Source organism: Agrobacterium sp. P15N1-A (genome assembly GCF_044626815.1).
GTDB classification, from domain to species: Bacteria; Pseudomonadota; Alphaproteobacteria; order Rhizobiales; family Rhizobiaceae; genus Agrobacterium; species Agrobacterium leguminum.
Window position 1 is genome coordinate 284,013 of sequence record NZ_JBIUPF010000003.1, and the last position, 230,686, is coordinate 514,698.

At 59.5% G+C, this 230,686-nt stretch carries 195 protein-coding genes, 4 pseudogenes and 1 riboswitch (2 of these 200 only partly in view); of the genes and pseudogenes, 92 read left to right on the forward strand and 107 right to left on the reverse strand.

Annotation, left to right across the window (positions count from 1 at the left end; genetic code table 11):
* Positions 1-112, reverse strand: partial view of a dicarboxylate/amino acid:cation symporter gene (locus ACIK7D_RS13210; protein WP_127755824.1) — the 5' end (the start) only. It extends 1,235 nt beyond the left edge of the window; 112 of the gene's 1,347 nt are visible here — the first part of the coding sequence; the start codon lies at positions 110-112; the stop codon falls past the left edge of the window.
* A 236-nt stretch (positions 113-348) separates the two neighbouring features.
* On the opposite strand from ACIK7D_RS13210, the gene ACIK7D_RS13215 reads away from it, so the two are divergent.
* Both ACIK7D_RS13215 and ACIK7D_RS13220 read left to right on the forward strand, forming a co-directional pair.
* Positions 349-2,190 (forward strand): ATP-binding protein, encoded by a 1,842-nt coding sequence (locus ACIK7D_RS13215; RefSeq protein ID WP_400156519.1) that lies wholly within the window; start codon positions 349-351, stop codon positions 2,188-2,190.
* A 1-nt stretch (position 2,191) separates the two neighbouring features.
* Positions 2,192-3,556 carry a sigma-54-dependent transcriptional regulator gene (locus ACIK7D_RS13220; protein ID WP_400156520.1) on the forward strand — a complete coding sequence of 455 codons (1,365 nt, stop codon included), beginning with the start codon at positions 2,192-2,194 and terminating at the stop codon, positions 3,554-3,556.
* Between the two features lie 89 nt (positions 3,557-3,645).
* Here ACIK7D_RS13220 and ACIK7D_RS13225 read toward each other — a convergent pair whose 3' ends face one another.
* On the reverse strand, positions 3,646-4,122 hold the full coding sequence (locus ACIK7D_RS13225) for a BA14K family protein (protein ID WP_020810516.1): 477 nt from the start codon (positions 4,120-4,122) through the stop codon (positions 3,646-3,648).
* Positions 4,123-4,301: 179 nt separating this feature from the next.
* Between ACIK7D_RS13225 and ACIK7D_RS13230 the strand changes: the two genes are divergently transcribed.
* Positions 4,302-5,012, forward strand: coding sequence for a GntR family transcriptional regulator (locus ACIK7D_RS13230; protein ID WP_400156521.1), 711 nt, complete (start codon positions 4,302-4,304; stop codon positions 5,010-5,012).
* 45 nt (positions 5,013-5,057) lie between these two features.
* Here the strand turns inward: ACIK7D_RS13230 and ACIK7D_RS13235 are convergent, their stop codons facing one another.
* Together ACIK7D_RS13235 and alr are read right to left on the reverse strand one after the other, a co-directional pair.
* On the reverse strand, positions 5,058-6,314 hold the full coding sequence (locus ACIK7D_RS13235; protein ID WP_400156522.1) for a D-amino acid dehydrogenase: 1,257 nt from the start codon (positions 6,312-6,314) through the stop codon (positions 5,058-5,060).
* A 7-nt stretch (positions 6,315-6,321) separates the two neighbouring features.
* Positions 6,322-7,488 carry an alanine racemase gene (gene alr / locus ACIK7D_RS13240; RefSeq protein ID WP_080819129.1) on the reverse strand — a complete coding sequence of 389 codons (1,167 nt, stop codon included), beginning with the start codon at positions 7,486-7,488 and terminating at the stop codon, positions 6,322-6,324.
* A gap of 127 nt (positions 7,489-7,615) precedes the next feature.
* Between alr and ACIK7D_RS13245 the strand changes: the two genes are divergently transcribed.
* Complete coding sequence (locus ACIK7D_RS13245; RefSeq protein ID WP_003500727.1) at positions 7,616-8,074, forward strand: Lrp/AsnC family transcriptional regulator; 459 nt, start codon at positions 7,616-7,618, stop codon at positions 8,072-8,074.
* A 218-nt stretch (positions 8,075-8,292) separates the two neighbouring features.
* Here the strand turns inward: ACIK7D_RS13245 and thiD are convergent, their stop codons facing one another.
* The 5 genes from thiD to ACIK7D_RS13270 are packed head-to-tail and all read right to left on the reverse strand — an operon-like array spanning position 8,293 to position 12,205.
* On the reverse strand, positions 8,293-9,090 hold the full coding sequence (gene thiD / locus ACIK7D_RS13250) for a bifunctional hydroxymethylpyrimidine kinase/phosphomethylpyrimidine kinase (protein WP_400156523.1): 798 nt from the start codon (positions 9,088-9,090) through the stop codon (positions 8,293-8,295).
* Complete coding sequence (gene thiE / locus ACIK7D_RS13255) at positions 9,087-9,749, reverse strand: thiamine phosphate synthase (protein WP_400156524.1); 663 nt, start codon at positions 9,747-9,749, stop codon at positions 9,087-9,089. The genes thiD and thiE overlap by 4 nt, the downstream gene beginning before the upstream one ends.
* Entirely contained in the window at positions 9,736-10,476 is a 741-nt protein-coding gene (locus ACIK7D_RS13260; protein WP_400156525.1) for a hydroxyethylthiazole kinase, read from the reverse strand. The genes thiE and ACIK7D_RS13260 overlap by 14 nt, the downstream gene beginning before the upstream one ends.
* Positions 10,473-11,423 carry an ABC transporter substrate-binding protein gene (locus ACIK7D_RS13265; protein WP_400156526.1) on the reverse strand — a complete coding sequence of 317 codons (951 nt, stop codon included), beginning with the start codon at positions 11,421-11,423 and terminating at the stop codon, positions 10,473-10,475. The genes ACIK7D_RS13260 and ACIK7D_RS13265 overlap by 4 nt, the downstream gene beginning before the upstream one ends.
* Positions 11,420-12,205, reverse strand: coding sequence for an ABC transporter permease (locus ACIK7D_RS13270; RefSeq protein WP_080819125.1), 786 nt, complete (start codon positions 12,203-12,205; stop codon positions 11,420-11,422). The genes ACIK7D_RS13265 and ACIK7D_RS13270 overlap by 4 nt, the downstream gene beginning before the upstream one ends.
* Positions 12,206-12,329: 124 nt before the next feature.
* Positions 12,330-12,432, reverse strand: a riboswitch (TPP riboswitch).
* Between the two features lie 219 nt (positions 12,433-12,651).
* On the opposite strand from ACIK7D_RS13270, the gene ACIK7D_RS13275 reads away from it, so the two are divergent.
* Positions 12,652-13,941: a TadE/TadG family type IV pilus assembly protein gene (locus ACIK7D_RS13275; RefSeq protein ID WP_065117629.1), complete on the forward strand. Its 1,290-nt coding sequence runs from the start codon at positions 12,652-12,654 to the stop codon at positions 13,939-13,941.
* 33 nt (positions 13,942-13,974) lie between these two features.
* Here the strand turns inward: ACIK7D_RS13275 and ACIK7D_RS13280 are convergent, their stop codons facing one another.
* The 6 genes from ACIK7D_RS13280 to ACIK7D_RS13305 form a co-directional block, all read right to left on the reverse strand.
* On the reverse strand, positions 13,975-15,969 hold the full coding sequence (locus tag ACIK7D_RS13280; RefSeq protein WP_400156527.1) for an alpha-glucosidase: 1,995 nt from the start codon (positions 15,967-15,969) through the stop codon (positions 13,975-13,977).
* Between the two features lie 11 nt (positions 15,970-15,980).
* The gene (locus ACIK7D_RS13285; protein WP_035220846.1) at positions 15,981-16,835 is read right to left on the reverse strand and encodes a carbohydrate ABC transporter permease; all 855 of its coding nucleotides are present in this window, start codon (positions 16,833-16,835) and stop codon (positions 15,981-15,983) included.
* 4 nt (positions 16,836-16,839) lie between these two features.
* Positions 16,840-17,751, reverse strand: a complete 912-nt coding sequence (locus ACIK7D_RS13290; RefSeq protein WP_003519885.1) for a carbohydrate ABC transporter permease — start codon at positions 17,749-17,751, stop codon at positions 16,840-16,842.
* A 174-nt stretch (positions 17,752-17,925) separates the two neighbouring features.
* On the reverse strand, positions 17,926-19,191 hold the full coding sequence (locus tag ACIK7D_RS13295; protein ID WP_400156528.1) for an ABC transporter substrate-binding protein: 1,266 nt from the start codon (positions 19,189-19,191) through the stop codon (positions 17,926-17,928).
* Between the two features lie 50 nt (positions 19,192-19,241).
* Positions 19,242-20,318, reverse strand: a complete 1,077-nt coding sequence (locus ACIK7D_RS13300) for an ABC transporter ATP-binding protein (protein WP_080819122.1) — start codon at positions 20,316-20,318, stop codon at positions 19,242-19,244.
* Positions 20,319-20,653: 335 nt separating this feature from the next.
* Entirely contained in the window at positions 20,654-21,358 is a 705-nt protein-coding gene (locus tag ACIK7D_RS13305; RefSeq protein ID WP_400156529.1) for a GntR family transcriptional regulator, read from the reverse strand.
* Positions 21,359-21,458: 100 nt separating this feature from the next.
* Here ACIK7D_RS13305 and ACIK7D_RS13310 point away from each other — a divergent pair, with 100 nt between their 5' ends.
* The 5 genes from ACIK7D_RS13310 to ACIK7D_RS13330 all read left to right on the forward strand — a co-directional run bounded on the left by ACIK7D_RS13310 (position 21,459) and on the right by ACIK7D_RS13330 (position 28,984).
* Positions 21,459-22,616 (forward strand): LLM class flavin-dependent oxidoreductase, encoded by a 1,158-nt coding sequence (locus tag ACIK7D_RS13310; protein ID WP_400156530.1) that lies wholly within the window; start codon positions 21,459-21,461, stop codon positions 22,614-22,616.
* Positions 22,616-23,509 (forward strand): aldo/keto reductase family oxidoreductase, encoded by an 894-nt coding sequence (locus ACIK7D_RS13315; RefSeq protein WP_400156531.1) that lies wholly within the window; start codon positions 22,616-22,618, stop codon positions 23,507-23,509. The genes ACIK7D_RS13310 and ACIK7D_RS13315 overlap by 1 nt, the downstream gene beginning before the upstream one ends.
* On the forward strand, positions 23,509-24,033 hold the full coding sequence (locus ACIK7D_RS13320; protein WP_003519878.1) for a flavin reductase family protein: 525 nt from the start codon (positions 23,509-23,511) through the stop codon (positions 24,031-24,033). Before ACIK7D_RS13315 ends, ACIK7D_RS13320 begins: the two co-directional genes overlap by 1 nt.
* Before the next feature lie 233 nt (positions 24,034-24,266).
* The gene (locus ACIK7D_RS13325) at positions 24,267-28,403 is read left to right on the forward strand and encodes an autotransporter domain-containing protein (RefSeq protein ID WP_400156532.1); all 4,137 of its coding nucleotides are present in this window, start codon (positions 24,267-24,269) and stop codon (positions 28,401-28,403) included.
* A complete protein-coding gene (locus tag ACIK7D_RS13330; RefSeq protein WP_400156533.1) occupies positions 28,403-28,984 on the forward strand; it encodes an invasion associated locus B family protein in 582 nt (193 codons plus the stop codon). The genes ACIK7D_RS13325 and ACIK7D_RS13330 overlap by 1 nt, the downstream gene beginning before the upstream one ends.
* 34 nt (positions 28,985-29,018) lie before the next feature.
* On the opposite strand, the gene ACIK7D_RS13335 is transcribed toward ACIK7D_RS13330, so the two are convergent.
* The 4 genes from ACIK7D_RS13335 to ACIK7D_RS13350 all read right to left on the reverse strand — a co-directional run bounded on the left by ACIK7D_RS13335 (position 29,019) and on the right by ACIK7D_RS13350 (position 36,458).
* Positions 29,019-32,159, reverse strand: coding sequence for an efflux RND transporter permease subunit (locus tag ACIK7D_RS13335; RefSeq protein ID WP_400156534.1), 3,141 nt, complete (start codon positions 32,157-32,159; stop codon positions 29,019-29,021).
* Positions 32,156-33,433 (reverse strand): efflux RND transporter periplasmic adaptor subunit, encoded by a 1,278-nt coding sequence (locus ACIK7D_RS13340; protein WP_135397357.1) that lies wholly within the window; start codon positions 33,431-33,433, stop codon positions 32,156-32,158. The genes ACIK7D_RS13335 and ACIK7D_RS13340 overlap by 4 nt, the downstream gene beginning before the upstream one ends.
* A 289-nt stretch (positions 33,434-33,722) precedes the next feature.
* On the reverse strand, positions 33,723-34,919 hold the full coding sequence (locus ACIK7D_RS13345; RefSeq protein WP_003519875.1) for a polysaccharide biosynthesis/export family protein: 1,197 nt from the start codon (positions 34,917-34,919) through the stop codon (positions 33,723-33,725).
* Positions 34,920-35,333: 414 nt separating this feature from the next.
* Complete coding sequence (locus tag ACIK7D_RS13350) at positions 35,334-36,458, reverse strand: glycosyltransferase family 4 protein (protein ID WP_400156535.1); 1,125 nt, start codon at positions 36,456-36,458, stop codon at positions 35,334-35,336.
* Between the two features lie 502 nt (positions 36,459-36,960).
* Here ACIK7D_RS13350 and ACIK7D_RS13355 point away from each other — a divergent pair.
* The 5 genes from ACIK7D_RS13355 (at position 36,961) to ACIK7D_RS13375 (ending at position 42,313) form a co-directional block, all read left to right on the forward strand.
* Positions 36,961-38,487: an ABC transporter substrate-binding protein gene (locus ACIK7D_RS13355; RefSeq protein WP_400156536.1), complete on the forward strand. Its 1,527-nt coding sequence runs from the start codon at positions 36,961-36,963 to the stop codon at positions 38,485-38,487.
* 208 nt (positions 38,488-38,695) lie between these two features.
* Positions 38,696-39,637, forward strand: coding sequence for an ABC transporter permease (locus ACIK7D_RS13360; protein WP_400156537.1), 942 nt, complete (start codon positions 38,696-38,698; stop codon positions 39,635-39,637).
* A complete protein-coding gene (locus tag ACIK7D_RS13365) occupies positions 39,637-40,512 on the forward strand; it encodes an ABC transporter permease (protein ID WP_065117645.1) in 876 nt (291 codons plus the stop codon). Before ACIK7D_RS13360 ends, ACIK7D_RS13365 begins: the two co-directional genes overlap by 1 nt.
* A gap of 1 nt (position 40,513) precedes the next feature.
* Positions 40,514-41,737: an amidohydrolase/deacetylase family metallohydrolase gene (locus ACIK7D_RS13370; protein WP_400156538.1), complete on the forward strand. Its 1,224-nt coding sequence runs from the start codon at positions 40,514-40,516 to the stop codon at positions 41,735-41,737.
* Between the two features lie 81 nt (positions 41,738-41,818).
* Positions 41,819-42,313 carry a RidA family protein gene (locus ACIK7D_RS13375; RefSeq protein WP_020011822.1) on the forward strand — a complete coding sequence of 165 codons (495 nt, stop codon included), beginning with the start codon at positions 41,819-41,821 and terminating at the stop codon, positions 42,311-42,313.
* A gap of 6 nt (positions 42,314-42,319) precedes the next feature.
* Here the strand turns inward: ACIK7D_RS13375 and ACIK7D_RS13380 are convergent, their stop codons facing one another.
* Positions 42,320-43,156: an IclR family transcriptional regulator gene (locus tag ACIK7D_RS13380; protein ID WP_400156539.1), complete on the reverse strand. Its 837-nt coding sequence runs from the start codon at positions 43,154-43,156 to the stop codon at positions 42,320-42,322.
* Positions 43,157-43,243: 87 nt separating this feature from the next.
* Between ACIK7D_RS13380 and ACIK7D_RS13385 the strand changes: the two genes are divergently transcribed.
* Positions 43,244-44,440, forward strand: coding sequence for an aminotransferase class V-fold PLP-dependent enzyme (locus ACIK7D_RS13385; RefSeq protein ID WP_400156540.1), 1,197 nt, complete (start codon positions 43,244-43,246; stop codon positions 44,438-44,440).
* Between the two features lie 215 nt (positions 44,441-44,655).
* Positions 44,656-46,491, forward strand: coding sequence for a dipeptide ABC transporter ATP-binding protein (locus ACIK7D_RS13390; RefSeq protein WP_400156541.1), 1,836 nt, complete (start codon positions 44,656-44,658; stop codon positions 46,489-46,491).
* Here the strand turns inward: ACIK7D_RS13390 and ACIK7D_RS13395 are convergent.
* A complete protein-coding gene (locus ACIK7D_RS13395; RefSeq protein ID WP_400156542.1) occupies positions 46,488-47,117 on the reverse strand; it encodes a glutathione S-transferase family protein in 630 nt (209 codons plus the stop codon). The genes ACIK7D_RS13390 and ACIK7D_RS13395 overlap by 4 nt on opposite strands.
* Position 47,118: 1 nt before the next feature.
* Positions 47,119-47,484 (reverse strand): helix-turn-helix transcriptional regulator, encoded by a 366-nt coding sequence (locus ACIK7D_RS13400; RefSeq protein ID WP_065117652.1) that lies wholly within the window; start codon positions 47,482-47,484, stop codon positions 47,119-47,121.
* Positions 47,485-47,696: 212 nt separating this feature from the next.
* Here ACIK7D_RS13400 and ACIK7D_RS13405 point away from each other — a divergent pair, with 212 nt between their 5' ends.
* Genes ACIK7D_RS13405 through ACIK7D_RS13420 form a run of 4 tightly spaced genes read left to right on the forward strand, consistent with a single transcriptional unit; the run spans position 47,697 to position 52,563 of the window.
* A complete protein-coding gene (locus ACIK7D_RS13405) occupies positions 47,697-48,563 on the forward strand; it encodes an ABC transporter substrate-binding protein (RefSeq protein ID WP_400156543.1) in 867 nt (288 codons plus the stop codon).
* Positions 48,560-49,687 carry an LLM class flavin-dependent oxidoreductase gene (locus ACIK7D_RS13410; RefSeq protein WP_400156544.1) on the forward strand — a complete coding sequence of 376 codons (1,128 nt, stop codon included), beginning with the start codon at positions 48,560-48,562 and terminating at the stop codon, positions 49,685-49,687. Before ACIK7D_RS13405 ends, ACIK7D_RS13410 begins: the two co-directional genes overlap by 4 nt.
* A 28-nt stretch (positions 49,688-49,715) precedes the next feature.
* Complete coding sequence (locus ACIK7D_RS13415; RefSeq protein ID WP_400156545.1) at positions 49,716-51,548, forward strand: TRAP transporter large permease subunit; 1,833 nt, start codon at positions 49,716-49,718, stop codon at positions 51,546-51,548.
* 16 nt (positions 51,549-51,564) lie between these two features.
* A complete protein-coding gene (locus tag ACIK7D_RS13420; protein ID WP_309580533.1) occupies positions 51,565-52,563 on the forward strand; it encodes a TRAP transporter substrate-binding protein in 999 nt (332 codons plus the stop codon).
* A 69-nt stretch (positions 52,564-52,632) separates the two neighbouring features.
* On the opposite strand, the gene aztD is transcribed toward ACIK7D_RS13420, so the two are convergent.
* Both aztD and ACIK7D_RS13430 read right to left on the reverse strand, forming a co-directional pair.
* Positions 52,633-53,883: a zinc metallochaperone AztD gene (gene aztD / locus ACIK7D_RS13425; protein WP_400156546.1), complete on the reverse strand. Its 1,251-nt coding sequence runs from the start codon at positions 53,881-53,883 to the stop codon at positions 52,633-52,635.
* A gap of 280 nt (positions 53,884-54,163) precedes the next feature.
* Positions 54,164-55,675 (reverse strand): aldehyde dehydrogenase (NADP(+)), encoded by a 1,512-nt coding sequence (locus tag ACIK7D_RS13430; protein WP_400156547.1) that lies wholly within the window; start codon positions 55,673-55,675, stop codon positions 54,164-54,166.
* 243 nt (positions 55,676-55,918) lie between these two features.
* Between ACIK7D_RS13430 and ACIK7D_RS13435 the strand changes: the two are divergent.
* A pseudogene (locus ACIK7D_RS13435) lies at positions 55,919-56,269 on the forward strand (antibiotic resistance protein VanZ); the annotation flags it as partial.
* 156 nt (positions 56,270-56,425) lie between these two features.
* Here the strand turns inward: ACIK7D_RS13435 and uxuA are convergent.
* The 7 genes from uxuA to ACIK7D_RS13470 all read right to left on the reverse strand — a co-directional run bounded on the left by uxuA (position 56,426) and on the right by ACIK7D_RS13470 (position 63,894).
* Complete coding sequence (gene uxuA, locus ACIK7D_RS13440; protein WP_400156548.1) at positions 56,426-57,634, reverse strand: mannonate dehydratase; 1,209 nt, start codon at positions 57,632-57,634, stop codon at positions 56,426-56,428.
* Between the two features lie 16 nt (positions 57,635-57,650).
* Positions 57,651-58,697, reverse strand: coding sequence for an L-idonate 5-dehydrogenase (locus tag ACIK7D_RS13445; RefSeq protein WP_400156549.1), 1,047 nt, complete (start codon positions 58,695-58,697; stop codon positions 57,651-57,653).
* Positions 58,698-59,018: 321 nt separating this feature from the next.
* Entirely contained in the window at positions 59,019-60,425 is a 1,407-nt protein-coding gene (locus ACIK7D_RS13450) for a TRAP transporter large permease (RefSeq protein WP_137004666.1), read from the reverse strand.
* 4 nt (positions 60,426-60,429) lie between these two features.
* On the reverse strand, positions 60,430-61,002 hold the full coding sequence (locus tag ACIK7D_RS13455; protein ID WP_400156550.1) for a TRAP transporter small permease: 573 nt from the start codon (positions 61,000-61,002) through the stop codon (positions 60,430-60,432).
* A 60-nt stretch (positions 61,003-61,062) separates the two neighbouring features.
* On the reverse strand, positions 61,063-62,037 hold the full coding sequence (locus tag ACIK7D_RS13460) for a sialic acid TRAP transporter substrate-binding protein SiaP (protein ID WP_003519848.1): 975 nt from the start codon (positions 62,035-62,037) through the stop codon (positions 61,063-61,065).
* Positions 62,038-62,100: 63 nt separating this feature from the next.
* The gene (locus ACIK7D_RS13465) at positions 62,101-62,817 is read right to left on the reverse strand and encodes a FadR/GntR family transcriptional regulator (RefSeq protein ID WP_400156551.1); all 717 of its coding nucleotides are present in this window, start codon (positions 62,815-62,817) and stop codon (positions 62,101-62,103) included.
* Positions 62,818-63,207: 390 nt separating this feature from the next.
* Positions 63,208-63,894, reverse strand: a complete 687-nt coding sequence (locus tag ACIK7D_RS13470) for an HAD family hydrolase (protein WP_127755856.1) — start codon at positions 63,892-63,894, stop codon at positions 63,208-63,210.
* A 407-nt stretch (positions 63,895-64,301) separates the two neighbouring features.
* On the opposite strand from ACIK7D_RS13470, the gene minC reads away from it, so the two are divergent.
* The 3 genes from minC to minE are packed head-to-tail and all read left to right on the forward strand — an operon-like array spanning position 64,302 to position 66,137.
* Positions 64,302-65,030 carry a septum site-determining protein MinC gene (gene minC, locus ACIK7D_RS13475; RefSeq protein WP_164865295.1) on the forward strand — a complete coding sequence of 243 codons (729 nt, stop codon included), beginning with the start codon at positions 64,302-64,304 and terminating at the stop codon, positions 65,028-65,030.
* A 34-nt stretch (positions 65,031-65,064) separates the two neighbouring features.
* Positions 65,065-65,880 (forward strand): septum site-determining protein MinD, encoded by an 816-nt coding sequence (gene minD / locus ACIK7D_RS13480; protein WP_003506498.1) that lies wholly within the window; start codon positions 65,065-65,067, stop codon positions 65,878-65,880.
* Entirely contained in the window at positions 65,877-66,137 is a 261-nt protein-coding gene (gene minE / locus ACIK7D_RS13485; RefSeq protein ID WP_020809474.1) for a cell division topological specificity factor MinE, read from the forward strand. Before minD ends, minE begins: the two co-directional genes overlap by 4 nt.
* Before the next feature lie 41 nt (positions 66,138-66,178).
* On the opposite strand, the gene ACIK7D_RS13490 is transcribed toward minE, so the two are convergent.
* The 3 genes from ACIK7D_RS13490 to ACIK7D_RS13500 form a co-directional block, all read right to left on the reverse strand.
* Positions 66,179-67,081, reverse strand: a complete 903-nt coding sequence (locus tag ACIK7D_RS13490; RefSeq protein ID WP_135397380.1) for an amino acid ABC transporter substrate-binding protein — start codon at positions 67,079-67,081, stop codon at positions 66,179-66,181.
* A 72-nt stretch (positions 67,082-67,153) separates the two neighbouring features.
* Positions 67,154-68,047 carry an amino acid ABC transporter substrate-binding protein gene (locus ACIK7D_RS13495; RefSeq protein ID WP_400156552.1) on the reverse strand — a complete coding sequence of 298 codons (894 nt, stop codon included), beginning with the start codon at positions 68,045-68,047 and terminating at the stop codon, positions 67,154-67,156.
* Positions 68,048-68,077: 30 nt separating this feature from the next.
* Positions 68,078-70,396: an EAL domain-containing protein gene (locus ACIK7D_RS13500; RefSeq protein WP_080819094.1), complete on the reverse strand. Its 2,319-nt coding sequence runs from the start codon at positions 70,394-70,396 to the stop codon at positions 68,078-68,080.
* A gap of 343 nt (positions 70,397-70,739) precedes the next feature.
* On the opposite strand from ACIK7D_RS13500, the gene ACIK7D_RS13505 reads away from it, so the two are divergent.
* The 7 genes from ACIK7D_RS13505 (at position 70,740) to ACIK7D_RS13535 (ending at position 78,451) form a co-directional block, all read left to right on the forward strand.
* Positions 70,740-72,098: an amidase gene (locus tag ACIK7D_RS13505; RefSeq protein WP_400156553.1), complete on the forward strand. Its 1,359-nt coding sequence runs from the start codon at positions 70,740-70,742 to the stop codon at positions 72,096-72,098.
* Between the two features lie 305 nt (positions 72,099-72,403).
* Positions 72,404-73,033, forward strand: a complete 630-nt coding sequence (locus tag ACIK7D_RS13510; protein ID WP_127755859.1) for an NAD(P)H-dependent oxidoreductase — start codon at positions 72,404-72,406, stop codon at positions 73,031-73,033.
* Positions 73,011-73,298, forward strand: a complete 288-nt coding sequence (locus tag ACIK7D_RS13515; RefSeq protein ID WP_400156554.1) for a hypothetical protein — start codon at positions 73,011-73,013, stop codon at positions 73,296-73,298. Before ACIK7D_RS13510 ends, ACIK7D_RS13515 begins: the two co-directional genes overlap by 23 nt.
* Before the next feature lie 203 nt (positions 73,299-73,501).
* Complete coding sequence (locus ACIK7D_RS13520) at positions 73,502-74,542, forward strand: methionine ABC transporter ATP-binding protein (RefSeq protein ID WP_127755861.1); 1,041 nt, start codon at positions 73,502-73,504, stop codon at positions 74,540-74,542.
* Positions 74,532-75,200 carry a methionine ABC transporter permease gene (locus ACIK7D_RS13525; RefSeq protein ID WP_127755862.1) on the forward strand — a complete coding sequence of 223 codons (669 nt, stop codon included), beginning with the start codon at positions 74,532-74,534 and terminating at the stop codon, positions 75,198-75,200. Before ACIK7D_RS13520 ends, ACIK7D_RS13525 begins: the two co-directional genes overlap by 11 nt.
* A gap of 32 nt (positions 75,201-75,232) precedes the next feature.
* Positions 75,233-76,012 (forward strand): MetQ/NlpA family ABC transporter substrate-binding protein, encoded by a 780-nt coding sequence (locus tag ACIK7D_RS13530; RefSeq protein WP_004433407.1) that lies wholly within the window; start codon positions 75,233-75,235, stop codon positions 76,010-76,012.
* A gap of 195 nt (positions 76,013-76,207) precedes the next feature.
* Positions 76,208-78,451, forward strand: coding sequence for an EAL domain-containing protein (locus ACIK7D_RS13535; protein ID WP_164865296.1), 2,244 nt, complete (start codon positions 76,208-76,210; stop codon positions 78,449-78,451).
* A gap of 225 nt (positions 78,452-78,676) precedes the next feature.
* Here the strand turns inward: ACIK7D_RS13535 and ACIK7D_RS13540 are convergent, their stop codons facing one another.
* The 3 genes from ACIK7D_RS13540 to ACIK7D_RS13550 form a co-directional block, all read right to left on the reverse strand.
* Positions 78,677-79,621, reverse strand: coding sequence for a rhodanese-related sulfurtransferase (locus ACIK7D_RS13540; RefSeq protein ID WP_400156555.1), 945 nt, complete (start codon positions 79,619-79,621; stop codon positions 78,677-78,679).
* Between the two features lie 292 nt (positions 79,622-79,913).
* Positions 79,914-80,822 (reverse strand): CHAD domain-containing protein, encoded by a 909-nt coding sequence (locus ACIK7D_RS13545; RefSeq protein ID WP_127755865.1) that lies wholly within the window; start codon positions 80,820-80,822, stop codon positions 79,914-79,916.
* Positions 80,806-81,294 (reverse strand): CYTH domain-containing protein, encoded by a 489-nt coding sequence (locus ACIK7D_RS13550; protein WP_065655372.1) that lies wholly within the window; start codon positions 81,292-81,294, stop codon positions 80,806-80,808. The genes ACIK7D_RS13545 and ACIK7D_RS13550 overlap by 17 nt, the downstream gene beginning before the upstream one ends.
* A gap of 171 nt (positions 81,295-81,465) precedes the next feature.
* Between ACIK7D_RS13550 and ACIK7D_RS13555 the strand changes: the two genes are divergently transcribed.
* The 4 genes from ACIK7D_RS13555 (at position 81,466) to ACIK7D_RS13570 (ending at position 84,110) form a co-directional block, all read left to right on the forward strand.
* Positions 81,466-82,104, forward strand: a complete 639-nt coding sequence (locus ACIK7D_RS13555) for a 2-dehydro-3-deoxy-phosphogluconate aldolase (protein ID WP_077984065.1) — start codon at positions 81,466-81,468, stop codon at positions 82,102-82,104.
* 108 nt (positions 82,105-82,212) lie between these two features.
* The gene (locus ACIK7D_RS13560; protein WP_004445183.1) at positions 82,213-82,908 is read left to right on the forward strand and encodes a tellurite resistance TerB family protein; all 696 of its coding nucleotides are present in this window, start codon (positions 82,213-82,215) and stop codon (positions 82,906-82,908) included.
* Between the two features lie 283 nt (positions 82,909-83,191).
* Entirely contained in the window at positions 83,192-83,878 is a 687-nt protein-coding gene (locus ACIK7D_RS13565; RefSeq protein ID WP_127755866.1) for a GNAT family N-acetyltransferase, read from the forward strand.
* A complete protein-coding gene (locus ACIK7D_RS13570) occupies positions 83,871-84,110 on the forward strand; it encodes a hypothetical protein (RefSeq protein ID WP_127755867.1) in 240 nt (79 codons plus the stop codon). Before ACIK7D_RS13565 ends, ACIK7D_RS13570 begins: the two co-directional genes overlap by 8 nt.
* Here the strand turns inward: ACIK7D_RS13570 and ACIK7D_RS13575 are convergent.
* From ACIK7D_RS13575 to ACIK7D_RS13585, 3 genes are all read right to left on the reverse strand, one after another.
* Positions 84,107-85,156, reverse strand: coding sequence for a nickel/cobalt transporter (locus ACIK7D_RS13575; protein WP_137453974.1), 1,050 nt, complete (start codon positions 85,154-85,156; stop codon positions 84,107-84,109). The two genes, ACIK7D_RS13570 and ACIK7D_RS13575, sit on opposite strands and share 4 nt — an antisense overlap.
* Positions 85,150-85,791, reverse strand: a complete 642-nt coding sequence (locus tag ACIK7D_RS13580) for a DUF1007 family protein (protein WP_164865297.1) — start codon at positions 85,789-85,791, stop codon at positions 85,150-85,152. The genes ACIK7D_RS13575 and ACIK7D_RS13580 overlap by 7 nt, the downstream gene beginning before the upstream one ends.
* 107 nt (positions 85,792-85,898) lie before the next feature.
* Entirely contained in the window at positions 85,899-87,077 is a 1,179-nt protein-coding gene (locus tag ACIK7D_RS13585) for a hypothetical protein (RefSeq protein WP_127755870.1), read from the reverse strand.
* Between the two features lie 270 nt (positions 87,078-87,347).
* Between ACIK7D_RS13585 and ACIK7D_RS13590 the strand changes: the two genes are divergently transcribed.
* The 3 genes from ACIK7D_RS13590 (at position 87,348) to ACIK7D_RS13600 (ending at position 90,215) form a co-directional block, all read left to right on the forward strand.
* Positions 87,348-87,635, forward strand: coding sequence for a hypothetical protein (locus tag ACIK7D_RS13590; protein WP_004433441.1), 288 nt, complete (start codon positions 87,348-87,350; stop codon positions 87,633-87,635).
* A 545-nt stretch (positions 87,636-88,180) separates the two neighbouring features.
* Entirely contained in the window at positions 88,181-88,828 is a 648-nt protein-coding gene (locus tag ACIK7D_RS13595; protein ID WP_127755871.1) for an outer membrane protein, read from the forward strand.
* A 205-nt stretch (positions 88,829-89,033) separates the two neighbouring features.
* On the forward strand, positions 89,034-90,215 hold the full coding sequence (locus ACIK7D_RS13600) for an MFS transporter (protein WP_127755872.1): 1,182 nt from the start codon (positions 89,034-89,036) through the stop codon (positions 90,213-90,215).
* 234 nt (positions 90,216-90,449) lie between these two features.
* Here ACIK7D_RS13600 and ACIK7D_RS13605 read toward each other — a convergent pair whose 3' ends face one another.
* From ACIK7D_RS13605 to ACIK7D_RS13615, 3 genes are all read right to left on the reverse strand, one after another.
* Positions 90,450-91,442 carry a WD40 repeat domain-containing protein gene (locus tag ACIK7D_RS13605; protein WP_127755873.1) on the reverse strand — a complete coding sequence of 331 codons (993 nt, stop codon included), beginning with the start codon at positions 91,440-91,442 and terminating at the stop codon, positions 90,450-90,452.
* A gap of 281 nt (positions 91,443-91,723) precedes the next feature.
* A complete protein-coding gene (locus ACIK7D_RS13610) occupies positions 91,724-92,851 on the reverse strand; it encodes a GTP-binding protein (RefSeq protein ID WP_127755874.1) in 1,128 nt (375 codons plus the stop codon).
* A gap of 113 nt (positions 92,852-92,964) precedes the next feature.
* Positions 92,965-93,765, reverse strand: a complete 801-nt coding sequence (locus ACIK7D_RS13615; RefSeq protein WP_127755875.1) for a creatininase family protein — start codon at positions 93,763-93,765, stop codon at positions 92,965-92,967.
* A gap of 79 nt (positions 93,766-93,844) precedes the next feature.
* Here ACIK7D_RS13615 and ACIK7D_RS13620 point away from each other — a divergent pair, with 79 nt between their 5' ends.
* The 3 genes from ACIK7D_RS13620 to ACIK7D_RS13630 all read left to right on the forward strand — a co-directional run bounded on the left by ACIK7D_RS13620 (position 93,845) and on the right by ACIK7D_RS13630 (position 96,834).
* Positions 93,845-94,354, forward strand: coding sequence for a MarR family winged helix-turn-helix transcriptional regulator (locus ACIK7D_RS13620; RefSeq protein WP_400156556.1), 510 nt, complete (start codon positions 93,845-93,847; stop codon positions 94,352-94,354).
* Positions 94,355-94,488: 134 nt separating this feature from the next.
* Positions 94,489-95,511: a LacI family DNA-binding transcriptional regulator gene (locus ACIK7D_RS13625; protein WP_003505469.1), complete on the forward strand. Its 1,023-nt coding sequence runs from the start codon at positions 94,489-94,491 to the stop codon at positions 95,509-95,511.
* A gap of 360 nt (positions 95,512-95,871) precedes the next feature.
* Positions 95,872-96,834, forward strand: a complete 963-nt coding sequence (locus ACIK7D_RS13630) for a 2-hydroxyacid dehydrogenase (RefSeq protein ID WP_127755876.1) — start codon at positions 95,872-95,874, stop codon at positions 96,832-96,834.
* A 232-nt stretch (positions 96,835-97,066) separates the two neighbouring features.
* On the opposite strand, the gene ACIK7D_RS13635 is transcribed toward ACIK7D_RS13630, so the two are convergent.
* The 11 genes from ACIK7D_RS13635 to ACIK7D_RS13685 form a co-directional block, all read right to left on the reverse strand.
* Positions 97,067-98,194: a Gfo/Idh/MocA family protein gene (locus ACIK7D_RS13635; protein ID WP_127755877.1), complete on the reverse strand. Its 1,128-nt coding sequence runs from the start codon at positions 98,192-98,194 to the stop codon at positions 97,067-97,069.
* A 204-nt stretch (positions 98,195-98,398) separates the two neighbouring features.
* Positions 98,399-99,211: a 5-deoxy-glucuronate isomerase gene (gene iolB, locus ACIK7D_RS13640; RefSeq protein ID WP_003519834.1), complete on the reverse strand. Its 813-nt coding sequence runs from the start codon at positions 99,209-99,211 to the stop codon at positions 98,399-98,401.
* A 188-nt stretch (positions 99,212-99,399) separates the two neighbouring features.
* Positions 99,400-100,308 (reverse strand): myo-inosose-2 dehydratase, encoded by a 909-nt coding sequence (iolE, locus tag ACIK7D_RS13645; protein ID WP_127758270.1) that lies wholly within the window; start codon positions 100,306-100,308, stop codon positions 99,400-99,402.
* Position 100,309: 1 nt separating this feature from the next.
* A complete protein-coding gene (gene iolD / locus ACIK7D_RS13650; RefSeq protein WP_127758269.1) occupies positions 100,310-102,136 on the reverse strand; it encodes a 3D-(3,5/4)-trihydroxycyclohexane-1,2-dione acylhydrolase (decyclizing) in 1,827 nt (608 codons plus the stop codon).
* A complete protein-coding gene (gene iolC, locus ACIK7D_RS13655) occupies positions 102,133-104,049 on the reverse strand; it encodes a 5-dehydro-2-deoxygluconokinase (protein WP_127758268.1) in 1,917 nt (638 codons plus the stop codon). The genes iolD and iolC overlap by 4 nt, the downstream gene beginning before the upstream one ends.
* Positions 104,050-104,257: 208 nt before the next feature.
* Positions 104,258-105,073, reverse strand: a complete 816-nt coding sequence (locus tag ACIK7D_RS13660) for a MurR/RpiR family transcriptional regulator (protein WP_127758267.1) — start codon at positions 105,071-105,073, stop codon at positions 104,258-104,260.
* 259 nt (positions 105,074-105,332) lie between these two features.
* Complete coding sequence (locus tag ACIK7D_RS13665; RefSeq protein WP_003519829.1) at positions 105,333-106,049, reverse strand: ABC transporter ATP-binding protein; 717 nt, start codon at positions 106,047-106,049, stop codon at positions 105,333-105,335.
* Positions 106,030-106,794 carry an ABC transporter ATP-binding protein gene (locus ACIK7D_RS13670; protein WP_080842971.1) on the reverse strand — a complete coding sequence of 255 codons (765 nt, stop codon included), beginning with the start codon at positions 106,792-106,794 and terminating at the stop codon, positions 106,030-106,032. The genes ACIK7D_RS13665 and ACIK7D_RS13670 overlap by 20 nt, the downstream gene beginning before the upstream one ends.
* Entirely contained in the window at positions 106,791-107,798 is a 1,008-nt protein-coding gene (locus ACIK7D_RS13675) for a branched-chain amino acid ABC transporter permease (RefSeq protein ID WP_400156557.1), read from the reverse strand. The genes ACIK7D_RS13670 and ACIK7D_RS13675 overlap by 4 nt, the downstream gene beginning before the upstream one ends.
* Before the next feature lies 1 nt (position 107,799).
* The gene (locus ACIK7D_RS13680) at positions 107,800-108,663 is read right to left on the reverse strand and encodes a branched-chain amino acid ABC transporter permease (RefSeq protein ID WP_003519826.1); all 864 of its coding nucleotides are present in this window, start codon (positions 108,661-108,663) and stop codon (positions 107,800-107,802) included.
* A gap of 120 nt (positions 108,664-108,783) precedes the next feature.
* Positions 108,784-109,956, reverse strand: a complete 1,173-nt coding sequence (locus ACIK7D_RS13685) for an ABC transporter substrate-binding protein (protein ID WP_127758265.1) — start codon at positions 109,954-109,956, stop codon at positions 108,784-108,786.
* A 377-nt stretch (positions 109,957-110,333) separates the two neighbouring features.
* On the opposite strand from ACIK7D_RS13685, the gene ACIK7D_RS13690 reads away from it, so the two are divergent.
* Positions 110,334-110,705 carry a hypothetical protein gene (locus tag ACIK7D_RS13690; RefSeq protein WP_127758275.1) on the forward strand — a complete coding sequence of 124 codons (372 nt, stop codon included), beginning with the start codon at positions 110,334-110,336 and terminating at the stop codon, positions 110,703-110,705.
* Between the two features lie 26 nt (positions 110,706-110,731).
* On the opposite strand, the gene ACIK7D_RS13695 is transcribed toward ACIK7D_RS13690, so the two are convergent.
* The 7 genes from ACIK7D_RS13695 to ACIK7D_RS13725 all read right to left on the reverse strand — a co-directional run bounded on the left by ACIK7D_RS13695 (position 110,732) and on the right by ACIK7D_RS13725 (position 120,268).
* Positions 110,732-112,465, reverse strand: a complete 1,734-nt coding sequence (locus ACIK7D_RS13695; RefSeq protein WP_127758264.1) for a M14 family metallopeptidase — start codon at positions 112,463-112,465, stop codon at positions 110,732-110,734.
* Between the two features lie 5 nt (positions 112,466-112,470).
* The gene (locus ACIK7D_RS13700; RefSeq protein ID WP_127758263.1) at positions 112,471-113,319 is read right to left on the reverse strand and encodes an ABC transporter permease; all 849 of its coding nucleotides are present in this window, start codon (positions 113,317-113,319) and stop codon (positions 112,471-112,473) included.
* Between the two features lie 6 nt (positions 113,320-113,325).
* Positions 113,326-114,249: an ABC transporter permease gene (locus ACIK7D_RS13705; protein ID WP_006316568.1), complete on the reverse strand. Its 924-nt coding sequence runs from the start codon at positions 114,247-114,249 to the stop codon at positions 113,326-113,328.
* Between the two features lie 77 nt (positions 114,250-114,326).
* Positions 114,327-115,862, reverse strand: coding sequence for an ABC transporter substrate-binding protein (locus ACIK7D_RS13710; protein WP_080819064.1), 1,536 nt, complete (start codon positions 115,860-115,862; stop codon positions 114,327-114,329).
* A gap of 41 nt (positions 115,863-115,903) precedes the next feature.
* Positions 115,904-117,724 carry an ABC transporter ATP-binding protein gene (locus tag ACIK7D_RS13715; RefSeq protein ID WP_127758262.1) on the reverse strand — a complete coding sequence of 607 codons (1,821 nt, stop codon included), beginning with the start codon at positions 117,722-117,724 and terminating at the stop codon, positions 115,904-115,906.
* A gap of 138 nt (positions 117,725-117,862) precedes the next feature.
* Positions 117,863-118,000 (reverse strand): hypothetical protein, encoded by a 138-nt coding sequence (locus tag ACIK7D_RS13720; RefSeq protein WP_164865556.1) that lies wholly within the window; start codon positions 117,998-118,000, stop codon positions 117,863-117,865.
* Between the two features lie 366 nt (positions 118,001-118,366).
* Positions 118,367-120,268 carry a bifunctional sugar phosphate isomerase/epimerase/4-hydroxyphenylpyruvate dioxygenase family protein gene (locus tag ACIK7D_RS13725; protein WP_127758274.1) on the reverse strand — a complete coding sequence of 634 codons (1,902 nt, stop codon included), beginning with the start codon at positions 120,266-120,268 and terminating at the stop codon, positions 118,367-118,369.
* A 119-nt stretch (positions 120,269-120,387) separates the two neighbouring features.
* Here ACIK7D_RS13725 and ACIK7D_RS13730 point away from each other — a divergent pair, with 119 nt between their 5' ends.
* A complete protein-coding gene (locus ACIK7D_RS13730; RefSeq protein ID WP_127758261.1) occupies positions 120,388-121,083 on the forward strand; it encodes a TetR/AcrR family transcriptional regulator in 696 nt (231 codons plus the stop codon).
* On the opposite strand, the gene aroQ is transcribed toward ACIK7D_RS13730, so the two are convergent.
* The 12 genes from aroQ to pcaD form a co-directional block, all read right to left on the reverse strand.
* Positions 121,055-121,498: a type II 3-dehydroquinate dehydratase gene (gene aroQ / locus ACIK7D_RS13735; RefSeq protein WP_080819061.1), complete on the reverse strand. Its 444-nt coding sequence runs from the start codon at positions 121,496-121,498 to the stop codon at positions 121,055-121,057. The genes ACIK7D_RS13730 and aroQ overlap by 29 nt on opposite strands.
* A complete protein-coding gene (locus tag ACIK7D_RS13740; RefSeq protein ID WP_127758260.1) occupies positions 121,495-122,364 on the reverse strand; it encodes a shikimate dehydrogenase in 870 nt (289 codons plus the stop codon). The genes aroQ and ACIK7D_RS13740 overlap by 4 nt, the downstream gene beginning before the upstream one ends.
* Positions 122,365-122,436: 72 nt before the next feature.
* Entirely contained in the window at positions 122,437-123,198 is a 762-nt protein-coding gene (locus ACIK7D_RS13745; protein ID WP_127758259.1) for an amino acid ABC transporter ATP-binding protein, read from the reverse strand.
* Positions 123,199-123,211: 13 nt separating this feature from the next.
* On the reverse strand, positions 123,212-124,051 hold the full coding sequence (locus tag ACIK7D_RS13750) for a transporter substrate-binding domain-containing protein (protein ID WP_135397449.1): 840 nt from the start codon (positions 124,049-124,051) through the stop codon (positions 123,212-123,214).
* A gap of 39 nt (positions 124,052-124,090) precedes the next feature.
* A complete protein-coding gene (locus ACIK7D_RS13755; protein WP_137453977.1) occupies positions 124,091-124,741 on the reverse strand; it encodes an amino acid ABC transporter permease in 651 nt (216 codons plus the stop codon).
* A 10-nt stretch (positions 124,742-124,751) separates the two neighbouring features.
* Positions 124,752-125,420 carry an amino acid ABC transporter permease gene (locus ACIK7D_RS13760; RefSeq protein ID WP_003519808.1) on the reverse strand — a complete coding sequence of 223 codons (669 nt, stop codon included), beginning with the start codon at positions 125,418-125,420 and terminating at the stop codon, positions 124,752-124,754.
* A 219-nt stretch (positions 125,421-125,639) separates the two neighbouring features.
* Entirely contained in the window at positions 125,640-125,828 is a 189-nt protein-coding gene (locus ACIK7D_RS13765) for a hypothetical protein (protein ID WP_170985952.1), read from the reverse strand.
* A 64-nt stretch (positions 125,829-125,892) separates the two neighbouring features.
* Entirely contained in the window at positions 125,893-126,954 is a 1,062-nt protein-coding gene (locus ACIK7D_RS13770; protein WP_137453979.1) for a 3-carboxy-cis,cis-muconate cycloisomerase, read from the reverse strand.
* A gap of 68 nt (positions 126,955-127,022) precedes the next feature.
* Positions 127,023-127,643, reverse strand: coding sequence for a protocatechuate 3,4-dioxygenase subunit alpha (pcaG, locus tag ACIK7D_RS13775; protein WP_065655341.1), 621 nt, complete (start codon positions 127,641-127,643; stop codon positions 127,023-127,025).
* 2 nt (positions 127,644-127,645) lie between these two features.
* Positions 127,646-128,386, reverse strand: coding sequence for a protocatechuate 3,4-dioxygenase subunit beta (gene pcaH / locus ACIK7D_RS13780; protein WP_137453980.1), 741 nt, complete (start codon positions 128,384-128,386; stop codon positions 127,646-127,648).
* On the reverse strand, positions 128,383-128,832 hold the full coding sequence (gene pcaC, locus ACIK7D_RS13785; RefSeq protein WP_135397455.1) for a 4-carboxymuconolactone decarboxylase: 450 nt from the start codon (positions 128,830-128,832) through the stop codon (positions 128,383-128,385). The genes pcaH and pcaC overlap by 4 nt, the downstream gene beginning before the upstream one ends.
* Positions 128,833-128,835: 3 nt before the next feature.
* On the reverse strand, positions 128,836-129,633 hold the full coding sequence (gene pcaD / locus ACIK7D_RS13790) for a 3-oxoadipate enol-lactonase (RefSeq protein ID WP_137453981.1): 798 nt from the start codon (positions 129,631-129,633) through the stop codon (positions 128,836-128,838).
* Between the two features lie 94 nt (positions 129,634-129,727).
* On the opposite strand from pcaD, the gene pcaQ reads away from it, so the two are divergent.
* Positions 129,728-130,672 (forward strand): pca operon transcription factor PcaQ, encoded by a 945-nt coding sequence (gene pcaQ / locus ACIK7D_RS13795; RefSeq protein ID WP_137453982.1) that lies wholly within the window; start codon positions 129,728-129,730, stop codon positions 130,670-130,672.
* Here the strand turns inward: pcaQ and pobA are convergent.
* Positions 130,666-131,838: a 4-hydroxybenzoate 3-monooxygenase gene (gene pobA / locus ACIK7D_RS13800; protein ID WP_174058764.1), complete on the reverse strand. Its 1,173-nt coding sequence runs from the start codon at positions 131,836-131,838 to the stop codon at positions 130,666-130,668. The genes pcaQ and pobA overlap by 7 nt on opposite strands.
* Positions 131,839-131,955: 117 nt before the next feature.
* Here pobA and ACIK7D_RS13805 point away from each other — a divergent pair, with 117 nt between their 5' ends.
* Positions 131,956-132,879 (forward strand): helix-turn-helix domain-containing protein, encoded by a 924-nt coding sequence (locus ACIK7D_RS13805; RefSeq protein WP_137453984.1) that lies wholly within the window; start codon positions 131,956-131,958, stop codon positions 132,877-132,879.
* Here ACIK7D_RS13805 and ACIK7D_RS13810 read toward each other — a convergent pair.
* Entirely contained in the window at positions 132,849-133,610 is a 762-nt protein-coding gene (locus ACIK7D_RS13810) for an IclR family transcriptional regulator (protein WP_137453985.1), read from the reverse strand. The genes ACIK7D_RS13805 and ACIK7D_RS13810 overlap by 31 nt on opposite strands.
* Positions 133,611-133,746: 136 nt before the next feature.
* Here ACIK7D_RS13810 and ACIK7D_RS13815 point away from each other — a divergent pair, with 136 nt between their 5' ends.
* From ACIK7D_RS13815 to ACIK7D_RS13860, 10 genes are all read left to right on the forward strand, one after another.
* A complete protein-coding gene (locus tag ACIK7D_RS13815; RefSeq protein WP_137453986.1) occupies positions 133,747-134,454 on the forward strand; it encodes a 3-oxoacid CoA-transferase subunit A in 708 nt (235 codons plus the stop codon).
* On the forward strand, positions 134,451-135,146 hold the full coding sequence (locus ACIK7D_RS13820) for a CoA transferase subunit B (RefSeq protein WP_137453987.1): 696 nt from the start codon (positions 134,451-134,453) through the stop codon (positions 135,144-135,146). The genes ACIK7D_RS13815 and ACIK7D_RS13820 overlap by 4 nt, the downstream gene beginning before the upstream one ends.
* A gap of 10 nt (positions 135,147-135,156) precedes the next feature.
* Positions 135,157-136,362: a 3-oxoadipyl-CoA thiolase gene (gene pcaF / locus ACIK7D_RS13825; RefSeq protein WP_174046389.1), complete on the forward strand. Its 1,206-nt coding sequence runs from the start codon at positions 135,157-135,159 to the stop codon at positions 136,360-136,362.
* A 433-nt stretch (positions 136,363-136,795) separates the two neighbouring features.
* A complete protein-coding gene (locus tag ACIK7D_RS13830; RefSeq protein WP_137453990.1) occupies positions 136,796-137,824 on the forward strand; it encodes a LacI family DNA-binding transcriptional regulator in 1,029 nt (342 codons plus the stop codon).
* A 278-nt stretch (positions 137,825-138,102) separates the two neighbouring features.
* Entirely contained in the window at positions 138,103-139,044 is a 942-nt protein-coding gene (locus tag ACIK7D_RS13835; RefSeq protein WP_174046391.1) for a sugar ABC transporter substrate-binding protein, read from the forward strand.
* 137 nt (positions 139,045-139,181) lie between these two features.
* On the forward strand, positions 139,182-140,090 hold the full coding sequence (locus tag ACIK7D_RS13840) for a sugar ABC transporter substrate-binding protein (RefSeq protein ID WP_174046440.1): 909 nt from the start codon (positions 139,182-139,184) through the stop codon (positions 140,088-140,090).
* A gap of 47 nt (positions 140,091-140,137) precedes the next feature.
* A complete protein-coding gene (locus ACIK7D_RS13845) occupies positions 140,138-141,034 on the forward strand; it encodes a sugar phosphate isomerase/epimerase family protein (RefSeq protein ID WP_003519788.1) in 897 nt (298 codons plus the stop codon).
* 10 nt (positions 141,035-141,044) lie between these two features.
* Positions 141,045-142,055, forward strand: coding sequence for a Gfo/Idh/MocA family protein (locus tag ACIK7D_RS13850; protein WP_104679918.1), 1,011 nt, complete (start codon positions 141,045-141,047; stop codon positions 142,053-142,055).
* An 8-nt stretch (positions 142,056-142,063) separates the two neighbouring features.
* Positions 142,064-142,849, forward strand: coding sequence for a TIM barrel protein (locus ACIK7D_RS13855; protein ID WP_174046393.1), 786 nt, complete (start codon positions 142,064-142,066; stop codon positions 142,847-142,849).
* Between the two features lie 206 nt (positions 142,850-143,055).
* Positions 143,056-144,102, forward strand: coding sequence for a LacI family DNA-binding transcriptional regulator (locus ACIK7D_RS13860; protein WP_174046395.1), 1,047 nt, complete (start codon positions 143,056-143,058; stop codon positions 144,100-144,102).
* Positions 144,103-144,339: 237 nt separating this feature from the next.
* Here ACIK7D_RS13860 and ACIK7D_RS13865 read toward each other — a convergent pair whose 3' ends face one another.
* From ACIK7D_RS13865 to ACIK7D_RS13890, 6 genes are all read right to left on the reverse strand, one after another.
* Positions 144,340-145,389: a carbohydrate ABC transporter permease gene (locus ACIK7D_RS13865; RefSeq protein WP_059758837.1), complete on the reverse strand. Its 1,050-nt coding sequence runs from the start codon at positions 145,387-145,389 to the stop codon at positions 144,340-144,342.
* Between the two features lie 2 nt (positions 145,390-145,391).
* Positions 145,392-146,387, reverse strand: coding sequence for a carbohydrate ABC transporter permease (locus tag ACIK7D_RS13870; protein ID WP_174046397.1), 996 nt, complete (start codon positions 146,385-146,387; stop codon positions 145,392-145,394).
* Position 146,388: 1 nt separating this feature from the next.
* Complete coding sequence (locus ACIK7D_RS13875; RefSeq protein ID WP_174046399.1) at positions 146,389-147,495, reverse strand: sn-glycerol-3-phosphate ABC transporter ATP-binding protein UgpC; 1,107 nt, start codon at positions 147,493-147,495, stop codon at positions 146,389-146,391.
* Positions 147,495-148,847: a glycoside hydrolase family 28 protein gene (locus ACIK7D_RS13880; protein ID WP_174046401.1), complete on the reverse strand. Its 1,353-nt coding sequence runs from the start codon at positions 148,845-148,847 to the stop codon at positions 147,495-147,497. The genes ACIK7D_RS13875 and ACIK7D_RS13880 overlap by 1 nt, the downstream gene beginning before the upstream one ends.
* Entirely contained in the window at positions 148,844-149,938 is a 1,095-nt protein-coding gene (locus tag ACIK7D_RS13885; protein WP_174046403.1) for a glycoside hydrolase family 105 protein, read from the reverse strand. The genes ACIK7D_RS13880 and ACIK7D_RS13885 overlap by 4 nt, the downstream gene beginning before the upstream one ends.
* A gap of 78 nt (positions 149,939-150,016) precedes the next feature.
* Positions 150,017-152,578 carry a hypothetical protein gene (locus ACIK7D_RS13890; protein ID WP_174046405.1) on the reverse strand — a complete coding sequence of 854 codons (2,562 nt, stop codon included), beginning with the start codon at positions 152,576-152,578 and terminating at the stop codon, positions 150,017-150,019.
* A gap of 194 nt (positions 152,579-152,772) precedes the next feature.
* On the opposite strand from ACIK7D_RS13890, the gene ACIK7D_RS13895 reads away from it, so the two are divergent.
* Positions 152,773-154,053: an ABC transporter substrate-binding protein gene (locus ACIK7D_RS13895; protein ID WP_174046407.1), complete on the forward strand. Its 1,281-nt coding sequence runs from the start codon at positions 152,773-152,775 to the stop codon at positions 154,051-154,053.
* Positions 154,054-154,292: 239 nt separating this feature from the next.
* Positions 154,293-156,275 carry a phosphatase PAP2 family protein gene (locus ACIK7D_RS13900; protein ID WP_400156558.1) on the forward strand — a complete coding sequence of 661 codons (1,983 nt, stop codon included), beginning with the start codon at positions 154,293-154,295 and terminating at the stop codon, positions 156,273-156,275.
* 56 nt (positions 156,276-156,331) lie between these two features.
* On the opposite strand, the gene ACIK7D_RS13905 is transcribed toward ACIK7D_RS13900, so the two are convergent.
* The 5 genes from ACIK7D_RS13905 to ACIK7D_RS13925 all read right to left on the reverse strand — a co-directional run bounded on the left by ACIK7D_RS13905 (position 156,332) and on the right by ACIK7D_RS13925 (position 163,000).
* Positions 156,332-157,555, reverse strand: a complete 1,224-nt coding sequence (locus ACIK7D_RS13905) for an MFS transporter (protein WP_104679926.1) — start codon at positions 157,553-157,555, stop codon at positions 156,332-156,334.
* Complete coding sequence (locus tag ACIK7D_RS13910) at positions 157,555-159,984, reverse strand: TonB-dependent siderophore receptor (RefSeq protein ID WP_104679927.1); 2,430 nt, start codon at positions 159,982-159,984, stop codon at positions 157,555-157,557. Before ACIK7D_RS13910 ends, ACIK7D_RS13905 begins: the two co-directional genes overlap by 1 nt.
* Before the next feature lie 110 nt (positions 159,985-160,094).
* A complete protein-coding gene (locus tag ACIK7D_RS13915; protein ID WP_104679928.1) occupies positions 160,095-161,063 on the reverse strand; it encodes a FecR family protein in 969 nt (322 codons plus the stop codon).
* Between the two features lie 84 nt (positions 161,064-161,147).
* Entirely contained in the window at positions 161,148-161,654 is a 507-nt protein-coding gene (locus ACIK7D_RS13920; RefSeq protein ID WP_104679929.1) for an RNA polymerase sigma factor, read from the reverse strand.
* A 197-nt stretch (positions 161,655-161,851) separates the two neighbouring features.
* Complete coding sequence (locus ACIK7D_RS13925) at positions 161,852-163,000, reverse strand: ROK family protein (protein WP_400156559.1); 1,149 nt, start codon at positions 162,998-163,000, stop codon at positions 161,852-161,854.
* Between the two features lie 145 nt (positions 163,001-163,145).
* On the opposite strand from ACIK7D_RS13925, the gene ACIK7D_RS13930 reads away from it, so the two are divergent.
* The 6 genes from ACIK7D_RS13930 (at position 163,146) to ACIK7D_RS13955 (ending at position 168,943) form a co-directional block, all read left to right on the forward strand.
* On the forward strand, positions 163,146-164,375 hold the full coding sequence (locus tag ACIK7D_RS13930) for an extracellular solute-binding protein (RefSeq protein ID WP_400156560.1): 1,230 nt from the start codon (positions 163,146-163,148) through the stop codon (positions 164,373-164,375).
* Positions 164,376-164,460: 85 nt separating this feature from the next.
* Positions 164,461-165,501: an ABC transporter ATP-binding protein gene (locus ACIK7D_RS13935; RefSeq protein WP_400156561.1), complete on the forward strand. Its 1,041-nt coding sequence runs from the start codon at positions 164,461-164,463 to the stop codon at positions 165,499-165,501.
* Complete coding sequence (locus ACIK7D_RS13940) at positions 165,501-166,355, forward strand: ABC transporter permease (RefSeq protein WP_104679932.1); 855 nt, start codon at positions 165,501-165,503, stop codon at positions 166,353-166,355. Before ACIK7D_RS13935 ends, ACIK7D_RS13940 begins: the two co-directional genes overlap by 1 nt.
* Positions 166,355-167,218 (forward strand): ABC transporter permease, encoded by an 864-nt coding sequence (locus ACIK7D_RS13945; protein ID WP_400156562.1) that lies wholly within the window; start codon positions 166,355-166,357, stop codon positions 167,216-167,218. Before ACIK7D_RS13940 ends, ACIK7D_RS13945 begins: the two co-directional genes overlap by 1 nt.
* A gap of 46 nt (positions 167,219-167,264) precedes the next feature.
* Positions 167,265-168,161 (forward strand): glycerophosphodiester phosphodiesterase family protein, encoded by an 897-nt coding sequence (locus ACIK7D_RS13950; RefSeq protein ID WP_400156563.1) that lies wholly within the window; start codon positions 167,265-167,267, stop codon positions 168,159-168,161.
* Entirely contained in the window at positions 168,158-168,943 is a 786-nt protein-coding gene (locus ACIK7D_RS13955; protein WP_400156564.1) for an inositol monophosphatase family protein, read from the forward strand. The genes ACIK7D_RS13950 and ACIK7D_RS13955 overlap by 4 nt, the downstream gene beginning before the upstream one ends.
* Positions 168,944-169,048: 105 nt before the next feature.
* Here the strand turns inward: ACIK7D_RS13955 and ACIK7D_RS13960 are convergent, their stop codons facing one another.
* Positions 169,049-169,798: an SDR family oxidoreductase gene (locus ACIK7D_RS13960; RefSeq protein ID WP_400156565.1), complete on the reverse strand. Its 750-nt coding sequence runs from the start codon at positions 169,796-169,798 to the stop codon at positions 169,049-169,051.
* Between the two features lie 95 nt (positions 169,799-169,893).
* On the opposite strand from ACIK7D_RS13960, the gene ACIK7D_RS13965 reads away from it, so the two are divergent.
* Positions 169,894-170,802 carry an AraC family transcriptional regulator gene (locus ACIK7D_RS13965; protein WP_400156566.1) on the forward strand — a complete coding sequence of 303 codons (909 nt, stop codon included), beginning with the start codon at positions 169,894-169,896 and terminating at the stop codon, positions 170,800-170,802.
* Positions 170,803-170,830: 28 nt separating this feature from the next.
* Here the strand turns inward: ACIK7D_RS13965 and ACIK7D_RS13970 are convergent, their stop codons facing one another.
* The 3 genes from ACIK7D_RS13970 to ACIK7D_RS13980 all read right to left on the reverse strand — a co-directional run bounded on the left by ACIK7D_RS13970 (position 170,831) and on the right by ACIK7D_RS13980 (position 172,484).
* Positions 170,831-171,433, reverse strand: a complete 603-nt coding sequence (locus ACIK7D_RS13970) for a flavin reductase family protein (protein ID WP_400156567.1) — start codon at positions 171,431-171,433, stop codon at positions 170,831-170,833.
* Positions 171,434-171,444: 11 nt separating this feature from the next.
* On the reverse strand, positions 171,445-171,780 hold the full coding sequence (gene fdxA / locus ACIK7D_RS13975; protein ID WP_400156568.1) for a ferredoxin FdxA: 336 nt from the start codon (positions 171,778-171,780) through the stop codon (positions 171,445-171,447).
* Positions 171,781-171,884: 104 nt separating this feature from the next.
* On the reverse strand, positions 171,885-172,484 hold the full coding sequence (locus ACIK7D_RS13980; protein ID WP_400156569.1) for a superoxide dismutase: 600 nt from the start codon (positions 172,482-172,484) through the stop codon (positions 171,885-171,887).
* 235 nt (positions 172,485-172,719) lie between these two features.
* Here ACIK7D_RS13980 and ACIK7D_RS13985 point away from each other — a divergent pair.
* The 10 genes and pseudogenes from ACIK7D_RS13985 to ACIK7D_RS14030 all read left to right on the forward strand — a co-directional run.
* Positions 172,720-173,086 (forward strand): annotated as a pseudogene (locus tag ACIK7D_RS13985) (VOC family protein).
* Between the two features lie 489 nt (positions 173,087-173,575).
* Positions 173,576-175,486 carry a ShlB/FhaC/HecB family hemolysin secretion/activation protein gene (locus ACIK7D_RS13990; RefSeq protein ID WP_400156570.1) on the forward strand — a complete coding sequence of 637 codons (1,911 nt, stop codon included), beginning with the start codon at positions 173,576-173,578 and terminating at the stop codon, positions 175,484-175,486.
* Positions 175,487-175,503: 17 nt separating this feature from the next.
* Positions 175,504-175,956, forward strand: a complete 453-nt coding sequence (locus ACIK7D_RS13995) for a hypothetical protein (protein WP_077983980.1) — start codon at positions 175,504-175,506, stop codon at positions 175,954-175,956.
* 36 nt (positions 175,957-175,992) lie between these two features.
* Positions 175,993-183,348: a hemagglutinin repeat-containing protein gene (locus tag ACIK7D_RS14000; RefSeq protein ID WP_400156571.1), complete on the forward strand. Its 7,356-nt coding sequence runs from the start codon at positions 175,993-175,995 to the stop codon at positions 183,346-183,348.
* 10 nt (positions 183,349-183,358) lie between these two features.
* The gene (locus ACIK7D_RS14005) at positions 183,359-184,015 is read left to right on the forward strand and encodes an Imm52 family immunity protein (RefSeq protein WP_127758497.1); all 657 of its coding nucleotides are present in this window, start codon (positions 183,359-183,361) and stop codon (positions 184,013-184,015) included.
* A 258-nt stretch (positions 184,016-184,273) separates the two neighbouring features.
* On the forward strand, positions 184,274-185,968 hold the full coding sequence (locus ACIK7D_RS14010) for a molecular chaperone HscC (protein WP_127758496.1): 1,695 nt from the start codon (positions 184,274-184,276) through the stop codon (positions 185,966-185,968).
* Complete coding sequence (locus ACIK7D_RS14015; protein WP_400156572.1) at positions 185,965-188,475, forward strand: hypothetical protein; 2,511 nt, start codon at positions 185,965-185,967, stop codon at positions 188,473-188,475. Before ACIK7D_RS14010 ends, ACIK7D_RS14015 begins: the two co-directional genes overlap by 4 nt.
* A gap of 163 nt (positions 188,476-188,638) precedes the next feature.
* Positions 188,639-188,923: pseudogene (locus tag ACIK7D_RS14020) on the forward strand (transposase); the annotation flags it as partial.
* A gap of 35 nt (positions 188,924-188,958) precedes the next feature.
* The gene (locus ACIK7D_RS14025) at positions 188,959-189,390 is read left to right on the forward strand and encodes an SMI1/KNR4 family protein (protein WP_127758494.1); all 432 of its coding nucleotides are present in this window, start codon (positions 188,959-188,961) and stop codon (positions 189,388-189,390) included.
* Positions 189,391-189,611: 221 nt separating this feature from the next.
* Positions 189,612-189,845 (forward strand): annotated as a pseudogene (locus ACIK7D_RS14030) (Imm8 family immunity protein); the annotation flags it as partial.
* Between the two features lie 45 nt (positions 189,846-189,890).
* Here ACIK7D_RS14030 and traA read toward each other — a convergent pair.
* The gene (gene traA, locus ACIK7D_RS14035; protein ID WP_400156573.1) at positions 189,891-193,637 is read right to left on the reverse strand and encodes a Ti-type conjugative transfer relaxase TraA; all 3,747 of its coding nucleotides are present in this window, start codon (positions 193,635-193,637) and stop codon (positions 189,891-189,893) included.
* Between the two features lie 196 nt (positions 193,638-193,833).
* On the opposite strand from traA, the gene ACIK7D_RS14040 reads away from it, so the two are divergent.
* The 5 genes from ACIK7D_RS14040 to ACIK7D_RS14060 all read left to right on the forward strand — a co-directional run bounded on the left by ACIK7D_RS14040 (position 193,834) and on the right by ACIK7D_RS14060 (position 198,441).
* Entirely contained in the window at positions 193,834-194,028 is a 195-nt protein-coding gene (locus ACIK7D_RS14040; protein WP_400156574.1) for a hypothetical protein, read from the forward strand.
* Between the two features lie 153 nt (positions 194,029-194,181).
* Entirely contained in the window at positions 194,182-195,096 is a 915-nt protein-coding gene (locus ACIK7D_RS14045) for a nucleotidyltransferase and HEPN domain-containing protein (protein WP_400156682.1), read from the forward strand.
* Between the two features lie 183 nt (positions 195,097-195,279).
* Positions 195,280-195,588, forward strand: a complete 309-nt coding sequence (locus ACIK7D_RS14050) for a mobilization protein (protein ID WP_400156575.1) — start codon at positions 195,280-195,282, stop codon at positions 195,586-195,588.
* Positions 195,585-197,249, forward strand: a complete 1,665-nt coding sequence (locus ACIK7D_RS14055; RefSeq protein WP_400156576.1) for a type IV secretory system conjugative DNA transfer family protein — start codon at positions 195,585-195,587, stop codon at positions 197,247-197,249. The genes ACIK7D_RS14050 and ACIK7D_RS14055 overlap by 4 nt, the downstream gene beginning before the upstream one ends.
* A gap of 241 nt (positions 197,250-197,490) precedes the next feature.
* On the forward strand, positions 197,491-198,441 hold the full coding sequence (locus ACIK7D_RS14060) for a bile acid:sodium symporter family protein (RefSeq protein ID WP_400156577.1): 951 nt from the start codon (positions 197,491-197,493) through the stop codon (positions 198,439-198,441).
* Positions 198,442-198,489: 48 nt separating this feature from the next.
* Here the strand turns inward: ACIK7D_RS14060 and ACIK7D_RS14065 are convergent, their stop codons facing one another.
* The gene (locus ACIK7D_RS14065; RefSeq protein ID WP_400156578.1) at positions 198,490-199,545 is read right to left on the reverse strand and encodes an aldo/keto reductase; all 1,056 of its coding nucleotides are present in this window, start codon (positions 199,543-199,545) and stop codon (positions 198,490-198,492) included.
* Positions 199,546-199,729: 184 nt separating this feature from the next.
* Here ACIK7D_RS14065 and ACIK7D_RS14070 point away from each other — a divergent pair, with 184 nt between their 5' ends.
* A complete protein-coding gene (locus ACIK7D_RS14070) occupies positions 199,730-200,635 on the forward strand; it encodes a LysR family transcriptional regulator (protein WP_400156579.1) in 906 nt (301 codons plus the stop codon).
* Positions 200,636-200,723: 88 nt separating this feature from the next.
* Here the strand turns inward: ACIK7D_RS14070 and ACIK7D_RS14075 are convergent, their stop codons facing one another.
* Positions 200,724-201,530 (reverse strand): 2-keto-4-pentenoate hydratase, encoded by an 807-nt coding sequence (locus ACIK7D_RS14075; RefSeq protein WP_400156580.1) that lies wholly within the window; start codon positions 201,528-201,530, stop codon positions 200,724-200,726.
* 53 nt (positions 201,531-201,583) lie between these two features.
* On the opposite strand from ACIK7D_RS14075, the gene ACIK7D_RS14080 reads away from it, so the two are divergent.
* Positions 201,584-201,706, forward strand: a complete 123-nt coding sequence (locus ACIK7D_RS14080; protein ID WP_272870771.1) for a hypothetical protein — start codon at positions 201,584-201,586, stop codon at positions 201,704-201,706.
* A gap of 191 nt (positions 201,707-201,897) precedes the next feature.
* On the opposite strand, the gene ACIK7D_RS14085 is transcribed toward ACIK7D_RS14080, so the two are convergent.
* Positions 201,898-203,661, reverse strand: coding sequence for an ABC transporter ATP-binding protein (locus ACIK7D_RS14085; RefSeq protein WP_174070937.1), 1,764 nt, complete (start codon positions 203,659-203,661; stop codon positions 201,898-201,900).
* Positions 203,662-204,436: 775 nt separating this feature from the next.
* On the opposite strand from ACIK7D_RS14085, the gene rfbF reads away from it, so the two are divergent.
* The 6 genes from rfbF to ACIK7D_RS14115 all read left to right on the forward strand — a co-directional run bounded on the left by rfbF (position 204,437) and on the right by ACIK7D_RS14115 (position 210,161).
* On the forward strand, positions 204,437-205,207 hold the full coding sequence (rfbF, locus tag ACIK7D_RS14090) for a glucose-1-phosphate cytidylyltransferase (protein ID WP_400156581.1): 771 nt from the start codon (positions 204,437-204,439) through the stop codon (positions 205,205-205,207).
* Positions 205,208-205,211: 4 nt separating this feature from the next.
* Complete coding sequence (locus ACIK7D_RS14095; protein ID WP_174070941.1) at positions 205,212-206,261, forward strand: NAD(P)-dependent oxidoreductase; 1,050 nt, start codon at positions 205,212-205,214, stop codon at positions 206,259-206,261.
* A gap of 19 nt (positions 206,262-206,280) precedes the next feature.
* Complete coding sequence (gene rfbC / locus ACIK7D_RS14100) at positions 206,281-206,847, forward strand: dTDP-4-dehydrorhamnose 3,5-epimerase (protein WP_174070943.1); 567 nt, start codon at positions 206,281-206,283, stop codon at positions 206,845-206,847.
* Positions 206,844-207,767, forward strand: a complete 924-nt coding sequence (locus ACIK7D_RS14105) for an NAD-dependent epimerase/dehydratase family protein (protein WP_400156582.1) — start codon at positions 206,844-206,846, stop codon at positions 207,765-207,767. The genes rfbC (ACIK7D_RS14100) and ACIK7D_RS14105 overlap by 4 nt, the downstream gene beginning before the upstream one ends.
* Before the next feature lie 28 nt (positions 207,768-207,795).
* The gene (locus ACIK7D_RS14110) at positions 207,796-208,911 is read left to right on the forward strand and encodes a rhamnan synthesis F family protein (RefSeq protein ID WP_400156583.1); all 1,116 of its coding nucleotides are present in this window, start codon (positions 207,796-207,798) and stop codon (positions 208,909-208,911) included.
* Positions 208,912-209,048: 137 nt separating this feature from the next.
* Positions 209,049-210,161 carry an NAD(P)/FAD-dependent oxidoreductase gene (locus ACIK7D_RS14115; protein WP_400156584.1) on the forward strand — a complete coding sequence of 371 codons (1,113 nt, stop codon included), beginning with the start codon at positions 209,049-209,051 and terminating at the stop codon, positions 210,159-210,161.
* Positions 210,162-210,235: 74 nt separating this feature from the next.
* On the opposite strand, the gene ACIK7D_RS14120 is transcribed toward ACIK7D_RS14115, so the two are convergent.
* The 13 genes from ACIK7D_RS14120 to ACIK7D_RS14180 all read right to left on the reverse strand — a co-directional run bounded on the left by ACIK7D_RS14120 (position 210,236) and on the right by ACIK7D_RS14180 (position 225,904).
* A complete protein-coding gene (locus ACIK7D_RS14120; RefSeq protein WP_400156585.1) occupies positions 210,236-211,876 on the reverse strand; it encodes a class I SAM-dependent methyltransferase in 1,641 nt (546 codons plus the stop codon).
* A 257-nt stretch (positions 211,877-212,133) separates the two neighbouring features.
* On the reverse strand, positions 212,134-213,966 hold the full coding sequence (locus ACIK7D_RS14125) for a rhamnan synthesis F family protein (RefSeq protein ID WP_400156586.1): 1,833 nt from the start codon (positions 213,964-213,966) through the stop codon (positions 212,134-212,136).
* A gap of 78 nt (positions 213,967-214,044) precedes the next feature.
* Positions 214,045-214,890, reverse strand: coding sequence for a glycosyltransferase family 2 protein (locus ACIK7D_RS14130; protein ID WP_400156587.1), 846 nt, complete (start codon positions 214,888-214,890; stop codon positions 214,045-214,047).
* Positions 214,891-214,892: 2 nt separating this feature from the next.
* Positions 214,893-216,155 (reverse strand): rhamnan synthesis F family protein, encoded by a 1,263-nt coding sequence (locus ACIK7D_RS14135; protein ID WP_400156588.1) that lies wholly within the window; start codon positions 216,153-216,155, stop codon positions 214,893-214,895.
* A 184-nt stretch (positions 216,156-216,339) separates the two neighbouring features.
* Positions 216,340-217,206, reverse strand: a complete 867-nt coding sequence (gene rfbA, locus ACIK7D_RS14140) for a glucose-1-phosphate thymidylyltransferase RfbA (protein ID WP_400156589.1) — start codon at positions 217,204-217,206, stop codon at positions 216,340-216,342.
* On the reverse strand, positions 217,203-218,096 hold the full coding sequence (gene rfbD / locus ACIK7D_RS14145) for a dTDP-4-dehydrorhamnose reductase (protein ID WP_400156590.1): 894 nt from the start codon (positions 218,094-218,096) through the stop codon (positions 217,203-217,205). Before rfbD ends, rfbA begins: the two co-directional genes overlap by 4 nt.
* Before the next feature lie 4 nt (positions 218,097-218,100).
* Entirely contained in the window at positions 218,101-219,156 is a 1,056-nt protein-coding gene (rfbB, locus tag ACIK7D_RS14150; protein ID WP_174070963.1) for a dTDP-glucose 4,6-dehydratase, read from the reverse strand.
* A 2-nt stretch (positions 219,157-219,158) separates the two neighbouring features.
* Positions 219,159-219,728, reverse strand: coding sequence for a dTDP-4-dehydrorhamnose 3,5-epimerase (gene rfbC / locus ACIK7D_RS14155; RefSeq protein WP_400156591.1), 570 nt, complete (start codon positions 219,726-219,728; stop codon positions 219,159-219,161).
* A gap of 296 nt (positions 219,729-220,024) precedes the next feature.
* On the reverse strand, positions 220,025-222,091 hold the full coding sequence (locus tag ACIK7D_RS14160) for an ATP-dependent helicase (RefSeq protein WP_400156592.1): 2,067 nt from the start codon (positions 222,089-222,091) through the stop codon (positions 220,025-220,027).
* A 322-nt stretch (positions 222,092-222,413) separates the two neighbouring features.
* Positions 222,414-223,151 (reverse strand): ABC transporter ATP-binding protein, encoded by a 738-nt coding sequence (locus ACIK7D_RS14165; protein WP_400156593.1) that lies wholly within the window; start codon positions 223,149-223,151, stop codon positions 222,414-222,416.
* Positions 223,148-223,993, reverse strand: a complete 846-nt coding sequence (locus ACIK7D_RS14170; RefSeq protein ID WP_003505590.1) for an ABC transporter ATP-binding protein — start codon at positions 223,991-223,993, stop codon at positions 223,148-223,150. The genes ACIK7D_RS14165 and ACIK7D_RS14170 overlap by 4 nt, the downstream gene beginning before the upstream one ends.
* Positions 223,980-224,879, reverse strand: a complete 900-nt coding sequence (locus tag ACIK7D_RS14175; protein WP_080818987.1) for an ABC transporter permease — start codon at positions 224,877-224,879, stop codon at positions 223,980-223,982. Before ACIK7D_RS14175 ends, ACIK7D_RS14170 begins: the two co-directional genes overlap by 14 nt.
* Positions 224,876-225,904 carry an ABC transporter permease gene (locus tag ACIK7D_RS14180; RefSeq protein WP_400156594.1) on the reverse strand — a complete coding sequence of 343 codons (1,029 nt, stop codon included), beginning with the start codon at positions 225,902-225,904 and terminating at the stop codon, positions 224,876-224,878. The genes ACIK7D_RS14175 and ACIK7D_RS14180 overlap by 4 nt, the downstream gene beginning before the upstream one ends.
* Before the next feature lie 206 nt (positions 225,905-226,110).
* On the opposite strand from ACIK7D_RS14180, the gene ACIK7D_RS14185 reads away from it, so the two are divergent.
* The 4 genes from ACIK7D_RS14185 to ACIK7D_RS14200 form a co-directional block, all read left to right on the forward strand.
* Entirely contained in the window at positions 226,111-226,824 is a 714-nt protein-coding gene (locus tag ACIK7D_RS14185) for a FadR/GntR family transcriptional regulator (RefSeq protein ID WP_003521787.1), read from the forward strand.
* A 67-nt stretch (positions 226,825-226,891) separates the two neighbouring features.
* Entirely contained in the window at positions 226,892-227,872 is a 981-nt protein-coding gene (locus ACIK7D_RS14190; protein ID WP_003521785.1) for a mannonate dehydratase, read from the forward strand.
* A gap of 127 nt (positions 227,873-227,999) precedes the next feature.
* The gene (locus tag ACIK7D_RS14195; protein ID WP_400156683.1) at positions 228,000-229,538 is read left to right on the forward strand and encodes an ABC transporter substrate-binding protein; all 1,539 of its coding nucleotides are present in this window, start codon (positions 228,000-228,002) and stop codon (positions 229,536-229,538) included.
* Between the two features lie 279 nt (positions 229,539-229,817).
* Positions 229,818-230,686, forward strand: the 5' portion of a protein-coding gene (locus tag ACIK7D_RS14200) for a hypothetical protein (protein ID WP_400156684.1). It continues 235 nt past the right edge of the window; the window shows 869 of its 1,104 coding nt (coding positions 1-869); its start codon is at positions 229,818-229,820; the stop codon falls past the right edge of the window.

The window sequence follows — 230,686 nt, forward strand, 5'->3', positions numbered from 1 at the left end:
AGAAATGGCCGAGCGCGATACCGGCGATGATGGCCACCAGAACCTGGAAATACAGGTGCTTGTAGAATGGCTGCTTGGCGTGGCCTGCGGCCACGGCTGTCGTATCGATCATGTTTTTTCCTCCTCGGCCTCACCCTGCCTTTATTGGCCTCCCGGGATCGCCGTGACGTTGACGGCTTCGCGCCGATTGCGGAGTCATGTGCAATACGCATGCCAGACTTGCTTATTTGGTGTAACTGGCTGATTTCAAAAGTAGTTTTTATTGGCGCTTCATCAGCTCGCATGCATTTGTGCGGAATTCCGGACAAAATCTCTTGCGGTCTGTGTGTAAATCCGCACAATTGTTTCATGGCTTATCAGGATCAGGCATCTCATTCCCATGCGAAGCGGCGGGCGCAATGGCTGGCGCTGGCGGGCCTGTGGCTGCTTGTCAGTCTTGGCGTTTTGCTGGTGGCCGATGAGTTCGCCCGCAATCAGGCGCTGCGCATGGCGGGTTCCGAGGCCGCCACGGATGCCGAACTCAAGATCGCGCTCCTGAATGTCGCGCTGGAGCGGCCGCGCGCCATTCCGCTTGTCCTCTCCGGAGATCCCGATCTTGCCGCCGCGCTGGATGGCGGCGGTGCTCCTGCCCTCGACCGGTTGAACCGCAAGCTGGAGGGGCTGATTGAAGGCACACAATCCTCAGTGATTTATGTGACCGGGCCGACCGGATTGACCATCGCGTCGAGCAACTGGCGGCAGGACGACAGCTTTGTCGGCTCCAATTATGCTTTCCGCGAATATTTCCAGGCGGCGATGAAGACCGGCATGTCCGAACATTATGCTCTCGGCAATGTCAGCCGTCGGCCGGGTCTCTATATCTCTCGCCGCATCGACGCCGCCGATGGGCGGCCGCTTGGCGTCGTCATTGCCAAGGTCGAGTTCAACCGGCTGGAGACAGACTGGAACATCGGCGGCAAGCCGGTCTATGTGGTCGACAGAAACGGCGTCGTGCTGATGACCAGCGTGCCGGAGTGGCGCTTCAAGACCGTTGCGCCGATCGATGAGGCGCGGCGGAAAATCATTTCCGAAAGCCTTCAATTCGGCAATGAGGCGCTTTCAACGCTGCCGTTTCGCGCGGCGCGGCGCGCGAGCGAGGGTGTTCCGCTCATTCATGTCGATGAGCCTGGGAGGGAGCGCGGCGATTATCTGCGGCTGGAAGTGCCGGTGCCGACCACTTCATGGACGCTGCATTATCTCCAACCCGTCGCGCCGGCGCTGAACGCGGCCATCCGAGAGGGCAGGGTGGTGGCGCTGGCGACGCTGATGCCACTGATGGCGCTTTCGGCCCTGTGGCTGTGGCGCAGGCACAAGGCGCTTAAGGAAAAGGAAGAGGAGCAGCGCGCTCGCACGGAGCTGGAAATGAAGGTGCAGGAGCGGACCCGCGACCTGACCAAGACTCGCGATCATCTGCAGGCCGAAATTGCCCTGCATGAAAAGACCTCGGGCGAGTTGCGCAATGTGCAGCACGAACTGGTGCAGGCCAACCGCCTTTCCATTCTGGGGCAGGTGGCGGCGGGTGTGGCGCATGAGATCAACCAGCCGGTCGCGACCATCCGGGCCTTTGCCGACAATGCCCGCACGTTGCTGAAGCGCGATCGCATGTCCGAGGCCAACGAAAATCTCGAAAACATCGCGGCACTGACCGAGCGCATCGGCACGATTACCGGCGACCTGAAGATATTGGCGCGCAAGGGCCGCACCGCCGCCGAGCCTGTCAGTATTCGACTGGTTATCGAAGGTGCGGTCATGCTGTTGCGCAGCCGCTTCTCCGGGCAGATGGATGCGCTGGATATCGTGTTGCCGGATCAGGACCTGAAGGTGCTCGGCAGCCGTATCCGGCTGGAGCAGATACTCATCAATCTTCTGCAAAACGCGCTGGAAGCCACTGAAGAGACTGGGGCGGCCCGTGTCGAAGTGCGTGTGCGCGAGGATGGCGACATGGTCGTGCTTTCCGTCAGCGACAATGGCACGGGCATTCCCGAAACCATCCGCGCCCAGCTTTTTTCGCCCTTCAATACCTCCAAGGAGAGCGGCCTCGGCCTCGGTCTCGTCATCTCCAACGATATTGCTTCGGATTATGGCGGGCGTATCGAGGTGGCGAGCAGCAAGGCGGGCACATGTTTTTCCGTATTTCTGAAGCGAGCATGACATGACGGCGGATGGAACCATATTCCTGGTGGACGACGACTCCCAGCTGCGCAAGGCGATGGTGCAGACGCTGGAACTCGATGGATTGCCGGTCACGTCGTTTTCCCGCGCGGAACAGGCGCTTGCGGCTTTGAGCGAGGATTTCGACGGCGTCGTCATCACCGATGTGCGTATGCCCGGCATGACCGGGCTGGAATTTTTCGACCATGTCCGCAAGATCGATGCCGATCTGCCGGTCATCCTCATCACCGGCCATGGCGATGTGCCGATGGCCGTCGATGCGCTTCACAATGGCGCTTATGATTTCATCGCCAAGCCATTCCCCGCTGAACGCATGGTGGAAAGCGCCCGCCGGGCGCTGGAAAAGCGCCGCCTCGTGCTGGAAAACCGGGCGCTTCGCCGGGCGGCGGGGCAGGCGGAGGACGATCTGCCGCTGATCGGCCAGACGCCCGCCATGGAGCGCCTGCGCACCACGCTGCGGCACATTGCCGATACGGATGTGGATGTGCTGGTGGCGGGCGAGACGGGCAGCGGCAAGGAGGTGGTGGCGACGGCGCTTCACCGCTGGAGCAAGAAGCGGTCCAAGGGCAATTTCGTGGCTTTGAATTGCGGGGCGCTGCCGGAAACGGTGATCGAGAGTGAGCTTTTCGGCCATGAGCCGGGGGCTTTCACCGGCGCGCAGAAAAAGCGCGTCGGCCGCATCGAACATTCGAGCGGCGGCACGCTGTTTCTGGACGAAATCGAAAGCATGCCGCTTGCGGTGCAGGTGAAGATGCTGCGTGTGCTGGAAATGCGCGAGGTGTCGCCGCTCGGTTCCAACGAGGAGCGGCCGGTCGATATTCGCGTGGTGGCGGCGGCCAAGGTCGATCTTGGCGATCCGGGCGAGCGCGGCACGTTTCGCGAGGACCTCTATTACCGGCTGAATGTGGTGACGCTGTCCATTCCGCCGCTGCGCGAACGCAAGGCGGATATTCCGCTCTTGTTTTCCCATTTCGTCACCAAGGCCGCCAACCGTTTCAACATGGCGGTGCCGCAGATCAGCGCCGGCATTTCCCGCCGCCTCAATGACCACGACTGGCCGGGCAATGTGCGCGAACTCGGGCATTTTGCCGAAAGGGTGGTGCTGGGGCTGGAGACGGAGGCGGCGACCGCGCCTGCCTTACAATCCACAATCCCCGCTTCCGGCACCTTGCCGGAGCGCGTGGACGAGATCGAGGCGCGTATCATCCGCGAAACGCTGGAACAATCGAATGGCGACGTGGCGGAAACCATCGCCACGCTCGGCATCGCCCGCAAGACCTTTTACGACAAGCTGCAGCGCCACGGCATCAACCGGGCGGATTATGTGAAGAGCGGCACGGCGTGAGTTGGAGCGGCGCGCGCATGGAAAAGCCGCGGACGGTTCCATCCGCGGCCTGACAATAACGGTAATAACCGTGTTGAAGGTCTTCCCGATCAACCCGCGACGCAGAAATGACGCTGGCCGTCATAATCCGTATAGGTGCCGGTGCGGGTGTTGAAGCTGCGGTAACGCTGCGAGCAATAATCGTACCAGGCGTTGGTCCAGGGCTCGATGGTGCGATAGGTACGGCGCTGGTTGTAGACCGGACGGCTGTCGTAAACCGGCTGGGCGCGATAGACCGGTGCCGGGCGGTAAACCGGCTGCGGTGCTGCGCGGTAATAACGGTAATCCGGCTCTTCATAGACATAGCTCGGCTCGTCGACATAGACGCGCTCATCGTAGGCTGGCGCCGGGCGCGACATTGCGGAGCCGACGGCGACACCGGCGGCAAGGCCGAGCACGCCACCCAGAATGGCAGCATCGCGACGGTCGCGGCGGTCCCAGTCGCCGGCGGATGCGCTGCTCAAGGGAACAATGGTGGCGGCGGCGACAGCGATTGTCAGAACTGTTTTAGCTGCAAAGGACGACATGGTGTGTTCTTCCATACAGGTGGCAGGGCGCTGCCAGTTGCAAATTCGATGGTTAAGGAAATACAGCCGGGCTGCTGAACGGGCGCTGAATGAATTGTGGCAGACCGGCGGCGACCCGCAATTCCTGTTTGCGCGCGACGCACTTCGCGCTAGAACTCAAGAACAAACAGGACGCACCGATGAGCCTTTCCCAGATAACCGTCAATTCCGACACCTCGCATGAAGACCGTGCCCAGGCCATTCGCGATACGCTGCGTGACGCCATTGTCGACCGGCGGCTGGCGCCGGGAACCAAACTGTCGGAATCGGAAGTGGGAACGCTGTTCGATGTCAGCCGCACGGTGGTGCGCGCCGCACTTCAGATGCTGGCCTACGAGGGATTGGTGAAGGCCGAACGCAACCGGGGCGCCTTCGTTTCCAATCCCACGCCGGATGAAGCGCGGCAGGTGTTCGCGTCGCGCCGGTTGATCGAACCCGGCGTCGTGGATGCCGCAATCGAAAAAATAACGCCTGCGGCGGTGAAGTGGCTGCGTGAGCATCTGGTGCAGGAAAGCCGCCACCAGCATGAGCGCGGCCCGAGCGCCAGACGCGCGGAAATCAAGGCATCGGGCGATTTCCACCTGATGCTGGCCTCGCTTGCCGGCAACGCCATTCTGGAAAAATTCATGGACGAGCTGGTCGCCCGCTCGTCTCTGGTCATTGCGCTTTATGGGCGCTCTGGTGTTTCAAGCTGCGGGCACAATGATCACGCCGATCTCCTGGACGCGCTTGAGGCGAAAGATACGGCAAAGGCGCGTGCGCTGATGTTGCAGCATCTCGACCATATCGAGGCCGATCTTGATCTGCGCATGATGGAAGGTCTGGCGCTGAAGGATGCTCTGGCGCTTTGATCGACCGCCATCCCGTCTTGTGGGACGGGGATGGCGGGTTACGTGTCAGGCGACGTAACGGCTGATCGCCAGATCGTGCGTGTCGATCTCCGGCTTGTTGCCGCTGATGAGATCGGCGAGCACCCGGGCGGAGCCGCAGGACATGGTCCAGCCAAGCGTGCCGTGGCCGGTATTGAGATAAAGATTGCTGTAGCGCGTGGCGCCGATGACAGGCGTGCCATCCGGCGTCATCGGGCGCAGGCCGCACCAGAATTTCGCCTGGGTCTGGTCACCCGCGCCGCCGAACAGGTCTTCCACCGAGTGGGCCAGCGTTTCCTGGCGCGCGGCCGGCAAATCCTTGCTGAAACCGGCGATTTCCGCCATGCCGCCGGCGCGAATGCGTGAGCCGAGCCGGGTAATCGCCACCTTGAATGTCTCGTCCATGACCGTGGAAACGGGTGCGCGCTCCTCTTTCACGATCGGAACCGTGATGGAGTAACCCTTGACCGGGTAAACCGGCAGCGTAAGGCCAAGCTGGCGCACGAACTGCGGCGAATAGCTGCCCAGTGCCGCCACGAAAATATCGGCCTCCACCAGCCCGCGGGTGGTCTCCACAGCCTTGACGCGTCCTGCCTCGACGATGGGGCGCATGATGCCGGTATCGTAGAGGAAGGTAACGCCCGCTTCTTCGGCCATGCGGGCAAGTTCGGTGGTGAACATGAAGCAATCGCCAGTTTCATCGCCCGGCAGGCGCAGGCCGCCGACAATCTTTTCCTTCGAAGGAGAAAGACCGGGTTCGATGGCGGCGCAGCCGTCGCGGTCGAGAATCTCGAAAGGCACGCCGCCCGCCGTCAGCACGTCGACATCCTTGCCAATGGCGTCAAACTGCTTCTGGGTGCGGAACACCTCCAGCGTGCCCTGCATGCGCTGGTCATATTCGATGCCGGTTTCCTCACGAAGCGCCATCAGGCAATCGCGGCTATATTCGGCAACGCGCACCATGCGGCTCTTGTTGATGGCGTAACGCGCCGAGGTGCAGTTGCGCAGCATCTGGCTCATCCAGCGCCATGCGGCCGGATCGGCCGTCGGGCGGATGATCAGCGGCGCGTGTTTCATGAACAGCCATTTCATCGCCTTGACCGGAATGCCGGGCGCAGCCCAGGGCGAGGAATAGCCGGGGGAAACTTCACCCGCATTGGCGAAGCTGGTTTCCAGTGCCGCGGCCGGCTGGCGGTCGATCACCGTCACCTTGTGCCCGGCTTTGGCCAGATACCAGGCGGATGTCACGCCGACGACGCCGGCTCCGAGGATAGTGACGTTCATGATCGTCTCACTTGTGATTGACTGATGTTGAAGCGGCTGCCGGGGTTTCTCCCGGCTGAATATAAAGGCGTCGATAGCGGCGTCCGAGGCCGGTCAGGATTTCATAGGCGATCGTGTCCGCATCCTCGGCGATGTCTTCCAGCGTCTGCTCAGGCCCGATCATCTGCACAAGGCTGCCCTGGGTCAATGTTCCCTCGGGCAGGGCGGATATGTCGAGAATGATGCTGTCCATCGAAACGCGTCCCGCAATCGGCAGGCGCACGCCGTTATACCACGCTGCGCCGCGATTGCTGAGCGAACGCGGCAGGCCGTCAGCGTAACCGGCGGCGATGGTTGCCAGACGCGTGGGCCCGGCCGCTTCGAAGGAGCCGCCGTAACCGACCAGCGAACGGGCGGGCACAGTGCGGGTCTGGATGACGGCGAGATCGAGGCGAACGACCGGCTTCATCGGGTTGGGGCGTGCGACGGAGGGCGCGCCGCCATAAAGCGCGATGCCGGGGCGCAGCAGGTGGTTGTGGTAATCATTGCCCAGAAAGATGCCGCCGGAATTCGAAAAGCAGACCGGCGCTTCAGAAAAGGCAATGGCGGCTTTGCGCATCACCGCAAGCTGCGCGGCATTGGAGGCATGCTCCGGTTCATCGGCGCAGGCGAGGTGGCTCATGACGAAGGCGATGTCGATGCCATCCAGCAATTGCGGCCGGGAGGCGAGGATTTCGAGTTCTTCGGGGGAGAGGCCGAGACGGCACATGCCGGTATCGATCTGCACGGCGGCGGTGAGCGCCTTGCCAAGCTTTTTGGCGTGGGCCGACCATTGGGCAATCTGCTCCAGCGAATTCAGAACCGGGGTAACGGCCATGGCAGCGCAGGAGGTCTCGTTGCCGGGCTGAAGACCGTTGAGAACAAAGATCCGCGCTTCTGCCGAAAGCCGCAGTCGCAACGCTAGCGCTTCATCGATATGGGCGACGAAGAAATTGCGGCAACCCGCGTCGAACAGGACCTGCGAGACGATATCCGCGCCGAGACCGTATGCATCGGCCTTGACGACCGATGCCGTCTGCGACGCGGGCGCCATGGCCGCAAGGGTCAGATAATTGTCGCGCAATGCGCCGAGATCGATGGTCAGATGACCGCTTGCACCACCGGCGGCCTGCTGGCGGCTGATCTGCATGTCCATGGTCGTTCACCCTCATTTTTATCCCATGAGGGTATTGCAACGATTGTCGAATTTCTTGGCGATTGTTCGAAGAAAATGCGATATAATTCACAATGGCGCAATTTTCTTTTGCTGATTGGAATCTTCTATGTCGTCACTCGATGCGACCGACCGCCACATCATCCGCCTGCTTCGGCTCAATGCCCGCATCAGCAATGCGAAACTGGCGGCCGAAGTCGGGCTTTCCGCATCCGCCTGCCTGCGCCGGGTCGATATTCTCGAGCGGGAAGGGATTATCCGCGGATATACGGCGCTGACCAGCGGCCTTGCCGGCGGCGAGGTGATTTCGGTCATCGTGCAGATCACGCTCGACCGCCAGACGGAGGATTTTCTCAACCGTTTCGAAAATGCGGTGCGGCGCTATCCGGAGATCCGCGAATGTTATCTGATGACGGGCGGTTCGGATTATTTTCTGCGCTGCGAGGCGGAAAGTGCTGGCGATTTCGAGCGGATTCACAAGGAAATTCTGTCGAAGCTGCCGGGGGTTTCGCGCATTCATTCGAGTTTTGCGATCCGGAATGTGTTGGCGACGCCGAAGGCGCGGTAGCGTCGGAGTTCGCGGGGACCCCCCTCTGTCCTGCCGGACATCTCCCCCTCAAGGGGGGAGATTGGATGGGGCGACCGCTCGTTCCCTCGCAACCGTCTCACTATCGATTGCGTGGCTTACTGGAATGAGGTGAGCGGGCCACTTGTCGATCTCCCCCCTTGAGGGGGAGATGTCCGGCAGGACAGAGGGGGGTAAACCCCACGCTCCGCCCCTTCAAGTCACCCCCACCACCGATAAAAATGATGCACTGGCCCCCGCCCATGCCCGACGGCAAGGTCCCGCCCGGCATCGAGCGCCCCATTCAGATACTCCTTCGCAAGCCCAACCGCCTCCCGCAACTCACGACCCCTCGCCAGATGAGCCGTAATCGCCGCCGCCAATGTGCAGCCGGTGCCGTGGTCGTTTTTCGTCTCGACCCTCGACGCGGAAAGCGCCTGCATACCGCCGTCCGCAAACAGATAATCCGTGCTCTCCGGCCCGTCGCCATGGCCGCCCTTGATGAGCACGGCTTTCGCTCCCGCCTTCAGGATCAACTCAGCCTGGCGGGCGATCTCCGTCTCCGTCTTCGCCATCGAAGTGCCGGTCAGCAGCGCCGCTTCCGGCAGGTTTGGCGTAACGATGGTCGCGAGCGGCAGCAAGTCGCGCCGCAATGTCTCGATGGCGTCTTCATGCAGCAGACGGTCGCCTGATGTAGCCACCATGACCGGGTCCAGCACCACCGGCTGCGATTGCCGCCGAAGCCGTTCCGCGATGGCGGCGATGGTTTCGATCCGCGAGACCATGCCGATCTTCACCGCATTGACGGCGAGATCGGAGAATACCGCATCCATCTGCGCGACGATGGTGGCGACCGAAATATCCTCCACCGCCGTCACGCCCTTGGTGTTCTGGGCGGTTATGGCGGTGATGACGCTGGCGGCATAGGCGCCGAGCGCGGAGAAGGTCTTGATATCCGCCTGAATACCCGCGCCGCCGCCGCTGTCGGAGCCGGCAATGGTCAATGCAATGGCTGTCATGGCTGTCTCGCTTTCAGCGCCGTGTCAATCCTGGAGCGGAAGTCCTTGGTTGCGCTGGCAATATCGCCCGCGCGGAAAATGGCGGAAATGACCGCCACACCATCCGCGCCGGCGGCAATGACAGGTGGCACGCGGGCAAGATCGATGCCGGCGATAGCACCGACCGGCATATCCGGCTTCCACTCCTTCAGCAGGGCGCGCAGCGTGGCAAAACCGTCGACACCGACGGGCTTGTCCGGATTGACCTTGGAAATGGTTTCGAACACGCCGCCAATGCAGGCATAGTCGATGGGCATGGAGGCCGCCCGTTCGGCATCGGGGCGGTTCTTGACGGTGAGGCCGATGATCGCCTTTTCGCCGAGAATACGCCTTGCGGTTTTAGCGTCCATGTCGTCGGCGCCGAGATGCACCCCGTCCGCGCCCGATGCGAGCGCCACATCCACCCGATCGTTAATGACCAGCGGCACGCCGGTGCCGGTAATAGCCTCGTGAATGGCATGGGCGTTTTCGATCATCTCCCGCGTCGAGCCGTGCTTGTCGCGATATTGCAGAATGGTCGCGCCGTTCAGTGCGGCGGCCAGAGCAAGCTCCGGCAGCGGCGCGACATCGCCAAGGCTCGCATCGACCAGTGCGTTGAGGCGGTAATCAACCTTGTTCATGCTCTATCCTCGCGTGATTTGTGATGTCCTCACCGGAAATTCCGGAAAGCGCATCCAGAAACGCCGGTTCGAAGGTGCCGGGGCCTCTGGCGTGTTTTGCTGCGAGTTCGGCGGAAACGCCGGTGACGGCAAGGGCGGAGGCCGCCGCAGTCAGGGCGTCCTTTTCCACTGCCATGAAGGCGGCGATGACGCCGCCCGAAAGGCACCCCGTTCCCGTCACCTTCGCCATCCACGGATGACCGTTGACGATCCTGATGCTGCGGGCGGCATCGCGCAGATGATCGACCGGCCCGGTCTCAATCCGGACAGCATCCGGCACATCGCCGATCAGGCTCATTTCAGCGCGATTGCCGCGCACGATGGTGGGGGAAAGGGCGATGAGTTCGCGCGTGAATTCCAGCCGTGACGGCGAGTAATCGCAATGCACGGGGTCGACGATCCATGGCTTGCCGGATGCATTGGCGATTTCGATCGCCAGCCGGATGACCTTTCGCCGCTCGGCATCCAGCGTGCCGAGATTGACGGTCAGCGCATCCGCCTTGGTGACAAAACTCTCGATCTCCTCGAGCGAGGTGGTCATGGAGGGAATGCCGCCGACGACGGTGATGCCGTCTGCGGTGAATTTCTGCACCACCGTGTTCATCAGGCAATGCACGCGCGGGCGCGTCTGCCGCACGCGCTCCAGAATCTCGGCGGCGATTGCCGCTGTCGGGAAATTCGTCGTCATGGCTGCTGCAGCTCCACGGCGATGTCGTCCGCCGCCGGCGCCTGCTTGATCAGCTGCATCTCCTGCATGAAAGCGCCAAAACGGGTATAGCGGGTGCGATCAAGTGCAGCCGGGCGCTTGGCGAAACGTGGCAGCGTATCGAAGAAGGCCTGCTTGTTCAGCGCGTCGTCAAGGTTCGGATAGGCCTTGATGAAAAGCTGCCAGGATTCCTGCGGATGGTTGGTGATGAAGATCGCGGCCTGTTCCACGGCGGAGAGGAAACGCGGCAGGCGGTTGTCTTTCGCGAGATCGCGGTGCGTGACGAAGATCAGCTCGTCATAGGCCGGCACGCCGTGTTCCTCCGGGAAGAAAGAGCGGCCTTCATGTCCCTCCAGCTTCATCTGCGTCAGCTCGAAATTGCGGAAGCCGCCCAGCGTGGCATCCACCTTGCCGGCGATCAGCGACGGCGAGAGCGAGAAATTGACGTTGATGAGTTCGATATCATCCTTCGTCAGACCGTCCTTTTCCAGCATGCGCTTCAGCATCGCATCCTCGAAGCCGGAAACGGAAAAGCCGACCTTCTTGCCTTTAAGGTCCTTCAGGCTTTTGATCGGACCATCGGCCAGAACGGTGACAGTGTTGAGCGGGGTCTCGACCAGCGTGCCGAAACGCACGAGCGGCAGGCCGGCATCGTGATCGAGGTAGAGGTTCGGTTGGTAGTGCACGCCGATATCGGCCTGTTTGGCCGAGACGAGACGCGGCACGGCGGAGGGGTCTGCGGGCGGAACCAGTTCCACTTCGAGCCCGGCCTCGGCAAACAGGCCGCGTTCTTTCGCGATTACCATCGGCGCATGATCGGGGTTCACGAACCACTCGAGCAACACGGTCAGCTTGTCTGCCGCATGCGATTGCATGGGTGAAAGTACGCTTGCTGCCGCGACGACGAGGGAAAGAAGAGTTCGTTTCATGGTGCCGAAAGTCTCCGTAAAGATCTGAAAGGAATGGTGTGTTCTGTTTCCTTGGCCCAGGGGGCCAGATTGGCGGTCGCCCGGTCGACGATGAGCCGCAGCAGCACCGCCATGACGGCGAGAATGGCCATGGCGGCAAACATGGTGTCGGTCTGCATGCGGGCATTGGACTGGATCATCACAAACCCGAGCCCGGCCGATGCGCCCACCCATTCGCCGATGACGGCGCCGAGTGGGGCGAGCGGCGCGGCAACCCTGAGACCGGAAATGAGCGAGGGCAACGCCAGCGGCACGCGCAACCGGGTGAGGATCTGCCAGTGGCTCGCCTCAGTCAGCGAGGCGGCGTCGAGGATGGCGCGATCCGTGCGGTTGAGGCCGTCCGTGAAAGCGGAGGCAACGGGGAAGAAGATGATGATCGCCGTCATGACCACTTTCGAAGCCATGCCGAAACCGAACCAGAGGACGAGGATGGGAGCGAGCACGAAGACCGGAAAGGCCTGCAACACCAGAACCATGGGCCAGACGAGGCGGCCGAGGCGCGGGATGGCGGCAATCGTGAAAGCGACGAGAATACCGGCGGCGATGCCTGCCGCGAGACCGAGCGCCATTTCACCGAGCGTTACCAGTGCCTGCCCGAACAGGAAGCCGGGCTGACGCCAGAAAGCGCCAGCGACATCGGCGGGCGACGGCAGGATATAGCGGGGCGGCGAAAACAGCCATGTTCCCGCCTGCCAGAAAACCAGCAGAAGACCGACACCGTTCAGCGCATGGGTGGCACGCATGAGCCGGACCTCAGACGCAGACGCACCGTGTGCGAAGGGCGGAAGGTTTCAGCATCATCATTCGTCTCCAGATGTAACAATCTCGGAGATCAGGCAAAGCGGAGAAGAGAAAGGGCAGCGCCTCTTGGCGCGACAGTTCCGTTCCTACGCCGGCATGACCCGGATCAGGTTCAAGGGTCCGGCTCATCGCCATCTCAGCACCGTTCGGTGCTCCCCTCGGAAGAGTTTGTTTTGTAGGTCAAGTTTCATAAATGTCAACGTCCGACCAGCGATCCGTCGTCAGGCGTGATCTTGAATGCCCGAACGGCCTCGCGCCGGTGCGTACCTCCGATTGGCGTATTAGTTATTGAGGAAATTAGATTTATCGAAAATTAGTTATCTCTTGAAACTGCCTTTCAATATTGTTCGGCTAACTTTCGCTCCGGGGAAAAGTTCCGGGGGCGAATTTGAAGAACATCTGGCAGGATAAATCGGGAAATTTCGGCATTCTCAGCGCCCTGTTGATGGTGCCGTTGATTGGGGCGGCCGGCGTGGCCCTTGATATAACGCGTGGCATGGCCGTCAAATCGGACCTGCAGATGGCGGCGGATGCCGCGGCGCTTGCGGTGGTCGCCGATACGTCGTCGAGCGTTCACAAGGCAAAGGAAATGTCGGGCGACGGTGTCATTTCGCTTGGCACTGATGAAGCCTCTGCATTCTTTGAAAGCAATGAGCGGGCCAATCCCGACTACAAGCTCCTGTCTCTTGACGTGTCGGTGATCAAGCAGGGTAATGCCATCGAATCCTCGGTCAATTTCACGGCATCCGTCGGCACGACGCTTTCACGGATACTCGGAGAGGATCTCATCACCGTTTCGGGCAAGGCGACCGCCAAATACGAGACGGAAACATTCAGCGACTTCTATGTCCTTCTGGATAACACCCCCTCGATGGGCGTTGGCGCGACGCCAACCGACGTTGCCACCATGGTTGCGAATACGAGCGACAAATGTGCTTTCGCCTGTCACATCGTGAAAGACGGGGTGGTGGATAAGAACAGCTATTACTACAAGGCCAAAAGCCTCGGGGTCACAACGCGCATCAATGTGGTGGCGCAGGCCACGGCAAGCCTGATGGATACGGCGAAGTCCATGCGCAAAAGCAGCAATCAATATCGTATGGCGGTTTACTCCTTCGGAGAGAAAGCGGAAGATACGAAGCTGCTCGAAGTCGTGTCGTTGACATCTGATCTGGCGATCGCGAAGAAAAAAGCCGCTGAAGTCGACCTGATGTCGATCCCCAAGCAGGGGTTCAACAACGACCAGCAGACCGATTTCGACCGGGCACTGACCCAGATTGGCGACAGGATCGGCAGTTCGGGCACCGGTGCAAGTTCAGCCAGCCCCGAAAAGATCATCTTCTTCGTTTCGGACGGTGTCGGCGACAGCTACAAGCCATCCGCCTGCACCAAAAAAACGACCAGCGGCCGCTGTCAGGAACCGATCGATATCAAATATTGCACGAAGCTGAAGGAAAAGGGTTTTCGGATCGCCGTGCTTTATACCACCTATCTGCCGCTGCCGACCAACGACTGGTACAATAGCTGGATCAAACCCTTTCAGCCGGAAATCGGCGCACGCATGCAGCAATGCGCTTCGCCGGGCCTGTTCTTCGAAGTCAGCCCGTCGCAGGGCATCAGCGATGCGATGACCGCCCTTTTCAAAAAGGCCATCACATCACCCCGCCTGACGGGGTGATGGCAGGGACGAACCCACTCGTTTAGCCCTTTGTCAGCCAATGGTTCGAAGCTGTTCAAACAGCGGCCGATGGCTGCTATCTGCACGATAGAACACCGCCGGCTCGCCGAGCGGCGCTTCGACGGTGACGTCCTGTCCGCCGGGATAATGCGTGCCGCTCCACAGGTGCACCCATTCACTGTCGCCCGGAAGATAGAGCGAGCGTTGGGTTTCACCTGCTTTCCAGACCGGCGCGACAAGCATGTCCGCCCCGTAGAGATAGCAGTCCTGAATGGCATAGGTCTGTCGGTCATTCTCGTAGTGCAGGAAAAGCGGACGCTGCACCGGCAGACCCGTCCTGGCCGCTTCCGCCGAGAGCGATTTCAGATAGGGGGCCAGTGCGACATAGATGGATGTCATGCGGGCGAAATGGGCAAGAACCGCCTCATCCTGATCGATCTGGAGATTCTCGCGCGGCCGGTTGCCCTCATGTGTACGCATGACCGGCGTGAAGGTGGCCATCTCCGTCCAGCGCATGATGAGCTCTGCGGTTCTGACATTGCCGAACAGGCTGGTGTAACCGCCAATATCGGAATGGTGATAGGCATTGCCCATGAGGCCGGAGGAGAGCGCCCCGCAGATGACGGTGACCAGGCCATCGTGACGGGAGAAGTCAACCGATTGGTCGCCGCCCCAGATGAGGGGGCAATGGGCCTGCACGCCGGTGAAGCCGGCGCGCATGAAGAACAGCGCTTCACCCGTCTTGCCACGGCTTTCGACGGCTTTGGCGTTCACCTCGGCCCAGAGCGTTGGCCAGGCATTGTGCATCAGCTTGGCGTCGACACCATTGGAAAGCGTGATGTCGATCGGTAGATATTCGCCGAAATCGGCCATCCAGCCGGAGAGGCCGAAATCCAGCATGTTCCTGCCGATGATCTCTTCGGCAAACCAGTCGGCGGCGGCCGGATTGGTGAAATCGACCACGCCGCAATCGAACTCGCCGAAATCCACCAGCGCTGTCTTGCCCTCGGCGTCGGTGGCGAAATAACCGGCTTTTTCGGCAACCGGGAAAAGCGGACCATCTACGCAGAGATAGGGGTTTACATAACCCAGGAAGCGGATGCCCTGATCGGCAAGCTCGGCGATCTTCTGGCGCAGATGGGGATAACGCGTATCATTCGCCTGCCAGTCCCAGAACAGGCGCGAGCCGAATGACGTCTGGCGAAGACCCACCCAGTCTTCGCACCAGAGGCCGGACACCTTCGTTCCGGCAGCGCGGATTTTCTCCAGTCTGGCGAAGGAGTTGACGCCATCCTTTAACCCGATGATCGCGCCGCCATAGATCCATTCCGGCAGTTCTGGCTGACGTCTGAACCGCAGCGACAGGGCGGAAACGATATCGGCAAAATGATCGCCGGCGAAGAATTCGATCTTTTCGGGAATGGCCCAGATTTCGATCTCATGGAAATCGCCGTTGCGGAAATCGAAGACCGAATAGGCGCTTGTCTCCACATGGAGGGCGTATCTGCGCGACGACAGGTAAGTCGGCTGCGGATAGTTGGTATTGTAATAATCACCGCCCGCCTTGCCGCTGACATCGGACTTGAAGGTGATTTCGGTGGTCTTGTCGCGGCCGACCCCCGGCTCGGAAGTCCAGAGCGGGAAACGCCGGCCGCGCATGTCGAAATAGGACATCTGTTCGCCGCCTCCCCAGACATGCTCATCCGTTTCCGCAACGACGCGCAGCCAGAGGCGGTTGACGGTGTCATCCAGCGCCGTTAGCCGCATCGCGTTGCCGTCGAGTGTCAGGCGAAGGCGCGGTGCCTGTCCCGGCGCGGATGAGAGCGTGATGCTGTCGCCGTTGACCTCGGCGTGGCGCAGGGCGGTTCGCTCAATGACATAGTCTTCGATATCGAAATTGCCGCGATACATGTCCATTCGCTCCTTGCCGAAACCGGCGAAGAAGGCCGGGTTTTGGGGAGAATGGGAAAGTATGGTGCGGTTGCCGATCGTGAGCGCGAAGCCGTCTTTGGTCGTTTCGAAATGCATGACTTTACCTTTTAGCCCTTGAGACCACCGGCGGTGAGACCCGAGACGACCCGCTCCTGGAAGATGACGATCAGGATCGCGACCGGCACGATACCAACCACCAGCGCCGCCGAAATGACCGGCCAGGGGAAGGCGAATTCACCCTGATAAAGTTGGATGCCGACGGGCAGGGTGCGGAGGGCCGGATTGGAATTGAAGGAAAGCGCCAGCAGGAATTCATCCCAGGCATTAACGAAGGCGAGAATGCCGGCGGTGAAAACACCCGGCGCGCAGAGCGGCACGACGACCTTGAACAGCGCGCCGATGCGGGTGCAGCCATCGATCATGGCGGCGTTTTCGAGATCACGCGGGATGCTTTCGAAGAAGGAGACCAGCATAAGCGTGCAGACCGGCAGCGAAAGCACGGTGTAGGGCAGGATAAGCGCCGTCCAGCTGTTGAGCAGGTTCAGCGCCCGCATGATTTCGAACAGCGGCACCAGCAGGGTCACCAGCGGAAAGGTGGAAACGGCGATGATGAGCGAGAGGATCAGCGCCCGGTATTTGAGGTTGAGCCGCGCCAGCGCGTAAGCCGCCAGCACCGAAATCAGGATGGTGAGTGCGGTCGAAAGCAGCGCCACCATGAAGCTGTTGAACAGGAAGAGGTGCAGCGGCTGATCGGAAAAGGCCTGCATGTAGTTGGCCAGCGTCGGCGCGTGCGGAAACCAGGTGATCGGCTTCGCCGTCAGTTCCGCTTCCGTCTTCAGCGAGGTGAAGAGGATCCAGATTGCCGGAAACAGGCCGTTGACCAGAAGGATGGAGGCCGCGATGAAGCGCAGAGGCTTGCCGGAGAAGAACGAGGACAGACCGGAATTTGCAACGGTGCTCATGGGATCAGTCCTTCGTCCTGATGATGCGGAGATAAACGGCGGTGACGCACATGGAGAGCGCAAACATCATGACAGCGAGCGCCGAACCGTAGCCGAGATCGAGGAAGGAAACGGTGTTCTGGTGAATGTACATGGCAAGCGTCGTGGTGGATGTGCCGGGGCCGCCGCCGGTCATCATGTAAGGAATATCAAAGGTCTGCAGCGCCGTGATCGTGCGGAAGATGAGGGCGACGACGATCGAGGGCTTGAGAAGCGGCAGGGTGATTTCGAAGAACTGCCGGATTTTACCGGCGCCATCCACATCCGCCGCCTCGTAGAGCGAGCGCGGAATGGTCTGCAGGCCGGCAAGGATCATCAGCGCCATGAAAGAGGATGTCTTCCAGATGATGGTCAGGCAGATGGCCGCAAACGCCCAGTTGGGGGAGTTGAACCAGATGACGCCTTCAAAGCCCAGCCGGTTCAGCACATCATTGACCACGCCATACTCGTAATGGAAGAACCACGCAAAGATCAGGCCGGCAAAGGAGAGCGGCAGCGCCCAGGGGATGAGCAGCGACAGGCGCATCGGCCATTGCATGGAAAAGGGCAGGTTGGCGAGCAGCGCGAGGCCAAGGCCCATGAACAGCGCGCCGGGCACGGTAATCAGCGTTATCAGAACCGTGTTCCAGGTCGTTTCCCAGAAGATCGGGTCATCGAACATCGCCGTGTAGTTTTCAAAGCCGATGAATTCCGCCGGCAGGCCCGATGTCAGCGACAGGCTGAAAAACGAGGTATAAACAAGCCGCGCCACCGGATAGACGATGATCAGCGACAGAAGAATGGCAGCAGGCGCCAGCAGAAGCACGGCAAGCGACCGGTCGCCGAGATCGAGCCACCGCGTCCAGCGCGGCAGCTGCTTTTCGTCCACCCGGACCATGGTTCTTTCCGGCATTGTCACACCTGCCACTCCCGCAACTGGATTCACGTCATCGTCTCCCGATCGGACCGGTTCATATCCGGCCCGTTTATCGCACCGCCCGGGCGCGTTTATTCCTGTCCGTCGAAGCAGCCGGAAAGGGCATGAAACCACGCCGCTTTCCGGCCTTGAAGCTTAGCGCAACACGCGCCGCAGACGGCTTTCCATCTGCTTTGCGCCGTCCTCCGGCGTCATGACGCCGGCAAGTACGCCGTTGACGGTGGTGCGGATCGTCTCGCTGACCTCGTTGTAACGCGGCGTCACGGGACGGGCCTTGGCGGTCTCAACCACGGGCAGGGCGTCCGCGAACCACGGGATTGCCTTTGTCACATCCGCATCCTTGTAGAGAGCGGCATAGGTCGGCAGCAGCGTGGCGTTGATGGCCATGAACTTCGACACATCCTGACCGGAGAGATATTCCACCAGCTTCTTGGCTTCATCCTGCTGTTTGGAATAGGCGGAAACGCCGAATTCCCAGCCGCCGAGGCAGGTTGTCTGCTCGCCGCCCTTGACGGCCGGCAGGCGGGCGACGCCAACCTTGTCATTCACCTGCGATTCCTTGCCCTGGAAATGGGTCCAGGCGTAGGACCAGTTGACGGCGAAGAGAACCTTGCCGGCCTGGAATTCCTTGCGAGTGTCGTCGGTCGCGACTTCGGAAATGTTCTTCTTGGAAATACCTTCATCGACGAAGCTCTTCCAGAGCTTCAGCGAATCCACGGCCGCCTGATTATCGAAGTTCAGCTTGCCGTTTTCGACCAGCGACTTGCCCTCGCTCCAATAGGGCAGGAGGAAGGTGCAGACCGCGCCTTCGATCGCCTTGCCCTGGAAGGACAGGCCTTGAAGATCGGGGTTCTTTTCACCCTCCATCACCTTCTTGGATGCTTCCTTCAGCTCGTCCCAGGTGGTCGGCGGCTGAATGCCGTATTTGTCCAGCAGGTCCTTGCGGTAATAAAGGAACATGGAGTCGGCGAAGGCGGGCAGCGCCACGATCTTGCCGTCCACGGTGTTGGCTTCGGCATAGGTCGGCAGATAAGCGGACATGTCCTTGCCGGAGAAATCGCTGGTCCAGCCGGCGGTGGCGAATTGCGCCGGACGGATGACGTCGAGCATCAGCACGTCGAGGCTGGAATCCTTCGCCGACATCACGGTGTTGAGATATTGCGCCTGCATTTCCGAGGTGTTGCCGCCGGTCTCGATGACAACCTTCACGCCCGGCGTCTTCGCCTCATATTGATCGAGCGCCTTGCGCCAGACATCGGGCTGATGCTGGCTGGAAACGAAGATTTTCAGTTCGGCGTCGGCAAAGGCCTGTCCCGAAAAGGCGAGCATGGTCGCGCAGAGCGTTGCACCCATGAGGGCTTTGCCCCCGATAGCTTTGCCCCCGATAGCTTTGAATGTCATGTGTTCCTCCCGTTATTAAACCCTTGGCCGCAGCGTTTTTCGCCCGGCGATCAGTGAATCGAGCGTTCCGTCGCGGCGTCGAACAGATGGACCTTGGACGGATCGACGCCGATCTTCAGTTCCTCATTCGGCGCAGGCCGCAGATGCGGCGGCATGCGTGCGGTCAGCGCCGCATCGCCAAGGCTGAAATGGACGAGCGTGTCCGAGCCCAGCGGCTCCACCACCTGCACCTTGACCGCAAGCTGCGTGTCGAAGCCCTCGGCGGGGCCGAAATGTTCCGGACGAATGCCGACGATGACTTCACGCCCTTCGAGCCCCGTTTCGCGGGACGGCCGGATGGCTGCCATCGGCAGGGAATTGCCGTCCGAAAATGCCAGCCGGTCGCCGCTCACCTTGGCGCGGGCGAAATTCATCGCCGGAGCGCCGACGAAACCGCCGACGAAGACGCTTTCCGGACGGTTATAGACCTCGTCCGGCGTGCCGACCTGCTCGATATCGCCGCCACGCAGGATAACGATGCGGTCTGCCAGCGTCATGGCCTCCACCTGATCATGGGTAACGTAGATGATGGTCGTGCCGAGCTGCTGGTGCAGCCGCTTGATTTCCGTGCGCACCTGTCCGCGCAGCTTGGCGTCGAGGTTGGAAAGCGGCTCATCGAACAGAAACACCTGCGGGCGGCGCACGATGGCGCGGCCCATGGCCACACGCTGGCGCTGGCCGCCCGAAAGCTGGCCGGGCCGCCGGTCGAGAAGGTGCTCGATGCCAAGCATCTTCGCCGCCTCGTCGATGCTGGCATTGGCCTGCGAGGCGCTGACACCGCGAACCTTCAGGCTGAAGCCCATGTTCTCGCGCACCGTCTTGTGCGGATAAAGCGCATAATCCTGAAACACCATGGCGATGTCGCGCTCGCGCGGCGGCAGCCGGTTGACGACGCGGTCGCCGATCTTCACCTCGCCGCCGGTAATGCTTTCAAGCCCCGCGACCATGCGCAGCGTCGTCGATTTGCCGCAGCCGGAAGGGCCGACAAATACGACGAATTCGCCATCGTTGATTTCAAGGTCTATGCCCTTGACGATGCGAAGCGCACCGTAACTCTTATCCAGCTTGCGCAGGCTGACCGAAGCCATATTTTCCTCCTCACGACCGGCGCGTCCAGAATTCGGATGGACGCCATTGCCGGTATCAACCTTCAAGTTCCACGCATCGCATCGTTGAAAATCGATCCCGATTGTCTGGCGATATCGTGGGATGGCGAAACGCCTGTCTCCCTGAGGACGTGATATTACCTTTCAAAAAAAGGAAATCAATAGTGTATCAATTTTATTTCTGACAGAAATCAAAAACTATTAAGCCATTGATTTAAAGAAATATAGTCGCAAAACAACCAGCAGGACAGGCCGCTGCTTGCTTGCCTCCCGTCAAATTTCTCCGTTCATCTGGATCACGCGAATTTTGCGCGGTCTCAACGTATGCGAGAAACGTATCGCGCAACGGTATGATCGAACCAGGTCCATGAAACTTCGGCCACCGCACCATCCTGCGCCTGGCTGAGACGCAGCACCCGCGGCACCAGCGCGCCTGATTTCTGACCGAAGACCTCGGGTGTCCATTCCGGTACTTCGCCGAGATCGATGCGATCCTCCGCCTTCGATATCCAGAGGTTAAGGCGGGTGTGGTAATAGAGATAGAGGGATTCCGACATGTTCTCGATGGCGATGGTGTCGACGTAAGAACCGTCCAGCCAGATTTCCTCGATGGCCGCCGGTTTGCCGGCAATGCGCCGCAGGCGACGAATCCTGTGTCCTTCGGTCGATGTGCCGAAGGCGGGCAGGTCGGCGGGCTTGGCAAGGCGCGCCACATCCAGAACCTCCGCCGTCGGCAGGCCGCCGCCCTCGATCAGTTCAAGCCGAAAGAAGGCGTAGACGCTTTGCGGATCGCTGACGGCGCGAATGTAGTTGCCGGAACCCTGCACCCGCTCCAGCAGGCCGCGTTCCTGCAATTCGGCGAGTGACTTGCGAAGCGTGCCAACAGCGATGCCGAGATCGGCCGCCATATCGCGCTCCGGCGCGAGCTTCTCTCCATCGATCAGCCGGCCCGCCGCCACTTCGCGCACCAGCATTTCCGCGATCTGCATATACATTGGCAGGCTGCCGCCAGTGTGTTTCATATGCCGTTTCCTCCCCCGAAACAAAAATTGATACATCATTGATTTACATATTTCTTGATGTTATGCAAGAAAAACGAGAGCGGCCCTGAGGAGGAATTGCATGACCGTCGTACCCGTTACATCCGCTGATCTCGATGCTGCCGAGGTCTCCTGGTTTTCCGCTTTGTGTTCCGATGACTACGCCTATCTTGGCGTGCCGGATGGCAGCCTGCGTTCCAGTTTCGACCATTGCTCCGATATCGTCAAAAAGGCCGAGGAACTCGGTTTCCGCAACATCCTCTGCCCCTCTTCCTATCAGGTGGGGCAGGATACGCTGAGCTTCGTTGCAGGCTGTGCGCCGATCAGTGACCGCATCAATTTCCTTGCGGCGATCCGCTGCGGCGAGATGCAGCCGATCATGCTGGCGCGCACGGTGGCGACGCTCGATCACATGCTGAAGGGCCGCCTGACGCTCAACGTCATCAGCTCCGATTTTCCCGGAGAAGTGGCCGATAGTGCGTTTCGTTACAAGCGCAGCCACGAGGTCGTTGAGATCCTGCGTCAGGCCTGGACGCGCGACACCATCGACCATGACGGTGAAATCTACCAGTTCAAGGGTGTCTCCACCGAGCCGGCACGGCCTTACCAGCAGAATGGCGGACCGCTGCTTTATTTCGGCGGTTATTCGCCGGATGCGCTGGAACTCTGTGGCGCGCAGTGTGACGTCTATCTGATGTGGCCTGAGACGAAGGACCAGCTGGCGGACCGCATGCGCGCTGCCAATGAACGTGCAGCCGCCCATCGCCGCACGCTGGATTACGGCCTGCGCGTCCACATGGTGGTGCGCGATACCGAACAGGAAGCCCGCGAATACGCCGAACATCTGGTCTCGAAGCTCGATGACGAATATGGCCAGCTGATCCGCAACCGCGCCCATGACAGCGGCTCGCTCGGCGTGTCGCATCAGGCGCGTGCCCGCGAACTGGCTGACAAGTTCGGTTACGTTGAACCCAATCTGTGGACCGGCATCGGTCGGGCGCGCTCCGGCTGCGGCGCGGCTCTCGTCGGCTCGACGGATCAGGTTCTGTCGACGCTGGAGGAATACCAGAAGATGGGCATTCGCGCCTTCATTCTTTCCGGCTATCCGCATATTGATGAGGCGGAACACTTCGGCACCAAGGTTCTGCCGCAGATGAAAACCTGCTCCCTGCCGCATGCTTACGGCCGGGTACCTTCTGAAACGCCTGCCACGCCGCTCGGCAACGGGGAACGCCACTGATGGAACGCATCGCTCTTTCCGACAAACTCGAACTCAGCCGCATCGTTTATGGCATGTGGCGCATCGGTGACGATGCCGATACCTCGCCCGCCCATGTGCAGGCCAAGATCGAGGCTTGCCTCGCGCAGGGCATCACGACCATGGATCAGGCCGATATTTACGGCGGATACACGGCGGAAGCCATTCTGGGGGCCGGCCTGAAAGCCGCGCCCGGACTGCGCGACAGAATAGAAATCGTCACCAAATGCGGCATCGTTGCACCCGCTGGACGTCGCGCCGCCGCCCGCGTCAAACATTACGACACGACGGCCGGCCACATCAACGCCTCGGTCGAGGCGTCGCTTCGCGACATGGGTACGGATCACGTCGACCTGCTGCTCATTCACCGTCCCGATCCGTTGATCGATGCGGAAGAAACCGGCAAGGCGCTCGATGCGCTGGTGGCATCCGGCAAGGTAAAGGCCGTCGGCGTCTCCAACTTCCGCCCGTGGGATTTCTCCCTGCTGCAATCGGCGATGAGCAGCCGGCTCGTGACCAACCAGATCGAGATGAGCCTTCTCGCGACGGATTGTTTTACCAATGGCGATCTCGCTTTCCTGCAGGAAAAGCGCGTTTCTCCGATGGCATGGTCGCCGCTCGGCGGCGGCTCGCTGTTCTCCGGTGCTCATGGCGGCACAATGGCCGCCCTGCAGCGCATCGGCAAAGAGCAGGGCGTTGATGCGACGGCTGTTGCGATCGCCTGGCTGCTGCGCCATCCGGCAAAGATCGTGCCGGTGCTCGGCACCAACAATATCGAGCGTATCAGAACGGCGGCCGATGCGCTTCGCGTGACGATGGACCGCCAGACGTGGTTCGAACTCTACACCCTTGCGATTGGAAAAGAGGTGCCGTGATGACAGTGGCAGAGGCGATCAAAATGCCCAATGAGCATGTATTCGTTCCCGGCGGCGAAAACAGCCGCAGCTTCCGCAATGCGCTCGGCGCTTTCACGACAGGCGTAACGGTGGTGACCGCCACGACGCCGGAAGGGCCGATTGGCATGACGGTCAACAGTTTTGCGTCCGTGTCGCTCGATCCGCCGCTGGTCCTCTGGTCGCCGGCCAAAAGCTCGTCGCGTTATCAGGCTTTCAGCGGCGCCACCCATTTCGCCATCCACGTGCTGAGCGCCGATCAGGATGTGCTGAGCGCCCGCTTCACCCGCAACGGCCGCGCTTTCGACGATCTCGACTGGGAAATGAATGACGAGGGCGTTCCCGTCATTCCCGGCACGCTTGCTCGTTTCGAATGCCGGCAGGCGGCGTCCCACGATGCGGGCGACCACACCATCATCGTCGGCGAGGTGCTGCGCGCCGCCCATCGCGACGGGGATCCGCTGTGCTTTTCGGGCGGAGCCTTTGGCCGATTTTCGCGGCAATAGGAAAATTCGATAGTATTTTATCGAGTGCTTAAAAAGCATATTCTTGTTTAAATATTTCAATTGTTTTACGGAGAACGCCCGGCGTTCTCCGTTTTTTCTTTTTGTCGTCAGTATAGATACGATTTGTTCTGTTTTTGCTGACAATGTTTTCTCAAAATGGGCTAATTGATTTGATCATAAAATGATTCGCCGATCGTGCGTGGTGGAAAGAGAAGCCGGTAGGGGGAGGTTGAATGTCCGGTTGTTTCTGCCGTGACAGGGTAAAACCGCGGAGGGCCGGCTCAAGGGCAACGGTCGCACTCGCGGGCTGGGGAAAACGTTCCTTAAGCCCTTTCGCCCTTGTGCTTTCTTTTGCAATCGCCCCGTCGGTACTGGCCGATACGATAGTCTGGGGAGGTGGTGCAGGGGGTAACTGGTTTATCCCAGGCAACTGGATTTCCTATGGTCGCGTGCCCCTGCCAGATGACAATGTCACCATCGATTCCGCAGGTCCGGCGATCGCCGCCGGGACAAAACCCGAGATTTATCGGCTGTCTGTCGGCCTCAATACCGATGGAACAATGTCGGTCAATGGCGACCTGTCGACATTTTACACCGACTTGGGCGCTCAGCCTGATGTCACCGGCACCCTGCGCTTTTTTTCGGGAGGCAAATGGCAGAATGAGCACGATATTTCGGTGGGCAAAAATGGGCGGGGCGAACTTGTTCTCAGCGGAAGCTCGGCCAAGTCCGGCGGAAATATCTACGTCGCTGAGAAAGAGACAGCCAATGGCCTGTTCGTGTTGGACAATTCTTCCAGTCTTGAGAATTCCGGCACGGTTTTTGTTGGATATGGCGCTAGTGCGCTTCCGTTCGGTGGCGGGAGTTTGGGAGTGCTGGAAGTGCGGGGCGCAAGCCGTCTTGACACCGGTGCACTGGTGGTTGCCAAGGAGGCCGGCTCCATGGGAACCGTGTCTGTGGAAGGGCAGGGCAGCAGCCTGGCGGTTTCCGGAGACATGGTTGTCGGTGGCGGCGGTGCGGCATCGTTCACCATCGCCGGAGGCGGGACGGTCGCGAGCCGCGGCGATACGATCATCGCTGATCTGCAGTCGTCGAGTATAAGTGGGTTCACGATAGGTGGCGCCGGTTCCTCGCTTAAAACCGAAGGAACACTGGTTGTCGGCAATGAGGGGAACCTAACCATGCTCGTCGGCACGGCGGCGACCGTCACCAGCGGTGCCGCGATCATCGGCCGCCGTTCGGCGGCTGTCGTCGTCGTAGCCGATGGCGACACCAAATGGACGACAGGCCATTTGCAGATCGGCGGCAAAACGTTGGATACGACCGGGAGTGGGGCTTCTGGCGCGCTTCAAATCAAGACGGGCGGCACGGTTGAAAGCGCCGCCGCGCGTCTCGGCAACGTTGCGGGCGCGACGGGCGAGGTCACCGTGGATGGCAGCGGCTCGGTCTGGACGGTCGGCAATGGCGGTCTCGATGTTGGCCTTGACGGTAGGGGCTCGCTGACGGTGGCGAACGGCGGGATCGTCAATGCCGCCGACACGGTCATCGCGAGAAATGCCGGTAGCAGCGGCTCCATCGCTGTTTCCGGTTCCGAAAGCGCTTTTAATGCCGGCGATCTCTATGTGGGCGATGTCGGAGGCGGCTCGCTGAGGGTTCATACGGGCGGCGCTGTCACCAGCGAGAGCGGATATGTCGCGACGCGCACCGGTTCGTCTTCTTCCGTGACGGTCGACGGCGGCGGCTCGACCTGGACGGTGGCCAAAGCCCTGGTCGTCGGATACGAGAGCGGTACAGAGGGCGACGTTTCGGTCAGCGCCGGCGCCGGCATCCGGGCAGGGCAGATCAGGTTAGGCTATCTGGCCGGCTCCTTCGGCATAATGACGGTCGATGGCGATGACTCCAACGTCAGCGTTCGGGTCGACAATAATCTCGCTTATTCCGGCTACATGGATATCGGTTATGACGGAGACGGCAGTGTGTCGGTGTTCAACGGTGCATCGCTGGATGCCTACCGGCTTTATGCGGGCACGCGGGCAGGCTCAAGCGGTACATTGTATGTGAACGGCACGGGATCGCATGTCGAGATCAGTGACACTCTTGTCATCGGTTATGACGGCGGCGGCAAAGTGGACGTGACGGGCGGGGCCTCGCTTGCCGCGACTATCATCGACATTGCGTTCCAGGCGGGCTCGACCGGCGTTTTGAACATCGGCGGCGCTGCCGGGCAGTCGGCCTATTCGGCTGGAGAGATCAGGGCTGGGGCGATCGTTTTCGGCGCGGGGGACGGTCGTATCGTTTTCAACCATTCCGAGACGAATTATGTATTATCCGCCGATATTTCCGGGACGGGCCATATCCGCGCCGAAAACGGGGTGACGACGCTCTCCGGGCACAATAGTTATTCCGGCGGCACCATCGTTTCGGGCGGGACGTTGAAAGGCACAGCCACGAGTTTCGGCTCAGGCGAGATCGCCAATAATGCTGAGCTCGTCGTGGATGGAGCGGGCACGCTTTCCAATCTTGTCAGCGGTTCCGGCTCGTTTGAAAAGACGGGTAACGGTAATCTGGTTCTTACCGGAGACAGCAGCTATTCCGGCGGCACGACGGTTTCTGCCGGCACGCTGACGGGAACCGCAAAAAGTTTCGGCCCCGGAGAGATCGTCAACAATGCGCAACTCGTCTTGGACGGGGCCGGCACGCTGTCGAACATCGTCAGCGGTACTGGCGCCCTCGAAAAGACCGGGGGCGGCAATCTGGTCCTGACCGGAAACAGCACCTATATCGGCGTCACCGAAGTTTCGTCGGGCAAACTCAGCGTTAACGGCTCGCTTGCAAGCCCGGTTTCCGTCGGCAGCGGCGCGACGCTCGGTGGTTCCGGCACCATCGGCGGCCTGACAGTCGCTTCCGGCGGCGCGCTTTCGCCCGGTAATTCTATCGGCACGCTAACCTCTACCGGCGATGTAAGATTCCTCAGCGGTGCGCGTTATGCCGTTGAAATCGATGCGGACGGCAACTCCGACAGGCTGGCCGTCAATGGCGCCGTTACCATCGACAGTGATGTCAGTCTCGTCGTCACGCCGCTTTCCAGCCATTCGGCCTATAGTCTCGGCACCCAATATACGATCCTGACAGCGACGAATGGCATTTCCGGCGCATTTTCCGGCATAAGCGAACGCTTCGCCTATTTGACTGTGAGCGTGACGAAGAGCACCGACAACGGGGCAGCTTATCTTTCCTTCACGCGGGCTTCGCCAGAGCCCGGGCTATTTGCCGGCGGGGCTTCGCCCGAGAGCGCGAGTGCAGCCAATGCCGTTGAGGCGCTTGGGGAGGCCTCGCCGCTTTATGAGGCAGCGGTGTTTCTTCAACAGGGTGAAACTCAATCCGCCTTCTCGCAGCTGACCGGCGAACTCCATCCATCGCTTGCAATGGCGTTGATAAACCGCAGCCGGCTGACGCGCGACGTTATTCTCGACAGGATGCGCAGCGCTTTCGACGGTATCGATGCGCGCCAGATCCTCGGAAGGGAATCGCAGACTATCGACGAAGGTTCGCTTGCCTTCTGGTCCAGCGGTTTTGGCTCGCGCGGTCGTCTCGATGGCGATAGCCGCGGTCCTTCGGTTGATATCAGGGGCGGCGGCGGACTTTTCGGCGTCGATGGAGATTGGGATAACGGCTGGCGCACGGGCCTCGCCGCCGGTTTCGGCCGCGATACCGTCCGCCAGGGCGGCCTTGCCGCCACGGCCGATGTGGACAGCTACTATATGGCCGCCTATGCCGGTGGGTCGGTTGGCCCGGCATCGCTGCGCTTCGGAGCGATCCATGCCTTTCACGATATCGAAACCCGCCGGGCAATTGCCTTTTCAACCTTGAGGGAAGAACTGACCACGAGCTATGACGCCTCCACCACGCAGGTCTTCGCCGAAGCCGCCTGGCGTTTCGATGCCGATCTCACCCGCATCGAGCCCTACGCCAATATCGGCTACGTGCAGACGCATACTGGCGCCTTCAGCGAAAAGAACGGCGTTGCGGCCGTTTCATCCGGTTCCGCAAGTCACAATCAGCTCTATTCGACGCTCGGTGCGCGCGTCAGCCGCGATATTTCCGTTGAAGGCGTGAATGGTCGCGCGACATTCGACCTCGGTTGGCGTCACGCCTATGGCGATCCGGCGGTGGAGAGTATTTTGTCTTATCAGGGCGGCAGCGCCTTTGCTGTTGCCAGTGCGGCGATGACGCGCGATGCGGCGATATTGAATCTCGGGCTGAGCTACGATCTCAATTCCTCGGCTACCTTGACATTCCGTTATGGCGCGGTTTTTGCAGCCGATGTGCTGGATCAAACCGCTGTCGCAGAGCTCGGAGTTCGTTTCTGATGAGACACACTCGAAATCGCTTTGCGAAAGCGACGCTCGCGGTTCTTTTTTGCGTCGCCGTCGCGGCAGGCGGTGCGGGCGCGCAAGAGGCAGCGAAGACACCGGCGCCATTGCACGAGGTTCACGGAAGCTGGCAGCTTGCCTGCGCCGCACCCGCCAAAAAAGACGGCGCCGAGGCTGCGCCGTCCATAGCGGAAAAGGTAAAGCCCCCCTGCGCCATCGCGCAGGTCCAGCTTGAGGAAAAAACGCGCAAGCTGGTCGTTTCCGTCGAGTTTCGGCTGGACAATGCCGCAACGCCAGACAGGCTTTCCGGCACCATGGTCCTGCCTTTCGGTTTGGCCGTCACCAAGCTTTTCGCGGTGAAATCCGGAAATGTCCGCTTGCAGGAGGTACAGGTCAGCACCTGCCTGCCGGTCGGCTGCATCGTGTCTTTTACGCCTTTCATCGAGCTTGTTTCGGCGCTGAAGGCGGAACAGACCCTGACGGTGGAGGCTCCCGATCTGCAAGGCCGCACGGTGTCGTTTCAATTGCAGGCAAGGGGTTTTGCCGAGGCGCTGAAGCGCCTCGAAAGCCTGCGTTAAAACCTCTTTGTTTGACATGTTTACGTGAGATGCCTTAGGCGGCAACGGAGTCCGGTTCGCCTGTCCCTTCCGGCTTTTGCGGTTCGGCGTGTTTTTCCGCTGTTTTCCGACGGGAAAACAGCCCGGTGAGGAACCGGCCGAACCGGTCCATTTCCACGAAGATGACAGGCGTGATGAACAGCGTCAGCAATTGCGAGACGATGAGGCCGCCGACCACGGCGATGCCGAGCGGCTGGCGCAGTTCCGAACTTGCGCCCGAACCGAGCGCGATGGGCAATGCACCCAGTAGCGCGCAGAAGGTCGTCATCATGATCGGCCGGAACCGGCGAACGCAGGCTTCGTGAATGGCGGTTGCCGGCGGTTCCGCCTTTTCGCGCATCAGTTCCACCGCGACATCGATCATCATGATCGCGTTTTTCTTGACGATGCCGATCAGCATCAGCAGGCCGATCAGCGCGATGATCGAAAAATCCATGCCCATCACCTTCAGCGCCACCAGTGCGCCGAAGGCCGCCGCCGGCAGGCCGGAGAGGATGGTCAGCGGGTGGATGAAGCTCTCGTAAAGCACGCCGAGAACCACATAGATGGTCAGCACCGCCGCCAGAATGAGGATGCCGGTATTGCCCTGGCTCTGCTGGAAGATCGCCGCTGTGCCGCCATAGCTGGTGAAGACATCCTGCGGCAGGCCTATCGTGCTCTTGATCTGGTCGATCCGGCTTGTGGCATCGGAAAGCGCCACGCCATCCGGCAGGTTGAAGGAGATGGTGGTGGAGACGAGCTGGCCCGTCTGGTTGATAGTAACAGGCGCCTGCGTGCGGGTGAGGGTGGCGAAGTTTGAAAGCGGAACCAGAACACCCGATTTCGCCGAAAGAATATTGATATCGCTGAGGAAATCATCGTTCCACGGTTTCGAACTGTCGAATTCCACAATCACGTCGTAGCTGTCGCCGGTCGACTGGATCTGTGCCGCCGTATAACCGCCAAAAGACATTTCCAGCGTCTTGCGCAACTGGTCATTGGTGATGCCGAAGGCGGCGGCTTTTTCCGGATCGACGGAAATCGTCGCGGCGATCGCGCCGTTCTGGGCATCTGAGGTGACGGAGGTGAAGGTGTGGTCGCGGCGCATCGCCTCCATCAGCTTGTTCGACCATTCATTGGTCGTGTCGGCATTCAGGCCCTGAACGACGAGCTGGTATTGGCTGGCGGAGCTGCGCCCGCCGAAACGCAGGCTCTGCTGCGGATTGATATAGGTGCGTATGCCCGCCACTTTCGATGTGGCCTGCCCCAGTTCTGACAGCACCTGGCTCAGCGGCGCCCGCTCTTCCTTGGGCTTCAGCTCAACGAACATCGAGCCGTTGTTCAGCGGATTGCGGGAATTGCCGCCGACAATGGAGGTGACATGCACCACGGCCGGATTCTTGCGGATCTGATCGGCGACCTGGGCCTGGAGATCGCGCATCGCCGTATAGGAAATATCCTCACGCGCCTGTGTGGAGACCGAAAGGCGGCCAATATCTTCCTGGGGAAAAAAGCTGGAGGGCAGGGTTTCGAAGAGATAGAGCGATGCCGCGACCGAGGCGAGAAACGATGTCAAAACGATGCGGCGATGGGAAAGGCACCAGCCGACGGCGCGGCCATAACCACGAAGCGTGCGCTCGAAACCCGCATCGAACCAGCGGATGATGGCGGGCGGCCGGGAGGAGTGGCCGGAGAGGCGCGAAGCGAGCATCGGCGTCACCGTCAGCGACACCAGCGCCGAGGCCATGATCGCGAGTGTGACGACCATGCCGAACTCGTTGAAAAGCCTGCCGATAACGCCGCCCATCAACAGAATGGGAATGAAGACCGCAACCAGCGAGACGGACATGGAGAGAATGGTGCTGCTGACCTCCGCCGCGCCCTGAAGGGCCGCTTCGCGCATGGGCAGGCCTTTTTCATGCAGGCGCAGAATGTTTTCCAGCATGACGATGGCGTCGTCCACCACCAGCCCCACCGAAAGTGTGAGGCCGAGCAGCGAGATATTGTCGATGCTGTAGCCCAGAACATACATCATGCCGAAGGCGGTGATGAGAGACAGAGGCACGGCAAGGCCCGGAATGATGGTCGCCGTCAGGTGTCCGGTGAAGAGATAGATGACCGCAACCACCAGCCCGATGGTGAGAAACAGCGTGAACTGAACGTCCGAAATCGCGTCCTTGATGGCGGTCGAGGCGTCATTCATGACGTTGATATTGACCGAAGGCGGCAATTGCTGGTGAAGCGCCGGCAGCTTGGCTTTGATGGCGTCCACGACGTCGACCGTATTGGCGTCCGGCTGGCGCTGCACGGCGAGAACGATGGCCTGTTCACCGTCGAACCAGCTGCCGGCATTGGTGTTGTCGATGCTGTCGGTGACATTGGCAATATCGCCGAGATGGATCGGCGCGCCATTGTTCGTCGAGACGACCAGCGAGCGGAAGGCGGCCGCATTGGTACGCTGGGTATCGGCCTCGATCGTCAGGCGCTGATTGTCGTTCTGCAACGCCCCGACGGGCACCTGATTATTCGCCTGGGCGATGGCGGTGGTGACGGTGTCGACGCCAAGCCCTCTTGCCTGAAGCTGGGCCGGATCGAGCCCGATGCGCACGGCGTAGGTCTGCGCGCCATAGATGCTCACCTGCGCGACGCCCGATATGGTGGAAAGAAGCGGAGAAATGATGTTCTCGGCGATTTCATCCACCTTGCTGGTTGGCATTTCCTTGCTGTTGACGGCCAGCAGCAGCACCGGCGCATCGGCCGGGTTGGTCTTGCGATAGCTTGGCGTTGTCGTCATGTTGCTTGGCAATTGCCGCTGCGCGCGCGAAATCGCGGCCTGCACGTCGGCCGCCGCTGCATCGATATCGCGGTTGAGATCGAACTGCAGCACGATCGAGCTGTTGCCGAGCGTATTGGTGGCGCTGATTTCGCTGACGCCGGGAATGGTCTCGAACTGCTTGACCAGCGGTGTGGTGACCGATGTGGCCATGGTTTGCGGCGAGGCGCCCGAGAGCGACGAGGAAACGTTGATCGTCGGGAAATCCACCTTCGGCAGGGCGGCGACGGGCAGCAGGCGGAAGCCGGCAAGCCCGGCCAGCACCAGGCCGATGGCGAGAAGCGTGGTGGCGACAGGCCGGTTGATGCAAAAATTCGGGATCATTGGCCGCCAACCTTTTCCTGCGGAATATTGGCGGCCAGATTGCCGGCCGCGCCACCCTTGTCGGAAAATTGCTCGACCACGAACTGGCCGTCGGCAAGTTCGGATTGGCCCTCGATAATCACGTGCTCGCCGCCATTGAGACCGCTTGCGATGGCGGTAAGATCGCCATTCGAGCGGGCGACTTCCACCGGTGTCATATGGGCATGATGCTCGCTATCGACGGTATAGACGAAATTGCCCTTCGGCCCCGGCCGCACGGCGACCGTCGGCACGACGATCATTTCATCGTCCGAAACGAAGTGCGCGGTGACATTGACGGACTGGCCGGGCCATAAAAGACCACGATCGTTTTTGAATTCCGCCTTGGCCAGCACCGTGCCGGAGGTCTGGTCCACCGTATTGTCGTAGAACCGCAGCACGCCGCTCATCGGTTCGCCCCCCGTCGCCGCGGGGTCGACATCGACTGCGGTATCCTTCGCCACGCCTTCGCGCAATTGCGGCAGATAGCGCTGTGAAAGCCGGAAACTGACCGAAATCGGATCGTATTTGGTGATCGTCACGATATTGACGCCGGCGCTGAGATAGGCGCCGGGGCTGACGCTGATGTCGCCGAGCCGCCCATCGAAGGGGGCACGTATTTCCATATGTTCAAGCGTCACCTGGTCGGAGGCAAGCGTTGCCTTGTCGGCATCGATCTTGGCGCTGGCGCTATCCCGCGCCGCCCTTGCCTGATCCAGCACCTGCTGGGATTCCGCGCTCTGCTTGACGAGGTTGGCGGCGCGCTGGAAGGCGGCCTCCGTCTGCTCCAGCGTTGCCTGATCGGCGGCGATATTGGCCTTGTCCTTGTCGACAGCGGCGCGGGCGATGCGGTCATCCATCTTGAGGATAAGGTCGCCCGCCTTGATATGCTGACCGTCCTTCGCCTCGATTTCCATGACAAGGCCGGCCTGAAGCGGCGCGATATTGGTGATGTCGGCCGCAACCGCCCAGCCCGTCGCCGTTGCATCCATCGGCAGCGTCGCCTTGCCGACGGCGATGGTGCTGACGGTGGGTGGCCCGCCATTGCGCCGCCCTCCGCCCTGTCTTTGTCCCTGCTGCCGGGCTGGTTGGCCGCTTTGGGAGGGCTGCGTCGCCGTCTCGGCGTCGGCCCTGGGAGACACGCTGGCAAATTGCTTGAGATAAGGGACTTGATCGAGCGGCAGGCGATCCTTGAAATACCAGGCACCGGCGGCTGCGATGGCAAGAACGCTGAGGGCGGTCCAGAAACGTTTCATCTGACGATTCCGCGTAATGAGAGCGATACATGTTTCCCGAACATGTGCGGTAAGCCTTGGGAGCAGCTTTCCCCCACAAGACACCCAATGCGCTGCGAAATCACCTTAAACTTTTGTAATGGCGGCGACAATGACCGTCACTATATCCCTTGCCTTTCAGGAGGCAGACGGTTTCGGTTCATGCCCCAGGCAATGCTTGCCATGTTCCCGTTTCGCCGCTGGTTCCGGCCAAAGAAAAAGCCGCCTCGTTTCCGGGGCGGCTTTGGGATGAACGGCGAAAAGCTTCCGATTAGAAGGCCCGGATGGCGTTGCGGGTCGCAAGCACGTCCTCGGCGACATTGCCCGTCGTTGCCGGTACGGAGCCGACGAGATCCAGGAACTTGTAAAGTTCGGTGGCTTGCGAGTTGGTGACATAGATGATGTCGCGATCCTGCATCGGGAACTTCGTGGCGGCGAAGAAGGTCGACGGATCGCGCAGATTGGCGCGGAAGATGACCGGAACATCCTGTCCGGGGAACTTCGACGTATTGATGCCGAGCTTCACGAGAAGATCGCGCTTGACGATACGATAGACATAGACCTGAGCCGGATCGGCACGGGAATCGAGCAGTCCACCCGCTTTGCCGAGTGCATCCGAAAGCTTGAGATCGGCATCCTCGAACTCGAAACGTCCGTTGAGGCCCGAAGCGCCGAAGGCAAGGTAGGTGCGGCGTTCACGCTCCACCATGATCGTGTCGCCCGGAACCACGTAGATGTTTTCGGACGGCGTGCTGACGAGGTGGTTATAGTTGACGCGGGCAGTCTTGCCGCGGCGGATCAGCGTGACATAGGATTCGATATTCGGGGCGCTGAGGCCCTTTGCATAGGAGATGACGTCGAGAACCCGATCGCCTGCTTCCGAAAGCTGAACCTTCGTCGGCTCCTTGACGTCGCCCAGCACGGAAGCCTGTGCGGAGCGGCTGGAAATCTTGGTGATGAGAACCTGCGGCTCGATGGCGCGGTTGGCGAGCCGTTCCTCGATTTCGCTCTGCACATCCTCGACGTTGCGGCCGGTGGCGCGGATCTTGCCCGCATAGGGAACGCTGATATTGCCTTCCCGGTCCACGGTCTGGTTCGGCAGGCTGATGAAGTTGCCGGGACGGCTGCCCGCGTCGTTCGGAATGAACAGGCCGCCGGCCTGGCTTTCAAAGATCGCGACCTGCACCACGTCGCCGACGCCCATCGGCAGCGCCGGAACACCGCCCTTGCCGCCGCCGAAACTGCCGAGCAGGGTGGTGGTTGTGGTGTCGCCGACGTAATTGAGGACGGAGCTGTTGATGTCGAGCAGCGCGTAGTCGACACCGGCGGTTTTCTGCTTGTCCTTGGAGGCGAATTTCACGGAAGCGTTAGATTCGATCGAAGCTGCATCTGGGCCGGAGGCCGCAGTAACGGTGCAACCCGCCAGTGCTGCAGAGGCAAGCAGAATCGAAACATTCAATAAACGCATTTGGTCCTCGAAATCAATTCCGTCCGAAAAGCAGAAATAATCCGGACATCGTATAAGTTTTTAAAAATAAGCACTTCATAAATGACACCGGTAAAGGAAATCCAAACCGGCATTACATCCGTTCAGCGGAATCGCATCCCGGGATGTTTACGTCCCCTATCAGGCATATGCCCAATTTCAGACGATGCTTCAAGTTCATCATCGCTCAACTGCGCCGAAAAATTCAGGGCGCGGCACGATGTTCAAGTCCCCTGACGGTGTCAGTATTGTTACGCTTCAATATTCAGTTGGCTGCCATAATCTCTTTGATTGCTGCATTGCGCTAGTGCAGTTTTGTCACGCTTGCGCGGTTTCTTTTGCTGCTGGCTTACGTGAAGACTAATCATTTGTTTTGTAAATGTCTTTATGTGCCCGTCATGCCCGCTCAGCCAGTGCGAAATTCACGGTATCCGCGAATTCCCGCAGGAAACGCTCGCGTGAGAAGCGGGCGGCATTGTTGATGCAGGCGTTCTTGTCGAAGCGGTCGGAATTGTCGACGAACTCCTGTACGGCGGCGCAGATCGCCTCCGGTGTCTGCTCACCGAAATAAAGGCCGGTCGGATGGTTGGAGGCGCCGAGCGGAACGACGGTTTCCAGCACGCCGCCCTTGCCATAGGCGATGACCGGGGTGCCGAGCGCCTGGGATTCGACGGGCACGATGCCGAAATCGTCTTCTGCCGCAAAAACGAAGGCCTTGGCCTCGGCCATGTATTTGTGCAGCTCGTCATTGCCAACGAAACCGAGGATTTCCACATTCGGCGTGGCGATTTCGCGGATGCGTTTCATGTCCGGCCCGTCGCCGATGACGACCAGCCGTTTGTCGGGCATCTTTGCAAAGGCTTCCACGATCAGGTGCACTTTCTTGTAGGGCACGAGCCGCGACGCCGTGACGAAATAGTCACCCTTAAGCTCGGACGGGGAAAGATGGGAGGTGTCCACCGGCGGATAGATCACGGTGGAATCGCGGCCATAACACTTGCGCACCCGGTTACGGATGAATTTGGAGTTGACCGTCATCAGGTCGACGCCGTTGGCGGTGCGGATGTCCCACATGCGGATATAGTGAAGAATGGCGCGCGCGATCCATGAGGTGAAGCCGCGCGTCATCCTGGTTTCCTTGAGATACTGGTGCTGGAGGTCCCAGGCGTAGCGGATGGGGCTATGGATATAGGAGACGTGAAACTGGCCCGGGCCGGTGATGACGCCCTTGGCGACCGCATAGCTCGAGGAAATAACGAGGTCGTAGCCGCTCAGATCGAACTGTTCGATGGCGAGCGGCATCAGCGGCAGATAGGAGCGGTATTTTTTCCGGGCGAAAGGCAGCTTCTGGATGAAGGAGGTGTTGACGGGACGGCCACCGAGAAAACCCCGGTCGCGCTCGCTCATGAAATCGACAAGGCAGTACAGATCCGCGTGAGGATAAATCTCAAGAAGGTTGTGAAGCACTTTTTCGGCCCCGCCTCTGTCGGTGAGCCAGTCATGCACGATTGCCGTCTTCATAATTTCCTCAATAATTTCAACGTAATAAAAATTAATGTTCCGCCATGGAATAAAGTTTGGCGGCGTAGAATATCAGGTCTGTCTGCAGCCCTTGAAAACACGGCTGGCGGCGTCAAATAACGTAACGATTAATAAGAATATGCGGGTATGTCTGTGGTGGCCTAGCGTTAGTCGCTCTTTAATAGCACTTTGTTCGCAAATGCGAAATATCCAACCTTCTTAATTCCTTTTCTTCCCTTGCAGTCAAAATCCGGTCGTCATTCCCTCTCTCCCAGCCGGAAGAGATGGATGTCACGGCGCGCCGTATTTTTGGCGAAACTCCCGTTTTTTCATTGCCTTAAACGATGCCGCCTTCTTTCGCAAAGACCTGTCTTGCGTTTCGCCGATCATGGAAACCCATCATCGTGCCGCATTGTCATTGACAAGGCGTCTTATCGAGATATTCTGTTATAAAGATGCATATAACATAATAATGGAACACATAAAAGCTGGGAGCTTGACCATGAGACGTAAACTTGCATTTCTCGCCACCGCCGCTTTGATATTGGCGCCCGGTGTAATGATGGCTGCGGAGAAGGGCGGCGTCATCAACGTCGCCACGATCGGCGAGCCGCCGACGCTCGATCCCATGGCGTCTACCGCCGATCTCGTCGGCATCGTCACGCAGCATATTTTCGAAACGCTCTATACCTTCGACAAGGGCTGGAAGGTTACGCCGCTTCTGGCGGAAAGCCTGCCCGAGATCAGTGCGGACGGCAAAACCTACACGATCAAGCTCAGGCAGGGCATCAAGTTCCATGACGGTAGCGACATGACGTCTGAAGATGTCGTCGCCTCGCTCGGCCGCTGGATGAAGGTCGCCTCGCGCGGCAAACAGGCAGCCGGCTTTATCGACAATATCTCCGCACAGGATGCCGGAACGGTGACGATCGCCCTCAAGCAGCCCTATGCACCGCTCGCCTCGCTGCTCGCCTTCAACAATTCCGCCGCCATCATCCTGCCGGCCGAAAAGCAGGCGGAGCCGATGGCCGAATTCATCGGCACCGGCCCCTATATGCTGAAGGAACGCAAGGCCGACCAGTATATCCAGCTCGTCCGCTTCGATGGCTACAAGTCCCGCGATGGCGAAAGCGACGGTTATGGCGGCGCACGCCATCAATATCTCGATGAAATCCGCTTCGTTCCGGTGCCCGATCCGAATACCCGCGTCGAAGCCGCCGTTTCCGGGCAATATGACTATGTCGATTCCATTCCGGTGGAATCCTTCGACAAGGTGAAGTCGTCGTCTGCCTCGCAGCCTTTGATGCTGAAGCCTTTTGGTTATCCGGTCTTCGTGTTCAACACGAAGGAGGGGCTTTCTTCCAAGCTGGAGGTCCGCAAGGCAGTGACCGAAGCGCTGAACATGGAAGACATGCTGGCAGCCGCTTTCGGCAGTACGGATTTCTATGCGCTCGATGGCGCCTATTATCCCGATAATTTCTCCTGGCATTCGGAAGAGGGCGTCGAGGGCAATTATAATCTCGGCAATCCGGAAGCCGCCGCCGAAAAGCTGAAGGCGGCCGGTTACAACGGCGAGCCGCTGCGCATCCTCACCAGCCGCCAGTATGAGTTCCACTACAAGATGGCGCAGGTCGCGGCGGAATATCTGAAGCTTGCCGGTTTCAAGGTGGATATGCAGGTGGTGGACTGGGCGACGCTGACGCAGCGCCGCGCCGACCCGAAGCTCTGGGATATCTACATCACCCACAGCCCCTTCCTGCCGGAGCCGGCGCTCATCGGCGCGCTCTCCACCGGCTCGCCGGGCTGGTGGGATACGCCGGCGCGCAAGGCGGCGGTTGACGCCTTCACCTCGGAAGCCGATCCGGACAAGCGTATCGCGCTCTGGGCCAATGTGCAGAAAACGATCTATGCCGAGCTGCCGCTCATCAAGATCGGCGACTTCAATGCCGTGGCGGCCAAGTCCAACAAGCTGGAAGGCGTCGATCCGGCTCCATGGCCTTACTTCTGGAACGCTTCGGTTACGAAATAAGACCGGCACCGCATGCCGTCACCCCGGCCTTGAGCCGGGGTCCAGCGCGATCAAGTCCTTGATCGCATGAGACCTTTTCACCACGCGGACGCGTGGTGGCTGGATGCCGGATCTAATCCGGCATGACGCAAGTGAGCAGTCGATCTTTAAGCAACTCGGTTCAACCGTCGCCTGATAGCGGCAATCACGCGCCTTGGAGCCTTCATACGTGATACGGTATATTTTCCAAAGACTTGCAGGAATGATCGTGGTGATGTTCCTCGTCGTCACCATCGTTTTCGTCATCCTGCGCGTCACTCCCGGAGATCCGGCCGCCGTGATGCTGGGGCCGGATGCCTCGGCGCAGGATATTGCCGAGTTGCGCACCCGGCTCGGTCTCGATCAGTCGCTTGGCGTGCAATATGTCTATTATATCGGCCAGTTGCTGAAGGGCGATCTCGGCCAGTCGATCTTCCTCAACATGCCGGTTGGATCGGCACTGCTGGACCGGGCGGAGCCGACTTTCTTCCTGACGATCTTTTCGCTGCTGATTGCCAGCGTCATCGCGCTGCCCGTCGGCATCTACGCCGCTTACCGGCGCGGTTCCTTCGTGGATCAGGCAGCCACCACCATTGCAATGCTGGCGGCGAGCATTCCAAGCTTCTGGCTCGGTCTCATCCTCATGCAGGTCTTTGCCGTGCGGCTCGATCTGTTTCCGGTTTCGGGTTATGGCGGGCCGGGTGCCAGCTTCTTGCAGCGCATGTATCACCTGACCTTGCCGGCCATCGCGCTCGGCCTCGTTTCCTCCGCGCTCATTCTGCGCTTTACCCGCGCCTCGATGCTGGATGTTCTCGGTGACGATTATGTCCGCACCGCCAGAGCCAAGGGCGTCAAGGAGCGCCGGGTGGTGATGAAACATGCGCTGAAGAATGCGCTCATTCCCATCCTCACCGTGCTTGGTCTCACCGCCGCCGTGCTGATTTCCGGTGCAGTGGTGACGGAAACCGTCTTCGGCCTGCCGGGCGTCGGCAATCTTGTCGTCTCAGCCGTACTCCGGCGGGATTATCCGGTCATTCAGGGTGCGCTTCTCATCATCGCCGGGCTTTACGTGCTCATCAATTTTGCAATCGACATGCTTTACCTGCTGGTCGATCCGAGGGTTCGTTACTGATGGCCGATATTGTTTCCACCACCCCGCCGGCGCGCAACCCGACCATCCTTTTCATTCGGCGTCTCCTGAAGCGCAAGACGGTCGCTGCCGGTCTTATCGTTCTCGTCGTCTTCGTGCTGCTTGCCGTTTTCGCGCCGATGATTGCGCCTTATTCGCCGTCGAAACTGTCGATCGTGAACCGCCTGAAGCCGCCGAGTGAAATCTACTGGTTCGGCACCGACGAGTTCGGCCGCGACGTGTTTTCCCGCACCATCTATGCCGGAAGGCTGTCGCTTCTGGTCGGGGCCGCCGTGGTGGCGCTTTCGGCGCTGATCGGCATCACGCTCGGCCTGCTTGCCGGCTTCTTCCAGAAACTGGATACGCCGATTGCGCGCCTGATCGATGCGATGATGGCCTTTCCGGATATTCTGCTGGCGATTGCGCTGGTGGCGGCACTCGGCCCGTCGCTGACGACTGTCATCATCGCGCTTGCCGTCGTTTATTCGCCGCGCCTTGCCCGCATCGTCCGCGCCTCGACACTGGTGATCCGCGAGTTGCCCTATGTGGAGGCGGCGAAGGCGCTTGGCATTTCCACCTTCCACATCATGACGCGGCATGTGCTGCGCAATCTGGTCTCGCCCATCCTCGTGCAATGCACCTTCCTTTTCGCCAGCGCCATGCTGGCCGAGGCGGGGCTTTCGTTTCTGGGGCTCGGTGTTAGCCCCGAGATACCCACCTGGGGAACCATGATCTCCGCTGGCCGCCAGTATATCGGTCAGGCTGACTGGATGACCTATTTCCCCGGCTTTGCCATCATTCTTTCCGTGCTGTCGCTGCAAATGGTCGGCGACGGGCTGCGGGACATGCTCGACCCAAGACTGCGAAGGGATTTGTAAGATGACTTCAGGCGAACAGGCGAAAGCGCCTCTTCAAGCTCCCATTCTTCTCACCAATGTCAAACCTGTCGGTTTCGGAAAGGGGGCGTCCCAGGCCTCGACCGATATTCTGATCGGCGGCGACGGCAAGATCGCCGCGGTAGGCTCTGCCCTGCAGGCGCCTGCGGATGCACAGCGTATCGATGCCAAGGGCGCCTTCATCTCGCCCGGCTGGGTGGATCTGCACGTGCATATCTGGCACGGCGGCACCGATATCTCCATCCGCCCCTCCGAATGCGGGGCGGAACGCGGCGTCACGACGCTGGTGGATGCCGGTTCGGCGGGCGAGGCGAATTTCCACGGTTTCCGCGAATATATCATCGAACCCTCGAGAGAGCGCATCAAGGCCTTCCTCAATCTCGGTTCCATCGGCCTTGTTGCCTGCAACCGGGTGCCGGAACTGCGCGACATCAAGGATATCGACCTTGATCGCATTCTCGAATGTTACGCCGAAAACAGCGAGCATATTGTCGGCCTGAAGGTGCGGGCGAGCCATGTCATCACCGGCTCCTGGGGTGTGACGCCGGTCAAGCTCGGCAAGAAGATCGCCAAGATCCTGAAAGTGCCGATGATGGTGCATGTGGGCGAACCGCCGGCACTCTATGACGAGGTGCTGGAAATTCTCGGCCCCGGTGATGTCGTGACCCATTGCTTCAACGGCAAGTCGGGCTCCAGCATCATGGAAGACGAGGACCTGTTCAACCTTGCCGAACGCTGCGCCGGTGAAGGCATCCGGCTGGATATCGGCCATGGCGGCGCCTCCTTCTCCTTCAAGGTGGCGGAAGCGGCAATTGCACGCGGTCTGTTGCCGTTCTCGATCTCGACGGATTTGCATGGCCATTCGATGAATTTCCCGGTCTGGGATCTGGCGACGACCATGTCAAAGCTGCTGTCGGTCGATATGCCCTTCGAAAATGTCATCGAGGCCGTTACTCGCAATCCGGCCTCCGTCATCCGCCTCGATATGGAAAACCGTCTCGATGTTGGCCAGTGCGCCGACTTCACCATTTTCGATCTCGTGGATTCAGATATGGAAGCGACCGATTCAAATGGCGATGTGGCGCGCCTGACGCGTCTGTTCGAGCCGCGTTACGCGGTCATCGGCACGGAAGCGATTGCCGCCAGCCGTTATATTCCAAGGGCGCGCAAGCTGGTGCGCCACAGCCATGGTTATTCCTGGCGCTGAACCCGAATGGAATGGCGGGGCATACCCTCCGCCTTCCGCAGACATTACGGGATACCCGTCCCGGCATTATGAGGAATTCGCGTGAAACAGTCTTCGCTTGATGCAGAAGGGCACCTCTCGCCCTATGACCGGCTCGCTGCGCTCGGCATCTCCCTGCCGCCGCCGCCGCCGCCAATTGCCAATTTCGTCACCCATGTGGTGGAAGGCAACATGCTTTATCTCTCGGGCCAGGGGCCGCGGGAAGAAAACGGCCATCTCTATGCCGGCAAGGTGGGCGCGGAAATCGGGCTGGAAGAGGCCTATAACCATGCGCGTCTCACCGGCATCAATCTACTTGCCGTCATGCATGAGGCGCTGGGTGATCTGTCGCGGGTGAAAAAAGTGGTCAAGCTGCTCGGCATGGTCAATGCCGTCAGCGATTTCCGCGATCACCCGAGCGTTATCAATGGCTGCTCCGATCTCTTCATCGATGTGTTCGGCGATGCGGGACAACATGCCCGCTCCGCCGTGGGTTTCGGCTCATTGCCGGGCAACATCACCGTTGAGATCGAAGCCATCGTCGCGCTCAAGGGGTGAGGCCGTTTAATGGTTGCGCCAGCCCATCAGCTTTTCGATCCGTTCTGCCGAGACCCTGACCTGTTCGGTGTAATGGTTTTCGTCCGCCAGCACCTTCTGTTCCGGCAGCACGATGGAAATCGTCGCAACGCATTCGCCCCTGTTGTCGCAGATCGGCGAGGCGATGCAGGCGACGGCGTAATCGGATTCGGCGACCTGTATCGACAGTCGGTCATGGAAAGCGGCACCTGCCGATTGCGACAGGGTCTCCGGGTTGATTTCCGCGCGGCCGGTGGGCGAGGTGCGGGCGCAGCGCTTGAACAGTTCGACACGCTCCGCCTCCGGCAAATGACCGACGAGCAGGCGGCCGGATGCCGTCCAGTTCAGGGGAACACGGGTGCCGACACGCGATGCGACCTGAAAATGGCTCGGACCATCGGCCATGGCAAGCACCAGCATATGGTCGCCATCGCGGCCGCAAAGCTGCACGGTTTCACCCGCATGGCGGCACAGATCGTGCATTTCGTGGGTGGCGACACCCATGAAATCCAGCGAGCGGGCATAGGCGAGGCCATAGTGATAAAGCCGCGCACCGAGCCAGATATTGCCATCGGCACTACGTGCCAGCATGTTCTTTTCGACGAGATCGTCGATGATCACATAGACGGTGGAAAGTGGCGCCTTGATCGCCTTGGCAATCGCGTAAGCGCCGGCTGGCGATCCGGTTTCGTAAAGGTAATCAATAACCTGCAGCGCACGGTCGATGCCGCTGACGCGCGAGCGCTTGGCCGTCTTCGCGTCCGGGTTTTCCTCCGTGGGAGAGGCGGCGGTTGAAGGCATTTCGTCCAGTCTATGGGCGTCCAATTTTGGCTCCTCATGGTTTTGAGAAGCTATTACATTATTATGGCATATATGTCGATGCCTATCGCATCGCAAAGACAGGAGAAAGACATGACCGAGGATATCAGAAGCAGGATCGGCCTTCGCCCGGTCATCAACGTCTCGGGCACCATGACCTCGCTCGGCGCGTCGATTGTCGTTCCCGAGGCCGTTCAGGCCATGGCGACCATCCTGCCGCAATTCGTCGAAATCAATGATCTGCAACGCAAGGCGAGCGCGATCATTGCACGGCTGACGGGCGGCGAGGCCGGTTTCGTCACGGCGTCCTGCTCCTCCGGCATCAGCCTTGCGGTGGCGGGCGCCATTACCGGCAATAATCTGCTGGCCATCGAAAAGCTGCCCGATGTCGCGCCTGAGAAGAACGAAGTTCTGGTGCAAATGGGGCATGTGGTGAGCTATGGCGCGCCGGTGGATCAGGCAATCCGCCTCGGCGGCGGCAAGGTGGTGCTGATCGGGCAGGCGACATCGACCCATCGTTTCCACATGGAAAACGCCATCACCGAAAAGACGGCGGCGGCGGTCTATGTCGTCTCGCACCATGTGGTGAATTACGGTTTGCTGCACCTTTCCGAATTCGTCGAGATTGCCCATGCCAAGGGCGTTCCTGTTATCGTCGATGCGGCGTCCGAATATGACCTGGAGCTGTTTCTGGCGACGGGCGCGGATGTTGTCCTCTATTCCGGCCACAAGTTCCTTGGCGGTCCCACTTCCGGCATCGTCGCCGGAAGTAAGGAACTGGTGCGCAATGCCTTCCTCCAGAATATGGGCATCGGCCGCGGCATGAAGGTTGGCAAGGAAAGCATTTATGGCGTCATGGCGGCGCTGGAAGCCTGGGAAAAGCGTGACCATGACGGCATCCGCGAGCGTGAAACCGGCTATCTCAACCTCTGGAAAAAGACGCTGGATGGACGCCCCGGCGTGACGGCGCTGATCGAGCCCGACCCGACCAATAACCCGCTCGACCGGCTTCGCGTCATCATCGATGCCGAAGAAGCCCATATCACGGCATGGGACCTGACGACGGCGCTGGCCAGAGGCAATCCGCCGATCATTGCCCGCGATCACGAGGTGGAACACCGTTATTTCTATCTCGACCCCTGCAACCTGCATCCCGGCCAGGAAACCATCGTGGCTTCTCGCTTAGCGGAAGAGCTGGACAAGGCGCGTGCCTCCAACGAGGTGATCGCCACGCCGTTCGAAGACCGCAGCCGCCACCGCTTCGACGGCATGCTGCGCTGGCCGGACTAATAACGACTGCATATGGAACGAGCGGGTGCCGCGAGCTTCTTCTCCCCGCCGGGGAGAAGGTCGCGGCAGCGGGATGAGGGGGCAAGGGTGCTGTCAATCGCTGACGTTGCCCCCTCATCCGACCCTTCGGGCCACCTTCTCCCCCTCGGGGAGAAGAAACCCGCGGTAACTGCCCGCCCAAGCATTGCAACCAGAATAAAGAAAAGGGAACGATCATGACCATGCCGCAGGCAGCACCGCTTAGTGCCGAAGATGCCGTGCTTTCCGTCCGCAATCTCACCACGTCTTTTCACGTGGATGGCGGCTGGAAACCCGTGGTGCGTGATATTTCCTTTGATGTCGGGCCGGGTGAGACGGTTGCGATCGTCGGTGAAAGTGGTTCGGGCAAAAGCGTTACATCGCTTTCCATCATGCGGCTGCTGGATCGGGAAAGCAGCAGGGTGCAGGGTGAAATCCTGCTCGGAGGTCGCAACCTGCTCTCGCTTTCCGAGGACGCCATGCGGCGGGTGCGGGGCAATGAGGTGGCGATGATCTTTCAGGAGCCGATGACCAGCCTCAATCCGCTCTTCACCATCGGCGACCAGATTTCCGAGGCTCTGCTGTGCCATCAGCCGATGTCGAAAGCCGATGCGCGGGCCGAGACGATCCGCCTGCTGGAAAAGGTCCGCATACCCTCCGCCGCCTCGCGTTTCGATGAATATCCGCACCGCTTTTCCGGCGGCATGCGCCAGCGCGTGATGATTGCCATGGCGCTTGCGTCCCGGCCGAAGCTCCTGATCGCCGACGAGCCGACGACCGCGCTCGATGTGACCATTCAGGGCCAGATCCTCGATCTCATCAAGACGCTTCAGGAAGAGGAGGGCACCTCCGTCCTGTTCATCACCCATGACATGGGCGTGGTGGCTGAGATTGCCGACCGTACCGTCGTCATGTATCGCGGCGAACAGGTGGAAGTCGGCGCGACGGCGGATATCTTCCATCGCGGCAAACATCCCTATACGCGCGCGCTTTTGTCCGCCGTTCCGGTTCTCGGGTCGATGACGGGTGAGGAAAGACCGCTCCGGTTTCCCATCGTCAACACCACCACGGGGGAAACGCAGGAGCCGGCGCGTCCGGCCGATACCGTTGACGCCAGCGCCCAGCCGGTGCTGAAGGTGGAGGGGCTGACCAAGCGTTTCGACATCCACTCCGGCCTGCTGGGACGGCTCAGCGGCCGCGTCCACGCGGTGGAAAACGTGTCCTTCGATCTGAGGGCCGGGGAGACACTATCGCTGGTGGGCGAAAGCGGCTGCGGCAAGTCGACCACCGGTCGTGCCATCATGCGGCTGATCGAGCCGGATGCCGGTTCGGTGGTGGTAAACGGCGAGAATATTCTCGCCCTCGACAAGATGGGCATGCGCGAAATGCGCAAGACGGTGCAGATGATCTTTCAGGACCCTTTCGCCTCGCTCAACCCGCGCATGACGGTGGGTGCGGCGATTGCCGAACCATTTCTGGAACACCGCATGGGCAGCGCCCGCGAAGCGAAGGAGGTGGTGGCCGACATGCTGGAAAAGGTCGGCCTCTCGCCCGATATGGCGGCGCGTTACCCGCACGAGTTTTCCGGCGGCCAGCGCCAGCGCATCTGCATTGCCCGCGCGCTGGCGCTGCAGCCAAAGGTCATCGTCGCCGATGAAAGCGTCTCGGCGCTGGATGTCTCGATCAAGGCGCAGGTCATCAACCTGATGCTGGATCTGCAGCAAAGCCTCGATCTTGCCTTCCTGTTCATATCCCATGACATGGCGGTGGTGGAACGCGTCAGCCACCGGGTTGCGGTGATGTATCTCGGCGAGATCGTCGAAATCGGCCCGCGTGCTGCTGTCTTCGACAATCCGCAGCACGACTATACCCGCAAGCTGATGGCCGCCGTGCCGGTGCCGGACCCGGACCGCCGCAACACAAGGCGCGGTGCTGCCAATGACGAGCTGAAAAGCCCGATCCGCGCCGTTGATTATGCCGTCAAGCCGCGTGAATATCGCGAGGTTTCGCCCGGCCATCTCGTCGCCTGTTAAAGCCCTGGTACGTCCGACGTTGCGAAGGGTACGCGATAACCGCGCTTAAAACTTTCCCGCTGTCCAAGCTGGCGATACCACCGCTGTACCGCCGGAAAATCATCGAGATTGATTTTGTGGCGCGCGAAACGCGAGACCCATGGCCAGATGGCGATATCGGCGATGGAAAAATCTCCCGCCACATATTCCCGCCCCGTTAAACGGTCGTTCAATGTCCGGTAGAGGCGCTCCACATCCGCGGCAAAACGCGTTTCGGCAAAGGGGGCCTCTCCGGCATGATAGGTCAGGAAATAATGGGCATAACCGAGTGTCGGGCCGAAATTGGCGGCCTGCCACATCAGCCATTCGGTGACTGTCAGTCGCTCGGCGCCAGAGGTGGGCAGAAGCCGGCCTGCCTTTTCGGCGAGATAGAGGAGGATCGCGTTTGATTCCGTCAGGACGGTGCCGTTTTCATTGTCGACGATTGCCGGAATTTTCGAGCCGGGATTGATGCGGATATAATCGGCCGCGAATTGCTCGCCCTTTTCGATGTCGATGGCGTGGCTGCGATAGGGCAGGCCGAGTTCTTCCAGCGCAACCGAGATTTTGAGGCCGTTCGGCGTGATCCAGGTGTACAGGTCGATCATGTCAGTCGAACATCGCCTCATCCAGCGGCAGGGCGCGACGGCCTTTCTTGCCCGTCACATCGGAAAGGTCCTTGTAAAGACCGCGCAGGGTCAGAACCAGCTGGATAATGCGCGGATCGGTGACACGATAGATCACCGCCTTGCCTTCCCGCGTGCCTTCAATGATACCGGCGTCGCGCAATTCGGCGAGCTGCTGCGAAAGCGTTGGCTGCTGGATACCAAGTTCATATTCCAGTGCGGAAACGGACGCTTCCGTTTCCATGAGGTAACAGACGATGGCCAGACGATTGGCGTTGGCGACAAGCTTCAAAAGCTCGCTCGCTTCCACCACGCTGCGGCAGATGAGATTGGAAACCGGTTTCGTCACAACTACTGGTCCCTGTTTCAGACTATAAAAAAGTAAATTGTATGCTGATAAATTTCAATGGCTTGATGCGGGTCGTTTTTTAGTCAGCTGCAGAATTTTTAAAATCTATAGGATTAGTAGATTTCTCTTTCGCTTTCCGGCTGAGGATCGCCAAAACGTTCCTCGAAAACACTCTATAAAAAAGTAGATTGATTGCGAAATGAGGTGTCGACATGAAAATCGGGGTCCATCCCAACAATCTGCATTTGCGGCTCGCCCGGCTCTGGCCCGGCGCTTTCGAGCAATTTAATCCGGCATTCGTGACCTATCGCGAAGGACGCGATACGGCGGCTCTGCTGGAAAAGGGCGACATCCATTTCGGTGGCACCGGCTCGACGCCGCCCATTGAAGCTGATGCGCGCGGGCTTTCGGCGGTCTATATCGCCGCTTCCGCGCCGAGGCCCGCCAATGGCGCGATCCTCGTGCGGCGCGACAGCCCGATCCGTTCTGCCGCTGATCTCTCGGGAAAGCGCATATCGCTGATCGACGGATCGTTTCACACCTATCTTCTGGCCCGCAGCCTGGAAGGGGCGGGTCTTGGTCTTTCGGACGTGACGCGGATTGAAAGCGGTGACAGCGACAGCCTGCTTGACCTCGTGGAAGGCCGTGTCGATGCCTGGGTAACGATGTCGCCACGGCTGGAAAAGGCCCTGACCCATGAGGAGATCAGCCTTCTGGTCCGTTGTGGTTCTACCATTCCCAACCGATCGCTGTTCTGGACGCTGGCGCGTCACAATATAGCGCAGGAGACACGACAGGCGATTGCGGCCGAACTGGACCGCGTCGGCCGCGCCGTCATGGCGGATATCGACAGGGCTGCGGCGCTGCTTGCCGCCGAACCGGGCAGTGAGGGTGATGCGGCATCCTGGGCGAAGGTGCTGCGCTCACGCGATCTTTCCGTGGTGCCCGCCACTGAAAATATCCTTGCCGAACAGCAGGAGGAGGCCGATACGCTTTACAGGCACGGCCATTTTTCTTTACCGGTTCAGACCGGGCAAAGCCCGGCCCCGCAATCAGCCAGCGTCGGAGGCGACAGATGAATGTTTTCTGGTACATGTGCGCACCCGACGGCGCCTATCCCTGGCAGCCGGAAGGCTCCCGCAAGGTTGATCTCGGTTATTACAGGCAGCTGGCGCTGGCTTACGATCAGCTGGGTTATACCGGCGCGCTGTTTGCCACTGGCGCGCATGATGTATGGGTTCTGGCGGGCGCACTGCTCTCCCATACCGAGCGGCTGAAACTGCTGGTCGCCATCCATCCGGGCCTGATCGCGCCGACGCTGCTTGCCAAGATGGCGGCGACGCTTCAGGAGTTTTCGCGCGGCCGCCTGCTGATCAATGTCGTCTCTGGCGATGCGAAAATGCTCGGCGCTTACGGCATGACCATGCCGCATGACGAGCGGTACGATATGGCGGATGAATATCTGCAGATCTGGCACCGGCTTTTCGCCGGCGAGACGGTGGATTTCAAGGGGCGGCATTTCCAGACCGAGGGTGCTAAACTTGCGCTGCCGGTGGGGCAGGGCATCGAGCCGCCGCCCTTGTGGTTCGGCGGTTCTTCGGACAAGGCCATCGATGTTGCCGCCAAACATGTCGAGACCTACCTCTCCTGGGGTGAAACGCCCAATCAGATCGGCGCGAAGGTCGATCTCGTCAAGGCGCGGGCAGAACAGCTTGGCCGCGAACTGGAATATGGCATTCGGCTCTATGTCATCGTGCGTGACACCGATGAAGAGGCCTGGGCCGCCGCCGCCGACCTTTACGGGCGAATGGATGAGCGCGCGATTGCCGCCAACCAGCGTTTTGTCGGCAAGACCGATTCCGTCGGCCAGCAGCGCATGACGGCGATGCATGGCGGACAGAAGCCGGAAAACCTGCGCGATCTGGAAATCGCCCCCAATCTCTGGGCTGGCATCGGGCTTGTCCGTCCGGGCCCCGGAACCGCGATTGTCGGTTCGCCGGATACTGTCATCCGCACGCTGGAGGCCTATAAGAAGGCGGGCGTGAACACCTTTATCCTCTCGGGCATGCCATTGCTGGAGGAAGCCTTCCGCTTCGGCGAAAAGGTTCTGCCACGCCTCGATGTATCGCGGGAAGTGTCAGCGGCGAAACAATTCACCTGGTCGACCCTGTTCGACCGCGACCTCTCGGCCAAGGCCTCCTGAGCATGGTGCGGGAGTGGAGAAGAACAACATGACGGCAAGTCCGGCAACAACAATCGCGCAACGGCGCTTCGGTCCACAACGCGTGGCCGAACGGGCGCTTGCCGTTCTGGACAAGGCGCTGGGTGCGATTGCCGCCGCCATCCTTGCGACGCTTCTTGTGGTGGTACTGGTCAATGTCGCCCTGCGATATCTGTTCCATACCGGTTTCATCGGCGCGGAAGATCTGGGCATCTGGCTCAATGTGGCGATGATCGCGGTCGGCGCGCCGCTCAGCCTCAAAAGCGCTCTGGCCATGCGGCTGGATGTATTCGTGCGCTTCCTGCCGGAACGCTTTCATGCCGCAACCGAAGTTCTGGCCGATGCCTTTTCCTTCGTCGCAGCCCTCATCCTCGCCTTCGGCGGGGTGGAAATTGCGGCCATGCTGGGCGGCACATCGCCAACGCTTGGTCTGCCGGAATGGGTGCGCTTCGGTTTTCTCGGTGCAGGCGGCGCGCTGATCTTTGTGTATCTGGCGCTTCAACGGGTCGGCGAAGGCAAGGCGCTTGCCGTTCTGCTCTCCGTCGCCATCGCGGTCGTTTCTTATGTGGGCCTGCCGGAACTGTTTATCGATACGAGCCTGCCGCCGAGCCTGTTTCTGGCGCTGACGGCGGCCGTGGGGCTGGTTCTGGCCGCACCGCTTGCCCATGCCTTCCTTGCCGCCGCCTATGTGGCGATCGCCTTCGGCAGCACCTTGCCGGAGCCGGCCATCGTGTCCTCGACGGTGACGGGCATGTCGAAATTCCTGCTGCTGGCCATTCCCTTCTTCCTGCTGGCCGGCAGCCTGCTGACGGAATCAGGCGTCGCCAACCAGCTGGTTCGTTTTGCAGCCTCCATGGTCGGCCACCGGCGGGCAGGGCTGGCGCAGACGACGCTGTTGACCAGCGTGTTGTTTTCCGGCGCATCCGGCTCTTCGGTCGCCAATGCAGCCTTCGGCGCTTCCACCTTCCAGCCGGAACTGGTGAAGCACGGCTATCCGCCGGCGCAGGCGGGCGCGATCATTGCCGCTACCTCGGTGCTGGACAATGTCATTCCGCCTTCCATCGCCTTTCTCATCCTTGCAACGGCCACCAACCTGTCGGTCGGCTCGTTGCTGGTTGGCGGCTTCTTCGCGGGCGGGCTTATGGCAATCTGCCTTGCGGTGGCAATCCATCTCAGCGTGCGCAGCGTCGATACCTTGCCGCAGGCGACAGGCAGCGAACGCTGGCGTTCGGCCGTGGCCGCCATACCCGCCTTCGGGCTTGGCGTCATCGTGGTGGTCGGCATCCGCATCGGCGTTGTCACCACCACGGAAGCTGCGGCCCTTGCCGCCCTCTACACGCTGTTTCTCGGTTTCGGTTACCGGCTGGGCGCGGGCCGCATTTTCGCGACCTTCCGCCAGTCGGCGGGTGAAGCTGCTGCCATCGGTCTTCTGATCGGCACGGCGGGGCCTTTCGCCTTCCTGCTGGCGGTGGACAATGTCTCCGGCCTCGTCACCGATTTTGTGACGCTTCTGGGCGGCAGCAAGATTGCGGTGCTCCTGCTCTCCAACCTCATCCTGCTCGTGGTCGGTCTGGTGCTGGATATTGGTGCTGCCATCCTGCTGTTCGGGCCGATCCTGCTGCCCGCAGCCGTGGCAGCCGGCATTGATCCCATCCATTTCGGCGTCATTCTCGTGGTCAATCTGATGATCCATGGCCTGACGCCACCGCTCGGCATGCTGATCTTCGTGGTCAGCGGCGTCACCCGCATTCCGGCGACAGCACTTTTCCGGGCCGTCGTTCCCTATCTCGTCTCGCTTCTCGTTTCCCTCGCCATTTTGTGCGCCTGGGCCATTTTCTTCTAAATTTGGGGTTTCAATCATGACTATTATCGATCGCCGCAATCTCCTCAAACTCTCCGCCATCGGCGCCGCAACGCTCGCCGCGCCCGCCTTTGTGCGTACGGCGAATGCCAGAACCCGCAGCCTCACCGTTGCCTCGCTGTTTGCCGATGACAAGCCGGAGACGAAAATCTGGGTGAAGATCAGCGAACTGGTGGAGGCGAAGCTGCCCGGCCGTTTCCGTTTCAACATCGTCAAGAGCGGTGCGCTGGGCGGTGAAAAGGAAGTGGCGGAAAATATCCGGCTGGGCTCGGTTCAGGCGAGTCTTTCCACCGTCTCCTCGCTCTCCGGCTGGGTGCCGGAACTGCAGATCCTCGATCTGCCTTTCCTGTTTCGCGATGCCGACCATGTGCGCAAGGTGGTGACGGGCGAGACTGGCACTGATCTGAAGACGAAGCTCGCCGCCCAGCAATTCATCGCCGCCGATTTCATCAATTACGGCGCTCGCCATCTTCTGACCAAGGAGCCGGTCACCCGGCCGGAGCAGCTGGAAGGCAAGAAGATCCGCGTCATCCAGAGCCCGCTGCACACCAAGCTGTGGAGCGCCTTCGGCACCACCCCGGTCGGTATCCCGATCACCGAGACCTATAATGCGCTGGCAACCGGCGTGGCTGATGCCATGGATCTCACCAAGTCCGCTTATGCCGGCTTCAAGCTTTACGAGGTCGTGCCCTATCTGACGGAAACCGGCCACATCTGGGCTTCAGGCGTCGTCTATTACGGTGCGACCTTCTGGAACCAGCTGGACGACGAAGAGAAGAAGGTTCTCCTGGAGGCATCGAGCGAAGGCGCGCAATATTTCAACCAGCTGATCGTCGAAGACGAAGTAAAGTCCGTCGAGCTTGCGCTTTCGAAGGGCGGCAAGGTGCTGCAGCCGGAAGTACTGGACGAATGGCGCAAGGGCGCACAGGGCGTCTGGCAGGATTTCTCCGGCATTGTTGGCGGCATCGAGAAGATACAGGCTGTGCAGTCGGCCTGATAATACGGCCCATCAAAATCAGGAAACCCCGTGCGTCCTTCGGGCGCACGGGGTTTCTTTTGTTCGATATCAGTGCGAAGCGCCGGAGCCGCCAACGGCAACGATGGAGTAGGGTTGGCCTTCCACCGCAAGCGTGCGGGTTTCCTTCAGGCTTTCCGCATCCACCACGCGCACCAGCGAATGGCGCGGATCGGAAATTGCCACCTGCCCGTCGGCAACGGCGAGACGCGGACGCGGATCGCGCCAATGGCCATCCTTGCTGTAGGGTTCGGTGACCTTCGCCTTGCGGGTGATGGCGCCTTCCAGCACGTCAAGCACATGCAGGTCGCCATCTTCCGTCAGGATGTAGGCATTGCGCGGATTGGCGGGGTCGAGGATGAAATCGACGCGCCGGGTCGGCAGTTCGACAAGACGGAAGGCGTCCTTGCTGTCAGGATCGATCAGGACGACCTTGTCTTCACCGTAGTTTCCAAGGAAAAACTGCATGGATTTGCCGCCGAGCAGCGTGCCGGTATAGGCTTTCGGGAAATCTTCCGGATAGGCCAGCATTTCGAGCTTCGGACCATCCGTGCCGCCCGGCCGGGCAACGAGAATGCCTTCCTTGCAGCCAAAAGCCGCAAGCCGTGCGGATGTCGCCTCGCCGTGCAGATCAGTGCATGTCGCCTGTTCACCAACCTGCTTGCCTTCCCTGTCAAGAACCCGCAACCCGATGCGGGGCGGCAGCGTGTCGGGTTTGGTTTCGATCTGCGTGTTGGGTACGGATACCAGAACGTAACGGCCCATGGTCACCGCCACGCCGTGATGCGGGGCGGTCGTATCGACAGTGCGGACCTTTGCCTTGCCATCCAGCAGGGCGGCCTCATCGATGATCTCAGCCTTGCCGCCACGGTCGTAGAACAGGATGGCATGGTCATCATGCGGCACGACGTGGAACGGGCGTTTGCCTTCGAAGGTAACGGGCAGCAGCGCCGTATCTTCCACATCCAGATCGCGGTGTTCACCGTGGTCGGAAAAGACGATGCCGGTCTTGATCACATGCACGATATCCGAATCCGACTGTGTGGCGAAAACAGTCTTGCCGGAGGCGCTGGCGGTCAGCGCCGCATAGCCCTTCAGGTCGTAGCGTCCGAGTTCCTTGCCGGTTTCGAAATTGATTGCGCGCACCACCGGCTGGGTGTGATCGGCGATGAAGAGACGCCATTCCTTGACGGTGTCGCCGCTCTTTTCCGCCTGCGCCACGCCAGAGGCGAGCGGCAGGGTGAGGGCAAGGCACGTGGCAAGCGCGCTCATGCCAAGGTGCTGTTGAAGGGAAAATCTCATGGTGTTCCTTCCAGACGTTATCATCCCCGTGCGGATACGAACCGGTATCGGTTCTAAGGATGACTGTAATGTTATTACGTTACGAGATTGCGTATTAGCATTACGTGCGGGGGCGATGTCAACTGATGCGGACGTCCTGGCGCGGAAAAATCTGGATAGGGCTCGTGAGGCGGGAGGAGGGGAAGGCGGTTGACGCTTCAGCGTCAGGCCGTATTTCCCGAAGGGCTGTAAAGCCGAATAAAAAAGGCAGGCGCATCGCTGCGCCTGCCGTCATCAAGTTTTAGCGGATATCGTCGGGCAGAACGTCCGAAGGGATGTTCTGGTAGGAAACCGGACGCATGAAGCGGCGGATCGACATGGTGCCAACAGAGGTTGCGCCGAAGTTCGTCGATGCCGGGTAAGGGCCGCCATGCACCATGGCTTCGGAGACTTCCACGCCGGTCGGGAAACCGTTGGCGAGAACGCGGCCGGCCTTGCGCTCAAGGATCGGCAGCAGCTTGCGGCCAAGCTCGGCGTCGCCGGCATCCAGATGCAGGGTTGCGGTCAGCTGGCCTTCGAAGCTCTTTGCGACTTCCAGCATTTCTTCCGGGCTATCGACCGTCACGATGAGGCCGAGCGGTCCGAAGACTTCTTCGGCAAGTGCGTGGTTGGCAACCCAGTCCTTGCCGGAAACCCGGTACAGATAAGGCGTTGCATTGCGCAGGTTGCAGGTGGTGGTGAGCACGTCGCGCACGCCGTTGCCGGCGGCGATACGGTCACGGCCGTCGCGATAGGCGGCGGCGATGCCATCGGTCAGCATGACCTGCGGGCCGACTTCGGAAAGCGCGGCACGTGCGGTTTCAGCAACCGCATCCGCCTGCTCGGAGAGAATGACGGCGATGCCGGGATTGGTGCAGAACTGGCCTGCACCCATGGTCAGCGAGCCGGCCCAGCCCTTGGCGATGGCCTCGCCACGGGCGGAAACGGCTTCCGGCAACAGGAACATCGGGTTCACGGAACCGAGTTCGCCGAAGAAGGGGATCGGCTCGGGGCGTTGGGCGCAGAGATCGAACAGTGCGCGGCCGCCGGCGAGCGAACCGGTGAAACCGACCGCCTTGATGCGCGGATGCTGCACGAGCGCGGAGCCGACATCGCGGCGGCCGCCCTGGATCAGGGAGAAGACGCCTGGATGCAGATTGTGCTTCTTGACGGCGGCGAGAACGGCTTCGGCAACGATTTCGCCGGTGCCGGGATGGGCGGAATGGCCCTTGACGACGACGGGGCAGCCGGCGGCCAGAGCAGCAGCGGTGTCACCACCGGCCGTGGAGAAGGCGAGCGGGAAGTTCGACGCGCCGAAGACGGCGACGGGGCCTATCGGGCGCTGCATCAGGCGGATATCCGGGCGCGGCAGCGGCTGGCGATCCGGCAGCGCTTCGTCGTGGCGGCGGTCGAGATAGTCACCCTTGCGGATATGCGAGGCGAAAAGGCGGAGCTGGCCAACGGTGCGGCCACGTTCGCCCTGCAGGCGTCCTGCGGGCAGGCCGGTCTCGGACGAGCCGATTTCGGTGATGGCGTCGGCGCGTGCTTCGATCTCATTGGCGATGGTGTCGAGGAATGCGGCGCGCTCTTCGCGGGTGGTGTAGCCGTAGCTCCAGAAGGCTTCTTCCGCAGCTTCCGCAGCCTTGTTCACCAGATCGACCGTGCCGACCGAAAAATCGAAAGCCTCGCCATGTGCAGGCTCGCTGCGGAATTTTGCTTCCGTTGCGACCCATTCTCCTGCAACCAGATGTTTGCCGTGCGGCTTGAAACTCATTGTGCTCTTCCCTGAAAATCTGATCCTGCGTGGAAAATCCACCCGACACCGCGACATGGACCGAAAGGCGACAGCACAAACGCCATCAGCCGCGATCCTCGCCCGGTTGCCTTCTGCCTTAGCCCGTGCGGGGCCTGAGCGAAAGGCGGTTTCTCAACTATTTGACCAAAAAGTGTGATTAATTGGGCGGGACGTGAAAATGACGCGCTTCCGTTTACGCGCACGGCGCTCTATTGTGACGCCATGATGACAAATAGACTTCCGAAATATGTCGCCTGGTCGGTTTTCCTGCTGATCGTGATCGTTACAGTTTGCCCTATCGGCTTTCGTCCGCAAACGCTGACGACGGTGGGCATCGACCGCGCCGCGGCCTTCGCCTTCTGCTCGGCCGCCTTCGTGCTCGCCTATCCGCGTTACTGGCTGGCGATCATCGTGGCAGGCATTGCGGCGGCTTTCGGCATCGAGGCGCTGCAATTCCTGTCGCCCACCCGCCATCCGCATTTGACGGATGCCGTCGTGAAAGCCGCCGGCGTCATCGCCGGCGGGCTAGGGGCTTTTTCCTGGCTTCAGTTCAAGGCACGATTGACCGCAGGTTCTCTCATCCGTCATTCCGGCCTTGAGCCGGAATCCAGCCAGCCCAAGTCCTTGGGCTGAAAGGAGTCTTTTCGCCGCGCGGACGCACGCCGGCTGGATTCCGGCTCGAGGCCGGAATGACGGATAGGAAGCCGATCAAACGCGCCTCGCTTTCGCTCAGCGATCACCCTTCGCCAGCCCGAAACGGCCATGCGACAGGGTGCGTTCGATACCGCGCAGCTCCGCCAGCCCTTTCAGCCGGCCGATGGCGGGATAACCGGGCTGCGCCCCGCGCGTCAGGTCGTCGAGGATTTCCTGCCCGTGATCGGGCCGCATCGGAATGGTGTGGTCTTCACGGCCTTCGGCGCGACGGCGGGTTTCCTCCGACAGAAGTGCGGCGATGACGGCGACCATGTCGGTGCCGCCTTCCAGATGTTCGTCCTCGAAGAAGGAGCAGGGCACGGTATCGGTGTCACGCGTCACGTTGCGCAGATGCACGAAATGGATGCGATCGGCAAAACGGCTGGCGATGAAGGGCAGGTCGTTATCCGCCCGTGCGCCGAGCGAGCCGGTGCAGAGCGTCACGCCATTGGCGCGGCTATCGACCTGCGACAGCATATGGGCGTAGTCGTCTTCCGTTGAAAGAATACGCGGCAGGCCGAGCAGCGGCCAAGGCGGATCATCACCATGGGCGCAGATGTTGATGCCCACTTCCTCGGCAACCGGTGTCACCTCGGAGAGAAAGTCGATCAGGTTCTGCTGCAGCCTTTCACGGTTGACGCCGTGATAGGAGCGCAGTTTTTCGAGGAGCTGGGCGAGCGTATAACCATCTGCCGAGCCGGGCAGGCCAGCGCCGATATTGCGCCCGAGCGCGGTGATTTTTGCATCCGGCATTTCGGCGAAGCGTTTTGCCGCTTCCTCCAGCAGCCAGTCCGGATAGTCGGCCCTGGCGTCCGGGCGCTTCAGAATATGAATGTCGAAGGCGGCGAAATCGGGAAGATCGAAGCGCATCGCCTTTGCGCCGTGTCTGGTTTCCCAGCGCAGATCAGTGCGGGTCCAGTCCAGCACCGGCATGAAATTATAGCAGACGGTGCGGATGCCGGAGGCGGAGAGGCGGCGCAGGGTTTCCTGCCAGTTGGCGATGTGATTTTTCCAATCCCCGGTCTGGGTCTTGATATCTTCGGAGACGGGCACGCTTTCAACCACGTCCCAATAAAGCCCGCCGGCCTTGATCGCCTCATGCCGTTTGGTGATTTCGTCCACCGGCCAGACATCGCCGGTAGCGATGTGGTGCAACGCGCTGACGATGCCTTCCGCGCCCGCCTGAGCCGCATCCTGAACCGTGACCTTGTCGACCGGGCCGAACCAGCGCCATGTATGTCTCATCTTAAATCCTCAAATATCAGTCTGCTGAAAATGTCAGTTGCACCTTGCAGGCGGCGGAGCGGTCTCCGGCCTGTTCAAAGGCCGCTTTCGCCTCGCCGAGCGGGAAGCTGTGGGAAATGATCGGCCGCACATCGATCCCGCGCTTGGAGATAAGCCCGGCGGCGATGGCGAATTCATCATGGAAACGCTGCGAGCCGCGCCAGAGGATTTCCTTGCCCACCAATGCATTGAGCGGAATGGTGATGTCGCCGGTGACGCCCACCTGCACGATGGTGCCGCGCGGGCGAACGCAGGCAAAGGCGGTGCGAAGTGCTGGACCGGCTGCGGAGCAATCGAAAATGACGTCGAAATAACCCTTATTGTCCTGATAGGGCAAAAGCGCCTCGGCGTCTTTCGCGACATTGATCGTGCGGTCGGCACCCATGGCGGGTGCGCGTTCCAGCGCTGCATCGGTGAGGTCGGTGGCGACAATGGTGGCCGCACCGGCATGGCGGGCGGCGGCGATGGTCAATAGACCGATGGGGCCTGCGCCCGTCACGAGTACGTTTGCCCCTTTCAGGTCGCCGGCCTGGGCCACCGCATGCAGGCAGACCGCAAGCGGCTCGGTGCAGGCGGCTTCGGCGGGTGATGTATCCTCTGAAAATGTCGCGCATTGTTTGGCGGTAACCACCAGCCGGTCGCGGAACATGCCCTGTTCGTGCGGCAAGCGCATGGCGCTGCCCATGAAGCGCATTCCGAGGCAGTGGATCGGCTGACCCTTCAGGCAGAAATGGCAATGGCCGCAGGGCTGGGACGGATTGACGGCGACGAGCTGGCCGATGGTGAGCCCGCTGACGCCAGCGCCCAAAGCCGCGATATGGCCGGATGCCTCGTGGCCGCAGATGATCGGCTCGCGCACCCGCACCGGGCCGAAACCGCCATCCTGATAATAATGCAGATCGGAGCCGCAGATGCCGCCTGCCGCCATGGTGAGCAGCACTTCGCCGGGGCCGGGAGCCACAAGCTCCTGCGTTTCGACGCGGATGTCCTTAACGCCGTGTAGACGTGCCACGCGTGTCTGCATGACGATGCCCTTTCTTTAGGTGGTTGGACTGGACACGACGTTTGAAAATCATTTGACAATCCTGCGTGTGGCTCACCCCCCTCTGTCCTGCCGGACATCTCCCCCTCAAGGGGGGAGATCGTTCCTTGGCGATGTCTCGCACCTCTCGACGGTCGAGAATGAAGTGGCGAGAAAGCGTCTTGCTGATCTCCCCCCTTGAGGGGGAGATGTCCGGCAGGACAGAGGGGGGTGAGCCACACGCGGAATCGTCAATGATTTTCAACCATCGTGTACTGTGTTGAAACCCGCGCGGTGGCGACCGCGCGGGTGTGGATGTTTGCGTTAGCGGATCAGGCCCATTTCGGTCGGCAGCCACAGGGTGATGGCCGGAACGAAGGTGATCAGCAGCAGCGCCACGAACAACGGCACCAGCCAGGGCAGGATGGCCATCGTCGTGCGTTCGACGGAGAGTTTCGCCACGCGCGAGAGCACGAACAGCACCATGCCGAGCGGCGGGTGCAGCAGCCCTATCATCAGGTTGAGCGTGATGATCAGGCCGAAATGCACCGGGTCGATATGGAACTGCAGCACCAGCGGCAGCAGGATCGGCACTAGGATGGTGATGGCCGCAATCGTATCGAGGAAGCAGCCGACGAACAGCATGAGGAGGTTGACCAGCACGAGGAAGATCCACTTGCTGTCGGTGATCGTCAGGATCGCCGCCGAGAGAAGCTGTGCGGCCTGACTGACCGTCAGCAGCCATGCGAAGACCGATGCCGCTGCGACGATGAAGAGAACCGAAGCGGTCGTCTCAATCGTATCGAAGGTCGATTTCGCCAGCGTCTTGAAGGTCATCGTCCGGTAACGGACAAGCCCGAGGAACAGCGACCACAACACGGCCGCGACAGCCGCCTCCGTCGGTGTGAACCAGCCCATGGTCATGCCGCCGATGAGGATCACCGGCGTCATCAGCGCCATCACGGCCGAGAAGTCGAAATACCAGTCGCAGGCGAGCAGGATGACCAGCACGATCAGGATCGACAGGTTGAGCGACAGGCCGAATGCCGTGAGGATATAGATGCCGAGCGGCACCATCATCACCACGAAGACTTCTATCGATGCGCCGAAGATGGTTCTGAGGCTGAAGGGCGTATCGGAGCCCCAGCCCTTGATATAGGCGAAGACCGCAACCGTAATCATCATCAGAAGCGTCATGACGACGCCCGGGACGATGCCGGCCATGAACAGTGCGCCGATGGAGACATTCGCCATCATGCCGTAGATGACGAAGGGCAGCGACGGCGGGAAGATCGGGCCGAGCGTTGCGGAAGCGGCGGTGACGCCGACGGCCGCTTCGACCGGATAACCGTGATCCTTCATGGCCTTGATTTCGATGGTGCCGATACCAGCCGCATCGGCAAGCGCCGTGCCGGACATGCCGGAAAAGATCACCGAGCCGATGATGTTGACCTGTGCAAGGCCGCCCTTCATCCAGCCGACGAGTGCGACGGCGAAGGAATAGATGCGTCCCGTAACCCCCGCCGTGTTCATCAGGTTGCCGGCAAGGATGAAGAAGGGAACGGCCAGAAGCGGGAAGCTTTCCACACCGGCGATCAGGCGCTGCGCCGCGATGATATCAGGCGCGACATTATAAAACACGATGTAGAGCAGCGATGCCGAGGCCATGGAAATGGCGACGGGCAGGCCGATCAGCATCAGGAGAAGAAAGGAGCCGATAAGAAGCAGCATGTGATCAATCCCCCGCGTTCTGGAATTCTTCGGGCCGTTCCAGAACGGAATAACCACGCTGCATATTGGCAATGAAGACCTGCACCGAGCGGAAGAACATCAGAACGAAAGCGGCCAGAACCGTATAGAAAACGATGCTGCGGGGAAGAGCGACAGTGACCATCTCCTCATCCGCGACGATTTCCATATATCGCCACATCAGCCAAGAGGTGTAGGCGAAAAAGAGGATGCGCAGCACATCGACAAGGATCGACATGATGCGGGCCAGCTGCGGCGGGACGTAATGGTAAAGCACGTCCACCTGGATGTGGCGCGACATGCGCACGCACATGACCGAACCTAAAAAGACGACGCCTATCAGGCAGTTGACGGCGATTTCTTCCGTCCAGGCATAGCTGTCGTTGAGCACGTAGCGGGTGAAGAACTGAAGGAACACGCAGCCCGTCATCAGCCAGAAGAGGCCGAGCGTAACCCAGTCTTCGAATGAATAGACCTTGAGATCGACCTCCGGCGGCGCCTCGTCGAACGTATGGGCGAGTTCCTCAGGCGTGACCTGAGTATGGATTTCCTGCGACATTGAGATATCCCGTCTGGAGAGAAAGGGCGGTGCGGCAACGGGGCCGCACCGGATCTTGGCTCACTTGACGGCGCGAATGGCTTCCCAGTCGGCCTTGTCGTAACCGAAGTCCTCGAACTTCACCTTCTCCAGAACGTTCTTCTCGAAGTCGGCCTTGTCGACCTCGGCGACGGTGAGGCCGCGCTTCTTGAAGTCTTCGACGAGGCTCTTTTCGCGGCCTTCGATGGTCTTGGTGGTGCGCTCGGCGGCCTGCTGCATGACTTCGGTGAAGATTTTCTTGTCTTCATCGGAGAGCTGCGACCACAGGTTCTTCGAAATCACCGTGTTGAGGTGGTCGACGATGTGGCCGGTCAGGACGATGTTCTTCTGCACTTCGAAGAACTTTTTCGCCTCGATGGTGGTCAGCGGGTTTTCCTGTGCGTCGACCGTGCCGTTCTGGAGCGCCAGATAGACTTCCGCAAAGGCAATCGGGGTGGTGTTGGCGCCGCAGGCACGCGGCATGGCGAGATAGGCCGGAACGTCAGGAACACGCATCTTCAGGCCCGCCATGTCGGCGCAGGCGGCAATCGGCTTGTTCGACGTGGTGTGACGCGTACCGTAATAGCTGACGGCGGCGATGTGATTGCCGGTCTTGTCTTCATAACCCTTGGCGAGACGCTTGAAGATATCGCTCTTGGTATAGGCGATCAGATGGCTCGGATCGCGGAAGATGTAAGGAAAATAGGTGACGCCGATCGGCTTGAAGTCACGGGCGGCAAAGCTCGAGCCGGAAATGATGATATCGACGGTGCCGATCTTCAGGCCCTGGTTGATATCGGCTTCCTTGCCAAGCTGCGAGGCGGGGAATACATCCACCTTGTAACGACCGTCGGTGCGCTTGGCGATCTCTTCCGCCGCCCAGACCGAATCCGTATGGAACGGTTCGGAGGTCTCATAGACATGCGCCCATTTCAGCGTGGTCTGTGCCTGCGCCGCCAGGGCGGAAAGCAGGATGGCGGCTGTGGCGCCCATCAAAGTCGACAATCTGATTTTCATTCTTAACTCCTCCCGAATTAAAGCCAGATGTGCTGTTTTTTCCGTTGCCGGTTGCGGCGACGGTCACTCCTCCCCGATCGTTTCCTCCCCGAAACTCTCGGAAAATCTCTTTTGCGACAGCGTCAGATGCTGCCGCATCGCCTCGCGGGCGCCTTCCGGATCGTTCGCGGCAATGGCGTCGCGGATGATCCGGTGTTCCTGCACGGCGAGGATCCAGGTATGCGGTCCCTCGAAATAGCTGGCGAGCTTTTCGAAATAGGGCGAAAGGCTGCGCTCGTCGTAGATCAGGCCGGTAAAGCGGTTGAGCGCCGAATTGCCGATGATATCGGCAATGGCGGTGTGGAAGGCGCGGTCGAGATTGAGCGCCTGCGGTGAATTGTCGAGCGCGCCGGCCATGCGTTCGATGATGTCGTCGAGCTTTACGATGCATTCCGGTGTGGCGAGCCTTGCGGCTTCTTCCGCAATCGCACTTTCAATGATGCAGCGCGCCTGCAGGATTTCGAACGGACCATGCGCATCCGGCAGCGGCGGCTTTTCCTTGGCCTGCTTGCCGGCCGCGCTGACATAGACGCCCGAACCCATGCGGATATGGATATGGCCTTCCACTTCCAGAACGATCAGCGCTTCGCGAACCGTCGGGCGGGATACGCCGAAGCGTTCGGCAAGGTCCCGTTCCGCCGGCAGGCGCTGGCCTTCGGTCAGTTCCCCGCTTTCGATGAGCAAACGAATTTGTTCCGCAACCAGCCGGTAAAGGCGGCGCGGCTCCAGAGCCACAAACATGATATCCTCCCAGCGCGAAAGTCTCCCCCGATCGCGCAAGCGGTAAGATGGTCTTACCAATTTTATTAGGACGCATTTATGCGGTGCTGTCAATTGGCCGCTGGTGGAAAAGTGTGGGGGAGGAGTTTGAGGCGGTTCAGCAGGTCGGGCGTTGTCTTATTCCGGGGCTTTTACCACTCCCGTCATTCCGGCTTGGTGTGGGCATTCAGCCAGCCTGAATCTTTGTGCATAAGAGGATGGTAAAGTTCGCAAACCTTGCCTCCGTCACGCTCGGGCTTGTTCCGAGCATCTGCTACCGGTCAGTTTTACGATAGGTGGTTAGATCCTCGGGACAGGCCCGAGGATGACGTCGGATGTGTTGGCTTGTTAGCCGATAGAAAGTTCGGCTTCTCAGCCTCTATTGCCCGCGAGCCTCAGAGCGCCGTTCTCACCGATGACAACATCCAGCTCACCATATCCGCCTATGGAAAGATGCGGCGTTTCGATGAGATGGGAGTGGGTGGCGTTGATGACGACCACGGTTGCGCCCATGCTTTCCCCGGCCTGAATGCCGGCGGGGGCGTCCTCGAAGACGACGCAGTTTTCAGGCGCGACGCCGAGCTTTTCCGCCGCCTTTTTATATCCTTCCGGATCAGGCTTGCCGTTCACCACGTCCTCGGCGCAGATCATCACCGGAGGCGGGGTGAGGCCTGCGGCCGCCAGCCGGCGTTCGGCGAGCGCGCGGGCGGCGGAGGTGACGATGGCCCATTTGCCGGCCGGCAATTTTTCGAGAAATGCCGCAGCTTCGGGAATCTGGAGGATGCCGTCGACATCGTCCATTTCCTTCTGCAGCAGCATCGCCGCCTGTTCCGCGACATCGAGACCGGGAACGGCCTCGCGGCGCACCACTTCCGACGCGCGCATGCCGTGGATGCGCTGCAGGAAAGCGTTCGGCTCTATGCCGTTGTCCACGGCCCATTCGCGCCAGACCCGTTCCACCACCGCAATCGAGTTGAGCAATGTTCCATCCATGTCGAACAGGAAGGCCGCATAGTCTTGCGAAAATATCTGGTTCTGCGGCGGGACTTTGCTGTGCATCTCATTCTTCCGTTGAAGCTGTGGGGACCGCCTGTCTCTACAGCATCGGCGGAGATAACGGAATCGCTTTTCCACCTTGAAGGCATAATGCGGTCATCTGGCCGAAGGCGGATATTGTCCCGCAATCGGACGTTCGCATGTTCCGCGACTCGCCGGGTTGGGGTAGGGGAGAAGGCGTGCCCATCTCGCGATGCCGGGCGTCAGGTTGCAGCAAGGATGAGCTGCTATCGTGAGTTTTCACAAGTGCCGGAAACGCGTTAAATCAAAAGGTAATGATGGATTTTGAATGTTTCGCATGAAGTTTTTCGGAGCGGAATTTTCTTAACGAATCCGCCGCCTCAGGGGCGGCGTTAACCATTTGTTAACCATATTCGAGGTACCTAATTGTCAACGATTTGTTTACCAAGATGACCAAAGTGCTAACAGACCAGCGTTCGATCCGTATCAAAGGCCGCTCCTTCCTCGCAGTCGTCCTGTCTCCCGAATCTCCGGTCGATCAATGGCTGGAAAGGCTCGATGATCTCGCCGCCCGTTCGGCGGGCTTTTTCCTGTCGCGTCCGGTGGTTCTGGATGTGTCGGAGCTGTCGCTCGACAAGGCGGGGCTGAAGGAGCTGCTGGCGGCGCTGAGGGAGCGCAATGTCGGCATCATGGGTATCGAGGGCGTTCGCCCCTCGATGATCGAGCCGGGCATGCCGCCGTCGCTGAAGGGCGGAAAGCCCGCTTCCGATGTCGAGGTTGAGCCGGTCGCCATCGCCGCCGAACTTCCGGAGGAAAAGCCGCGCGCTGCCGGTGAGGTCAGGGCCGTGGTGCCGTCGCTGGTCATCAACGAGCCGGTTCGCTCCGGCCAGTCGATCATGTTTCCCGAGGGTGACGTGACCGTCATCGGTTCGGTCGCCTCGGGGGCGGAAATCATCGCCGGCGGTTCGGTGCATATTTACGGCGCCCTGCGCGGTCGCGCCATGGCCGGTTCGCTTGGAAATGTCTCGGCGCGCATCTTCTGCCGCAAGCTCGAAGCGGAGCTTCTGGCCATCGACGGCGTCTACAAGGTGGCCGAGGACATTGACGACAAGCTGCGCGGCCAGCCCGTTCAGCTCTGGCTGGAAAACGATACGATCAAGGCCGCAAAGCTTGGCTGATAACAGAGAAACAACACAGGAACAGGAGAGCCATATGGGGAAGGTAGTCGTTGTAACTTCCGGCAAGGGCGGGGTGGGAAAGACCACCTCGACCGCAGCGCTTGGCGCCGCACTGGCGCAGAACAAGGAGAAGGTCGTGGTCGTCGATTTCGATGTCGGCCTGCGCAACCTCGATCTCGTCATGGGTGCTGAACGCCGCGTGGTTTACGATCTCGTCAACGTCATCCAGGGCGACGCCAAGCTGACGCAGGCGCTGATCCGCGACAAGCGCCTCGAGACGCTGTTCCTGCTGCCTGCCTCGCAGACGCGCGACAAGGACAATCTGACGCCGGAAGGTGTCGAATGGGTCATCAACGAGCTGAAGAAACATTTCGACTGGGTGATCTGCGATAGCCCCGCTGGTATCGAGCGCGGCGCGACGCTGGCCATGCGCCATGCGGATGTGGCCGTCGTCGTCACCAATCCGGAAGTCTCCTCGGTGCGTGACAGCGACCGCATCATCGGTCTGCTGGATTCCAAGACGCTGAAGGCCGAACGCGGCGAGCGTATGGAGAAGCATCTGCTTCTGACGCGTTACGACGCTTCCCGCGCCGAGCGTGGCGACATGCTGAAGGTCGACGACGTTCTGGAAATTCTCTCCATTCCGCTGCTCGGCATCATTCCCGAAAGCACGGATGTGCTGCGGGCGTCGAACGTCGGCGCACCGGTCACGCTGGCGGATGCCCGCTGCGCGCCGGCCATGGCCTATTTCGACGCCGCCCGCCGCCTGTCCGGCGAGGATATTCCGGTGGTCATTCCGGGCGAGAAGCGTGGCATCTTCTCCAAGATCTTCGCAAGGAGGGCTGCATGAGCATCTTCAGTCTTTTCCGCAAACAGAAGTCGGCACCGCTTGCGCGCGAACGCCTGCAGGTGCTGCTCGCCCACGAAAGGGCATCCTCGGGCTCCGATCTGGTCGCTATCCTCAGGGAAGAAATTCTCGGCGTCATCGCCAAGCATGTGCAGATCGACAATGATCGGGTGCATGTGAAGATGGATCGCGACGAGCATGTCTCCATTCTGGAGATCGATGTCGAGATTCCTCTGGGTGCCGATTTGCGCGCCGCGTAAGATACGTCTCGTAAAACGCCGCCCACCACCGGGCGGCGTTTTCATTCTGCTGTCGTATCGACGGGTTTTCGAAATGCCTCGGCCAGATCGCCGGGCAGCGGGCGCTTCAGGTTGATGCCGTTCGGCGGGATAGGCGCATTGAACCATTTGTCGTAGATTTTCTCGATTTCGCCGCTCTCATAGATTTGGCCGAGCGCCTCGTTAACGGCGTCGCGGAAGCCGGTATCGCCATGGCGGAGCATCAGGCCATAGGGCTGTGGCGGGGCGAGATATTCATCGGAGATGACGTAGTCTTCCGGCTTGCCGGTCTCGGCAACGAAGGATCGCAGAAGTATATCGTCCATGACGAAGGCCGAGGCGCGGTTTTCCGTCACCATGTCGAAACTGCCCTCGGTGCTGTCATTTTGCAGAACCGCGACGTTCAGCCCCAGTTTGCGATTGAGCACATTGAGTTGGGTGATGTTGATGGTTCCCGTTGTCACCACCACCGTTCGCCCGGCGAGATCGGCGACGGTGTTCAGGCCGCTCGATTTCAGCGCCACATAACGGGTGCCGGTGATGAAGTGGCTGTAGGAGAACCACACGGCCTTGCGCCGCTCCTCGGTATTCGTGCTCGCCACGCATTCCATGTCCATCGTGCCGTCATTGAGAAGCATGATGCGGTTGCTGGGTGTGCGCTTGACGAACTCGACCTTCAGTTCCGGCAGGCCGAGCTTTTTCTTGATGGAATCCGCCACTCTCAGGCATAGCTCGATGCTGTAGCCGATAGGCTCCGGCCCGGTGCCGAGATAGGAAAAGGGAATATTGCGATCGGCATAACCGAGCTTGATGGTGCCGGTTCTGGCAATGGTTTCAAGCGTCGGCGGTTGGGCATCCTCGCTCACCGCCTGGATGGGCAGAAGACTTGAAAAAACGAGCATAAGCCATAATGTCGATCTCTGCATCGCGCATCTCCAGCCAAAATAATCCGTCAAAACATTTTCATGAAAATCGATACGGGTTGACGCCTTGCGCTCTCAGTCCTGGTATTCGCTCGGATGTTCGTATGCCTGTTTCAGAGAGGCGGCCATCGGCAGGTTCAGGTTCATGCCGTTTGGGGGAATGGGCTTGGTGAACCATTTTTCATAAAGGCCATGAATGACCGGCCCGGTGAAAATATGCCGAAGGCTTTCATTGACCGCCGCCTTGAAACCGGGGTCGTTGCGCCGGAAAACCAGGCCATAGGGTTCTGGGGCGCTCAGCGTTTCCTCAGAAAGCGCATAGAGGTCCGGATTCTCTGACGTTGCCGCGAGCGCCGCGAGCAATATGCCATCCATGACAAAGGCGGAAGCCTTGCCGGAGACCACGAGTTCGAAAGCCTCCTCATTGGTTTTCGTCGGCATCACAGAGATATTGAGGTTTTTCGCCCGGTTCACGGCATTGAGCTGCTCGATATTGACGGTGCCGGAGGCGGATGTGACGGACCGCCCGGCGAGATCGGCAAGGCTTTTCAGATTGTCCTGCTTGCGGGAGAGAAACTGCGTTGCGGTCATGAAATTGGGATAGGAGAAATCCACGATCTTGCGGCGTTCGCTATTATTGGTCGTGGCCGCGCATTCAATGTCGATCTGGCCGCCGCGGACAAGAATAAAGCGGGTCGCGGGTGTCGCCTTGACGTATTCGAGTTCGATCCTGTCGAGCTTCAGTTTCCTGCGAATATCTTCGCTGATCGCCCGACAAAGATCGGTCGAGAAACCGGTGACCTCCCCATTCGGCAATTGATAGGAAAAGGGCGGTTCGGCTTCGCGATAGCCGATGCGGATCTTTGCGGTTCTGGCAATCTGCTGAAGTGTGTCGCCTTCGCCGGCAGCCTGGAGAGGCGTGATGGGAGCAAGACATGTGAGGAAAAGGCAAAATACTGAAAGACGCATTTTATGTCCTCTGGGCCGGCGGCCGGTTTCTCAAATGGCTTTTTGCGGTGGGCAATAGGTTTCCTGTGTCGGTCTACCGATATCGCCGAATTCATCCTTCGCAATTGGAGCGATGACGGCGCGGTTCTTGAGAATGCGGGCAAGCGGCGCGGGCTCGGCAAAATAATAGCCCTGCGCCTCGTCGCAGCCGGAAAGCTTGAGCGCTTCGACCTGCTCCCTGTTTTCAACGCCCTCGGCGGTTACCTTAAGACCGATCTGTTCAGCCATGTCGATGACGGTGTTGACGATGGCGGAACACATGGGATTGGACGGCAGGCCGGAGACGAATTCCCGGTCGATCTTGATCTTGTCGAAGGCGACATGGGTGAGCGTGCTGAGCCCCGCATAACCGGTGCCGAAATCGTCAAGCGCGAGGCGAACGCCCCTTTCCTTCAGCAGTTTCAGGGCTCGGGCGCTGTTATCGCGCTCCAGCATGACCGTTTCCGTCACTTCCAGTTCAAGCCGTTCCGCCGGGAAGCCGGATGTTTCAAGCGCCCGGTCCACGATCGGGACGATGTCGTCATTGCTGAGCTGAACGGCGGATAGATTGACGGCGAGCCTGATATCCTTCGGCCATGTCATCGCATCCCTGCAGGCCTGCGCCAGAACCCACTCGCCCAACGGCTTGATGAAGTTGTTTTCTTCGGCAAGCGCGATGAAGCGGTCCGGTGCGATGAGGCCAAGCTTGCTGTGCCGCCAGCGGGCCAGCGCTTCATAAGCGACGATGCGACCGCTCTGCAGATTGACAACCGGCTGGTAGTGCAGCTCGAATTCCTGGTTTTCGAGCGCGGATTTCATGTCTATTTCCAGCGCATGCTTGTGCTGCGCCGCCATGTCCATGCCGGGCTCATAAAAGACGAAATAACCGCAGCCCATGGATTTAGCCCGGTAAAGACCGAGATCGGCATGTTGCAGAAGCTGCGTTGCGGATGTGCCGTGGCCCGGCGCGCAGGCGATGCCGATGCTGGTGTCGATGCTGATATCGCTGCCTTCGAGACTGAAACTGCGCGAGACGGCATGCACCACCCGCGCGGCCAGCATCGCCGCGTCGCTCTCGCAGTCGCCGTTTGCCGATTGTATGATGGCGAATTCGTCGCCGCCGAGACGGCTCACCATGTCGTTTTCACCAAGCACGGCCGAAATCCGCGAGGCCACCGCCACAAGCAGGGCATCGCCGGCGGCGTGTCCGAGTGTGTCGTTGACGGCCTTGAAGCGGTCCAGATCGAGCAGCATGACATTGAATGGCTGGCCTGACGCGGCAAGCTGTTCGAGACGGTTTTCGAGCGTCTTCATCAGCAGCACGCGGTTTGGAAGTCCGGTCAGTGCATCGTGATGGGCCATATGTTCCAGCTGCTGCGCCATATCGCGTATCTGCCGCAGGCGTCCGCGTTCCAGAACCGCCTCGCGCAACGTCTCAATAGCGGTGGCCATGTCGCCGATCTCGTCTCGCCGCTCCTGAAACGGCGTGGCGACATCCGTTTCCTCGCGGGCGATCCGAAGCGTCGCCTGCACCAGCGCCGGGACCGGTTTCAGGAAATGCCGGGCGATGACGGTCACCAGCACGCCGGTAACGGTCAAGACCACGATCAGGGCGGCAAGCGAATTATAGATGAGCTTGCGCTGCGCGCCATAAAGCGCGTCCGAGCCGCCAATGCTGACGGCGACCGCGCCGATGGGTTTCTTCGTTTCCGTGCTGATGATCGGCAGCAGGCCGATATAGTGGCTGGATTCGCCGATGGTCGCAAAACCGGTGGAAAAACGCGCGGCGACCGCATCCCGGGAAAATATGGGATCGGTAGCGAGCGGCTTTTCACCGTCATCGGTGGCGTTGTCGAAAGCTGCCGCGATCTGCCGGAAGCCGGAATCCGCCTCGTCATAACGGAAAAGCCAGACGGCATTCTTGGTCTGTGCGCCGATAAGCGCGAGAACGTCGCTGGGGTTGAAGCCGGTAACGAGAATGGATTCGTCGTCGCCGATGGGCTTGTCGGTCAATATGCCGTTGACCTGCCCGTCGGCATCGGCTGTGACGCTGACATAGGTATAGATGCTGCGAAGCGTGGCGCTGGCGATCTGCGAATTGACGCGGGCCTGATTGAGCCATTGCTCGCTGGCCGCGGCGACGAACATATACCAGCCGACAAGCGCGCCGACGCTGTAGGAAAAGATCACGCCGCCGAGGAATATCAGGGTTATCTTGCTGGCGAGCGAGCGCCGTCGCGAAAACCGGCCTGTTTCCGGCTGCGTTGGTGAGCGAAGCGTGTGGCCCGGTTCAACCTGTCTATCCGTCCCGCGATAGGCAGTCTCTTCCATTCGCGATAGTCCCCCGCGATGTCGCGTTATAATTGTTTTATGGAATTTTATAGGGCATGCGTTTCAATGCTGTCTGCTAAATAATTCAACAAAGTTTAGATGCGATTAAGAATTAATCCGTCTTTTTATAGTCGTAGCTTATATAAGAGATGACGTCCCTGCACCTCAGGTTGAAAAAATCGGAGGTTAGAGGTGAGCCGTCAAGGATAAACTCCAAAATTCTGCTATTTCCGCCATGTTTTCCGATCCAGCATGCCGGTCATCGATAACGCGGCGATTGGCCTTGCCAACTGGCCGATAAACGGCATCTTGCGCGTAACATGCCGTTTTCAGGGAAGATATCATGGCTCATAAAGGCAAAAACATCGCGCAGCTTTCCGTTCTCCTCCAGAGCGGCCATCTTGATCCGCGTGCCCTAGTAGAAGAGACGCTGGATGCGGTCGGGAGAGAGGACGATCACGCTATTTTTATCGAGTTGACGGCAGCGCGGGCGATGTCGGAGGCGGAAGCCGCGGCAAAACGCATTGGCGATGGCCGCTCCTGTGGTGTGCTCGATGGTATTCCGGTGGCCTGGAAGGACCTCTTTGACCTTGAAGGCATGGCGACCACGGCGGGGTCGACGGTGCTTGCCAACGATAAGCCTGCATCGCGCGACGCGGACGTGGTGACGGCGCTGAAACAGGCGGGCATGATCTGCATCGGCCGCACCAATATGAGCGAGTTCGCGTTTTCCGGTCTCGGCATCAATCCGCATTACGGTACGCCACGCAATCCTGCTTCTACGGATGGTCACCGCCTGCCGGGAGGTTCTTCGTCGGGTGCGGGCGTCGCGGTCGCTGCCGGCCTGGTGCCGGTGGCGATAGGCACCGATACCGGCGGATCGGTGCGTATTCCCGCCGCCTTCAACGGTGTGGTGGGTTACAAGGCAAGCCGTGGCCGTTATTCGATGCACGGCGTTTATCCCTTGGCGAAGAGCCTCGATTCGCTCGGCTCGCTCACGCATACCGTGAAGGATGCTGTTTGGGTGGATGCCGCCATGCGCGGCAAGGTGGCTGCCGATCTCACCCGCGCGCCTCTTTCCGGCCTGTCGCTGGTGGTGCCGGAAACGGTCTTTCTCGATGGCATCGAGGATGGCGTCGCAGCCGCTTTCGAGCAGGCGGTGGAACGTCTCGTCCGCGCCGGCGCCTCGGTGCGGCGGCAGACATTCCCGATTTTTTCGGAACTGTTCGATCTTATCAAGGAAAAGGGCGCGCTGGTGACGGCGGAAGCCTTCGCCCTGCACAAGAGCCGGCTGGAAGGTGCAGACGCCGCGCGCATGGATCCGCGCGTGGTGGCACGAACGAAGCTTGGCGCGAATATTTCCATGCCTGACTATATCGCCATCATCGAGGCGCGCGAACACATGACGGCGGCGTTTTCCGGCATGATTGGCAGGCAGGAACTGCTGGTATCGCCGACATTGCCGCATGTCGCGGCCAAGGTCGCGCCGCTTCTCGAGAGTGACGATGCCTTTTTCGCCATGAATGCGAAAACCCTGCGCAACACCCAGATCGGCAATTTTTTCGATCTCTGCGGTGTTTCGATCCCCTGTGGAACGGGCGATGCGGGCATGCCGGTCGGCCTGCTGCTTTCCGGCCTGCACGGCACGGACGATCATGTTCTCAGCGTGGCGATGACGGCGGAAGAAATCGTTCGGGGTTGAGGGAGATTCATCCCCCTCGGGTTGTCGGCAACGTAAAAATATCCTTCGTCATCCTCGGGCCTGTTCCAAGGATCTGCTCTCTGCTTATTCAACGTGATTAGATCCTCGGTTGAGACGATGCAGGGCGGTCACGCAATAAAGTTCTTTCCACTTATTATCAGTTTTCCAAACTTTTTTATCGGTTACCCCGCGGTGCCTGCTTGCACGCGCCGTCCCGCCTCCTATGTCAGACGGGCTACGAAGGCGTAGCACCCGTTCTGGCGTCCAAGGGGCAGGGCGGGTTGGTCCTCCCAGGGAAAACGAACATGCTTATCGAAAAACTCAACTGGCGTTACGCCACCAAGAAAATGGATCCTTCCAAGGCCGTGTCGGAAGACAAGGTCGAGCGCATTGTCGAGGCGGCGCGGCTTGCCCCCACCTCCAGCGGTCTTCAGCCCTTCGAGGTGATCGTCGTCACCGATCCCGAAGTGCGCGCCAAAATCCGCGAAATCGCCTGGAACCAGGCGCAGGTGACAGACGGCTCGCATCTGCTGGTGTTTGCGGCATGGGACAACTACACCGAAGAGCGGATCAACCATATGTTCGATCTGGTCAACGAAGAACGCGGCATCAAGAATGAAGGCTGGGAAGCCTATCGCCAGATGCTGCTTTCCACTTATCCGCAGCGCGATCAGCAGGTGAATTTCGAGCACGCCGCCCGTCAGGCCTATATCGGCTTCGGTATGGCCGTGGCCCAGGCTGCCTTTGAGGGTGTGGATTCGACTCCGATGGAAGGTTTCGATCCTGCCAAGCTCGATGAAATCCTCGGCCTGCGTGAAAAGGGCCTGCGCTCCGTCACCATCCTGCCGCTCGGTTATCGCCAGCCGGAAGGCGACTGGCTGGTGAGCCTGAAGAAGGTGCGCCGCCCGGCCGATGAATTCGTCAGCCGCGTCTGATTTTACGCCGCTCGCAAAAGCTAAAGCATTTCCAGGAAAAGTGGAATCCGGTTTTCCGTCCGGAAATGCGGCACACAAAGAGCTGGAGCATTTTCGCGATTCGAAGAACGCGAAAATGCTCCGGACTGCCGCAGGGCTGCATACGCGGCTTTGCGGTAGATTTTTTCTCTCTTTTCAGATAATTGAAAAAACATCCCTGTTAAAAGGTGGCGTGTGCGGGCAAGTATGCGCCATCGAATTGCCGATCCCCGGCATTTCTGAGTGAAAGCCTGACGAAATGACCCGGAAAATCAGCTGTCATCGAATGTGCCCGAAGGCTGCATGAAGAGAGCGGTTCAGCACCGCAACAGGATTTTTTGAGACCCGATCCGTCACGCATTCCCAGAGTTTACAATGAGTTTTCCATCCAGCGCGGCATCCCCCGCGCGCCAAGAACAGGCGGTCCCTGAAGGGTCGGCAAAGGAGCCTATGGTCACGTTTGAAGGCGTGACCAAGACCTTTGGCGGCACGGGCGGCAAGCCGGGCTTCGCAGCCCTTGCCGGTATCGACTATGTCGTGCCGAAAGGCTCCATCACCGGCATCATCGGCCGCTCCGGTGCGGGCAAGTCCACGCTCATCCGCCTCGCCAACGGCCTTGAAAAGCCCTCGACCGGCCGCGTGGTCGTCGATGGCGTCGATGTCGCAGCGCTCGATGAGAAGAGCCTGCGCACGCTGCGCCGTTCCGTCGGCATGATCTTCCAGCACTTCAATCTGTTGTCCTCGCGCACCGCTTTCGACAATGTGGCCCTGCCGCTCGAAATCGCCGGCATGGGCAAGAAGGAGATCGAAACGCGGGTCGCGCCGCTGCTCGATCTCGTCGGCCTTTCGGACAAGGCGAAGCGTTATCCGGCGGAACTCTCCGGCGGCCAGAAGCAGCGTGTCGGCATTGCCCGCGCGCTCGCCACCCAGCCGAAGCTGCTCCTTTCCGACGAGGCGACATCCGCGCTCGATCCGGAAACGACGCAATCCATTCTCGAACTGCTGAAGCGCATCAATGCCGAGCTGGGGCTCACCGTGCTGCTCATCACCCACGAGATGGAGGTGGTGAAGACCATCGCCTCGCAGGTGGCTGTCATCGACAGGGGCCTGATCGTCGAGGAAGGCACGACCTTCGATATCTTCACCGCGCCGAAACACGAGACGACCCGCAGCCTGCTGTCGTCCTCGGTCGGCGTGAAGCTGCCGCACTGGGTCACTTCGGGCCTGAAACCGCAGGCGACGGAAGGCGACCGTGTTCTGGTGCGTCTGGTGTTCTTCGGCGAGACGGCCTTCCAGCCGCTGACGGCGCGCCTCGTCGCCGAAATCGGCCCGGACGTGAACATCCTTGCCGGCACCATCGAGGAAATTTCCGGCCAGCCCTTCGGCTCGCTGGTCGTCTCCTATCCGGCTTCGGCGGATGTCACCGCCCGCGCCAATCGCTTTTATGCTGAGACCGGTCTTCACACGGAGGTGCTCGGTTATGTCGCCTGATATGCTGTTCAGCCTTCTTTCCAAGGGCCTGTTGCAGACGCTGCACATGGTCGCCGTTGCCGGCATCGTCGGCTCGCTGATCGGCGTGCCCATGGGTGTTTTCCTTGCCACCAGCGGCAAGGGCGAGCTGTTTCCGGCGCCGATTACCAACCGGATTCTCGGCCTCGTCGTGAATGCCGCGCGCTCCACGCCCTTCATCATTCTGGTGGTGGCGATCATTCCTTTCACCCGCCTCGTCGCCGGCACCTCCATCGGCACCAGCGCGGCCATCGTGCCGCTGACGGTCGCGACCGTGCCCTTCATCGCAAGGCTGGTGGAAGCGGCGATCCGCGAGGTGGACAAGGGCCTGATCGAGGCCGCCCGTGCCATGGGCGCCACGCCGCTGCAGATCGTGACCAAGGTGCTTCTGGCCGAGGCGAAGCCCGGCATCACGCTGGCGCTCACGCTCACGCTGGTCAGCCTCATCGGTTATTCGGCCATGGTCGGCGCGGTCGGCGGCGGCGGGCTGGGCGATCTCGGCATCCGCTACGGTTACCAGCGCTTCATGCCGGATGTGATGCTGGTCGTGGTTCTGGTGCTCATCGTGCTGGTGCAGCTGGTGCAGAGCGCCGGCGACAGGCTGGCCCGCAGCTTCGACAAGCGGACCCGGAAGAATTAACTGCGTTTATAATAACAACCCAAGGAGACACCATGAAGAAACTCATTCTCGCGGCCTCGCTCGCCGCTCTCTTCACCGCCGGTCAGGCGCTGGCAGAGACGATCAAGATCGGCGTAACCCCCGCCGAACACGCGCAGATCATGGAGCAGGTGAAGAAGATCGCGGCCGCCAAGGGTCTCGATATCGATATCGTCGAATTCTCCGACTATGTCGTGCCGAACCAGGCGCTGGCCGATGGCGAGCTGCAGGCCAACTCCTTCCAGCACCAGCCTTACCTCGACAACCAGATCGCTGACCGCAAGTTCGATCTCGTCAGCGTCGGCACCACCATCACCACCCCGATGGGCGTTTATTCGAAGAAGGTGAAGAACCTCGACGAGTTGAAGGACGGCGCAACCGTCGGCATTCCGAACGACCCGACCAATGGCGGCCGCGCGCTGCTGGTTCTCGCTTCCAAGGGCGTGCTCAAGGTCAAGGAAGAGGCCGGCCTCAAGGTAACGCCTGCCGACATCACCGAAAACCCGAAGAACATCCAGATCGTCGAACTCGACGCCGCCCAGCTGCCGCGCTCGCTTGACGATACCGACGCTTCGGTCATCAACACCAACTATGCGACGGCTGCCGGCCTGAACCCGAAGAAGGACGCCATCGCCATCGAAAGCGAAAAGTCCCCTTACGCGAACGTCATCGCCGTTCGTGCGCAGGACAAGGACAAGCCATGGGTGAAGACGCTGGTTGAATCCTACCAGAGCCCGGAAGTGAAGGCATTCATTCTGGAAAAGTACAACGGCACGGTCATCCCGTCCTGGTAAGCCGCTCCGGCACTGAAAAGTCACGACCTCTCCCGTTCGCGGGGGAGGTTTTTCTTTTGAAGGCGTGTGCAAATCCACCTTCCATGAAAAACCCCGTGCATTTCAGGGAAGGATTTTTCAGCGCCTCCGCCAGACTGTCGTTTTATACCCGTAGTTTTTTGGGGCGGGGCCACAATGCGGCTTAACCGCTTTTGAATGTTTCCTTCGGAAGATGATGCTTTCGAAGGGGATTTTATGCGGATTGCGCCGCGCAACATTGGGGACTATTTGCCGGTCGGGCGCAGAACCGCCGTGGGCGTTGTCTTGTCCACCTTCGCGCTGGTGCTTCTCATCGTCACCGCGCTGGTTTTATCCGCCTTGAGCCAGGTCCGGGAAAAGGCCAACCTGCTCGACAATGCCCGTTCGCGCGAGACGACGGCGGGCGCCCTCGTCACCTTTCGCGAACAGCTCGGCGCGACGCTGAACGACTACGCCGCCTGGGACGACGCCGCCGAATATGTCTATGCTCCTGATCGTTTCGACTGGGTGGCGAGCAATTATGGCGAGATGACGGTCAATAACGATCTCTTCGATACGGCCGTGGTCATCGATGAGGACGGCAAGGTCCGCATGGCCTATCAGGACGGCAAGCCGGTGGCATGGAAGCCGGACGCCTATTTTGCCGGCGGCCTGAGGGAAATGATCGAGCGCGTGCGTTCCATGCGTCCGGGCATCACCTCGCAGATGACCGGCTTCGTCAAGACCGGCGATGGTATCGCCGCCGCGGGGGTTGCGCTCGTGCGGATGAAGTCCGGGGCGCTGCCGCCGGTCGGTGCGGAGCGGCGTTACCTGGTTTTCGCCCGTCATCTCAAGCAGGCGACGGTGGACAAGCTTGCCCGCAATTACGTCATCGACGGTCTGGAACTGCAATATGGCGACGGGCTTGCCGCCAACCATGTGGATATCGTCAATCCGCTGGGGGAGGTGCTGGCCCGGCTCGTCTGGCGCTCGCACCTGCCGGGAGACATCAGCTTTCATGAGGCTCGGCCGGTCGTCTTTACCGCGCTTGGCATTGCCGGCACGTTTTTTCTGGTGCTGCTCATCATCGGTTCGGCCACGCTCGACCGCCTGAAGGCGGATGAGGCGGCGGCGCGGGAGGAGGCGCTGCGCGACCGGCTGAGCGGGCTCAGCAACCGCGCCGGGCTTTTCGCCAGGCTTAACCGCATGGTCGACAGGGGCCGCCATGACAAGACGGATATCAAGCTGCTCTATCTCGATCTCGACGGTTTCAAGGAAATCAACGATTCCTACGGCCACGCCGCCGGCGACCGGCTGATCAAGGGCGTGGCCGCGGCGCTCAGGGTGCTGGTGCCGGAAGGCGCGGTGCTGGCGCGGCTCGGCGGCGACGAATTCGCCATCGCCATTCAGGGCAACGACGTCTGGGCCGAAGGCCGCAAACTGTGTCTGGCGCTTCTCGAACTCTTTACCGAGCCTTTCAGCATCGGTGAAAGGGTGGCGAGCATCGGTTGCAGCATCGGCACCTCGGTTTCCCGTGCCGGCGACATAAATGGCGAGGAGCTGCTGCGGCGTGCCGATATGGCCATGTATCAGGCCAAGGAGAACGGGCGCGGGCGTTACGTTTCCTATGAGCTGAAGATGGATGCGCTGCGCGAGGAAAAGCTGCAGCTCGAAGCCGATCTTCGCTCCGCAATTCTGAACGACGAAATACAGGTGGTCTATCAGCCGGTCGTCAGCGCCGCCACGCGCTGTATTACCGGGGTGGAGGCGCTGGCCCGCTGGCAGCGGCCGGGATATGGCTTCGTCCCGCCGGATATCTTCATCGCCGCTGCCGAAACCAGCGGCCTTATCGACCGGCTCGGCCTTCTCGTCCTGCACAAGGCCTGCGAGACGGCGCAGCAATGGCCGTCCATCAAGCTCTCGGTGAATATCTCTCCCGTGCAGTTCCGCAATCCGGCCTTTTCCGGCCATGTGGCCGATATTCTCGACGCGACGCAGACGCCGCCCGAAAGGCTGCGGCTGGAAATGACGGAAGGTTATTTCATCCAGCATCCGGAACGGGCGAGTGCGGCCATCGACAAGCTGAAACAGCTTGGCCTGCATATAGCGCTCGACGATTTCGGCGCCGGCTTCGCCAGCGTCGGTTATCTGCGCCGCTTCGGTTTCGACCGCATGAAGATCGACCGTTCGCTGATCATGGCGCTCGACAAGGGCGGCCGGTCGCTGGAAATGCTGCAGGCCACCGTGGCGTTGGCAAAGTCGCTCGATATTCCGGTGACGGCCGAAGGCGTGGAGACGGAAGAGCAGGCGGCCATCCTGCATCTGTGCGGCTGCGATGAATTGCAGGGTTACCTGTTCTCGAAACCGGTCGCGGCGGAAGAGATCACCGCCATGCTGGACGGGCAGGATGCGCCGCTTTTTGCGTTGCGGGCAGGGGCGTGAGGCTGATTACTTCCACCCATTCTTGATCACCTGAAGGTGCGGCCCATTTCTTCTCCCCGCCGGGGAGAAGGTGGCCCGAAGGGTCGGATGAGGGGGCCACGCTGCCGGATTTCGGAGAGCTTGCCCCCTCATCCCGCTGCCGCCGACTTCTCCCCGGCGGAGAGAAGAAATACGCGGGAGCCGCTCAATCGAAATCCTACTCTGAATGCCGATAGCCGACCCGGCTTACCGCCCCAGATGCCGTTCGCCGCGCTTCTTTGCCAGTTCGATCTGCTGCTGCCGGTCGCGGAAGCGCTGGCGGTCCTCTTCGCTGCGGTCTTCGTAGCAGCTCGGGCAGGACACGCCTTCCTCGAATTTGGGGGACAGGCGCACTTCCGGCGTGATCGGGTTGCGGCAGGCGTGGCAGAGCTGGTGGTCGCCTTCGGCAAGGCCGTGCACCACCGAGACGCGCTCATCGAACACGAAGCAGGCGCCTTCCCACAGGCTCTCTTCTTCCGGCACTTCTTCCAGATATTTCAGGATGCCGCCCTTGAGGTGATAGACCTCGTCGAAACCCTGTTCCTTCATGAAGGCGGTGGCCTTTTCGCAGCGAATGCCGCCGGTGCAATACATGGCGATCTTCGGCTTGTTGTGCAGGCCGGGATTGTTCTTCACCCAGTCGGGAAACTCGCGGAAGGTTTTCGTCTGCGGATCGACCGCGCCCTTGAAGATACCGATGGCGGTCTCGTAATCGTTGCGGGTGTCGATGACGATCGTATCCGGATCGGAGATCAGCTCGTCCCAGTCGCGCGCCTCGACATAGGTGCCGACGATGCGGTTCGGATCGATATCCGGCACGCCCATGGTGACGATCTCTTTCTTGAGCTTCACCTTCAGCCGCACGAAAGGCATGTGCGAAGCGCGGCTTTCCTTGTGCTCCAGTGCCGCAAATTCCGGCTGGGCGCGCAGAAAGGAGAGCACGGCGTGAATACCCGCATCCGGCCCGGCAATGGTGCCGTTGATGCCTTCGGCGGCAAGCAGCAGCGTGCCCTTGACGCCGTTTTCCTGGCAGAGCGCGAATAACGGCTCGCGCAGGCTCTCGAACCGCGGCAGGCGGGCGAAATGATAAAGCGCGGCCACAAGGAAATCACCAGAGACTTCCGGGCGGGGGAGAATGGTCGTGTCGGTCATGGGCGCTGAAATACAGCGACGGCGGCCGCAAAGCAATATTTATCAGCGGTTCCGGGTATTTTGAAAATCGTCAAATCGGGAGGGTTTGCGGGCTTCCTGTCACTCCTGCTGCCGTGTGCAGGCAACAGGGTGTTGCATTGCCGCCTCCGTCATTCCGGCCTTGAGCCGGAATCCAGCCGACGCGCGTCTGCGCGGCGGGATGAGTCTTTTCAGCCCAAGGACTTGGGCTGGCTGGATTCCGGCTCAAGGCCGGAATGACGGAGGTGGGTGAGCGCCGAAAGTGGCGTTTGGCCTACTTGGCCGCCTGCCGCCACAACAGGCCGACGATGCGGCTTTCGGTGCGGGCGGACTCGGAAAACACCTCGTTCGCCAGCGCAAGGCCTTCCGTGCGCAACGCCTGCTGCCGCTCGATGATGGCATCGAGCAGCAGGGCCAGCCGCTCGCCATTGCCGAAACGGTCCGGCTCGCGGTCGGCGACGGCGGCGAGGACCGAGAGATCGTGCTCGTGGCCGAGAATATCCACCAGCCGCTTGGTATCGGCCCGCTTGGCGCGCATGGCGGAGGGCCAGAGCCGGCGCATCAGGCCAAGATGCATCCAATAGGCCTGCCCGGACTTGCGCAATTCATGGAAATGCTCGACGTCGGCCTGCTCGTGGCAATCGGTGAGCGCCTTGCGCGCCCTTTTTCGCTGTTTCGCCCAGGCGCTTCTGAGCAGCCGGGCGGTGTCTTTCAAAGCATCCGGTAGCGACAGGTCCTCAAGCTTCCTGCGCGCTTCCCCGCAGCCGGCAATGGCGGCGGCAATGGCCTCGTCGAGACCCGCCTCATGTTCTATCGCGTCGTCGCGGCGCGCGCGCAGCATCGCGGTGATCGACCGCAGCGCTTCGCCCTGCGCGTCCGAGCGGGCGAAGGCCTCGAGATATTCCGCCGTCTCCACCAGCGCCGTGGCGTCCCGCGCAAAGGCGAGGGAGCGGGCGATATCGCGAATACGGGCGTTTTCCTCGCGGCCGAAATCCGGCGCCGCCTTGCGGATGAGGCGATAGAGGGCGCGCAGCCGCTTGAACCGCTTGCGGGCGTCGTGCACGGCCTCGTGCGATCCGGACGGCTGGTCGCGAAGGATCGTGACCGTATCGTCGATCAGCTCCAGCCCGGCCCGACGGATTTCGTTATCGAAGGGCTTTTTCGGATCAATTCTGAAGGGCATCCGGCAAGTCTCCGTTCGGACAGTCCATGGCGAGCGACTGGTTGGAGAAGCGCTTGTCTCCGGTGACTTCCCGGCCCAGCCAGGACGGCAGATCGGGATCCGCATTCTCGTCGTTCATTTCCACTTCCGCCACCACCAGCCCGTGATATTTCCCTTCGAAAACATCCACTTCCCAGGTGAAGCCGCCATGATCGACGGTGTGACGGGTTTTTTCGATCACCACGCCCGGTGCGCTCGCCATCAGCTCCTCGGCGTCCTTGAGGGGTATGGAATATTCATATTCGTCGCGGACAAGCGCGCTCGCGCCGATCTTGATGGTCAGGGTCGCATCGCGCTGGTCGACGATCCTGACGCGGACCGAGCGGTTTTCCATCGAGGCGACATATGCCTGCCGGAAAGCCATGCTATGCGTGACCTCATTGCGCCATTCACCGCCTGCAACAAGAAACTTCCGTTCAATTTCCTTGGCCATGCTGTCTCCGCAAACTGGGGCGCCAGATTATCGCAATATGATAGTGTGATGAAGCGAATTGATTGAAGTATCTGGATAAAAATGCGGCTGGCGCGCCTCGACATGAAAGCCGAGGCAGGCTAATCGGTAGACGGAATTTCAATCGTTTCAATTGCGCAAGGGAGGCTCATCTTGGCCCAGGACTCCGAAAAACTGCTCTCCATCCTCAAGCTCCAGCCGGTCGTGCCGGTGCTGATCGTGGATGATGCCGCTTCCGCCGTGCCGCTTGCGCGCGCTTTGGTCGCAGGCGGCCTGAAGGCGATCGAGATCACCATGCGCACACCGGCGGCGCTCGATGCCATCCGCGCGGTTGCGGCGGAAGTGGAGGGCGCGAATGTCGGCGCCGGCACCATTCTCAACGCCAAGGATTTCGAAGCGGCGGCGGAAGCCGGCTCCACCTTCATCGTCAGCCCCGGCATCAATAAAAGCGTGCTGGAAGCCGCGCGCGGTTCCAAAGTGCCGCTGCTTCCGGGTGCGGCCACCGCAAGCGAAGTCATGGCGCTGCGCGACGAGGGTTACAAGGTGCTGAAGTTCTTCCCCGCTGAACAGGCTGGCGGCGCGCCTTATCTCAAGGCGCTGTCCTCGCCGCTCGCCGGCACGGTCTTCTGCCCGACCGGCAGCGTGTCGCTCAAGAACGCCAATGACTATCTCTCCCTGCCGAACGTCGTCTGCGTCGGCGGTTCCTGGGTTGCCCCGCGCGAACTGGTAGCGACGGGTGACTGGGCGGGCATCACCAGGCTCGCCGCCGAAGCCGCCGCACTGCGCGCCTGATTTGCATTCTGTCAAACCCGTTCACGAAGGCGTGAGCGGGTTTGACATTTGTATTCGGCCCACGGCTTCCTATCTCCCCTGTAGATTTGACCTCTACAGGAGATTTTGATGTTCGACGCCAAGAAGCTTCTTGAACAATTCCTCGGCTCGCAGGTGCCGGGCCTTTCGGGAAGCGTCCGTGACAGAGCCGGGCAGGCCGCCGATATCGCCAAGAATAATCCGCTCAAGGCCGGCGCGCTCGCCGCCGCCATTCTGGGCACCAAGACCGGCCGCAAGCTCGCCGGCAATGTCGCCACCATTGGCGGTGTCGCCGCCATCGCCGGTCTCGGTTACCTCGCCTACAAGAATTACAAGTCCGGCCAGGCGCCTGAAGCCGCGCCGAAACCCGAGCCGGAGCTTCTCGCCCCGCCCGCCGATTCCGCCTTCCATCCGCAATCGCCAGCCCTTTCCAACGATTTTGCGCTGAAGCTCATCCAGGCGATGATCGCCGCCGCCAAGGCGGACGGTCATATCGATGAGAAGGAGCGCGCCAACATCATGGACAAGGTGCAGGTCTCCGGCCTCGATAGCGAAGCCGAGCGTTTCCTCGAAAAGGAACTGGCCGATCCGCTCGACATCGATGCGCTGGTGGCTGCCGCCCGCACGGAAGAGCAGAAGGTGGAGCTTTACACCGCCTCGCGGCTTGCCATCGAGGCGGATACGCGGGCGGAGCGGGGCTATCTCGACCTTCTGGCCGGGCGGCTTGGGCTGCCGGATGCGCTGGTCGACCATATCGAGGCGACGGTGGTGGCGGCGAAGGTTTGAGGTAGGCGTTTAGCCTCGGCGGGTGTGGCTCACCCCCCTCTGCCCTGCCGGGCATCTCCCCCTCAAGGGAGGAGATCGACGCGAGGCGACCTCTTGGCCATCTCCAACGTTGCGAGTGAGCGAGCGTTTCCTTCTGGCCGATCTCCCCCCTTGAGGGGGAGATGCCCGGCAGGGCAGAGGGGGGTGAGCCACACCCGCCAGGGCCACCGCATCCCACCCCACATGCACTGTTGTCATCCCGCCCCGCTTGCCCTAATCCTTCTCCCAGCAAATGGGGAAGAGAATGCGCGATCTGAGTGATTTCAAGGGATGTCCGCCGCCGCAGCCGGTGGTGTTGAAGGGCCGTTACGTGACGGCGGAGCCGTTCGATCGCGAAAAACATCTTGCGAGGCTCTGGGCCGCACTTGGCGGTGAGGGCGTGAATGCGCTGCTCAAATATTTCCCGCAAAATGCCTTTCCCGATGCCGACGCCTTTGGCGACTGGCTCATCGGCGCGGGGCAGAAGCTCAACTGGGTCACGCTGGTCTTCGTTGAAAACGCCACCGGCGATATCGTCGGCATGGCGAGCTATATGCGGCCCGATCCCGCCAATGGCGTGGTCGAGGTGGGCTCCGTCGCCCATGGCGCGAAGATGAAGCGCTCGCCTCTTTCCACCGAGGCGCATTACCTGATGGCGAAACATGTTTTCGAGGATCTGGGGTATCGCCGTTACGAGTGGAAATGCCACAATGAAAACGAGCCCTCCAAGATAACGGCGAAGCGTTACGGCTTCACCTTCGAGGGCATCTTCCGCCAGCATATGATCTCGAAGGGGCAAAATCGCGATACGGCGTGGTTTTCCATGATCGACGGCGAATGGCCGTTGATCGGCAAGGCCTTCGAAGCCTGGCTTGCGCCGGAGAATTTTGCGGCCGATGGCGCGCAGAAGCGCAAGCTTGAGGATATCCGTGCGGAGTTTGCCGATGTCTGAAAACCCGGCGCCTGAAAAGCCGAGCCCCGGCAAGAAGGATTGGTCGCCGGCCATCGCCGCCGCCCTCATCATCGTCGGTTTCGGGCTGGTCTTCTTCGTCATGCCGAAGATCATGCTGTGGCTCGGCGATTATTCGCCCTGGCTCGCCGCTGCCTTCGGCACGGTGGCGGTGCTGTGTTTCTTCCTGCTGTTCTGGCTGCGCGCCCGTTACCAGCGTCGCCGTGACGGTTAGAGCTGAAGCGACGCGCCGAGCAGCAACAGCCCCATGATGAGCACGAACAGCGCACCGGCGATCTCTATCGCATGGCTGATGCCGGCTGCCCTGCGGCTGCCGGGGCCGGCGAAACGCACGGCGAGGCCCTTTGCCGAGACGGCCATGATGGCGAGCAGCGATACCGTTATCGCCGTGCCGAGCGACATGGCGAGGACGGAGAGCACGCCGCCGAGATAAAGCCCGTTCAGAAGCGCGAAGCTCATGACGATGATCGCGCCCGAGCAGGGCCTGAGCCCGACCGCGATGATGGCTGACCATGCCTCATGCAGGCTGAAGTTCTTTCCCTTCAGCAGCATCGGATCCGGCGCATGGGATTTGCCGCAGGCGGCGCAGAGATCGCCTGTGCCGTCATGGTCGTGATCGGCAAAAACCGGCTTGCCCTGAAACCGGAGGCCAGTGCCCATGCCGGTGGTTCTGCCGGCCGAGGTTTCACCTGCCGCCGCGAAAACCGCGACAGGTTCGCGCCGGATGCGCAGTGACCAGAGTTTTCGCACCAGCAGCCAGGCGCCGAACAGCGCCACCATGGCGAAGCTGGCGATCTCCATCGCCTGCGTGGCCTTCGTCATGGTGATGGAGGTGCCGCGCAGCACCAGCCAGGCCGCACCGACGAGGCCGACGGCGACCGCACCCTGAATGAGCGCCGAGACGAAAGAAATGAGAATGCCGCGTTTCAGCTGCGTTTCATTGGCGATCATGTAGGACGAAATGACCGCCTTGCCGTGGCCGGGGCCGGCGGCGTGGAAAACGCCATAAGCAAAGGAGAGGCCGATCAGCGAGCTGAGCGCCCAGCCATCCTCACGCATGGCCTTCAGCGCGCCGGTCAGCGCACGGTAGAACATCTGCTGGTGCACGTTGATCCATTGCATCAGCGGCGCGAAGGGGCCGCCGACGGAAAAGGAAGGTTCGGCCGATCCGATGCCGAGCGGCGATTGCGCATGGGCCGCACCGGCCACTGCAATGAGGCCGATGGCGACGGCGAAGAGGCCGGCCCTGCGGCTCAGCATGAGACCTCCAGCCGGGTGGCGAAGAGCTTGGTCATGTCGGTGCCGGTCGGATCGTTGAAGAAGGCGTCGGTGAGCGTGCCCTGGTTCTGCGAGATCACCTCGTCGGGATCGGGACGGACGACATGATGCTTGCAGGCATTCAGATCCTTGCCCTGCGTGGCGATATCGCCATCCTTGGCGAAATCGATCGCCGTATACATGGTCGGATCCCAGGCGCCGAAGCTGAGCTTGCCCTTGACGGCCAGAGGCTTGGCCGGCTTCACGGAGAAGAACATCAGGATCTGCTGATCCTTATAGTCCACGTGAATGGCCTCGGGCTTGGAAAATTCCACCGGTTTTCCATTGGCGGTGATGAAGGTGTAGTAGGAATATTCGGCGAGCGATTCCAGGACGGTATTGCCGATTTCGGCCAGCTCGTCCTTGTCGAGCTTCAGATCGCTGTTCTTGTCGTAATCCATCACCACGCTTGCCGAGAACATCTCGTCGAAACGCCAGATATTGCGCACTTCCTGAACGGTGCCGTTCGGCCCCTCGACGATTTCCATGCGGGCTTCGGCAAAGATATGCGGATGCGCCGCCGCGGCGACGGGAACGCAGGCAAGGCCGGCCGCGAGGAGCAAAAAGCGTCTGTTCATTATCCGGTCTGTCCTGCCTTCGAATCTGGAAGGTCTGACTCTAGCAGAAATTGGGACCGAATTTCGACCTGATGCGGCTGATCCTTCGCGCGGGCTGACGTTAAATTTCAGAAGGTGCCGCTGAAACGCGAGGTGATGCTGGAGCCGCTATAGGCAAGATCGGTATCGCGCTCGCCATGCAGCAGGCGGTTGAACTCCACTTCCAGCTTGCTGTTCTTGCCGGTATCGAAGGAAAGCGTCGCGACCAGCCGGCGCTCGCTGGTATCGTAATTATAATAGATCCAGTCCTTGTGGACCCGGTGCAGCGCAAGATCGAGCCCCACCTTTTCGGTGAGCCTGCTTTTCATGACGAATTGAAAGCGGCGATGGAATTCGGCAATCGGGTCATCCGGGTCGAAAAGCGCATAGTCCTGCGAAAAGCCCGCGCCGAAGGCGATGCGCTCGGTGGCTTTCACCTCGGCCTCGGCCCGCAGATAGGGGCGGGTGCGCTTTACCTTGTCGCTGATCTCATCGCCGGAAATGGATGTGAAGCCCGCTTCGGCCAGAACCGCGAAACGGTCGGAGAACCTGTAACCATAGGCCAGAGAACCTCGCAGCGTGTTCGCCGGGAAACGTTCATATTTTTCCTGCTGTCCCTCAGGCACGGCGATGCGGTCGTAAGCAAGCGTCAGCCCGGCCTCGCCGCCACCGAGCGATCGTGCATGTTCGGCCTTCAGCGATAAAAGCGCCTCGTTCGCTTCCAGTCGGGTGGGCAGGAAATAGGCCGGGCGGAACCGCGCCTTGCCTTTCATCAGGCTGGCGAGGCTTGCCGTCAGCGTGTTCTTGCCGCCAAGGGCGAGGATGCCGAGCTGGGAAGACGCCTCCAGCTTGTGATCCAGCTGCCGGTAACCAATGTCTTCTTCCGGCAGGTGCAGGAAAATATCGCCGGCATCGCTGCGGGTGCCGCGCAGCTCAAGGGCCCATTCCAGCTTTTCGGAAAATCGTTTCGTCAGCCCCAGTGCCGCGATGGTGTTATGTTCATCGGCGAAACGATAGCGGGGCAGGCGAACCTCTTCCTGCTCGAGCGAATAGCGCAGCTCAGCCCCCTCCAGCGCGATCTTGCCATTGAGCCCGAAGCCGGCGCGCAGCGAAATCGCGCTCAGCCGGTTGGTGTCGGCGAAATAATTGCTGTCATAAGCAATGCCGGATTTATAGGTGACATTGTGTTCATCGGCCTTTTCCCCCGCCCGCGCGCCGTAGGCGCAGGCAAGCCCGAGAACAAGCGCGATATATCCCCCCACCCGCATGCGCATCTCCGGTCCCTAATTAAGCAATATCTTATATTTGGATGGTTAATAAAGTTTCCCGCGCCGCTTTACTGTTGCGGCACAGGTGCTGACCGACATTGTTTGAGCAAGGGGCGGGAGCGCGAAGTCGCGATATGTAAAATTTGATTAAAATGACAAGTATTAGTGTTAATCGTTTATTGTAATATTAGCCTTTGCTTGAATTAGAATCCTCTAAATATACAGTTCAGTTACGCCAGATGGCGTGATCAAACAAAAGAGGAGAGAGAAATGATTGCAAAGTTCGCTTGTGTAGCCGCTATTCTTACTGTCGCTTCCGTTGGTCAGGCCAATGCGGGCGGTCTTCTGGGAGGCATCCTGTCCGGCAACAGCAACAAGGGCGGCGCCCTTGTCGTCGTCTCGCCGAGCATCGATCTCGGTGTCAGCGGCATCCTGTCCAATAACGGGATTCTGAATGGCAACAAGACCGGCATCCTGAACGGTGTGCTGAACGGCAACAAGACGTCCGTCGATGTCATCGACAACAAGAATGACGGCGGCAAAAAGCGCCGCCACTAACCGAAACGTGGAACGGGATGGCGAAACCATCGGGCTTTTCTCCATCCCGCTCCAACGCAACAGCTCGAAAATCATCAGGGATTTTCGACGCAGACGATGCGCGCAGCGCATAAGCCGGCAATGACCCTCGAGTTGCGTGTGTTTGACGCATGGCGTTTCCGGCAAGAACAAACGGCGCATCGCATGACTGGAAGAGGGCCTCGCGGCCCTCTTTTTTTGTCCGCGTCGCCGATGTGAACGACGCGCACAGAAGTGCGGGATGGCCACTACTCGTGGTGGTCTTTGTGATGCGGTTGGAGCCGTTTTTACGTTGCGGCGGCCGACTTGTGAATATCCGCGTTAATTCTAATTTATATTTGGTAAATATTGCAGATATTAATCGAAATACGTTTCATGACGGCTATTTTATCTGCGCTATTTACGCGATTTTAACCACGATGTTCTTCAATCTACGGGTGCGTTAACCCCGTCACGACACTGCGCTTCTGGTCGCGAAATACTCGCAGCCCGCAGGTGACGGGATGTTATTTTCAAGGAGCTATCGCATGTTGAAACAATCACTTCTCGCGCTCGGCCTGCTCGGTGTTTTCTCCGGTGTGGCCGTTGCCGCCGATGCCGTCAGCGAGATTCCGTCCGCGCCGGTCGTCAACGACGTTGCGCCTGCCTTTTCCTGGGATGGTGTTTATGTCGGTGCGTCTGCGGGTTACGGCTGGAACCGGGTTAAGTCGACCACTTTCGGCGTCACCACGGAGCATGAATTTGACGGCGGCCGTTTTTCCGGTTTCGCGGGTTATAATTTTGAAGTTGCCCCTTCCGTCATTCTCGGCGTCGAGGGCGATCTCGGTTACGCCTGGGGCGACAAGACCATTGTCACCAGCGAGGTTTCCGCAGGCCTGAACGGCTCCGCACGCCTGCGCGCCGGTTACGCCATCGACCGCGCGCTGATCTATACCGCCGCCGGCTACACTGCGACGGATAGCGAAGTCAAAGCGCCGTTCGGTGAGGACAGCAAGGTTCTGCACGGCTGGACGGTCGGTGCGGGTGTCGATTATGCCTTCACCAACAACCTGTTTGGGCGCGTCGAATATCGTTACAACGACTTCGGCAAGGAAACCTACCGTACCGGTCCGATCACCTCGACCGGCGATGTAAGCGAACACGTCGTCAAGGTTGGCCTCGGCGTAAAGTTCTGACGGTTATTCCGTTTTCGAAAAGGGGCGGCGCAGCGTTGCGACGCCCCGCGCGCCTGATGCGGCGATCCTTGCATCAATCCAGCGGACGTTCCGCCGAAGGCGAAAACGCACATTGCCTTTCAAGGCAGGCTTGAACAGCTGGCCGTTTTGGTGTGATTGTGGTCGCCGTCATCCCGTCCCGCCTCCCAGCCTTCAGTCGATTCCCATGCTACAGAAAAGCACTTTGCCGGGCGCTTTCGATCGTCAGGCCTATATGATCGCCCTGCTGGTTTTTATTGCCGGCAGCACCAATGCGGCCGTCGTGCCATTTATCGGTTTCTATATCATCCAGGTGCTTGGCCATCCGCCGGCAACAGTCGGTTTTTACAGCGTGACGGCGGCGCTGGCTTCGATTGCCGCCAGCCGTGTTTATGGCGAGCGCGTCGATGCCGGGGTAAGGGTGAGGCCGCTGTTGATACTTTCCGTGTGCGGCGCTTTTGTCGCGGCGGCTGCGGCGAGTTTCGGGCATCTGGCGCTGCTGGTGGCGATAACGGCGACCGGCATGGGGCTTTCCAATGCCGCCAGCACGCTCATTTTCAGTTACGGCCGGTATCATGGCCGGGTGAAGGCGCTGGATACGGCCGCCTATAATGCCTTCCTGCGGACGATGGTGTCGCTGGCATGGATGCTGATTCCCGCCGCCGCCTATCTGATCTTCGACCTTGCCGGCGCGAAGGCCGTGTTCGTGAATGCCATGCTGATGGCGGTCATCTGGGGCGGGCTTGCCCTTGCGGTCGTGCCGCGCGACCAGACCAGCCCAATGGAGCGGCGACAGGCGGGTGACGACGATACACGGCGCAACCTGCCGCTGCTTCTGGCGGCGGCCGCCAGCTTCTGCATGTCTTTTGCCCACGCTCTCTGCGCCTCGGCCCTGCCGGTGTTTCTGGTGCGGGAGGTCGGTCTGCCGGATTACGTGCCGGGCCTGTCGCTCAGCGTCAAATGCGCCATGGAGGTTCTGTTCATCCTGCTTGCGCCTCGAATGATGCGCCGCTTCAGCGCCCGCCTGCTTCTGGGCGTTTCAGCGATGATGGCCATCGTCGCCTTCAACGTCATAGCCTCCGTCACCACATTGCCGGCCATGATCGCGGGTGCGGCGCTGGAAGGCGCCTATTACGGCCTTTGCGCCGGCACTTGCCTTACCTTCGTGCAGGGATTTGCGCGCGGCCGCACGGCCCGGGCGACGGCGCTCTACATGAACTCCATCTTCCTTGCCGCGCTTTTTGCAGTGCCGCTGATGGGGTTCGTGTCGCAATATGCAAGTTTCGGCGTCTCGATCCGGCTCGCTTCGGTTGGCGCGGGCGCGGCCTTGCTGCTCCTGTTTCTGACGCGGCGGCAGGTGGGGGAGTAGGGTATTGCAGGGGGGCGGCAATCTTGCACAAGGGCTTGTCTGGCGGCGACATAGCGGACGACCCTCATTCCTGTTCCCCGGAACAAGCCCGAGGATGTCACAGGAATCCAGTCGACGCGCGTCTGTGCGGCGAAACGACTCCTTCCAGCCCAAGGACTTGGGCTGACTGGATTCCTGTGACAAGCACAGGAATGAGGGGAGTGCGGAGCGGCCTGTTACGCCCGCGACCATCCCTCAAGCCGAAATATCGATGATCCCGCAATCACCCGCTTCCGAAGCAAAGGCGAGCAGCTTGCCGGTGGCGCTCCAGTCCATGCCGGTGATGGCGCCCTTGCCGGGGCGGCGCAGCAGGGCTTCCTTGCCGTCAGCAAGGCGCACGCCGAGGATCATGCCGTCGATGAAGCCGATGGCGAGCACATCTTCCACAGGGTGGAAGGCGACATTGGTGACCATGATGTTGGCGCGGCTGCCGAGTTCTTCCGGGGCCTTGCCCATCGGGCCGTCCTTGCCGGCAAACGGCCAGACGATGGCGGCCGGCGCGCCGGAAGAAGCGAGCCATTTGCCCTTTGCCGACCAGGATACGGATTTGACCTTGGCGGGATAACCCGTCATGCGCATGTGGCGCGCTTCCATGCCGCCCTTGGTGGCTTCCATCTTCCAGCCGTGCAGGGCGTTTTCCTGCATGGTGGTGACGAGGAACTTGCCATCGGGCGAGAAGGTGACGCCGGTATGCGCGCCCTTCCATTCCAGATCGACCGGATCGCCGGCGGTCGCCACCCAGTGCAGCGTTACACCGTTATAACGGGCCACCGCAATGCGCAGGCCCTTGGGCGCGAAGGCGATGGCCTCCACCGTGCGCTCTTCCTTGAATTCCTTGATCGTGCCGTCCGACAGCCGCACGAAGCTGGATTTGCCGACGCCATAAGCGACAGCCTTCTGCGGCCCGCCGGCAACAACGCCCACCCATTTGCGCGGCACATTGGCGATTTCGCCGATGCTGCCGTCATGGCCGATGCGCAGCACACGTCCGTCCTCGCCGCCGGAAAGCAGGGTGGCGCTATAGGGATCGCGCACGCAGGTCAGAAGCCCGTCATGCGCCTCAGTCACCTTCTCGCCGCCATCCAGCCGGTGAATGGTGCCGGCGGCGGTGGCAAACAGGGGAATGTCGCCGAGAAAATGGGTCGAGACCACGTGGCCTTCGATATCAAGCGGGGCAACAGTCGGCATGGGGCATCGGTCTTTCGTATCTGTGTCGGATGGGGCGACGATGTCGACCCCGGCGGCAGGCATGGTTCTAAAGCATTTCCGGCAAAAGCGGAACCGCTTTACATCCCTTCAACCTCATTCCTGTGCTTGTCACAGGAATCCATCCGACGCGCGTCTGCGCGGCGGGGAGAGTCCTTTCAGCCCAAAGACTTGGGCTGGCTGGATCTCTGTGACAAGCACAGAGATGAGGGAAGATAACGGTCATACCCCGGCGTAAGGCCGGGGTGCCGGAGGGATGAGGATCAGGCCGTCGCGAGGCAGGCGTTGAAGCTATTTTCCAGCTTTTCGCGGTCAAGTTTGCGGCCGATGAAGACGAGGCGGCTTTCGCGTTTTTCGTCTTCCTTCCACGGGCGCTGGTGGTCGCCCTCGATGATCATGTGCACGCCCTGCACCACGTAACGTTCCGCATCGCCCTTGAAGGCGATGATGCCCTTGAGGCGCAGGATGTTCGGGCCGTCGGTCTGGGTGACCTTCTGGATCCACGGGAAGAACCGCTCGGGGTTCATCTCGCCGCCGCGCAGCGAGACCGATTGCACCGTCACATCATGGATCGGCGAAACCGCGCCATGGTGGTGGTGATCGTGGCCATGGTCGTGCCCATGGTCATGATCGTGATGATGATGCCCGTGATCGTGGTCATGGTCATGATGATGGTGGCCGTGATCGTGATTGTGGTCGCAATCAGGGCCGCAGACATGATCCTCATGGCCATGCTCGAGGAAATGCGGATCGTTTTCGAGCGCGCGTTCCAGATTGAAGGCGCCCTGATCGAGAACCCGGGCAAGATCGACGCCTGAACGCGTCGTCTTGTAGATGCGGGCGGAAGGATTGATGGCGCGCACGATATCCTCGATGCGGGCGACTTCCTCGGGCGAAACAAGATCGGTCTTGTTGACGACGACGACATCGGCAAAGGCGATCTGGTCTTCGGCCTCGCGGCTGTCCTTCAGGCGCAGCGGCAGGTGCTTGGCGTCCACGAGGGCAACGACGGCATCAAGCTCGGTCTTGGCGCGCACATCGTCATCCATGAAGAAGGTCTGGGCGACGGGAACGGGATCGGCAAGGCCTGTCGTCTCGACGATGATGCCGTCGAAACGGCCGGGCCGGCGCATCAGGCCTTCCACGACGCGGATCAGGTCGCCGCGCACCGTGCAGCACACGCAGCCATTGTTCATTTCGTAGATTTCTTCATCGGACTCGACGATCAGATCGTTGTCGATGCCGATCTCGCCGAATTCATTGACGATGACAGCGTATTTCTTGCCGTGGTTCTCGGAGAGAATGCGGTTGAGAAGCGTCGTTTTGCCGGCGCCGAGATATCCCGTCAGGACGGTGACTGGAATGGGCTTGGCTATAGCTGTTTCGGTCATGGAAAACCCCGCGTGGAGAGAGGCCGTCAGGCCTCAGGAAGATGTGTCGTCGTCCATATAGGCGCGACGTCCTGGCAGTTCAAAGAGATTTTGGCCGAATCCGGCCATGTCACTCAAATTTTGTTATGAAATAACGTTATGTCAAAAGCGTGGATATCTTCAAGCAGTTCGACAAGGCCTTTTACGGCATGGGAAATCAGCCTTTCGCCCTTTTCCGCGGTGGCGGCGGCGGCGTTTCCGGCAACGCCGTCGGGGTTCAGATCGCTCATCAGCCAGCCGAAGGCATGTGGGCCATAGGCGCGCAGGTGTTTGAAGCGGCTGGCGAAATCGCTCTGGCGGGAGGGAAAGTTTGCGGCCTTCTGCATCGCCACGCGTTCGGGGTGAAGCGCCAGCATGACCGATGTCTCGATATCGCCGCCATGAATGTCGACTGCCTTGTCCTCCGGCTTCACGATATCGGCCGGTACGCCGAAACGGGTCCAGCTTGTGGCGACCGCCAGCATGCCAAAACGGGCGCGGGCCTCGGTGGCAACGATGGTCATCAGCGGTGAATTGCCGCCATGGGCGTTCAGCATCACGAACTTGCGCACGCCCTTGTTATATTCCGCCTCGGCGATGCCGAGCCAGCGCTCGATGGCCTCATCGTAACGCAGGGTCTTCGTGCCCGGCACATTCATGTGTTCGATGGAATATCCGACCGGTTCCACCGGCAGGAAGGAAACGGGCAGGTGGGCGGGCAGGGCGGCGGCGAGACGGGCGGCGATGCCTTCGGCAATCAGCGTATCGGTCTCGAAGGGTAGGTGCGGCCCATGCTGTTCATGCGCGCCGAGCGGCAGCACGGAAATTGCACCTGTTGCGCGAAGATGCGGGTCTGTTACGTTTTCGTCGTGATAATGCGTGTATGAGTTTGGCATCTGGCAGTCCGCGCGTGCATTCGTTAAGGATTTCCAGCAACATATATCGGTTCCGCCACAGGGTAAAAGGCACTCGCATATGAGCAAGGACAAAACCGGGCATAAGGACAAAAGCGCCAAGAAGGAAAAGGGCGGCAAGAAGGTAAAGGACGCCAAAAAGAGGGATGAGAATTTCAACCCCGAGGAACTGGCGCAATCCATCACCCAGGCGGCCCGTTCCATGCGCACGGCGCTGAGCCACAGCCTTGCCGAAAGCGGGCTTTATGCGGGCCAAGACGGCGTTATCCTGGCGCTGGCGCAGGAAGGCAGCCTGACGCCGGGGCAGATCGCCCAGAAACTCGGCGTTAAGGCGCCCACCATGACGCGCACCATCGGCCGCATGGAAGCGCAGGGCTTCGTGGAGCGCAGCGGCGATGACGAGGATGGCCGCGTGACGCTGGTGAAGCTGACGGAAGCGGGTTTGAAAAGCGTCGAACACATCAATGTTTCCATCGACAATTGCGGCGCAAGAGCCGTCGAGGGGCTTTCGGCCAAGGATGTGCGCAATATCGTTAAACTCTTGAAGGCGATTGACGCCAATCTTCAATAATTTTTGCTGAAATTTTTAAAAGAACCATCTGTTTTGTGGGTATTCCTTAAACGGGTTGCGGATTTTGTTTAAATTGTTTAATTGCAATTTAAACGGAGCTATCCGTCATTGACACGCGTTTGGGGAGGAATGCCGTGGCCCAAAAGGTCAAACTGTCCACGATTGCCGAAAGCCTCGGTCTTTCGACCGCCACCATTTCTCTTGCATTGCGCGACAGCCCCCTGGTCGCTGCCGATACGCGGGACAAGATCAAGGAACAGGCGCGGGCGCTGGGTTATATTTATAACCGCCGCGCCGCCAGCCTGCGCACCTCCCGCTCCGGCATTGTCGGCGTGGTGTTCCACGATGTGATGAACCCGTTTTACGGGGAAATTCTGAAAGCCATCGAAAGCGAGCTGGACCGAAGCCGCCAGACCTTCATTCTTTCCAACCACTACGATTCGGTGGAAAAACAGCGCACCTTCATCGAAACGCTGCTGCAGCTGGGTTCCGACGGCATCATCATGTCGCCGGCCATCGGCACGCCGATCGAGGACATGACGCTGGCCGAGGAGAACGGCATGCCCGCAATTCTGGTGGCCCGTTCCATGGATGGCGTCGACATGCCGACCTATCGTGGCGATGACAGCTACGGCATTTCGCTGGCCACCAACCACCTGATCAGCCTCGGCCACCGCACCATCGCCATGGTTGGTGGCACCGACCAGACATCGACGGGGCGCGACCGTTACCAGGGTTACGTCAATGCGCTGCGCAAGGCCGGCATCGAGGTCGATCCGAACCTGCGCATTCCCGGCCCCCGTTCCAAGCAGGGCGGTTTCGAGGCGGCCGTGCATTTCCTCTCGCTGCCGCAGAAGCCGACTGCCGCCGTCTGCTGGAACGATCTCGTCGCCATCGGTCTCATGAACGGCATTTCCCGCGCCGGTCTGGTGCCGGGCGTCGATATTTCCGTCACCGGCTACGACGATCTGGAGGAAGCGGCGATTGCTACCCCGGCTCTGACCACGGTTTCCAACGGTCAGGCGGAGGTGGGGCGCCTGGCGGCGCGCGCGCTGCTGGACAGGCTGGCGGGCAGCCATGAACCTGATGGCATTCACCTCATCAAGCCGGAAATGCGCATCCGGCAATCGACCGGGCCGGTGCGGCCGCGGGTGTGAGTACATCGCCCGGAAGTATGGATGCGGCAGGCTGCATGTTTCTGGTTGTTCGCGATGTTTCCTTCTTCCGTCATTCCGGCCTTGAGCCGGAATCCAGCCACCGCGTGTCTACGCGGTGAAAAGACTCTATCAGCCCAAGTCCTTGGGCTGACTGAATGCCGGATCAAGTCCGGCATGACGGTGATGGGGCGCTTAAAAAAATCGACATGAAACTTCCGTCTGCCCCCATAGCATCCCCTTATTGCCCTTTTCACGGCCGCCTTTGTTTGAAAGGATCGCCGCCCAGGGGAGTGGTATGGCGAAAGGTTCGCCTGAAACCCGCTCCGGCTATTGGAATGTTATCAGGAGGAATATCCGCTCATGTCTGACAAAAAGGCCGTCGTTCTCGTTCCCGGCAAGATAAACCCGCGCGTTCTCGAGCGCCTCGAAGGCAAGGTTGAGATCGTGGCCGTGCCTGCCGGTGCCGAGCCGGTTCTGCCGGCGGGCGCGGCCGAGCGTGTTAACGCCATTGCCATTTCCGGCGTCGTCAACGCCAAATGGATCGATGCGCTGCCGAAGCTCGAGATCATCGCCAATTTCGGCGTGGGTTATGATGGCGTCGATGCCAAACATGCCGCCACACGCGGCATCGTGGTGACCAATACGCCTGACGTTCTGAACGACGAGGTGGCCGATACGACGATTGCGCTTTTGATCAACACCGTGCGCCGTCTTTATCAGGCCGAGACCTGGTTGCGCGATGGCAAATGGGTTGGCGAAGGTCCGTTCGCGCTGTCGCCGTTTTCGCTGCGCGGCCGCAAGGTCGGTCTCTTTGGCATGGGCCGCATCGGCCAGGAAATCGCCAAACGGCTGGAGCCTTTCAAGGTGGAGATCGGATACCACACACGCAGCAAGCGGGATGGTCTCTCCTACACCTATTACGGCTCGCTGAAGGAGATGGCGGAAGCGGTCGATATACTGATCTGCATCGTGCCCGGCACGCCGGAAACGCACAAGGCGATCAATGCGGAAATCCTGACGGCGCTTGGGGCTCAGGGCGTTTTCATCAATGTCGGCCGCGGTTCCAGCGTCGATGAGGATGCACTGCTTGAGACGCTCAAGAGCGGCGCTTTGGGTGCTGCCGGTCTGGATGTGTTCTATGCCGAGCCGAAGGTTCCGGAAGCCTTCCTGTCGCTGCCGAACGTCTCCCTGCTGCCGCATGTCGCCTCCGCCTCGGTTCCGACGCGCAACGCCATGGCCGATCTGGTGGCCGACAATATTCTCGGCTGGTTTAAGGACGGAAAGGTGCTGACGCCGGTTCCGGAGACGCCGGTCAAGGGGTAATCCTTTTCCAGCCTCATCCTCGGGCTTGCCTCACTGCTGTCCGGTTTAAATTTCCAGACAGGCTGCAGTCCCCTTGAAGTCGGTAGTAAAGGGTGCACATTCTCTCGTCGTCATCCTCGGCCTTGTGCCGAGGATCTAATCGCGTCGAATAAAATCAAGATGTTGCAGATGCTCGGGACAGGCCCGAGCATGACGAAAGAGGTGAAGCTTTGCGCTCACCTCATGCGCGTCCCTATTCCGCAATCTCCGAGCTTCCCACCCAACGCCCTTCGGCAAATGACCGGGCCATGGCGTGAATGCTGCGCTCGATCTTCAGGCCTTCCTCGAAATCGATGATATGCGCCTTTTTCCCCTCGATCGCCGCGATCAGTTCGCGGCATTCGATCACCTTCAGGTCGTTGAAGCCGAGGCCGTGGCCCGGGGCGGGGATGAAGCGGTCATAGGGCTTGTGGTGCGGCGCGGTAAGGATGGTTCTGAAACCCTGCTCTTCCGGGCGTCCATCCGTGGTGTAAAGCTGGAATTCGTTCATCCGTTCCTGATCGAACAGGATCGAGCCGGTGGAGCCATAAATCTGGATAGCGATGCGGCCCTTGCGGCCCCAGGCGGAACGGTTGGCGATGAGCACAGCGGAAATGCCGCCTTCGAGCTTCAACAGCACGCTGGCGAGGTCGTGCGTCTCGACGGCGCGGTCGCCACCGCCGGCAAGCGGCCGGGTTTCGTAAGGCTTCACCATGTCGGTGATGGCGCTTTCGGCATGGCCGAAAAGGGCGAAGAGCAGCGACAGCGGGTGCACGGCGAAATCATCCAGCGCGCCGTAACCGGAAGACGCCTCGCTCTTCCAGTAGAAGGGCTGCGTGGCATCCGCCATGAAGTCCTCGTCCATTTCGGCCCGGACGTGATAAACTTTGCCAATCGCGCCTTCGTCGATCAGACGGCGCATGTGGCGGATGACGGGGTTCTGAATGTAATTATACCCCATCGCCGCTGCCTTGCCGGACCGGCGGGCCGCATCGCGCATCTTCACCGCGTCGGCAAAGGCGGGTGCCATCGGCTTTTCGCACCAGACATGCTTGCCGGCCTCAAGGGCGGCAATGGCCATTTCCGGGTGGAAGGCGTTGGGCGTGGTGACCGAGATGACATCGATCTCGGGATTGGACAGCAGGTCGCGCCAGTTGCCCGTCGAGTGGGCAAAACCGAACTCCGCCGCTTTCTTCGCGGCAAGCTCGGGGTTTACTTCCGCGAGCGTCACGAGGCGCGGGCGTTCCACATCGCCGAAGACGCTGGTGACGTTATTCCACGCCAGCGCGTGGCATTTGCCCATGTAACCGGTGCCGATAAGGCCCACGCCAAGAGCGGCCATGCTATTCTCCTCCCGAGAGTTTTAGAATATTGAGCGTTTATTGAAATGTGGCAGGCGGAACAAAACCCCTCCGCCCTCATCCCTGTGCTTGTCACAGGGATCCAGCCAGCCCAAGTCCTTGGGCTGGGAAGACTCTCCCCGCCGCGCAGACGCATGTCGGCTGGATTCCTGTGACAAGCACAGGAATGAGGGACGTTGCGCGTCTCAGGGATTATCCCGCTTGAAAATCCAGTCGTGATCCGGGTGGTTCTTGAAGCGCCATTTGCGCATCGGACCCGCCATCACGTTCAGATAATACATCTCATAACCATAGGGCGCGCCGCAGGGGTGGTGGCCCTTGGGAACCAGCACGACATCGCCGTCCGACACCGCCATGGTCTCATCCAGCGATCCGTCTTCGGTGAAGACGCGCTGGAAACCGAAACCCTGCGCCGGGTTGAGACGATGATAATAGGTCTCTTCCAGATAGGTCATGTCTGGATAGTTATCCTCATCATGCCGGTGCGGCGGATAGGACGACCAGTTGCCCGACGGCGTGAAGACTTCCGTCACCAGCAGGCTGTCGGCCACGTCGCGCTCTTCCATGGCGATGGGGAAGATGTAACGCGTATTGGCGCCCTTGCCGCGTTCGGTCAGCTGCACGCCGTTCGGGCCGATCTGCTGCGCCTCGCGGCTGCCTTTTTCGCCGGGTGCGGTGCAGACGCCGACGGTGCAATCGGTCGTGGCGGTCAGCGACCATTCGGAGCCTGCGGGCACGTAGACGCAATGCGGCGGTTTGCGTTCGAACACATTCATGCGGTCGCCGAGTTCACCGAAATCCTTCCCCCCCGCGGAGATCGTCGCCTTGCCTTCGACCAGCACGAGGATGACTTCGGTATCGCCGGTGTTTTCCGCCGCCGTCTCACCCGGTTTCAGGCGGTAGAGGCCGAAACCGACATAACCCCAATCCGCGCTTTGGGGCGTGATATCGTGCACCTTGCCGCTGGTCGCGACCGGCTTGCGCAGAAGTGAGGTCATGGTGGTGTTCCTTTTTGGTCATTCGTTCGTTGGTTCTTGTCGTCTCGTCACCCCGGCCTTGAGCCGGGGTCCGGCCGACGCGCGTCTGCGCGGCGGGGACAACTCTTTTCAGCCAGAGACTTGGGCTGGCTGGATACCGGCTCAAGGCCGGTATGACGGGCGGGATAGCCGCCCGCTACCCGCTCAGCTCAAGCAGCCTCGGCCTTGTCCAGCCCCGCCTCGCGCGCAAAAGCCTTCAGCGATTTCAGCCCAAGGCTCTGATATTCGAACGGGTTGCGCACGTCAGGGTCCTGCTCGGCCTCGATTACCAGCCAGCCGCTGTAGCCATGCTCGGCCGCCACTTTCAGAACCGGTGGGAAATTGACGCCGCCTTCGCTGTCGCCGGGAACGGTGAACACACCACGGCGAACGCCTTCGAGGAAGGAGAGCCGCTCACCCCGAACCTGATCGGCAATGGCAGGGCGCACGTTCTTGGCATGGATATGGCCGACGCGGCCCATATATTTCTGCGCGACGCGCACGGGATCACCGCCGCCGAACAGGCAATGGCCGGTATCGAGCAGCAGATGCGTCTTCGGGCCGGTATGCTTCATCAGGAGATCGATTTCCTCTTCGCTCTCCACCACCGTGCCCATGTGGTGGTGATAAACGAGGGTGATACCCTGTTCTGCGGCAAAGGCGGCAAGCGCCTCGACGCCCGCGCCGAATTTCGCCCAGTCCTCGGCCGCAAGGCGCGGACGGTCGACCAGCGCCTTGTTGTCATCGCCATGGATGGCGTTGGAGGTCTCGCAGACGATGATGACCTTCGAGCCCATGGCCTTCAGGAGATCGAGCGCCGGCTGCATGGCCTTCTTCTCGGATTCGATGTCGTCGGTCAGAAGGTTCAGCGAATGCCAGCCGGAGACGAAAGAGAGGCCGCGCGGCGAAAGCACGCCCTTCAGGCCTTCCGGCTCCGTCGGGAACTTGTGGCCTTTCTCGATGCCGTCGAAACCGATCTTCGCGGTCTCATCGAGGCATTGTTCGAGGCTGATATGCGCGCCCAGCGTGCGGTCGTCGTCGTTGGACCAGGCAATCGGGTTGGTACCGTAACGGATCATCTTACTGTCTTTCCTTGACATGGTTTTCATAACGGGCGCGGGCCGGGCCGATTTCGGCGCGGTCGGATACTTCAGGCACCGCGACATCCCACCAGTGACCGCCGGCCTGCGGCGTCGGGTAAGGATCGGTATCGATGACGATGACGGTGGTGCGGCTGGAGGCACGGGCCGCGGCAAGCGCCTCTTCCAGCTCGGTTATGGTGGAAACCTTGCGTGCGTCCGCACCCATCGAGCCCGCATGGGCCACGAAATCGATGGCGATCGGGTTGACGTTGGTGTGGGCGTAGAGGTTGTTGAACTCAGCGCCGCCGGTTTCCATCTGCAGGCGGTTGATGCAGCCGTAACCCCTGTTGTCGGTGATGACGAGCGTGATCTTCACGCCCATGGCAACCGATGTCGCAAGCTCGGAATTCATCATCATGTAGGAGCCGTCACCGACCATGACGATCACATCGCGGTCCGGTTCCGCCATCTTGATGCCGAGGCCGCCGGCCACTTCATAACCCATGCAGGAGAAGCCGTATTCCATGTGATAGGAGAGCGGCAGCCTGGATTTCCACAGCTGGTGAAGCTCGCCCGGCATGGTGCCGGCCGCGCACATCACGACGGTATTGTCGCGCGACTGGCGCTGCACCGCGCCGATGACCTGCATGTCTGTCGGCAGGCTGTTGGCATTGTCCTCGCCCGGCGCTGCCGTATCGGCATCGGCCTTTTCGAACCATGCAGCCTTGAGACCGGCATCCGGCGCCGCAAAACGGTGGCTGCCGAGTGCTGCGGAGAGTTTTTCAAGCCCGATCTTCGCATCCGCCGTCAGGCTGATTGCATCGTGCTTCGCGCTGTCATAGGGCTGAACGTTAAGCGCCAGGATTTTGCGGTTCGGGTTCTTGAACAGCGCCCAGGAGCCGGTGGTGAAATCCTGAAAACGGGTGCCGACGCCGAAGACCAGATCGGCCTTTTCGCTGATGATATTGGCGCTTTCAGCACCGGTGACGCCGACGGGACCGAAATTGAGATCGTGATCCCACGCCAATGCCGATTTACCGGCCTGCGTTTCGACGACGGGAATGGAATGGGTTTCGGCAAAACGTTTCAGGGTTTCGGTTGCGCCGGCAAAATGCACGCCGCCGCCGGCAACGATGATGGGGTGCTTCGCCGCCTTAAGCGCGGCGACGGCTTCTTCGAATTCTACCATATCGGGTTCCGGGCGGCGCTGGCGCCAGACACGCTTTTCGAAGAAGCTGACAGGGTAATCATAGGCTTCCGCCTGCACATCCTGACAGAAGGCGAGCGTGACCGGGCCGCAATCGGCCGGGTCCGTCATGGTGCGCATGGCGCGGGGGAGCGCTGTCAGCAATTGTTCCGGCCGCATGATGCGGTCGAAATAACGGCTGACCGGGCGGAAGCAGTCATTCACCGTCATGGTGCCGTCGCCGAAATCCTCGAGCTGCTGCAGCACGGGATCCGGGCCGCGATTGGCGAAGACATCCCCGGGGATCAGCAGAACCGGCAGGCGGTTGACATGCGCGAGCGCTGCCGCCGTCACCATGTTTGCCGCACCCGGGCCGATGGAGGAGGTGACCGCCATGGCGCGGCGGCGACGCAGCTGCTTCGAATAGGCAATGGCCGCATGGGCCATGGATTGCTCGTTCTGGCCGCGATAGGTCGGCAGTTCGTCGCGGATGCCATAAAGCGCCTCGCCGATGCCGGCGACATTGCCATGGCCGAAAATGGCCCACATGCCGGCGATATAGGTTTCGCCATGTTCATTCATCTGCGCTGCCAGGTAACGAACCATGGCCTGCGCAGCCGTCAATCTGATTGTCTTCACGCTGCCTCTCCCTTTTTGGCGCGCGCCTCATCCCAAATGCGGCACAGGCTGGTATAGCGCTGCGCCATATCCCTGACCGCTTCCTCATCGGTCATCTTGCCACCGAGCCAGCTGCGGGCGGCATCCGCGAAAATCGTGCGGCCAACGGCGAAACCTTTGACCAGATCGAAACCGGCGGCAAGGCGGAAGCTCTCTTCCAACTCGCTTTGCGGTGCATCGAGACCGAGAACGACGATGCCCCGCACGTAAGGATCGTTGCGATGCACCGCGTCGCAGGCGTTTTTCCACGCAGCACGGGTCTTCATCGGCTCCAGCTTCCACCAGTCGGGATAGACCCCGATCTCGTAAAAGCGCTCGATGATGCGGGCGGCGGTCAAATCGTCGGTTGGGCCGACCTTGGAGGGAATGACCTCCAGCAGCATTTCCAGCCGGTTGCGGCGTGTCGCCTGGAACAGACGCATGACGGTCTCTTCCTGCGTGGCGCGCATCTCATCCGTATCGTCGGGATGATAAAAACACAGAACCTTGACGACATTTTCAAGCGGCCATTCGGAAAGACCGCCGAAATCCTTGCCGAGATCGGGTTCCAGCGTCAGCGGGCGCGAACCCGGCCATTCCACCGGGCGACCGATCCAGAGGCCCGAGCCGCTGGCGGCAAACAGGGCGTCACGTCCCAGACGGCCATCGCAGAGAATGCCGTAACCCGGCCTGTCGCCGGCAACATGCTGTGCAGCCTCAAGGCAGAGTTTCTTGAAAGCGCCGATCTGCTCGTGCTTCACGCCAAGCTCGTCGGCGATGGCTTCCAGCTGCATGCGATGGTCGAAGGCGAAGACGCGCATCGTGTCCCAGTCGCCCTTGCGGTTGGTCGACCAGTGCACCTGCTCCAGCGCCTCGTCCTTGCGCAGCGCCTTGTTGCGAATGCCGGCCTTGAAGAAATATTGCAGCTCTTCCCAGCTCGGATAGGCAGGCGTGCAGCCGTGGCGGGAGACGGCGAAAGCGCCACAGGCATTGGCGTATTTCAGCGTCGTCGGCCAGTCTTCGCCGCGCAGCCAGCCGCGGAACAGCCCGGCCATGAATCCATCACCCGCACCCAGAACGTTGAAGACCTCGATCGGGAAACCTTCGCCCGTCTCGCCATCGTCGAGGCTGGCAGGAATATCGCCGGCGAAAACCGAAGCACCCATTGGCCCGCGCTTGCACACCAGCGTCGCGTTCGAAACCTTGCGCACGGCCTTCAACGCGGTCAGCGTATCGGTGGAGCCACCGGCGATGTGGAATTCCTCTTCCGTGCCGACGATCAGGTCGAACAGATGCAGGGTGGATTGCAGCTTGGCGGTGACCTTCTGCGATTCGACAAAACGGCTCTCGCCATCGCCATGGCCGGCCACACCCCAGAGGTTGGGCCGGTAATCGATATCGAGCGCGGTCTTCGCGCCATTTTCGCGGGCGAGTTTCAGCGCCTTCAGCACTGCCGCTTCCGTCTTCGGATGCGACAGATGCGTGCCGGTGGCGCAGACGCAGCCGGCTTCGGCGATGAAGGCGGGATCGATGTCGTCTTCGCTGAGCGCCATGTCGGCACAGTTTTCGCGATAGAAAATCAGCGGGAACTGGTTCTGGTCACGAATGCCGAGCAGCACCAGTGCGGTCAGCCGCTCCGGGTCCGTCTTCACGCCGCGCACATCGACGCCTTCGCGTACCAGCTGTTCGCGGATGAAGCGGCCCATATGCTCATCGCCGACACGGGTGATGACGGCGCTGTTGAGCCCGAGGCGTGCGGCGCCGGCTGCGATGTTGGTGGGAGAGCCGCCGATATATTTGGCAAAGGAGGCCATGTCCTCCAGACGGCCGCCGACCTGTGAACCATACAGGTCGACAGACGAGCGCCCGATCGTGATGAGATCAAGTTTTTTCAAAAGGTTCCTCCTTAGCACCGCACCTCGGTACGGTCTGCCTCACATGTCTGGAGCGGCATTCAGGCGACGATCGCCCGCATCTTTCGCCATCCCGCTCCGATGAGCCTCCTCCGCTCATTTTCGTTCGTCACGAGACGGACGATTATGGAATGCCCGTTTCATGGATTTGGATCATAAATTCTATTTTTTCCGTTTTCAATAAAAATATTCAGGCTGTTTTGCGAGTTCCCACAGCCACGGCCAGCGTAATGGCCAGACAGAGAGTGGCGGAAAGCGAGCGGAACGCGCCGAAATCGATCTCGGTGACGGTCAGCAGCGTCGCGCCAGATTTCCGGAGCGGATTGACGGCGGAATCGGAGAGCGCAACGACCGGAATACCGTTGGCGCGGGCGTTTTCCGCCAGTTCCAGCGTCTCAGCGGAATAGGGGGAAAAGGTGATCGCGATCAGCGCGTCGTCACGGGAAATGGCGCTGATATTGCCGAGCCCGCCGACCGCACTGTGCAGAACCGCCGGCACCTTCATCTTCTCGAAGGCGTAAGCGAGATAGCTGGCAATGGGGAAAGACCGCCGCAGACCGATGATATGCACGGTGCGCGCACCGGCCAAAGCCGAAACCGCCTCGTCAAGCTGGCGTGTATCGACCGATTTCAGCAGCATTTCCAGCGAGGAACGGCCGGCCTCCACGAATTCGGCAAGCAGGCCGGATGCGCTTTCATCGCCCTTCTCCCGCAGATGGTCGAGTCGCGTGGCATAATCCGGCCAGCCGCCGACATAGGAATCACGGAACAGCCGCTGCATTTCCGAAAAGCCGGAAAAGCCCATGATCTGGCAAAACCGCATGAAGGCAGAAGGTTGCACGCCCGCCCCTTCCGCCATTTCGGCAACGGTGGAAACGGCGATGCGGTCCTGATTGGAGGCGACATAATCGGCGCATTGCCGCAATCGTTTCGGCAAACCCTCCGCGACCTGGAGCAGTCGCTCCTCAAAAGCCTTTACGGATTCTGGCGCCTCGATTGCCGTCATTGTCGTTCCTTTGTGCAGACTGAAATCGTGTGCACTTTAACTGCAATGGAATTTTTATTCCATTGGGTTTTTTAGGAAGGGCAAATGAGACGGCGGGGGCTTTGTGTGATCGGTCACCCTCCGTCATTGCTGCCTTTAGCCGGAATCCTGTAGGCGCGCGTCCGCGCGGCGCGAAGAGTCTTTTCACCTCAAGGACTTGGGCTGGCTGGATACCGGCTCAAGGCCGGTATGACAGAGATTATATACATGATGCGTTGGCTCAGTGAAGCCCGCCAACCCCGAGATGCGTATCGATAATATCCGGGTTCTCCGCAAGATCGCTCGACGGTCCTTCCCAGACGATGCGGCCGCGTTCCATGATGATGGCATGATCGGCGAAGTCGATGGCCATCTGGATGCGCTGTTCGACGAGGAGAATGGTCATTTCGCCCGATTGCGCCAGTTTGGAGAAGGCCGCCATCAGTTCTTCGCAGATGACGGGGGCAAGGCCTTCGAGCGGTTCGTCGAGAAGCAGCACCCGCGGCTGGCCGAGAATCGTGCGGGCGGTGGAGAGCATCTGCTGTTCGCCGCCGGAGAGTTGCGAGCCGAGATTGCGGCGGCGCTCCTTGAGACGCGGAAACAGCGTGTAGGCTTCCTCGATGGCCGATTTCGGCCGGGCCTTGAGGCCGACGAACAGGTTCTCCTCGACGGTGAGGGTGGGAAACACATCGCGGGTCTGCGGCACGTAGCCGAGGCCGGCTTTGGCGCGGGCGGCACTCGGCAGGGCGGCGATGTCCTGCCCGCCGATGCGAATATCGCCGGCAAAGCGTTTCGTCTGGCCGGCGAGCGTGGCGAAGAGGCTGGTCTTGCCGACGCCGTTGCGGCCGAGAACCGCGAAACGCGAACCCGACGGCACGGAAAGCGACAGGCCCTCGATGACCCTTGTCGGGCCATAACCGGCGGTGAGGTTGACGATTTCAAGCGGCGCTGCGGGCATCGGCGTAACTTCCCAGATAGGCTTGGCGGACTTCCGCATTGCTGGTGACGTCTTCAGGCGAACCGTCGAAGATGACCGCGCCTGCGGCGAGCACCACCACACGTTTGGCGAAACGGAAGACCAGATCCATGTCGTGCTCGATCATCAGGATCGCGAGGTCCGCCGGCAGCCGGTCGAGCGCCTGTTCGATGCGCGCGGTTTCCGTGGAAGGCACGCCGGCGGCCGGTTCGTCCAGCAGCAGGATTTTCGGGCGAAGCGCCATGGCAAGCGCGATCTCGATCAGCCGCTGCTGGCCATAGGCGATTTCACGCACTCTTGTTTCGGCAAGTGCGAGGAGGCCAAGCGTGCCGAGAATGTCGCGGGCTTCGCTCATGACCGCGGGCATGGCGCGGTAACGGCCGAAAATCCGGCCCGTTTTGCCTTCGCGCTGGAGAATGGCAAGCGCCACATGCTCCTCCGGCGTCATGTCCTGAAACAGCCGCGTGACCTGAAACGAGCGGACGAGGCCGCGTTTCACCCGCTGGCTGGCGCTGAGGCCGGTCACATCCTCGCCGGCGATGCGCACCGTGCCGGCCGAGGGCTTGATATTGCCGGTGACGAGATTGACGAAGGTGGTCTTGCCGGCGCCATTGGGGCCGATCAGCACCGTGCGGTCTCCCGGCGAAAGCGACAGCGAGACATTGTTGGTGACGACGAGGCCGCCGAAATTCTTCTTGAGGCCGGAGACTTCGAAAATGGCGCTCATTTGCGACCTCCACGGATGCGCGCGATGATCTGCTCACCCGCGCCATAAAGCCCGCGCGGCGCAAAAAGCACGACGGCAATCAGCAGCAGGCCGACAATGGTGAGCCAGTGGAACGGATTGGCGGCGGAAACGACATCCTCGAACCACATGAAGGTGACGGTGCCGATCAGCGCGCCGTAAAGCGAGCCCGCGCCGCCGAGCACCAGCATGACCAGCGCTTCGGCCGAAAGCGTGAAGCTGAGGCTGTCGAGGCCGACGACCTGGGTGGAAATGGCGTTGAGCGCACCGCCGATGCCGGCGACGATGCCCGATATGACGAACATCTTCAAAATCGTGCCGTTGACGCCGCCGCCCATGGCCTGAATGCGGATGCTGTCCTGCTTGACGCCGCGGCACAACATGCCGAAGGGCGAGTTGACCACGACCCTGAGGGCGAGGAAGACGACAAGCAGCAGACAGACGCCGTAAATATAGGCGGTGCGGCCGAAAAGATCGAATTCGAAGGTGCCGAACAGTGCGTCCGGAGAAACGCCGGCAAGACCGTCGCTACCGCCCGTCCAGCCGGATGCCTTGTTGGCCGCCTCATGGAACAGGTGGATGACGGCGATGGAAAGAACTAGCTGCGGCAGGCCGTGGGCGCGCAAGAGAACCGTGCCGGAGACCAGCCCCGCGACGCCGCCCGCAGCCGCGCCGATCACGGTCATCAGCAGCGGATCGGTAATCTCGAAATGGGCGGCGGCGATGCCGGCGGCATAGGCGCCAGCACCGAAGAGCGCGGCATGGCCAAGCGTGGCGACGCCGCAATAGCCGGTAACGAGATCGATCGACAGCACGAGCAGCGCAATGGCGATGATGCGGGTCAGAAGCGCCAGATTATCCGGAAACAGGTAATAACCGGCAACAGCGGCGGCGATGATGAGGAGCGGCCCCGCAAGCGTGCGCAGCGGCGAGCGCGCCTTCGGGGTGTCTGCCGTTTCAGTCACGTCGTTCATGAGCACCGCCATCTCATTTCGCCCTTCCGAGAAGGCCGCGCGGGAACAGCGTGATGATCACGATGACCGCCAGGTAAAAGAAGAATTCGCCATATTCGGGGGCGAGATACCGCCCGGTCGTATCGATTGCGCCGAGCAGCAGGCAGGCGATCAGCGCGCCGGGAATGGAGCCCGCGCCGCCGACCGAGACTACCACGAGGAAGGTAACCATGTAGCGCAGCGCATAATAGGGTTCGACCGGCAGCAGTTCCGCGCCGATGACGCCGCCCATGGCGGCAAGGCCGACGGCGATGGCGAAGCTGACGGCATAGATGACCTCGGTGCGAACCCCGAGTGCGGCCGCCATTGCGGCATTGTCCACCGCCGCGCGCAGCTTGATGCCGAAGGCGGTCTTTTCGAAGGTGAACCACAGTGCGCCGGCAACAGCCAGACCGCAGGCAATGGCGAAGATGCGGTGGGTGGCGATGGTGCGGAAGCCGAGATCGGTGGGGCCGGCCAGCTGCTGCGGCAAGGGAATGGTTTTGAGTGTCGGCCCGAAGACGAAATTGGCGATACCGATGATGCAGAACGTGATGCCGATGGTCATCAGCACCTGCGTCAGTTCGGGTGCGCCATAGATGCGGCGATAGAGAAAACGCTCAAGCGGAATGGCGATGACGATGGTGCCGACAATGGCGACGAGGATCGCCACGGCGTAACCGAGGCCGAGGCCGTGGGCGGCATAGGAGGCGAGATAACCCCCGATCATGGCGAAGGCGCCATGCGCCAGATTGACCACCCGCATCAGCCCCATCGTCACTGAAAGGCCGATGGAGATGATGAACAGGACCATGCCATAGGCAAGCGCATCGACAAGGATGCTGAAGACCGTCTGCATGCTGAAAAGCTCCTCCCGGTGCTGCAATACCCATCCGGGCCGGAACCGGGCCGCGACGGGCGACCCGGAACGTCTTTACGAGCCGCTGTTACTTCGCGGCGGCGAGGCCCGTGTCGCCGGTTATTTCGCGGCGGCGAGGCCCGGATCGCCCTGTTTTTCGAAGGTCTGGACTTCCTTGTTGTAATAATTGCCGTCATCGCCCTTGGCCACTTCGCGCAGATAGATGTTCTGCGTGATGTGGCGGCTTTCCGGATCGATGCTGACAGGGCCGCGCGGGCTTGTCCAGGAAAGACCCTTCACCGCGTCCACCGCCTTTTCCGCATCCTGTTTGCCGCCGGTGGCCTCGATCATCTTGCTGATGACATACATGCCGTCAAAGGCGCCGACTGCGGGGAAGGACAGTTCCTTGGGATTGCCGATCGCCTTGGCGGCGGCTTCCACGAAGGTCTTGTTCTCAGGCGAATCGTGCGAAACGGCGTAGTGGAAGGTCGTCTGCATGCCGAGTGCGGCTTCGCCAAGCGCCGGCAGGTCGGATTCCTGCGTCAGATCGCCCGGTGCGAAGAGCTTGACGCCTGCGGATTTCAGGCCGTTATCGTTGAAGGCCTTGACGAAGCCGAGCGTGGTCGGGCCCGACGGCAGGAAGGCGAAGACGCCTTGCGCGCCGGAATCCTTCACGCGCTGCATGATCGGGCTGAAATCATTGGTGGAAAGCGGCATGCGGATGGTTTCCACCACCTCGCCGCCGGCGGCGGTAAAGGCCGCCTTGAAGGCGTTCTCGGCATCGACGCCCGGGCCGTAATCGCTGACCAGCGAAATGACCTTCTTCACGCCGCCATCAAAGGCCACCTTGGCGATGGGAGTGGAGGTCTGCCAGGTGGTGAAAGAGGTGCGCACCACATAGGGGCTTTTCGTCACGATGGCCGAGGTGGCGGCATTCATGATGACCATCGGCACATTGCCCTGCTTCAGCAAAGGCGTGACGGCCATGGCGTCGGGGGTGAAATAGAAGCCGGCGAGATATTGCACGCCTTCCTTCACCACCAGCTCCTGCGCCAGCGCCTTGGACTGCGCCGGATCGGCCTGCGGCACATCGCGATAGACGACCTCCACCGTATCGTCGCCGACCTTGTTGCCGTGAAGCGCGAACCAGGCATCGATGCCGGCCTTGAAGTTCTTGCCCTGCAGCGCGAAGGGGCCGGAGAACGGACCGACCACGCCCACCTTGATGGTCTCGGCATAAGCGGCAGTACTGAAGCAGATGGCCGCGATGGCGGCGGTGATCCGTAATTTCATGATTTCCTCCCAATTGATCCGTGGCTCCCATCCACCGATCCAGACTGCCAGATTGATGAGTGCCGTGGCCAAAGTAAAATGAAATAAGGGGGGTGATAAATAACCTGACGGTTATCAATACCCATCTCACCGGGTTTGTCTTATGCGAGATCGCACAATAGTGATCATCCCGTGATTCTCAATGTATAGCGCCGCCGCAGCCATCACGACCGGCGTTTTCGCGGGACGTGGTATCGAAATGCTTCCTCATGAAAACCAGCTTTTGTGACATGTTTCGAAAATGACGGTCATACCCGCGCAAGCCTCGTGCCTTAACCAGTTCTAAGGGGATTGTTTGTAGCCTCGCGAAGCATATTGTGAACTTTATTTGGTGTCTGATGGGCGAATATCAAAATAGAGTTGTTGAGTTGATGCGAGATCGCGTTGGCGAAAGTATACTCAACAATAAGATCGAGCGCCGCGAAGCATTTCTTCGCAAGGCGCTGGCGCTGTATCGCGTCATGGGCGGAGACGCGCAAGGCATGCACGCTGCGGTGGAGGATGTGGTCAACCTGCAAAAGCCGAGTGTCGATGTCGCTATTGGCGACGTGATGCATGAACTGGCAGCAATCGGTCACGTTGCCGATCTGGATATTATTCAGGCGGGGTACAACAAGCTTGATGCCGCTAATCTCCATATTCTGAGCAAGGGCAAGAGGCTTTTGCAGAAGCAGCGGGACCAAAAACTCGCTGGCACGGCGGGAAAATAGGCCGCCCATCGAGGGCGGCCTGAATATCAGGCGACTTCCCCGACGAGAATCTCCTGCCAGGCATCATAGGCGGAGAGCACCGTTTCCATCTGTGCGGTGTGGCCGGTGATGAAATCGTTGCCGTAGATCGTCTCGTCCGGATATTCGGTGATTAGCGTCATCGGCACGGTGTGGCGGTCATCGACGGAGGACAGGCACGGGAAACCGTTGATGATGCGGAAACCGGTTTCGCCGGCGTGGATTTCATAAAGAGCGATCTGTCGGTTGTTGTAATCGAGCAGGCCGGGAATGGCGCCGAGATGGCGGGTTACCCGGTCGAGCAGGGCTTCGGCCTGCCTTTCCCAGTCCGCATGGTGGCGGATGATGAGGAAGAAACCCTTCGGCAGCGTCCACATGGCGAAATTACGCGGTACATAACCGGAAAGCGGCCGGGTCCATTCGTGGGATGGATAACCATGCAGGTTCACATGCAGGCTCGCGTCGCTCATCTCCTGCGCCCTGAAACGGATTGCCTTCTCATTGAGGTGGGCACCCGAATTTTCCCGCGTGCGATATTCGAGATCGTCGCCGAGCGCGGTGTAACGCGCCGCGTGATGCATGTGGCGCGGATTGTCGGCTCTCAGCCTTTGATGCAGGGCGTAACCGTCCGGATTTTCCAGCGGCGAAATGGTGAAATGCGCGCCCCTGCGTTCTGCGAGTTTGCGGGCGGCGCGGATGGCGCCGACGATGCCTGTGGTCTCGTTGGGATGCTGGCCGCCGCTGATCATCACTGCGGCATCGCTGCCGGCTACATAACGGGCGGCAAGAATACGGCCGGAACGGGAGCGGGCCTCGAAGGCCTCGCCGCCGATGTCTTCAAGCAGTTTCGCGAGCTGGCCTGCCGCAACCGGTTCGCTGGCCGTATCGATCGGCTGTTCACGGCCATCGAGAAAGGCTGTGGTGAGCGTGCGGGCTTCGATGCGGACGGAGACTTCGCCTTCGCTTTTCACGATTTCCGGCACGATCTGGCCGGGTTTCAGGCCCCGGTCGCCCAGCGGCCGGCCGGACTTCTTCTGGAAGAACTCCAGCAGCGAGAAATAGAAATCCTCATGCAGCGCCTCGCGCAGGCTGACGACCTCATCGCCAAGGGAAAGCGGCAGATCTTCGGCTGGATGCGCGACGCGGATGTTCAGTTCCTCGAAATAGGGCTCTTCATCGCCCCAGCCGTGGTTGGCGACGGCATGGATCGCCGCTTCGAAAAGCCGTTCGTAATCCGTCTCCAACCGCTCACCCACAGCATCGCCGGCAAGCCGGAACCAGCCCGTGGGGGAAACATTGGTTTCGCCCACGATATCGGTGTGCACCCGGTTTGGCGCCAGAATCTTCAGGGTTTCCTTCCTGCCGTTACGGGTCAGCGTAACATCATAATGGAAGGCGTCGTCTTTTCGGGCGACGAAGTCGATCTTCGCATCGCCCACCAGAGCCGCCAGCGGATAGGCTTCCAGCCGGAAACGATTGGCGGGGGCGTTCGCGTGCACCGGGTAACGTACCTCGATGGTATCGACACCATCCAGATTGATCTCTTCCAGAAAGGTGAAGAGAAGCGGTTTGTAGGCGCTGCGGATGCGGGCGCTGACGCCCTTTTTCTTCAGCCGGTTTTCGGCTTCGCGGCGGCTTTTGGCGTCATCGAAGCTCCATGCCTCGAAGGACTGGCCGGGCTCGGCATTGGCGAGAAGCGCATCCAGCGTGCGTTCGAAAGTCTGGTCGAAAATCTGGCTCATCGCTGTTACCTCGAGGTTCTGCCGGTGGGGTCGAGGCTGTCGCGCAGCCAGTCGCCGAGAAGGTTAAGGCCAAGCACGGTCAGAAGGATGGCAAGGCCGGGGAAAACGCTGACCCACCATGCGGTCTGCAGATAGGTGCGGCCATCCGCCAGCATGCCGCCCCAGCTCGGGATGGTCGGATCGACACCGAGGCCGAGGAAGGTGAGGCTGCTTTCCAAGAGGATGTTGTTGGCGACATTCAGCGTCATCAGCACGATGACCGGGCCGATGAGGTTCGGCAGCAGGTGCTGGAGAATGATGCGCCAGTCCTTCACGCCGATGGCGCGGGCGGAAAGGATGAATTCCCGTTCCCGAAGCGTCAGCACCGAGCCGCGCACGAGGCGGGCATATTGCACCCATTGCGATATGATCAAGAGGATGATGGTGTTGGTGAGGCTGCCGCCGACAATGGCGATGAAGGTGATGGCCAAGAGAATGAAGGGCATGGCGAGCTGAATATCGGCAAAGCGCATGACCAGCATATCCCAAAAGCCGCGATAATAACCGGCGACCAGACCGACCGCGACGCCGAAGATGACCGCGCCGATAACGGATGTGAAACCGACCAGCAGCGAAATCTTGCCGCCGGCGACGACACGGGCGAGCACGTCACGGCCGAGCGGATCGGTGCCGAGCGGATGGGCGGCATTGGCGAAGGGTTTGGCAAGGCGGGCCATCAGGTCGATCTTGTCCGCACCGCCCGGAAACAGCACGTCGGAAAAGACGACGGCAAGGCAGATGACTGTCGTGAGGAACGCGCCGAGGACGAATTCGAGATTGGTGAAGCGCGCGAGACGCGAGGTTTTGGCAGCCATCGTCACTTACTCCGTGCGGATGCGCGGATCGACAAGCCCGTAGGCGATATCGACCAGAAGGTTGATGCCGACGATCATCAGCGACAGCACGGTGATGACGGCCTGAAGCACGGGATAATCACGCGCGCCGACCGCATCGAAAGCCAGCGTGCCGAGGCCCGGCCAGTTGAAGACACGTTCGATGACGACGATGCCACCGAGCAACCCGCCAAATTGCAGGCCAAAATAGGTGATGAGCGGAATGGCGCAGTTGCGCAGCGCGTGTTTGTAGAGAACCTTGCTTTCGCTGAGGCCCTTGGCGCGCGCCACCATGACATATTGTGAACGCAGCGTATCGAGCATGGCGGTGCGCACAAGGCGCACATTGGTGGCTGTCAGGATCACACCCATCGTCACTGATGGCATGATGTAGCTGGCAAAACCGCCCATGCCGCTGGGCGGCAGCCAGCCGAGCGTGATGGAGAACAGCAGCACCAGCATCGTCGCCAGCCAGAAATTCGGGAAGGACAGGCCGATGAGCGAGAAGATGCGGATCACCTGATCGGCCGTCTTGCCACGCGAGGTCGCCGCCTTGATGCCGAGCGGGATGGAAAGCGCGATCGACACCGCCATGGAGATGAAGGCGAGCAAAAGCGTGGCGGGCAGGGCATCGGCGATGAGGCGCGAGACCGGCGTGCTGCCGGTGAAGCTGCGGCCGAAATCGAGTGTCACGAGGCCCTTCAGGAAGCTGAAATATTGCACGAAGAACGGCCGGTCGGTGCCGAGTGCTGCGCGAATGCGCGCCAGATCGTCTTCCGTCATGCTGCCGCCGCCCTGAAACATGGTGACAGCCGGATCGCCGGTGAGGCGAATGGCGAAGGAAACGAGAAGGGTGATGGCGATGACGACAAAAATCGCCTGCAGCAATCGCTTGATGAGGAAACCGGCCACGTTTTTTACCTTGAAGAGAGACCCGACCTTGCCCGCATTGCGGCGGGCAAGGTGTGTTGATCAGAAGACCAGCCTGATTATTCGACGGTAACGTCGGTCAGCTTCAGGCGGTTATCCGGCGGTGCGACGAAACCCTTGACCCGCTTGTTGATGCCGTAAATCGCATTGGTGTTGTAAAGCGGGATTTCCAGCGCGCGTTCGGCGGTATAGCTGCCGATTTCCTTGAGGATCTTTTCGCGCTCGGCACGGTCGGTCAGCGGACGCTGGGATTCAAGCAGCTTGTCCAGCTTTTCGTCCTTGTCGTAAGGGTTCCACTTCTCACCCGAGTGGTACATGGAATAGGCCGTGTTGTCGTAATCGAAGGTCCAGCCGCCCCATTTCTGCTGGAACATCGCGCCGGTCTTGCCCTGCGGGATGATGTCGTTCAGCAGAACGTTGGTTTCATAGGGCTTGATGGTGGCGGTGATGCCGACCATGGAGAGGTAGCTGGAAATAACCTGCGCCACCTCGTTCATCGTCGCGTCATTGCCGCGGATATCGATCTGCAGCGCCGCGCCTGCCTTGACGCCGGCTTCCGCGAGCAGCTTTTTCGCACCCTCAGGATCGTAAGGCAGCGGCTTCAGTTCCGGGTCGTAACCGAAGGACAGCGCGCTCTGGAAGCTTGCGATTTCCGATGCCTGACCGGCGAGGATCGACTTGACGATGGTGCCGCGATCGACGGCCATGATGATCGCCTTGCGCACCTTCGGATCGGCGGTAATGCCGTCACGGGTGTTGAAACGCAGCGCGTCGACCGTCGGGCCGGGAACGCTGACGATCTCAAGCTTGGAATCGCCTTCGATAACCGGGATCATGCCGATCGGGATGGTGGGGGGAATGACGAGATCGACGCGGCCGGCCTGCAATTCGGCAACGGCGGTCGCCGGCTCGGCGATGAAGCGATATTCAAGCTCGGAAAGTTTTGGCGCACCGCCCCAGTAATCGGGGTTGGCTTCCAGCTTGATATTGGTCTTCGGCGCGTAGGAAACGAATTTGAATGCGCCGGTGCCGACTGGGTTGAGGTTGAAATTGTCCTCGCCCTTTTCCTTGATGTAGGCAGGCGGAACGATCATGCCGCCATAACCGGCAAGCTTGGTCAGCAGCACGGGATCCGGCGCCTTCAGCTTCATGTCGACGGTGTAATCGTCGATAGCATCGACGCTTTCGATGGCGACATAGTTGGAGCGCTGCGGTCCCTTGGCACCCTGTTCGCCGAGAAGGCGCTCGAAGGTGAACTTGACGGCGGCGGCGTTGAAGGGTTCGCCATTGTGGAACTTGACGTTCTGGCGCAGCTTGAAGCGGATGCGCTTGCCCTCATCCAGCTCTTCCCAGGATTCGGCAAGGCCGGGCACAACCTTCAGGTCCGGACCGCGATAGGTGAGGCCATCGAAGATGTTGGTGGCGACGGCCGCCCACTGTACGAGGAAGGTGTCGATCGGATCCCAGCTGCCCGGGTCCTGCGGGCTGGAAATGGTCATCTTGCCGGCGGCAAGGGCCGGTGCGGCGGTGAAGGCCGTGGCGGCCATGGCAAGTGCGACGAACGTTGTCGTCATCCCCTTCTTTATCATTGTCATCTACCTGTTCCTCTTCAGATGGTTGTGGTTCTGGTTGTTATTCAGGCGCTCTTCGCGATGAAGTGGCCCGGATTGATTTCCTCATGGGCGAGAATGGCCGGCTCATCGCCGACACGGCGCACGGGATTGGGGATTTCGCCCTCGATCATGGCGGTGTGGCGCTCAATTGTCGGATCGGCAACCGGCACAGCGGAAAGCAGGCGGCGGGTATAATCATGCGTCGGCGTTTCGAACACCTGCCGGCGGCTGCCCATTTCCATGATCTGGCCAAGATAAAGCACGGCGACGCGGTGGCTCATCTTTTCCACGACAGCCATGTCATGGCTGATGAAGAGATAAGCGAGGCCACGCTCCGCCTGCAGATCCATGAACAGATTGATGATCTGCGCCTGAATGGAGACATCGAGCGCCGAGAGCGCCTCATCGGCGATGATAAGCTTCGGATCGGAAGCGAGCGCACGGGCAATGCAGACGCGCTGGCGCTGGCCGCCGGAAAACTCGTGCGGATAACGCGCGGCATGTTCGGAGCTGAGGCCCACACGCTCCAGCAATTCATCCACCCGCAGGCGTACCGCCTTCTGATCGTTGATCAAACCGTGGGTGTTGATCGGCTCGGCAATCGAAAAACCGACCGTCTTGCGCGGATCGAGCGAGGCGAAGGGGTCCTGGAAGATATATTGCACTTCCTGGCGCATACGGAAGCGTTCCGCCGCCGACATCTGCGAATAGCTGCGGCCATTGAAGGCAATTTCGCCTGATATGGCCGTCTGCAGCTGCTGGATGGTGCGGCCGATGGTGGATTTGCCGGACCCGGATTCGCCCACGAGCGCCAGCGTTTCGCCGGCGTGAATATCGAAGCTCACCTTCTGCACGGCGCTGCAACGGTGCGTCGCCTTGCCGAACAGGTTCTTGCGGATATCGAAGCGCACGAACAGGTCCTTGACCGACAGAAGCGGCTTGGCGTCGTATTTCGCCGTGTTTTGCACGCGCTCCTCGCCGACCACGACCGGCTGGCCGTCCTGCAACACGGTGAGCGGCAGGCGCTTGGGAAACTCTTCGCCTTCCATGCTGCCGAGGCGCGGAACGGCGGAAAGCAGGGCGCGGGTATAAGGGTGCTGTGGGTTGGCGAAGATATCCTTGACCGGACCTTCCTCCACCTTCTTGCCCTTCCACATGACGACCACGTCATCGGCCATTTCCGCCACCACGCCCATATCGTGGGTGATGAAGACCATGCCCATGCCGAGCTTCTTCTGCAGATCGCGCATGATGTTGAGGATCTGCGCCTGAATGGTCACATCCAGCGCCGTCGTCGGCTCGTCGGCGATCAAAAGCTTCGGCCGGCAGGCGAGCGCCATGGCGATCATCACGCGCTGGCGCATGCCGCCGGAAAGCTGGTGCGGATACCGTTTCAGAAGCTCGGCCGCATCGGGCAGGCGCACCATTTCGAGCAGCTTTTGTGCTTCCGCCAGCGCCGCCTGCTTGCCCATCTTTTCATGCAGCACAAGCACTTCGCAGATCTGGTCGCCGATGGTGAAGACGGGGTTGAGCGAGGTCATCGGCTCCTGGAAGATCATGGCGATTTCCTTGCCGCGGATCGCGCGCATCTCTTTCTGCGAAGCCTTCAGCAAGTCCTTGCCTTCAAACAGGATTTTGCCGGTGGGGTAGGTCGCGCCCATCATGTCGGCAAGGCGCATGGTGGAAAGCGAGGTGACCGATTTTCCCGATCCGGATTCGCCGACGACCGCGACCGTGCGGCCGGGCTCGACGCTGAAGGAGATATCGTCCACGACGCGGCTGTTGCCGAACTCGACGCTCAGGCCTTCGACCGAGAGGAGGGCGTTTGCGGGTGCGGCAGTCATGTCAGCGTCTCCGGCGTGGCCTGCGCGGCAAAGCTGGCGCGGCCATGTGAAAATGAGGAAGGGGAAAATGTCTCGGGCAGGCGCGTGCTGGGCGACGCCATGGGCAAGGACGGGAATGTCGCGAAGAACTGCATGTCTTCAGGCCGCTTTGTCGGCAAAATGCGCGTTGGCCGTCGCCCGCCGACACGGCACATTCGATGTCACCGAAGCGCCGCAGGCAACCTCATCGGTACCGGCCGGATGATTTGCGTCAGCCGCAGATTCGACGATGCGCATGTAACTCTAATTCCCCACCCTTGTTTTGCCGAAAAAGCTAACAAAACCGAACAATCATGTCCAGAGTGTTGAACAATTTTTGTGTACTGCTCTACAAATGCGCAATGTGCATTTTAATTTGGCGCGGGTTCGTCCGGGATGGGACTAAACAGCGAGCAGAAGTTCGTTGCACTCGCCTCCTTCATCTCTGTGCTTGTCACAGAGATCCAGTCAGCCCAAGTCCGTGGGCTGAAAAGATTCTTCCCGCCGCGCAGACGCGCATCGGCTCGATCCCTGTGGCAAGCACAGGGATGACGAAGGGGAAGGTTGGCGGCAGGCTGAAAGGAGCACCCTCCTAGCTCAAGGCCACCGGTTTCATGCAGGCTGTTATTCCTTCGGCATGCCGACCGGCGGCGCAAGCCGTCGTTGCGCGGCGATACGGAAGGGCGCGTTCATCGCGCCATAACCGCCATAGGCTCCGCGCCTTTCGATGATTTCGAAGAAGAAACCCTCGCCGAAGGTGCGGCTGTAGATCTGGAAATATTCACCATTGTCGTCGCGGTCATAGAGAATGCTCGCGGCCCTGAGCGCATCGGAAAACTCCGGCTCCAGCCCGAAACGGGCTTCCAGATCGTCGTAATAATTGCGTGAGATCGGCAGGGCGTGGAAACCGCGCGCCTGCAAAGCTTTTGCAGTGGCGAAGATATCGTCGGTGGCAAACGCGATATGCTGGATGCTGGTGCCGAAACCCTCGGCCAGAAATTTGCCGGCGAAAGTCTTGCGATTGTCCGCACCGTTCATGGTCAGGCGGAAATGCGGCGAGGGCACGCTTTCAATCGCCTGGCTGCGCACCAGCCCGCCCGGATCGACCACATCGACCATCGGCGTGCGCCGCGTCGCAAACAGCGAGGTGTAGAATAAAAGCCAGGTCAGCATTTCATCGTAATGCGTTGTTTGCGCAAGATGATCGATCCGCCTGAGGCCGGCATCGCCTTCCGGCGTTTGGCCTTCCGTCGGCACGAATTCATTGTCCCAGATGGAAGAAAGCTCCGGTGAACCGTCGAGGAAATAGATGACGCCGTTGCCTACGCCCTGAATGGCGGGAACGGCGACTTCGCCTGACTTGCGCGGTTCGGCGAAGGTGGGCGCGCCGAGCGCTTCCGCTCGGGCAAGGGCCGCCCCAGCATTATCCACCTTCAGCCCGAAGGCATAGGCATTGGTGCCGTGGATGGAATAGGACGCTCCCGCGAAACTGTCGCCGCCATCGCTTGTATTGATGACGATGCGAATATCGCCCTGCGTATAAAGATCGACATCGCGGTTGCGGTGCCGGGCGGTGTTTTCAAAGCCGAGCGTGGTGAGAAGGGCTTCCAGATTGGGTTTTTCTTCCGGTGCGGTGGTGAATTCGACGAATTCCACGCCTTCCGTCTCCACCCGTTCCGGCATGGCGGGCACATCGATGCGGATGTCGGGTTCGAGACGGCGCACCTGGTCCATGAGGTTGATGAGCGAGCGGTGGCCGTCTTCGGCCAGCAGCCGGGCGGAGCCGCCGCGGAACTGGTCGTTGAAGATTTCGAGCGACAGCGGGCCGCTATAGCCGGTTGCGGCCACGGCGCGCATGAAATCCACCACCGGCAGATCGCCTTCACCCGGCATGTTGCGGAAATGGCGGCTCCAATAGAGCAGGTCCATGTCGATCAGCGGCGCATCGGCCAGCTGCACGATGAAAATCTTGTCGCCGGGAATGGAGCGGATCGAATTGGGATCGATCTTGCGCGACAGCGTGTGGAAACTATCGAGGATGATGCCGACATTGGCGTGATCGGCGCGGCGCACCACCTCCCAGGCATCGCGGTGATCGCTGATATGGCGGCCCCAGGCCAGCGCCTCGTAACCGACACGTACGCCGTGTTTCGCCGCAAGCTCGCCGAGTTGATGGAAATCGGCGGCGGCGCGGTCGATGCCGCCGAGCGAGACCGGCGAGACATTCGAGCAGATCAGCATCAGGTCGGTGCCGAGTTCGCCCATGATGTCGAATTTGCGCTGTGCTCTCTCGAAGGCGCGGGCGCGGTGCGGTTCAGGCATGCCCTCGAAATCGCGGAACGGCTGGAAAAGGGTGATATCCAGCCCGTGATCGGCGGCCAGCGCCTTCACCTCGCGCGGTGAGGCGTCGTAGGTCAGGAAATCGTTTTCGAAAATCTCAACGCCGGAAAAGCCCGCCTTGGCGATGGCCGCCAGTTTTTCCGGGAACTCGCCGCTGATCGACACGGTTGCAATGGATGTGCGCATTGGCATGCCGTGTCTTGTTGTGTCATAGCTCGCCATATTGCCTTCCTTTTCAGCCTTATGTACTGATTGGTTAATAAAGGGGACGCCGCCGGATGGCAGCCCCGTCCAGGGAATGAAGCATGAGCAAAAGCACGACCTTGAGCGACGCCCGCGATACCCGGCAGGCGAAGCGCGACCCGGAAGGGGTGCGCCGGGACATTCTTTCGGTCGCGATGGAGGAGTTTTCGCAAAACGGCCTGTCGGGCGCGCGCATAGACGAGATCGCGGCCCGCACGCGAACCTCCAAGCGCATGATCTATTATTATTTCAGCGACAAGGAGAGCCTTTATCAGCGCGTGCTGGAGGAGGCTTATGCCAAGGTGCGCGGCGGCGAAAGCGATCTGGAGCTGGACGATCTGGAGCCGGCGGCGGCGCTCGACAAGCTCTGTCGGTTCACCTTCGATCACCACAGGCGCAATCCGGCCTTCATCCGCATGGTGATGATCGAGAACATCCATCATGGCCGGCACATGCAGTCTTCCGAAACGATCCGCCAGTTGAACCGCCCGGCGATCGACGCGCTGGAGAGCGTGCTGCTGCGCGGCCAGAAAGGTGGCATCTTTCGGGAGGGTATCGATGCGCTGGAACTGCACTGGCAGATCAGCGCGCTGTCCTTTTTCAACGTCTCGAATGTCGCCACCTTCTCGTTCATCTTCGGCGACAGCCTTTATACGGATAAGGGCCAGGAGACATTGTCGCGGCATGTCAGCGACATGGTGCTGCGTTATGTGCTGACGCCCGCCCATATCACGACGGGCGCGAAAGACGGCCGATGAGGTGGCGCAGCGCCACCTCATAACCTTCGATGCCGAGGCCGGCGATCACGCCTTCGGCGCGGGTCGAGACATAGGAATGGTGCCGGAAAACCTCGCGTTTGTGAATGTTGGAAATATGCACCTCGATCACCGGCCCCTCGAAGGCATTGAGCGCATCGAGGATCGCGACCGAGGTGTGGGTAAAGGCGCCGGGATTGATGACAATGCCCGCAGACTTGCCGCGGGCTTCGTGAATCCAGTCGATCAGCTCATATTCCCGGTTGCTCTGGGCAAAAAACAGATCGTGGCCCGCGGTTTCGGCGATCCCACGGCAATTGGCCTCGATATCGGCCAGCGTTTCATAACCATAGATTTCCGGCTGGCGCTGGCCGAGCAGGTTGAGGTTGGGACCGTTCAGAACAGTGAAAAGGCTCATGCGACCCCCTCCGCCATGCAAAGCTCGGTGAAATGCGCCGTCATGCGCCCGGCATCCGGCTCGCGGCCGCTAAAGAGGCGGAATGCGCCGACGGCCTGAAACACCGTCATGCCGCCGCCGGGCAGGGTGCGACAGCCCTTTTTCGCCGCCGTCGCCAATAGCTCGGTGACAAGCGGCATATAGACGATATCGGCCACCCAGTGCCGCTGTTCGATGAGATCGGCCGGAACCGGCATGCCGGGATGGGCCGGCATGCCCATTGGCGTGGCATGGATCAGGCCATCGGCAAAGGGCAGGGAGGTGGCGGGGTCTTTGACGGCAAGCGCGCAGCCCTCGCCGAAGCGGGCATTGAGTTCCCGGGCCAGTTGCTCCGCCCTTGGGAAATCCCGGTCGAAAATGTCGAGACGGGCGATACCGAGCTTTAATGCGGCATGGGCCACCGCAACGCCAGCGCCACCCGCGCCGACCAGAAGCGCCCGGTCACGCCGTGCATCCGGCAGACCGCGCACGAAGCTTTCGTAAAAGCCGTACCAATCGGTATTATGACCGATGCGGCGTCCGTCCCGGAAGACGACGGTATTGACCGCGCCCAGCATGCGGGCATCGTCCGACAGTTCATGCAGATGCGGAATAACGGCCTGCTTGAAGGGATGGGTGATGTTGGTGCCGGCAAAACCACGCGCTTCCAGCTCGTCCAGCAGGTCGGGAAGGGCGCTCGGCGGCAGCTTGCGGGCGGTGACATCCACCAGCTCGTAGGAATAATCGAGCCCGTGGGCCGCCCCTTCGCGCATGTGCAGCGCCGGCGATTTGGAAAGCTGTATATCGGCGCCAATCAGGCCGACCTTGAAGGATGTTTTCTCTGTCATGATCACGTGTCGCTCATCGGACGGTGTGGGAGAGGCGGGATTATCCCCGCCCGCCTTAAGAGCGCGCGAACCTCAGTGGTGGGCGAGAATTTCGCCGAGGAACGTGCGCGTGCGCTGGTGCTTGGGATCGCGGAAGAATTCTTCCGGCGGGCCTTCCTCGATGATCTCCCCTTCCGACATGAAGATCACCCGGTCGGCCACCTGCCGTGCAAAGCCCATTTCATGGGTCACGCAGATCATCGTCATGCCGTCACGGGCAAGGCCGATCATGGTGTCGAGCACTTCCTTCACCATTTCCGGGTCGAGCGCCGAGGTCGGCTCATCGAACAGCATGGCCTTCGGCTCCATGCACAGCGCCCGGGCGATGGCCGCGCGCTGCTGCTGGCCGCCGGAAAGCTGGGCCGGGTACTTGTCTGCCTGGTTGAGAATGCGCACGCGCTCCAGATATTTGCGCGCCGTCGCCTCCGCATCGGCTTTCGACACGCCCTTCACCCGCATGGGCGCCAGCGTGCAGTTTTCCATGATGGTCTTGTGCGGGAAGAGATTGAAGCTCTGGAACACCATGCCCACTTCGCGGCGAACCGCATCGATGGCGCGGCTGGAATCCGACAGCGTCGTTCCCTCGACCGTGATCTTGCCTTCCTGGATTTCCTCCAGATGGTTGATGCAGCGGATGAGCGTGGATTTGCCCGAACCGGACGGCCCGCAAAGAACGATCTTCTCGCCCTTGCGAACCGTCATGTTGACATTTTTAAGCGCATGAAAGGCTCCATACCACTTTCCAACCCCTTCGAGGGCGATAAGCGGAACCTGTGCGGCGGCGGATAGCGGCATGGAAACCTCCTGCTTACTTCACGGTGAAGGGGATGTCGGGCAGGCTGTCCGGGAAGGCCGGAACTTCGCGCTTCATCCACTTGTCGTAGATCTTGGCCAACTGGCCATCCGACTTGATCTTGTCGAGGAAGGCGTTGACGGTTTCGTTCCAGTCCTTTTCACCCGGGCGGGTGCCGGCGCCGTTGTAAAGCGTCGTCAGGTCGAATTTCGGTTCGTATTTGCCTTCGGCGGCCTTGTTCAGGCGGTCGCCGTAGAACTGGTTGCCGCCGACGACCTCGACTTGGCCGGAAATCAGCGCCTGAATATTGGCGGCGTCGTCATCGAAGCGCAGGATATTGGCCTTGGAGCCGGCGCCCGCCGTGATCGAGGTGTCCATGGCGCTCGACTTCGGCACGCCGACAGCGATGCCGGTCAGATCGTCATAGCCGGCGATCTTCTTGTCCTTGGGGCCGTAGACGGAAAGCACGTTGCCGGCATAGGGCTTGGAATATTGAATGGTCTTGGCGCGTTCGGCCGTCATGCCCATGGTTGCGAACAGCAGGTCGACCTTGCCGGTCAGCAAAGCGGGGATGCGGTTGGCCACGGCGAGCGGTACGAATTCAACCTTGACGCCGAGATAATCGGCAAAGGCCTTGCCGATATCGGCGTCGAGACCATCCTGCACACCGCTGGAATTAACGAAGCCCCACGGCGAGTTATCACCCTGAATGCCGATGACGACCTTGCCCTTGGCCTTGGCCTCTTCCACCGTGCCGGCGAAAGCATCGACCGGCGCGACGAAGGGCAGGGCAACCGTTGCCGCGGCAAGCGCGAGCAGGGCGCGACGAGAGAATTTCATGCTGGTGGTTTTCATCTTTTGCTCCTCCTTACAAAGCTGATGAGATGATTTTGACTAGCGGGACGCGGCCTGTAGCCGCTTTTCGACACCGGCGCCCCACAGGGAAAGCGGCCAGCAGATCAGGAAATAGATGACGCCGACGAGGGCGAAGACGGTGAGCGGGCGGAACGTCTGGTTGGAGACGATCTGGCCGGCGCGCGACAGCTCGACGAAGCCGACAATGGCCGCAAGCGAGGTGCCCTTGATGAGCTGCACGAGGAAACCGATGGTGGCCGGCAGCGAAATCTTGAAGGCCTGCGGCAGAACCACGTCCTTCATGCGCGAGATGTAATGCAGGCCGAGCGCATTGGCGGCTTCCGTCTGGCCTTTCGGCACCGCCTGGATGCCGCCGCGCCAGATTTCGCCGAGGAAGGCGCTGGCATGCAGCGTAAAAGCGATGGCGACCGCAATCCAGGCATCGACATTGAGGCCCGCAAGCGCCACGCCGTAATAGACCACGAAAAGCTGCATCAGGAGCGGCGTACCCTGGAAGACGGCGATGTAACCGGTGCTGGCGCGCTGGATCGCCGGGCTTTCGGCAACGCGGGCAAGCGCCACGCAAAGGCCGAAGACGCCGCCGCCGATAAAGCCGATGATGGTCAGCGCAAGCGTCCATTTCAGGCCTTGCAGCAGGAAGAAGAGTTCGTTGGGACCGATGGATGCCATTGTCTTTTCCTCACTTGACCGGATAGCTGAAGGATGCGCGGGAGATGAGCGAGAAAATGCCCATCATCAGCGAGGAAATGACCAGATAAAGCAGCGTGATCGAGAAATAGACCTCGAAGGACCGGAAGGTATCCGCCTCGATCTTCTGCGCCACAGAGGTCAGCTCGTAAGCGGCGATCGAGGTGCAGACCGAGGTAGTCAGCGTCAGCATGATGAACTGGCTGGTGAGCGAGGGATAGACCGCCCGCAGCGCCGGCTTCAGGATGATGTGCCGGAAAATCTGCGCGCGGTGAAGGCCGAGCGCAAGCCCCGCCTCCACCTGCCCCTTGGGAATGGAATCGACCCCGCCGCGAATGATTTCAATCGCATAGGCCCCACCGTTCAGAGCCAGCGCAATGATGGCCGTTACCGTCGGGTTGAGCTTGATGCCGATCTGCGGCAGGGCGAAGAAGATGAAGAATATCTGCACCAGAAACGGCGTGTTGCGGATTGTTTCCACAAAGCCGATGACGAGGCCGCGCAGCAGCTTGAAGCGTGAGCGGCGGGCGACGACGCCCAGAACGCCGATGACGGTGGCGAGCGACATGCCGGCAATCGCCAGGCCGATCGTCGCCAGACAGGCTAAAAGCAGCTCGGGCAGGCGGTCCATGACCGCCGAAAAATCGAGACTGTAAGACATTCTTCCTCCCAACCCGTTCGGGTCCGGACAGGCGTTTCGCCTTGTCCGCATCGCTTTGGAAACCCTGCGGCGCCAAAGCCCTCCATTTGTCGTTCACTGCCGCTGCAGGCTTCAAAACCCCTGTCGGCGGCAGGCTGTTAATCTTAATGTTTGTACCAGTTAGTTCATTTTTGTGTCAAGCGGCATGTCCGGTTAAAAAGCAGCTTTCATGCTGTTTTTTCATTCTCTGGATTTTTGAATAAAACCTTTTTTATCAATGACTAATGCGGAAAAGCGCAAGCGCTTTCCGCGCGTCGTCATGTTGCCTCCGGCCCGCCGTTCGGCAGCGCCCGGAAACCTTGTCTGAACACGAAATCGACCGGCCTTGCGGCTGGAGTTTTTCCGCTTTTCTTCGAATCGCGAAAACACTCCACCTCTTTGTTTTGACGCATTTCCGGACGGAAAACCGGGTTCCGCTTTTCCTGGAAATGCTCTAGTTTTCGCCTGCGCCCAGCCTGTCTATCTGCTTGGCCAATCGCTCGGCGATCAGCAGCGAGGCGCCCGTTGCCGTCACCATTTGCGGCAGCGACAGCCATTCAAGCATCCAGCCCGCGCCGGACCTTTCCTGTTCGTGCACGAGCGACTGGTGCAGGGCGGATATCTGCACGGCATTGAAGCGTGCGAGCGTCACCAGCGTTTCGGCATTGACCGGGTTCTGTTTGTGCGGCATGGCCGAGGAACCGCCGCCGCCGGAGAGGCGGATTTCCGCACCGAGCTCGGCCATCAGCGCGATATCCTGCCCGAACTTGCCAAGCGCGCCGGTGATCAGCGAGAGCAGATTGGCGAATTCGGCGATGCCGTCGCGCTGGCTCTGCCATTGCGGCCTGTCGGCAAGGCCGAGCCGTTTTGCGAGATCGGCACGCACCGCTGCGGCATTGTCGCCGAGCTTTTCCAGCGTGCCGGCCGCGCCGCCAAATTGCAGGGCGAAGCCGCTCTGCGTGAAACTTTCGAGCCGCAGCAGGTGGCGTTCCAGCGGCGCAGTCCAGCTCGCCGCCCGGTCGGCGACGGTGATGCCGATGGCGGCCTGCATGCGGGTGTAGCCCGTCAGCGGGTTGTGGCCGTCGCGGGAGGCAAGGTCTCCCAGCGTATCGATCAGGCGGCCGAGCCGGGCGGAGATGATTTCCGCCGCAGCTTTCAGCCGCAGCATCAGGCTGGTATCGATGACATCCTGGCTGGTGGCGCCGAAATGCACCCCGTCCGCCGCCTGACCGGCGACCGATGCGCGCATCTGCCGGATGAGTTCGGGAACCACGACGCCGTCCTTCGCGACGCCATGGCGAAGCGCGGTCATATCGGCGGCAAAGTCCGAAAGCCGCGAAACGATCGTTTCCGCTGCATCCTCGGGGATGATGCCGGCCTGTGCTTCCGCCTGCGCCAACCCCGTCTCGAAACGGACCATGGCGTCGATATCCGCTCTTGCCGAAAACAGCTCGACGATCTCGCTGTCGCCGAAGAGGCCTGACAAAAACGGATGCTCGAAGGGGGAAAGGCTCATCTTCCGTCTCGCTTTCTTTTGCGCATATCGTCGTCGCAAAACCGCTGCACACTTTTGCGCGATATGCGTCAGATATCGAAAAACACGGTTTCGCCTTCGCCCTGAAGGCGGATATCGAAACGATAGACGTTGCCTTCCTCTTTTTTGGCGACAAGCGTGGCGATGCGGCTTTTCTGCTCGATGCGGGCAAGAACCGGGTCGGCGGCATTGGCCTCCTGTTCTTCCGGGAAATACATGCGGGTCTGCAGACCGATATTGATGCCGCGGGCGACGATCCAGAAGGTGATATGCGGCGCCATCGGCCGGCCGTCGCGGAACGGCACCTTGCCAGGCTTGATGGTTTCGAAGACGAACTCACCCGTATCCATGTCGCCGGGCGAGCGGCCCCAGCCGATGAAATTTGGATCGGCCTTGCCCCGCGTTTCGCTGGGGCTGTTGTAATAACCATCGGTATCGGCCTGCCAGATTTCGATCAGCGCGTCCTTCAGCGCCATGCCCGCACCGTCATAGACCGTGCCGCGCACACTGATGCGTTCGCCGCGCGCCTTGTCGTTATAAAGCGGACCGGAACCGAGATCCTTTTCGAACACGCCCTCGATGCCGACGAAATTCGGCGTGCAGCCGATATGCACATAGGGGCCTGCCGTCTGCGAGGCGGTTTCCTTGAGATAGTTGAGCGGCTGAACCATGGTCAGTTGCCCTCCATGCGGTTTTCGAAAAGGGTCGAGCGGCGGCCACGCAGGACGATATCGAACTTATAGGCCAGCATGTCCATCGGCAGCGTCGCATTCATGTCCAGCGGCGCGATCAGTCTTGTGATCGCATCCTCGTCCGGAATGGTCTTGACGATGGGACATTTCCAGATCAGCGGGTCGCCTTCGAAATACATCTGGGTGATGAGCCGCTGGGCAAAGCCGTGGCCGAAGACCGAGAAATGAATATGGGCCGGCCGCCAGTCATTGACCCCGTTCGGCCAGGGATAAGCACCCGGCTGGATGGTCTTGAACCAGTAATAACCGTTCTCATCGGTGATCGTGCGGCCAACGCCGCCGAAGTTCGGATCGATGGCGGCGAGGTAGCTTTCCTTCTTGTGGCGGTAGCGGCCGCCGGCATTGGCCTGCCAGAATTCCACCAGCGCGCCATCCACGCCCCGGCCGCGCTCGTCCAGCACCCGGCCGTGCACCAGAATGCGCGGACCGACCGGCATTTCGCCGGGGCGGGCATAGTTGAGGATGAGGTCGTTATCCAGCGGGTTCAGCATGCCATGGCCGAAGACCGGGCCGGTGATCTCGCTTTTGGTGCCCTCAAGCGAAATCAGCGCGCGCTGCGGCGAACGCAGGATCGAGGTCTTGTAGCCGGGCGCATAGGCGAGCGGATGAATATCGCGGTTGCGTGCGAAGAACGGTCCGGTTTCCGGCGGCTGGTTGCTCATTTCGTCTCCTCCTCATCGCCAGAATTATCAGTGCCAGAATTATCAGGGGAACTATCGACTTTCATGCTGGCCAGGGCAAGCTTGGCGATCTTGAAAGCGTGATTGGCGGCGGGCACGCCAGCATAGATTGCCACATGCAGCAGCGCCTCGCGAATATCCGCCTCGGTGGCGCCGGTATTGGCGGTGGCGCGCACATGCATGGCAAGTTCCTCGTCCTGCCCGAGTGCGGCGAGCAGGGCGATGGTGACCATCGAGCGCTCGCGCTTCGTCCAGTGATTGCCGGACCACACCGTGCCCCAGGCCGCTTCGGTGATGAGCTGCTGGAAGGGCTGGTCGAAGCCGGACGTCATGGTCTGCGCCCGGTCGACATGGGCGTCGCCGAGCACGGAGCGGCGGGTCTTCATGCCCTGTTCGAAACGTTCATTCTTGTCGATATGGTCCGCCATCGGTCAATGCTCCGGCAAGGTATTGAGAAAAATGCACGCCGCCTGTGCGTAGGTGAGCGGCTGTTCAAGGCAGGGAATATGGCCGCAGCCGGCAATGGTGACGAAGCGGCTTGCGGGAATGAGGCCCGCCAGCGATTGCACCAGTTCCGGCGGGGTGGAACCATCCTGATCACCCGCAACACAAAGCGTCGGCACCGCGATGCGCCTGGCCTCTTCGGTAAAATCCGCATCGCGGATGGCGGCGCAGGTGCCGCTGTAACCGGCTTCCGGCTGTTGCGAGAGCATGTTGCGCGCGCCGGCATAGGCGGCATTGTCAGGCTGACGGAAGGCGGGTGTGAACCAGCGCTCCATGACGGGATCGACCAGCGAGACGAGGCCGTCCGCGGCGATCTTGTCGATGCGGGCGTTCCACATCTCGGCCGTGCCGATCCTATGGGCGGTGTTGCTGAGCACGAGCGCGCGCACCAGATCGGGGCGGCGGGCATAAAGCCCCTGCGCGATCAGGCCGCCCACCGACAGGCCCCAGATGATCGCGCTCTTCACGCCAAGATGATCGAGGAGTGCGATCAGATCGCCGGCATGATCGTCGATGGAATAGGGAGCGTACCCGACATCGGAAAGCCCGTGGCCGCGCTTGTCGTGCAGCACATAGGCATAATCATCGCCGAGCGCTTCGATCACCGCATCCCAGATGCGAAAATCGGTGCCGAGCGAATTGATGAAGGCGATGACCGGCTTGCCTTTGTCCAATCCCCTGACGCGGTAATGGATCACGGTCTCGCCGCAGCGCAGAAAATGCATGATGTGCTCCTCCTGCCGGGGATATTGCAAGCGGGTTCCGGTTAAGTAAAATGACATTATCGATGAAAATCATAACCTCTGGATTATATGAGCGATGGTCGATCAGCGTATCAAGTTCCGGCACCTGCAAACCTTCGTGGAGGTGGCGCGGCAGAAAAGTGTCATCCGGGCTGCGGAAATCCTGCATATCAGCCAGCCGGCGGTGACGAAGACGATCCGTGAGCTGGAAGATATTCTCGGCGTCTCGCTGTTCGACCGTGAGGGGCGCGGCATCCGCATCAGCCGTTATGGCGAGGTGTTCCTGCGCCATGCCGGCGCGACGATGACCGCGCTCAGGCAGGCAGTCGATTCGGTATCGCAGGAGGCGGCGCGTGCCGGTCCGCCGGTGCGGGTCGGCGCTCTGCCCACGGTTTCGGTGAGAATCATGCCGAAGGCGATGGCCGGTTTTCTGGCCGAAAAAACCGGCAGCCCGGTGAAGATCGTCACGGGCGAAAACGCCGTGCTGCTGGAGCAGTTGCGCGTCGGCGATCTCGATCTTGTTGTCGGCCGTCTGGCTGCACCGCAGAAAATGGCGGGTTTTTCCTTCGAGCATCTCTATTCGGAAAAGGTGCGCTTCGTGGTGCGCGCCGGGCACCCGCTGTTGTCACCCGGCCTTTCGGTGTTCGATCACCTGCATGAATATCCGGTGCTGATGCCGACACGACAATCGGTCATCGGCCCTGTCGTCGAGCAGTTCCTGATCGCCAACGGCGTGCCGGCCCTGCCGATCCGCATCGAAACCGTGTCCGACGCCTTCGGCCGCGCCTTCCTGCGCACCAGCGATGCGATCTGGATCATCTCGGAAGGCGTGGTGGCGGCCGATGTGGCGGATGGTATTCTGGCGATCCTGCCGGTCGAAACTGGCGATACCAGCGGCCCGGTGGGGCTGACGGTGAGGGCCGATACGCAGCCCTCGCTGCCGCTGTCGCTGCTGATGCAGGCTATTCGCGAGGCGGCGGGCGAGTTGCTGGATGGCAGGCCGGAGGCTGCCTCTCAGTAAGGAAGCCCCACATAATTCTCCGCAAGCGCGGTGGAAGCGGCGCGCGATTGTACGAGGTAATCCAGTTCCGCTTCCTGAATGCGCTGGCCGAAATCTCCCGTATCGGGAAAGCGGTGCATCATCGTCGTCATCCACCACGAGAAACGCACGGCCTTCCAGACGCGGGAAAGCGCCTTCTGCGAATAGCCGTCGATTCCGGCCTCGGAACGATCGCGATAAAATTCGATCAGCGCCTCGCTCAGATAATGCACATCGCTGGCGGCAAGGTTGAGGCCCTTCGCGCCCGTCGGCGGCACGATATGGGCGGCGTCTCCGGCCAGAAACAGCCTTCCGAACCGCATGGGTTCGCAGACGAAGGACCGGAGCGGCGCGATGGATTTTTCGAAGGACGGGCCGGTGACCATCACATCGGCATGGTTTTCCGGCAGGCGGCGGCGGATTTCGTCCCAGAAGCGCTCGTCGCTCCAGTCCTCCGGCCGGTCCTCCAGCGAACATTGAATGTAATAACGGCTGCGGGTGTGCGAGCGCATGGAACAGAGCGCAAAGCCGCGCGGATGGTTGGCATAGATGAGTTCGTGGTTGACGGGGGGCACCTCAGCCAGAATGCCGAGCCAGCCGAAAGGATAGACCTTCTCGAATTCCTTGATCGCGCCCTGAGGCACCGATTTGCGGCTCACCCCGTGGAAGCCGTCGCAGCCGGCGATGAAATCGCAATCGATCCGGTGGCTTACGCCGTCTTTCTGATAGGTGACATAGGGGCTTGCGCCATCGAAATCATGCGGTTCGACATTGCCGGCATCGTAGATGGTCACAAGGTTTACCGCTTCGCGGACATCCATCAGGTCATGGGTCACCTCGGTCTGGCCGTAGACCATCACATGGCTGCCGCCGGTCAGGTCGAAGAGATCGATACGGTGGTCGCGACCGTCGAAGGTCAGCGAAAATCCGTCATGCGGCAGGCCTTCCCGGTGCAGGCGTTTGTCCGCGCCGACCTTTTCCATGAGCTGCACCGTGCCTTCTTCCAGCACGCCGGCGCGGACACGGCCGAGAATGTAATCCTTGCTGACCCGGTCGAGAATGACGGTCTCGACGCCTTCTCTGGCCAGAAGCTGGCCAAGCAGAAGCCCCGAGGGGCCGGAGCCGATGATGACGACCTGGGTGCGCATTGTTTCCTCCCGAACTTGTCTCCTATCAAGAAATTGACCAAGGGACGCGGCAAGCTCAATGGACTTTCTGATCGGCAAATTGCACAATCCGACCATTGTGCGGAGGAGCGAAGGAACATGCGGCTTGCTGCGAGTGAGGGTTTGTATGGCGAAGAAGCGGTGCAAGGCACTGATTTTCGCTTTCATTGCGAGACGCTTTTTTCCAGAAGCAGCCTTCACCGCTTTGAAATCGGCCTGCACCGTCACGCTGCCTTTCAGCAAATCTTGTACATTTGGGGTGGCGAGGGCGATGCGCTGCTGGATGGCCGCATCGAGGCGATCCGCCCGCCGGTCGCCATTGTCGTGCCGCCGGGTTTCGAACATGGATTCCGGTTTTCACGCGATATTGGCGGGGTGATCGTTACCGTGCTGCCGGGCGCCCTGCCGGCATCGGTGCAGGCGCTGTTGCTGCGGAATTTCCCGCGGCCTGTCCTGTTGCCGTTGCGGGATTTTACCGATGGCGAACGCCTGCACAGCGGGTTCGAGCAGATTTCCGCAGAATATGAAACACGCGAGACAGGCCGGGATGCGATCATCGAAGGTCAACTGGCCATCGTGACGGCGCTTCTGGCGCGGGCGGCGCGGCCGCTGCTGGAAGGAACCGGCGAAGGTGTTGCGGAGCAGCGTTTCGAACTTTTGCTGTCACTGATTGCCCGCCATATTCGCGAGCCGCAAAAGGCGGAGTTTTATGCGAAAAAGCTCGGTCTTTCCGAGACCCATCTCAACCGTTTGGTCCGCTCCGTTTCCGGCCTCAGCCTGCAGCGGCTGATCGCTAAGCGTCAGATCGAGATTGCCCAACAAGAGCTGATCTTTACCGTTTCCAGCGTGCAGATGATCGCTGAAGGGTTGGGCTTTGCCGATCCGGCTTATTTCAACCGGTTCTTCAAGCGCGAGACCGGCATGACCCCGCGCGCCTGGCGGCTGGCGGAGCAGCGGAAAATGGGGGATTCCGGGGCGCGGCAGGTGCCGCTTCAGACCAGCATTCTTGCCATTTCCCGTTGAACGGCAAGAAGCGCGGGCAGGTATCGCTCCACGAGGTCCTCCATCGAGGCGACCGAGGCGGCAAGCCCGACATTAAGGGCGGCAACCGTCTGGCCGCGCATGGTTTTCAGCGGCACCGCGATGGAGCGAAGGCCGATCTCGACCTCCTGATCGATCAGCGCATAACCGCGATGGCCGGTCGCCTCGATTTCGGCGAGCAGGGCGTCCATGGCAATAATGGTCCTTTCCGTGCGTGCCACCAGCCGGGAGGCTTCGAGAATGTCGCGCTGCCGCTCGGCCGTCTGCGTCGAAAGGAGAACGCGGCCCATGGAGGTGCAATAGGCGGGCAGGCGCGAACCCGGCATCAGCGCAATCGACATCACCCGCTGCTGCGCGGCGCGGGCCACATAAACGATCTCGGTCTCATCCAGAATGGAGACGGAGGTGCTCTGTCCGATCTCTTCGGAAAGTCGGTCGAGCAGCGGCTGCACGATGCGCGGCAGCGGCATGGTGGCCAGACAGCCGGTGCCAAGCCGCAGCACCTTCGGCGTCACGGTAAAGAACTTGCCGTCATAAGCGGCATAACCGAGTTCCGAAAGCGTCAGCAGGCAACGCCGCGTCGTGGCGCGGTCCAGCCCGGCAATCTCGGCGGCATCGGAAATCGACAGGCGCGGCCGTTCGGCGCTGAAGGCTTCGATGACCCGCAATCCCTTGGCGAGACCGCCCATCATGTCTCTTTCGCTGACAGCCATGTGGCGGCTCCATTTGTGCGATATACGAACAAAAATCATATACCGCACAAAATCCTTGCCGTCGAGCCGGTTTCGGATTTACCTCACGGTCAGGCAGCCTTGCGGGTTCCATCCGTCCGGCTGGATGGAGGTTTTAATGGACAAGACAATCAAGAGCGCTAGAGATGCGCTTTCCGGCATCGGTGACGGTGCGACGATCATGATCGGCGGTTTCGGCGGCTCCGGCGCGCCCATCGAGCTGATCCATGCGCTGATCGACAAGGGCCCGAAGAACCTGACGGTCATCAACAACAATGCCGGCAACGGCCGCATCGGCATCGCCGCGATGATCGACGCCGGCATGGTCAGGAAGATGATCTGCTCCTTCCCGCGCTCTTCCGATCCGCGTGCCTTTACAGACCGGTATCTGGCCGGTGAAATCGAGCTGGAACTGGTGCCGCAGGGCACGCTTGCCGAGCGCATCCGCGCCGGCGGTGCGGGCATTCCGGCCTTCTACACCCCGACCGGTTTCGGCACGGAACTGGCTGAAGGCAAGGTGATCGCGGAATTCGACGGCCGCTCTTACGTTCAGGAACGCTGGCTGAAGGCGGATTTCGCCATCGTGAAAGCCGAGCTTGGCGATACCTATGGCAACCTCACCTACAACAAGGCGGGGCGCAATTTTAACCCGCTGATGTGCATGGCCGCGAAGACCACCATCGTGCAGGTCTCGAAGATCGTCGAAGCCGGTAAGATCGATCCGGAGCATGTCGTCACGCCAGGCATTTTCGTGAACGGCGTCGTGGAAATCCCCGATCCGCAACAGGAAGAAGTCCTCATTCGCGCCGGAGTAGCCTACGCATGACCCAGACCATTGACACCCGCGAAGACATCAAGCTTTCCAACGCCCAGATCGCATGGCGCGCGGCGCAGGACATCGAGGATGGCGCTTACGTCAATCTCGGCATCGGCTTTCCCGAAATGGTGGCGCGTTACCAGCCGCCCGGCCGTCAGGCGATCTTTCATACCGAAAACGGTATCCTGAATTTCGGCGAAGCGCCGCCGGAAGGCGAAGAGGACTGGAACCTCATCAATGCCGGCAAGAAGGCCGTGACGCTGAAGCCGGGTGCGGCCTTCTTCCACCATGCCGACAGCTTCGCCATGGTGCGCGGCGGGCATCTGGATGTGGCGATCCTCGGGGCCTACCAGGTGGCGCAGAATGGCGATCTCGCCAATTGGCGTGTCGGCTCCAAGGGCGTGCCGGCCGTCGGCGGCGCCATGGATCTCGTGCATGGCGCCAAGCAGGTCTTCGTCATCACCGAACATGTAACCAAGAATGGCGAACCGAAGCTCGTTGAAAAATGCGCTTTTCCGCTGACCGGCGTCGGCTGCATCACCCGCATTTATACCAGCCATGCTGTCATCGACGTGGTGGATGGCCGTTTCGTGCTGCGTGAAAAACTGGCTGACATGAGCTTCGATGAATTGCAGGCGATGACCGGCGCGCCTTTGGCGGTCGATGGCGAGGTCGCCGATCTCGTCGCCCCGGAACTTTGAGGAAAAACCGATGACCGACGCATTTATCTGCGACTATATCCGCACGCCCATCGGCCGCTTCGGCGGCGCGCTTTCTTCGGTGCGGGCCGACGATCTTGGCGCGGTGCCGCTGAAGGCGCTTGTCGAGCGCAACCCGTCCGTCGACTGGGAAGCCGTCGAAGATGTGATCTTCGGCTGCGCCAACCAGGCGGGCGAGGATAACCGCAACGTCGCACGCATGTCGCTGCTGCTCGCCGGCCTGCCGGTTTCGGTGACCGGAACGACGATCAACCGGCTGTGCGGTTCGGGCATGGATGCCCTCATCGCAGCCGCCCGCGCCGTGAAATCGGGCGAGGCGGAATTGATGATCGCCGGCGGCGTGGAAAGCATGAGCCGCGCGCCCTTCGTTCTGCCGAAGGCCGAAAGCGCCTTTTCGCGCAATGCCGAAATCTACGACACCACCATTGGCTGGCGTTTCGTCAACCCGCTGATGAAGGCGCAATATGGCGTCGATTCCATGCCGGAAACGGGTGACAACGTTGCGGTCGATTATCAGGTATCGCGTGAGGATCAGGATGCCTTTGCGGTGCGCAGCCAGCAGAAGGCGGCTGATGCGCAGGCGAACGGTCGTCTTGATAAGGAAATCGTGCCCGTGACGATCCCGCAGCGCAAGGGCGATCCGCTGGTGGTATCGAAGGATGAACACCCGCGCGCCACGAGCCTCGAGGCGCTGGCGAAGCTGAAGCCGGTCAACAGGCGCGATGGCGCGACGGTGACGGCGGGCAATGCTTCCGGCGTCAATGACGGCGCGGCCGCACTCATCGTCGCATCGGCGGAGGCCGCGAAGAAATACGGTCTGACGCCGATTGCCCGTATTCTCGGCGGTGCCGCTGCCGGCGTGCCGCCGCGCGTCATGGGCATCGGCCCGGCCCCGGCCTCCGCGAAGCTGCTGGCCCGGCTCGGGCTGAAGCAGGAGCAGCTGGACGTGATCGAGCTGAATGAGGCTTTCGCGAGCCAGGGTCTTGCGACGCTGAGGCAGCTCGGCATTGCGGATGACGATGCACGGGTGAATGCCAATGGCGGCGCCATCGCGCTCGGCCATCCGCTCGGCATGTCCGGTGCCCGCATTGCCGGCACGGCGGCGCTCGAACTTTCGCTGACCGGCAAGCGTCTCGCGCTCGCCACCATGTGCATCGGCGTCGGGCAGGGTATTGCCGTGGCGCTGGAACGGGTCTGACGGGATAGCGGCTTCAGCATCGTGATATCGGTGCTAATGCCGCCGTAAAACGGTATGAATGCCCGCTGCCGCAGCTTCCTTACGTGTGACAGTGGCCATTCAGGTTACTCGGCAGGTGATTTTTCGCTCTGACACATCCCAGCCCCCCTCATTCCTGTGCTTGTCACAGGAATCCAGCCGACGCGCGTCTGCGCGGCGGAAGGACTCTTTCAGCCCAAGGACTTGGGCTGGCTGGATCTCTGTGACAAGCACAGAGATGAGGGGAGGAGGCTTGCTGGGCCAAGCAAGCCGGCCCTGCGATGCAGGCCCCGGTCGATTATTCCCTGATAAAGTACTCCATGCTCTTATCCCTCTGCACATGTTGGATTTCATCATGATCCGTGACATGTTTTGCGAGATATGACAGGAATCTTTCCGTCTACGGGGTGCCCGCATGAAACGTCCGACCATCACAGATGTTGCGACAGCCGCCGGCGTCAGCGTCGCCACCGTCGACCGTGTTCTGAACGGCCGCCTGCCGGTGCGCGAAGAAACCGCGCGGCGGGTGTTCGAGGCGGCGGAGAAGATCGGTTTTCACGCCACCAACATCATTCGCCAGCGCATGCTGGCCGATCTGCCGTCCTATAGTCTCGGCATCATCCTGCGCAAGGAACGGCACGCCTTCTACCAAACCTTTGCCGACGAGCTGGAGCTTGCGGCGCGTAACGTGAGGGATCGTCATCTCAATCTGCGCATCGAATTTGCCCAGTCGGGTGAGCCGAGCGAACTTGCCGCGCTTCTGACCGGCATGAAAGGCCGCGTGCAGGCGGTGGCGGCCACCGGGCCGGACCATCACGATGTCACCGCCGCCGTGGAGGCCCTGAAGGCGAAGGGCATTCCGACATTTTCGCTGCTTTCGGATTTCGCGCAGGGGGTGCGGGAAGCTTATCTCGGCGCCAACAATATGAAAGTCGGGCGCACGGCGGCCTGGATGATCTCCCGGCTGGCGCGCAGCAGGGGCAAGGTGCTTTTGCTGCTCGGCGGTCACCGTTTTCACGGTCATTCGCTGCGCGAAACCGGCTTTCGCAGCTATATGCGGGAATATGCGCCGGAATTCGAGGTGATGGACGCGCTGATTACGCTGGAAACCCGGCGGCTGACCTATGAGCTGGTGATGGACACCATCGCCAAGCACAAGGATCTGGTCGGCATCTATTGCATCGGCGGCGGCATGGAAGGTGTCATCGAGGCCTTGCAGCAGGAAAACCGGCAGGAGGCCATCGTCTGTCTCGTAAATGAACTGACGCCCGAATCCCGTCAGGCGCTGCTGGAAAAGCGTATCAGCGGCATATTCCAGACGCCGCTCCGTGAATTATGCACGGACCTCATCGCCACCATGGTTCACAGCATTGAACATGGCATGGCGGAAACGCCGGGACAGCGGTTTGTGCCCGCCCATCTGTGGGTTCCTGAAAGCCTTTGATGGTTTGATAGATTCTATCATAAATTCCGCGTCTCTTTCTATCAGCCTTGATGGTTTCGGTTGCCGCTGACCCGTTGACGCCGGGCCGGGACTGAGAAATCTTGCCTGCGTGTGGAGCGGGCAGGAGGCTGATCCACGATAATAACGATGTTTCGGATTGCTTCAGGCTGCGGACTTCTCTTCGCGGCGACGGGTATTTTTTGCCGGCAAACGGTAGCGGCGCGATGGGCGCTGGACCGTGCAGCCGGTTCTTTTCAAGGGTTTTGGAGGAGAACGACATGAAAAGACATTTCGCGATTGCAGCGCTCGCCACCATGCTGGCGACGACCGCCTCGGCGGAAACCATCGGCGTTTCGATGGCCCTGTTCGACGATAATTTCCTGACCGTGCTGCGCAACGGCATGATCGATTATTCCAAGGGCATGAGCGGCGTTTCGCTGCAGATCGAGGATGCGCAGAACGATGTCGGCAAGCAGTTGAGCCAGGTGCAGAACTTCGTCGCCGCCGGTGTCGACGCCATCATCGTCAACCCGGTGGATACGGATGCGACGGTTGCGCTTTCGCAGGCTGCCGCTGCCGCCGGCATTCCGCTCGTTTATGTTAACCGCCAGCCGGTCAACCTCGACAGCCTGCCGGAAAAACAGGCCTTCGTTGCCTCCGATGAAAAGCAGTCCGGCACCCTGCAGACGCAGGAAGTCTGCCGCCTGCTGAAGGCAGCCGGCAAGGCGGAAGCGAAGGCGGTGGTGATGATGGGCGAGCTTTCCAACCAGGCGGCCCGCATGCGCACGCAGGATATCAAGGACGTGGTGGCGACGTCCGATTGCAGCTTCATCAAGCTTGTCGAGGAACAATCCGCCAACTGGTCGCGCACTCAAGGCTCGGACCTGATGACCAACTGGCTTTCGGCCGGGGTGCAGTTCGATGCGGTGATTTCCAACAATGACGAAATGGCCATCGGCGCGATACAGTCGCTGAAGGCGGCCGGCCGATCGATGGATGACGTCATCATCGCCGGCATCGACGCCACGCAGGATGCGCTTGCCGCCATGGCGGCGGGTGAGCTGGATGTGAGCGTTTTCCAGAATGCCGCCGGTCAGGGCAAGGGCGCGGTTGATACGGCGCTGAAACTGGCAAAGGGGGATGCGGTGGACAAGAAGGTTTTCGTGCCCTTCGAACTGGTCACACCCGCAAACCTCAAGGACTATCAGGCCAAGAACTGAGACCCGTTCGGGCCTGACAATGACGTGACAGACCGAAGATGCTGAAGGCGGGGGAGGATATTCCGGCTTCAGCGATATCAGTGCGATTGAACCAGCGGAGGTTTTCCGCGGGAGGAAAGACCTTGAAAAACCTGTTGATGGCGACTGCGCTCTGCATTTTCGCAACGCCTGCCCTTGCCGAGACCCGTGTTGCGGTCTCCATGACATCGTTCGACAATCCGTTCCTGACGATTTTGCTTAACGGTATCAGGGCTGAGGCCGGGCGTGACAAGAACATCGAGCTTCTGGTGGAGGACGCCCAGCTCGATCCTTCGAAACAGCTCAATCAGGTGCAGAATTTCATCGCCAACGGTGTCGATGCAATCATCGTCAATGCCGTGGATGGTGATGCCACCTCGGCGATCACCAAGGCCGCGTCCGCCGCAAAAATCCCGCTCGTTTATGTCAATCACCCGCCGGCAGAACTCGAAACCGGCCTGCCTGATGGGACGGCCTTCGTCGGTTCCAACGAACTCGATTCCGGCACCATGGAAGCTGAAGCCGCCTGCAAGCTGATGGGCGGCAAGGGCAAGGCCGTGATCCTGATGGGACCATTGGAAAACCACGCGGCGCTGGTGCGCACCAAGGATGTAGAAACGGTGTTTTCCAAGCCGGAATGCAAGATCGAAATCCTCGAAAAGCAGACGGCGAACTGGAGCCGGACGCAGGCGCAGGACCTCGTTTCCTCCTGGCTGACGGCGGGCATCCAGTTCGATGCCGTCATCGCCAATAATGATGAAATGGCGATCGGCGCCGCGCAGGCGCTCAAGGCGGCGGGCGTTTCCATGAAGGATGTCGTCATTGCCGGCATCGACGCCACGCCAGACGGTCTTGCCGCCATGCAGGCCGGCGATCTCGATATTACCGTGTACCAGAACGCAACGAAGCAGGGCGAGGTCTCGGTTCAGACGGCTGTGAAGGCCGCTGCCGGGCAAAGCCCTGAGAAGACGCTCTGGGTTCCGTTCGAACTCGTCACCCCGGAAAACATGTCCGCTTACGCCAAATAAGCGGGGGCTTCAGCCCCGGTTCATCTATCACTCCACTGGAAACAGCCATGAAACATACGCTCGACCCCCACATGTTCCGGCACCTTTCGCTGGCCGAGACCTGCCGCAAGGTTGCCGAACTCGGCTATGATTATGTCGAACTTTCACCCCGTCCGGATTTTCTTTCCTGGTGGACCCGGCCGAAGGTCTATCCCGAACGCGTCGCCGAATTCAAAAAGGCGCTGAAGGACCATGGTGTCGGCCTTGCGACGCTACAGCCCATGTATCGCTGGGCAAGCCCCTATCCGGACGAATGGGAGGTGGCGATCGACAACTGGAAACGCGCCATCGAGATTGCCGTCGAGATGGAATGCCCGATGTTCGTTTCGGAATTCGGCCGTGGCGGTTCGCCGGATCGCAGCCTTAACGACCGTTCCGGCCTGCATCGCCCGGAAACCTGCGAAGCGCAGTTCTTCCGCGCCATGGATATTCTGGTGCCGATCCTTGAACGGGAAGGTCTGGTGCTGTCGCTGGAGGCCCATCCCGAAGACTGGATCGAAGAGATTGCGCCGGCCATCGACATCATCAAGACCATCAATTCCAAAGCGGTGAAGGCCTCCTTCATCGCGCCGCACACGTTCTTCTACGGGCCGGACATGGTGGCTAACCTGCGTGCGACCGAGGGCCATCTGGTGCATGTGCGCCTTGCCGATACCTATGACCACAACAAGTCGTCGCAGCTGCGTTACATCGTCAATCCGCCCGGCTCGAAGGTCAGGGTGCATCAGCACACCGATTTCGGCCAGGGCGAGATCGACTGGGAAACCTTCTTTGCGACGCTTGCCGACATGAAATTCGACGGCGTGCTGTCGAATTGCGTCTTTGCCTGGGAAGACCGCGTCGATGAAAGCGCGCGGTTCATGCTCAGCGAAACCCGGCGATACGTCGCCAAATACTGGAAATGAGGTTTTTCAGATGACTGTGAGAATTGGTGTCGTCGGCACCGGCGCAATCGGGCGTGATCATGCCCGCCGTATCAACAAGGTTCTGGGCGGCGCGAAGATCGTTGCGCTCAGCGACGTCAACGGCGCCTCGGCCGAGGCGGTCAAGAACGACATCGCCCCGGATGCCGTCGTTTTCGCCAGCGGCGAAGAGCTGATCGCATCGCCTGACGTGGATGCCGTGCTCGTCACCTCATGGGGTGCCACGCATGAGCAATATGTGCTGGCGGCAATCGCCGCCGGCAAGCCGTGTTTCTGCGAAAAACCGCTGGCGACAACGGCGGAAGGCGCAAGACGCATCGTCGACGCCGAGGTGGCGCATGGCAGGCGGCTGGTTCAGGTGGGCTTCATGCGCCGATATGACGCCGGTTACGTGGCGCTGAAACAGGCCGTCGACAGCAGGATCGGCGCGCCGATCATGGTGCACGCCGCCCACCGCAACCCGGCGGTTCCGGAGCAATATGTCACCCCGATGGCGATCCATGACACGATGATCCATGAGATCGACGTGCTGCGCTGGCTGCTCGACGATGACTATGTTTCGGCGCGCGTTCTCTTTCCCCGTTCGGCGGCCAGAAGCCATGCGCGGCTGAAGGACCCGCAGATCGTCATTCTGGAGACGGCGAAGGGCACGATCATCGACGTCGAAATCTTCGTCAATTGCCATTATGGCTACGATATCCAGTGCCAGGTGGTGGGCGAGGACGGCATTGCCAGCCTGCCGGAGCCGATGTCGGTGCAGACCCGCCTCGGCGCGAAGCTGCAGAACGATATCCTCACCGACTGGAAAGACCGCTTCATCGCCAGCTACGATGTGGAATTGCAGGACTTCATCCATGCGGCGGCGAAGGGCACGGCATCGGGACCCAACTCCTGGGACGGCTACGTGGCCGCCATCACCTCCGACGCCTGCGTGGCCGCGCAGGAAACGGATGGGGTAGCCGTCGCAATCGAGCTTCCCACCCGTCCCGCCCTTTATCAGTGAGGTCTTTCATGCGTTTTGCCATCAACCACATCACCGCGCCGAAGCTCTCCCTCGAGGCGTTCTTCGCGACAGCCCGCGAACTCGGCCTTACCGAAGTCGAAATCCGCAACGACCTGCCGAACATCGTCGGCACGGTGGAGCCGGCGGCCGTGAAGGCGGCGGCCGAAAAGGCCGGTGTGACGATCATCTCGATCAATGCGCTTTACCCCTTCAACGTCTGGTCGGGCGACCTGCCTGCGCGGGCCGTCGCGATGGCCGATTATGCGGCGGCGAGCGGCGCGAAAGCACTGGTCATGTGCCCGCTCAACGACGGTACGCCGGTGTCTTTTGAAGATCTCGTCACGGCGCTGAAGGCCATGAAGCCGATCCTCGAGGAACGCGGGCTGACAGGCTTTGTCGAGCCACTCGGCTTCCCGGTCTCCTCGCTGCGCACCAAGGCCGAAGCGATAAGGGCCATCGATGCGGCCGGTGGCGGCGATGTCTACAGGCTGGTGCACGACACCTTCCATCATCACCTTGCGGGCGAGACCGAATTCTTCCCCGAACGCACCGGCCTCGTGCATATTTCCGGTGTGACCGATCCTGCCGTCTCCGTAGCCGACATGCTAGACGCCCACCGCGTTCTGGTGGATGGCGGCGACCGGCTGGAGAATATCGCCCAGATCAGGACGCTCGAGGCGGCCGGTTACAAGGGACCTTACAGCTTCGAGCCCTTCGCGGCCGAAGTGCACGAGCTGAAGGATCCGGCCGCTGCCGTAAAGAGCAGCATCGACCATATCTCCCAGGCGCTCTGACCGCCTTGCCGCCCGCGGTTCGCTGCGGGCGGCGTTTCTTGCATGGGATTAAAAACCCAGAGAAATCAATTCCGCATTTACGGATGATGCTGTAGTCTTCGAGCGACGAGAGAGCAGCAAACAGGCACGGGTATTCTTCAGATCGACTGCGTGAGGCAGGCTTTCTGCCCGCACCGTCCGAAGTAGAGTGGTTGAATTTCCCCTTTATGAAAATAGACAGGAAAACGACGCTTAAGGACGTGGCGCGGGAGGCGAATGTTTCGCTGAGCACGGCGTCGCACGCCATCAACGGCACAGCACCCTTGACCACGCAGGTTCGCGAGCGGGTGCTGGAGGCGGCCCGCACGCTCGGTTATCTCGAAAACCGGCGACAGAAGGCGACGATCGCCACCCTGCGCGTCGTACTTCTGGCCATGACCAATGATGCCGCACCGCAGAGCGATCTCAACATGGTCAGCTGGACCATGCTGAACGGCTTCAGGCGCGAATGCGAGCGGCGCGGCATTCGCATCGTTCCCTATGTCAGCGCAACGAGCCGGCTCGACCCGGTTGCGGTGGCGGCGGCGGCGGATGCCGACAATGTCGACGGTATCGTCATCCTGAACGATGACAGGCCGCAACTGGTCGAGGCGTTGTCTGGGCTTGCGCGGCCGGTGGTGCTGATCAATGGCGAGGACCCGGCCATGATCGTCGATACGGTGACCGCCGAGAACCGTTTTGGCGCGCGGCTCGGTATCGAACATCTGCTGTCGCTCGGGCATCGCAATATTCTGCACATCACCTGGAAGGGGCGCACGACGATCCGCCGCCGATATGACGGTTATAGCGACGCGTATCTCGCGGCGGGTCTCACTGTTCCCGCCGATATGGTCATCGAGGTGGAGAGCTACGAGCCCGAATGGGGCGAGGCCGCCATCCGCCGCCTGCTGGCCGAACAGCGGCCGCTCAGAAACGCCACGGCGATCTTCTGCGCTGCCGATAATCTTGCGCTTGGCTGTCTGAAGGCCCTGACGGAAGCCGGAATCCGGGTGCCGGACGATGTTTCGGTCTTGGGGTTTGACGATATCATGCCGGCGGCCTTCAGTGCGCCGCCGATCAGCACCATCCAGTTGCCCGCCGACAGGCTGGGCGGCGCTGCGCTTGCGCTGCTGGAGCAGCGGCTTGTGGCGGCCGATCCCACCCGCCCGGCGCACCGGCTGGAACTCGGCTGTCGCCTTGTGCTGAGGGGCAGCATCGCGCCGCCGCCGAGGTAGGGTGTTGGAGTGTGGGTCTAGTGTTGACCGCTGAACAAACTCCAAACGTTTAATTCTCCCGTCATTCCGGCCTTGAGCCGGAATCCAGCCAGCCCAAGTCCTTGGGCTGAAAAGAGTCCTTTCGCCGCGCAGACGCGCGACGGCTGGATCCCGGCTCAAGGCCGGGATGACGGGTGGAGGGGCTTTAATATTCCAATCGTGACGGCCGGCTGTCTCACCGCAACGCTCGTACTCTCCTTACTTCATGCCCGTGCCGGCAATCCCTGTCGTGATGTAACGCTGCAGGAACAGGAATACGACGGTGACTGGCGCCAGGCTGAGAAAGGTCATGGCAAGGATATAGTGCCATTGCACCGAGAACTCGCCCTGGAAGGCGTTCAGCCCCACCTGCAGCGTGAAGTTTTCACGGCTGCTGAGAACGATCAGCGGCCAGAGGAAGTCGTTCCAGCGCCACAGAACCGAGAAGATGGCGAGAACTGCGAGCGCCGGGGCCGTCAGCGGCAGGATGATGCGCCAGAAGATACGGAATTCGCTTGCCGCATCGACGCGGGCCGCCTCGATCAGCTCGTCCGGGATGGTCAGCATATATTGCCTGAGCAGGAACACGCCGGTCGGTGTCGCGACCGTCGGGATGATGACGCCCCAGAGATTGTCGACGAGGCCGACGCCGACGATGACGAGATAGGCCGGCACCATGACGACGGTGAGCGGGATCATCAGGGTGGAGATGATCAGCACGAAGATCGCCTTCTCGCCGCGGAAGCGGTATTTCGACAGCGCAAAGGCGGCCATGGCGTTGACGATCAGCGTCAGGACGGTTGCGACGAAAGTGACGAAGACCGAGTTCTTGAGGAAGGTCAGGAAGCTGAAACGGGTGAGCGGATCGGTGAAGTTTTCCGTTGCAATGGTCAGTTTCTGAACGGGTGTTATTTCCCGTGTGTCGACGCTGACGGGCGGGCCGGGATTGGCGGGGTCGACCATCTGGGCTTTCAGGCCGATGCGGCGGACCATGGCCATTTCCCGCTCGATGCCGTCAATGGGGGCTTTCCAGAGGCTGAGAGGTTTGTCGTAACCCTGCACCTCCACCTGCACGGCGGCGCGCGGCAGAAGGCTCGGCGGAAACCGGGTGATTTCGGCTTCCGGTTTCAGCGATGACATGGCGGCCCAGACGACCGGGATGAGGACGGCGAGCGTGCCGCCGATGAGCCAGACCCAGGACAGGATATCGGTGAGGCCGATCCGGCCGGGGCGGCGGGTGCGCGTGAGGAAGGAGACGGCGTTGGACATGGTCAGGACTCCATCTTTTTGCCGAGGCGCAGTTGCACGAGCGTCAGTGCGAGAAGCACAAGGCCCATCAGAACCGATGCGGCTGAAGCCAGGCCGAAGAGCCTGAGATCGCTGCCAAACGCCATCTGGTAGATATATTGCACCACGAATGTATTGGCCGTGCCCGGCCCGCCGCCATTGGTCAGAACCCATGCCTCGTCAAAGATTTGCACCGAGCGGATCATAAGCAGGATGAGCACGACGAGCAGGTTGGGGCCGAGAAGGGGCAGGGTGATGCGGAAAAGCGTGCGCCGGGGCGAGGCGGCGTCGATGGCGGCGGCTTCATAAAGGTCCTTCGGGATGGCCTGAAGGCCGGCGAGCAGGATGAGCGTATAAAAGCCCATGTGGAACCAGACGGAGACCACCACGACGAAGAACCGCGACCAGCCGACATCCAGCAGGAAGATTTCCGGCGGCACGCCGAGCATCTGGAAAAAGGCGTTGAGCAGGCCGTTGCGGTCGAGGAACCATTTCCAGATGAGGCCGATGACGACGGGCGACAGCAGGACGGGATAAAAGAACATGGCGCGGAAGAAACCGCGTGCGGTAATCGCCCGGTTGAGGATGAGGGCGGTGATGAGCGCGACCAGCAGCGTGGCGATGACGTTGAAGCCCACGAACCACAATGTGTTCCAGATCGCCGTCCAGAACAGCGATTCCCGGCAGCTTCCGGGGTCCATGTAGCTCTGGCAATCCAGCAGCTTGCCGAAATTTTCCAGCCCGACGAAGGGGCGGTCGGTGATGAGAAGTTCGGTGCCACCGGTGAAGGCGTAACCGACGGCAATGGCAATCGGCAGGAAGGTGAAGATGCCGAAAAGAACGAGGTTCGGCATCAGGAAAATATAGGGCATGCGCCTTTTGCCGATCAGCCGCTCAATGAAGTTGAGCGGCACCTCGGCAATCGCCATAACGGCATCGAGCGCACGGTCGGACAGTCTCGCAAGCGTCGGATTGGCCATGCTAACCCCTCCCTTCGCTGTCGAGGCGCGGCAGCGCCAGTTCGGTGGCGGGATCGAAGACATGCACCTTTTCCCGCGCCGGCATGATCTTCAGCACCGAGCCGGAAGCGGGGGCGAAATGGCCCGCCTGATGCACGATGATCTGCTCTTTCTCACCCTGGAGATTGCCATAGAGATAGGTCTCGGTGCCGAGGCTTTCGTGATACTGCACCTCGAAGGGCAAGCCGGCATTGTCGGAGATGATGAAATGCGAGGGGCGGATGCCCGCGAGAACCGCCTGCCCGGAGCTGACGGCTGCCGGATCGACAAGGCAGGGCAGGGACACGCCGTAACCGGCGTCGATGGCGATGCCGCCGTCGCTGCCCTTGGTGATGGTGCCCTTCAGCATGTTCATGCGCGGTGAGCCAAGGAAACCGGCGACGAAGAGGTTGCGCGGATTGTCGAAAAGCTCGAGCGGGCTGCCCACCTGCTCGATGCGTCCGGCGCGCAGCACCACGATCTTGTCGGCCATGGTCATGGCTTCCACCTGATCGTGGGTGACATAGATCATCGTCGTCTTGATATCGCGATGCAGGCGGGTGATTTCGGCGCGCGTCTGCACGCGCAGCGCCGCGTCGAGGTTGGATAGCGGCTCATCGAACAGGAAGATGTCAGGCTCGCGCACGATGGCGCGGCCGATGGCGACGCGCTGGCGCTGGCCGCCGGAAAGCTGCTTCGGCTTGCGGTCGAGATAGGGCTCGATGGCGAGCATGCGCGCCGCTTCGTTGATGCGGCTTTCGATCTCCGCCCGCTTGAAACGCAGGTTTTCCAGGCCGAAGGCAAGGTTCTTGCGCACGCTCATATGCGGATAAAGCGCATAGGACTGGAAGACCATGGCGATCTTGCGCTCGGCCGGCGACAGCGCGCTGACATCGCGATTTCCAATGGCGATGGTGCCCGAGGTGACGTCCTCGAGACCGGCGATGATGCGCAGCAGCGTCGATTTTCCGCAGCCCGAGGGGCCTACGAAAACGACGAATTCGCCGTTCTCGATCTGAAGATCGATATCATGCAGCACATGAACGGCGCCGAACGCCTTGTTGAGGTTTTCGAGTTTCAGACTTCCCATCACCTGCTCCCTTCGGACAAGTTCGTCGTCGCGACGATCTCTTGGCTGTTCCAGCCCTTGGGCAAGGGCGTCGTTCTTTTGATGGCGACATCGCGTGCCGCAAATCCTTCCACGCCAGCAAGAAAGACCGCAGGCATTCCACCGGGATAATCCTCCATTCCGACGATCCTGCCCTCAGCATCCTGCGTCCAGGCATTAGCGCGGCCGGCGGCATGGGGGCTTGGCGCAATATCCGCATTTGTGGGGCGCAGATCGTATTGCAGGCCGGTGCCGAGCTTGCCGGGCTGCTGCGACAGCGTGATGCGCTCCAGCCAGACATTGTGAATGCCGGCCTTCGATGTGGCGACGAGGTTGATCGCGCCCTCCATCGAACCGCTCAAGTCTTCCACGACCAGATTGTCGACGCTGCCGGCCTGACGCTCGGGGCGGCGGTCGACGACGGTGACGGTGACCGCTTCACCCGAACCCCAGAAGCCGCCCGGCGTTTCGTGGCATTCGGTCTCGATCCTTGAAAAGCGGATGTTGCGCATCGCACCGCCATCGCGGGAAAACAGGCCGACGCCGCGATTGGACTGGACGATTTTGCAATCCTCGAACGCGACATTGGTGAAATCGCCGAAGGATTCCGTGCCGAGCTTCAGCGCGCAGCTCATGCTGGAAACGGTGCAGCGGCGAACGGTGATATCGGTGCAGGCTCCCACAGCCTTGCCATCCGGCCCGGCGCTGGTCTTCAGGCAGATGCCGTCATCGGCGGTCGAGATGAAGCAATCCTCGATCAGGGCGCGCCGGCAGGCATCGAGCACAATGCCATCGGTATTGGGCAGGCGGCGGTCGTTTTCGATGCGCAGATTGCGGAAATGAAGGTCTTCGCAATCGACCATGTGCAGCGTCCACATCGGCGAGCCACTGACGGACAGGTTTTCGAGGCGCACGCTGCGGCAGCTTTCCAGCACCATCACGCGTGGGCGTTTTTTCGCCGGGACATAGGTGCCCATGGCCTTGTCGTCGCCGACGATGAAGTTTTCACCGCCGGCCTCGATGCGGCCGGGGCCGGTGACGGCGATATTGCTTGCGCCGCTCGCGATGATCATTCCGCGATCGGAGTCTTCGGCAATCACCGAAACCCGGGTGAGGGCATAGGCGTCGTAATCGGAAACGGGGGCAAGCACCGCATCTTCGGCAAGGTGCAGTTCCACGCCGCTTTTGAGATGGAGGCCGGCGCTGACATGGCGCCCGGCCGAAAGAGACACGCGCCCGCCGCCTGCGGCTGAAACGGTGTCGATAGCCTGCTGGATGGCCGCCGTGGCATCAAGGCCACCCGCCGCGACTGTGATGTCCTGACCGATGTTCATGATGCCTTTGGCCTTTTCAGAAAAACGTCGATCAGGAGCAGCATCGTCAGCGCCTGCCCGTAGGGCGTGGGCAGGTTGGGAATGCGGCGGTAGAATTCGAGATCGTGGCCCATCGGCGTGCCGTCGGAAACACCGTGGACGACGCCTTCATCGTCGATATTGCCAAGCACCGCCTTCAGCGCGCGTTCCGCATGCGGGCGATTTTCCTCGCCGAGAATGCCGGCTTCGATGCCGCGCAGAATGCCATAGGCGATGCCGGCTGTCGCCGATGTCTCGACCGGCGAGGTCGGGTCATCGAGAAGTGTGTGGAACATGCCGTCTTCACGCTGATATTGCCGCAGCGACCGCACCTGGCTTGAAAGCACATTGGCGAGGAAACGTTTGTCCTTTCCGGCAAGCGTCGGCACCAGTTCGAAGAGTTCGGGGATGGCGACGGTGATCCAGGAATTGCCGCGTGCCCAGAAGGCGTCAGCAAAATTATGGCGTCCGTTGAAGGTCCAGCCGTGATACCAGAGCCCGGTGACGGGGTCCGACAGATAACGCGTATGGATCATGAACTGGTAGACCGCCTCGTCGATCCAGTCCTGACGTTTGCAGACGACGCCGGCGCGGGCGAGGAACAGACATGCCATGAACAGCGTGTCGTCCCAGAGTTCGCCCTCATTCAGCCGCTCCTTGACGACATGCTGGAAGCCGCCATCTTCGGTTTTCGGCAATTGATGCACCAGCCAGTCGGCCCAGTCTTCCACCAGCGCCCGGAAATCCGGCCGGTCGACATGTTCGGTGAGGATGACAAGCGGCAGCATCGGGGCGGAACTGTTGATCTGGCGCGGCGGCAGGCCACGTTCGATCTGCCAGCCATACCATGTCACGAGGTCATCCAATGCCTTCTGGTCGTTGGCGGCGAGCGCCCGGCGCAGGAAACCGTAAAGGCCCACACCCACTTCCCAGTCCCACTCATCGAACTGGATCTTGCCATCGGAACTGCCGCTGACCAGACCTTCCTGAATGCCCTTGAGGCGGCTGAAGGCGGCGGCGACATTGTCGATCGTCGTCCTGAGAGTGTCTTTTTCCATGCTTGGCTGGTTCATCTGTCAAATTCCGCTAGGAGCATTTCCAGTAAAAGCGGGGATCGCTTTTACGTCCGGACAATGCGTTAAAACAAAGAGCTAGAGCGTTTTCGCGTTTCGCAGAAATGCGGAAAGGCTCTGGGAGTAGAATGGTTGTGCCGCGCCGCCCGATGTGGGGTCGGCACTGTCGAAGGTGATTTCCGGCTGGGGCTGGTCGTGGTCGAAGGCCATGGCCTGCCCGCCAATGGTGAATGCGCCGTCCCAAGTCAGGGTAAGCTCAGCTCCGCCCGGCGGCGTGACCGAGAGCAGCCGGCTTTCGGCATCGAAGGTGATCTGCGTGGCGAGGATTTTTTCCCGAAAACGGGAGAAGGCTTCCATATCCCCGCAGCCAATGATGCCGACCCAGCCGGCGCGGCGGCCGGGCGATCTGATCTCGCGATTGGCGGTGGCGCCTGTGGTGATGGGCTCGAGACCGTTGGTCGCATAAAGCGCGGCAAAGCCACGGCCCGAGCGGGTGATGAGCCAGTTGCCCTCTAGAAGCACCTCGTCCAGCCCGTCGCGGCCGAGATAGGCATGGGTCCAGTCGTTGCGGTGATCGTGCGTATCGAAGATCAGCATCGCCAGATCGCGATGTTGCGCCACGCGCGGCAGGATGCCGCTTCCCGCCCAATACGAGGGGCGCTGGGTGCCCCACGGATCGTCTTCGCCCGGATGATTGACCCAGAGCCGTGCCATCGGGTGGCCGGCAAGTTTGATGTCCAGGACGTGCTGCTGATGGCCCTTGCGGCCGGTCTTGTGGTCGACAACGGTGGAAAGCTGGGCGGCCTCGTTCTTGAACAGCACGAGCTTACCGGGCTCCAGCCCCTGCGCATAACGTGCCTCGACCATACGGCCGCTTGTCAGCTCTGAAAGGGCGGCGAGGTGCGCCGGCGGTAGATAATCACCGCAGCAGAACATAGGCAGCGAGGCGACGCCGTTGTTCAGCCAGCCCTGACCGAAGGCGACCTGCGCAAAGGGCGCCAGTTCCGTCAGCGGCCCGGCGCGCAGCTCTTTGTCATAGGCTCTGCCTTGAGAGCCGGAGGGAACGCCGCCGAGCGTGTGCAACGCGATCATTTCGAAGATGAGATCGATCTGATAGCGCGCGCGTGCTGCAAGCTCCGGTCCCGCCCAATGTTCGATGGCGAGAAGGCCGATGAAATCCACCGGATAATAGGCAGCGGAGTTCCACTCGGCCAGCCCGTGCGCCTCGACGCTGTCGAACCAGCGCTCCAGCCGGTCGGCGGCCAGCGCCGCCTGTTCTCTGCCGGTGCGCCCGGAGGCGGTGAAGACGGCATCCGGCAGATACTCGCCGGCCAGCAACTGGCTGGTATGGAAGCAGAGAACATGGTTCTCGCTCCAGAACCACATGACGTCATTGCCGGGTTCGTCCACCCAGTAGCGATAGCCGAGGATCGAGGTATCGATCCGCGCCCGCATCTCTGCCGGCAGGCGGTCACCATAGGCGCGCACCAGCCACAGCAGCGGGATCATGACGAAATCGGAGCAGTCTTCCCGCCGATCGATGGAATGCAGCGTCGCATCGACGATGCCGCCGACCGTCTCGATGTCATCACTGCCGGTTGCGACCATCGCCAGCGCGCGGCCGATGCGCCAGGCGCCGAAGCGGGCGCTGAAGGAGAGGGCCGCCTTTTTTCGCTCGTTGATATCGCCATTGGATGCTTCCGGCGCGATGTCATGCATGAAAGCGGCGTCGATGACGCGGGTTACCGTTCCCGCTCCCGAACCCATGGTGATTTTGACGCCGTGATATCCGTCCGAAATGCTTGTCGTTCCAGGGATCGTCAGCGAGGATTGCCCGGCCTTCAACACGGTGTCCACTTCCGCAAGCGAAGCGCGCTCATGGCCATGGCTTTTGACGGCGATGTGCACCGGCAGGTCGCTCGCAGGCGCCGCCCCGAAGACCAGTTCGAGGGCCGTGCCGGAAAACACGTCGCGTGCCGGGCGAACATCGCGCACCAGCGCGGCTAGACGCTTTGTTTCTTCCCGGTCGAGCGGCACGGGCAGCACGACGGTCAGCGGCACGGCGTCGACGACCTCAAGTTCGAAGAACCAGATGATGTCGCGTTCCGCCAGATCCTCGCAGAGCAGCAGCACCTCGTTGTCGCCGGCCGAAAGATCGAGCGTGATGTCACGGCTGCTTTCGACATTGCGGATGAAGGGTTCGAAACGGACCTGTTCGACGCCGCCCACCCAGATGCGGACGCCGCCGCAGGTACGCAGCCGAAAATGCGCCTTTCTTGCTGCGTCGCTGCGGAATGTGCCCTTCAGCCAGCGCTGTACATGGGTGGGAACATGCCAGAAGCCGGTGAATTCGACGCGGCGGTTGGAACCCGGCAGGTTGAGGTGAGACACCGCAAAGCCAGTCTCGGGTGCGATGTCTCGGCCGATCATGGTCTGCTGGAAGGCCTTGCGGCAGGGCAGGTCGCCCACATCCACGAAACCGTTGATGAAGCGATAGTTCACGCGGTCTTCGGCCGGGGCTGCGGTGCCGGGAAACGACGTCTCCACCAGATCGGAGACGATCCAGGCGGTCACCGTTTCGCCGTTTGCGACGGTATATGTCGGCTGCGACGCGTTCGCCGCAAATGGTCCATCCGTCATAATGGATCGCCTCCCGTCGATCTTTATGAAATTATTTTCACAATTCGATTTTCGCTTTTCCGCGTCGATTTGTGCGATTTATGTAAAACAAACAGCTTGACGTTTATTCTGTCAAGCCGCAAAACATTATAAATCGAATTAAGCAGAGGAGCTTCCGTTCGATTTATGAAAATGTTTTCATTGGGAGGATGAGCATGATGAAATTGTTTTCGGGCGTCAGCGCCCTCGTGGTGGCCTCTGTCGCAGGTCTTGCGACGGCCCAGGCCGAGACCCGCACGATTACTTTCCTTTTTACGGATGACGACCAGGGTTATGTGCAGCGCATGTCGGAACTCAGCAAGGAGTTCGAGACGGCCAATCCGGGTGTGAAGATCAATTTCGTGTCTTCGGGTTATGACGCGGTTTCCAAGCAGCTGCCGGTGCAGCTTGCGGTCGGCGAAGGTCCTGACATCGCCAAGATCACCGACTGGCAGCTTGCGCCCTATTATCTCGACATGCGCCCCTACATGAAGGATGCGGAAGCCTTCGCGAAGCTGCACGGTTCCAGCCTCAACCAGCTCCGCCTGCCGAATGTCAACGATCCGCAGTCGATCAACGGGTACATGGCGTCGCAGACGCTCAATCTGCCCTTTGTCAACAAGACGCTGTTCGAGCAGGCGGGTGAACCCTTGCCCGGCCCGACCGCCAAGTTTAGCGAGATCGTCGAGGCTTCCGCCCGCGTCGCCAAGGCGACCGGAGTGCAAATTCCCTTCACCATGGACCGTTCCGGCCACCGCTTCTCCGGCGGCGCCTTTGCTTATGGCGCGACCTATGTGAAGGACGGCAAGTTCAGCTTCCCGGACGATGCGGCGAAAAAATACATCGCCGATATCTATTCATGGACGCAGAATGGCAGCTTCCCCAAGGAAATGTGGGGTGCGGCCGGCGGTTCGCAGTACAAGAACATGGGTGACGAGTTCGTCAACGGCAATGTCGTGACCTATCTGGCCGGCAACTGGATGGTCAATCCGTTCCAGAACAAGATCGGCGACAGTTTCGAATGGACGGCGATCAATGCGCCCTGCGGCGATGCCGGATGCTACGCCATGCCCGGCGGCACCGCCATTGTCGGCTTCAAGCGCACCAAATATCCGGAAGATGTGGCGCACTTCATCGAATTCCTCGGCTCCGAAAAGGTGCAGCGGGAAATCGCCGAGAACTACGTCATCCTGACCGGCGCGGAGATCGTCGATCCGCAATACAAGCTGAAGAGCGAAGACGCCAAGGCGGCGATGAAGGTGTTCCTCGACAACAAGAAGAACGTGCCGCAGGCCGCCCGTGAGTTCGAGCGCGCCAAGGGCGGCAGCGCCATGTATCAGCAGATCGTGCAGCGCATGAGCCAGCTCATCGTCGGCGAGTTGACGCTCGACCAGACCTACAAGGTTCTGGAAGATGACGTCGCCAAGATCAACGAGGCTGTCGCGGTCAAGAAATAACGGCCCGGTGGAATGATGAAGCTTTCGAACGATATGCCCGGAGCGGTGCTCCGGGCATATCGCGCCGTTTCCTTCCGAAGGCGGCGCATTTTCGCTGGAGGAATTGCCGCAGGGAGCCGTTCCCGGCGGCCCATCGAAAAACTGAAATACGCTCCGTTTAAACCTGACGATGAGGCGCGCGGAACGCCGCGCCGCCTGTTTTCGTCACGCGTCACTCGCTGAAAATCATAGGATTCGTCATGGCCAGACTGAAGATGTCGTCTTTTCTTTCCGCACGCTCGAGCCTGTTCGCCTCCGTCGCATTGCTGGTTCTGGTTCCGGGCGCGCAGGCGTTCGATCGCACCGGGCCGGCAGGACAGGGTTATGCGATTACGGTGCCGGAACCGGCGGCAACATATCCGCTGCCGCTTGCCGACAATTATCGCAACCAGACCGGCAAGAACGAGAAGGGCGAGGCGGTTCGCGCCTATGATGACCGGGACAACCCGATCATCGAAATCCTCTCCGGTTTCAAGCGCATCTGGACGCTCGGCGATGAAAAATGGGCGGATGGCGGCGCCAATGGCGATGGCCCGGCGGATTTCAGCCATGTGAAGATTGTCGATCCCGCTGTCTGGCAGGAAAACATGCGTTACGTGCTGTCCGTCACCGGCGAGAACCGCACCCGCGCTGCGGCCTTCGAAGCCTATATGAACGACCGGCGTTCGCAGGGTTACAGCGTCATCGACGGCATGGGGCCGCTTGCCGCCTGGTATCGCGAAGGGGCGGGCGCGACGACGACGATCAATCATACGCTTTCGGATTTCGACCCGAACGAGGTCATCACCCGCAAGGAGGACGACAAGGGCACCGAAGCGGGTGCAGCCGATAGCGAACTGAAGGATTTCGTTGCCTTCATGAAGGTGATCCGCGGCCCGGAAGGCACGACGTCGCCGGCGAAATATTTCTATTCCTCACCACGGCCCTGGCGCATGAACGACAAAGGCGAGGTGATCGAGACCGGTAAGGAAACGATTGGCGACCGCAGCTTCGAAAGCCATGACCGCGATCCGGGCGTCATCGTGCCGGCGCTTAAATATGCGCGGGAAAATCGCGGGCGCGGCAAGGATGGCGGTTTTCCGAGCGGGCACACCAATGCCGCCTATCTGGCCGCCATCGCCTATGCCTATGCGGTGCCGGAGCGCTTTTCCGAATTGCTGACGGCGGCTTCCGAACTCGGCGAGAGCCGCATCGTCGCCGGCATGCATTCACCACTCGACGTGATCGGCGGCCGCATCACCGCAACCGCCATGGCTGCCGCCATGTTGCAGGACCCCAAAAATGCCGAGGTGAAGAAGGCCGCGCATGCGGCCTTGCAGGCCTATTTCGCCAAACGCCTGCCGCAGGGCCAGTCGCTCATCGATTTCGCCCATGGCGCAAAGCCGGATGTCGACCAATTTGCCGATGCGGCGAAGAACGGGGCGGATTATCGCAGGCGCATGACCTATTCCTTCAGCCGCGACAAGGCCGCAGGCGATGCGCCGATGGTGGTGCCGAAGGGGGCGGAGGTCCTGCTGGAGACGCGTCTGCCCTATCTCGATGCCGCCCAGCGGCGCGCCGTGCTGTTTTCCACCGGCATCGAGGCCGGTTATCCGCTGCTGGATGACAGCAATGGCTGGGGCCGCATCAATCTGGTCGCTGCCGCCAGCGGTTACGGCGCGTTTGACGGCGACGTCGAGGTGACGATGGATGCTGCCGCCGGCGGGTTCAATGCGGCGGACAGATGGACGAACGATATTGCCGGGGCAGGGCGTCTCGTCAAATCCGGCAGCGGAACGCTGACACTTGGCGGCCATAACAGCTATGGCGGCGGCACCATTCTCAGGGAGGGAACGTTGGTGGCGTCGTCCGCCGATGCGCTTGGAACCGGCGGCGTGCTGGTCAGCGGCGGCACGCTTTCGCTCGGCGGAGAGACGGATCTTGTCATCGGCGGCGACTATGCGCAGTCGGGCGGCACGCTGGCGGTCGATCCGAAAAAGGCTGCGCTTCGGATCAAGGGCAATGCGGTGCTGGACGGCGCGGCGCTGAAGCTCGTTTTCGATGGCGGCGCGCCGGCCGCCGGCACGCGGTTCGACGTGATTTCCGCCAACGGTCTGACCGGAACCTTTACCTCGATAGATGCGGGCAGCGTGAAGCTGCGGCCGGTCTATACCGGCTCGGCACTGTCGGTGGTGGTCGAATAGGCCGATGCAGGAGGCCTGCCGGGCGCGGTTTAAGCCGCCGCGCCCGGGGCTTCGGTTCAGGAATTCTGCCGTCGCATGAGCAGGAAGATGACCGGTGCGGCGAGCACGGAAACGATAGCGGCAATGATGAAGGAGGCCTGATAGCCGAATTTTTCGGCAATCGCGCCGGCGCCCAGCCCGCCGATCATGCCGACAACGCCATCCATGCACTGGAACAGGGTGAAATCGACCCCGGCCTGCCGGGGGTCGGACCAGCCCATGAAGCAGGCGTAAAGCGCGACAAAGCCGATGGACATGATGCCCGACGAGCTTGCCACCGCAACCGCCATGACGACCCATTGCGAAATATCGCGATGAACGCTGAAATAGGCGAAAAGGCACAACAGCGCCGTCTGCACGAAGATGGCGATGAGCAGGATTCGTGACGCACCGTAGAGGCGTACCAGCGTTCCGCCGAGCAGCGCGCCGGCGAAACCGACGATCATGCTGCCCACGCCATTCAGTGCGCCGATTGTGGCGAGATCGAAGCCGTAATCGACCAGAAACGGGCCGAGCATCGCCAGACCCCATTTCTGCGCCGCGACATAAACGGCCGCGACCAGAAGGCCGGTGCGGACTTCCCGCCGCTTGAGCGCGTTTTTGATCGATGGCAGGTGGTCCCGTGTTTGCGTGACCGTTCTTGCCGCCGGGCCGAACAGGAAGGGGAGTGCGAGCAGGATGACCAGCCCGGCCATGACCAGCGTGGCGCTGGTCCAGCCGGCGCGCTCCACCAGCACCAGAAACAGGCCGGCGCCGATGGCGGAACCGAGATAGGAGCCGCCCACCTGTGCGGCATTGCCCCAGCCATGATGCTCTTCCGCCAGCGTTTCGACTGCGTAGCCGTCGCAGGCGATGTCCACGGTCGCCGTCACCAGCGCGATCACCGACAGGATGGCGATTGCGACGGAAACCGGCGACGGGCCGGTGAAGGCAAGAACAGCGAGGCCGCAGGCGCAGGCGACGATGCCCGTGCCGACGATCACCCGCGACCGGTTCCTGCCGACGGGCGGCAGCCGGTAACGCTCCACATGCGGCGACCAGAGGAATTTCAGCGCCCAGGGCAGAACGACGAGATAAAGCAGGCCGATCTGGTCCAGCGGCAGTCCGGCGGTTCTGAGCACCGCCGGCAGCCCGAGAAAGGTCAGCCCGCCAATCACGCTCTGGCCGACATAAAGCCCACCGACCGCCACGAAGACGGCGGCCGGCGACGGCTTGGTTGTGGCAGGGTTCTGCTGCAGCATCAGAAGCGATACCGGATGCTGCCGACGACCTTGCGGCCTTCGTCATAATAGCAGAAGCCCGTGGTGCAGACCTGTTTCACCTCGTCGAGAAGGTTGGTGGCATTGATCTGCAGTTTCACGCCTTCCAGCGAGGGCAGGGCCTTGCCAAGATCGTAGCGCAGCGATGCATCGACGAAAGTGCGGGCCTCATTGTCGAGAATGGGCGTGTGCTGGTTGTCGCCGAAGCTCGATCCGACATAACGCAGCCCCGCGCCGATGCCCAGACCTTCGAGCGCTCCGCTCTGGAACTCGTAGTCGGCCCACAGCGAGAAGGTATGATAGGGCGAGGAATTGAGCTGCTTGCCCACCGTTTCCGACGTCAGTTTGGTGATTTCGACGTCGTTATAGGAATAGGAGCCGATGAGGCTCCAGCCATTGTCGAGCGAGGCCGTGGCTTCGAGTTCCACGCCGCGCGAGCGCAGGTCGAGCTGGCGCAGCAGGTTGATGCCAGACGAGGTCTCGTAGACCGTCGCATTGTCCTGATCGAGATTGAAGAAGGCGGCGCTCAGCAGGGCGTTATATTGCGGCAGGGCATATTTCACGCCGAGTTCATATTGCTTGCCGACCGTCGGCTGCGCCTGGCCCGTTACCGTTCCCGTGGTGATGATGACGCCCGGATTGGCGACGAAGGAGGTGCCGTAGCTGACATAGGGCATCACGCCGCTGTCAAAGACATAACCGAGGCTGGCGCGGCCGGTCGTCTTGGTTTCATCGCCGTCATAGGTGGGAGCCGTTGCGTCTCCGACGGTCTGGGCCTGATATTCGGTGTCCAGCCAGTCGTGACGAATGCCGGCCGTCAGGCGCCAGCGGTCGATTTCGACCTGGTCCTGCGCATAGATGCCGAGCGTGTTCATCCGCTGGGTCAGTATCAGCGATACGTCAGGCACATAGGTGAAGGTGTCGGTGAAGGGGCTGGTGCCATTGCCCTGTTTCGAGGTGTAGGACATGTGGCTGAAGTCGATACCGGTCAGCAGCGTATGTTTCGCCGGGCCGGTGTCGAATTCGGTCTTCAGGTAATTGTCGGCGGAGACGCCTTCATTGTCCTCGATGGTGATGCCGGGATAGTTGGCGAAGACCCATTGCTGGTCGGCCGAAAGCCCGGAATAACGCGCCTTGCTGTAGAAGGTGACGTTGTCGTTGATTTCATGCTCGAACTCATAGCCGATACGCCATTGTTTCTGCTCGAAATCATTAAAACGGGAATCGCCGCCATAAACCGGCGTCGCGCCGATCGACTTGCCGTCGCTGCCGTAATTGTTGATGTATCCCCAGGTGCCGCCGGTGGTGCTGTCCATATATTCGCCGAGCAGCGTCAACTTGGTGCCGGCATCCGGCTGGAAGGTGAAGGCCGGCGCGATGAACAGCCGGTCGTCCTTGATGGCGCTGATTTCGTTGCGGCCGTCGCGGGCCACCCCGGTCAGGCGGTAAAGCATGGTCTTCTCGTCATCGACGGCACCGGAAAGATCGAAAGCGCCCTGCACGCGGCCGAAGGAGCCATATTGCAGCTCCACCTCGCGCAGCGTCTCTTCGGTCGGGCGTTTCGAAATGATATCGACAATGCCGCCGGAGCTGCTGGCGCCATAGATGGAGGCGGCCGGGCCGCGCAGGATGGAAACCGCTTCCACGCCATAGGGCTCGAGCCGGGCGCTGCCGTTCTGGCTGCTGACCTGCCGCAAGCCGTCGCGGAAGATGCCGGTGGTGCTGAGATCGGTGCCGCGCACCTTGAAGGCGTCGAAACGCGGCTCCGCGCCATATTGGCCGATGCGCGCGCCGGGCGTGTAGTTCAGCGCTTCCGAGAGGTTCTGCGGCTTCAGGTCGTCGAGCTGCTTGCGGCTGACGGTGGTGATCGACTGGGCGGTTTCGGCAACCGGCGTATCGGTCTTGGTGGCGGTGCGGCCGGATTTGCCGACATAGCCATTGCTTTCGATGATGCCTCTGGCGCCTTCAAGGCCGGTGCCCTGCACGGTAATCGGCGCAAGCAGGGTGCTGCCGGCGGCAGCCGAACCGCCGCTTTCGCCGGTCTGGCTGGCGGGATCGAAAATGCGGACGGTGTTGCCGCCGGCCAATGCGTAGTTCAGTCCCGATCCGGCCAGAAGCCCGCTGACGGCTGCCGATACGCTGAGCGTGCCCTTGACGCCGGCCGTGCTGCGGCCCCTGGTGATCGCGGAGGGGTAGACCATGCGCAGATTGGCCTGACGGCCGAAGCTGAGAATGGCGTTTTCCAGCGGCCCTGCGGGAATGGAGACGGTGACGGTGGCGGGTGCGCCGCTTGCGGCGGGCGGTGTCTGCGCGCTGGCGGTCGTGGCGCCCGGACCCGCCGCGACGATACCCCCGATGATCGCCGTCGTCGTCAGCCAGAACCAGCCGCGTGCCTGCTTGCCCAAATTCATGTCATTCCCTCTCACTCGTGATCTCATGCAGCCCGATTAAACGGGTCCTGATTGCCTAGAGTGAAAAGGCGGGCCGACTCCTGACGTCGGATTCGCGAAAAAAAGTTATTTTATCGCGAGCGGACGAGAACCAGCATTCCGGAAAGCCGCGATACCGAAACGGGAAGGCTCTCTTCGAGAATGGTGAGCGCCTGATCCGTGTCCTTGAGGTCGAAGATGCCGGAGACGTGCTGCCTCGCCGCCGCCTCATCGAGGATGACAATGCGGCCCCGGCGATATTGCGAGAGAATATCGAGAACCTCGCGCAGCGGCTGGCCGGAAAAGACGAGCTTGCCTTCGCGCCAGGCCATGCTGTTGGCGACATCCTTGCGGGCGCGCACCAGCCTGCCGTCGCCGCCAAGGGTCACGGCCTCTCCGGGCGTGAGCACAGCGATCTCGACGCCTGCGGTCACCTCCACCCGGCCTTCCTCCACCTGCACCTCCTGCGGCAGCGCGCCATTGCCGGTGCGCACCGAATAATGGGTTCCGAGCGCCTTTGCCGTCAGCGCTCCATCCTCGACGATGAAGGGCCGCTCCGGGTTTTTGGCGACATCGAAATAGGCCTCGCCGCGAAGAAGGGTGATGCGCCGTTCCTTTTGCGAATAATGAACTGCAATCGCGGTATCGGTGTTCAGGCTGATGCGGCTCCCGTCTTCCAGCGAAAGCATGCGTGTTTCGCCGATTTCGGTGTAATAATCCGCCTGCCAGCGGTCCTTCAATCCGCTTTTCTCCGCAAACAGCGCCGCAAGCCCGATGAGGCAGAGACCGGCAACGCCCGCCAGCATTGCCCGGCGAGGTCCGCGCCGTTTTCGCTGTTCAACCGGTGCAAGCTCGATATCGCCAAGCTCGCCCCATAGGCTCTGCATGTCCTCATAGGCGCTGGCATGGGCGGCATCGGCCCGCAGCCAGACATGAAACGCCTCGCGCTCCGCTTCCGTCGCGTCTGCCGATTGCATGCGCGCCACCCACAACGCGGCCTCTTCGGCCAGAGCCTCATCGGTCAAGCCGTTATCCTTCAGACCGTCCGGGCGCTTGTTCATGTCCTGATCTGCCGTTTGTTGCGTGCTGAGATGTGGTCCTTTTCCCTTATAGAGTGAAAAAGGATGCGAACACCTGATGCCGGTCTACATTTTTATTTGCGCGCGGACCTGACGGCAGTGCAGCAGCGCCTTGATGATGTGTTTTTCCACCATGTTGCGGGAAATGCCGAGACGGGCGGCGATTTCGCCATTGGAATGGCCATGCAGGCGGCTGAGCACGAAGACCTGCTGGCAACGCTTGGGCAGTGCCTCGATGGCCCGCGCCATCAAAATAAGGTGCTGCCGCCCGACGACGATCCGCTCCTGCCCCGGCTCTTCGCAGGCAACGGCAAAACCCGCTTCGTAAGGTGCGAATAACGGCCGCTCGCGCGACTGGCGAATGGCGGTCAGGCGGGCGACGGACCGGGCGATCTGGAAAAGATAGGCCTGTGGATTGTCGATCAGCGTCGCATGAGAAACCTCCAGCGCCCGCAGCAGGGTTTCCTGCATGGCGTCGGCAGCGTCTTCCCGGTTCTGCAAGCGCCGGCGGAAAAACCGCATCAGGCGGCTTTCCTCCTCGGCATCGAGAACCTGTAACAGGGCTTTGCTCATCAATCGACCCGGTGGCGTATTGGCCTGGCGCATGAAGCAGCCGGATACGCTGCGTCATGTCGCGATAAACATGATATTTCTAATCATATTTATCGCCTTCGGATGCAAGCTGCCAACCAGTAAAAAACCGGGGGCGAAATCAGGCTCACGTTTCCGTGATGATTGTTGCGGGATTACATCAGGCCGTTTGGGCTGAGTTACAGGAAATAACGCACCCTGAGCGGCAGCAGCGCCGCGCCGAGAGCCGAGGGATCGCCCTTAGCCTCGCCAAGAACCAGCTTCGCCTCCTTCGGGCCGACACCATAACGATGTTCGCGCCGGGAGGGCATGTGCGTGCGTTCGATCATCATCCGGCCCAGCGCACGCGGCAATTGCCCGCCAAAGACGATGGCCTGCGGATCGAGAACCGCGATCAGGCTCGCCACCAGCCTGTCCACCTGCGGCATCGTCTCGGCGAGCCACTCCTCGACGCCCGGCCATGCGGGGTCGAATTGCTGATAGAGCGCTTCGATGGAATGGATGTCGACGCCGTTTTTCTGGAGCGTGGCGATCAGATATTGCAGGGCCGGGCGTTTGGGCGATTCATCCGGGCTGTATATGCCGCTGAATTCGCCGGCATTGCCATGAAAGCCGTGAAACGGCTGGCCACTGAGGATCAACCCGCCGCCGAAACCGTAATTGAAGGACAGATAAGCGAAGGTATGGCACCAGGAGCCGACACCGCGAAGACTTTCGCCGATCGCGCCGGTGGTGGCATTGTTCTCCAGCCAGACCGGCAGGCGGAACCTCTCTTCGAGGATCGGCTTCAGGTCCATTAACGACCAGTCGCGCAGGGGCTCAGGCGCATTGAAGGCGCGGTCTTCCGACACGAAGAAGCCGGACATTGAAAAGCCGAGGCCAAGCAGGCGCTCCCGCGGGATGCGATGTTCCGAGAGCAGCCTGTCGAGGGCCAGAGACAAAGCGACAAGCGTCTCCTCCCGGTCCTCCGGAAGCATCTTCAGTTTTTCTTCGACGACCACGTCGCAGCGAAGATCGGCGATACAGATCACGACGGAGTCGGTGTTGATGGAAATGCCAAGCGAATAGGCCGCTTCCGGCACCAGTTCGATGGTGGGGCTCGGCTGGCCGCGCGTGCCCTTGAGCGGCGCGCCGGTTCGCAGAAGCCCGCGCTCCAGCAGACCTTCGATCAGCCGATGCACGGACTGCTGGGTCAGGTTGGTGTGACCGGTGATCGATGCGCGGGCGATGGGGCCGTGGCGGCGGATGATATCCAGAATGAGACGCTCATTCTCGCTGGCAAGCGGCTGGCGATCGAAGGTCTGGTGCGGCGTCTGATCTGTTGTCATGGCCTTGGATAACGGCTGTGCGGGGCGGCGGCAACACGGGGCATTGGTTTGCGACAGCATTTTTCACTGGACTGTCACAAATATTACACTTAGAGTGTATTAATAAGGGGCCGGTCTACAACGGGTCCCCAGGAGGAACCATTCAATGCGCATGAAATTTCTTGCGATCGCCACGCTTGCGCTGGCGACGACGGCAGCGCCGTGCCTTTCCGCTGACAGCAATATGAAAAACCTCGACTTCGATCTTTCGAAGGTCACGCGCGACAATTTCTACGACATCGTCGTTCCCGCGGCCAAAGCCGAGGGCTCGGTGACGATGTATAATTTCGCCGGCAGTTTTGCCGATACGTGGAAGGAACTGATCACCCGTTTCGAAGCCAAATATGGCATCAAGGTCGCCTATAGCGACGTGAAGGGCGATCAGGCGAACCAGCAGCTGATCGCGGTGCAGGCGGCAGGGCAGGATTCGCCCGTCGATGCTTATTTCGCCGGTGGCGGCAGCTATCCGCTGCTGTCTGCCAAGGGTGTTGTCGGCAATATTGCGCTGACGAAAATCCTGCCGAACATGGCCAACTACAATCCGGAACTGGCCGAAACCGTCTTCGGCAAGGCGCATGGCGGCAGCTTCCCGCTGGTGCATCTCAACCAGACCGCAATCGGTTACGATTCCGCCTTCGTGAAGGCCGAGGATGTGCCGAAAAGCTTCGAGGATCTTCTCATCTGGGCCGAAAAGAACCCCAAGCGGCTTGGCGTCACCCTGCCGGCCAAGGGCGGCTCGGGCGGCGGTTTCATCTATTCGGTGGCTCTCAATTATCTCACCGGCGACTGCCGCAAGCAGCTGACCGACTATAACCAGACGCTGCAGCAGGCCGAAGACTGGGCGATGGAGTCCGAGTGCCTTACGCCTGTCTGGGATTATTATCGTCGTCTTCTCGCCGTGGCTGAGCTGACCAATGGCAATGCCGATACGCTCAACCTCATCAACAATCAGCAGCTTTACATGGGCACCGTCTGGGAAGATCAGGTCATGAGCTTCCTCGGCACCAAGCAATTGCCCGACAGTTTCCGCGTCACGCTTCTGGAAAAGGGGCAGGTTGGTTCGGGCGATGCCATGTTCGTGCCCGCCAACGCCAAGAATGTCGCCTCGGCGCTGCTTCTGATCGACATGGCGATGAGTAAGGAATTCCAGCTCTGGAAGCTGGAAAACAAGGCCTCCCGTTCTCCACGCGCCGATGTCACCAACGATCTGATGCCGAAGGCTGTGCAGGAGCATGTGCTGCCCCAGAGCGTCTATCCGCGCCTGTCGCTGCCGGCTTTCTGGGACATGTCGACGGCGCTTGCCGAAGCGCTCGATGAAAAAGTCCTCAACCAGTAACGCCATCAGGATGACCGGATCGTGCGGCCGCAAGTGCCATGCTCGGTCCGGATACCCTTGGTCAAAAATATGAGGGAGGCTCGCCATGAGTGAACTCGAGATCAGCAATATCTGCAAGGACTACGGGGCGAGCCGGGCGCTTCATCCCGTGTCGATTACCGTCGAGCGGGGCGAATTCGTCACCATTCTTGGGCCCTCGGGTTGCGGCAAGTCCACGCTTTTGCGCATCCTCACCGGCATCAGCCAGCCTTCGGGCGGTGAAATCCGGCTCGGCGGCAAGCGCATCGATCAGGCACCGCCGGAAGCGCGCGATATCGCCATGGTGTTCCAGTCCTATGCGCTTTTCCCGCATATGTCGGTCGCCAAAAATCTCGGCTTCGGCCTGAAGATGAAGAAGGTCGCGAAGGACGAGCGGGTGCGGCGCATCGCCCATGCGCTTGATATCTGCAATCTCACCGGGCTGGTGGATCGCATGCCTCGGCAATTGTCCGGCGGCCAGCAGCAGCGTGTGGCGCTCGCGCGGGCCATTGTCATGCAGCCAAGCCTGCTTCTGTTCGACGAGCCGCTTTCCAATCTCGATGCCAAACTTCGCGACACACTGCGCCATGAGCTGACCGAGCTTCACCGCCGCATCGGTGCGACAAGCCTTTATGTGACGCATGATCAGGCCGAAGCCATGGCGATGTCGGACCGGATCGTCGTCATGAATGCCGGCCGGGTGGTCGAGATCGGCACGCCGCTCGAGCTTTATCGTGCGCCGAAACACGCCTTTACCGCCGGCTTTCTCGGCCAGACCAATCTTCTGCCCGTATCCGCCGAGGGTCAGCAGGCGCAATTGCCCTGGGGCCAGTGCGTGACGCTTGATCGGGTTGCCGCCGGCAATGTCCAGATTTCCGTTCGTCCGGAAAATATTCACATCCGCGCCGATCAGGCCGGTGAGGGCACGGTTTCCGCCGTTTCCTTCATGGGCGCCAATGCGCTCTATACGGTCGAGATCGGCGGCCGCCAGATAAGGGTCAGCCAGTCCGGCGCGGAAACCCTGATCGACGCCGGGCAAAGGGTGGCCCTGCAGTTTCCCGGTTCGGTCCATCTTCTCGATGACAGGATGGCGGGGGAGGCGGCATGATGGCCCGGCTTCTGCGTGACAGGCGCGCCCAGCTTCTGTTCCTGCTCTTGCCGGGTGTTGGGTATCTTCTGGTCTTCTTCGGCGGGCCTCTGCTGTCGGCGCTGATCGGCAGCTTCAGGCAGGAGGATGGCGGCTTCACGCTGATGTTCTATGAGCGGATTTTCACCCGCGCGTCGATGATCCGGGGGCTCACGACCTCCATCTATTATGGTGTCATGCCTGTCATCGTCTCGCTTGCGGCCTCGGTGCCGCTGGCGCTTCTGATCCGCAAGAGCTTTCTCGGACGAAAACTGTTCAGCGGCCTTTACAAGCTGCCGATGGCGGTGCCGGGCATCATCGTCGGCCTGATGGTGATCGTGGTTTTCGAAAGGGGCGGGTTCCTCGACCGGTTGGTCGCGCCGCTGGGGCTCGAACTGCCCAAGCTCGTGCGTGATGACTGGGGCATCGGCGTCATTCTCGCCAGCGTCTGGAAACAGATACCTTTCATGACGCTGATCATCACCAGCGCCTTTGCAGCCATTCCCGAGGATATACGTTATGCTTCCCGCACGCTTGGCGCTTCGCGGCTGAAGACATTTTTCTTCGTGGAAGTACCGCTCGCCATGCCAGGCATCACGGCCGCCATTCTTCTCACCTTCATCGGTTCCATGGGCTCTTACGCCATTCCGGATATCGTCGGCCCGCCGACGGCCCGGCCGCTTTCGGTGCTGATGGTCAAGGAATTCAATCAGGGTCGGTTTAATCAGGTCTATGCCATGGGCATGGTTCTGAGCCTCTTCGCGGTCTCCGTGCTTATTCTTTATTATTCCCTCACATCCCGCATCGGCCCCGGGCAAAACCGAGGAGACGCATGATGAGTGTTATCACCACCGACCCCGCCATCACTCCCCGCCGCCGCGCCTTCACGCCCGAGGACCGGATTTTTGTCTCGATCGGGCTGTATGGCGCGCTGACGCTCGCCATCGCCGTGCCGCTGGCGCTGATGTTTCTCTGGAGCATTGCCGACGGCTGGTCGCCGCCGCTTGTCGTGCCGAAGGATTATACCACGGCGCGCTGGGCAAGCATCCTGAGCGACGGCAGCCTCATCCGCGCCGCCGTCAACAGCATCGTCATCGCCATCGTCGTCACCTTCCTGACGGCAGTCATCGCTCTTCCGACCGCCTGGGCGATGGCGCGGTTTCCCTTCCGGCTGAAGCGGCTGGTGGAAATCTTCATTCTGGCGCCGATCATTATTCCAGGGCTGGTCGTCGCCGTCGGTATCGGGCAGGTGTTCCTGCTTTTCGGCCTCGCCTATTCGGTAACGGGGGTCATCCTCGTGCAGATCGTCGGTACCCTGCCGCTGATGATCCGGCTGATGACGGCGGCGCTGGAGACCATTCCAGACGACCTCATCCATGCCGCCCGTTCGCTCGGCGCAGGAACAGTCGGCATCGTCCTCCATATCATATTGCCGCTGGCGGTGCCTGGGCTTCTGGCCGGCGGGTTGATGTCCTTCATCGGCAGCTTTGAGGAGTTTGACAAGTCCTTCATCGTCGGCGCGCCCGTCGTCGAGACGCTGCCGATCAAGCTTTACATGTATCTCGATCCCTATTCGATGCAGCTGCCGCTCGCCTCCATCGTCTCCTTCATCCTGCTTCTTCCCGCACTCATCGTCTTCATCATCGCCGGCCGCATCCTGCGCGACGACCTGATGGCGGCGGGCATGGGGAAAATCTGATCCGGGCGCTCAAACCCGGTAATTGCAACGTCCGAAAGTGAAAACCATGCACCAGACCCTTGCCACCTCCCGAAAGACTTCCACTCCCTGCAATGTGCTTGCGCTCTGCACCCGCGACAATGCGGCTATCCTGACCGTCGCCCATCGCGGCTTCTGGACGGCCACCGCCGAAAACTCGCTCGCCTCCGTCCGCGCCGCGGTCGCGGCCGGTGTCGAGATGATCGAGATCGACACGCAGGCGACGGCCGATGGCCGGCTGGTTGTCATTCACGATGAAACGCTCGACCGCACCACGACTGGCAAAGGGACGGTGAGCGAATTGCCGTTCGAGCTGGTTCGCGCAGCCAGGCTGAAGTCTGGCGCGGGCGGTGATGCGGCTGATGTGACCGACGAGTGCGTGCCGACGCTGGAAGAATTGCTGGAAGAGGCGCGCGGCAGGATCACCGTCAATATCGACACCAAATTCACCCGCGATCTGCCGCAGGTCATGGAAACCGTGCTGCGGCTTGGCGTCGAGGATCAGGTGCTGGTGAAGACCGATATCGATCCGGAAGCCGGCCATTTCGAAGTGCTGGATGCCGACTGGTTCGGCAAGATCCCGCATATGCCGATGTTCCCGGTCCGGAAGGGCAAGTTCGCCGAGGATCTGCGCCGTATCGAGGCACTGAACGCGCCGATGATCGAGGTGAAATTCACCGATATTGCCGATCTGGCCGAGGGCCGTGCCGAGATGGAGCGCCAGAATATCCGCCTCTGGATAAACTCGCTCGACGTATCCCATTGCCTTGATTTCAACGATACGCGTGCGCTTTCAAATCCCGAAGCCGTCTGGGGTGCTCTCGCCGAGGCCGGTGTCGGGGCGATACAGACCGATGAAGTCGAAGCCTTCACCGGCTGGCTGAAGGCGGGCGCTGGCGAAACCGGCAGGGCGTGGAAACGATGAGCGGGCGTCTCGACCGCGCCGTCGCAATTATCGAAGAAGCGATGGGCCTTGCCCTTCGCTTTTTCGAGTCGCGCGACGCCATCGCTACCCGGACGAAGGGTTTTCAGGATTTCGTCTCGGAAGCCGATGTCACGGTCGAAAGGCTCATCCGTGACCGTCTGGCGGAAGCCTTTCCCGGTGAGATGGTGCTGGGCGAAGAAATGGGCGGTGTGGCCGATGACGCCTACTGGATCATCGATCCTATTGACGGTACGGCCAATTTCCTGCGCGGTTCGCCGCTCTGGGGCATCTCGCTCGGCTTCGTGCGGAGCGGCCGACCGGAACTCGGCGTCGTCGCCATGCCGGTCTTTGGTGATATCTACGCGGCGGCGGATGGAACCGGGCTGATGCTGAACGGCAAGCCGCTTGACCGCCATGTACCCTTCGAGGCTGTGCAGGTCATGTCGCTCGGCGACAGCGCCGCCGCCGATGCGGAAGAGGTAGCGGCCCTCAATGTCGGGCTCAGGCATGCGGGCTGGGTGGTGGAATCCATCCGCTCGACATCGATTGGTCTCGCCTTTGCCGCACGCGGCATCTTCGACGGCCATCTGCAGAAGCTGACCACCATGTGGGATATCGCCGGCGGCACCGTTCTCGCACGGGAGGCGGGTCTCGATGTCCGTATCGGAACGCGCCTCGGTAGCGGCATTCCGTGGGTTGCCGCAGGAACGCCGGCATTGATGGCGGTGACGGAGGGGTTGTGGCCTGAGATCGCAGGAAGAGTGCCGGCGGAACCTGCGTGACCCTTGGTAAAGTCGATGGCGGATGTGCTGAAACATCTGCCATCTGCATATCAGCCGGCTGAAACGCCGCAACCGAGCAATGTCCGGTCCGGCCGCTATCGATCGTCAGTTCGCCCGAGACAGCGCAATTGCGTCAGGACCTGCGGGAAAACGAAGCTGGCCGGATAGGTCATGGACGGCGCTCCAGATCGCTTCGGCAACATCGCCTTCGCTGGTCGTCATGGGCGGTTTGGCGAAGCCTTCGAGGATTGGCCCTGCAAAGTCCATGTAATCGTCCGGCAGCAGCTGCTCCAGCGGCAGGATGGCGTTCGTCGTGAAGCGGGTGGTCGGGGCATAGCCCGGTTCCACCAGTTTCACCCGGATGTTGAAATGACCGAGCTCATGCGCGAGCGAGCCGGAGAAACCTTGGATAGCCTGCTTGCTGGCGGTGTAGGCGGCGGCGAGCGGGAAGGAGGCGAGCGTCGCGCTGGATGTGACGTTGATGATCGTGCCGGATCGGCGCTTTCGCATCTGCGGGATTATCGCCTGCGTCATTGCCATCAAACCGAAGCTGTTGGTGTCGAAGATCGTGCGGATCGCCGACATTGGCGTTGCTTCAAAAGCGCCGACCATGCCGATGCCGGCATTGTTGACCAGCACGTCGAGCGGACCTGCCGCATCGATCAGCGCCGCGATGCTTTGTTCGTCCGTCACATCCAGCGGCAGGACGCGCAACCGGTCCGTGTCGCCAACGAAGCGGTCGGGATCTGGATGCCGCATGGTCGCAACGACATTCCAGCCGCGCGAAAGGAAGAGCTCGGCGGTTGCCTTGCCATAGCCCGATGAGGTGCCGGTGATGAGGATCGTTCTGGTCATCATAATCTCCATTGTTCGATATGACCGGAGATAGACGATGTGTTCTGGATGATATATGCTCTTAACACCGAAATTTATTATTGATCGTCCGGAGAATGGATCCTCTTAGCGATATCATCGATCTTTTGCGGCCGAGCGCCGCCGTTTCGAAGCCGATTTCCGGACGAGGCCGATGGGGCGTGCGTTATCGCGCCTATGACGCCCCGGGTTTTGCCGTCGTCCTGGCCGGTGCCGCTTGGGTCATCATCGATGGCCGGGAACCGCTGCGGCTGGCGCGTGGCGATTTCCTGCTTTTGCCCTCCACGCCCGCCTTCTCGCTTTGCAGCGATACCGACGTCGACTGTATTCCGGTCGAACCACAAGATCAGGCGGTGCGGCATGGGGAACAGCAAGGGGAACCCGATTTCGTTGCGCTCGGAGGAAGTTTCACGTTCGAGCGGGTCAATGCGGCGCTGCTGCTTTCGTTAATGCCCGAGCTGATCCATGTGCCGGCGGGTGAGGGCGGAGCATCCCGGCTGGCGCGTCTGATCGAATTGCTGGCGGAAGAATGCGCGCGAGAGGATGCGGGCAAGGAACTGATCATCCGGCGCATGCTGGAGGTTTTGCTGGTTGAAGTGCTGCGGCGGCCGAACGCGGGCAACGAGGCTATTCCGGCGGGACTGGTGAAGGGAATGCGTTTGCCGGGGCTTGCCCGCGCATTGTCCGCCATGCACGCCAATATCCGCGCGAACTGGACTGTCGCCGAACTTGCCGGTATCGCCGGCATGTCGCGCTCGGCCTTCGCGGCGCGTTTTCATGAAATGCTCGGCTGCGCGCCGATTGAATATCTGGCCCGCTGGCGGATGGCGCTTGCCAGGGACGCGCTGATGCGCGGGGTGAAGTCGCTCGACGATATCGCGGATGAGATCGGTTATGAATCCGCCAGCGCATTCAGCACCGCTTTCCGCAGGAGAACGGGTGTCGCTCCGGGCAGCTTTGCCCGTGCGAACAGCGACAGGCACTGACCGCGCGGATTTTCCCTAGTCGTGCCGGTCACGACGGCGGCGGGAGCCTTTTCGGACCATCTAGAGGGAGTGACGTTGGATCCGTGCCGGTATAGGCGCGTTCGCTCCAGAGCAGGGCTTTGCGCAGCCGATCCGACATCGCTTCGGTTGTGGCGCCCACGAACAGTATATGGTCTGCGGCATCGATGGAACCGACAAGTTCCCAGTCCATGGACAGAAGCGCATCGGCAAGTCTGGGGCTTCCTGACGGCCAGGCAACCCAGTCTCCGACGCTGAACCGGTCCGGGTGATTTCCCTTGCCCGCAAAGACATCGGCAATCTCCTCCTGTCCTCTGGCCAGTGCCGCAACGGAGAAGCGTCGGCTCGCTGCGATGAGATCGACCATGCGGCTGCTGGCGTCGATGGAGATCATCAGAAGCGGCGGTTCTGCGCTGAGCGGCATGAAGGAGGTGATGGTGCGCCCAACCCGCTCTCCGGCATGGCAGGTCGTGGCCACCGCCACGGTGAAGGTTAGGGCGGCCATTGAATCCTTGAAATCACGCGGGGAGATCATCGGAGAGGCGCAAGCTTTCAGCGGAACATGCGCGTGATTGACCACACCGCCATCGATCAGCCTGAGATTATGAGACATGACATGCCGGGCTAACCGCCCGCTCCCGGATTTTTCGAAAAAATGGACATTTTTGCCGCAGCGCCATTCATGATGTCGGCATTGTCAGGCGGTGACTTTTTCTCATGCACGCGCGGCCAGATGCCGGAATAGCGGCGGTTGAGGTCGAGCCAGACATGCAGCCCCGCTTCGGTATCCGGCCGGATCGCGGCGGCGGGACATTCGCCCTCGCAAATCCCGCAGTCGATACATTGATCGGGGTGAATGACGAGCATGTTCTCGCCTTCATAAAAACATTCGACCGGACAGACTTCCACGCAGTCCATGTATTTGCAGGCGATGCAGTTTTCGGTGACGACATAGGGCATTGAGACGCTCGAAGGGAGTTGCAGCCGGACGGCGGCTGTCCGGCTGCGCCTGATCCGGCCGGCCGCCCAGGGCAGTGGGACCGGCCGGATCGGTGGGGCTCAAATCAAAGGCGGGCGGCGACCGCCTGCCAGTTCACCAGATTGTCGAGGAAGTTTTCGAGGTAAGCGGGTCGCTTGTTGCGGAAATCGATATAATAGCTGTGTTCCCAGACATCGCAGCCAAGAAGCGCCTTCTGCCCGAAGCACAGCGGATTGACCCCGTTTTCGGTGCGGGTGATCTTCAGCGAACCGTCGGCATCCACCACCAGCCACGCCCAGCCCGAACCGAACTGGGAGGTGCCGGAGAGGGCGAAATTCTGCTTGAACAGCGCGACCGAGCCGAAGGACTGCGTCAGCGCATCTTCCAGCACCTTGGGGATCGCATGATTTTCCGGCCCCATGATTTCCCAGAAGAGATTGTGGTTCCAGTGCTGGGAGGCATTGTTGAAGATGCCGGATTGCGCCACCGCACCCTTCTCATAGGTGCCCCGGACGATCTCTTCGAGGCTCCTGTTTTCCCATTCGGTACCGACGATCGCCTTGTTGAGATTATCGACATAGGCCTTGTGGTGAAGATCGTGATGGAACTTCAGCGTCTCCTCGGACATGCCCGAGGGGGCGAGCGCATCATGGGCATAGGGGAGGTCGGGAAGCTGGAAAGCCATGGGGTATCCTTTGTCAACTGTTCGCTCAAGAGCATGGAAAGAGCCTTGCGAAAACAAGGTGACAGTACTTCTAGGACCTCAACCATGGTTCAGGTCAAGAGGTTTTTTCGCGCTGTGCCGTGCGCGCCAGTCGGAGTAACGGATGGATGTTTCGGCGTGGCAAAGCTCACCTTTCGCGATTTGAGACCGGCGTAATCAATGGTCCTGCCTGATATTGCCGCCGCGGCGGCGCAACATCGCGTCCCTTCTCGCAAAGCGGGAGGAATTCCGAGCCGTTGGAATTGGTGGCGTATTCTTCAGAGCAGCAGATGTCCCTGGCCTGGCTGAATGGTATGAGAAACATCTCGGCATCGACAATCTGCATAATCGGTATGGCAGCAGGACGCCGGAATGACGATTTTTGGGCCTTTCGCCAGAGACAGCGATTATTTCGGCCGTGCTGAACAGCAATGGATGATCTCGATGCCCTCATCGCGAAGCTCACGAACGAAGGTGTAGAGGTTGAAACTCGGGCCGAATAGGATTCGGAGGTTGGACGTTTCTCCAGGATACACGACCCGGAAGGCAATCCCGTGGAATTGTGGGAGCCCGCCCGGACCTGAAGACGTTTGCGCTCCGCACGGCTCGGACCGGGGGTGAGTGAGGCTAAAACAGTCCCTTTGTTAGTCCGCAACCGCAATGGTTGACCACTGATGAACTTCGAATTCGGCGATTGAGATCGAGCCATCTCCATTGCCCGAATATGTCGCCGGCTGCGAAGCAATTTTAGTTTTCCTTAACTTTGGTACCTATGAGGGGCTTGCAGGGTGATACGTATTGCAATAACTTCTGGTTGTTATTTGAATCAAAGGATCCGTAGCGGGGAAATTCGGCGGATTGTCCTGAAAAATCACGGATGAAAAGTAACATTCTTGCCATGATGTTGGTAGGATTGATTATTACGTGAATTTTAACGTGCGCGGTTCTTTGAGAAAATGACTAGAGACTATCGTCTCGCAAAGAAAGTTACTACTTTAACGCTTCTTGGATCAGATGAACTGATCTATGCACCCGGTAGGGGATCGACAGCAAGGACAGCTGCAGAGTGAAGCATGGGCGGCATTGCCGCGACGAACTTCATTTCAAATGCAGGCCTCCTAAATATGCTACTTGCTGTTTTCATTCCGGGTTTCCGACGGCTACTCCCTCCTGATTTTTGTCTCGCAATTGTGCCGACCTCTCGAATCTTCGCAAAATCCCCGGTTGCCGCGCGGGCAGAGCGGAATGCCTTCGGTATGTCGACAAACGCATTCAAGCGGACCTTTGCCATTTCGCTTTTCGCGGGCCTGCTCGCGTCAGAGCCGGCAACGGCACAGTCGCCCGCCGATGATTTTTCCCGCCGGCAGGATCAGCAACAGCAGTTGCAGCGGCTTGAGAACCTGAAACAGGTAACTCCTGATGGCGTCGCTGGTCGTGGGAGCCGCGCACCGGGAGGCGACGCGAAATCCGCTGGTCCATGCTTCGATATCTCGCGTGTAGAGACCGAAGGTGCGACAAGGCTCTCCCCAGCTGAACTCGGCAAAATTACGCAGCGTTACAACAATCACTGTATCGGCGTGGCGGATATTACTGCCCTGCTCAAGGCTATCACCGACCTCTATCTGGACAAGGGACTGGTGACTTCACGCGCCTATGTGCCGCCACAGGATATTGCCGGAACAGGGCTGCTGCGGCTGGTCGTCGTCGAAGGCACGATCTCGGATATTTACCTTAACGGTCAACCGGCCCGGCGAAACGGCTCATTCGCCACGGCCTTTCCCGGCATGAAAGGAGAGGTCGCCAACATCCGCGATGTGGAGCAGGGACTGGACCAGATCAATCGTCTGTCATCGAACGATGCGAAGACCTCGATGCTGCCCGGCAAGGAGGATGGAACGTCCATCTTAAATGTCGAGAACAAACCCCGCAAGCGCTGGTACGCGAGCATTTCCAACAACAATCTGGGTCAGAAGAGCACCGGTTACTCCCAGACAAACGTTTCGTTCGGCCTCGACGGCCTGCTGGGTATCAATGACCAGTTGGGGTTTTCCTATGGGCGCAGCGGCCCGGACTACCCATGGGACGATAATGGTCGCGGCCACAGCAACAGCTATTCGGTCAATACAAGCGTACCCTATGGCTACTGGACGTTTTCGGCGAATGGTTCCTGGTACGAATATGACAGCACTATTCCCGGCAATTTCGGGCCGATCGAAACTTCGGGTGATTCCGGTCAGATTGGATTTGGCATCGATCGCGTTATCCGGCGAGACAAGGACTCGATCACGACGCTCAGGGGCGGCCTCACCTACAAGCAAACCAACAATTTTCTTCTCGGCAACCGGATTGAGGTTGGAAGCCGCCGATACACGATAGGCACTCTCGGTTTGTCGCGTTCGCAAAGAATACTGGGTGGCGTCATCGCCCTCGATTTTGCCCTTGATAAGGGTCTCGATCTTTTTGACGCTGCGGAGGCCGGAGAGCCCGGGGCCGGCACGGCCGATCCCCGGTTCCTGAAACTCAACACGACCGTCAGCGCGACGCGGCCGTTCGAAGCAGCTGGCCAGCGGTTCGAGTTAACCACGCTCCTCAATGCGCAATATTCGCCAGATAACATGTTTGGCGCAGAGCAGATCGGGCTTGGTGGCTTCAGCAATGTACGCGGCCTGAGGGAAAGCGTCATATTCGGTAATAACGGGTTCTTCAGCCACAACGAATTGGCATGGCGGACAATGCCATGGGAAGGCACAAGTCTGGCGCCCGTTCTGGGCGAGCTACGCCCTTACCTCGGTCTCGATTACGGCCGCGTGTTCTCGCAGGATCGATTCGACATTCCCGGCGGCTATCTCGCGAGTTGGACCGTTGGTGCGAAACTCGTGGGGGGAAACATCAGCGCCGATTTTGGCTACTCCCAGGCATTTTCCAGCAGCGTCAATGGCGGGCGCGGAAATCTCATTTTCGCCAGCGTGACGGCACGCTGGTAGCTTCAAAAGAGAATATTATGATCAGCTCTTCTTTTCACACCCCCAAATTATCTTTCATCTCCGCCCTGGTGGCGACAGCTATTGTCGTATCCGGTTGCGGTGGCCGGGCTGCACATCCGGTGTCTTCCACCAATCCGGCCGACAGTGCTTTCGACTGCGCCGGCATAAAGCGCGAGTTCGAGGCCAATGAGCGGCAGGTGCTGGCGACGGTGAAGGAACGATCCGACGCGCAGGGTAAAAACGTGATCCTTGGTGCGACAGGTGTTCTTCTGTTCTGGCCGGCCCTTTTTTTCATGGATCCGAAATCGCCGGAAAAACTGGAAATCGACGCATTGCGTAACCGCAATCAGGTCCTTGCCGAGATTGCCAAAAGCAAAAAATGCCCAGCTCCGCAATCGAAGCTGGCAGATGTCTACAAGAAACTCGACAGCAAGCCATCCCCGGCCGACACGAGCAGAAAAGACCGCTAAGCCCCAAATTCCGTCTGCCACGAGAGGCGAGCAACAATGACATCACAGTTTAAGCGTCTTCCACGCAAGACAACCGACCTCGCGTTGTTCGCTAATGCCGGGACGCTGGCTCAAAAAATCATTGCCACCGTTGTCAGTTTTACGCTCCTGCTTCAGCCAGTGCTTCTTCACGCACAGGACATATCGCCGGAAGTTGGAGGATCTTTTGCAAATCGCCCCGGGATAGGGGCTGCTCCGAACGGAGTGCCGCTCATTGATATCGTCGGACCCAACAGCCAAGGTCTGTCGCACAACAAATACAACAATTTCAACGTCGGCACACCGGGGGTCATTCTCAACAACTTCAATGGTGAGATCGGTACGTCGAAACTGGGTGGCGTGACACCCGGCAATCCAAACCTTCAAGGCAAGGGTTCCGCCACGGTCATCCTCAATGAGGTCACGTCGCAAAACCGCAGTTCGCTTCTCGGTCCAACCGAAGTGTTCGGTGGCAGGGCCGATGTCATCATTGCCAATCCGAACGGGATCACCTGCGACGGCTGCGGTTTCATCAACACGCCACGCGCCACGCTGACGACGGGTGTACCTGACATCGGCACCGATGGACGTCTCAATGGATTCACGGTCAACGCAGGGGATGTCACCTTCGGTCCTAGCGGTGGGAATTTTGCGCTTGGTGACGGCGCAGTCAGTCTGTTCGATGTCGTGTCCCGTACCATCCAGATCGACGGAACGATCTATGGCGAGGACCTGCGCCTGACAGCCGGGAAGAGCAAATTCGATTATGCCACGGGTGAGGCAACAGCGCTCGATGCCACCTCCGGGACACCTGAATACGCAATCGATGGCTCAGCACTTGGGGCCATGCAGGCCGGCCGCATCAAGATGGTCGTCACGGAGAAGGGCGCTGGCGTTCGCATGCGCGGCGACATGGCTGCCAACACAGGCGAGCTTTCGCTATCGGCAGACGGCAAGATTTCGATCGGCAATGCGTCCGGCAATAAAGGTGTCAGCGTCTCCTCGAAGGGGAGTGTCTCGACCGGTCGTCTGACCTCGAAGAAATCAGTGTCGGTCAAGGCGGGGAAGGACACCAAGATCGCTTCGATCGGCGCGGAAGAGGATATCCTTGTCAATGGCGGGGCCGGCTTCGTCGATGTCGTCGGCACTCTTGGCGCCGGTAGCGCGATCACTGTCCTGGGAGATGGACGTGTTGCGGTGGCCGACGTCTCCGCTGCAAGAGCTGTTTCTTTATGGTCGGGGGCGGGCTCCATCGGCATCAACGGCACGGCCCAGTCCGGCGCGGCGATGTCGATTTCGGCTGCTTCAGGCTCGATTGCAGCGGGCGCGCTCCTTTCGAAAGGCGATCTGGCGCTGCTTTCCGGCCTTGATCTTGGGATTTCAGGGCTCGTGCTTGCCGAAGAGAATTTGCAGGCCTCGGCTGGTGGCAACATCCGCTATGGCAGTCTGGAAGCCAATGGCAACGTCTCGCTATCTTCAGCCGGCGGTGTAATCAGCCTCGATAAACGCACAGCCGCCGGTGGCGACATCAGGATCAGGCAGCAACATGCCGACCTTTCCAATAACAGGAGCGGACTTGCAATATCGGGCACGCTCTACATCGATGCCAATAATATCAATCTGGCCAATAGCACGCTGACGTTCGGCGGTATCGATCTTACGTCATCCGGAGTGACTGATCTGAGAGGGACGCGGCTCAATGCCGTCGCTTCGAGCAACGCATCTCGTTCCGCTCAAGTGCCGGGCGATATTGCGATCGCAGCAGATAGCCTCGTCGCCAACGGTGCCACCAACCTGCTGGCCGCCCGGGACCTGACGCTAACACTCCCCCAGCTTGTCAATGCCGGCCAGCTTGCCGCTGGTAACGATCTGACGTTCAATGTCACCGGCAATCTTACCAACACTGCCACCGGCCTGATTTATGCCGGCAATGACGCGGCGCTTTTCGTGGGGGGCGTGCTTGCCAACGAGCAGGGGGCGATTGTCGCCGGTCATGATCTCACGATTGCGGGAAACGCTCATGGCGGGCGTAATGCGGCCATTGTCAACAGTTCCGGCTTCATCTCAGCCGGTCACAACATGTCGATCATTACTGCAAATCTGCGCAACGAAAGAACAACTGCACCTACCTACACAACACAGTTCCTCTCTAACGCGCTCGTTTCCGCGTATGACATATATTATGCGAGAGAGTGCGGGGATTGTTCGTCGCCCATCGAATTTTATAACCGGTCATTCGTCATCGGTAGCCCCATCCATCGCGTTTACCGGGACGTCGTCGAGGATCGGCTCATATCCTCAGGTAGTCCCGCAGCGCTGATCAAGGCGGGCAACACACTTTCTGTCGACACGGTCGATCTTACCAATGCCTATAGTGCAATCGAAGCCGGCTCCGGCATGACGCTGAATGGCTCGGGCACGCTGACCAATCTCGGGCTGCAATTGCAGCGCACGACTTCGCTCAATTGCAACCAGCACGGCGGCTGCCAGTATTATCCGGATGTCATTTACGAATGGACGGAAACGAAAACGACCGGCGACACAGGTGGCCATGAAGGTTCATGGCAGGTCGCCGTGCCTGGCCCCAGCCCATTCGGAACGCGGGATACGTCAAAGGATATCGGGCCGGGACGGACCGTGGAAAGCGTCGAGGCGATCGGTAGCGTTACCACGACGATCCGCTCTGGCGGAACACTTGGTATCACCGGTTTTGCCGCCGTCAACAATACTGCTTCGGCCGGAACAATCGCCGACCATGCCGCCGTTGCTACGGCTCAGCCTTCGAGCGATCCGACCGCACTGCTGGCCGGCGTAACGGCGAGCGGTGCGCTGTTCACGCTTGGCGGTGTCGCCACCCCACAGTCCGGCGGCTTTGGCGGCACCATTCCCGGCCAGACATTCCTCTATGAAACCCGCGCCGCCTTCCTCGACGTCTCGAAATTCTATGGCTCCAGCTATTTCCTCGGTCGCATTGGCTATCAGCCTGATCGCCAGATCCAGTTCCTTGGGGACGCCTATTTCGAGAGCCAATATATTGAGCAGCAGCTCAGACTGGCGACAGGCTCCGGTTTTACCGGGCAGGATTCAATTACCCAGATAAAGCAGCTTCTCGACAATGGAGCCGCCTATCTCGGAGCGCAGCAGCGCCCGCTCGGCCAACCTTTGACGGTTGAGGAGATCGCCAGCCTCAACGAATCCGTCGTTGTTTATGAGTGGCAGACGGTGAACGGTACGACCGTTCTGGCACCGGTGCTGCATCTTGCCGCCAATGACAGGGAAAGATTGAACTCCGCTGGCGCGCTGATCGCGGGCAATCAGGTAACGATCGACACTGGCTTGCTTGCAACATCAGGGATGATTGCATCGACTGGCGATCTTACCGTTTCCGGTTCATCGATTGCGGCAATCGGCGGCTCCTTCAGCGCAGGCGGTAATGCTTCAATCAAGGGCGACGAGGGCATTCTGCTCGCCAATGCGAAGGTGACGGCCGGCGGCAATCTCGGACTGACTTCGAATGGAGACATCAATATCTCCGTTACCGAGAGGTCGACAACCAGTACCTTACGTGACAAGCGCAGCACGACAACGGTTGTGAGAACCACAAGTCAGGGTTCCGAGATCACCGCGGGCGGATCGATCACCGCCAATGCGGGTGGCAGCCTCAACGTCATCGGCAGCACGATTGCCGCTGATGGGACGGTCGGTCTGAAAGCGACCGGTGACGTGACAATTGCCGAAGCTGTCGACACCACCACGATCGATTACACCTACAAGAAAAAGGGTGGCCTGTTCGGCGGCAAGAAACAGACGACGAGCCACACGGAAACCGAGACTGCCGTCGGATCATCGGTCAGTGGCGGGAAGGGTGTATCCATCGTCTCAGGTGGAGATACCGTTGTTTCCGCGTCGAACGTAACTGCTGGCGATGAGACCAACAAAGCCGATATCAACGTCAGCGCAGGGGGCGATCTGCTGATCGCGTCGGGCAAGAATACTGCTGAGTTCGAGCAGAGCTCCTCATCCAAGGGCTTCCTCTCGAAAAAAAGCTCGACGCAGTACAACTATGATGAAGCCACAGTCGGCTCCGAGCTTTCCGCATCCGGCAACATCAAGCTGGATGCTGGCGGCAACGCTGTCATCGCCGGCTCGAACATAACGGCAGGCGATGCGATCAGCATCACGGGCGACAGCGTCGCCATCATCGGGGCCGAGGAACAGCACGCGCTGGAGAGCAGCAGGAAGAAATCTGGCCTGTTTGCCGGTTCCGGCGGCGGCTTCCTTTCACTCTGGGGCAAGGAACAGAAAGAAAAGAGCCAGTCGTCCACCCTCAACGTTGGCTCCGCGCTGACTGCCGGGACTGACGTAACCGTCACGGCACGCGAAAGCGACGTCAATGTGATCGGCTCCTCCATTATGGCAGGCCGCGATATCAATCTCTCAGCAGAGCGGGATGTTAACGTAACGCCCGGTGCGGAAAGTTTTGCCCTGTCCGAGCGGGAGAAGAAATCCGGTTTCGGCCTGTCGTTCTCCGCCGGCAATGGCGGCTTCTCCGTCGGCCTCGGCGCGCAGAAGACCAAGGACAGCAAACAGCAACAGTCCGACACCAACGCGGTTTCGACGCTCACTGCCGGTCGCGATCTCCTTGTTTCCTCGGGCAACAACGTCAATCTGCAGGCGGCAACCGCCTCCACCGGGCGCGATGTCGACCTCTTTGCCGGGAATGATATTAATCTCCTTTCGGCCAACGACCGCACCAATTATCAGGAGATGCACGAAAAAACCTTTGCCGGTGTGACCGTTTCCGTGACCAGCCAGGTTGGCAAGGCGGCCCAAAGTGTCATGCACTCGGCTGAACGGCTGTCGGATGGCGGCGGTGTCAACGCCATCACAAACAGCGCCATTGCGGGGCTCGGCTTCTATCAGGCTTACAAGGATCTGCAGGGTGTCTCCGAGGGGCTTTCATCAGGCCAGGGTTTCGCCTTCAGCGTTGGTGTCAATGCCGGGATTAGCCACCAGGAGAATAGCGCTTCTTCCTCGTTCTCCACCCCTGTCGTCACCGACATTCGTGCCGGTCGCTCGATCGCCATCGAGGCACAAAACGGTAATATCAGAAGTGAGGGCGCGCAGATTCTAGCCGGTTACGGCAAGAACGGCCTGCCGGTCATCTCGTCCGATGCGCTGACTGGCGACATCTTCCTGTCCGCAGAGAATGGTGACATCAATCTCAATGCCGCCAAAGGTACATCTAACGCGGCAAGTTCAAACAAGTCCTGGAGTGCAGGCGCCGGCATCAATATGGGCTGCACGACGTCGGGCGGCTGCAATGCCAGCGTCGGTGTCAACGGTTCTTACGGCAAGGGCGGCTCTTCCACCTCGGGCACCAGCCATACAAACACGCATGTCAACGGCACTGGTGATGTCGCCATCGTCACCAACGATCTGGCGCTGAAGGGTGCGACCGTCGCCGGCAACTCGGTCACCGCCGATGTTAAAAACCTGACGGTCGAAAGCCAAGTGGATACGGCCAAAGCAAAGGCGGACCAGCTCAATGTCTCTGGCCAGATCGGCTTTGGAAACGCCGGCGTCTCCGGCTCCGGGCAGAAGGCTAAAGGTGATGCGGCCATTGTCACCGAACAATCCGGCATCCATGCCGGAACGGGTGGCATCGATCTCAATGTCGAGCAGCACACCACGCTTGTCGGCGGCCTGATTACCAGTGAGGCCGGGGCGGCACGCAACAACCTCTCCACTGGCACTCTTGACGCCACCGACATCGATACGCATTCAAGCTGGAAAGCCGAAACCTATGGCGGCTCGATCGGGACTGGCGGCCTCTCCATCGCACCGCCGGTCAAGGCTGGCGAGAACGAGACCGGCAAGGCCTATTCGGCCATCGGCGGCAACATCCCGATCACCATTACCGATCCGGCCCACCAGACGCAGGACATCGGCACCATCCGCCGCGATACCGCCAATACCAATATCGCGCTGCCTGGCCTGCCGGATCTCGAACATATCCTGCGGCAGCAGTACAAGACACAGGCCGATCTTCTGGCGGCACAGGCAACAATGGCCGGGCTCGTCGGCGATATTGCCAGCGGGCTCTACCAGGATGCGCTGGAGCGTGGGGACGGCGCAGCCGCCGAACTCTGGAAAGAAGGCGGCCAGGGCCGTGCATTGCTGCATGCCATCGGCGGCGGCATCCTTGGTGGCGTCAACGGCTGGGAAGGCGCACTGAAAGGTGCACTCGGCGCGGCGAGTTCGTCATTGCTCACGCCCGCCATCGCTGATCTCGTCAACGGCATGCTCAGGGACAGCAACCTGTCCGATCAGGACAGGCAGGCACTTGCGGCGGCTATTGGTTCAAGTCTCAGCGGTCTCGTCGGCGCCGTTGGCGGCGGCGAAGGCGGCTCCTATGGAGCGGCGCAGTACCAGTACAATTATCTTACACATAAGGAGCGGGAAGAGTTCGCGCGTGCCCTGGCGGATTGCAAGGCCGGAAGCTCCGACTCGCCGGCCTGTGGTCGGGTAGAGGAACTGCAAATCCTCTCGGTAGGTCGCGATCAAAAGCTCGATGATTGTGTCGGCAATTCGTCGGCCTCCTGCGTCAAGGCTCGTACCGATCTGCGGATTGCGGCGGCGGAGTATCTCGACGCAGCCCTCACAGGTAATGGTGAGTCTGATGAATTGTCGCTCCTCGACCGGCACATGGTGTTCCTGGCTTTGTGGAAATATGCCGACAGCAATGATGCTCAAAGCGGCCAGAACTTTGGCGACACCGCCTCCACGCTGAAAAGCGATGCAGCCAAGGCCCTTCTGACGGGTTCGAAAGAACAGATCGCCAGCATCATTCGCGACCCGATTATTGGCGGGGCGATCGCCTTCGGTGGTGCCGGTAATGCAAAGACTATTATCGGTGAAACGGTGGGCAGCGGTAGCACTGGATCAAAGGGGACAGGTGCGACAGGACAAATTGGAGAAGCTCCCACAAATAGCGCTTCAGGAAATTGGGCTGCGGTCACAGAAGCCATGTCGCCACGAGCGCAGGCCTATCAAAAGCAAATTACCGGAACTTCCGGGCAGGTATATGTTGTAAATGGCGTCAAGTTTGATGGGGTGAGTGCCAACGGTACGCTGCTCGAAGCGAAAGGGCCTGGATATGCAAAATTTGTGGATAAAACCACTGGGAATTTCAAATCGTGGTTCTCGGGAGCGGATGCCCTAGTGGATCAAGCCCAACGCCAGAGCATTGCGGCGGGCGGTGCCCCCATCACTTGGAATGTGGCGGAACCCAGCGCTGCCAAGGCCATTCAAAATTTGCTACTCGATAACCGAATAAACGGCATTAAAATTAATGTCGTGCCACCACAATAGGAGCCCTGCTTTGGAAAGTTATTTTGCCGCCGCCTATTGGTCATCTCGTAAAGAAACTCTCGAAGAGTGCACCAGACGTGCGACATGCTTTCTCGCTAACCTCGCAGGTGTCTCAGATACGCTTCGTGGCTGGCGCGAGAAGAGCAAGAGTCGAAAAAAAGCACTAACACAAAAGATGATTTCCATTGAGTGCAGCGATGATGTTCGCGTCATGTTGGAGAAGGGCCGTAATAGACGAGACATGGATCGTTCAATCATCGAAGAGCTAGGCTTCGGTTTTGGTCTTTGGAACGGCGAAGCCGGTTCAGACGAAGCGGGGCTATCGGTCAGGTGTGGTATCTATAACGCGAGCGGAGTTTCAAATGCCGTTGTGCTGAATCTCCCTCGAAGTTTCGACCCCGCCTCTGGAAAGACAGTACTAGCTCTTGCGCGATCGTTTATTGACGCGTGGGAGCCGGAAAGCTTTGTGTTAACGACGAACCGTCGCAACAGGGAAGAGCTAATTAAAGCAGAGGCGAAAGGGGAGAATTGGCAGCCATTTCTAGATGTTGCTCTTTACCTGCAACAGCCTGACATTCTGTCTTTCAAGGCTGAAAGAGGAGACCTTGTTTACGAACTTAATCTTGGTCGTTTGTTTTTGAGTCGCTCGTTGTCGCCTGCCGATTAAACAGGTTCTTCCAGATTTTATGCCAATTCAAAAGAAGTTAACTGCAGGAACTTGGCGTCAGTGAGCAATTGGCGCAACGTCTTCTCTTTTATCAGGACGGAACCAGGGTATGCCTTGCGTTTACGACAAGGCTTCTTCCTTTCAGCGATAAATCTCACAAAAACGGCTTGATGAGGCAGAATTGGAATTTTTTTGCCGTTGGAAACCCTTGTGACGGGACCTATCGAACCATATTTTAAAACAGGATGTTGAAAATTAATGGCGCTTATCGGTATCGATCTTGGAACCTCAAACTCTTTAGTAGCGCACTGGACAGACCAAGGCGTGAAACTGATCGAGAATGCGCTGGGCGAGTTTCTGACACCATCAGTGGTCAGTATCGCGGATAACGGCGACGCCATTGTCGGACGCCCAGCTCTCGACAGGCTGATTACTCACCCGGACAGAACGGTGGCATCCTTCAAACGGTGGATGGGGACAAATCACGAGGTGAAACTTGCGAAGAAGGCTTGGCGCGCCGAGGAGCTGTCTGCGCTTGTCCTGAGAAGCCTAAAAAGAGATGCGGAGGCTGCGCTCGACACCGACGTATCTGATGTGGTTATTTCTGTCCCGGCCTATTTCAGCGATCCGCAGCGTAAGGCCACTATCAATGCCGCGCATCTGGCTGGGTTGAATGTTACGAGACTTATCAACGAGCCGACCGCCGCAGCCCTGGCCCATGGAATTGCAAGCTCCGAGGACGGGCAATTTCTGATCCTTGATCTGGGAGGCGGCACGTTTGACGTTTCCCTATTGCACAAGTTCGACGGAGTTATGGAGATACAGGCTTCCGCCGGGGATTCTATGCTAGGTGGTAATGATTTTCGAGACAGCTTGGCTTCATACCTCGTGACACTCCACGGTCTCGATTCCGAAAACCAGCCACCGCAAGATCGGGCCAGGCTTCTGAATGAGACTGAGCGGCTTAAGGCAGCGCTGAGCGAGACCCAGGACGCGGTTTATCATATCAACGTCTTTGGAAAAGACGTTGAGGGCAAAATAACGCGACTGGAGGCAGAGGAGCTGTGGAAGCCGCTGATCACTCGGTTGCGGAGGCCGATTGAAAGGGTCATTCGCGATTCCGAAACAGACCCATCGTCGCTCAGCCAGATTGTTCTGGTGGGTGGCGCATCGCGAATGCCGCTGCTCAAGACCATGACGACCCGCCTGTTCGGGCGGTTTCCACTGTTGCATCCCAATCCCGATCACGCCATTGCCATCGGAACGGCAGTTCAATCTGGGCTCCATGCTCGGCACGAAGCGCTTGACGAGATCATCATGACTGATGTGTGCCCCTATACATTGGGTATTGCGTCGGTTGAGCAAGCCTACGGCCTAAACGAGTTGCTGATGTCGCCCATTATCGAACGCAACGCGATCATTCCGCAAAGTCGCGAGCAGTTTTACTCCACCACCGTCGATGGGCAGACCAAGATTGATGTACAGGTCTATCAAGGCGAGAACATGCGGCCTTCACAGAACATTCTGATCGGAAATCTGGAGGTGCCGGTACCGCTGGGCAATGCCGGATCTCAATGCATTGGGGTCCGCTTTACTTATGATGTCAGCGGCGCGCTGGAGGTAGAGGTCAAGATTCTCTCGACAGGAGAACTTAAGCGTAAAGTGTTCCAAAACCAATCCAGTCTGACCGAAGCCGAAATCGCTCTGCGCTTCAAGGAACTATCGAAAATCAAGTTGGCCCCGCGCGAGCAGCAAGAAAACCTCGCCCTGGTCGCAAGGGCGGAGCGCCTCTATGCCGAGGCAATCGGCGAGCAGCGCCAACAGATATCAGCGTTAATGGCGCAGTTTATCGCGGCTCTGGATAATCAAAGACTGCGGGATGCGAGACCACTGCGGGAAACGTTTGCCAAACAGCTGGACGCGCTTGATCAAATGTGGAGCCAGCCGCAATGAGTGGCGATTGTTGGGCGTTGCTCGGCATCAAGCCCCTGAGCAGCGAGGAGGCGATCCGCAAAGCCTATTCGCGACGTCTCAGGGATTTTCGCCCGGATGAGGACCCGACAGGGTTCCAGCTGCTGGTCGAAGCTCGCAAGCAGGCGCTTGCGACGGTAAAGTGCCGGATGGTAGACGTGCTAATCGCCAACCCATCTTCGCCTGACGGCATAAGCACAGACGGAGTTGCAGAGGGCTCCGGCAGCTTCGGCAATTCTGAAAATCCCGATAATCCGGCTGAGCCTGAAAATTACTCACAACGCGCCGTAGCGCCCTTTTTTTGGGAGCCCACGCAGAAGGAGAATGCTGGAAAAGAAAGTCTACCTCGGCTGCTGGATGAATTGGGTGAACTTATCAGCTTTGGAAGAGAACGGACACGCGGAGTTGCGCAGAAAGGCAACTGGCGCGTCGACAAATGGACAGAACTATTAAACCGCGCATCTAGTGAGCTAAGTTTTGCCGAACATGTAAACTTCATCCACGTGCTTGCAAGAGGTATTGAGGGACTGTTGCCGCCCAAGGGTGATACAATCCCGTTGTCAGACTATACGGGGGGAAAAGGCATCGCTGCAATGGTCAACGCCATTGAGGAGGGAGCTAATTTTTCGGAAAATCCGGGCCTTCTCACCACGGTCTGCGGCTGGCAATCGGCAAAACATTATTTCGACTGGCTCGCCGAAGCGCAGCGCGGCAACGCTATTTTGCGCAGAAGTAGTCAGGGCAAAGCGGCTTACTTCAATGGAAAAATCCCGCTCTTCCCCTTGGAAGATCAACCATCACGCCTAGGGACAATTGATCTCAACTCATATTATCACGAAGCTCTTGAGAGGGGGCGCTGGCCTTTCTCGTTCGATTTCGCCAGAACGCTGATGCCGTCATACCACATCATGCGGTCGACAAATCTGTGGTTTGGCCTTACCATTTTCGGACTCACTCTTGTTACCGCCTATCTGACATTGGGAATAATAGCAGGCACAGACATTCGAATAGCCGCTGTCTCGCTTTTGTCTGTGCTGGCATTGCGGCTGACCTTTGCGGTCTTCTTCCGAAGGCTTACCCTTCGATTTCTGATCAAACGCATAATCAAAACGGATAAAAAACACATTTGGGAGCAGGTGCGTCGCCGCAATCACCTGACGCCTTATTCGCCTACCAACCCAGACTGGCTACTAATTTTTTTCACCGGCTTGGAACTATTCCCCCTTGTTGTTGGTCTTATCATCCTGGCGGATAGTGGCAGCAACATATGGAGTGCGAGGTATCTTTACCCCCAGCCCGCCGAAAAGCTCGTGACGAACATGGTTCTGCCAGCGTTCGATGCGGCAATCAAAGACGAGGCGTTTGGCTATGATTTATTCTTCGATTTCTTTCAGAACATTCGATCAAGCAAACCGGACGGCTTTTCAACCCGCCTGATCACGCCCGATATTCCCGCTGGAAAGTTGCCTAACTTGCTATGGCTCCCCACCCTGACTCGGAACCAAGAGCGTTTTCTTAGAGCGAGCAGCGGTCCAACGCATACCGCCTTATTTGCGTCCCGCACTATTGATCCGTCCGCCAACAGGTTGGCCGAGGTCCGAAAAGCCAAACTGCGCGTTTGGTCGTTTCTCTATCGTATCGGTACGCCACGGATGCGTGTGGATATTGAGAAGGCTCTGAACGACTGGAGTCCTCTTATTAGGGATGCGAAATTCCGCAACGGTTGGCCGACCGAGCAGGCAATCTGGAGTATCATGGCTCCAGAGCTGCAGGGCTTTGTTTCCGTGGAAGACAAAAGTTTTCTTAGAAAGGCCGTTTTATCCGAGTTTGCGCGTCAGGCTAGGCGCTATGACGCAAAAGCGAAACCGGACATTATCTATTCGCAATTCCATTGGGTGCTGTTCGCGCCTGATGCCGCATTGTTTCAGCCGCAACCTCTTCTTGCCGACACACCGCTCCCAAAAATCAACCTTGATAATGAGGCCATCAAACATGAGGCTTTGCCCAGCAACCCTATCCTGAGTAACTTCCTGCGGGGATGGGCAAGAGGGACCCAGCCCGACCGCATGGCCATGATTTCATCAACCGATAAGCTCCAAGTGCAGCCTGGAATGTTCTATATTGCACACGCGCCTGACATATCGGCATTGGCTGCGAGGCGTGCATTTTTCTTCCTTCTCGGCACGATCCTGGAGACCGACAATACGCTGCTCAGCTTGAAGATTTCGCGCCGCGGTCTTGCAAAACTTCCGGAGTCGCTTCCGGAGGACACTCCCGGTTTCTGGACCACGGCGACAGCGTATCTGCTACGGGCCCAACGACAGGAAACCGGTAAAAATCTGTCCCGGTTTTATATCGAGCACAACAGTGATGACGACGTCAGGACAATCTTGAGCCGGCTTCTGGACGAGTTACATGGCACACCCGAAGGACAGAAGGTATGCAATTCTCGTCTTCATTTGCCAGGCGGCCCTTGTTTTGACCTCTGAAAAAAATGTCAATAGCGCGTAATCTGATAGCAATTTTCCCTGAAACTACTTTCTACGGCAGCGTGGACATCGTTGTGGTGGTTAATTGGAAGACCACAGCCACCCAACGACTCGTGCTGAGTCTCGGCGGATATCGCGGCGATGACCACAGATCTGGCTCCATGTTGGGTGCGGCATGAACACCGACGGTCGACGCGAAGTGCTCGGCATGGAAATCGGCACGTCTGAGGCCGAAGCGATCTGGACGGAATTCCTGCGCAAGCTGACCAGGCGGGGGCTGCGCGGCGTCAAACTCGTTGTCTCCGATGCCCATGAAGGCATCAAAGCGGCAGTATCGAAGATGCTTTCCGCCACTTGGCAGCGTTGCAGGCTGCACTTCATGCGCAATGCATTGGCTCATGCGGGCAAGAGCGGACGGCGCGTCGTATCCGCGTTCATTGCCACGGCCTTGTATTGGATAACCGAGCAAACGATTTCTAGGAGATGTATCTGGTGACTGAACATATTGACGCGATTATTAGTGAAGTAAATCGACTAGATGATCCGCGAAAACGTAAAATTCCGCTTCCGGATGATGCTCTAATGGCGAGATACGAAGCCGCCACGGGTTTCGAATTCTCGGAAGACTATAAAAAATTTCTCAAGAGCATATCTAACGCTTTCATCGGTTACCTGTCGCCACTTACTCTAAATGAAGAGATGGGTGGCGTTTATGGGGAATTGAGATCTGCTATTGAACAAGGCCGCAGCGCTGGCCTACCCCACGATTGGCTTCCAATATGTGAAGACAACGGTGACTACTACTGCATCGCGCCCGATGGCAAAATACATTTCTGGGACCACAACGGTCCAACGACCGAGACTTGGCCCAACCTTGCAACGTGGGCAAACGATGTCTGGTTGGGTGGAGCATAAGAATTTCGGCTATGCAATACGAGCCACCGTTGAGACAATTTAGGCCGCCCCGGCATTGCTGAAAAGCTCGGGCAGACCACTCCCCGTGGGAAGTGGGGCGCTAACGGCCAAGTGGATGTTATCCCATGAGAGCAACGATAAAATCTATCGACCTGATCGACGATGAAAATTGGGCATACTGGCCAGATGACCCCTATAATTTTCATGTTGCTGCCTAAGCTTTGATTGGACAAGAAAACTACCCAGGCGCTGAGATTTTTAGCTTTGAAGTTTGCACCCCTCGTTGGCTGGTCGAGTATAGTGACCGAGAGCCACATTTCGTACGCCACGTAATTCTGATGGAAAAATATGACGAGGACGGCCTAAAATCTCTAGTCAGGAATTTGGTTGCAGACACAACCGGTGAAACATGGCGCGGAATCGCCGAAAAGCTGGCTCGCTCCATGTTCTGGGAATTTGAGGATTATCAAAGCTGGCGCCAGTGTTGTCGCCAGCGCACACTATCGGCTCAGTCCAAGCCCCCGAGACCGGGCAAGCTGCCGTTTCAACGCGTGGTCATGGCTAAGCTCGGCCTTGCGCGTTCGGTTCACGATACGGGCGGTAATCTGGATCTGCTCAGCCTGCTTTGCGAGCTCCGGGCGTGCTGCAAGCTCTTCGGCAATCCTGCGAGGATCGGAGCTTCCGAACCGCTGGGTGAGCGCTTCAGCCACCAGCTTGGCCTCATCGAGCGCGGCTCGGCCCTCAGGTAACGATCGCAGCTCTTTGATGAACTTGCTTCGCCTCTCGATCGGCATTTTCTCCACCTGGCTGATGATTTCGGCGCTGCGCGAGGTGAGGCCGGGTACTTCGATCAGATCACGCTTTTCGCGCTGCCATTGTTCGCTCGCGCGCTCTTCGCCAAGCCGGCGCTCCCACGCCTCGGACACATAGCCAATATGGACAGAGAGAGATCTCGCATATTGCAGCGCCTCTTTCCGCTCCTTGTTGTTTCCGAACAGACCCGACTTGCCGCGTAGCTCCCCGAAGCGCTCTGGTTGCTCGGCCATGGCTTTCGCCATGATCTTGCCGTTGCCTTCCTTCTCGATCATCGCGGTGCGCAGTCTCGCGGCGACCTCGACCGGGTCACGGAACACGTGCCGCGCGACAGATTCCACCGTGTCGAATCTCTGATCGATAACTGACATCGCCCTTTTCTGAGCCACCTCTTCGATGCTGCGGTCGTACCGGGTGATCGCTGGCACAAGCGGAGCTGGCTTGCCGGGTTCCAGAGAATTTTGCTGGCCTGCGGCTTCTGTGGGGGCAGGGACGGCCCCGTCTCGCGTCATGAGATCGGACCACCGGATGCGGCGATATCCTTTGTTGTCCTCTGTCCTGTCGTCCTGCCGTCCGTCATCGATATTTCCGGCGAACTGATTGCGACGATTTTCGCGGCGAACAGGGCCGGCCAGATCGCCGACACGTTCCTCGTAAACCTGCTGACGCTCTGATGGCCGGTCCTGTTGCTCCCGCACCGGATGGGCCGCATGGGCCAAAACCTCTTGACGCTCTTTTTGGGCGGTAGCAAGCTCGATCTCGCTCCTGACCCCGAGCTGCTCCGCTATACCCCGCCGCTCGGCAAAGTCCCTGATGTAATCCAGCGTGGTTTCTTTCGCGCCGGAACGCGACAGGCGGTTGTCTAACTGCTGGTAGGCCAGTTCATCACCCTTGACGACGCGCCACGCATTGCGTTGGACCTGCGTACCGTCCGGAAGCGTGACAGGCGTGGCGCCTTGATGCTGTAGTCCGATCCTGTCCCCGATCTGTGGTGAGGCCTCGTGCATGGCCCGCTTGAGATCAACGCCCCACACCGTGCGCTGTTCGCCCTTGTCATTTTCCAGCGTCACAAAATAGTTTTCTCGCGCCTGACGATTATGTTCGTAGGGCGCAACGCCATGGTCAACCAGCCGGCCGGCCTTGGTGAACTCCTTGATGTCGGCATAGAGCTGCACGCTGTCGCGATGCCTGGTCATGGCAACATAGGTCAGATGTCGATCCATGGTGCTGGACGCCAGCACAAAGGCGCGATCGACCGTCGCGCCCTGGTTTTTATGGATGGTCGTCGCATAGCCGTGGTCGATCGCCTGGTAGCTGTCCGTGGGAATGCTGACGCTATCGCCGCCTCGACCATCGAGCCGGGCGATGATCTTGCCCTTTTCGACATGCTCGACGGTGCCAAGCATGCCGTTTTTCACGGCGAGGTCGCGGTTGTTTTCGAGGAAGATGATCCGGTCACCGGCGGCGAAGGCGCGTTTGCCGTTATTGGTCTCGAAGGTTAGTTCTCCAACATCCTCACCATCGCCACGGTCTCCACGGTCCGCACCGGCGCTCAGCCCGTGGCTGCGCTCCAGCCTTTGTCTGTTCTGAAGTTCGGAACGGATTGCGACATTGAGGGCGCGCACATCCACACGGCGATGCGCCATGGCAACCCGGGTGCCATCCGGACGCTTCTCACTATCGACAAGATAATCACCCACGATCTGCGCCATCGCTGCGTCGCGGCTTTCTGCAAAATGGATGTCGCCGTGATCGCGATAGGCGGCAAGGCCCTCGGCCGTCTTGTGGGTCGCAAAGGCAACCGATGCTTCTCGCTGCCAATCATGGCGCTGGCGGCGAATGCCGGAAAGTTCCCCATGGCCGATCTGCTCGGCAATCGCCCTGAAGGGTGCACCGGCCCCGATCGCCTGGAGCTGCTCGTGGTCGCCCACAAGAACGATCTTTGCGCCGCGCTCTTCTGCTTCTGCGATAAAGCGGGCGAGTTGCCGGCTCCCGACCATGCCGGCCTCGTCAATGACGAACACGTCCCGGCCACCGATCAGATCCCGGCCATGGTCCCAGCTGTAAGACCAGGACGCCAGCGTGCGGCTTTGAATGCCGGAACTTTCTTCAAGACCCTCGGCAGCCTTTCCGGCCAGAGCCGCACCGTGGACCTGATAACCTTGCGCCTCCCACGCCGCACGAGCCGCTGCCAGCATGGTGGACTTTCCCGCACCGGCAAATCCGACCACGGCCGCGATGCCTTCGGGGCCTGTAACATGTTTGATCGCATGACGCTGTTCGTCCGACAATCCCACTGAAGGGTCGCTCGCGGCCACCATTCCGCCGGTGCTGTTCCGAAGAGAGCGATCCTGCCTTTCCATCGCACGTTCGACATGGCGAGGATCGACGCCATGGGACTGCGCCTGATGCAACCGGTTCGCCGACCGCGCCATTGCGAATTCCAGATCTATCATCTCCCGCGTCGAATAGCGCGCATTGGAAACGTCACCTGTTTCAGGATCGATGCGCTCAGCCTGAAGCTCAACAAGCGCTGGTGATGCCATAACAGCCGCAAAAGTGTTCCGGAATGTCTGTGCGTCATCGTTGATATAGCGATGCAGGGTCTTGGCAATGTCGTGTCGATCGAACACGCTCTTTTCATTGCTGATCAGCAACAAAACCTGTTCCGGTTTTTGGCGGATCAGCTCGGCATTTCGCCGTGCTGCCTTGTCATCCAGCCGGCCGCGCTCGACGGCCATTCCTCGCCGTTCCATCTGCGAGGCATGCACGCCCATATGCCCGGTCGGCGACAACTCAAGACCGCGCTGCGCATGTGAGCGATGATCGATGCGGATATCCAGGCCTTCGTGTTGAAGCTGACGGATGGCGATGCCTTCCCATGATTGCCTGATATCTTGAATCTGCATGTCGGTTGTCGCCATACCGTTTGCCAACAGCCTTGCGTTCTTGTGCTCAAGACGGGTCTTCTCGCCAAGGCCGGTTCTACCAACCTGCCGCGTCGTCATCAGCACATGCGCATGGTAGTTTCGGATGTCACCGTGCTCACCTGGCGAATGGATGGCAAAATCCACGGCCGCGCCATAGCGGTTTGCCAGATCCTGGGCAAAGGCGCGCGCAGCCTTCAGTCGCCCCTCTGGCGAAAGCTCACGCGGAAGCGCGATTTCGAATTCGCGGGCAACGCGGGCATCCTTGCGCTTTTCTGCAAACTCGGCAGCGTTCCACAAAGCCGACCGATCCAAGGCCCAATCGGCAGAAAGACCTTCCGGCAGCACGATCTCGATGTGCTCCACACCCTCTTTCCGGGTGAAGTCATGTACGAGGCCGTCGCGGTGATTGGTGAGGAGAACCGCGCAACGATAGGCGGCAGATGCCACAGCGCTGCGGCCGGATGAGCGCGAGACAGGCTTGGTGCTGAGATGATAAATCGCCAACCGAAATCTCCGATCCGCAAACGGGGAAATTCAGCACTCAACTGCGGTGCAAGTCGTAAGTGCGCCCTTGTCTGTTTACCGGTGGCGACGCTAGCAACATCGAACGGCGATTTCGACTACTAAAAGTAGTAGTCGCCAAGCGGTCATTGCTCGTGTTTGAATAGGGAAACAATCGCGTCAATCAGGGGAGGGCGATATGTGCAGGCTGATCGCACGACTGATCGGGGACAAGGGACAAGGGACAAGGGAGCTGGACGAGCGGAAGAAACCATTGCAGGTGCGGCTCGACAAACAGGAGCGGGCGCAGGCAATGCGCCGAAAGATCTGCCTGGGTCGTTCATGCTGGAGCAGTTGCAGCGGCGGTATCAGAGCAGCGATCGTGCCCGAGTAACATTAACCGCTCGGCTCAGATCAGAACCGTTTGTACCAGGATCGCATGTGGATAGGTCGGCAGACAGGCATTCGATTGGTGGCAACCAAAAATCGGAGTTTCAAAGAAGTTTACAATGGCCCATACAGGATACCGTCCAGAAACGGAGCAGACATGAAGACCAGCCTTGAACACCTGCCGGAACGAAAGCAACGCGAGCTTGCGCGTGTCGTCGGGATTATCCAGGAAGAGTTTGCTGATCTGGTCGAGCGCTCGAAGTCTGACGCCAAGAAAGATGGACGGATTTTCAAAATCATTCTGTTCGGTTCTTACGCGCGTGGCAACTGGGTGGATGAGCCGCATACATCGAAAGGCTACCGCTCCGATTTCGACATTCTCGTCATCGTCAGCAACAAGGAACTGGCCGATCCCAAATACTGGGACAAGGCGACAGACCGGCTGATGTGGGACAAGGAAATTGAGACGCCCGTGAGCCTCATTATCCATGGCGCTCGCGAGATCAGCAATTTCTTGCAGGAAGGGCAATACTTCTTCAGCGATATCCGACGGGATGGCATTGCGCTTTACGAGCTTGATGACAGAGAACTCGCCGAGCCCAAAACGCTTACGGGGCAACAGGCATATGAGCTGGCAAAAAGACATTATGCCAGCCGGCTCGGTGTCGTTGATAGTTTTATAGACCACACGCTCTTTGCTCTGCAGAAGCACAACGCAAAGAGCGCGGCTTTCATGCTGCACCAATCCATAGAACAGGCCTATTCCACGCTGCTTTTGACCCTCACCAACTACAGCCCTGCGAGCCATAATCTGAAGTTTTTACGAGGGCTGGCTGAGGGGCAGGATATCCGTTTTGCCGAGGCCTGGCCGCGGGATCAACATCGGTATCAGTCGTGGTTCAACACGCTGAATGAAGCCTATGTGAAAGCCCGTTACTCCGACCATTACGAAATTACCGAGGAAGCGCTGACCTGGCTGACTGCCAGAACGTCAATCCTCTATGATCTCGTCAACACGGTCTGCCAGGAACATATCGCCAGGCTCGAACAGGCCGCGAACGCCAGCGACTGAGATTCACTGGTGGCTCAACAACCTTGAGCTCAGGGAGCAGCCACCGCAGCGTCGTGAACCACAGCCCAACCTCCTCTTACAATCGCTATGTCGATCTCCTCATAGAAACTGGTCTGTCTTCCAGGAGCAAAGCCGTGGTCAACAGCGGCAGTTCCGGTGGGACCGCAATCGAAAGGAACAATCGTGGCAAGGAAAACCATCGAACAGCGCCTGGCTGAACTGGATGCGCAACGGTCCGCGCTCAAGGCCCGGCTCTCGAAAACCGAGCGCAACAACGATACGCGCCGCAAGGTCCTGATCGGGTCGCTCGTTCTGCATCATATGGAGACCTCGAATGATCAGGAGTTCAGCAAACAACTCGGTACATGGCTGCGTCGCGAACTACCAGGCTTTTTGACACGCGACAATGACAAGGCGCTGTTTGACGATCTGATCGGACCAGGACTGCCGGGCACAGGAGAGTGTGGCGACAGCGGGCAGGGTGCTCCATGAACCGGTTGCGACTTTTTCGGGACGCATTCAAGAACATGATGCGCGCTGCCGCTCGGGAACCGATTTGGGCATTTCTGGCTTTGATCACCATGCCGTTCCGAATCTGGAAACAGCTCGCCGGATTTCTCTTCATCCTTATCATCGTCACGTTTGTGATCGGCATGGGTGGGGGTCATTTCCTCGAGCAAACGGGTTTCGGGCGCGGCTCGCTTGTCTACATCCTCCCCGATTTCCTCACCCTGCTGGCGCTTGCCGTCATCACCTTCCGGTTCATCACCAGTGCGCTGATTTTACATTTCGGGGACAGTGACGATGATACCCACGGCTCCGCCCGCTTTGCGACAGACAAGGAGATAGCCGCTCTCACCGCATCCGGCTCCGGCCTCCTGATCGGTCGTGATACGAAGACGGCCAAGCCTCTGCGCTATGACGGTCCAGCCCATCTCCTGACGATGGCGCCGACGCGTACCGGCAAGGGCGTGGGCACGATCATTCCAAACCTGCTGACCGCCGACCGTTCCGTAATCTGCGTCGATCCAAAAGGCGAAAATGCAAGGATCACCGGCCGGGCGCGCCAGAAGTTTGGGCCGGTTCATGTGCTCGATCCTTTCGGGATCACCGGCAGACCCTCGGCAGCCTTCAATCCCCTGACCATGCTTGATCCCGACAGCCTTGATGTCGCGGAAGACGCCAGTGCGCTTGCCGACGCTCTTGTATTCGACGAACCGGGAATGGCGGGGGAGGCGCATTGGAACGAGGAGGCAAAAGCACTGATCGCCGGATTGCTGCTCGAGATCGTTTCGGCGGAGCCTTTGAGACGCAGGCATCTCGCAACTCTTCGCGACTATCTCACCCTTGCTCCGGAACAGTTTGCAGCACTGCTGAAACGTATGCAGGACAGCGATGCGGCGAGCGGTCTTGTCGCGCGTGCCGCAAACCGCCACCTCGGAAAATCCGACCGCGAAGCCGCAGGCGTTCTTTCCGCGGCTCAACGCCATACGCATTTTCTTGATTCACCGCGCATGACCGCCATCCTCAGTCGCTCGGATTTCCGGTTTGCCGATCTCAAGCACAGCAATGTGACGGTGTTCCTCGTTCTTCCGCCTGACCGCCTCTCGACCTATTCGCGCTGGCTGCGCCTGCTTGTCTCGCAAAGCCTGCTCGAAATGGCCCGCGATCCGACAAAGCCGGTGACACCGGTTCTTTATCTGCTCGATGAGTTCGCATCGCTTGGGCATTTGGGTCCAGTCGAACGCGCGATGGGTCTGATGGCAGGCTATGGTGTCCAGCTTTGGCCTATCCTCCAGGACATCCATCAGCTGCGTGCTACATACGGTCACCGCGCCGGAACCTTTCTGTCAAACGCCGGCGTGCTGCAGGTCTTCGGCGTCAACGATCATGACAGCGCCCGCCTCATCTCTGATTTGCTCGGACAGGAAACGGTCGTGTTCCAGACGATGGCGAGAGCGCTCGATTCCGATAAGACCGGAATTTCCTATAGCCAACAGCATACCGGCCGGCCGCTCCTCACCCCTGATGAGGTGCGCAATCTGCCGGCGAAAGGACAATTGCTGTTCCTGGCCGGGCAACGACCGGTTTTTGCGCAAAAACTTGCCTACTTCGCCGACGCGGAATTCAGGGAGATGTTCGACCCAGCCTAACGGGATGCACGACGAAAAGGCAGTCCAGCATCTGAGACCTTGTATGCGCGGCCCTCGGGCTCTCTTCGGCGCAACGGGAAGCGGATAGATGAGCCCTCGTCCAAATTGCAGTCCTGTGGCGACGGCGGCATCGCGGCGGAGGGATCGTTTTCGACCGCGAGGTCTAGCAACCGAGTAATGACCTTGACAGGGCACCATAGGAGTCTAGACGGGGTTTCATGATCATCTTGGGAGTATGGAAATGAAAACACTGGCAGCCGTTTCGGCTTTTGTAGGCAAGACCTTTGCCGCCTGGGTCATCCTGTTTGCCGTGCTCGGCTTCTTTTTTCCGGATACGTTCAAGCAGATTGCGCCGTGGATCGTCACGCTTCTGTCTATCATCATGTTCGGAATGGGGCTCACACTTTCGGTCGATGATTTCAGGGAGGTCGTAAAAAGGCCATTCGATGTGACGATCGGCGTGCTCGGCCAGTTTCTCATCATGCCGCTTCTGGCGGTGCTGCTCACCCGCATCATTCCCATGCCTCCGGAAGTCGCGGCGGGCGTCATTCTGGTCGGCTGCTGCCCGGGCGGCACATCTTCCAACGTCATGACCTATCTCTCCAAGGGCGATGTCGCCTTGTCCGTTGCCTGCACCTCGGTCACCACGCTTGCCGCGCCGCTGGTGACGCCGTTCCTCGTCTGGTTGTTTGCGAGCCAGTTCCTGCCGGTTGACGGTTGGGCCATGTTCCTCAGCATCGTCAAGGTCGTTCTGGTTCCGCTCGCTCTCGGCGCCGCCCTGCAGAAGCTGCTTCCCGGTCTCGTCAAGACCGCCGTTCCGGCATTGCCGCTGGTAAGCGTCATCGGCATCGTGCTCATCGTTTCAGCGGTGGTGGGAGGATCCAAGGCGTCCATCGCCCAGTCTGGACTGATGATTTTTGCCGTCGTCGTCCTGCATAACGGGCTTGGCTATCTCCTCGGTTATCTCGCCGCAAAGGCAACGGGCCTGTCGCTTGCCAAGCGCAAGGCCATTGCGATTGAGGTGGGCATGCAGAATTCGGGCCTTGGCGCGGCACTTGCAACGGCCTATTTCTCACCTCTCGCCGCGGTTCCGAGCGCCATTTTCAGCGTCTGGCACAATATTTCCGGTGCAATCCTGGCGAACTGGTTTTCGGGCCGGGTGGAAGCAGGCTCGGGAAACAAAGCCGCCTGAGGCTCCACAACTGTCAGGCCGCCTGCAGTTCAGGCGGCCTGAACCGCCTTAGAGCGGCATAGTCTGACGTGTTACGGCCGTCGGATTGAGACGGGCAAAGCCCGCCTGCCGCTGATACGGGAAATGCGGATAGGGAGCAGTCGTCTCGCTGGCCTCGTCCAGCCGTGCCACCTGTGCGGATGTCAGCTCCCATCCCACGGCATCGAGGTTCTGGCGAAGCTGCTCCTCATTGCGTGCGCCGATGATGACAGTGGCAACGGTGGGCCGTCTGAGCAGCCAATTGAGCGCGATCTGCGGCACGGTTCTGCCGGTTTCTTCGGCGATAGCGTTGAGTGCATCGATCACGCGGTAGAGACGCTCATCATCCACCGGCGGGCCGAAACTGGCGGTCTCGTGCAGCCGGCTCCCTTCGGGCAGCGGTGCGCCGCGGCGGATTTTTCCGGTCAACCGCCCCCAGCCTAGCGGGCTCCAGACCATCGCGCCAAGGCCCTGGTCCGCACCGAGCGGCATCAGATCCCATTCATAGTCCCGGCCAATAAGGGAATAATAGACCTGGTTGACCACATGACGCGGCCAGCCATATCGGTCCGCGACGGCGAGCGATTTCATGATCTGCCAGCCTGAAAAATTCGAAACGCCAGTATATCGCACCTTGCCGGAGCGGACGAGGGTATCGAGCGTCGACAATACTTCTTCAACCGGTGTGAAGGCGTCGAAGGCGTGGAGCTGAAGAATGTCGATATAGTCGGTCTGGAGACGGCGCAGGGCATCATCCACCGCGCGCAGCAGCCGGGAGCGGGACGATCCGGCCTCATTCGGCCCGTCGCCCATCGGCAGGCTGGTCTTGGTTGAAATCAGAACGCTGTCGCGCCTGCCTTTGATGGCCTCGCCGAGAACCTCCTCCGATGCCCCATTGGAATAGACATCGGCCGTATCGAACAGGTTGACGCCGGCTTCGAGACAGATGTCGATCAGGCGCCGGGCTTCCGCAGCATCCGAATTGCCCCAGTTGCTGAAGAGCGGGCCGGAGCCGCCGAAAGTTCCGGTGCCGAAACTCAAAACCGGCACTTTCAGGCCGGATTTGCCGAGATAGCGATATTCCATGGGGTGTTCCTTTGTTGCTTCGGCATGGTTCTGGGCCAAGCGCCTGATGGCGCCGTGCCTCCCATCCCGTCGTGATCTGGCAGACGAAGATTGTGATGTGTTTCAATCGCTGTCCGAAGATAGACGCTGGCTCTTCAATGAAATAGAATGCCGAAAATAATATCACTTGTGAGATGAAGTCATCATGGCGCGACTTGAGATTAACCGGGCAGGGGAGATGGAAATCTTCGTGCAGGTCGTTGAACTCGGAGGCTTTTCCCGCGCGGCCGCGGCGGCGAACATGACGCCTTCAGCGGTGAGCAAGCTTATCGCACGGCTGGAAGGTCGCCTGGGCGCGCGCCTGCTCATCCGCTCCACCCGGCAGCTTCAGATAACGCCGGAGGGCTGCGCTTTTTACGAAAGGGCCACCCGCATCCTCGCCGATCTCGAAGAGGCCGAGCGTGCCGCCGGCTTGGGCGAACAGCCTGTCGGCCGCGTGCGGATCAACACCAGCGCTTCTTATGCAACGCATATTCTTGCACCCATCCTGCCACGCTTTCTGTCGCTGCATCCTGATATCACGCTCGATATCGTCCAGACCGATCAGGTGGTCGACCTCGTTGCAGAGCGCATGGATGTCGCGGTGCGCGCCGGGCCGCTGAAAAGCTCAAGCCTCGTCGCCCGCAAACTCGGCGAGACGAGGATGATGATCGCAGCCGCCCCTGACTATCTGGAGCGCTGTGGCGTGCCGCAAACAATCGCCGATCTGGAAGATCACAATCGCCTCGGATTTGGTTATGCCCGGTCAGTCGACGGGTGGCCGTTGCGGGACGAGGGAAAGACCGTCCTCATCCCGGCGACGGGACGTGTGCAGGTGAGCGATGGCGAAGGCCTTCGCCGTTTGGCGCTTGCCGGCGTCGGGCTGGTGCGCCTTGCCGCTTTCACCGTGAGGGACGATATCGCCGCCGGCCGGCTGATTCCCGTGCTTAATCATCTCGATACGGGCGAAATGGAAATGTTTCATGCCGTCTATGTCGGCCAGCGCGGGCCGCTTCCCTCACGCATCCGGGCGCTGCTCGATTTTCTGGGCGAATATGGGCGGGTGAAGTGACCTTCCGGAGGCATTGGAAAAGCCGTGGTTACAATGATACGCGTTCTCAGCATTTGCGGTCGGAAGCCGCGGCTGCAAAATGGGGTGTTTATGCTGAGTGACCAAATTCTGATGATTTCGAACCTGAAAGTGTAAACGCACTGACCTGTATCATGGCTATATGCACATCGAGCGCGAGCGCGCTCGGTATCAATCCGCAGAGGCTGCCTGTCGTCACCACGTTCCCCGCTTTGAGCATGTCACCTTTGTTGAGCGCGGCGTTGGCGAAGGCAAGAAGGGGTGCCAGCGAATCCCTGTTCGGGTGTTTTGCTTTGGCATCAAACAATTGCACTGCCCCTTCAGTCACGGTAAGCTGTGGCAGGTCTGCTTCGTTTTCGGCAAAGACGTCCAGAACGCCGGTATCTATTTCCGGACCGATGACGAAGCCGTGGTTGGCAAGGCGGTCAGCCAGAAACAACGGAAAGGGCACCTGATTTTTCTCAGCCAGCCGATAGCGTAGAAGTTCAACACCCAGATGGACCTTGCCGATGTGCCGCGAGAGGTCGCCTCTGGTGAACGGCACCGTACCGCGGGCTGGTATATCGGAGGAAAGAGTGAAGCATATCTCCACCTCGATGCCTTCAGTTCCCGCTTCCGGAAAAGAGGCGATATTGTTGTCTTCGACTTGGTAACAATCCAGTATCGGCGCGCCGACTGCCTCGCCATCCGGCCGGATCGCCAGTTTCCAGCCTTTTACCGGCTTTTCCAAAACCTGAGCGGATGCGCGCTGTACGGCCATTGCAGTTTCGAAATCATCGGGAACAAGGCCATCTGTCTCCATCTGCGCCAGAGGAATTTTCCCCCCGGTGACATCTGCTTGCGCAAATCTTCTGGCCAGTTCTTCGATAGCCGTCATTTCGCCATCATCCATCCTTGCAGTCACTTATCGAATGCTGTCACGATTTGGCGATGTTTGCCAAGGCTATCGTTGCCGAGTTCGACAATATCATCGGCTTTCATGAAAGCCGGCGGCTTCATTACAAGGCGGACACGGCGGTGCACGTTCGTGATCACGTCACCCGGCATGAATAAGGCGGGTAGTGACCGCAAGAACTGTCTGCACCACTAGCGTTGAGACGTCATTCACCTGATCGACTGATGAAAATCCCACTGCTTTTCGCCAGAAGGACGCGCGATGTGAAAATCGCATGACAATAGATAGTAATCGGTACGGAAATGGTTAAGTAAAATTCGGGCGGCAGGGCCGCCCGATCTTTTTTGGGCTAAGCTACATCTGCATCGAACTGAATGCTGTGCAGGCGCTTGTAGAGACCATCCGTTGCGAGCAATTCGCGACGGCTCCCCTGTTCAACAACCTGTCCGTTATCCATGACGACAATTTTGTCAGCCCGGTTAATCGTGGAAAGCCGGTGAGCAATGACAATAGACGTTTTATTAAGCGTCAGTCTCTCCAGCGCGTCTCGGACGAGTGCTTCGGATTCAGAATCGAGCGCACTCGTCGCCTCGTCGAGGATCAATATGTCTGCATCTCTCAGCATGGCGCGGGCAATAGCAACACGCTGCCGCTGGCCACCAGACAGCCCGGACCCGTTTTCTCCCAGCTTGCTGTCATAACCATCAGGCATTTTCATGATAAAATCATGCGCATTGGCAGCCTTTGCGGCAGCGATGATTTCCTCGTCCGTGGCGTTGTCGCGACCCACGGAAATATTGTGCTTTACCGTCCCCGAGAAGAGGAAAGTTTCCTGGCCGACGTAAGAAACATGCTCGCGCAGGCTGGCGAAGGAGACGTCACGCAAATCCATTCCGTTGATTTCAACAGAACCATTTTGCGGATCGTAAAGACGCATCATAAGGTTGATAATGGTCGACTTGCCACTGCCGGATGGCCCGACCAAAGCGGTCATCTTGCCACCCTCGAACAGTACATTGACGTCTTTCAGAACTGGCTGCCCCGAAACATATTCGAAGCTGACGTTCTTCAGCTCCACATTGCCGCTTGCCTTGGGAAGGGGGAGGGCGTCGTTTTTTTCCGTGAGCGTAAGCGGGGCGTCCAGAACCTCGAACATCATCCGTACCCCGATCATGCCACCTTCGATCTGCACACGCATACGGGCCAGACGTTTTGCCGGTTCGTAAGCGAGAAGCAGCGCGGTGATGAATGCCATCAGGTCGCCAGGGGAGCCGCCTTTTTCGAGGACGGTATAACCAGACACGGCGATGACGACCGCAATAGCAAGGCCGGACAGCGTCTCCATGATGGGGCTCGTCGCCGCCTCCAGCTTGGCGATACCGTTCGAGCGCTGTTCCACATCGGAAACGGCCTTGTTCATGCGCTGGCGCATCAATTTCTCAAGCGAGAAAGCTTTGATAACGCGAACACCGATGCTGGTTTCCTGCACGACGTTGACGATCTCACCTAGTGAGGCAAGTTCGGCCTCCATGATCTTGCGCACGCGGCGCAAGACCAATCGGACGCTGAAGATTGCTATTGGGCCGATAATCATGGAAATTGCACTCAGAAGGAAATTCTGAGCGAACATTACGATGATCAGACCGATGAGCGAAAACAGATCACGAACGAAGGATGTGACGATAGTGTCGATCACATTACGCGCAGACTGTGCGTTATAGGTAACGCGGATAAGCAATTCCGAGGACGGGAGATTCTGAAAGAATGAAACCCCCTGCTTTAGAAGCCTGTCATAGATTTTGCGTTGCTGTTCGGCAACGATACTGTTGCCTGCCTTGCTCAGGTAGTAGCTTTGGACGAAGGTCGCGAGGCCCTTCACGATAAAGATGGCTGCGACTGCAAATGCAATCTCGAGGACGACGTCGAAACCTCGTTTCAGATAGACGCTGTTGACGATATCGCGCATGATCCAGGCGCTGAGCGACGTCATGCCTGCAACCACAAACATCGCTGTAATCGCCGCAGAATACCAGCCAACGTGCTTTTTAAAGTTGTCTTTGAAAAGTCGCGTCAACAACTTCTTGTCGTTTGGCGACAAAAACGATCCGATCACCGAAACATCCTTATTTTAGTCTCGACATCCACAATGGGCTAGGCGCAGGGGTCGACATTATAACGCACGAGCTGCTGATTGAAACTCGTCGCAAAATACACCCTTTACCGCGTCCCGAGTTTGCGATCATCATAGGGACTTTTCCGTTCAAGGGTGCAACAAACCTCGCTTTTAAAGGAAGCAAATAATGTTACATCCCGAAACTGTCAACATTCGCTTTGGGTACGGTATGTGGGACACCTAAATAGGATCGCCATGATGTGGGTAAAGGCCGTGGCCAAACGGATGAATTCATCCACCTGAAATCCAGTGCCGTCTTTCTACACACTGCCCCAACGAGCCAGAGCCTTCCTCTGGATCAAATATTGTGATTCGCCGATCTCCAAATGTGATTAAGCGAAAACTGTCACTTTGGCCTGCACTCTTTCATAAGGTCCTACGATTGGTAGCTGGGAGCGTTGGCCGGTGCGCTAGTTTCGTGTGCGTGAGGTTTTTTCAGCCTGTTGCGCGAAGTCTTCTTCGGTGCGGCATTAAGAATCAAATTTTAATTAACAATATCAATTAATTAATGGTTTTTTACGTTGGGTTCTGGTAGGCTGTAAACGATGCTGTTAGCGTTCATTCTGGCAAATCTGGAATAGGCGCGGCCTTACAACTCATCTTAAAGTCTGAGGAGTCGTACCTCATCATCAACTGGTGGATGCTGAGGCTTGCCATTTTATCTCGGATACTGCATCTAGCTGATTGTAGTGCAAATAATCGAGGTGTGATCTCCATGAAAGCTGTTATTTTGGCTGGTGGACTAGGAACCAGAATATCGGAAGAGACGCATTTGCGACCCAAGCCGATGGTCGAAATCGGTGGGAAGCCAATCCTTTGGCATATTATGAAAATTTACGCCTCTCATGGGGTGAATGACTTCATTATTTGCTGCGGGTACAAAGGCTACGTAATTAAAGAATATTTTGCGAATTATTTCCTGCATATGTCAGATGTTACTTTTGACATGACCTCGAATTCGATGGAGGTGCATGATCGCAAGGCGGAGCCTTGGAAGGTGACTTTGATCGATACCGGCGACGATACAATGACTGGTGGTCGCTTGAAGCGTGTCGCCCCGTATCTCAGCGATGAAGAGGCTTTCTGTTTCACCTATGGTGACGGCGTGTCGGATATCGACATCTCGAAAAGCATTGCCTTTCATAAGGATCACGGGAAGCTCGCGACAGTGACGGCTGTAACGCCTCCTGGTCGGTACGGCGCTCTGCAGATCGAGGATGGGGCCGTCCGGAGCTTTCTGGAAAAGCCAAAGGGCGAAGTCGGCCTTATTAATGGCGGGTTCTTTGTACTGTCTCCAAAGGCGATCGACTACATTGCTGGCGATTCGACCTCGTGGGAGGCCGAGCCCCTTATGAATATAGCCAAAGATAGCGAATTGATGGCGTTTGAACATCAAGGGTTCTGGCAGCCGATGGATACCCTTCGCGAAAAAAACATGCTTGAGAAGCTTTGGGTTGATAACAAGGCTCCCTGGAAAAAGTGGTGATGTGATGAAGATTCTGATTACTGGAAATATGGGCTATGTCGGCCCCGTATTGTCGCGCTTCCTAAAGAAGAACGTGCCTGAATTGCATTTGATCGGCTTTGATGCCGGTTATTTCGGACAGTCACTCACTGGCGCTGAGGACCTGCCAGAGGTGGTGCTTGACCGGCAGTTTTTTGGTGATGTGCGCGATTTTCCAGCTGAAATCCTTGAGGGTGTGGACGCAGTCGTTCACCTGGCCGCTGTTTCGAATGACCCTATGGGTAATCAGTTCGAGCAGGTGACTGAGGATATCAATCAAAATGCCAGCGTCCGGATTGCTGAACTGGCCGCCGAGGCCGGAGTCAAGAATTTCGTCTTCGCGTCGAGCTGCAGCATGTATGGCTTCGCAGAGGGCGGCGCTCGAAAAGAGACCGATCCGACAAATCCGCTTACTGCCTATGCTCGTTCCAAGATCGGTACGGAAGAACGCTTAAAACAGACCGACCTGAAGGGAATGACCACTACGAGCCTTCGTTTCGCGACGGCATGTGGTGCGTCTGATCGAATTCGTCTCGATCTGGTACTAAATGACTTCGTTGCGGGAGCACTTACTTCCGGCGAAATCACGGTTCTGAGTGATGGATCTCCGTGGCGACCGCTGATAGACGTCGAGGATATGGCGCGTGCCATTTCGTGGGCGGTTGTGCGCGAGGCTTCTAACGGTGGGCAGTTTCTTGCCGTAAATGCTGGAAGAGATGAAAACAACTATCAGGTTCGCGACCTTGCAGAGGCTGTCGCTCGGCAAGTATCTGGAACAAAAGTTAGCATCAACACAAATGCACCACCAGACAAGCGGTCCTACAAAGTCGACTTCACGCTTTTCAAGTCGTTGGCGCCGGATTTTATCCCGCAGGTGTCCCTGGATCAGTCGATCGAACGGCTTATTGTTAACCTGACGAGAATGAGTTTCCGTGATCGCGATTTTCGGAACTCTCCGTTTATTCGGTTAAAGACTCTCGAACACCACATTGAATCTGGCAGGCTTGGAAAAGACTTGCGTTGGATACGAGCCTGAGGCCCTGGAGATTTAGAAAATGATTTTCCATAAAACTCCTTTAGATGGTGCGCGTGTAATAGAGCTCGAAAAACGGGGCGACGACCGTGGTTTTTTTGCGCGATTATTTTGCGAAAAAGAATTTGCGGCGGAAGGTTTGGAGACACGCTTCGTTCAAATCAATAACTCGCTAAGCTCCAAAAGAGGTACACTTCGGGGGCTGCACTATCAGCTTCCGCCGTCGGGTGAAGTTAAAGTCGTACGTGCCATTCGAGGTGCTCTCTACGATGTTATCGTTGATTTGAGGGCTGGCTCACCGACATTCGGCAAATGGTTCGGCGCGGAGTTGTCCGCCGAGAACCGGATGATGATGTACGTGCCGAGGGGGTTTGCGCACGCGTTCATCACGCTTACCGACGATACCGAAGCTCTTTATCTTGTCAGTGACTTTTATGCTCCTGAGTGCGAACGAGGGCTTCGATTTAACGATCCTGCTCTCGGTATCGAGTGGCCCATTGAGCCAGTTGAAGTGTCCGAAAAAGACAGAGCATGGCCCGACTTTAATCCGGAATTCCATGGAACTGAACTTATGCGGGGCCTGAAATGAAAGTGCTGTTAACTGGGGCCAGCTCGTTTACCGGCTACTGGTTCGCTGAAGCATTAGCTGGGGCCGGCATCAAGGTGGTGGCTCCTCTTCGCGGAAGTATTTCTTCTTATACCGAAGGCGTGCGGGCCGAACGGGTTCGCCGACTTCAGCTCGTGGCAGACGTCATTGATCAGGCTCCTTTTGGCTCGGAGAGGTTTTGCGAGATTGCCAGTGGCGGTTACGATATCTTGTGCCATCATGCAGCACAGGTAGGAAATTATCGCAGTCCGGACTTCGATGTGGCGGGTGCACTCAGCGAAAATACACATCATTTACGCCGAGTTCTGGAGCTGCTTCGCGCTGGGGGGTTAAAGGGTGTCATTTTAACAGGGAGCGTTTTCGAACAAAACGAAGGCGCTGGTAACGCGCCGCTTGTTGCATTTTCCCCCTATGGTCTTTCCAAGGGGATTACTGCGGAAGTTGTGAAACACTACTGCCGGGATATTGACATAGCTTTCGGTAAGTTTGTCATCCCCAATCCCTTCGGGCCACTTGAGGAGCCGCGTTTCGCGGCATATTTGATGCGCACCTGGAAACAAGGCGAGGTTGCGCGCGTGAACACGCCCGATTATGTGCGTGACAACATCCATGTGCGTCTCCTTGCCTCCGCTTATGTTAGATATGTATCCGAAGTGGCAGAGCTGAAAAACGTAGCGTCGAAACTGAACCCCAGCGGTTACATCGAGACACAAGGTGCCTTTGCACAACGATTCGCGATGGCGATGAGAGAGCGAATGAATCTGGATTGTGGGCTGGAACTGGGTGAGCAGACCGATTTTAGTGAACCGTTGATGCGCGTGAACACTCAATCTGCCAAGCATTATGTAAAAAATTGGGATGAGGCGAGTGCCTGGGACGAAATTGCACAATCATACCGGTGAGAGCATGAGTTTCCCAACGCCGAAGAGAATGACGACGCGTAAAGTGTCGGTAGTTGTTAAGCGTGAAAGAAATTTAGGCAAACGGCTTGAGCGGTTTCTTCGTAAGAAAATAAGGTCTGGCCCTAGCATAGGGGACAGAAAAGAAGACGAGGCGGGCTGGGCATCCCGAGTCCGGAACGTCTTTGTTGATAAACAGATACCAGCACGTAAGCCAATAGCAATATACGCTCATTTCAATCCCGCTGGAACGGTTTCACAGATGGTTGTGGAGCAACTCCGAGTATTAAAAAATGAGGGGTTTGAGATTGTTTTCGTGACGATGTCTCCGGTTCCTGCAGATAAAGTCGCGTTGATCGAAAACTTAATCTGCTTCGGCTTCGAGCGTCGCTCTTTCGGTCGTGACTTCGGTGCGTGGAAAGATGCCTGGCAGCGTTTTCGCCAGCAATTTGTTGATGCTCCTGAGATACTGTTGACGAATGATAGCATTTTGGGACCCGTCCGTCCGTTTGCACCGGTTATGGCTTCCCTCCGCTCTATTGACGAGGGGGTACTTGGGCTCACGGACAGCCCTGACCATTCCCCGCACTTGCAGTCGTATTTTCTGTTATTTCGTGGAAGCAAAGCCCTCTTGGGTTTGGATTTGTTTTTCGAGCAATTGCGCTGTTCGTTCAATAAAAAGAACATGATTGAGCGTGGCGAACTTGCATTGTCGACCTTCCTTCTGGGAAAGAAAGTTCCACTTTATACTCTGTTTAGCTACGAGGAAATCGAGGCGGAGTATCTCAACGACAGAGACCTTCTTCGTGAATTAATGGCTTCCGCTTCGATTATTCTCAAAGAATTTTCGCTGAATGAGGAAAAGTTGCTACTTTCCGACGACGGGAAAGGGATTCAGGGTGATTTTAACTGGATCAGGATGAGAATGAAGGCTCGATTGTGGAGTATGGTATTCAATCCAACTCACTTTTTTTGGCGCCATCTTGTCCAAGTCCATAATTTCCCCTTTATAAAGACAGAACTGGTCACTTTGAATCCCTCTTATGTCTTTGACGCGGCTGATTGGCGTGAAGTTATCAATGAGGATTCTCCAATAACTATCGATGTTCTGGAAGAGCATCTAAGTCTTATTATGAGTGGCTCCTAAACGGAAATTTGTGTCTCGGTCTCAAACCAGTCCCAAGTTTGAAATCCCGCTCATTATTTTTCATTCAAATCGTTCAAAAATTGATCGGATTTTTCCGATCTTGTTGTCGGTGTTGTTATACCTCTCAGGCGGCTAATATGGAAAAAATTGAATGCGTTGTTGTCGGCGCAGGAGTGATCGGCATAGCAATTGCGCGCAGCTTGGCGCTTGCGGGAAAAGAGGTTCTCGTACTGGAGTCCGAGCCCAGCTTTGGTTTTGGGATATCGTCTCGAAATAGTGAGGTAATCCATGCTGGCATATATTATCCTACAGATAGCCATATGGCCCGCCTTTGCGTATCTGGCAGGGATCTATTGTACGCCTTCTGTGCAGAGCACAAAGTTGAACACCGCCGATGTGGTAAACTTGTTGTAGCAACGAGCAGTGACGAAGCGGAGAAGCTTCCCGCGATCGCGAAGCATGCCCACTCAAATGGTGTTTCGGATTTGGTCCGTCTTACCAAAGAGGAGGCTTTGCGAAAGGAGCCTGAACTTAATGTCGTTGAAGCGCTTTATTCTCCTTCAACAGGGATAATTGACAGTCACGGTTTCATGTTGGCCATGATTGGGGAAGCGGAGGCCAACGGCGTATTGTTTTCCTATCGGAGCCCGTTTGTAGCAGCTGTCACGGGCGATCAAACGGTTGTTTCGGTCGGCGGCGTTGACCCGATGCAGATATCCTGTCGCTGGCTTATAAACGCTGCCGGGTTAGAAGCTCCAATGTTGGCGGCGTTGACTGGTGGTTTTCCGCAAGACATGATTCCGAATGCATTTTTTGCCAAAGGCAACTATTTTGGTCTTACGGGAAGCACCGCGCCGTTTTCGCGACTGATTTATCCCGTTCCGGTTTCCGGCGGATTAGGAGTCCATCTTACTTTGGATTTGACCGGACAGGCGAGGTTCGGTCCGGACGTCGAGTGGATTGATGAAATATCCTATGAGGTGGATCCTCGTAGATCCTCTGACTTCTATGGCGCTATAAGACGATATTGGCCCGGTCTGCCAGATGATAGCCTTCAGCCTGCATATTCCGGTATCCGTCCTAAAATTGTACCGCCATCGATTGCGAAACAAGATTTCCAGATCCTGGGCCCTAAAGAACATGGTGTAGCGGGGGTGATCCAATTATTTGGAATTGAATCACCGGGCCTCACGTCATCTCTTGCAATTGGGCGCTATGTTTCTGATATAGTTTTAGAAAACGGGTGTTAAAAAATAGGGGAGAGTTTCTCTCCCTATAAATTCTAAACTAAGATGCGAAACTGCGTCAGACCTTTGCTGGCTGCCTAGCTTCCTAAGAGTGATGCCAAGAAGCCTTTTTTTGCTGGTTTTCCAGACGAGGACGTTTCTAGGCTAGATATGATACTCTGAGGCAGCATATCCCGCGATTGAGCTGCGGCCGTTCGCCATGCCGATTTCGCTTCGTTGAATATTACCTGCGATTCTTCTGTCTGGGTCCCAGCCATAAGTTTACGAAGGATTGACATCGCCCATTCTGGCTCACCTGCCTGCAGCTTGGCGATTCCAGACTGAAGGGTCGCTCGTAAAATCAGTGCCTGGGGCCGAGAACAGGTTTCCAGATATTCTTCCTCTGGTGCCGAACCTTTGCGTATCCGTTCCATCAACTGAAATGCGCGCTCTTTTTCGCCATCAACCAGTCTGGCAAAACCTTCTTCGTAAACAGAAACCCAGTAAAGCGTGCCGGCTTCCTGCGAAAAAATGACATTGTGTCTTTGAGCATGGGCGCAAAGATCTGCCGCACATGAGAATAAATCGGCTGCGTTATAGGTTCCCATCGTTCTGCCGTGTCGCGTCAACATCGCTGCGTAAAACACAAAGCAGGGAAGGAAAAAGGGTGCGGCCGCAGCATATGCTGGCAGCGTATCACAATACTGTATCGCGCGCAGAGTTTCCGGGGGTGAAAGTGGATCAAATCCATATTTCGTTATTATCGAAGAAGCTATTTCGTTTCCGAGAGGGAGTGCTTCGTCAAAACGCCCCTCGTTCACTAGTTCTTTGAAAAGCCTGTAGCGAACTCCCGCACCCAATGCGTCTGTGGGATTTGTTTCCGAGACCTTCGAGCGCAGATACTGGAGGTAGTTTGCCCGTATTTTTGCGTCGTCATTCTTAAAGGAAATCGGTTGGTTGGCTGCGTAAGCAATTAGTCTCTCTTCGCGAACCTCAACGGCATAATAGGGGAACCCGACCTGTTGAAGCAGATCTTCCAAAGCGGATTTGCTAAACAGTATTTGATGCAAGCCGGGAGATAAGGCTGCGATCATAGTGCTGAGAGGACCTCCGGGCGAAATAAAGCCCGCATTCGGGGTGGTGAGTATCACAACTCCCTTTTCATCCAAATATGCCCTTATTCCCTCGAGGAATGCCTTTGGATCGGGGACATGCTCAATAACTTCAGATGAGATAATTCTGTCGAATTTCTGTCCTACAAGTTCTGTTTGATCAGATAAGTATTCGGGAATGATCCGAACATTGAGCTCTTTGCTGCCGCGGTCTCCATATTCAGAGGGCTCCAATCCGACAGCTTCGCCGCGCGCTATGAATTTCCAATAGTCCAGCGGAAAGCCGTACCCACAGCCAACGTCGAGAAGACTTCCCTTGTCTACGATGCCGGCACGCTCGATAGGTCTGACCATGAAGTCGATGCCAGCACCGATTTCGAGGTAGTGATCCCAGACATATTTACTGCTATCGGAACCGATGAAGCCTTCATCTGAAGTCAGAAAGTCCGCAAATTGACCTTCGGCGTTTATTGACGAACAAGTAGGGCACTTATAGAACAGAACATCGCCACGATTCTGAACAACGTGACCCGTACTGACCGTCAGGGTCATTTCCCCTGCTTTCCCACAAGCCAGACATGATTTTATCTCAGTCTTGCTTCCGTCATACCATTTCAACTCGACCATTGCCTGCCCCCGCATGCACCATAGTTTTGGCTTCGACGAATATAGGTTCGCTCTACCTATCGTCGGCGTAGAGTGCGGAGCGGGCAGTGTCAACCCGCGCAATCTTTAGCGGCGTAAAATTCAGCTAATTTTCACGAGGGAAACTGGAGCGCCAACAGGATTATGAGGCATTAGAAAATCAGGCTGCTTTTGTTCCACCATGATCAAGTTTCTGGATAGTGCGACTGCTTGTTTTCCTATGATTCAAGGAAATGGTTTCAGAGCGTCCGATGTTTTGGCGGCGTGTATCCTGGAATGATTTCGAGGTTGAAGCCGCTGTTCTTCAAAAAAGTCAACACCTCGTCGGTTGTATTGGAAGCCGTTGCGTCCTTGATAATCTGTGTTTTCACAAATGGGAAGCCGGATTGAATCAGTTCCTTCCAGCAATAGATGGACGGGTTCCGATCCCCACCGCGAACGGCGGACGAAGCGGAAAATAGCGGGCCACATTTAAGGCCTGCGGCTGAGAATTTGGCCGTCATTCCAATTTCATAAAGATTGATAATTCTGCTTTTATCCGTCAACGACAGTACTGAATACCAGAACTTCCGGACGGCGGCGGTTTCGATGGCCTGCCTATTGAGATGTATGAAGTAGCTTTGCAGGTGAGGGTTACCAATCGTGCTGTCAGTCAAACCTGTTACATCGTATGGCGATAAAGAAAGTTTCTCGAACAAGTTATTCAGCGATGATGGACCAGGAATCATGCTGTCATTGGCAAAGAGAAGAGTTTCTGCTTCCCATAGCTCGGGTTGGCGCTGCAGCGCTGCTGCCCACAGCCCGAAATCATGACCGTCATTTTCGCGTGCCGCAAACGCGTCACAAAAGTCTTTTCCCGGATCGCAGGCAGTTTCTGGAGGCGACAGGCTAACACCCAGAGCATATAGGTATAGCCCTTGTTCCTTAAGCGCGCGCATGTAGGCTAAGGCGTGTGGCGCAAATTTACCATCCTTTCCCAGCAAGCCCACGAAGAGACATATGTTTTTCCTCTTGGGGTCGGAAATGGAGCGAAATTGCACCCATGATGCTTCTGTCACGGGACGGCCAATCAATAATTCCTCATGAAAAAACGGAATCGGTACAATTCCAAAGCCCGCTTTGCGGACGAGAGAAGGAATCAACTTCAGCAATGTAGGGGCATCGTACAGGCCGGTCTCGACGTCCCGACGCTCGATGTTCATCGCTGATATCCACTTCAGTGCGGATTTTCGTAAGAGGCAAGCGGATGGAAAGGTAGGGCTCGTTTCCACGTCTGCAAAATGCATATTCATCAGCGCCAAGGTTCGCCTGAAGGCCCTACGGTTGTGGTGAACACTTGATGGTGCTTCGGCTATGCCGAAGGATATCATTCCTGTATTTGGATTTGCCCGCATAAATCGCATCGCGGGCCCTTCGTCCGTCTTTTTGCCGAAACACTGCTCCAAATAATATTGAACGGCGCTCCGATTGCTTTCTGAGAATTTCTCGGCATTGGCAAAAAAACCAAAGTCGGATCCCGTTTCATCATTCAACCAGTCGAGTATATCAGCCAGTATATCTGTGGAGAAAAATAACTCTTGGGGCTGCCCCTTCGACAGTAGGCTGATTTCAGGTTCGGCATCTCTGAAACGGTGAAACATTATTCGTTCGTCGTCAGACGCCGCTTCCGGCATGAACCTGCCTGGTGTGATTTCGCGGAGCTCCATGCCATTCGACGTACGGATATCCGGCCAATGGATACCGCGTCTGCGCCGTATGTCGTCCAATATTTCGTATAGTTTCACCTTCAGGGGACGGCGCTTATGCAGCCTTTGGGTAATTGCGACTTCTATCGGGAAAGGGGCGGAGAAAATCAATTTGTTCTCGCCTGAAATCGTTCGCAGGATAAATAGAGAATTTTTCTTTTGAAGTTTCAGGAAATATTTTTCCCGAACCCTTCCTGCTTCTATCTCAACGGTGCATAGTCCGACTTTACTCGCTTTGACCGTTAGGTAATGCTTGTTAATCGTGGATACCGTTAAAGATGAACTGAACATAGCTGCCTCAGCTGGGGGAGTTCCCAATGTTGTCATTGGCCTAGATTTTCCGAGTTTATGTCCGCTTGCTCTCGGGCAACCTCGAGGTAGTTCCGCACGTCATGGCAAGATTTGTTATTTATCGCGACGGGCAACAAGTACGCCTTTCAAGAAGCCAACCGCTTTCGCACGCCGACGTGCCGAAAAAAGGGCTGCAGGTGAAAGAAACAAGGCTATGGCCTGCATAAGTGAAGAGGAGACGGTAAATGGCCTCCCATGTTTTTTTCCCGTGTAGATGCGGGACTGTGCCATATGGAAGGCTTTGAAACGCGCTATTTCTGGAGATCGGCCCGAGGAATGCCCACTTGTATGAGTTGCTGCCGCATCGTGTATGAACATCAAGGGGCCGAGTTTTTGAAGTCTGAGTGAAAGATCGTCATCTTCATGGTAGAGAAAGATGTTCGGGTCGAAACCACCGATGGTTTCGAAATTTTGTTTCGACAAGAATAAAGCTGCGCCGCTCAGTACAGGAACATGGCAGTCAGCTTTCGGCCAGCCTCGCGACATATATTTGTTTTGGGGTAAAAGCCACGATCGACGTTTGAAATATGGGCTCCCATCACTGTTGCTGATCCGAGGATTGAATGCCGCGGCATCACGATAACGCTGAGTAGCGAGCAGCAATTGCAAAAGAGCTCCATCTTGTAGTCTGGCATCGGGATTTAGGAATAGCAGCCACGGTGTTTCAGCAATGGTCGCGCCGGCGTTGCAGCCACGCCCAAAACCTTCATTCTCCTCCAGCGTCAAAACGCGAATTTTTCGATTCAAGGGAATCTTGCTAAAATCGTTGGACTTTCCGTTGTCCACAAGAACTATCGGAGTGACTTCTGGGATTGCATTTATCATGTCGCCAATAACTTCGTCGCTTTTGTAGCAGACGGAAATAACGGTGATATCGGAAAGCAATGGCTGCTGCTTCATGTCTAGAGAAACTCGATGGTGGCGTTTTCAGGGGTTGGCGAATATGGCTGAAGTCCGGCGACACGATATCCGGCTTTTCTTACAAAAGTGGGGAATAGGCGCTCCAAGCCGTGTTGCAGCGTGTTACGCTTGGCACCGTTCTCGATGTCGAAATCTGAGATGCGAAAGTTTGCGTCTTGTAGCAATTTTAACGCTGCGGGTCTGAACCAAAACATCGTGCCAGCAAAAAATTCAATTTGTTGAAGATCAAACTCCATGTTGGTTCGCGCAAATACTTGCCGGATCTGGTTTTCTTCGTCCTTCAGATAGCGCATCACCGAGGTTTCCCGGGGCGGTAACCTGAGGTTGTATGGACCCGCTATGCCGAGGTCCGGGTTTTTCGAAAATGCGTTAATGACGTTGGTCATAGCGCCATCTGCAAGGAGGCAGGCAAGCGCGTAGCGGCGAATTCTATGCCCTGAGACTGTTTCTTTGCCACCTTTTAGAGAAAGCTTACCGTGGATTTTGCAGACCGCATCGTAAGGATCGAAAACGCCTTGATGGAGCAGTTCAACAAACGGACCAATATCGCGCCCTCGGTTCTCGATCTGCATGACTCTCGCGTTTGGAAATGATTTGCGCACTTCGGTGGGAAAGTGATCGCCATCGGAACTTGTGGTGACGATGATGTCGGCTCCCCCCGCGTTATTCAGTAAGACGGTTCTGATTTCCGGCCAAGTTTCCAAATAATGCATATGAATATATACGCATGCGCGAACGCTTATGTTTTCAGCTGGGGCCTGCAAATGGGGTTGATGCTGCCATCCCGTATCGGCCCAGAACCAGCCATTATGAATGATGGATTCATCATCCAAGTCATAGAGATAGAGATAACGATGCTCGACATTGGCCGATGCTGCCGCAGCGACGACTGAAGGTGTGTCGCCGTGGCAAAGAAGCTTTTCACCGGGGCCAAAATTCTGAACCCTGTTTCGTGTAGTGGCCGCCAACAGCATTCTGGTACGGAATAAAACTGTAGACACGCGATTGAACTCAATATGCGCTTCTTGTTTTTCCGGTTCACGTGCAACCAGGCGGAAAGATATCGATTTAAGGGGTTGTTTTAGCTGAAGTTCGTATCCAAATTTTCCGGGCCTTAATTCGATCCTGCAGGAACGTTGCCTATCTTCAGTATCGGCGAATTCGATCGCCGTTACGCCCGGGTCAGCCTTAAATTTGATGGCGTAACAACCGGGTTCAAGAGAAACAATTTTCACATGTTTCATGGAAAATTCCATATCACTCTGGCTAATATCTGTATCGAACATTCGGATGAAGCGAGCAGGGTGTCGTTACACCGCAGTTCTCCAACGCACACAAATGATACACCGATGTATAGCATTGTTTGTTATTGGCGATTTCCAAATAATAATTCATATTATTCAGATAAAACGCCAGATTGGTCCCTCGCTATGATTTTGCAATTTTGCGCAGATATTCGCCATAGTCGCCTTTGCCAGATTTGGCAGCAATCGCCGCAAATTGTAACTTCGTTATGAAGCCCTTGCTCAAGGCAATCTCCTCGGGGCAGGCAATCTTGAAACCTTGCCGTTTCTCCAGAGTACGCACGAACTCGCCGGCCTCCAGCAGGCTTTCAGGGGTCCCTGTATCAAGCCAGGCATAGCCACGTCCCATTATCGAAACTTTCAGTTTCCCGCGCTCAAGATAGGTCCGGTTTATGTCGGTTATTTCGAACTCGCCGCGAGCTGAGGGTTTCAAATTGGCTGCTATATTCACAACATCTGCGTCGTAGAAATAGAGTCCTGTGACGGCCCAACTTGATTTCGGCTTTTTTGGTTTTTCCTCGATTGAGAGGGCTCGCATTTCAGTGTCGAATTCCACGACACCGTATCTCTCAGGATCTTTAACATGATATGCAAAAACGGTTGCACCGTCATTTATCTCTGTACCCGTATCGAGTAGCTCCGGCAGGCCATGTCCGTAATAGATGTTGTCACCCAGAATGAGGCACGAGGGCGAGCCCGCAACAAAATCTGCACCGATCATATAGGCTTGAGCGAGTCCGTCAGGACTGGGCTGTATCGCATACTCTATTGAAAGTCCCCATTGAGAGCCGTCTTTCAGAAGGTTCTGAAAAAGTGGCATGTCGTGAGGCGTCGAAATGATAAGAATCTCGCGAATTCCAGCAAGCATCAATGTTGTTAGCGGATAATATATCATCGGCTTGTCGTAGACCGGCAGGATCTGCTTCGAGACCGCCAATGTCATAGGATGCAAGCGTGTACCGCTGCCTCCGGCCAGAATAATGCCTTTCATGGCCTTTCCTTTTCGCTCTGCGCAAGAGCGGTAACGACCGCGCGCGTTGATGTTTGCCAGTTCGGCAGCCTTATGCCGTAAACCGCTTCCAGCTTGCTGCAATCAAGCCTCGAGTTTGCCGGACGCCGCGCTGGTGTAGGGTACTGTGCCGTCGTGATGTCGTTGACGATCATCGACTTTCCGCCGTTTTCTTCAGAGAATGCGAATATCTGTTTCGCGAAATTTGCCCAGTTCGTTTCCCCGGTTCCGGCAAGATGAAAAACTCCACGGAGACGGATCGAGGAATCGTCCAGGAGTTTCCTTGCGATTGCTACGATAGCGGTGGCGATATCGTTGGCCGAGGTTGGGCATCCGAACTGGTCCGCGACCACATTGATCTCGTCGCGGCTTTCGCTCAGCCGGAGCATGGTTTTTACAAAGTTGTTGCCATGTTCCGAATAGACCCATGCGGTTCGCAGAACAGCGTAGTTGCCGGTAGCCTCAGAAACGGCTTGTTCGCCTTCGAGCTTCGAGCGGCCGTAGATGGACGTAGGGCCTGTCGGATCCCTTTCGACATAAGGCGTCGCCTTCGTGCCATCAAAAACATAATCCGTAGAAAGATGAATGACGGGAATACCAAGGTCACTTGCCGCCTGTGCGACAGCCCCTGCTCCATCCCGATTAACGGCAAAAGCGATGTCCGGCTCGCTTTCTGCCTTGTCGACAGCGGTGTAGGCAGCAGCCGATACCACAGCGTCGGGCTTTACCTCTCGCAGCGCTTTTAAAACAGTTTCAGGCTGCGCTAGGTCGAGTTCCGGTCGACCCAGAGCCACGATCTCTAGCTCGGCGCTCGCCAGTGCCTGAAGGGCGCTGACGACCTGACCATTTTTGCCCGTAACTGCCAGCCGCATTCGTTCAGCCCTTCGTCAGAACGCCAAGGCGCTCTCCGGCATAAACACCCTCGCGAAGCGGTTGCCACCACCATTCATTGTCGAGGTACCATTGCACGGTCTTGCGGATGCCAGTGGCGAAGTTTTCCTGTGCTTTCCAGCCGAGCTCGGTTTCCAGCTTCGTTGCATCAATGGCGTAGCGCGCATCGTGACCAGGGCGATCGGTAACGTATTTGATGAGCTCGGCATAGGGTTTGGATTGAGGGCGCAGTTCGTCGAGAATGGAGCAGATGCAGTTCACCACATCGATATTCTTCTGCTCGTTTCTGCCGCCGACATTGTATTTCTCGCCAACAAGCCCCTTTTGAACGATGAGCCACAGGGCGCGGGCATGGTCTTCCACATAAAGCCAGTCGCGGATGTTCGCGCCGTTTCCATAGACTGGTAGCGGTTTGCCATCCAACGCGTTGAGAATGATCAGTGGAATGAGCTTTTCCGGGAAATGGAATGGTCCATAATTATTGGAGCAGTTGGAAATGACAACCGGAAGGCCATATGTGCGCTGCCAGGCTGTGGCAAGATGATCGCTTGCGGCTTTCGAGGCAGAGTAGGGCGATGAAGGATCGTAAGGGGTTGTTTCCTCGAACAGACCGTGATCGCCGAGAGAGCCGTAAACCTCATCAGTTGAAACATGCAGCATGCGGAAATTCGCCTTGGCGTCTTCCGCAAGGCCGCTCCAGTATTGCCGCGCGGCCTCCAGCATCGTGAAAGTGCCGTTGATGTTGGTTTGAATAAAATCAGCGGCGCCGGTTATAGAGCGGTCGACATGGCTTTCGGCGGCCAGATGCATCACGTAATCCGGCTGGAATGTCGCAAATGCCTCATTCATCGCCGCCCGGTCGCATATGTCGGCCTGAATAAAGCGGTGATTGGGTGCATTTTCGATTGGCTTGAGGGAGGCCAGATTTCCTGCATATGTCAGTTTGTCGACGGTGAGAACATCCGCGCCAATCTCGCTCACGAGATAACGTACGAGGGCCGAGCCGATAAATCCGCCGCCGCCGGTAACTAGAACGCGCATCATCAGTTTCCAGTGTTTTGGTAAGTAAAATATTCAGGCAATTCCGACAGAAGCGGTTGCTTGCCGTCCTTTTCCGAGAGGACGTAACCCTCGAGCTTCGGCCAATTGATGCCGATGGCAGGGTCGTTCCATTTGGTGCCGCGGTCATTGGCGGCACTATAAGGCTTCGTCACTTTGTATGAGATGACCGTGTCATCAACGAGCGTCATGAAACCGTGGGCAAATCCCACTGGAACCCATAGCTGCTCGCCATTTTCGGGTGAGAGTTCGACAGCCGCCCATTGTCCAAAGGTGGGTGATCCCGTCCTGATATCCACCGCGACATCCAGCAGCCGCCCACGAATACAGCGAACGAGCTTGCCCTGTGCAAACGGCTCTGTCTGGAAATGAAGCCCCCGTACGGTACCGGCTTGTGTAGACAGGGATTCATTGTCCTGTACGAACTCCACGTCCAATACATTTTCGCGAAACCAGTCCTTCTTGAAAACCTCGCTGAAGTAACCCCTGCTGTCCCCGAAACGAGCTGGAGTTATCTTTTTCAAGCTTGGTATCGAGAATGCTTCTACTTGCACTATGCGGATCCTGTCTGGTCTGCCTACTCTGAGGTGATATGGCTTTATCGGTAGGGACAGTCAATAACGCTTTATTGACCGCCCACACAAGAGAGATCGAATCTCGGTCGAACAGCAGGCGAAAGGCATGTGCCCAATCCCAGTTTTCACACTTCGATGATCGATGGCAGGGAGACGCCCTAAAGCCGAGCCTGCTGAAACTGTCCGGCGGGCCGAAACGAGGGAGAGATCGAGTATTGATCAGGCCTTCGGTTTCGTTCGGTCGCGCCGTTTGAAAGTTCTGATTACCGGCAGCCTTACTTCCACATCGCCCTCATTCGCGCACCTACATCGATGCGGATTTGCTGTGCGCTGCGCTCGGAAGCGGCGGCTGAAACCAGAGGCCAGGTCATTGTCTCAAAAAATTGCAGCAGGGTCGCCGGTATGAAGCGCGTTCTTGCGGCGTAGACATGCCTGTCGCCCTGCTGGTTCTGCCCGCCGGTGAAGAAACGTTGCGGCGTGATCAGCGCCAGACTGTCCTTGGCGCGCGTCATGGCGACATAGAGCAGCCGGCGTTCCTCCTCCAGTTCCTGGGTGGTGCCGACCCCGAGATCGGAGGGAATGCAGCCATCGACCACATTCAGGATGAAGACGGAGCGCCATTCCTGGCCTTTTGCCGAATGGATGGTGGAGAGGCTGAGATAATCCTCGTCAAGCAGCGGCACGCCGGCCCGATCGCTGGTGGCGTCCGGCGGATCGAGCGTAAGTTCGGTCAGAAAGCGTTCGCGTGAGGGGTAGCCGCCGGCGATCTGCTCAAGCTGCAGCAAATCGGCCTTGCGGGTGTCCGCATCCTCATGGATGCGTTCCAGGTGCGGTTCGTACCACAGTCGCGCCTGCCCGATCTGGCCCGGCCAGTCATTCGGCGCCTGTCGCAGGCCCACCAGCATTTGCGTGAAGGCTGTCCAGTCGTCGCCGGTCTTCGGCGGAGGCGGTATTTCGGCAAGGGCAAGCAGCGGCTCGGGGTCTGTCGCAATCGCATCGAGAATATTGCCGGCCTTCTTCGGTCCGATGCCGGGCAGCATTTGTAGCAGCCGGAAACCGGCGACGCGGTCGCGCGGGTTCTGCGCGAAGCGCAGCACGGCCAGCATGTCCTTCACATGGGCGCTGTCCAGGAATTTCAGGCCGCCGAATTTGACGAAGGGGATGTTGCGGCGGGTCAGTTCCACCTCGAGCGGGCCGCTATGGCTGGAGGTGCGGAACAGCACGGCCTGCTGTTTCAGCGTCATGCCGGTTTCGCGGTTGGCGAGAATCTGGTCGATGATGAAATTCGCCTGCTCGGTCTCGTCTTTCACCGTCACGAGTTTCGGGCGCTCCAGCGACTGCCGCTCGGTCCAGAGGTTCTTGGTGAACCGCTCGCGCGCCAGATCGATGACGCCGTTGGCGGCCGCAAGGATGGGCTGCGTCGAGCGATAGTTGCGGTCAAGCGTGATGATGTCGGCAGCAGGGCTGAAGGAAGCCGGAAAATCGAGGATGTTTCGCACCGTCGCCGCCCGGAAGGAATAGATCGATTGCGCATCGTCACCCACCACGGTCAGGCCGCGGCCGCCGGGCTTCAGCGCCATCAGCACCGAAGCCTGCAGCCGGTTGGTATCCTGATATTCGTCGACCATCACATGGTCGAAGCGGTTGCCGATATCGTCCGCAAGGATGGGATCGCTGACCATCTGGGCCCAGTAAAGCAGGAGATCGTCATAATCGAGCACGTTCTGGACCTGCTTGGCCTCCACATAGGCTGCAAACAGTTCCTTAAGTTCGCTCTCCCAGTTGGCGACCCAGGGATAATGCTGGCGCAATATCTCCTTGAGCGGCGTCTGGGAATTCACCACACGCGAATAGATCGCAAGACACGTACCCTTCGTTGGAAAGCGGCTTTCGGTTTTGGAAAAACCCAGCTCGTGCCGGGCGAGGTTCATCAGGTCGGCGCTATCCTCGCGGTCGTGGATGGTGAAATCGATGTTGAGCCCGATCTGCTCGGCATAGATGCGCAACAGGCGCGCGCCGATGCCGTGAAACGTGCCGGACCAGGCCAGCGCGTCTGTCATGATTGCCGAATTCGCACCGATAACGTGTTTGCAGATACGCTCGACCCGCCGCGACATTTCCGTGGCGGCACGTCTGGAAAACGTCATCAGCAGAATGCGGCGGGGATCGGCGCCATTCACGATCAGATGCGCAACCCGGTGGGCGAGCGTATTGGTCTTGCCCGAACCGGCCCCGGCAATGATCAGCAGCGGTCCGGCCGTGTGCCCGTCTGCCAGCCCAACGCCATGCTCCACCGCCTTGCGCTGCTGTTCGTTGAGCTTTTCCAGATAGGCAACCGCCATGCCAGCAATCCTTAGATAACCTGCCTGTTCCCACGGGTGAGAACCTTGTTCAGAGATGGCAGTCGTCGGAATGTCCGGCCATTGTCTGCCCTGTCGTCGCAATGATTAGCAAAGACTCAAACAGCAATCCAGAACAAATGCTGAACGCATTGTTCCGGTGGTTCGAGCGCAGTCGGTGGTGAAATTTATCGGCCCAAAAGGTCGCCCGTCCTCTGCCGGCGATTGGCCGCTGCCGGTCGGGCGAAATCCCCGAAATTACGCCATGGGAGAAAGCGGGCGGCCGTGGATGGGCCGCCCGGTGTGAGCGTTGTGGGGGAGATCGTTACAGGAAACTGCTTTCGAACAGCTCGCCTGAATAGGCCGAGTGGGTGATGCCCGCTTCAAGATCGGCCTTGGTCAGCTCATCGACAAAATCGCCGTTCTGCATGACCAGCACACGGTCGCACATATGGGCGATCACCGCGAGGTCATGGCTGACGAGAACGAAGGTGAGGTCGCGTTCTTCGCGCTGGTCGGCAAGCAGGTTCAGGATTTCGGCCTGGATGGAGACGTCGAGCGCGGATGTCGGCTCGTCGAGCAGCAGGATCGGCGGTTCGAGGATCAGCGCGCGGGCGATTGCCACGCGTTGGCGTTGGCCGCCGGAAAGCTCATGCGGGAAGCGCTCGGCGAAATGTGGGGGCAAGCCCACCTGTTGCAGGGCGGCAGGCACTTTCGACCAGCCATCGCCAAGTCCCATCGCGCGGATCGGTTCGGCGAGAGCCCGGCCGATGCGGTGGCGCGGGTGCAGCGAGCCGTAGGGGTCCTGAAACACCATCTGCGCCAGTTTCAGTTCGTCGCGACTGCGGGTCTTGCCGACCGGTTTGCCGTTAAAGCTGATGGAGCCGGTCCAGCCGGCCTCCAGCCCCGCCAGCGACCGCAGCAAGGTCGACTTGCCGCAGCCGCTTTCGCCGACGATACCGAGCGTTTCACCCCTGTTGACCGTGAGGCTGACGCCGCGCACGACGTGATTGCGGTTTTCCTTTGCGCCGTAGACGACGTCGAGCTTGTCTACCGTGATCATCGCATCACCTCCGCATCGATGGCCTGACGGTCCAGCACCTTGAGACGCCGCACCGGATTGCGGGGGTCTGGCATCGCCGCGATCAGCCCCCGCGTATAGGGATGCTGAGCATCTTCCAGCTTGGTCAGCGTTTCCACGACGCGCCCGCCATACATGACCAGCACGCGCTCACAGAAGGCCGCGACCATGCGGATGTCATGGCTGATGAGGATCAGGCCGGAATTATTCTCGCGCACCATCTCGTCCAGAAGCAAAAGCACATCCTTGCGCACGCTGACATCGAGGGCCGAGGTCGGTTCGTCGGCAATGACCAGCTTCGGCTTGGCGAGCAGCATCATGGCGATCATCACGCGCTGGCCCATGCCGCCCGATATCTGGTGCGGATAAAGCGCCATCACGCGGTCGGGGTCGTTGATGCGCACGCGCAGCAACATGTCGCGTGCTGCACCTCTCGCCGCCTTGCCGGTAAGCGCCAGATGCAGTTCGGCGGCCTCCGCCACCTGCTTTCCGATGGGCAGCACCGGGTTCAGCGAATAACGCGGATCCTGCATGATCAGCGCCATCTCGCTGCCGCGGATCGCACCCATCTGCCGCTCGGATTTTTCGAGCAACGGCTCGGACAGGAAATCCATCCGCTCCGCCGTCACCGTGGCGCTTTTCGGCAGGAGCCGCATGGCGGCCCGGCCGGTGGTGGATTTTCCGGAGCCGGACTCACCGACAATGCCGACCCTTTCGCGCCCGACGTCGAAATTGACGTTGGACACCGCCGGAATGGTGTTGCGGCCGAAACGGACATTGAGGTCGCGGACCGAGAGGATGGGGGAGCTATCAGGAACGGGCATGACGCGGATCCAGAAGGTCGCGCAGCGTATCGCCGGCGATGTTGAAGGCAAGGCTCGTCAGCAGGATGGCGATGCCGGGCATGACGGCGACCCACCAGTAGTCGAGCATGAACTTACGGCCACTGGAGATCATCGCGCCCCATTCCGGCAGCGGCGGCTGGGCTCCGAGACCAAGGAAGCCGAGTGAAGCGGCCGTCAGGATGATTCCCGCCATGTTCAGCGTCAGGCGAACGATGACCGAGGGGATGCACATCGGCGCAATGTATAGAAACAGGATGCGCAGCGGCGAGGCGCCATAAAGACGGGCGGCGGCGACGTAGTCGGTATTACGCACGACAAGCGCTTCCGCCCGAGCAAGACGCGCAATCGGCGGCCACGCGGTCAACGAGATCGCAATGATCGCCGTGCCGAGGCCGGCGCCCATGGCGGCCGCAAAGGCAAGCGCCAGTACGAGCGAGGGGAAGGAGAGGACGATATCGGTCGCGCGCATCAGGATCGCGTCGGTTCGCCCGCCAAAGAAACCGGCCATCACGCCAATGGCAAGGCCGATAGGACCGACGATGACCGAGACCGACAAGACCGTCTGGATCGTGATGCGGGTGCCGTAAACAAGCCGGCTGAAAATGTCGCGGCCGAATTCGTCGGTTCCGGCCAGATGCGCCCAGCTGGGAGGCTGAAGCGCGTTTTCCAGAGCCTGACGGGCAGGATCGTAAGGCGCAATGAGCGGTGCGAAAATGGCGACCAGAACCAGAATTGCCAGAATGGCGAAGCCGAACATTCCAAGCGGTTCGTCCGCGAGCTTTCGAAGTGTCCGCGCGGTGGTGGTTGAGATGCGCGACAGGGCGCTGGGACGATCAACGGTATTGTTGTGCGCGATATCGGTCATCGTGCGGCCTCCCGGGTACGGGGATCGAGCGTGGTGTAGGCCAGATCGGCGAGGAAGTTGAGCAACATGAAAATGAAGCCGATGACGATCGTGGCGGCCAGAATCGCATTCATGTCGCCGATGAGCAGCGCATTCGTCATGTATTGGCCGATGCCGGGCCAGGAGAAGACGATCTCCGTGACCACGGCGCCTTCCAGCAGGTTGCCATAGGAGATCGCCAGAACGGTGATGAGCTGCACGGCGATGTTGGGCAGCACATGGCGGGTTATGGTGCGTGCGGGGCTGACACCCTTGGCCCGTGCCGCGATGACATAATCCTGGCTGAGCTGTTCAAGGGTGAAGGCCCTCGTCATGCGGGTGATGTAGGCCATGGCCATATAGGCGAGGATGATCGCCGGCAGGATGATGTGTCCAAGCGCGTTCCAGAAGATTTCCGTCTCGCCCGCAAGCAGGCTGTCGACGAGCATCAATCCCGTCTTCGGCTCCACGAGGCCTTCGTAAAAGACGTCGACCCGGCCGGGGCCGGCGACAAGGTTGAGATTCGCGTAGAAAATCACCAGCCCGACGATGCCGAACCAGAAGACCGGTATCGAATGTCCCACCAGCGCAAAAACGCGCGCGAACTTGTCGATGAAGGTGTCGCGGAAGAGGGCGGCGGCGAGACCGAGCGGGACGCCGATGACCGTCGAGATGATGATCGCCAGCGTGGCGAGTTCGAAAGTGGCGGGGAAAGCCTGCGCCAGATCGCGGGTCACGGGGTTGCCGGTCAGGATCGCAATGCCGAAATCGCCATGCAGCAGGCCGCGCAGATAGATGAAGAATTGCTGGTAAAGCGGCAGGTCGAGCCCCAGCCGCGCTCGCATGGCCTCATAGGCCTTGGGATCGGCAAGTTCGCCGACGATTGCCCCGACCGGATCATTCGGCATGACCCGGCCGATGATGAAGGTGATGCAGAGCAGGATGAAGAGGCTGACGATCAGTTGCAGAAAACGATGTCCAAGCCCGCGCAGTGAGATTTCCGTCATTGCTGGCCGCACTTTCCTGTGAGAACGCCGTCAGCGGCCGAGCCATTGCGCACTGCTCGCCACAGACGCGCAATTCTCCTTTGCAAAAACTCTTGATGGTACTTCATCCCAACTCCTCCCTGAGCTAACATGAAAACATATGATGTGCGACCATGTCATAATATGAGTACCGAAGGGATTCGTATTCTGCAAGAGGGAAGAGTGGCATGATGGGCGACAAAGCGAGGCCTCGGGAGAGGCGGGCACAACAGATCATCGATAATCTCAGCGCAGAAATTCGCAGTGGAAAATTGAAAAACGGAGATCAACTTCCCACCGAACCGGAGCTTGAACGCAGCTACGGCGTGAGCCGCACCGTGGTTCGCGAGGCGATCGCAGATTTGCGTTCCGCCGGCTATGTCGTTCCCATCCAGGGCAAGGGGGTTTTCGTCAGCAATGCCAGTGAATGGGCCGGCGTGAAACTGACGCAATCCGAAGTCGGAACCATTGCGGAAACGCTGGAAATGCTGGAGTTCCGGCTTGCGACGGAAGGGGAGGCGGCGGCAATCGCCGCCTATCGCCGCACCGCACAGCAGGAGGCGGCAATCTCTGCGGCGCACCGGAAAATGGCCCGCGCCATCGATGCGCGTGAAACCACTGTCGATGCCGATTACGAGTTTCACACGGCCATCGCGATCGCCACGAACAACCGCTTCTATCTGGAGGCTCTGCGTCAGTTCGGTTCGCGCTCTATACCGCGCGGACAGTTCCCGACGCTGCCGGAAACCGGTGACGCGAATTATCTTCGCAAAGTGCAGGCCGAGCACGAGGCAATCCTGCGCGCCATCGTCGAACAGGATCCGGAAGCGGCGCGAAAAGCTATGCGCGAACATATGCTTGCGAGCCAGCGCCGATACAGGTTGCTTTCAGAAGCGCAATAGCATCTCGACACTCATCTTATTTCATGCGATGTCATATGATGACTTGCATGGAGAGAGGAGAGAATCGATGTATGTCGGCACCCAGGTTGCTGCGCGCGATGACGAGGATTTTAAGGTTTGGGCGCAGCTCGGCGTCAAAAATATCAACGCGGATCCGCCCGGAAAGCCCGCGAGCTGGACTTTCGAGGACTTTGAGCGCCACCGTGACAAGGTCGAAAGCTTTGGCCTCGTTCTCGACATGGTGCAATTGCCGCTGCCGTCGCGGCCCATCGAACAGGCGTCGTATCCCGATATCCTGCTTGCCGGTCCTGATCGCGACCGGCAGATCGATGCCGTCTGCACGATGATAGAGAATATCGCCAGGGCCGGAATCCCTGCCGCGAAATACAATCTCAACCTCATCGGCATTCCGCGCACCGAAATGGAGCGCGGCCGCGGCGGCTCGCTCAACGAGGCCTGGCGCTGGGACAAGGCGGACCATGATGCAGCGCCGGGTCTCGCTGGCGTTCTTTCCGAAGACGAGAACTGGGAACGCATCGATTACTTCCTCGAGCGTGTGGTGCCGGTGGCCGAAAGCAACCGCGTGCGCCTGGCATGCCATCCGCATGATCCCTATACGCCGCCGGGCTACAGGGGCGTCACCCGCGTTCTCGGCACGGTCGAGGGGCTGAAGAAATTCGTGCAGATGCGCGAGAGCCCCTATCACGGCCTGAATTTCTGCCAGGGGTCGATCGGCGAGATGCTTGACAATCCGCGCGAGGAAATCGACGACATTATCAGGTGGTTCGGCAGCCGCGACAAGATCTTCAACGTCCACTTCCGCAATATCAGCGGCGGCAAACTCTCCTTCATGGAGACGTTCCCCGATGAGGGCGACATGGACATGGTGCGTTCGCTGAAACTCTATCACGAACTCGGTTATCGCTACATGATCATGCCAGACCATGTGCCGACGATTGCCGGGCGCGATGCCGTCGGTGTCGCTTTCGCCTTCTGCTACGGCTACATCGCCGCGCTGATAGAAGCGCTTGATAACAAACATCTTTGACCGTTCTGGCCCGCGACGCCCCGCTGCGTCGCGGGCTTTTTTCCCAAACGTGAATTACCGATCTGTAGGAGGAGCAGGTATGAGAAAATCATTGATCCGTCTCGCATTCACCACGGCCCTGGGCGCCATGCTGGTGCAGGCAGCGCCAGCCGTGGCCAAAACACCGAATGACCAGCTTGTCATCGGAACATCGCTGGCTCAGGTGCTGTCGCTTGATCCGCATCAGGCCACCGAAGGAAAAGCCAACGAAATCATGTCCAACCTCTATGACCGTCTGATTTCGGTCGATGGTTCGGGCAAGGTTTCACCGCAGCTTGCCGAGCGCTGGGAGATAGATGACAAGGGCATCACCTTCCATCTTCGCGAAGCCAATTTCGCCTCGGGCAATCCGGTAACCTCGGCAGACGTCGTCTATTCGCTCAGCCGGCTGTTGAAGATGAACCAGGCGGCCGCAGCCAACCTCAAGCGCGTTGGCTATAATGCCGATAATGTCGACAAGCTGGTGAGCGCGCCGGATGAGAAAACGGTACGCATCGATCTTTCCGGTGAAACGACGTCCGAGCTGCTTCTTTACCGTCTGGCCATGGTCATCGCCAGCGTCGTCGACAGCAAGGAACTCAAGACGCATGAAAGCAGTGGCGACTGGGGCAATGGCTGGCTGAGAACCAATTCCGCCGGTTCCGGTCCCTTTACGCTCAATCGCTGGTCGCCCAACGAGATCATCATTCTCGAGGCCAACAAGAATTATGTAGCCGGTAGCCCGAAAATGCGCCGCGTCATCGTGCGGCATGTGCCGGAAAGCCAGGTGGAGCGCCTGATGCTGGAGCGTGGCGATATCGACATCGCCAGTGCGTTGACGGCTGCCGACCTTGCAATCTTCAACAACAAGGAAGGTTTCCAGATCCAGCGCGTGCCGACGGGCGGCTTCTACGTCCTGTCCATGAACGCCGGCAAGGAGCCTTTGTCCAACCCCAAGGTCCGCGAAGCGATTGCCTATGGCATCGACTACAAGGGAATGGAAAAGACCATCATGGGTCCCTATGGCCGGGCACGTACGGTGCCGGTGCCGGAAAACTTCGAATACGCCATTCCGAGCCCGGACTGGAAGCTCGATGTGGAGAAGGCGAAGGCCCTCCTCAAGGAGGCCGGTTATGAGAACGGCTTCACGCTTAATCTGAAAACGATCGCGCAGACGCCGCGCATCGATCTCGCCACCGCGATCCAGGCGTCGCTCAGCCAGATCGGCATCAAGGTCAATATCCAGCAGGGTAACGGTTCGGACGTGATTGCCGCCCACCGCGCGCGGGATTTCGATCTGCTCATTCCGCAGACCGGCGCCTACATGCCGAATGTGCTGGGCTCGATGGAGCAGTTCTCCAGCAACCCCGACAATTCGCTGGCCGCCAACAACGCCGGCAATTTCGTCTGGCGCTCGGCCTGGGACATTCCGGAACTGACGGCGCTCACGGCAAAGGCTTCGCTGGAGCCGGACGCCAGGAAGCGCGGGGAAATCTACACCCAGATGCAGGAAATGTTTGTCGCCCAGAAGCCGGCGGTGTTGCCGATGTTCGAGAGGTTTGAGCCGATCGTGCTGAATGCGCGCGTGAAGGATTATGTGGGCCATCCCAGCCAGACGACCCGGCTGGAAAAGGTCACGAAGGACTAAGGGCAAACTATAGTCTTTGGAACCTGCGACGGGCGGTTTTACCGCCCGTTTTTTTATCGGCGGTTAGGTCCGTGCCCCTGAAAGCGTCCTCCATGACGCTCCTCCGGCTCTTCGCGGAAACGAAACTAGTCGCAGCAGGTGGTTGTCGCACGCCATCCAGCAATTTCAGGGGGTTTTCTCAAGGACTTCATCGGGTTAGATCGTCCGATGACTATTCCTTCCATCGGGCGAGAGTCGTGAACTCCGCTCACCCACCTCCCGAAGAATGCGTTGATGACCATGAACCTTGCACAGATAGAACTTCCGTCTCGGCCGCTGAGCCTCAAACGTGGCGTCATTTCAGTGCCGGCAGCCTATTATTTTTCCATTCCGGTGCTTCTGGTCATCACGGCCGTCATGCTTGTCGCCGAAGGCCCAGGCATATTGCGCGACTATCAGATCAGCAAAGATCCGCTGGAGATTGAAAGCGGCGATATCAGCGGCAGCTGCAAGACGCGCAAGGCAATCTTCACGACCTGTGAGGCGGACCTTTCCTATGACCATGCGGGGGTGAGCTACAAGAAGGATGTCGAGGTCATGTTCGTCGATTTCCATTCCGGCGATTATGAAACCGGGCTGGTCATCTCCGCGAAGAACCCGGAACTCGCAACGATTTCGCTGGGCCTCGACATGCTCTGGAACCGCATCATCACGCTCGGCGTGTTCGTCGCCCTGCTCGGTTTCGGCAGTTTGGCGATGCTGTTCACGCTTATCCGGGTCCTGCGGGTTTGCCTGCAGCTGCGCAAACCCGCACCGTTGACCGTCATTCCGGTGGCGCTGACGGCGGTTGCCGAAAAACGCAGCCGTCTCTTCGTCACCTATGCCGATACGGTCAGAGAAGACAAGACCAAGCGGCAGTCCTTCACCCATCTGGAGAGGGGGCGAATCCCGGTCGTCGTTGGTCATAACGGAAAACACGATGTTGCGCTGGCGGTCTGGCACGGCAAGACCGCGCTGCCGGTTCTGCTCGACGACCGGCTGGAGCGGATCGAGCTATCGGAGCAGGAAAGGGCGGAGGCCCTCGCATCGCTTGCCCCGATGCTCGCGAACCAGACGCCGGAGGGCGCCTCGGCTCCGGGCGCGACGATTGGCAAAGGGCCGGGCCTCCT

Excerpts from the sequence above, each read along its gene's own strand:
- ACIK7D_RS13345 (WP_003519875.1), bottom strand. The coding sequence starts at position 34,919 with ATGCGTTTATTGAATGTTTCGATTCTGCTTGCCTCTGCAGCACTGGCG.
- ACIK7D_RS13730 (WP_127758261.1), top strand. The coding sequence starts at position 120,388 with ATGAGCAAAAGCACGACCTTGAGCGACGCCCGCGATACCCGGCAGGCG.
- ACIK7D_RS13580 (WP_164865297.1), bottom strand. The coding sequence starts at position 85,791 with ATGAACAGACGCTTTTTGCTCCTCGCGGCCGGCCTTGCCTGCGTTCCC.
- ACIK7D_RS13750 (WP_135397449.1), bottom strand. The coding sequence starts at position 124,051 with ATGAAAACCACCAGCATGAAATTCTCTCGTCGCGCCCTGCTCGCGCTT.
- ACIK7D_RS13230 (WP_400156521.1), top strand. The coding sequence starts at position 4,302 with ATGAGCCTTTCCCAGATAACCGTCAATTCCGACACCTCGCATGAAGAC.
- ACIK7D_RS13355 (WP_400156536.1), top strand. The coding sequence starts at position 36,961 with ATGAGACGTAAACTTGCATTTCTCGCCACCGCCGCTTTGATATTGGCG.
- thiE (WP_400156524.1), bottom strand. The coding sequence starts at position 9,749 with ATGAACAAGGTTGATTACCGCCTCAACGCACTGGTCGATGCGAGCCTT.
- ACIK7D_RS14015 (WP_400156572.1), top strand. The coding sequence starts at position 185,965 with ATGAGTGGCGATTGTTGGGCGTTGCTCGGCATCAAGCCCCTGAGCAGC.
- ACIK7D_RS13530 (WP_004433407.1), top strand. The coding sequence starts at position 75,233 with ATGAAGAAACTCATTCTCGCGGCCTCGCTCGCCGCTCTCTTCACCGCC.
- ACIK7D_RS14180 (WP_400156594.1), bottom strand. The coding sequence starts at position 225,904 with ATGACGGAAATCTCACTGCGCGGGCTTGGACATCGTTTTCTGCAACTG.
- ACIK7D_RS13810 (WP_137453985.1), bottom strand. The coding sequence starts at position 133,610 with ATGGCTGTCAGCGAAAGAGACATGATGGGCGGTCTCGCCAAGGGATTG.
- ACIK7D_RS13635 (WP_127755877.1), bottom strand. The coding sequence starts at position 98,194 with ATGGCCGCTCTTGGCGTGGGCCTTATCGGCACCGGTTACATGGGCAAA.
- ACIK7D_RS13395 (WP_400156542.1), bottom strand. The coding sequence starts at position 47,117 with ATGATCGACCTGTACACCTGGATCACGCCGAACGGCCTCAAAATCTCG.
- ACIK7D_RS13820 (WP_137453987.1), top strand. The coding sequence starts at position 134,451 with ATGACCCAGACCATTGACACCCGCGAAGACATCAAGCTTTCCAACGCC.
- ACIK7D_RS13505 (WP_400156553.1), top strand. The coding sequence starts at position 70,740 with ATGGCTCATAAAGGCAAAAACATCGCGCAGCTTTCCGTTCTCCTCCAG.
- ACIK7D_RS13955 (WP_400156564.1), top strand. The coding sequence starts at position 168,158 with ATGAGCGGGCGTCTCGACCGCGCCGTCGCAATTATCGAAGAAGCGATG.
- ACIK7D_RS13335 (WP_400156534.1), bottom strand. The coding sequence starts at position 32,159 with ATGATCCCGAATTTTTGCATCAACCGGCCTGTCGCCACCACGCTTCTC.
- ACIK7D_RS13415 (WP_400156545.1), top strand. The coding sequence starts at position 49,716 with ATGACGGCAAGTCCGGCAACAACAATCGCGCAACGGCGCTTCGGTCCA.
- fdxA (WP_400156568.1), bottom strand. The coding sequence starts at position 171,780 with ATGCCCTATGTCGTCACCGAAAACTGCATCGCCTGCAAATACATGGAC.
- ACIK7D_RS13290 (WP_003519885.1), bottom strand. The coding sequence starts at position 17,751 with ATGGTCCGGGTGGACGAAAAGCAGCTGCCGCGCTGGACGCGGTGGCTC.
- rfbA (WP_400156589.1), bottom strand. The coding sequence starts at position 217,206 with ATGAAAGGCATTATTCTGGCCGGAGGCAGCGGTACACGCTTGCATCCT.
- ACIK7D_RS13560 (WP_004445183.1), top strand. The coding sequence starts at position 82,213 with ATGTTCGACGCCAAGAAGCTTCTTGAACAATTCCTCGGCTCGCAGGTG.
- ACIK7D_RS13840 (WP_174046440.1), top strand. The coding sequence starts at position 139,182 with ATGGCGACTGCGCTCTGCATTTTCGCAACGCCTGCCCTTGCCGAGACC.
- pcaH (WP_137453980.1), bottom strand. The coding sequence starts at position 128,386 with ATGAGCAACCAGCCGCCGGAAACCGGACCGTTCTTCGCACGCAACCGC.
- ACIK7D_RS13910 (WP_104679927.1), bottom strand. The coding sequence starts at position 159,984 with ATGAATTTGGGCAAGCAGGCACGCGGCTGGTTCTGGCTGACGACGACG.
- thiD (WP_400156523.1), bottom strand. The coding sequence starts at position 9,090 with ATGACAGCCATTGCATTGACCATTGCCGGCTCCGACAGCGGCGGCGGC.
- ACIK7D_RS13590 (WP_004433441.1), top strand. The coding sequence starts at position 87,348 with ATGATTGCAAAGTTCGCTTGTGTAGCCGCTATTCTTACTGTCGCTTCC.
- ACIK7D_RS13500 (WP_080819094.1), bottom strand. The coding sequence starts at position 70,396 with ATGGAAGAGACTGCCTATCGCGGGACGGATAGACAGGTTGAACCGGGC.
- ACIK7D_RS13350 (WP_400156535.1), bottom strand. The coding sequence starts at position 36,458 with ATGAAGACGGCAATCGTGCATGACTGGCTCACCGACAGAGGCGGGGCC.
- ACIK7D_RS14000 (WP_400156571.1), top strand. The coding sequence starts at position 175,993 with ATGACATCACAGTTTAAGCGTCTTCCACGCAAGACAACCGACCTCGCG.
- ACIK7D_RS14040 (WP_400156574.1), top strand. The coding sequence starts at position 193,834 with ATGTGCAGGCTGATCGCACGACTGATCGGGGACAAGGGACAAGGGACA.
- ACIK7D_RS13885 (WP_174046403.1), bottom strand. The coding sequence starts at position 149,938 with ATGAACCAGCCAAGCATGGAAAAAGACACTCTCAGGACGACGATCGAC.
- ACIK7D_RS13260 (WP_400156525.1), bottom strand. The coding sequence starts at position 10,476 with ATGACGACGAATTTCCCGACAGCGGCAATCGCCGCCGAGATTCTGGAG.
- ACIK7D_RS13545 (WP_127755865.1), bottom strand. The coding sequence starts at position 80,822 with ATGCCCTTCAGAATTGATCCGAAAAAGCCCTTCGATAACGAAATCCGT.
- ACIK7D_RS13680 (WP_003519826.1), bottom strand. The coding sequence starts at position 108,663 with ATGCAGACGGTCTTCAGCATCCTTGTCGATGCGCTTGCCTATGGCATG.
- ACIK7D_RS14025 (WP_127758494.1), top strand. The coding sequence starts at position 188,959 with ATGTATCTGGTGACTGAACATATTGACGCGATTATTAGTGAAGTAAAT.
- uxuA (WP_400156548.1), bottom strand. The coding sequence starts at position 57,634 with ATGAGACATACATGGCGCTGGTTCGGCCCGGTCGACAAGGTCACGGTT.
- pobA (WP_174058764.1), bottom strand. The coding sequence starts at position 131,838 with ATGCGCACCCAGGTCGTCATCATCGGCTCCGGCCCCTCGGGGCTTCTG.
- ACIK7D_RS14175 (WP_080818987.1), bottom strand. The coding sequence starts at position 224,879 with ATGACCGATATCGCGCACAACAATACCGTTGATCGTCCCAGCGCCCTG.
- ACIK7D_RS13880 (WP_174046401.1), bottom strand. The coding sequence starts at position 148,847 with ATGAACATCGGTCAGGACATCACAGTCGCGGCGGGTGGCCTTGATGCC.
- ACIK7D_RS13830 (WP_137453990.1), top strand. The coding sequence starts at position 136,796 with ATGAAACGTCCGACCATCACAGATGTTGCGACAGCCGCCGGCGTCAGC.
- ACIK7D_RS13370 (WP_400156538.1), top strand. The coding sequence starts at position 40,514 with ATGACTTCAGGCGAACAGGCGAAAGCGCCTCTTCAAGCTCCCATTCTT.
- ACIK7D_RS13305 (WP_400156529.1), bottom strand. The coding sequence starts at position 21,358 with ATGAAACACACTGGCGGCAGCCTGCCAATGTATATGCAGATCGCGGAA.
- ACIK7D_RS13455 (WP_400156550.1), bottom strand. The coding sequence starts at position 61,002 with ATGTCGCAGGAAATCCATACTCAGGTCACGCCTGAGGAACTCGCCCAT.
- aroQ (WP_080819061.1), bottom strand. The coding sequence starts at position 121,498 with ATGAGCCTTTTCACTGTTCTGAACGGTCCCAACCTCAACCTGCTCGGC.
- ACIK7D_RS13935 (WP_400156561.1), top strand. The coding sequence starts at position 164,461 with ATGAGTGAACTCGAGATCAGCAATATCTGCAAGGACTACGGGGCGAGC.
- ACIK7D_RS14095 (WP_174070941.1), top strand. The coding sequence starts at position 205,212 with ATGAAGATTCTGATTACTGGAAATATGGGCTATGTCGGCCCCGTATTG.
- pcaG (WP_065655341.1), bottom strand. The coding sequence starts at position 127,643 with ATGGTTCAGCCGCTCAACTATCTCAAGGAAACCGCCTCGCAGACGGCA.
- ACIK7D_RS14160 (WP_400156592.1), bottom strand. The coding sequence starts at position 222,091 with ATGGCGGTTGCCTATCTGGAAAAGCTCAACGAACAGCAGCGCAAGGCG.
- minC (WP_164865295.1), top strand. The coding sequence starts at position 64,302 with ATGACCAAAGTGCTAACAGACCAGCGTTCGATCCGTATCAAAGGCCGC.
- ACIK7D_RS13235 (WP_400156522.1), bottom strand. The coding sequence starts at position 6,314 with ATGAACGTCACTATCCTCGGAGCCGGCGTCGTCGGCGTGACATCCGCC.
- pcaC (WP_135397455.1), bottom strand. The coding sequence starts at position 128,832 with ATGGCGGACCATATCGACAAGAATGAACGTTTCGAACAGGGCATGAAG.
- ACIK7D_RS13770 (WP_137453979.1), bottom strand. The coding sequence starts at position 126,954 with ATGAGCCTTTCCCCCTTCGAGCATCCGTTTTTGTCAGGCCTCTTCGGC.
- ACIK7D_RS13405 (WP_400156543.1), top strand. The coding sequence starts at position 47,697 with ATGAAAATCGGGGTCCATCCCAACAATCTGCATTTGCGGCTCGCCCGG.
- ACIK7D_RS13835 (WP_174046391.1), top strand. The coding sequence starts at position 138,103 with ATGAAAAGACATTTCGCGATTGCAGCGCTCGCCACCATGCTGGCGACG.
- minE (WP_020809474.1), top strand. The coding sequence starts at position 65,877 with ATGAGCATCTTCAGTCTTTTCCGCAAACAGAAGTCGGCACCGCTTGCG.
- ACIK7D_RS13920 (WP_104679929.1), bottom strand. The coding sequence starts at position 161,654 with ATGAGCAAAGCCCTGTTACAGGTTCTCGATGCCGAGGAGGAAAGCCGC.
- ACIK7D_RS13520 (WP_127755861.1), top strand. The coding sequence starts at position 73,502 with ATGGTCACGTTTGAAGGCGTGACCAAGACCTTTGGCGGCACGGGCGGC.
- ACIK7D_RS13995 (WP_077983980.1), top strand. The coding sequence starts at position 175,504 with ATGATCAGCTCTTCTTTTCACACCCCCAAATTATCTTTCATCTCCGCC.
- ACIK7D_RS13725 (WP_127758274.1), bottom strand. The coding sequence starts at position 120,268 with ATGCGCACATCCATTGCAACCGTGTCGATCAGCGGCGAGTTCCCGGAA.
- ACIK7D_RS13845 (WP_003519788.1), top strand. The coding sequence starts at position 140,138 with ATGAAACATACGCTCGACCCCCACATGTTCCGGCACCTTTCGCTGGCC.
- ACIK7D_RS13630 (WP_127755876.1), top strand. The coding sequence starts at position 95,872 with ATGTCTGACAAAAAGGCCGTCGTTCTCGTTCCCGGCAAGATAAACCCG.
- ACIK7D_RS13755 (WP_137453977.1), bottom strand. The coding sequence starts at position 124,741 with ATGGCATCCATCGGTCCCAACGAACTCTTCTTCCTGCTGCAAGGCCTG.
- ACIK7D_RS14110 (WP_400156583.1), top strand. The coding sequence starts at position 207,796 with ATGACGACGCGTAAAGTGTCGGTAGTTGTTAAGCGTGAAAGAAATTTA.
- ACIK7D_RS13970 (WP_400156567.1), bottom strand. The coding sequence starts at position 171,433 with ATGTCTCATAATCTCAGGCTGATCGATGGCGGTGTGGTCAATCACGCG.
- ACIK7D_RS13805 (WP_137453984.1), top strand. The coding sequence starts at position 131,956 with ATGCGGCTTGCTGCGAGTGAGGGTTTGTATGGCGAAGAAGCGGTGCAA.
- ACIK7D_RS13490 (WP_135397380.1), bottom strand. The coding sequence starts at position 67,081 with ATGCAGAGATCGACATTATGGCTTATGCTCGTTTTTTCAAGTCTTCTG.
- ACIK7D_RS13300 (WP_080819122.1), bottom strand. The coding sequence starts at position 20,318 with ATGGCTTCGGTCAGCCTGCGCAAGCTGGATAAGAGTTACGGTGCGCTT.
- ACIK7D_RS13695 (WP_127758264.1), bottom strand. The coding sequence starts at position 112,465 with ATGAGCCAGATTTTCGACCAGACTTTCGAACGCACGCTGGATGCGCTT.
- ACIK7D_RS14080 (WP_272870771.1), top strand. The coding sequence starts at position 201,584 with ATGTTTGCCAAGGCTATCGTTGCCGAGTTCGACAATATCATCGGCTTT.
- rfbF (WP_400156581.1), top strand. The coding sequence starts at position 204,437 with ATGAAAGCTGTTATTTTGGCTGGTGGACTAGGAACCAGAATATCGGAA.
- ACIK7D_RS13875 (WP_174046399.1), bottom strand. The coding sequence starts at position 147,495 with ATGGGAAGTCTGAAACTCGAAAACCTCAACAAGGCGTTCGGCGCCGTT.
- ACIK7D_RS13945 (WP_400156562.1), top strand. The coding sequence starts at position 166,355 with ATGAGTGTTATCACCACCGACCCCGCCATCACTCCCCGCCGCCGCGCC.
- ACIK7D_RS14190 (WP_003521785.1), top strand. The coding sequence starts at position 226,892 with ATGTATGTCGGCACCCAGGTTGCTGCGCGCGATGACGAGGATTTTAAG.
- ACIK7D_RS14125 (WP_400156586.1), bottom strand. The coding sequence starts at position 213,966 with ATGACAACATTGGGAACTCCCCCAGCTGAGGCAGCTATGTTCAGTTCA.
- ACIK7D_RS14065 (WP_400156578.1), bottom strand. The coding sequence starts at position 199,545 with ATGGAATATCGCTATCTCGGCAAATCCGGCCTGAAAGTGCCGGTTTTG.
- ACIK7D_RS13905 (WP_104679926.1), bottom strand. The coding sequence starts at position 157,555 with ATGCTGCAGCAGAACCCTGCCACAACCAAGCCGTCGCCGGCCGCCGTC.
- alr (WP_080819129.1), bottom strand. The coding sequence starts at position 7,488 with ATGGACATGCAGATCAGCCGCCAGCAGGCCGCCGGTGGTGCAAGCGGT.
- ACIK7D_RS14055 (WP_400156576.1), top strand. The coding sequence starts at position 195,585 with ATGAACCGGTTGCGACTTTTTCGGGACGCATTCAAGAACATGATGCGC.
- ACIK7D_RS14075 (WP_400156580.1), bottom strand. The coding sequence starts at position 201,530 with ATGACGGCTATCGAAGAACTGGCCAGAAGATTTGCGCAAGCAGATGTC.
- ACIK7D_RS13460 (WP_003519848.1), bottom strand. The coding sequence starts at position 62,037 with ATGAAAATCAGATTGTCGACTTTGATGGGCGCCACAGCCGCCATCCTG.
- ACIK7D_RS13690 (WP_127758275.1), top strand. The coding sequence starts at position 110,334 with ATGGGCGAATATCAAAATAGAGTTGTTGAGTTGATGCGAGATCGCGTT.
- ACIK7D_RS13575 (WP_137453974.1), bottom strand. The coding sequence starts at position 85,156 with ATGCTGAGCCGCAGGGCCGGCCTCTTCGCCGTCGCCATCGGCCTCATT.
- pcaQ (WP_137453982.1), top strand. The coding sequence starts at position 129,728 with ATGGTCGATCAGCGTATCAAGTTCCGGCACCTGCAAACCTTCGTGGAG.
- ACIK7D_RS13265 (WP_400156526.1), bottom strand. The coding sequence starts at position 11,423 with ATGAAACGAACTCTTCTTTCCCTCGTCGTCGCGGCAGCAAGCGTACTT.
- ACIK7D_RS13890 (WP_174046405.1), bottom strand. The coding sequence starts at position 152,578 with ATGACGGATGGACCATTTGCGGCGAACGCGTCGCAGCCGACATATACC.
- ACIK7D_RS13550 (WP_065655372.1), bottom strand. The coding sequence starts at position 81,294 with ATGGCCAAGGAAATTGAACGGAAGTTTCTTGTTGCAGGCGGTGAATGG.
- ACIK7D_RS13510 (WP_127755859.1), top strand. The coding sequence starts at position 72,404 with ATGCTTATCGAAAAACTCAACTGGCGTTACGCCACCAAGAAAATGGAT.
- ACIK7D_RS13915 (WP_104679928.1), bottom strand. The coding sequence starts at position 161,063 with ATGAACAAGCGCCCGGACGGTCTGAAGGATAACGGCTTGACCGATGAG.
- ACIK7D_RS14165 (WP_400156593.1), bottom strand. The coding sequence starts at position 223,151 with ATGATCACGGTAGACAAGCTCGACGTCGTCTACGGCGCAAAGGAAAAC.
- ACIK7D_RS13450 (WP_137004666.1), bottom strand. The coding sequence starts at position 60,425 with ATGCTGCTTCTTATCGGCTCCTTTCTTCTCCTGATGCTGATCGGCCTG.
- ACIK7D_RS13895 (WP_174046407.1), top strand. The coding sequence starts at position 152,773 with ATGATGAAATTGTTTTCGGGCGTCAGCGCCCTCGTGGTGGCCTCTGTC.
- ACIK7D_RS13465 (WP_400156551.1), bottom strand. The coding sequence starts at position 62,817 with ATGTTTGTGGCTCTGGAGCCGCGCCGCCTTTACCGGCTGGTTGCGGAA.
- iolB (WP_003519834.1), bottom strand. The coding sequence starts at position 99,211 with ATGACCTCACTTCTGCGCAAGCCGGTCGCGACCAGCGGCAAGGTGCAC.
- iolE (WP_127758270.1), bottom strand. The coding sequence starts at position 100,308 with ATGATCCGTTACGGTACCAACCCGATTGCCTGGTCCAACGACGACGAC.
- ACIK7D_RS14010 (WP_127758496.1), top strand. The coding sequence starts at position 184,274 with ATGGCGCTTATCGGTATCGATCTTGGAACCTCAAACTCTTTAGTAGCG.
- rfbC (WP_174070943.1), top strand. The coding sequence starts at position 206,281 with ATGATTTTCCATAAAACTCCTTTAGATGGTGCGCGTGTAATAGAGCTC.
- ACIK7D_RS13540 (WP_400156555.1), bottom strand. The coding sequence starts at position 79,621 with ATGACCGACACGACCATTCTCCCCCGCCCGGAAGTCTCTGGTGATTTC.
- ACIK7D_RS13245 (WP_003500727.1), top strand. The coding sequence starts at position 7,616 with ATGTCGTCACTCGATGCGACCGACCGCCACATCATCCGCCTGCTTCGG.
- ACIK7D_RS13620 (WP_400156556.1), top strand. The coding sequence starts at position 93,845 with ATGAGCAAGGACAAAACCGGGCATAAGGACAAAAGCGCCAAGAAGGAA.
- ACIK7D_RS13745 (WP_127758259.1), bottom strand. The coding sequence starts at position 123,198 with ATGCCGCTATCCGCCGCCGCACAGGTTCCGCTTATCGCCCTCGAAGGG.
- ACIK7D_RS13495 (WP_400156552.1), bottom strand. The coding sequence starts at position 68,047 with ATGCGTCTTTCAGTATTTTGCCTTTTCCTCACATGTCTTGCTCCCATC.
- ACIK7D_RS13720 (WP_164865556.1), bottom strand. The coding sequence starts at position 118,000 with ATGCGCATCGTCGAATCTGCGGCTGACGCAAATCATCCGGCCGGTACC.
- minD (WP_003506498.1), top strand. The coding sequence starts at position 65,065 with ATGGGGAAGGTAGTCGTTGTAACTTCCGGCAAGGGCGGGGTGGGAAAG.
- ACIK7D_RS13660 (WP_127758267.1), bottom strand. The coding sequence starts at position 105,073 with ATGACGGCAATCGAGGCGCCAGAATCCGTAAAGGCTTTTGAGGAGCGA.
- ACIK7D_RS13270 (WP_080819125.1), bottom strand. The coding sequence starts at position 12,205 with ATGCGTGCCACCCATGCGCTGAACGGTGTCGGTCTTCTGCTGGTTTTC.
- ACIK7D_RS13535 (WP_164865296.1), top strand. The coding sequence starts at position 76,208 with ATGTTTCCTTCGGAAGATGATGCTTTCGAAGGGGATTTTATGCGGATT.
- ACIK7D_RS13815 (WP_137453986.1), top strand. The coding sequence starts at position 133,747 with ATGGACAAGACAATCAAGAGCGCTAGAGATGCGCTTTCCGGCATCGGT.
- ACIK7D_RS13900 (WP_400156558.1), top strand. The coding sequence starts at position 154,293 with ATGGCCAGACTGAAGATGTCGTCTTTTCTTTCCGCACGCTCGAGCCTG.
- ACIK7D_RS13965 (WP_400156566.1), top strand. The coding sequence starts at position 169,894 with ATGGATCCTCTTAGCGATATCATCGATCTTTTGCGGCCGAGCGCCGCC.
- ACIK7D_RS14170 (WP_003505590.1), bottom strand. The coding sequence starts at position 223,993 with ATGCCCGTTCCTGATAGCTCCCCCATCCTCTCGGTCCGCGACCTCAAT.
- ACIK7D_RS14070 (WP_400156579.1), top strand. The coding sequence starts at position 199,730 with ATGGCGCGACTTGAGATTAACCGGGCAGGGGAGATGGAAATCTTCGTG.
- ACIK7D_RS13700 (WP_127758263.1), bottom strand. The coding sequence starts at position 113,319 with ATGGCTGCCAAAACCTCGCGTCTCGCGCGCTTCACCAATCTCGAATTC.
- ACIK7D_RS13990 (WP_400156570.1), top strand. The coding sequence starts at position 173,576 with ATGGGCGGCATTGCCGCGACGAACTTCATTTCAAATGCAGGCCTCCTA.
- ACIK7D_RS13320 (WP_003519878.1), top strand. The coding sequence starts at position 23,509 with ATGACAGTGGCAGAGGCGATCAAAATGCCCAATGAGCATGTATTCGTT.
- ACIK7D_RS13570 (WP_127755867.1), top strand. The coding sequence starts at position 83,871 with ATGTCTGAAAACCCGGCGCCTGAAAAGCCGAGCCCCGGCAAGAAGGAT.
- ACIK7D_RS13925 (WP_400156559.1), bottom strand. The coding sequence starts at position 163,000 with ATGACAACAGATCAGACGCCGCACCAGACCTTCGATCGCCAGCCGCTT.
- ACIK7D_RS13950 (WP_400156563.1), top strand. The coding sequence starts at position 167,265 with ATGCACCAGACCCTTGCCACCTCCCGAAAGACTTCCACTCCCTGCAAT.
- ACIK7D_RS14115 (WP_400156584.1), top strand. The coding sequence starts at position 209,049 with ATGGAAAAAATTGAATGCGTTGTTGTCGGCGCAGGAGTGATCGGCATA.
- ACIK7D_RS13215 (WP_400156519.1), top strand. The coding sequence starts at position 349 with ATGGCTTATCAGGATCAGGCATCTCATTCCCATGCGAAGCGGCGGGCG.
- ACIK7D_RS13740 (WP_127758260.1), bottom strand. The coding sequence starts at position 122,364 with ATGACAGAGAAAACATCCTTCAAGGTCGGCCTGATTGGCGCCGATATA.
- ACIK7D_RS14120 (WP_400156585.1), bottom strand. The coding sequence starts at position 211,876 with ATGGTCGAGTTGAAATGGTATGACGGAAGCAAGACTGAGATAAAATCA.
- ACIK7D_RS13855 (WP_174046393.1), top strand. The coding sequence starts at position 142,064 with ATGCGTTTTGCCATCAACCACATCACCGCGCCGAAGCTCTCCCTCGAG.
- ACIK7D_RS13325 (WP_400156532.1), top strand. The coding sequence starts at position 24,267 with ATGTCCGGTTGTTTCTGCCGTGACAGGGTAAAACCGCGGAGGGCCGGC.
- ACIK7D_RS13940 (WP_104679932.1), top strand. The coding sequence starts at position 165,501 with ATGGCCCGGCTTCTGCGTGACAGGCGCGCCCAGCTTCTGTTCCTGCTC.
- ACIK7D_RS13410 (WP_400156544.1), top strand. The coding sequence starts at position 48,560 with ATGAATGTTTTCTGGTACATGTGCGCACCCGACGGCGCCTATCCCTGG.
- ACIK7D_RS13220 (WP_400156520.1), top strand. The coding sequence starts at position 2,192 with ATGACGGCGGATGGAACCATATTCCTGGTGGACGACGACTCCCAGCTG.
- pcaD (WP_137453981.1), bottom strand. The coding sequence starts at position 129,633 with ATGCATTTTCTGCGCTGCGGCGAGACCGTGATCCATTACCGCGTCAGG.
- ACIK7D_RS13675 (WP_400156557.1), bottom strand. The coding sequence starts at position 107,798 with ATGGCGGTGCTCATGAACGACGTGACTGAAACGGCAGACACCCCGAAG.
- ACIK7D_RS13930 (WP_400156560.1), top strand. The coding sequence starts at position 163,146 with ATGCGCATGAAATTTCTTGCGATCGCCACGCTTGCGCTGGCGACGACG.
- ACIK7D_RS13515 (WP_400156554.1), top strand. The coding sequence starts at position 73,011 with ATGAATTCGTCAGCCGCGTCTGATTTTACGCCGCTCGCAAAAGCTAAA.
- ACIK7D_RS13715 (WP_127758262.1), bottom strand. The coding sequence starts at position 117,724 with ATGACTGCCGCACCCGCAAACGCCCTCCTCTCGGTCGAAGGCCTGAGC.
- ACIK7D_RS13665 (WP_003519829.1), bottom strand. The coding sequence starts at position 106,049 with ATGCCCGCAGCGCCGCTTGAAATCGTCAACCTCACCGCCGGTTATGGC.
- ACIK7D_RS13340 (WP_135397357.1), bottom strand. The coding sequence starts at position 33,433 with ATGAAACGTTTCTGGACCGCCCTCAGCGTTCTTGCCATCGCAGCCGCC.
- ACIK7D_RS13760 (WP_003519808.1), bottom strand. The coding sequence starts at position 125,420 with ATGTCTTACAGTCTCGATTTTTCGGCGGTCATGGACCGCCTGCCCGAG.
- ACIK7D_RS13670 (WP_080842971.1), bottom strand. The coding sequence starts at position 106,794 with ATGAGCGCCATTTTCGAAGTCTCCGGCCTCAAGAAGAATTTCGGCGGC.
- ACIK7D_RS13870 (WP_174046397.1), bottom strand. The coding sequence starts at position 146,387 with ATGGCCAATCCGACGCTTGCGAGACTGTCCGACCGTGCGCTCGATGCC.
- ACIK7D_RS14135 (WP_400156588.1), bottom strand. The coding sequence starts at position 216,155 with ATGAAACATGTGAAAATTGTTTCTCTTGAACCCGGTTGTTACGCCATC.
- ACIK7D_RS13295 (WP_400156528.1), bottom strand. The coding sequence starts at position 19,191 with ATGACATTCAAAGCTATCGGGGGCAAAGCTATCGGGGGCAAAGCCCTC.
- ACIK7D_RS13280 (WP_400156527.1), bottom strand. The coding sequence starts at position 15,969 with ATGCATTTCGAAACGACCAAAGACGGCTTCGCGCTCACGATCGGCAAC.
- ACIK7D_RS14105 (WP_400156582.1), top strand. The coding sequence starts at position 206,844 with ATGAAAGTGCTGTTAACTGGGGCCAGCTCGTTTACCGGCTACTGGTTC.
- ACIK7D_RS13865 (WP_059758837.1), bottom strand. The coding sequence starts at position 145,389 with ATGTCCAACGCCGTCTCCTTCCTCACGCGCACCCGCCGCCCCGGCCGG.
- ACIK7D_RS13565 (WP_127755866.1), top strand. The coding sequence starts at position 83,192 with ATGCGCGATCTGAGTGATTTCAAGGGATGTCCGCCGCCGCAGCCGGTG.
- rfbB (WP_174070963.1), bottom strand. The coding sequence starts at position 219,156 with ATGCGCGTTCTAGTTACCGGCGGCGGCGGATTTATCGGCTCGGCCCTC.
- ACIK7D_RS13385 (WP_400156540.1), top strand. The coding sequence starts at position 43,244 with ATGACCGAGGATATCAGAAGCAGGATCGGCCTTCGCCCGGTCATCAAC.
- ACIK7D_RS13850 (WP_104679918.1), top strand. The coding sequence starts at position 141,045 with ATGACTGTGAGAATTGGTGTCGTCGGCACCGGCGCAATCGGGCGTGAT.
- ACIK7D_RS13285 (WP_035220846.1), bottom strand. The coding sequence starts at position 16,835 with ATGAGCACCGTTGCAAATTCCGGTCTGTCCTCGTTCTTCTCCGGCAAG.
- ACIK7D_RS13390 (WP_400156541.1), top strand. The coding sequence starts at position 44,656 with ATGACCATGCCGCAGGCAGCACCGCTTAGTGCCGAAGATGCCGTGCTT.
- ACIK7D_RS13420 (WP_309580533.1), top strand. The coding sequence starts at position 51,565 with ATGACTATTATCGATCGCCGCAATCTCCTCAAACTCTCCGCCATCGGC.
- rfbD (WP_400156590.1), bottom strand. The coding sequence starts at position 218,096 with ATGCGGCTGGCAGTTACGGGCAAAAATGGTCAGGTCGTCAGCGCCCTT.
- ACIK7D_RS13430 (WP_400156547.1), bottom strand. The coding sequence starts at position 55,675 with ATGAGTTTCAAGCCGCACGGCAAACATCTGGTTGCAGGAGAATGGGTC.
- ACIK7D_RS14060 (WP_400156577.1), top strand. The coding sequence starts at position 197,491 with ATGAAAACACTGGCAGCCGTTTCGGCTTTTGTAGGCAAGACCTTTGCC.
- ACIK7D_RS13710 (WP_080819064.1), bottom strand. The coding sequence starts at position 115,862 with ATGACAATGATAAAGAAGGGGATGACGACAACGTTCGTCGCACTTGCC.
- ACIK7D_RS13960 (WP_400156565.1), bottom strand. The coding sequence starts at position 169,798 with ATGACCAGAACGATCCTCATCACCGGCACCTCATCGGGCTATGGCAAG.
- ACIK7D_RS13470 (WP_127755856.1), bottom strand. The coding sequence starts at position 63,894 with ATGCACAGCAAAGTCCCGCCGCAGAACCAGATATTTTCGCAAGACTAT.
- ACIK7D_RS13365 (WP_065117645.1), top strand. The coding sequence starts at position 39,637 with ATGGCCGATATTGTTTCCACCACCCCGCCGGCGCGCAACCCGACCATC.
- aztD (WP_400156546.1), bottom strand. The coding sequence starts at position 53,883 with ATGAGATTTTCCCTTCAACAGCACCTTGGCATGAGCGCGCTTGCCACG.
- ACIK7D_RS13315 (WP_400156531.1), top strand. The coding sequence starts at position 22,616 with ATGGAACGCATCGCTCTTTCCGACAAACTCGAACTCAGCCGCATCGTT.
- ACIK7D_RS13225 (WP_020810516.1), bottom strand. The coding sequence starts at position 4,122 with ATGTCGTCCTTTGCAGCTAAAACAGTTCTGACAATCGCTGTCGCCGCC.
- ACIK7D_RS13685 (WP_127758265.1), bottom strand. The coding sequence starts at position 109,956 with ATGAAATTACGGATCACCGCCGCCATCGCGGCCATCTGCTTCAGTACT.
- ACIK7D_RS13610 (WP_127755874.1), bottom strand. The coding sequence starts at position 92,851 with ATGACCGAAACAGCTATAGCCAAGCCCATTCCAGTCACCGTCCTGACG.
- ACIK7D_RS13445 (WP_400156549.1), bottom strand. The coding sequence starts at position 58,697 with ATGCAGACACGCGTGGCACGTCTACACGGCGTTAAGGACATCCGCGTC.
- ACIK7D_RS13615 (WP_127755875.1), bottom strand. The coding sequence starts at position 93,765 with ATGCCAAACTCATACACGCATTATCACGACGAAAACGTAACAGACCCG.
- ACIK7D_RS13600 (WP_127755872.1), top strand. The coding sequence starts at position 89,034 with ATGCTACAGAAAAGCACTTTGCCGGGCGCTTTCGATCGTCAGGCCTAT.
- ACIK7D_RS13595 (WP_127755871.1), top strand. The coding sequence starts at position 88,181 with ATGTTGAAACAATCACTTCTCGCGCTCGGCCTGCTCGGTGTTTTCTCC.
- pcaF (WP_174046389.1), top strand. The coding sequence starts at position 135,157 with ATGACCGACGCATTTATCTGCGACTATATCCGCACGCCCATCGGCCGC.
- ACIK7D_RS13585 (WP_127755870.1), bottom strand. The coding sequence starts at position 87,077 with ATGCGGGTGGGGGGATATATCGCGCTTGTTCTCGGGCTTGCCTGCGCC.
- ACIK7D_RS13980 (WP_400156569.1), bottom strand. The coding sequence starts at position 172,484 with ATGGCTTTCCAGCTTCCCGACCTCCCCTATGCCCATGATGCGCTCGCC.
- ACIK7D_RS14185 (WP_003521787.1), top strand. The coding sequence starts at position 226,111 with ATGATGGGCGACAAAGCGAGGCCTCGGGAGAGGCGGGCACAACAGATC.
- ACIK7D_RS13330 (WP_400156533.1), top strand. The coding sequence starts at position 28,403 with ATGAGACACACTCGAAATCGCTTTGCGAAAGCGACGCTCGCGGTTCTT.
- ACIK7D_RS14130 (WP_400156587.1), bottom strand. The coding sequence starts at position 214,890 with ATGAAGCAGCAGCCATTGCTTTCCGATATCACCGTTATTTCCGTCTGC.
- ACIK7D_RS13310 (WP_400156530.1), top strand. The coding sequence starts at position 21,459 with ATGACCGTCGTACCCGTTACATCCGCTGATCTCGATGCTGCCGAGGTC.
- ACIK7D_RS14045 (WP_400156682.1), top strand. The coding sequence starts at position 194,182 with ATGAAGACCAGCCTTGAACACCTGCCGGAACGAAAGCAACGCGAGCTT.
- ACIK7D_RS14195 (WP_400156683.1), top strand. The coding sequence starts at position 228,000 with ATGCTGGTGCAGGCAGCGCCAGCCGTGGCCAAAACACCGAATGACCAG.
- ACIK7D_RS13525 (WP_127755862.1), top strand. The coding sequence starts at position 74,532 with ATGTCGCCTGATATGCTGTTCAGCCTTCTTTCCAAGGGCCTGTTGCAG.
- ACIK7D_RS13860 (WP_174046395.1), top strand. The coding sequence starts at position 143,056 with ATGAAAATAGACAGGAAAACGACGCTTAAGGACGTGGCGCGGGAGGCG.
- ACIK7D_RS13605 (WP_127755873.1), bottom strand. The coding sequence starts at position 91,442 with ATGCCGACTGTTGCCCCGCTTGATATCGAAGGCCACGTGGTCTCGACC.